The sequence below is a fragment of the Hungatella sp. L36 genome (assembly GCF_014288035.1).
Map to the genome: position 1 here is coordinate 173,014 of NZ_JACOPC010000006.1, position 165,334 is coordinate 338,347.

The 165,334-nt window shown below is 48.5% G+C and carries 147 protein-coding genes, 2 other RNA genes, 2 riboswitches and 1 other annotated feature (1 of these 152 cut by a window edge); of the genes, 16 read left to right on the forward strand and 133 right to left on the reverse strand.

Annotation, left to right across the window (positions count from 1 at the left end; genetic code table 11):
* The 4 genes from H8S80_RS16405 to H8S80_RS16420 form a co-directional block, all read right to left on the reverse strand.
* A protein-coding gene (locus H8S80_RS16405; protein ID WP_117632600.1) for an IMP cyclohydrolase crosses the window boundary here: on the reverse strand, positions 1-246 show its 5' end (the start). The gene continues 495 nt to the left of window position 1, outside the view; only the first 246 of its 741 coding nucleotides appear in the window; the start codon lies at positions 244-246; its stop codon lies beyond the left edge, outside the window.
* A gap of 83 nt (positions 247-329) precedes the next feature.
* Positions 330-412: riboswitch (ZMP/ZTP riboswitch) on the reverse strand.
* Positions 413-467: 55 nt separating this feature from the next.
* Positions 468-1,829 carry an ABC transporter permease gene (locus tag H8S80_RS16410; protein WP_002603869.1) on the reverse strand — a complete coding sequence of 454 codons (1,362 nt, stop codon included), beginning with the start codon at positions 1,827-1,829 and terminating at the stop codon, positions 468-470.
* Positions 1,819-3,648 (reverse strand): COG1361 S-layer family protein, encoded by a 1,830-nt coding sequence (locus H8S80_RS16415; RefSeq protein WP_002603868.1) that lies wholly within the window; start codon positions 3,646-3,648, stop codon positions 1,819-1,821. The genes H8S80_RS16410 and H8S80_RS16415 overlap by 11 nt, the downstream gene beginning before the upstream one ends.
* A complete protein-coding gene (locus tag H8S80_RS16420; protein ID WP_051079361.1) occupies positions 3,632-4,354 on the reverse strand; it encodes an ABC transporter ATP-binding protein in 723 nt (240 codons plus the stop codon). The genes H8S80_RS16415 and H8S80_RS16420 overlap by 17 nt, the downstream gene beginning before the upstream one ends.
* A gap of 303 nt (positions 4,355-4,657) precedes the next feature.
* Between H8S80_RS16420 and pyrB the strand changes: the two genes are divergently transcribed.
* Together pyrB and H8S80_RS16430 are read left to right on the forward strand one after the other, a co-directional pair.
* The gene (pyrB, locus tag H8S80_RS16425; protein ID WP_002603866.1) at positions 4,658-5,581 is read left to right on the forward strand and encodes an aspartate carbamoyltransferase; all 924 of its coding nucleotides are present in this window, start codon (positions 4,658-4,660) and stop codon (positions 5,579-5,581) included.
* On the forward strand, positions 5,575-6,000 hold the full coding sequence (locus H8S80_RS16430; protein WP_025529257.1) for an aspartate carbamoyltransferase regulatory subunit: 426 nt from the start codon (positions 5,575-5,577) through the stop codon (positions 5,998-6,000). Before pyrB ends, H8S80_RS16430 begins: the two co-directional genes overlap by 7 nt.
* 77 nt (positions 6,001-6,077) lie before the next feature.
* On the opposite strand, the gene H8S80_RS16435 is transcribed toward H8S80_RS16430, so the two are convergent.
* The 11 genes from H8S80_RS16435 to H8S80_RS16485 all read right to left on the reverse strand — a co-directional run bounded on the left by H8S80_RS16435 (position 6,078) and on the right by H8S80_RS16485 (position 16,884).
* Positions 6,078-6,470, reverse strand: a complete 393-nt coding sequence (locus tag H8S80_RS16435) for a DUF3021 family protein (RefSeq protein WP_117632599.1) — start codon at positions 6,468-6,470, stop codon at positions 6,078-6,080.
* A gap of 1 nt (position 6,471) precedes the next feature.
* Positions 6,472-6,921, reverse strand: coding sequence for a LytTR family DNA-binding domain-containing protein (locus H8S80_RS16440; protein WP_002603863.1), 450 nt, complete (start codon positions 6,919-6,921; stop codon positions 6,472-6,474).
* Positions 6,922-7,072: 151 nt separating this feature from the next.
* Positions 7,073-8,128, reverse strand: a complete 1,056-nt coding sequence (locus tag H8S80_RS16445) for a lysylphosphatidylglycerol synthase transmembrane domain-containing protein (RefSeq protein ID WP_002603862.1) — start codon at positions 8,126-8,128, stop codon at positions 7,073-7,075.
* A 132-nt stretch (positions 8,129-8,260) separates the two neighbouring features.
* Positions 8,261-8,610, reverse strand: an RNA gene (rnpB, locus tag H8S80_RS16450) — RNase P RNA component class A.
* A gap of 49 nt (positions 8,611-8,659) precedes the next feature.
* Complete coding sequence (locus H8S80_RS16455) at positions 8,660-9,583, reverse strand: AEC family transporter (RefSeq protein ID WP_117632597.1); 924 nt, start codon at positions 9,581-9,583, stop codon at positions 8,660-8,662.
* Between the two features lie 51 nt (positions 9,584-9,634).
* Positions 9,635-11,296, reverse strand: coding sequence for a nucleoside kinase (locus H8S80_RS16460; protein ID WP_117632596.1), 1,662 nt, complete (start codon positions 11,294-11,296; stop codon positions 9,635-9,637).
* Between the two features lie 22 nt (positions 11,297-11,318).
* A complete protein-coding gene (locus tag H8S80_RS16465) occupies positions 11,319-12,128 on the reverse strand; it encodes a Nif3-like dinuclear metal center hexameric protein (protein WP_117632595.1) in 810 nt (269 codons plus the stop codon).
* Positions 12,097-12,813: a tRNA (adenine(22)-N(1))-methyltransferase gene (locus H8S80_RS16470; RefSeq protein ID WP_117632594.1), complete on the reverse strand. Its 717-nt coding sequence runs from the start codon at positions 12,811-12,813 to the stop codon at positions 12,097-12,099. The genes H8S80_RS16465 and H8S80_RS16470 overlap by 32 nt, the downstream gene beginning before the upstream one ends.
* Before the next feature lie 16 nt (positions 12,814-12,829).
* Complete coding sequence (gene rpoD / locus H8S80_RS16475) at positions 12,830-14,038, reverse strand: RNA polymerase sigma factor RpoD (RefSeq protein ID WP_002603857.1); 1,209 nt, start codon at positions 14,036-14,038, stop codon at positions 12,830-12,832.
* Between the two features lie 39 nt (positions 14,039-14,077).
* A complete protein-coding gene (gene dnaG, locus H8S80_RS16480; protein WP_002603856.1) occupies positions 14,078-15,841 on the reverse strand; it encodes a DNA primase in 1,764 nt (587 codons plus the stop codon).
* A gap of 32 nt (positions 15,842-15,873) precedes the next feature.
* Positions 15,874-16,884, reverse strand: a complete 1,011-nt coding sequence (locus H8S80_RS16485; protein ID WP_002603855.1) for a deoxyguanosinetriphosphate triphosphohydrolase — start codon at positions 16,882-16,884, stop codon at positions 15,874-15,876.
* A gap of 570 nt (positions 16,885-17,454) precedes the next feature.
* On the opposite strand from H8S80_RS16485, the gene H8S80_RS16490 reads away from it, so the two are divergent.
* Positions 17,455-17,979, forward strand: a complete 525-nt coding sequence (locus H8S80_RS16490; RefSeq protein ID WP_117632593.1) for a type III toxin-antitoxin system ToxN/AbiQ family toxin — start codon at positions 17,455-17,457, stop codon at positions 17,977-17,979.
* Between the two features lie 76 nt (positions 17,980-18,055).
* On the opposite strand, the gene lpdA is transcribed toward H8S80_RS16490, so the two are convergent.
* The 6 genes from lpdA to gcvT are packed head-to-tail and all read right to left on the reverse strand — an operon-like array spanning position 18,056 to position 24,792.
* Complete coding sequence (lpdA, locus tag H8S80_RS16495; RefSeq protein ID WP_002603853.1) at positions 18,056-19,432, reverse strand: dihydrolipoyl dehydrogenase; 1,377 nt, start codon at positions 19,430-19,432, stop codon at positions 18,056-18,058.
* 48 nt (positions 19,433-19,480) lie between these two features.
* Positions 19,481-20,476: a lipoate--protein ligase gene (gene lplA / locus H8S80_RS16500; protein WP_002603852.1), complete on the reverse strand. Its 996-nt coding sequence runs from the start codon at positions 20,474-20,476 to the stop codon at positions 19,481-19,483.
* Positions 20,473-21,927 (reverse strand): aminomethyl-transferring glycine dehydrogenase subunit GcvPB, encoded by a 1,455-nt coding sequence (gene gcvPB / locus H8S80_RS16505; RefSeq protein ID WP_117632592.1) that lies wholly within the window; start codon positions 21,925-21,927, stop codon positions 20,473-20,475. The genes lplA and gcvPB overlap by 4 nt, the downstream gene beginning before the upstream one ends.
* Entirely contained in the window at positions 21,924-23,243 is a 1,320-nt protein-coding gene (gcvPA, locus tag H8S80_RS16510) for an aminomethyl-transferring glycine dehydrogenase subunit GcvPA (RefSeq protein WP_117632591.1), read from the reverse strand. Before gcvPA ends, gcvPB begins: the two co-directional genes overlap by 4 nt.
* Before the next feature lie 43 nt (positions 23,244-23,286).
* Positions 23,287-23,661, reverse strand: coding sequence for a glycine cleavage system protein GcvH (gene gcvH / locus H8S80_RS16515; RefSeq protein ID WP_002603849.1), 375 nt, complete (start codon positions 23,659-23,661; stop codon positions 23,287-23,289).
* 42 nt (positions 23,662-23,703) lie between these two features.
* Positions 23,704-24,792: a glycine cleavage system aminomethyltransferase GcvT gene (gene gcvT, locus H8S80_RS16520; RefSeq protein ID WP_002603848.1), complete on the reverse strand. Its 1,089-nt coding sequence runs from the start codon at positions 24,790-24,792 to the stop codon at positions 23,704-23,706.
* 218 nt (positions 24,793-25,010) lie between these two features.
* Positions 25,011-25,092, reverse strand: a riboswitch (glycine riboswitch).
* Between the two features lie 201 nt (positions 25,093-25,293).
* Between gcvT and H8S80_RS16525 the strand changes: the two genes are divergently transcribed.
* Genes H8S80_RS16525 through H8S80_RS16545 form a run of 5 tightly spaced genes read left to right on the forward strand, consistent with a single transcriptional unit; the run spans position 25,294 to position 31,110 of the window.
* Complete coding sequence (locus H8S80_RS16525) at positions 25,294-26,154, forward strand: STM4015 family protein (protein WP_117632590.1); 861 nt, start codon at positions 25,294-25,296, stop codon at positions 26,152-26,154.
* An 8-nt stretch (positions 26,155-26,162) separates the two neighbouring features.
* Positions 26,163-27,209 (forward strand): STM4014 family protein, encoded by a 1,047-nt coding sequence (locus H8S80_RS16530; RefSeq protein ID WP_320965783.1) that lies wholly within the window; start codon positions 26,163-26,165, stop codon positions 27,207-27,209.
* Positions 27,206-28,165 carry an STM4013/SEN3800 family hydrolase gene (locus tag H8S80_RS16535; protein WP_117632588.1) on the forward strand — a complete coding sequence of 320 codons (960 nt, stop codon included), beginning with the start codon at positions 27,206-27,208 and terminating at the stop codon, positions 28,163-28,165. The genes H8S80_RS16530 and H8S80_RS16535 overlap by 4 nt, the downstream gene beginning before the upstream one ends.
* Before the next feature lie 19 nt (positions 28,166-28,184).
* Positions 28,185-29,534, forward strand: a complete 1,350-nt coding sequence (locus tag H8S80_RS16540; RefSeq protein WP_117632587.1) for an STM4012 family radical SAM protein — start codon at positions 28,185-28,187, stop codon at positions 29,532-29,534.
* Entirely contained in the window at positions 29,488-31,110 is a 1,623-nt protein-coding gene (locus H8S80_RS16545; RefSeq protein ID WP_117632586.1) for an STM4011 family radical SAM protein, read from the forward strand. Before H8S80_RS16540 ends, H8S80_RS16545 begins: the two co-directional genes overlap by 47 nt.
* On the opposite strand, the gene H8S80_RS16550 is transcribed toward H8S80_RS16545, so the two are convergent.
* The 5 genes from H8S80_RS16550 to H8S80_RS16570 all read right to left on the reverse strand — a co-directional run bounded on the left by H8S80_RS16550 (position 31,055) and on the right by H8S80_RS16570 (position 37,931).
* Positions 31,055-32,758, reverse strand: a complete 1,704-nt coding sequence (locus H8S80_RS16550; RefSeq protein WP_117632585.1) for a S8 family peptidase — start codon at positions 32,756-32,758, stop codon at positions 31,055-31,057. The genes H8S80_RS16545 and H8S80_RS16550 overlap by 56 nt on opposite strands.
* A 70-nt stretch (positions 32,759-32,828) precedes the next feature.
* Positions 32,829-34,217 carry a sulfatase family protein gene (locus H8S80_RS16555; protein WP_181987987.1) on the reverse strand — a complete coding sequence of 463 codons (1,389 nt, stop codon included), beginning with the start codon at positions 34,215-34,217 and terminating at the stop codon, positions 32,829-32,831.
* 62 nt (positions 34,218-34,279) lie between these two features.
* Entirely contained in the window at positions 34,280-35,923 is a 1,644-nt protein-coding gene (locus H8S80_RS16560; protein ID WP_117632583.1) for an extracellular solute-binding protein, read from the reverse strand.
* Between the two features lie 93 nt (positions 35,924-36,016).
* A complete protein-coding gene (locus H8S80_RS16565; protein ID WP_117632582.1) occupies positions 36,017-36,925 on the reverse strand; it encodes a carbohydrate ABC transporter permease in 909 nt (302 codons plus the stop codon).
* 13 nt (positions 36,926-36,938) lie between these two features.
* Complete coding sequence (locus H8S80_RS16570; RefSeq protein ID WP_117632581.1) at positions 36,939-37,931, reverse strand: ABC transporter permease; 993 nt, start codon at positions 37,929-37,931, stop codon at positions 36,939-36,941.
* A 238-nt stretch (positions 37,932-38,169) separates the two neighbouring features.
* Here H8S80_RS16570 and H8S80_RS16575 point away from each other — a divergent pair, with 238 nt between their 5' ends.
* A complete protein-coding gene (locus H8S80_RS16575; protein ID WP_117632580.1) occupies positions 38,170-40,323 on the forward strand; it encodes a helix-turn-helix domain-containing protein in 2,154 nt (717 codons plus the stop codon).
* Positions 40,324-40,426: 103 nt separating this feature from the next.
* On the opposite strand, the gene H8S80_RS16580 is transcribed toward H8S80_RS16575, so the two are convergent.
* From H8S80_RS16580 to H8S80_RS16605, 6 genes are all read right to left on the reverse strand, one after another.
* Entirely contained in the window at positions 40,427-42,706 is a 2,280-nt protein-coding gene (locus tag H8S80_RS16580; protein ID WP_117632579.1) for a SpoIID/LytB domain-containing protein, read from the reverse strand.
* A gap of 9 nt (positions 42,707-42,715) precedes the next feature.
* Positions 42,716-43,948, reverse strand: a complete 1,233-nt coding sequence (locus H8S80_RS16585; protein WP_002603835.1) for an AI-2E family transporter — start codon at positions 43,946-43,948, stop codon at positions 42,716-42,718.
* Between the two features lie 100 nt (positions 43,949-44,048).
* Positions 44,049-44,229: non-coding RNA, 6S RNA (gene ssrS, locus H8S80_RS16590), on the reverse strand.
* Positions 44,230-44,369: 140 nt separating this feature from the next.
* The gene (locus tag H8S80_RS16595) at positions 44,370-44,636 is read right to left on the reverse strand and encodes an HPr family phosphocarrier protein (RefSeq protein WP_002603834.1); all 267 of its coding nucleotides are present in this window, start codon (positions 44,634-44,636) and stop codon (positions 44,370-44,372) included.
* 35 nt (positions 44,637-44,671) lie between these two features.
* Entirely contained in the window at positions 44,672-45,472 is an 801-nt protein-coding gene (locus H8S80_RS16600; RefSeq protein ID WP_002603833.1) for a GNAT family N-acetyltransferase, read from the reverse strand.
* An 84-nt stretch (positions 45,473-45,556) separates the two neighbouring features.
* On the reverse strand, positions 45,557-46,201 hold the full coding sequence (locus H8S80_RS16605) for an HAD family hydrolase (RefSeq protein ID WP_002603832.1): 645 nt from the start codon (positions 46,199-46,201) through the stop codon (positions 45,557-45,559).
* A 208-nt stretch (positions 46,202-46,409) separates the two neighbouring features.
* Here H8S80_RS16605 and H8S80_RS16610 point away from each other — a divergent pair, with 208 nt between their 5' ends.
* Positions 46,410-47,384, forward strand: a complete 975-nt coding sequence (locus H8S80_RS16610; protein WP_117632578.1) for a pectinesterase family protein — start codon at positions 46,410-46,412, stop codon at positions 47,382-47,384.
* Between the two features lie 36 nt (positions 47,385-47,420).
* On the opposite strand, the gene H8S80_RS16615 is transcribed toward H8S80_RS16610, so the two are convergent.
* The 12 genes from H8S80_RS16615 to leuC all read right to left on the reverse strand — a co-directional run bounded on the left by H8S80_RS16615 (position 47,421) and on the right by leuC (position 60,470).
* Entirely contained in the window at positions 47,421-48,881 is a 1,461-nt protein-coding gene (locus H8S80_RS16615; protein ID WP_117632577.1) for a sulfatase family protein, read from the reverse strand.
* Positions 48,878-50,680 carry a sensor histidine kinase gene (locus tag H8S80_RS16620; RefSeq protein WP_117632576.1) on the reverse strand — a complete coding sequence of 601 codons (1,803 nt, stop codon included), beginning with the start codon at positions 50,678-50,680 and terminating at the stop codon, positions 48,878-48,880. Before H8S80_RS16620 ends, H8S80_RS16615 begins: the two co-directional genes overlap by 4 nt.
* Complete coding sequence (locus H8S80_RS16625; protein WP_117632575.1) at positions 50,661-52,211, reverse strand: response regulator transcription factor; 1,551 nt, start codon at positions 52,209-52,211, stop codon at positions 50,661-50,663. Before H8S80_RS16625 ends, H8S80_RS16620 begins: the two co-directional genes overlap by 20 nt.
* 81 nt (positions 52,212-52,292) lie before the next feature.
* Positions 52,293-53,651: an ABC transporter substrate-binding protein gene (locus tag H8S80_RS16630; RefSeq protein ID WP_117632574.1), complete on the reverse strand. Its 1,359-nt coding sequence runs from the start codon at positions 53,649-53,651 to the stop codon at positions 52,293-52,295.
* Positions 53,652-53,708: 57 nt separating this feature from the next.
* Positions 53,709-54,545, reverse strand: a complete 837-nt coding sequence (locus tag H8S80_RS16635) for a carbohydrate ABC transporter permease (RefSeq protein ID WP_117632573.1) — start codon at positions 54,543-54,545, stop codon at positions 53,709-53,711.
* The gene (locus H8S80_RS16640) at positions 54,545-55,417 is read right to left on the reverse strand and encodes a carbohydrate ABC transporter permease (RefSeq protein ID WP_002603825.1); all 873 of its coding nucleotides are present in this window, start codon (positions 55,415-55,417) and stop codon (positions 54,545-54,547) included. The genes H8S80_RS16635 and H8S80_RS16640 overlap by 1 nt, the downstream gene beginning before the upstream one ends.
* 332 nt (positions 55,418-55,749) lie before the next feature.
* Positions 55,750-56,214, reverse strand: a complete 465-nt coding sequence (locus H8S80_RS16645; RefSeq protein WP_117632571.1) for a NanQ anomerase/TabA/YiaL family protein — start codon at positions 56,212-56,214, stop codon at positions 55,750-55,752.
* A 106-nt stretch (positions 56,215-56,320) separates the two neighbouring features.
* Positions 56,321-57,196, reverse strand: a complete 876-nt coding sequence (locus tag H8S80_RS16650; RefSeq protein WP_025531537.1) for a cell wall hydrolase — start codon at positions 57,194-57,196, stop codon at positions 56,321-56,323.
* 305 nt (positions 57,197-57,501) lie between these two features.
* Positions 57,502-57,975, reverse strand: coding sequence for a Cys-tRNA(Pro) deacylase (ybaK, locus tag H8S80_RS16655; RefSeq protein WP_025531538.1), 474 nt, complete (start codon positions 57,973-57,975; stop codon positions 57,502-57,504).
* Positions 57,929-58,471 (reverse strand): GNAT family N-acetyltransferase, encoded by a 543-nt coding sequence (locus tag H8S80_RS16660; RefSeq protein ID WP_117632570.1) that lies wholly within the window; start codon positions 58,469-58,471, stop codon positions 57,929-57,931. The genes ybaK and H8S80_RS16660 overlap by 47 nt, the downstream gene beginning before the upstream one ends.
* Positions 58,472-58,698: 227 nt before the next feature.
* Positions 58,699-59,184, reverse strand: a complete 486-nt coding sequence (gene leuD, locus H8S80_RS16665) for a 3-isopropylmalate dehydratase small subunit (protein ID WP_002603820.1) — start codon at positions 59,182-59,184, stop codon at positions 58,699-58,701.
* Positions 59,185-59,204: 20 nt separating this feature from the next.
* Entirely contained in the window at positions 59,205-60,470 is a 1,266-nt protein-coding gene (gene leuC / locus H8S80_RS16670; RefSeq protein WP_055652938.1) for a 3-isopropylmalate dehydratase large subunit, read from the reverse strand.
* Between the two features lie 435 nt (positions 60,471-60,905).
* Here leuC and H8S80_RS16675 point away from each other — a divergent pair, with 435 nt between their 5' ends.
* Positions 60,906-61,802, forward strand: a complete 897-nt coding sequence (locus H8S80_RS16675) for a LysR family transcriptional regulator (RefSeq protein WP_002603818.1) — start codon at positions 60,906-60,908, stop codon at positions 61,800-61,802.
* Positions 61,803-61,961: 159 nt separating this feature from the next.
* Here the strand turns inward: H8S80_RS16675 and H8S80_RS16680 are convergent, their stop codons facing one another.
* A complete protein-coding gene (locus H8S80_RS16680; RefSeq protein WP_117632635.1) occupies positions 61,962-62,282 on the reverse strand; it encodes a winged helix-turn-helix transcriptional regulator in 321 nt (106 codons plus the stop codon).
* Positions 62,283-62,454: 172 nt separating this feature from the next.
* Between H8S80_RS16680 and H8S80_RS16685 the strand changes: the two genes are divergently transcribed.
* Positions 62,455-63,084, forward strand: coding sequence for an NAD(P)-dependent oxidoreductase (locus H8S80_RS16685; protein ID WP_117632634.1), 630 nt, complete (start codon positions 62,455-62,457; stop codon positions 63,082-63,084).
* Positions 63,085-63,120: 36 nt separating this feature from the next.
* Here H8S80_RS16685 and H8S80_RS16690 read toward each other — a convergent pair whose 3' ends face one another.
* The 29 genes from H8S80_RS16690 to H8S80_RS16830 all read right to left on the reverse strand — a co-directional run bounded on the left by H8S80_RS16690 (position 63,121) and on the right by H8S80_RS16830 (position 98,990).
* Positions 63,121-63,693, reverse strand: coding sequence for a GNAT family N-acetyltransferase (locus H8S80_RS16690; RefSeq protein ID WP_117632569.1), 573 nt, complete (start codon positions 63,691-63,693; stop codon positions 63,121-63,123).
* A 212-nt stretch (positions 63,694-63,905) separates the two neighbouring features.
* Positions 63,906-64,916 (reverse strand): ketol-acid reductoisomerase, encoded by a 1,011-nt coding sequence (ilvC, locus tag H8S80_RS16695; protein WP_002603815.1) that lies wholly within the window; start codon positions 64,914-64,916, stop codon positions 63,906-63,908.
* A gap of 106 nt (positions 64,917-65,022) precedes the next feature.
* Positions 65,023-65,523, reverse strand: coding sequence for an acetolactate synthase small subunit (ilvN, locus tag H8S80_RS16700; protein WP_002603814.1), 501 nt, complete (start codon positions 65,521-65,523; stop codon positions 65,023-65,025).
* Positions 65,524-65,742: 219 nt separating this feature from the next.
* Entirely contained in the window at positions 65,743-66,396 is a 654-nt protein-coding gene (gene deoC, locus H8S80_RS16705) for a deoxyribose-phosphate aldolase (protein WP_117632568.1), read from the reverse strand.
* Between the two features lie 20 nt (positions 66,397-66,416).
* Positions 66,417-67,739, reverse strand: coding sequence for a pyrimidine-nucleoside phosphorylase (locus H8S80_RS16710; protein ID WP_117632567.1), 1,323 nt, complete (start codon positions 67,737-67,739; stop codon positions 66,417-66,419).
* Positions 67,736-68,176 carry a cytidine deaminase gene (locus H8S80_RS16715; protein WP_002603811.1) on the reverse strand — a complete coding sequence of 147 codons (441 nt, stop codon included), beginning with the start codon at positions 68,174-68,176 and terminating at the stop codon, positions 67,736-67,738. Before H8S80_RS16715 ends, H8S80_RS16710 begins: the two co-directional genes overlap by 4 nt.
* Positions 68,177-68,178: 2 nt before the next feature.
* Complete coding sequence (locus H8S80_RS16720) at positions 68,179-69,672, reverse strand: sulfatase-like hydrolase/transferase (RefSeq protein ID WP_029466402.1); 1,494 nt, start codon at positions 69,670-69,672, stop codon at positions 68,179-68,181.
* A gap of 131 nt (positions 69,673-69,803) precedes the next feature.
* Positions 69,804-70,742 (reverse strand): ABC transporter permease, encoded by a 939-nt coding sequence (locus H8S80_RS16725; RefSeq protein ID WP_002603809.1) that lies wholly within the window; start codon positions 70,740-70,742, stop codon positions 69,804-69,806.
* Between the two features lies 1 nt (position 70,743).
* Positions 70,744-71,817 (reverse strand): ABC transporter permease, encoded by a 1,074-nt coding sequence (locus tag H8S80_RS16730; RefSeq protein WP_243007935.1) that lies wholly within the window; start codon positions 71,815-71,817, stop codon positions 70,744-70,746.
* Positions 71,801-73,348, reverse strand: coding sequence for an ABC transporter ATP-binding protein (locus tag H8S80_RS16735; protein ID WP_002603807.1), 1,548 nt, complete (start codon positions 73,346-73,348; stop codon positions 71,801-71,803). The genes H8S80_RS16730 and H8S80_RS16735 overlap by 17 nt, the downstream gene beginning before the upstream one ends.
* Positions 73,349-73,384: 36 nt before the next feature.
* Positions 73,385-74,506 carry a BMP family lipoprotein gene (locus H8S80_RS16740; protein ID WP_117632566.1) on the reverse strand — a complete coding sequence of 374 codons (1,122 nt, stop codon included), beginning with the start codon at positions 74,504-74,506 and terminating at the stop codon, positions 73,385-73,387.
* Between the two features lie 42 nt (positions 74,507-74,548).
* A complete protein-coding gene (locus tag H8S80_RS16745; protein WP_025531879.1) occupies positions 74,549-75,286 on the reverse strand; it encodes a Crp/Fnr family transcriptional regulator in 738 nt (245 codons plus the stop codon).
* A 324-nt stretch (positions 75,287-75,610) separates the two neighbouring features.
* Positions 75,611-76,441, reverse strand: coding sequence for a YjjW family glycine radical enzyme activase (locus H8S80_RS16750; RefSeq protein WP_117632564.1), 831 nt, complete (start codon positions 76,439-76,441; stop codon positions 75,611-75,613).
* Entirely contained in the window at positions 76,438-77,940 is a 1,503-nt protein-coding gene (locus H8S80_RS16755; RefSeq protein WP_002603803.1) for a YjjI family glycine radical enzyme, read from the reverse strand. The genes H8S80_RS16750 and H8S80_RS16755 overlap by 4 nt, the downstream gene beginning before the upstream one ends.
* A gap of 186 nt (positions 77,941-78,126) precedes the next feature.
* A complete protein-coding gene (locus H8S80_RS16760; protein ID WP_117632563.1) occupies positions 78,127-78,816 on the reverse strand; it encodes a YczE/YyaS/YitT family protein in 690 nt (229 codons plus the stop codon).
* A gap of 219 nt (positions 78,817-79,035) precedes the next feature.
* Complete coding sequence (locus H8S80_RS16765; protein WP_117632562.1) at positions 79,036-80,238, reverse strand: acyl-CoA reductase; 1,203 nt, start codon at positions 80,236-80,238, stop codon at positions 79,036-79,038.
* On the reverse strand, positions 80,225-81,358 hold the full coding sequence (locus H8S80_RS16770; RefSeq protein ID WP_117632561.1) for a LuxE/PaaK family acyltransferase: 1,134 nt from the start codon (positions 81,356-81,358) through the stop codon (positions 80,225-80,227). The genes H8S80_RS16765 and H8S80_RS16770 overlap by 14 nt, the downstream gene beginning before the upstream one ends.
* An 18-nt stretch (positions 81,359-81,376) precedes the next feature.
* Positions 81,377-83,173, reverse strand: a complete 1,797-nt coding sequence (locus tag H8S80_RS16775) for a diguanylate cyclase domain-containing protein (protein WP_117632560.1) — start codon at positions 83,171-83,173, stop codon at positions 81,377-81,379.
* 22 nt (positions 83,174-83,195) lie between these two features.
* Complete coding sequence (locus H8S80_RS16780) at positions 83,196-83,816, reverse strand: metallophosphoesterase family protein (protein ID WP_002603798.1); 621 nt, start codon at positions 83,814-83,816, stop codon at positions 83,196-83,198.
* A 4-nt stretch (positions 83,817-83,820) separates the two neighbouring features.
* Positions 83,821-85,776 (reverse strand): BMP family ABC transporter substrate-binding protein, encoded by a 1,956-nt coding sequence (locus H8S80_RS16785; protein WP_002603797.1) that lies wholly within the window; start codon positions 85,774-85,776, stop codon positions 83,821-83,823.
* 200 nt (positions 85,777-85,976) lie between these two features.
* Positions 85,977-86,441 carry an SsrA-binding protein SmpB gene (smpB, locus tag H8S80_RS16790; RefSeq protein ID WP_002603796.1) on the reverse strand — a complete coding sequence of 155 codons (465 nt, stop codon included), beginning with the start codon at positions 86,439-86,441 and terminating at the stop codon, positions 85,977-85,979.
* 15 nt (positions 86,442-86,456) lie between these two features.
* On the reverse strand, positions 86,457-88,598 hold the full coding sequence (gene rnr, locus H8S80_RS16795) for a ribonuclease R (protein ID WP_320959372.1): 2,142 nt from the start codon (positions 88,596-88,598) through the stop codon (positions 86,457-86,459).
* Between the two features lie 176 nt (positions 88,599-88,774).
* Entirely contained in the window at positions 88,775-89,008 is a 234-nt protein-coding gene (secG, locus tag H8S80_RS16800; RefSeq protein WP_002603794.1) for a preprotein translocase subunit SecG, read from the reverse strand.
* Positions 89,009-89,088: 80 nt separating this feature from the next.
* Complete coding sequence (locus H8S80_RS16805; RefSeq protein ID WP_117632559.1) at positions 89,089-90,327, reverse strand: phosphopyruvate hydratase family protein; 1,239 nt, start codon at positions 90,325-90,327, stop codon at positions 89,089-89,091.
* 92 nt (positions 90,328-90,419) lie between these two features.
* On the reverse strand, positions 90,420-92,840 hold the full coding sequence (gene pheT, locus H8S80_RS16810; protein WP_002603792.1) for a phenylalanine--tRNA ligase subunit beta: 2,421 nt from the start codon (positions 92,838-92,840) through the stop codon (positions 90,420-90,422).
* A 19-nt stretch (positions 92,841-92,859) separates the two neighbouring features.
* On the reverse strand, positions 92,860-93,879 hold the full coding sequence (gene pheS, locus H8S80_RS16815; protein WP_002603791.1) for a phenylalanine--tRNA ligase subunit alpha: 1,020 nt from the start codon (positions 93,877-93,879) through the stop codon (positions 92,860-92,862).
* A 547-nt stretch (positions 93,880-94,426) separates the two neighbouring features.
* Positions 94,427-94,665, reverse strand: a binding site (T-box leader).
* A gap of 94 nt (positions 94,666-94,759) precedes the next feature.
* Positions 94,760-95,482 carry a subtilase-type protease inhibitor gene (locus H8S80_RS16820; RefSeq protein WP_025531706.1) on the reverse strand — a complete coding sequence of 241 codons (723 nt, stop codon included), beginning with the start codon at positions 95,480-95,482 and terminating at the stop codon, positions 94,760-94,762.
* A 30-nt stretch (positions 95,483-95,512) separates the two neighbouring features.
* A complete protein-coding gene (locus H8S80_RS16825) occupies positions 95,513-97,258 on the reverse strand; it encodes an ABC transporter ATP-binding protein (protein WP_002603789.1) in 1,746 nt (581 codons plus the stop codon).
* Between the two features lies 1 nt (position 97,259).
* On the reverse strand, positions 97,260-98,990 hold the full coding sequence (locus tag H8S80_RS16830) for an ABC transporter ATP-binding protein (protein WP_117632558.1): 1,731 nt from the start codon (positions 98,988-98,990) through the stop codon (positions 97,260-97,262).
* 116 nt (positions 98,991-99,106) lie between these two features.
* Here H8S80_RS16830 and H8S80_RS16835 point away from each other — a divergent pair, with 116 nt between their 5' ends.
* Positions 99,107-100,033, forward strand: a complete 927-nt coding sequence (locus H8S80_RS16835) for a LysR family transcriptional regulator (protein WP_117502606.1) — start codon at positions 99,107-99,109, stop codon at positions 100,031-100,033.
* Here the strand turns inward: H8S80_RS16835 and H8S80_RS16840 are convergent.
* Positions 99,984-101,243 (reverse strand): MFS transporter, encoded by a 1,260-nt coding sequence (locus tag H8S80_RS16840; protein WP_029467678.1) that lies wholly within the window; start codon positions 101,241-101,243, stop codon positions 99,984-99,986. The two genes, H8S80_RS16835 and H8S80_RS16840, sit on opposite strands and share 50 nt — an antisense overlap.
* A gap of 28 nt (positions 101,244-101,271) precedes the next feature.
* On the reverse strand, positions 101,272-102,171 hold the full coding sequence (locus tag H8S80_RS16845; protein ID WP_117632557.1) for an SPL family radical SAM protein: 900 nt from the start codon (positions 102,169-102,171) through the stop codon (positions 101,272-101,274).
* A 238-nt stretch (positions 102,172-102,409) separates the two neighbouring features.
* Here H8S80_RS16845 and H8S80_RS16850 point away from each other — a divergent pair, with 238 nt between their 5' ends.
* Positions 102,410-103,243 carry a YihY/virulence factor BrkB family protein gene (locus tag H8S80_RS16850; RefSeq protein ID WP_002603784.1) on the forward strand — a complete coding sequence of 278 codons (834 nt, stop codon included), beginning with the start codon at positions 102,410-102,412 and terminating at the stop codon, positions 103,241-103,243.
* 345 nt (positions 103,244-103,588) lie between these two features.
* On the opposite strand, the gene H8S80_RS16855 is transcribed toward H8S80_RS16850, so the two are convergent.
* The 30 genes from H8S80_RS16855 to ruvA form a co-directional block, all read right to left on the reverse strand.
* On the reverse strand, positions 103,589-103,795 hold the full coding sequence (locus tag H8S80_RS16855) for a helix-turn-helix transcriptional regulator (protein ID WP_055652964.1): 207 nt from the start codon (positions 103,793-103,795) through the stop codon (positions 103,589-103,591).
* A gap of 2 nt (positions 103,796-103,797) precedes the next feature.
* Positions 103,798-104,238, reverse strand: coding sequence for a DUF3796 domain-containing protein (locus H8S80_RS16860; protein ID WP_117632556.1), 441 nt, complete (start codon positions 104,236-104,238; stop codon positions 103,798-103,800).
* Positions 104,239-104,509: 271 nt separating this feature from the next.
* A complete protein-coding gene (locus H8S80_RS16865; RefSeq protein ID WP_207662643.1) occupies positions 104,510-105,748 on the reverse strand; it encodes a CapA family protein in 1,239 nt (412 codons plus the stop codon).
* Positions 105,749-107,173: an oligosaccharide flippase family protein gene (locus H8S80_RS16870; protein ID WP_181987986.1), complete on the reverse strand. Its 1,425-nt coding sequence runs from the start codon at positions 107,171-107,173 to the stop codon at positions 105,749-105,751. It abuts the gene before it with no gap.
* Positions 107,174-107,208: 35 nt separating this feature from the next.
* Positions 107,209-108,471 (reverse strand): O-antigen ligase family protein, encoded by a 1,263-nt coding sequence (locus H8S80_RS16875; protein WP_117632554.1) that lies wholly within the window; start codon positions 108,469-108,471, stop codon positions 107,209-107,211.
* A gap of 36 nt (positions 108,472-108,507) precedes the next feature.
* Positions 108,508-109,659 carry a sugar-transfer associated ATP-grasp domain-containing protein gene (locus tag H8S80_RS16880; RefSeq protein WP_118033191.1) on the reverse strand — a complete coding sequence of 384 codons (1,152 nt, stop codon included), beginning with the start codon at positions 109,657-109,659 and terminating at the stop codon, positions 108,508-108,510.
* A 54-nt stretch (positions 109,660-109,713) separates the two neighbouring features.
* A complete protein-coding gene (locus H8S80_RS16885; RefSeq protein WP_207662642.1) occupies positions 109,714-110,271 on the reverse strand; it encodes an acyltransferase in 558 nt (185 codons plus the stop codon).
* 17 nt (positions 110,272-110,288) lie between these two features.
* Positions 110,289-111,371, reverse strand: a complete 1,083-nt coding sequence (locus H8S80_RS16890) for an NAD/NADP-dependent octopine/nopaline dehydrogenase family protein (RefSeq protein WP_117632552.1) — start codon at positions 111,369-111,371, stop codon at positions 110,289-110,291.
* Positions 111,372-111,456: 85 nt separating this feature from the next.
* A complete protein-coding gene (locus H8S80_RS16895) occupies positions 111,457-112,548 on the reverse strand; it encodes a sugar-transfer associated ATP-grasp domain-containing protein (protein ID WP_117632551.1) in 1,092 nt (363 codons plus the stop codon).
* 73 nt (positions 112,549-112,621) lie between these two features.
* Complete coding sequence (locus tag H8S80_RS16900) at positions 112,622-113,605, reverse strand: ATP-grasp domain-containing protein (protein WP_117632550.1); 984 nt, start codon at positions 113,603-113,605, stop codon at positions 112,622-112,624.
* Between the two features lie 10 nt (positions 113,606-113,615).
* Positions 113,616-114,545, reverse strand: a complete 930-nt coding sequence (locus H8S80_RS16905; protein WP_117632549.1) for a 1-aminocyclopropane-1-carboxylate deaminase/D-cysteine desulfhydrase — start codon at positions 114,543-114,545, stop codon at positions 113,616-113,618.
* A complete protein-coding gene (locus H8S80_RS16910) occupies positions 114,545-115,087 on the reverse strand; it encodes a GNAT family N-acetyltransferase (protein WP_117632548.1) in 543 nt (180 codons plus the stop codon). Before H8S80_RS16910 ends, H8S80_RS16905 begins: the two co-directional genes overlap by 1 nt.
* Before the next feature lie 45 nt (positions 115,088-115,132).
* Positions 115,133-115,777 (reverse strand): PIG-L deacetylase family protein, encoded by a 645-nt coding sequence (locus H8S80_RS16915; protein ID WP_117632547.1) that lies wholly within the window; start codon positions 115,775-115,777, stop codon positions 115,133-115,135.
* 61 nt (positions 115,778-115,838) lie between these two features.
* Entirely contained in the window at positions 115,839-116,489 is a 651-nt protein-coding gene (locus tag H8S80_RS16920; RefSeq protein ID WP_117632546.1) for a sugar transferase, read from the reverse strand.
* Positions 116,490-116,494: 5 nt separating this feature from the next.
* Positions 116,495-117,382, reverse strand: coding sequence for a UDP-3-O-(3-hydroxymyristoyl)glucosamine N-acyltransferase (locus tag H8S80_RS16925; protein WP_117632545.1), 888 nt, complete (start codon positions 117,380-117,382; stop codon positions 116,495-116,497).
* A gap of 7 nt (positions 117,383-117,389) precedes the next feature.
* Positions 117,390-118,646, reverse strand: a complete 1,257-nt coding sequence (locus H8S80_RS16930; protein ID WP_117632544.1) for an acetyl-CoA acetyltransferase — start codon at positions 118,644-118,646, stop codon at positions 117,390-117,392.
* A 38-nt stretch (positions 118,647-118,684) separates the two neighbouring features.
* Positions 118,685-120,031, reverse strand: a complete 1,347-nt coding sequence (locus H8S80_RS34025) for a 3-hydroxyacyl-CoA dehydrogenase family protein (RefSeq protein ID WP_117632543.1) — start codon at positions 120,029-120,031, stop codon at positions 118,685-118,687.
* 35 nt (positions 120,032-120,066) lie between these two features.
* Entirely contained in the window at positions 120,067-121,314 is a 1,248-nt protein-coding gene (locus tag H8S80_RS16940) for a DegT/DnrJ/EryC1/StrS family aminotransferase (protein WP_117632542.1), read from the reverse strand.
* Between the two features lie 51 nt (positions 121,315-121,365).
* On the reverse strand, positions 121,366-123,531 hold the full coding sequence (locus tag H8S80_RS16945) for a polysaccharide biosynthesis protein (protein ID WP_347979765.1): 2,166 nt from the start codon (positions 123,529-123,531) through the stop codon (positions 121,366-121,368).
* Between the two features lie 182 nt (positions 123,532-123,713).
* On the reverse strand, positions 123,714-124,058 hold the full coding sequence (locus H8S80_RS16950; RefSeq protein WP_117620537.1) for a helix-turn-helix domain-containing protein: 345 nt from the start codon (positions 124,056-124,058) through the stop codon (positions 123,714-123,716).
* 238 nt (positions 124,059-124,296) lie between these two features.
* The gene (locus tag H8S80_RS16955; protein ID WP_117632540.1) at positions 124,297-125,139 is read right to left on the reverse strand and encodes a tyrosine-type recombinase/integrase; all 843 of its coding nucleotides are present in this window, start codon (positions 125,137-125,139) and stop codon (positions 124,297-124,299) included.
* Positions 125,140-125,370: 231 nt separating this feature from the next.
* Positions 125,371-126,300: a cysteine synthase A gene (cysK, locus tag H8S80_RS16960; RefSeq protein ID WP_117632539.1), complete on the reverse strand. Its 930-nt coding sequence runs from the start codon at positions 126,298-126,300 to the stop codon at positions 125,371-125,373.
* Between the two features lie 109 nt (positions 126,301-126,409).
* Complete coding sequence (locus tag H8S80_RS16965; protein WP_117632538.1) at positions 126,410-127,903, reverse strand: carboxypeptidase M32; 1,494 nt, start codon at positions 127,901-127,903, stop codon at positions 126,410-126,412.
* Between the two features lie 288 nt (positions 127,904-128,191).
* On the reverse strand, positions 128,192-128,644 hold the full coding sequence (locus H8S80_RS16970; RefSeq protein ID WP_002603763.1) for an NUDIX hydrolase: 453 nt from the start codon (positions 128,642-128,644) through the stop codon (positions 128,192-128,194).
* Between the two features lie 440 nt (positions 128,645-129,084).
* Positions 129,085-130,512 carry a peptidoglycan D,D-transpeptidase FtsI family protein gene (locus H8S80_RS16975; RefSeq protein WP_117632536.1) on the reverse strand — a complete coding sequence of 476 codons (1,428 nt, stop codon included), beginning with the start codon at positions 130,510-130,512 and terminating at the stop codon, positions 129,085-129,087.
* On the reverse strand, positions 130,499-131,827 hold the full coding sequence (locus H8S80_RS16980) for an FtsW/RodA/SpoVE family cell cycle protein (RefSeq protein ID WP_117632535.1): 1,329 nt from the start codon (positions 131,825-131,827) through the stop codon (positions 130,499-130,501). The genes H8S80_RS16975 and H8S80_RS16980 overlap by 14 nt, the downstream gene beginning before the upstream one ends.
* A 6-nt stretch (positions 131,828-131,833) precedes the next feature.
* Positions 131,834-134,095, reverse strand: coding sequence for a U32 family peptidase (locus tag H8S80_RS16985; RefSeq protein WP_117632534.1), 2,262 nt, complete (start codon positions 134,093-134,095; stop codon positions 131,834-131,836).
* A 70-nt stretch (positions 134,096-134,165) separates the two neighbouring features.
* A complete protein-coding gene (locus H8S80_RS16990) occupies positions 134,166-134,606 on the reverse strand; it encodes a cell division protein ZapA (RefSeq protein ID WP_002603759.1) in 441 nt (146 codons plus the stop codon).
* Positions 134,607-134,722: 116 nt separating this feature from the next.
* Complete coding sequence (gene ruvB, locus H8S80_RS16995; RefSeq protein WP_002603758.1) at positions 134,723-135,718, reverse strand: Holliday junction branch migration DNA helicase RuvB; 996 nt, start codon at positions 135,716-135,718, stop codon at positions 134,723-134,725.
* Between the two features lie 21 nt (positions 135,719-135,739).
* The gene (gene ruvA, locus H8S80_RS17000) at positions 135,740-136,348 is read right to left on the reverse strand and encodes a Holliday junction branch migration protein RuvA (RefSeq protein ID WP_002603757.1); all 609 of its coding nucleotides are present in this window, start codon (positions 136,346-136,348) and stop codon (positions 135,740-135,742) included.
* 240 nt (positions 136,349-136,588) lie between these two features.
* Here ruvA and H8S80_RS17005 point away from each other — a divergent pair, with 240 nt between their 5' ends.
* Positions 136,589-137,686, forward strand: a complete 1,098-nt coding sequence (locus H8S80_RS17005; RefSeq protein ID WP_117632533.1) for a ribonuclease H-like domain-containing protein — start codon at positions 136,589-136,591, stop codon at positions 137,684-137,686.
* A 34-nt stretch (positions 137,687-137,720) separates the two neighbouring features.
* On the opposite strand, the gene H8S80_RS17010 is transcribed toward H8S80_RS17005, so the two are convergent.
* Positions 137,721-138,530, reverse strand: coding sequence for a helix-turn-helix transcriptional regulator (locus H8S80_RS17010; RefSeq protein WP_038258010.1), 810 nt, complete (start codon positions 138,528-138,530; stop codon positions 137,721-137,723).
* Between the two features lie 13 nt (positions 138,531-138,543).
* Positions 138,544-139,089, reverse strand: coding sequence for a DUF5662 family protein (locus H8S80_RS17015; RefSeq protein ID WP_002603754.1), 546 nt, complete (start codon positions 139,087-139,089; stop codon positions 138,544-138,546).
* 236 nt (positions 139,090-139,325) lie between these two features.
* Between H8S80_RS17015 and H8S80_RS17020 the strand changes: the two genes are divergently transcribed.
* The gene (locus tag H8S80_RS17020; RefSeq protein ID WP_002603753.1) at positions 139,326-139,523 is read left to right on the forward strand and encodes a cold shock domain-containing protein; all 198 of its coding nucleotides are present in this window, start codon (positions 139,326-139,328) and stop codon (positions 139,521-139,523) included.
* Positions 139,524-139,701: 178 nt separating this feature from the next.
* Here the strand turns inward: H8S80_RS17020 and hslO are convergent, their stop codons facing one another.
* The 25 genes from hslO to H8S80_RS17145 form a co-directional block, all read right to left on the reverse strand.
* A complete protein-coding gene (hslO, locus tag H8S80_RS17025; RefSeq protein WP_117632532.1) occupies positions 139,702-140,583 on the reverse strand; it encodes an Hsp33 family molecular chaperone HslO in 882 nt (293 codons plus the stop codon).
* Positions 140,580-141,347: a class I SAM-dependent DNA methyltransferase gene (locus H8S80_RS17030; protein WP_117632531.1), complete on the reverse strand. Its 768-nt coding sequence runs from the start codon at positions 141,345-141,347 to the stop codon at positions 140,580-140,582. The genes hslO and H8S80_RS17030 overlap by 4 nt, the downstream gene beginning before the upstream one ends.
* A gap of 65 nt (positions 141,348-141,412) precedes the next feature.
* Positions 141,413-141,922, reverse strand: coding sequence for an SEC-C metal-binding domain-containing protein (locus tag H8S80_RS17035; RefSeq protein WP_002603750.1), 510 nt, complete (start codon positions 141,920-141,922; stop codon positions 141,413-141,415).
* 298 nt (positions 141,923-142,220) lie between these two features.
* Complete coding sequence (rpmA, locus tag H8S80_RS17040) at positions 142,221-142,511, reverse strand: 50S ribosomal protein L27 (protein WP_002603749.1); 291 nt, start codon at positions 142,509-142,511, stop codon at positions 142,221-142,223.
* Positions 142,512-142,527: 16 nt separating this feature from the next.
* Positions 142,528-142,836, reverse strand: coding sequence for a 50S ribosomal protein L21 (rplU, locus tag H8S80_RS17045; RefSeq protein ID WP_002603748.1), 309 nt, complete (start codon positions 142,834-142,836; stop codon positions 142,528-142,530).
* A gap of 125 nt (positions 142,837-142,961) precedes the next feature.
* Positions 142,962-143,624 carry a VanZ family protein gene (locus H8S80_RS17050; protein WP_117632530.1) on the reverse strand — a complete coding sequence of 221 codons (663 nt, stop codon included), beginning with the start codon at positions 143,622-143,624 and terminating at the stop codon, positions 142,962-142,964.
* A 102-nt stretch (positions 143,625-143,726) separates the two neighbouring features.
* Positions 143,727-144,551 (reverse strand): hypothetical protein, encoded by an 825-nt coding sequence (locus tag H8S80_RS17055; protein WP_147338560.1) that lies wholly within the window; start codon positions 144,549-144,551, stop codon positions 143,727-143,729.
* 164 nt (positions 144,552-144,715) lie between these two features.
* Positions 144,716-146,053, reverse strand: coding sequence for a Gfo/Idh/MocA family oxidoreductase (locus H8S80_RS17060; RefSeq protein ID WP_117632528.1), 1,338 nt, complete (start codon positions 146,051-146,053; stop codon positions 144,716-144,718).
* A gap of 36 nt (positions 146,054-146,089) precedes the next feature.
* Positions 146,090-147,163, reverse strand: coding sequence for a pyridoxal-phosphate-dependent aminotransferase family protein (locus H8S80_RS17065; protein ID WP_117632527.1), 1,074 nt, complete (start codon positions 147,161-147,163; stop codon positions 146,090-146,092).
* A gap of 18 nt (positions 147,164-147,181) precedes the next feature.
* Positions 147,182-147,673 carry a Coenzyme F420 hydrogenase/dehydrogenase, beta subunit C-terminal domain gene (locus tag H8S80_RS17070; protein ID WP_117632526.1) on the reverse strand — a complete coding sequence of 164 codons (492 nt, stop codon included), beginning with the start codon at positions 147,671-147,673 and terminating at the stop codon, positions 147,182-147,184.
* A complete protein-coding gene (locus H8S80_RS17075; protein ID WP_117632525.1) occupies positions 147,660-148,472 on the reverse strand; it encodes a 4Fe-4S dicluster domain-containing protein in 813 nt (270 codons plus the stop codon). Before H8S80_RS17075 ends, H8S80_RS17070 begins: the two co-directional genes overlap by 14 nt.
* The gene (locus H8S80_RS17080; RefSeq protein ID WP_181987985.1) at positions 148,465-149,595 is read right to left on the reverse strand and encodes a polysaccharide pyruvyl transferase family protein; all 1,131 of its coding nucleotides are present in this window, start codon (positions 149,593-149,595) and stop codon (positions 148,465-148,467) included. The genes H8S80_RS17075 and H8S80_RS17080 overlap by 8 nt, the downstream gene beginning before the upstream one ends.
* A gap of 29 nt (positions 149,596-149,624) precedes the next feature.
* Positions 149,625-150,434 carry a LicD family protein gene (locus tag H8S80_RS17085; RefSeq protein ID WP_117632523.1) on the reverse strand — a complete coding sequence of 270 codons (810 nt, stop codon included), beginning with the start codon at positions 150,432-150,434 and terminating at the stop codon, positions 149,625-149,627.
* Between the two features lie 40 nt (positions 150,435-150,474).
* Positions 150,475-151,770 (reverse strand): flippase, encoded by a 1,296-nt coding sequence (locus tag H8S80_RS17090; RefSeq protein WP_187049061.1) that lies wholly within the window; start codon positions 151,768-151,770, stop codon positions 150,475-150,477.
* Between the two features lie 6 nt (positions 151,771-151,776).
* Positions 151,777-152,769, reverse strand: a complete 993-nt coding sequence (locus H8S80_RS17095; RefSeq protein WP_117632521.1) for a glycosyltransferase family 2 protein — start codon at positions 152,767-152,769, stop codon at positions 151,777-151,779.
* Positions 152,770-152,811: 42 nt separating this feature from the next.
* A complete protein-coding gene (locus H8S80_RS17100; protein WP_117632520.1) occupies positions 152,812-153,915 on the reverse strand; it encodes an EpsG family protein in 1,104 nt (367 codons plus the stop codon).
* A gap of 23 nt (positions 153,916-153,938) precedes the next feature.
* Positions 153,939-155,669, reverse strand: a complete 1,731-nt coding sequence (locus H8S80_RS17105) for a glycosyltransferase (RefSeq protein ID WP_147338559.1) — start codon at positions 155,667-155,669, stop codon at positions 153,939-153,941.
* Between the two features lie 8 nt (positions 155,670-155,677).
* On the reverse strand, positions 155,678-156,550 hold the full coding sequence (locus H8S80_RS17110; RefSeq protein WP_117632518.1) for a sugar nucleotide-binding protein: 873 nt from the start codon (positions 156,548-156,550) through the stop codon (positions 155,678-155,680).
* Positions 156,547-157,179, reverse strand: a complete 633-nt coding sequence (locus H8S80_RS17115; protein ID WP_117632517.1) for a sugar transferase — start codon at positions 157,177-157,179, stop codon at positions 156,547-156,549. The genes H8S80_RS17110 and H8S80_RS17115 overlap by 4 nt, the downstream gene beginning before the upstream one ends.
* Positions 157,180-157,251: 72 nt before the next feature.
* Positions 157,252-159,147 (reverse strand): polysaccharide biosynthesis protein, encoded by a 1,896-nt coding sequence (locus H8S80_RS17120; RefSeq protein WP_412304038.1) that lies wholly within the window; start codon positions 159,145-159,147, stop codon positions 157,252-157,254.
* Between the two features lie 228 nt (positions 159,148-159,375).
* Positions 159,376-159,720, reverse strand: a complete 345-nt coding sequence (locus H8S80_RS17125; protein ID WP_117632516.1) for a helix-turn-helix domain-containing protein — start codon at positions 159,718-159,720, stop codon at positions 159,376-159,378.
* 277 nt (positions 159,721-159,997) lie between these two features.
* The gene (locus H8S80_RS17130) at positions 159,998-160,840 is read right to left on the reverse strand and encodes a tyrosine-type recombinase/integrase (protein WP_117632515.1); all 843 of its coding nucleotides are present in this window, start codon (positions 160,838-160,840) and stop codon (positions 159,998-160,000) included.
* 312 nt (positions 160,841-161,152) lie between these two features.
* Complete coding sequence (locus H8S80_RS17135) at positions 161,153-162,892, reverse strand: sensor domain-containing diguanylate cyclase (RefSeq protein WP_117632514.1); 1,740 nt, start codon at positions 162,890-162,892, stop codon at positions 161,153-161,155.
* Positions 162,893-163,103: 211 nt separating this feature from the next.
* Positions 163,104-163,598: a hypothetical protein gene (locus tag H8S80_RS17140; protein WP_117632513.1), complete on the reverse strand. Its 495-nt coding sequence runs from the start codon at positions 163,596-163,598 to the stop codon at positions 163,104-163,106.
* A 63-nt stretch (positions 163,599-163,661) separates the two neighbouring features.
* Positions 163,662-165,044, reverse strand: coding sequence for an MATE family efflux transporter (locus tag H8S80_RS17145; RefSeq protein ID WP_002603744.1), 1,383 nt, complete (start codon positions 165,042-165,044; stop codon positions 163,662-163,664).
* Between the last annotated feature and the right edge of the window lie 290 nt (positions 165,045-165,334).

Consider the following 165,334-nt stretch of genomic DNA (forward strand, 5'->3'; position numbering starts at 1 on the left):
GTTCCCAAGAACACGGACAGGTGCGTAGATGATCAGGCTGGGATCGGTAAGCTTCGCCGGATCGAATGCCTGGGTACGGATTCCCTCCCCGTCCTCCACGAATACACGGTTGCGGCTGTTCTCGCTTCTTCCCATAATAAAGTAAGCGGCCACCGCCTTTGTTCCATCCGGTGTCCTTCCGATGATAATCCCTCTTCCCGGATAGGAATTGCCTCTCAAATCGTCCTTCAGTGAAATCATGTTCATCTTCTTTCCTCCTAAATAGTGGTATCGTCCGAAATCATAGGACAAACTTTCCTAAGTAATAAAAAACCGCCTGGATACCCCAAAAGCGGTGCCCAGGCGGTCGGCTTCTTATCGAACGTGCTCCCCGTGGTATCTCTCCACTTATCCGCCAGTCGCACGTCACTCTGTCACATATCATATAATATTCCGGTCTGAAATGCAAGTATTTTTTCCCGTACTTCCTACTCGTTCCGGATTGCCGCAAGCGGGCTTAGCTTCATGGCTCTCAGCGAAGGGAAGAAGCCTGCCGCCATACCGACGAATATGGCAAATCCCACTGCCGATACCGAAAGCCACGGTGGAATTCTCGATAAATCTCCTTCTATGCCCACCAGAAACTGGCCGGATAAAAACTTATTGGCAATAAAGGAGATTCCATAGCTTAAGACAATTCCGATCACACCTCCCATGAAACCGATAAAACCGGATTCCAGCAGGAACATGTTCCTGATATTGCCCATGTCGCATCCGAGGACCTTGATAATACCGATCTCCTTCGTACGCTCATAGATCGACATCATCATGGTATTGGCAATGCCGATGGCCGCTACGAACAGGGACACGGCGCCGATGCCGCCCAGCACGGCCTGCACCATGTTGGACTGCTTCTGGGACTGTTCCAGCCAGTCCATGTTGCTGTTGGCCTGGAATCCCATGTCGTTGATGATCTTCTGCACCTCGGTGACGTTCTTCATATCATCCACTTCCACCACCGCCTGCTCGTAGACGAAGTAATTAAAGGGCTTCCCCTTCTTATTCGTCGGCTGGTTTGGAATCGGTTTCTTCTTAAATACCTGCTTTAGCTGGGATTTCAGCATGTCGATGTCCACATACACACTGTAGCTGTAGTTGTTCCAGTCCTCCAGTCCGCCTTCCACCAGGCCCGAGGTCGGCAGCAAATACTTCTTGGGAGCCTTGACCGGAGTTCCTCCCTCCGTCGTGCTTCCGTTCTGGCTCTGATAATAGGCATCCGTATCGAAAATCACGAAAATCGGCTTATTCATGAAGTCGATATCCGGGACGTCGTCTCCGCTCATGCCGTACCGGTTGCTCCTGGACTTCGGATTATAAAACTGTCTGGGCACCATGTTGCCGACCACCATCTGAAGTTCATTGCCGCTGGTATCCGGCACAGTCCCCTCCTTTAAGGGGATCTTTTCCATATATTCCTTTGTCACACCGGTAAGGTTGACATTCGCCTGGTAGACGCCCTGACGCATGATAACATACGTCGACAGGATCGGCGAGACTGTAGTCACGTGGTCCAGCCTTCGAAACTGGTCCATGACCTCATCCGTCATATACTTCGGATCCTTTCCGTCATCGGAACCTCCCCACATGGCGTCAGAATAGATGGATATCTCCGTCAGGCTGCCGTAGGAGGCAATCTGCTCCATGGTGAGTTCATTTAAACCGATACCCAAAGAGACCATGACCACGATGGAGGCTGTACCGATTACAACCCCCAGAACGGTCAGGAATGTCCTGAGCTTTCTCCGTCTTAAATTGTTCACACTCATGGAAAGCAAATCACTAAATCTCATCGTCTATTTCCTCTTCCTCTGCTGCCTTCTTCTTTTTCCGTCTCTTAACAAGGATAATGCCTGCCGCGGTGCCGGCCACAAGCACTACGATTACCGCTGGAATTATGAACTTCTGGTATTTCTTAATGCCCGTCGGTTCCGCATCCGCCGGAAACGTGCCCATGTCATCCGTCATATCGAAGTCCTGATCCACAGCCTCAGTTACCATGAGCGTCATCTCTTTTTCGATCGGATCGCTGACTACTCCGTTCTCATCCTCGTAGGTGATCATAATCTTGATCTTGCCGTCATCCGCAGTGGGGGCGATGCCGGACAGCATGGCATCCACGCTGCCGGAGTCTCCCGGCTTGATATTGCCCACATAGGCGTCTGTCTTCTGGACGGAATCGCCTAAGAAGGTGACCATCACGTTATAGAGAAGGACTTTGCCTGTGTTGTTGATCTGGAACATGACATTGGATTCCGCTCCGACAGAGATGGAGTCCGGCATGATATCGATGGTGCCGGTGTTAAGCCGTGCCATCTGCTTCACCGGAATGTCCACCGTTACTTTCTCCTCGGCGTTCTTGAATTCCGGGCTGTCGTATTTCTCATTGATCGTAATGGCGTAGGTTCTCTGATCCACCCAGGCCCCCGCCTTCATGCGGATCTTAAGCTCTGTGCTCTGTCCTGCCGCCAGGGAATTCACCACGATGGAGGAGGAGCCGGAGTCTGTGGTAAATACCGCACTGTCCGTCACCTTCTCGGATTCCAGGGTAAATAAGATGTTGCTGGCAGCCACGTTCTCGGATGCGTTCTTCATGCGGAGAATCAGGTCGAAATCATCGCCTGCGTAAACCACCTCCGGAATCGTCTGGAATCCGTCAACGATCAGTCTGGCCTTCGTTCTGTCGTTGGCGTTAAACTCTCCCGTCTCCTCTTCCTTGTCCTTGTTCTGAACGTGTACGTAGAAGATGGATTCCGCTTTCTGAATATCGCCCTCGGTGCTGTCTCTGTATTCGATCGTAAAGGTGATCGGATAGTATCCGGTGTACGACTCCTTGCGGATAGCCATACTGTAGGATACCTCCTGGCTCTCACCGCCGCCGACACGGTCAAAATGTCTCACGTAGTTTCCGTCATTGATGTTAAAGGGGAATTTTGTGCTGTCTTCGCTTAATCCCATGCGAACATTGACATCAAATGCCGTAATATTCGATGCGTTGCGTAAGTTTACGGTAAAATTCATCACATCCGGATACTGGCCGGATGGGGTGGACTGGTTTTCCCCCAGCTCAAAACGGATCGATCCGTCGTCGTCTCCCGATTCCGTGGTCCCGCTGGACTTTGTGATCCAGACGTTGATGTGGTCGGTCGTAGCGTCGCTGCCGTTGGCCTTGACGATGATCGGTACGGAATAGTAGCCCTCGGCAATATCTCTTCTGACCCTGGCAGATAAAGAAACGGTTCTGGTAGCGCCTGCCTTTACAGAGCCAATCACCTTGGCATCAAAGATGCTGGAGGTAATCTCAAACGGGAACACGGAACCATTATACTTAGTGTCCTCATCCGGATCTTCCGCCGCGTCGTATTCGCTGTCCACTGCGCTGTCGTCAAACCGCACGGACACTCCCTGTAAATCCTCGCTTCCCTTGCTGTTGTCAAATATCATGCTGATGGTCATATTCTGACCGGTCTTTCCGGTCGGAGTCTTCTTGACATCGAGATACTTATTCTTCTGTATCCCGTACTGCGCCCCCATCGACTGAAGCGGCACAGCCCCCAGCACTACCAGTACGGCAAGCAGACCCGCCAGTACCCTATTACCTCTCTTCTTCATTCTCTGTATCCTCCTCGGTATCATCATGGTGTTGTTCTTCGATCTTGAAGATCTTGCCGTCTACAATATGTAACTGCCGGTCGGCAAAGCCGGCAATATAATTATCATGGGTTACCATGACAAGCGTCTGATTCTGCTCCCGCACAATCTTTCTCATCAGCCCCAGAATCTCCTTCGTCGTCTTCGAATCCAGATTACCGGTAGGCTCATCCGCGAATATGATCTGCGGGTCCACGGCCAGGGCCCTGGCGATTCCCACACGCTGCTGCTGTCCGCCGGACATCTCGTTGGCCATGTGCTTCATCTGCTTCTCCAGGCCGACCAGCTTAATATACTTCACTGCCTTCTCGTTCCGCTTCTTCCTCGGGACTCCCCGGAAAGAGAGCGGCAGAGCCACATTCTCCACGGCGTTCATCGTCTGAAGCAGATTATAGGACTGAAAGATGAAGCCCACATGCTTCCGCCGGAAGGCGACCAGCTGGTTCTCCGTCAGCTTCTCAATATGCTTCCCGGCAATGAGAATCTCCCCCTTCGAGGGCTTCTCCAATCCGGCCATCATGTTCAGAAGAGTGGACTTTCCGGAACCGGAGGGACCGACAATCGCACAAAATTCTCCTTTATATATCGTAAAGTCGACCCCTCCCAAGGCATAGACCTTGGTGTCGCCGACTTTATATACTTTGTAGAGATTTTTTACCTGAATCATAGGTATCTTCTTACTCTTCTCTTCCCTGTTTTCTTCCGCCAAAGCAGATACCTCCTCGCTATGAGCACTTAGCGCCCTTCTTTTCTCATACTGCCATTATACAACAGGTTTTCCATCCGGTCTTCCTTAATTTTCTTAAAGTTCCTTAAATATTCCTTACAGGCACTTTTTTTACAAAAAACTATGGAAATATTTTATAAGATACTATATAATGGGTAAAGAATTCAGCAGCACTGCTGCCCTGTCATTTTGATTCCCATTCAAAATGCGGATTGTATAAGACATTGGATAAAGGAGATTCTTATGAGACATTTATTAAACCCATTAGACTTTAGTGTGGAAGAAACCGGTCAGCTGCTCGATCTGGCAGACAACATTGAACATCACCTTTCGGAATATTCCCACGTATGTGATGGTAAAAAATTAGCGACATTATTTTATGAGCCAAGTACAAGAACTCGTTTGAGTTTTGAAGCAGCCATGTTAAATTTAGGTGGCAGCGTACTCGGCTTTTCTTCTGCCGATTCCAGCTCGGCAGCAAAAGGCGAGAGCGTGGCTGATACGATCCGCGTCATCTCCTGCTACGCCGATATCTGCGCCATGAGACATCCGAAGGAGGGCGCTCCGTTAGTTGCCGCCACCCATTCCGGAATTCCGGTCATCAACGCCGGTGACGGCGGCCATCAGCACCCGACCCAGACACTCACGGACTTGCTGTCAATCCGTTCCTTAAAGGGCCGTCTTCATGACCTGACCATCGGCCTCTGCGGCGATTTAAAGTTCGGCCGCACCGTTCACTCCCTGATCAACGCCCTGGTTCGCTATGAGAACATCAAGTTCGTCCTTATTTCCCCGCCGGAGCTGCGTGTACCGGAATACATCAGGGAAGACGTTTTAAAAGCGAACAACATCGAATTTGTGGAAATGGACAGCTTAGACGAGGCCATGCCTTCTCTCGACATTCTCTATATGACCCGCGTACAGAAGGAACGCTTCTTCAACGAGGAAGATTACATTCGTTTGAAAGACTGCTACATTCTCGATAAGAACAAGATGAAGCTTGCCAAGGAAGACATGTACGTTCTTCACCCGCTTCCCAGGGTCAACGAAATCTCCGTAGAAGTAGACAACGACCCGAGAGCCGCCTACTTTAAACAGGCCCAGTACGGCGTATACGTGCGCATGGCCCTTATTATGACATTACTGGAGGTAGAAAAACCATGTTAAATATCAGCGGATTAAACGAAGGCATCGTATTAGACCATATTCAGGCCGGCAAGAGCCTGGACATCTACTATAACCTGGGACTGGACAAGTTAGACTGCCAGGTAGCGATTATCAAGAACGCAAGAAGCAACAAGATGGGACGCAAGGACATCATTAAGATCGAGGGCGGTCTGGACCACATCGATCTCGACATTCTCGGCTACATCGATCACAACATCACCGTCAACATTATCCGCGGCAATCAGATTGCGGAAAAGAGGACCTTGAAGCTTCCGAAAAAGATCACCAATGTGATCCACTGCAGGAACCCGCGCTGCATCACCTCCATCGAGCAGGAGCTGCCGCATATCTTCTATCTTGCGGATTCGGAGACCGAGACCTACCGCTGCATGTACTGCGAGGAAAAGTACTCCAAATAAAATAAAATAAAAAGAATCATGACAGGGGAACTGGCACTGTCATGATTCTTTTTTACTTTCTGAAAACCTGTTATTTCTTATCTGCTCAGCTTTTTATTCAGTTCCTTCGTTTCGGCCAGCCGCACCATGAATGTCCCTACATAGATAATCACATAAATGACAAGGAATGCGGGCAGCATCACTCTGGCGCTGGAAATCCAGCTGACGGAATAGTTGAGAAACGTTCCAACCGTTACAGCCAGGGTAAAGCAGAGGCAGAAATGGATTATGGTGCGGATCAGCAGATTGCCAAAATCCATGCACATAATCTGCGAAATTACCGTAAACAGCGCGGACGCCGCCAGCCATGCGAGAATCTGCTTAAGCGTTCCATCCATGCCGCCCATAACTGCCAGGGACACCGTACACACAACGGCCCCGATTCCAATTCCTGTAAACAGATACGTTAAAAATCCTTCCAATCGTTTCATATTATCTTCCTTCCATAATATATTTTCTAAAATCCTTCATGTAGTTTCTGGAAATGAGCAGCTTTGTCTTTCCATCTTTCAAAAATGCGGTGTAATTCCCGCTGAACTCCACCTCCACAAAAGCGACCATAGCTGCGTTGATCACGGTACTTTTGCTGATCTGAATAAATCCCCTGTGGCGAAGCTGCCGGGCCAGCTCATAGAGCCTTCCTTTTGCCTCATAGACTCCGGATTCCAGATATGCACTGACTTTTCCGCCTTCCGTGAGAAAATAACTGATCTCCTCCGGCCTGAAAAAGTATTCCTTCTCTTCTGCATACAGCGGTATCTGGGAAATACCTCCCGCGCCGCCTAAAAGCTCCAGCAGCTGCCTGACTTCCTCGCTTCCGCTTCGTCCGCGTATGATGACCTCCGGCTCTTCCATGTCTCCCGGTTCGATGATAATTTTCATATTCTTCCTCCCTTCTGATGTCATTGTATACCACCCCTTCGGATTTGTCTCACCAAACGCGGTAAGTGGTATTTTTTCGTCTGTAAGATGCGTTTTTCTATTACACAAAAAAATGCAGCTGGCCGGAGCCTGTCCCAGCCAACTGTATGGATTATGTATTTTCTTTTGTGTATCCCGCCTTCCAGAACTGAAGGATCAGGGTCGCCGCGCCGCTGACGGCCAGAAAGCCGTAAAAACTGATTCCCCTGCTCAGCATCATCATGGGAAATACATTGCCTGCCGCCACCATGCCGCTGTATAAAAGCATGAAGCTGCCCTCCGATGCGCCGACTGATCCCGGCAGCGGAACCGCGGTTACCGCCAGGCTTAGAATTGCCTGGACCGCCAGAAACTCAAACGGCCCCACATCTCCGATCCCAAGAGCCAGACAGGCAAAATACGGGATCATAAACAGCGCCGTCAGCCTCAGCGCCGTCAAAATTACCACTTTCACGAAGACCAGCGGATACTTGCGAAAGCATTCGCCGCCCCTGCTGTACTCGTCAATCAGGTGCTCCGCCTTCCGCTCCATCTTCTTTCTGTCCTTAATGATTCTCAATTTCACCGCAATCGTAATGCCAATCATTGCAATGCGCTCCACCAGCGCCCTCTTTAGAATCACCAGCAGGATGCCAAGGGAACAGATACCGTTCACTGCGATGCCGAATAGGAGCAGCCACTTGATCAGACGGCTCTGGCTCTGCACATACGGATACTTCACGATTACCATGACCACGCCGTACACCAGAACCATCAGCTGGTATACCGCGGCCAGCGTAAGGAGGGAAAAGGAACTCTGGGCAAAGCCAAAGCCGTCCCGCGTCATATAGTAAAGCTGCATGGGCTGTCCCCCGGTTGCAGACGGGGTGATCGCGCTGAAATAAAAATCAGCGAACGAATACCCGGCCGACCGAAGAAACGGAACCTTCGTCTGAAACGCCCCCATCAGGGTCCTGATGCTTTCCGCCTCACAGATCAGATAGACGGCCATACAGGCCACGCCAAGCCCCACAAATCTCCAGTCTGCCCTGGAAAAAACTTCGTACAGCGCCTCCGGCGAGTGGTCCTTGAACAGAATGTGAAACGTCATCCAGGACAGCACCGCCAAAACCGCCAGACAGATCAGCATCTGCCTCTTATGCATTCTCTTTTGTTTCAATATTGTCACAACCTTCCAGGATTTACTGAATGCTATTATAAACCTTAAATATTAAAATCCTGTGAAATAAAAAAGCCTTCTGCCGCATGGACCTGCAAAAACGGAATGCAGGCCCGCATGGCAGAGGGCTTTTTCATTCATATTTTGAGTAAGACGATAAGCCGGGTTATGTCGTTGAATGGCCATCTATCTAGGCCTGCCGTCGCCGGCAGGCTCAAGCAACCTACCCGAAAGCAGGCGGGCCGCCTTATGCTCTCTGTTCGGTCTTGCTTCGAATGGGGTTTACATGGACCCCTCCTGTTACCAGGAGAGCGGTGGTCTCTTACACCACCTTTCCACCCTTACACCGGCATGCCGGTGCGGTATATTTCTGTTGCACTTTCCCTGGAGTCGCCTCCGCCAGACGTTATCTGGCATCCTGCCCTGTGAAGCCCGGACTTTCCTCATCTGCAGCCTTTCGGCATTACAGCTGCGGCCATTTGTCTTACTCAAAACGTTGTTAGTTTACCATAGATTTTGGATTTTGTAAAGACCAGTTCTCTATATCCTTATCAAACCGCACAAAAGCATCATAACCGGAATCGTCACGATGGAGCTTGCCGTGGCCAAACCGAATATCTCAGAGGCGTAACCGGAATTCCGGTGGAATTTCAGGGCGAAAAGTGTACCGGTGGTGGCAGTTGGACAGGATGTGGCCAGAACAACTACCGTCGTGACCATATCGTCGAGCCGGAAAGCCTTCAGCACCAGAAGGACCGCGACCGGTATGACGAGCAGACGGATCGCACAGACGTAATAGATCTGCACCTTCATGAGCAGGGCGCGGATATCGCTTCCTGCGATGGAGACACCAGCTACCAGCATGGCCAACGGCGTATTCATATCGGCAATCGCTGTAAGCGGCTCCAGAATAACCGCGGGAAACCGGATGCGCGCAAGGTAACAGAACAGCCCCACCACCACTGCCACGATGCAGGGCGATCGAAGGGCCGTCAAAAATGATTTAAAATCCTGTTTCCCGGTCATCAGGATGACTCCGTGGGTCCATACCAGAACGTTGAACACCGTTATGTAGGCGGTCACATAGAAAACGCCGTCGGCTCCGAAAAGTGCGCTCACCAATGGAATCCCCATAAAACCGCAGTTGGAGTAGATCGAGGATATCCGTTCGACCTCCCAGTCCGTTCTTCCCTTTTTCACCAGAAAGGACGTGATCGTGATGGCCACTGCGTGGCTGACCGCCGCCATAAAGAACGCGGTCAGCAGCCCGTTTAGCTTCTCCGGATCGAAGGCCTGCTGATAGGATGTAAAAATAAGCAGCGGCGACACCAATAGAAGGAGAATATCCGATAGCTTCTCATTGGTGTGTCCGCTTATCAGACCAATCCGGTAACAAATCATCCCAATAAGTGCCATGACAAACATGACGCTTATCTTTTCCGCAGTAATAACAGCCAGTTCCACGTTTACTTCCTCACTTTACAATCCATTTTCTTTTGTATTCGGGGGCTGCTGTCATACACGGAAGCAGCTTCCTCCGATAAATTCCCGTATAATCGAGTTATTGGGAATAGTCTCGCTGTTTACGCCCAGGAAGTAATCCAGGAACTTAAGCAGACGTTTGGCTTCCATATACTCTTCCGAATCCCTGGGGATTCCAAACAGAAGCGGTTCTGCATACTGCTTTAAAACCGCCAGCTCATATACCGTGGCGGAGTTAAACATCATGTCGGCGGACTCCTGGAACGGGAAGATATACTGCTCTTCCCCATGTCTCACCGTCGGCCACATACGGATCGTATCCTGAGCAGATGCGCCTCTCGTCCTGGCATCCCGGACCATACGCCGCAGCAGGCGGCAGTCCGTGGTGGGAATCCGGTTATGCTCGTCAACGTTGAGCTGCGTCAGCGCACTGACGTAAATGCGGAATTTGCTTTCCGCCGGAAGGGAATAGGACAGCCGGTCATTTAAGCAGTGGATTCCCTCGATTACCAGGATGTCGTCTCTGCCCAGCTTTAACATGTCTCCGTGGTATTCCCGCATCCCTGTCTTGAAATTATAGCGCGGCATCTCGACAGTATCTCCGGCCAGAAGGGCCATCATATCCTTATTAAACTGTTCTACATCGAGGCACTCCAGCACCTCATAGTTATAGCTTCCATCCGGATTCTTAGGACTGTCTGCCCGGTTGACAAAGTAATCATCCACGCCGATCGGATGGGGGATCATCCCCTGTGCCTTCAGCTGGATGGACAGCCGGTGGGAAAAGGAGGTCTTTCCGGAAGATGACGGGCCTGCGATCATGACGAACTTTTTATCCCGTTCATACGTGACCTTCTCCGCGATCTCCGCAATCTTCTTTTCCTGGAGAGCCTCCTGAATCAGGATCAGCCGGCTTATGTCTCCCTTCGCGATTACCTCGTTCAGTTCCCCGACATGGGAGACGTTCAGGCGCTCGCCCCATTTCACACTTTCCTTTAACACCTGGAAAAGCTTCTGTTTCTTCTCCGCCTCAAACGTGGGAACCTCCTTGGGATTCTCCTTCTGAGGGAGCATCAGCATAAAGCCATCGTCATATAAAACCAGATCAAAATACTTGATATAGCCGGTATTCTGTACCATATAGCCGTAGTAGTAATCTTCGAAACCGCCGATGCTGTAGATGTTGACGCGGGAGACGCGGCGGTAGCGGAACAGCCGTTCCTTATCATACATACGGTGTCTGTGAAACAGTTCAATCGCATCGTCTGTATTCTCGCTCCGCTTCATGATGGGAATCTTCTCTTCCACGTACTCATGCATCCGGGCCTTCACGCGGTCAATCAGCTCTTCTGTCAGCGTAAAACTTCCATGCGGTTCCATATAGTAGCCTTTTCCGAGGGAAAAATCCACTGTGACCTTCTCGATCTTCTCCGCTCCCACCACGTCGTAAAATGCTTTCAGCAACAGGAATGTAGCGCTTCTGTGGTACGTCTGGATTCCCGGCTGGTCCCTTCCTGTGAAAAATTCCAGCCTGCAGTCAAACTTTACCTTTTTATGAAGCTCCCGAAGCTTACCGTTAATCCGCACAAGCAGAATGTCGTCCTCGTACTGCGGCTGATATTCCTCCGCAATCTCCAAGTACGTCGTCCCGTTCGGATATTCTTTTGTTACATCACCGATTGTTACTAATGCCATCTGATACCTCCTTGCTGCAGTATTAGAGCACGGCTGCAGGAAATGCCGCCGCTGTTTTGTGGATCTCAAGGCTGTCTCCATACTCCCTTTCCAGGTAATCCGCCATAAATCCGATAAACAGATGCTCCAGTCCATAGTGTCCGGCATCCAGAATTGCCAGATGATTGGCCGCCGCATCGATGCCTTCATGATGCCCGATATCGCCTGTGATCAGGACTTCGGCGCCGGCCTTTTCCGCGTAGGCAATGGAGCTCTTTCCGGAGCCGGGAGCAATCGCCACACGCGTTACCGTCTCCTTCACCGCGTGTTCCCCGTAAACGGTAATAAACGGCAGACCGAACCGCTCCTTGACGAACAGGGCCAGTTCCTTTAATGTCATCGCATAAGGAAGCGCTCCCACCTTGCCGATACCATATGGAACAGGCTTTCCGTCGATCTCCATGGTGCCCATCACCTCCAGAACGTCCGGTTCCATAAGACCCAGCCGTTGGGCGGCAATATCCGCCATACAGCCGGGAGCCGCGTCGAAATTGGTGTGCATGGCGTAATAATTCACATTGTACTGGATTAAACTCATCACCCTGAGGGCAATGAAATCATCATCACTGACCTTTTTTAGCGGTTTAAAAATAAGCGGGTGGTGTGTGAGCAGAAGATCGGCCCGCATTCGAATGGCTTCCTCCACCACCTCATCTGTGGCATCCAGTGCGATTAAGATTCTGTGAATCTCCTGCTCCTTCCATCCGACGAGCAGGCCCACATTATCCCAATCACAGGCGCAGCCAGACGGCGCCAGTGTCTCAAGCTTCTGTATCAGTTCCAAGCATTTCATCTTGTGCCTCCTTGTTCCAGGCCAGCATGGCTTCCATCTCCCCGCGGCGCTTGAAGGCCGCCGGCGTGTCGCTGTCCTTCAGTGTATCCAGAATCTGTTCCAGCTGTTCCTGTTCCTTCTTAAGAAATTCTGCAAGAACGGGACTCTTCTGCCGGATCAGCCGTCCTCCGTACAGGTAATGCGGCTCGGAGGTATAATCCCAGGAAATACCGTCCCGTGTCACCCCCATCACCGTATAGTATTTTCCATCTTCCTTCATCATAGTCTCCCGAACAATGGAAAATGACTCTTTTTCCAGGAAACGGCGCACTTTATCGAGTTCCGACTGCGGGGAAAGGACCCAGTATCCGATGGTCTCCCACAGATCCCGCCCTTCTTCCAGAATATGTATGATCAGTTCCCCGCCCATACCCGCAATCACGACGCAGTCCGCTTCCCCTGTTTCAAGCCCAGCCAGGCCGTCGCTTAAGCGCACATCGATTCGGCTTCCGAGTCCAGCCTCCTCCACGTGGGCTCTGGCGCGTTCCAGCGGGCCTTTTCTCACATCCATGGCTACCGCGTGCTCCGCCTGACCTTCCCTGACTAAGTAAATGGGAACGTAACCGTGGTCCGTCCCTATATCAGCAATGTTGCTTCCTTTGGGAACAAAGGAAGCAACTGTTTCTAACCGTTTTGATAATTTCATATATACAGCTCCAATATCAGTCGTCTAAATAATCTTTCAGCTTTTTGCTCCGGCTTGGGTGGCGGAGCTTCCGCAGGGCCTTGGCCTCGATCTGACGGATTCGCTCTCTCGTCACATTGAACTCCCTGCCCACCTCTTCCAGCGTCCTCGGTCTTCCGTCGTCGAGGCCGAACCGCAGGCGAAGCACCTTCTGCTCCCTCTCTGTCAGGGTGTCAAGGACCTCCATAAGCTGCTCGTGAAGCATGGTAAAGGTAGCCGCGTCCGCCGGAACCGCCACCTGATCGTCCTGAATAAAGTCACCCAAATGGCTGTCTTCCTCTTCACCGATCGGCGTCTCTAAGGATACTGGCTCCTGGGATACCTTCATGATCTCCCGCACCCGTTCCACCGGCATGTCCACTTTCAAAGCAACCTCTTCCGGCGACGGTTCCCTGCCCAGCTCCTGCAAAAGCTGCCTTGAAACCCGCACGAGACGGTTAATGGTTTCCACCATATGAACGGGAATCCGGATGGTACGGGCCTGGTCTGCAATCGCACGCGTGATCGCCTGACGAATCCACCAGGTCGCATAAGTACTGAATTTATAGCCCTTCCTGTAATCGAACTTTTCCACCGCCTTGATGAGCCCTAAATTCCCCTCCTGAATCAGATCAAGGAACTGCATGCCGCGTCCCACATACCGTTTGGCAATGCTGACGACCAGCCTTAAGTTGGCTTCCGTCAGCTTCTCCTTGGCCAGTTCATCTCCAAGTTCAATCTTCTTGGCCAGTTCAATCTCATCATCACTGGATAAAAGCGGAACCTTGCCGATCTCCTTTAAATACATGCGGACAGGGTCCTCAACGCTGACGCCCTCCGGAACAGAGAGATCGATGTGCTCCATATCGATTTCTTCCTCTTCCTCCAGTTCTTCCTCGATAAACAAATCGGGATCCAGCTCCAGGTCCTCGTCTTCATTGATCTGAAGAACGTCCACTTTATTCGTTTCCAGGAAATCATAGATCTGGTCCAGCCGGTCTGCATCCAGCGTAGTGCCAGTAAAGAAGTCGAGCACTTCCTGATTTTCCAGAACATTCTTTTTCTTTTTCGCCAGCAGAAGCAGCTGATTTAACTTTTCCTCAAATGCAGCCAGTTCTTCTGCGGCCCTCAGTTCTGCCTCCCTGGCCTCGTCCACCTTCTTTGATGATGACAGCTTCTCTGCCGTTCTCTTAACATTCTCGCCCATGTTCTTCCATCCTTCCACAGCTTGCCTATAGTGTTCACCCTAATCCAGTGAAATATGCAGATCTTTCAGCGCCGCCTGCTCCTTTATGATTCTCTGCAGCTCCTCGATCCCCGCTGCGTTGCGGCTGGCATAATCGAGGCTGTTCTTTTTCACCTTCATGATCGTTTCTGAAAATGCCTTCTTCTGTTCTTCATTATCCAGGGATTCTTTCAGGCTCGCATTAAAAAGTCCCGCAACCACCCGGTACTGTTCTTCATCGTTAATAAAATGATTCAGGATTTCTGCCGGATTCAAATTCCCGGCGGCGTGTCCGTCAAATACCATCTTGGCTACCTGATGGTACAGATCTTCAATAAAATCATCGGGAGTGATGATTCCCTCTATCTTGTCAAACAGGAACGGATTCTCGATCAGCCATGTGAGGAGAAGCCTCTGGGACTGATTTCTTCCGTCTTCCCTGTCCTTTTTCTTCTTTCCTGCAGTATTCTCTTCTTCCTCCCGCGGAGCCACCGGACCCAGTCTCGCTCCCATGCGGTTTACCAGACGTTTTAAATCTTCGTAATTGATGAAAAATTCCCGGGACACGGCCTCTAAATAGTTCTCCCGCTCCAGGGCCTCCGGAAACTCACAGAGCTTCTTCGCCACCTGGTTATAGAACTCGGTCTTCTGTTCGGGGTCATCCATCTCGTAGTTTCTCTTTAAAACGTCGATTTCAAATAAAAAGCTGTTTCTCGCCTGCTCGATCCGTTCACGGAACGCTTCGGCCCCCATGTTCTTGATGAACTCGTCGGGGTCTTTATGCGGCTGCATGTTCAGCACCCGGATGGACATGCCCACGTCGCGCAGAATCGGAATCGCCCTCAGGGCCGCCTTCGTTCCCGCTCCGTCGCTGTCGTACGTTAAAACCACCTTATCCGTATAGCGTTTTAACAGCGCCGCATGCTGCGTCGTAAAGGCCGTTCCCAGCGACGCCACCGCATTGGTGAAGCCGGCCTGGTGCATGGCGATGACATCCATATAGCCTTCGCAGATTAATATGTATTTTTCCCTGGAAAGTCTTGCATAGTTGAGGCCGTAGAGATTCCGGCTCTTATCGAACAGCTTCGTCTCCGGAGAGTTTAAGTATTTCGGTTCCCCTGCGCCCATCACACGGCCGCCGAAACCGATGACACGGTTGTTCACATCCATGATGGGGAACATAACACGGTTCCAGAACTTGTCATGGGCTCCGCGCTCCTCGATGGTGACCAGACCTGTCTCCTTTAAAATCTTGTCGTCGTATCCCTTTGCCCTTAAATACCGGTACAGATCGTCACTGGTCTTATTGGCAAAGCCGAGTCCGAAGTGGCGTATGGTATCGTCGGCCAGCTGCCTGTCCCTCAAATACCGGTAACCCACCTCGCCCTGCGGATTCGTGAGCTGAAAATAGTAATAATTTGCCGCCATGCGGTTAATCTCCAGCAGGGCCGTCCGCAGATCCGCGGCCTCTTTTGCTTCCTTGCTGTACTCCTGCTTCGGGAGCGCCACGCCGGCCCTGTCGGCCAGCATCTGAAGCGCTTCCATAAAGGAATAATTCTCATATTCCATCACAAACGTAATCACATTGCCTCCGGCGCCGCAGCCAAAACAGTAATACATCTGTTTGGAGGGCGACACGGAAAAGGAAGGTGATTTCTCATTGTGAAACGGGCAGAGTCCAAAGTAGTTGCTCCCCTTCTTCTGCAGCTTCACGTAACCTGAAATCACATCCACGATATCGTTTTTCATTCTGACTTCTTCTACTACTTCTTCCGGATATCGCATGATATTTCACACCTCCCTGATTCCCTTAACTGTCAGATATCCTTCCAGGCCTTTGGGACGAACAGCTCCTCGAACTTGTCGATGGCGTAGCTGTCGCTCATCCCCGCTATGTAATCGCATACCACGCGTTCACGGTTTTCGTGGCGTACATCCATCAGATAGTGGTATTCCGCCGGGAGCTTATCCGTATGCTCCATATAATAGTTAAACAGCATCACAATGAGATGCTGCGCCTTTCCTTCCTCCGCCTTGGGTACGTCGCTCCGGTATACGTTCTCAAACATCCAGGTGCGAAGCCCCTGCATGGCTTCCTCCATGTGGGGGGACATGATAATCTCCGGCTTCTCATAGCTGTTTCGGATAATATCATGGATCAGGTTATTCAGACGTTCCCGCACGCTGTGCCCGAGAACCTCCGTATAGCACTCCGGCAGATCTTCCTCCACAAACATCCTGGCACGGATCGCATCATCGATATCGTGATTGATGTAGGCGATCTTATCGGAAAGCCGTACAATCTTTCCTTCCAGCGTCGATGGGCTTCCGCTCGTTCTGTGGTTTAAGATGCCGTCGCGCACTTCCCAGGTTAGATTAAGGCCTCTTCCATTCTTTTCCAGGACCTCCACAACCCGAACGCTCTGCCGGTAGTGGGCAAATCCTTCCGAACAGATCTTGTTCAGGACCGCTTCCCCTGAATGGCCGAAGGGCGTATGCCCGAGATCGTGCCCCAGCGCGATGGCCTCCGTCAGATCCTCGTTCATGCGCAGCGCCCTGGCAATGGTCCTTGCAATCTGAGATACTTCCAGGGTATGGGTAAGGCGCGTCCGGTAGTGGTCGCCTTCCGGCGCCAGAAATACCTGTGTCTTATGCTTCAGCCTGCGAAATGTCTTACAGTGGATAATCCGGTCCCGGTCACGCTGATAGACGGGCCGTATATCACACGGTTCTTCCTCCCTTTCCCTTCCTCTCGAATTCCTGCTGAGTGAGGCGTAAGGGCTTAAAGCTTCTGCTTCCCAGGATTCCGTGGATTCCCTGATATTCATGTGTCACATCCTTCCTGTTTTTTACTTGTTTTTGTCGATTCCGCCTTCCATCTGCAAAGAGGAAAGGGGTTACATTTGTTCTTCTAAATAAATACCCAAAGTTATGTTACATTATATCATATTTTCAGTAACTTTAATACCCTCTATTTAAAGTTCTTCACTTCACAAAGACATCTGAGCAGCAGCTCCCCGTTCGAGCGGCTTCTGTTTCCCGTTCTGTTCCTATGGTAAACGGATACTGCTCTGTTCCGATACAGGAATCAGGCCGCATATAAACGCAGTAGCCAAAAACTGCAATAAAGCATATAATATTATATAAAAAACACAATTTTAAAGTTTATTTTTCTAATGTTTCGCTTGTATTTTGCAGGGAATTATTATATAATATTTACATAGAATATTTATTGTATTCTATAAAGCAGTTGGTTACGAAGCCTGCCAAAATCGTATTAATAGTGGTTACAGAGCCTGCCAAACACTGTATTAATAGCGGTTACGAAGCCTATCAAAATCGTATTAAAAAGAGCCGGTACTTGATACCGGTTCTTTTTTAATTGGAGAACACAAAAGATGAAATGGATCAATGTAAATGAATCGTATTTAGACTATTTAAGAAATAGTGAAAGCAGAATTCCCAGAACGGATTATGGTGATGACAGATATAAACCATTTTTTTGCATATTGTTTGAAAAGAACAATTTGTATTATATCACACAAATATCACATGCCCAGTCAAGACATAAAAATATGAAACAACAAAAAGATTTTTATAAAATTTATGATCCTGCAATTTCAAACAGATTGATCGCAGTCATCAATTTAAATTATATGTTTCCTATTCCAAAGTCCGAATTTTCCTTATTTGAAAAAAGAAAAATAGATACATACAGGACTTTTCAATCAGAAGAAGAAAAAAGTAAATATATAGATTTATTAGACAGAGAATTACATGTAATAAATTCTTTAGACTTATCTTCAAAGGCTCAGTATATCTATAATCTAAAATATAAATATCCTGATGCTCCTTTGTCCAGAAGATGTTTAAATTTTAAAGAACTGGAGAACTCAGCCCAAAAATACATATCAGAAAAGTAATATGAATCTTAAAATCCCCACAGTTTCACCATAAACTGTGGGGATTGTGTAATGATAACTCTGCCTGTACTTCATATTACATCAATATTGATTCTGCAGCCTCTCCGATCCCTTCACAGAAGGTTGGATGGGGCATGATGACGGCCGCCAGATCTTCGGCCGTCAAGCGCTTTGAAATGGCCAGTTCCAGTTCGCCGATCATATCGGTTGCCCTGGCGCACATCAGCTGGGCGCCCAGGATACGGCCGGTCTCCTTTTCGGAAACTATTTTTAAGAAGCCACGGTCCTGCATGGACAGGACAGACTTTCCATTTACGGACATGATGTATTTTCCTGTGGCGGTATCGATGCCGGCGGCCTTTGCCTCGTCGGCGGTGAGGCCTGCGCAGGCGATCTCCGGATCGGTGTATACGCAGGATGGAATGACGGTCATATCCTTTCCCTTCAGCTCCGGGAACATGGCGGAAGCTGCCTGACAGCCCTCTGCCGCAGCCACGTGGGCAAGACAGACGCCTCCGATGAGGTCTCCAATGGCGTAAATGCCGGGTACCGAGGTTTCATAGCGCTCGTTTACCAGGACTCGGCCCCGCTCCATTTCGATGCGCTCCTGCATGTCTTCCGAGAACAGACCGCGGCTTAAGGGACGGCGGCCGACGGCTGACAGAATCAGCGCGGCCGGGGCTTCACAGTTTTTTTCTTTTTCCGTATAGCGGCAGAGATACGTTCCGTCTCCCATCTTTTCGACGGAGGAAACCGTAGCTCCGGTATGAATATCTACGCCGCGTTTTTTCATAATCATCTTTAAATTCTGGGAAATCTCCTTGTCCATGCCGGGCAGGATCTTATCCATGGCTTCCAGTACCGTGACCTGACATCCCAGGTCGTTATAGACAGTAGCAAACTCCATTCCGATGACTCCGCCGCCAATGATCACGAGACGGTCCGGAACACACTCCTCCTCCAGCATCTGGGTGCTGTTTTTCACGCCCGGTAAGTCCATGCCCGGAATGGGAAGGGATGAAGGCTCGGAGCCTGCTGCCAGCAGAATATAATCTGCGGTTACTTCTTCCTCACCCGGCATCACTTTCACTAAATGTTCTCCGCACACTACGCCGGTACCCCGGTATAGATCGACCTTTGCGGCGGCCAGCTGCTTCTCGATGCCGGCGCGCAATTCTTCCACCACGGCGTCTTTGCGTTTCTTCAGTTCCTCCATGGATACCCGCAGGCCTTCCGTATGGAGGCCGGCGGCCTCTGTCTTCTTCACCTCCCGGTAAAGGCCGGTGGTGTGGAGATACGTTTTCGTAGGAATGCATCCGCAGTTTAAACAGGTGCCTCCCACATGGGACCGTTCGATCACGGCCGTTCTTTTTCCCGCCTTCGACGCGTAAAGGGCCGTCATATAGCCGCCCGGCCCCGCGCCGATTACGACGAGATCATAATGTTTTTCCATCCAATCCTCCTGTTCTCTCAGGCGCGTCTGCGAATCGACGGCACAGCACTACATCATATCGCAGACCAAATCCTGTAAATCCTGCCGCATCGCCTCCTGAACCGGAGTGCCGCAGGACAGGGCTGCAAAACGGTCTGCCGCTGCCTTTCTGTTCCAGATCATGCCGGTCAGAATGTCTTCCACGGCTTTGATAAAGTCCGTATCCAGGGCGTCGGACCAGATCTTTCCTTCCTGGACACGCCCCTCTTCCACATGGACCAGCACCTGGGCCTCCCCCCAGGTAAAACGGGCGGCGGCTTCATCGCTGAACGGGATCTTCCTGCCGTATTTCCACTCCCAGGAGGCAAACCTCTCCGTCCGCGCTCTTACCTCGTCTTCGCAAAGCCGTTCCGGAGGAAATGGGCCTGCGGGAAGGCCGTAGACCTCGCCGAAGCTTTCCTCCAGGCTGTCTCTCATGCGTCTAACCGTCAGATCCGGTACGAATTCGATTAAATTGGCCACACGGCTTTTGACGGAATCCACGCTTTTGGATCTCAGTTTTTCCCTGGAAACGTTTAGATAGCGGGCCATTTCTTCTTTGTCCACGGAGAGCAGAATGGTCCCGTGATGATAGCAGAAGTCCCCGGTCTCGTAGTACGCGTTGCCGGAAAACTTGCGGCCATCCACTGTGATATCATTGCGGCCGGTCCGTTCTGCGTTTACACCCAGCTTTTTGACCGCCCTTAGGATAACCTCCGTCTGTTTTGTGACATCGTAGTTATCTTTTCTTGTGATGAAGGTAAAATTTAAATTGCCCAGGTCGTGGAACACGGCGCCGCCTCCCGACAGCCGTCTCACCAGATGACCTCCGGCGGCCTCCAGTTCCTCTCTGCGGCACTCCTTCCATGCGTTCTGATTCCTGCCTATGACCACGGTTTTCTCATTCTGCCACAGGTAGAGAATGCATTCCTCTTCTTCCACATGGTAAAGCAAATACTCCTCCATGCCGAAATTGGGATAGGGGTATGACCCCGGCCCCAGGGCCAGGGTCAGTCGGCGGATCACGCCTCTTCCCCCTCTGCGCTTTCCTCCCCGAATGCGTAATGCAGCTTCGGATTCCGGGCCGCATTTACTTCATCCAGGCGCTTCACCATGGTGATGTGGGGGGAGCTCCGGATATATTCGGGATCACGCTTCGCCGTCTCATAGATCTCGTGGAACACGGCGATCAGTTCATCTAAGTTCTCCTTTGATTCCGTCTCCGTCGGCTCCACCATCAGGGCCTCGTGGACAATCAGCGGGAAGTACATGGTCGGCGGATGGATTCCATGATCTAAAAGGGCCTTGGCGATATCCATGGCCGTCACGTCCATCTCTTCCTTTTCCTGCTCCAGACTCATGACGAACTCATGCATGCACGTCTGTTTAAACGGCATATGGTAATAGTCTGACAGCTTTACCCTGACGTAATTGGCATTTAACACCGCGTTTTTACAGGCGTCGGCAATGCCGTCGGGGCCCAGCGTCAGCACGTAAGAGAGCGCCTTCACCACCACCAGGAAGTTTCCGTAGAATTCTTTAACCATGCCGATGGATTTTTCATAGGGCTCCATGCGAAGCACGCCGTCCCGTTCCACCACCTTCTGTCCCGGCAGGAACGGTTCCAGGAAACGCTTGCAGCCCACCGGACCGCTTCCGGGTCCGCCGCCGCCGTGAGGCGTGGAAAAGGTCTTGTGCAGATTCAAATGAACCACGTCGAAGCCCATGTCTCCCGGCCGTGTGATTCCCATAACCGCATTTAAGTTCGCTCCGTCGTAATAGCAGAGGCCGCCTGCATCGTGGACGATCTTTGTGATCTCCAGGATGTTGGGATCAAAGAGTCCCACTGTATTGGGATTCGTCAGCATGAGACCTGCCGTGTCTTCTCCGACAGCCTCCCGAAGCTTCTCTAAATCCACAAGTCCGTCGGCTGTGGATGGAATATTGATTACCTTGTAGCCGGCCATGGTTGCACTGGCCGGATTCGTCCCATGGGCGGAATCCGGAACAATGATCTTCGTCCGTTTCTCATCCCCGCGGCTCTCGTGCCAGGCACGAATCAGCAGAAGTCCCGTGAATTCGCCGTGGGCGCCGGCCGCCGGCTGGAACGTCATGCTGTCCATTCCTGTTATCTCACAGAATATTTCCTCCGAAGTCTTCAGGACCTCTAAGGCGCCCTGAACGGTGGATTCCGGCTGCAGCGGATGAATTCCTGTAAATCCGGGGAGTCCGGCGATCTCATCATTGATCTTTGGATTGTATTTCATGGTGCAGGAACCCAGGGGATAACAGCCGTCGTTGACACCGTGGGTCGCTTTGGCCAGCTCCGTATAATGGCGGCTTATGTCATTTTCAGATACCTCGGGAAGGCGCAGCGGAAGCGCTCTCGTGCACTCCGGCATCACGTAAGGCACGTCGGATGGCGGCAGAATCTGGCAGTGACGCCCGTTTACACTTCGTTCAAATATCAGTTTCATGCGCAGCACACCTCCTTTACGAGATCGGCCAGACGGTCCATCTCCTCCTTCGTATTCATCTCCGTGGTACACCAGAGCATGCGTCCGCCTGGCAGAGGCAGACCGCCTAAGTAACCTTCTTCCTCCAGCTTGGCGGACAGCCGCGCTGTATCTGCCGGGCAGTCTGTCACGAACTCGTGGAAAAATGGCTTGTCATAGACCGGACTTAAACCGGCTGCTCTTAGCTTTTCTCTCAAATAATGGGCTTTCGAGGTGCACTGGAGCGCCGCCTCCCGAAGTCCCTCCGGCCCCATGGCCGATAAATAGACCGAGGCCGTCAGCGCGCAGAGCGCCTGGTTGGAACAGATGTTGCTGCTGGCTTTTTCCCGGCGGATGTGCTGTTCTCTCGCCTGAAGCGTCAGGACAAAGCCCCTCTTTCCGTCGGAATCAACCGTTTCCCCCACGATACGTCCGGGCAGCTTCCTCATCATATCCCGCGTGGTCGCCATAAATCCCAGGTAAGGACCGCCAAATGCCATCGGAAGCCCCAGCGGCTGTCCCTCTCCCACCGCGATATCGGCACCGCATTCGGCCGGAGTCTGTAAAACCGCCATGGAGATGGGATTACAGCCGGCGATCAGCTTGGCTCCGGCTTCGTGAACCAGTTCCGCCATGGCCGTAACATCCTCCAGAATCCCGTAGTAATTGGGCTGCTGTACATAGAAACAGGCCGTCGTCCCATCAAGCATCTCCTTAAGCGCCTCTAAATCGACGCTTCCGTCCTTTGAAGGAACCAGTTCCACGTGGGCGCCTCTGCCGTGGCAGTACGTCTCCATCGCCGCCAGCACATCCGGGTTAGCCGTGTCCGCCGCCAGGACTCTGACTCTCTTCCGTTCCCGGCACATGAATACGCTCTCCGCGGCGGCTGAAGCCCCATCGTAGACCGACGCGTTGGCCGCGTCCATGCCGGTCAGTTCACAGATCATGGTCTGGTACTCGAAGATAGCCTGTAAATTTCCCTGGCTGATCTCCGCCTGATACGGCGTATAGGCGGTAACAAACTCCTCTTTGGAGACCACCTCCTTAACTATGGCCGGTATGTAGTGGCGGTACGCCCCCGCTCCGCGGAACACATGGTCAAACACGCGGTTTTTTCCCGCCAAAGACTCCATCTGCCTGCGCAGCTCAAGCTCTGATTTGCCCTCCGGGATGGAGAGCCGCCCCTTTAACTTCACTGAATCCGGCACACAGCCGAACAGATCATCGTAATCTTTATAACCGATTTCATCGAGCATCGCCTTCTGCTGATGATCGGTACTGGATAAGTAAGACCCCATTTGCATTCTCCTTTTTGCCCTATTACAGCTGCATCTAACGTTCTTATTCTTTGACGAACTCCTCGTATTCCCCCGCGCTCATCAGCTCTTCCTGATCCCCAATATCGGATACACGGATCATCCAGGCCCCGTACGGATCGGAATTGATGCTTTCCGGACTGTCCAGCAAGTCTTCGTTGATTTCCGCAACCACGCCGGTGATCGGGGAATAGACATCGGAAACTGCCTTTACGGACTCCACATCGCCGAACGCCTCGCCTGCCGTCACCTCATCCTCCGGCTCCGGAAGATTAACGAATACGAGATCTCCCATCTGATCCTGCGCATAGTCTGTCATACCGATTCTGGCTGAACCGTCCTCTAAAAATTCGACCCATTCGTGAGATTTTGCATACTTTAAATTTTCTGGATATGTCATTGTTTTTTCCTCCATATTATAATTTATATTTTCGTGGAATATCTATTTCGTTCTTTTGTAGAAAGGAAGCGGAACTACCTCTGCTTCAATCCGGCGTCCTCTTACGTCCGCCTCTGCCTTCGTACCGGGCACAGCATACTCTTTCTTTACCAAAGCCATGGCAACCGGGCATTTTAAGTAAGGAACGTGGGTTCCTGATGTGGTGATGCCGATCTCTTCCCCATTCGCATAGACGGTCTCATGTTCCCGGATAATGCCCCGGCCGGTCACCTTTAAGCCGACTCTCACCCGTGTAGGTTCTCCCTTTGCCTCGATGGCCGCTTTTCCGATAAAGTCTTCCTTCTTCATCTTCACCGCAAAGGAGAGTCCCGTCTCCAGCGGAGTGATGGTGTCATCCATCTCGTGGCCGTATAAAGGCATGGCCGCTTCCAGTCTCAGCGTGTCTCTGGCTCCCAGTCCGCAGGGAATCAGACCTTCCTCTTTTCCCGCCTCCATCAGTGCCTCAAAAAGCTCCGGCGCCTTCCCGGCATCCATGTAGAGCTCGTATCCGTCTTCCCCGGTATAGCCGGTCTTCGATACGATGCAGCGGATTCCCGCCACCGGACGGTCTGCAAGGCAGGTGTAATATTTTACCGGCAGGTTCTCTTTGTCTGTCAGTTTTAGCAGAATCTCTTCCGCCTTCGGCCCCTGAAGCGCCAGCTGGCCGACTCCCGCCGATATATCCTTCAGTTCGGCGCCGGGAAGCTTATGGGCCATCATCCATGCGAAGTCCTTGTCTTTGTTGGATGCGTTCACCACGATAAAATAGTGATTGTCTCTGATCTTGTAAACGATCAGGTCATCCACCACGCCGCCCTCCTCATTGCACATGGGGCTGTATCTGGCCTGGCCGTCCACCATGCTGGTAAAATCATTGGTCAGCAGATGGTTTAAATTGTCGAGCGCCGCTTCGCCCTCACACAGGATCTCCCCCATATGGGACACGTCAAACAGGCCGCAGGCCGTCCTCACCGCCATGTGCTCCGCGATCACTCCGGTCCCGTACTGCACCGGCAGAAGAAATCCGGCAAACGGCACCATCTTTCCCCCGTACTTTACATGAGTATCATATAAAGTTGTCTTACATTCCATGTTTCCCTACCTCCAATCAAGATCGTTAAATTTTGGACATAAAAAAGACATACAACAAGAAATAAGAATTGTCATATGCCCCGTCTTCGTACCTGAAAGATTACCTTCAGCCGTCGCCGTTCCTTTTCTGATCCAGTCCACGGCTGCTGTGTCCGGTCTGAGGAACATACGGCTGGAAAGCTGCCTCGTCGGTGGTGTCCATCACCTTTCCAGAGTTTCGTCCAAATCCGGTCCTTTTGCCTGAGAGTTTTTCTCACCTTCGGCTCCGCCAGTAAAGGCGGTCTCTCCCGAACTCTTCATCCGAATATTCAATTTACGAGTAAAGTATAACATGTATGGCAGGGAGCCGCAAGCGATTTTTGTGCATATTTTACGATTTCTTCTTTCTCTGTCTTCGTTTTGCTATGGCTGCCGAAAATATGATTTTGGACGATTCCGGGGATGACTTCTCTCACCGGTTATGCTAAAATAAAGCCATGAAACGAAAGGGGACATCTGCAAATGAACAAAAGCAAAATCTTCAGCTACGAATACGATGAATATGAAGACGGGACAAAGGGAGCCCACACTCTGATTGATGATCTTTTTGCCGACCCTGATTTTTCCGGACTGACAGAGCTTTCCATAGGAAACTGGGGCGATTGCTGGGAGGAAAGCTGCCAGCCAATCATCGACGGAATTATTTCACACGCGAAAGAATTTTCCCATATCCGCAGCCTCTTTATCGGAGACATGGATTTCGAGGAGTGCGAGGTATCCTGGATCATTCAGGGCAACTATGGCGGCTTATGGGCGGCGCTTCCGGAGCTGACGGAGCTGACCATCAAGGGAAGCACCGATCTGGAGCTGGGCGCTGTCTCTCATGAGAAACTGGAATCGCTCACCATCATCTGCGGCGGACTTCCGAATTCTGTCATCGAGTCCGTGAAAAATGCGCGGCTGCCCGGCTTAAAAAAGCTGATTCTCTACATAGGAAGCGATAGTTACGGCTTTGAGGGCGACTGTGAGACCATCCGTTCTCTGCTTGACACCATGGATTTTCCGAAACTGGAGTATTTAGGGATTGTCGACAGTGAGATGCAGGATGAGATGACGGAAACCGTACTGGGGTGCCGCTATATGGACCAGATCCACACACTGGACTTGTCCTGCGGGACTCTGTCTGACAAGGGAGGCGCCCTTCTTCTTGAAGCGCTGCCCGCGCATCCCAATATCCAGAAGCTGGATGCCCACTACCACTACTTAAGCACCGGGATGATGCAGCGTCTGGCCGCGCTTCCGATCGAGACGGAGCTGTCCGAACAGAACAAACCGGATAACTACCGCGGCGAGGTCTGGATGAACGCCATGCTGACAGAATGAGAACCGCGGTGCTGCTGGGAAACCGGGACACGAAGCGAACCATCTACTTTGAAAAGGCGGCCCGCCAAAACGGACTGCCCTTTCTGTTTCTGGAGTGGGAAGATTGGAAGCGCTGCGGTTTTCCCGCTGACAGCCAACTGTTTGTAAAGATCGATCCCCCGGTCTGGACCGATGGCCATCTCTCCGGCCTCAATGATCTGGTCGGCTCCTACCGCAGTGATTTGAAGGCATTGGAAAAGGAGGTGTCAGTCTCCCAATTCCTAAATCCGCCTCGTGCGGTCATGGAGCTGCTCGACAAGACCGGATGCAAGCAGGTATTAAAGGAGGCCGGTCTTCCCGTTACCCAAAGCCTGGGAGAAGGCATCGGGGACAGCGAAACGCTTCTCTCCCGCATGAAGGACATGCGGATATTTTCGGTCTTTATCAAACCGGTATCCGGATCCGGCGCGGCCGGGGTCACGGCATTTCGCTTCCAGCCAAAGACTGGACGCATGGCCGCCTACTCCTGCGCCGCACCCGATCAGGCAGCATTAAAGCCGGAGCGTTCCTCTTCTTTCCGACCGCCGCTTATCAATACGAAGAGACTTCACACCATCACGGAGCCTGCAGAAATCCTGGATTTTTTAGACAGTCTGCTCTCCCTCGGATGTATTGTGGAACGGTGGTACCCGAAGGCGGACTTTCAGGGATTTTCCTACGACTTGAGGGCGGTCTGCCAGGATGGAGCCCTCGATTTTCTGCTGGCACGGCTGTCGAAAGGGCCTGTCACCAATCTCCATTTAAACAATCACCCGCTGGAGGCCTCCCGTCTGGCGCTGCCGGAAGACGTCACTTCGACCATACAAGAGCTCTGCCGGAGGGCCTGCGGCTGTTACCCCGGCCTTCGCAGCGCCGGGATCGATATTCTCCTGGAAAAAGGCAGCTTAAAGCCACGGATCATCGAGATGAACGGACAGGGCGACCTGCTTTACCAGGATATTTATGATAAGAATGAAATTTACAGCCACCAGGTCAGGATGATGAAGGCATGGCTGGAGCAGGGAGGTACTTTATGAGCGATGATGCCATACATGATGATTCATTGAATGATAATTCGATGAATGATGATTTGATAAATGATAATTTGATGCACGAAAATGTGACGTGCCAAGAAGCACTGCGCGAGGTCCCGGCCGGCTTATTTGGCCGGACGCTGAACGCCATGCAGCCGGATATCGATATGAATAAAATCGCAGGCAGCCATGACATCCTTTTTATCTGCCTCGACACCCTGCGCTACGATGTGGCCGCGGAGGAGGAAGCAAAAGGTACGACGCCGGTACTGAACCGGTATGGCCCCTGGGAGAAGTGCCAGGCTCCCGGCAATTTCACCTATCCCTCCCACCACGCCATGTTCGCCGGATTTCTGCCCTGCCCTTATGATGCCAAAAGCATCGCGGACCGGCAGCCTCTCTTCTTCCCGGTAAACGCGGGTATGGGAAAGAGAGCGCCCGCCGGCGCCTTTGGATTTTCCGGGGCGACCATCATGGAAGGGCTGGAGAAGGCCGGCTACGACACCTGGTGCGTGGGCGGCGTGGCATTTTTTGACAAGCGCTCCGACCTGGGCCGAGTATTTCCCGGATATTTCCGCCGCAGCTACTGGAATCCCTCCTTTGCCTGTCCCGTCAAGGACAGCACCGGCAATCAGGTGGATTTTCTCTTAAAGAAGATCGAAAAAGCAGACAGGGACATTCCGGTTTTTCTCTACTTAAACATCGACGCTATCCATTACCCCAATTACTTTTATCTGGATGGCGCCGTTCATGACAGCCTTGAGAGCCATGGCGCAGCTCTGCGTTATGTGGATGGCCAGCTGGGCCGGCTGTTTGAACGCTGGAAGGCGGTGCGGGGCAGCACCTTTGTAATCTGCTGTTCCGATCATGGAACGTGTTACGGGGAAGACGGCTGCCAGTTTCACGGCATCAATCACCCGGCCGTAACCACGGTTCCCTATAAGCATTTTACCCTTTAAGGTCAGGAGTTCGACACCCATGAATATGAAACGATATACGCAGTATATGTACAGCTATCCCCATAAGACGGCCTACGGTCCCCTGGAAGGAGTTACTCTGAATCAGTATCTTCCTGATCTGGCTGGTCCCGGGCATGATCTCTACCTCCATCTCCCCTTCTGCGAGACGAAATGCGGTTACTGCAACTTATTCTCCGTCACGGGGCTGGGGGAGACGGCCATAGACCGGTATTTAGACACCGTGGAACGGCAGCTTCGCCAGTATGAGCCGCTTTTTGCCTCTGCAAACTCCCTTTTTACCGGCCTTACGATCGGAGGCGGAACCCCGTTGCTGCTGACGGAAGCGCAGCTGGAACGGTGCTTTGCCATGATACGGCGTTATACACGGCTTACCCGGGACGCGGAAATCATCATCGAGACCGCGCCGAATCAGACGGCGAAGCCAAAGCTTGCTCTGCTGAAGGACGCCGGTGTCACGAGAGTCAGCATGGGTATTCAAAGCTTTTTCGATGAGGAGCTGAAGGTCCTTAAGAGGAGCCACCGGGCAGAGAAGGCCAGAGAATCGCTGAATCTTTTGATGAACAGCGGTTTTTCCAGGGTCAATGCGGACTTCATCTACGGCGTGCCGGGACAGAGCGTCTCCTCCTTCCTCTCCTCGGTAAAAGAAGCGGTATCCTTCGGCCCTGACGAGCTGTTTCTCTATCCTCTGTACGTAAAACACGGCGCGGCGCTGGAACAGGAATTAAACTGCGGCCTCGTTCTGGATGAGGACCTGGCCTTCCGCCAGTATGAAGCGGCTGCGGAATGGCTTGCCTCGCACGGTTACCGTCAGGATTCCATGCGCCGGTTCGTCAGGCCGGAATCGCCCGGGGGCAGCAGGGAATTTTCAGACTGCGGCTTTGGGAGCACGCTGTCACTGGGATGCGGCGGCAGAAGCTATCTGGGAAACCTCCATTCCTGTACTCCCTATGCCGTCACAAGAGAAAGCTGCTTAGAGCAGCTGGTCCAATACGAAGAGACCACGGATTTCTGCGCAGTCACCCACGGGATTCTGCTGTCGGAAGAGGAACAGAAACGAAGATTTGTCATACGCCATCTGCTCATTCTTCCCGGGCTTCCTCTCACGGCTTACCGGGAAGCGTTTCATGGTGACGCAGCCGCTGATTTTCCAATTCTTCATGAGTGGACGGAGCAGGGCTTTCTTGAGGAGCAGGGGGACTGTCTTGCACTGACGGAAAAAGGGATGGGGCTGTCCGATTATCTAGGCCCCATGCTCATTTCAAAGGAAGTCCAGGATAAAATGAATCAATGGGAGGCTCATCATGGCACGAAACATGATCCAATACAGAGGGAGTTTAAAGAGCTGTAATTACGGCTGTTCCTACTGCCCCTTCGCCAAACGGCCCTCTTCTCCGTCTGAGCTTTTAAAGGACAGGGAAGACTGGATGCGGTTTGTCGGACATCTGGAAACGCAGGGGGAACCGTATGGAGCCGTCATGGTGGTTCCTTACGGGGAGGCGCTGATCCACGATTACTACTGGGAGGGGCTTGCCCGGCTGAGCCGCATGGGGACAATGGATGCCGTTGGTGCGCAGACCAACGTAAGCTTTGATATCGATCGCCAGCTTACCATCTTCAAGGAAAACGGCGGCAGGAAAGAAAAACTCCGCGTCTGGGCCACCTTTCATCCGGAGATGACGACCGTGCCCCTCTTTGCAGAGCAGTGCAGAAAACTGCTGTCTGCCGGAATCCGCGTCTGTGCGGGGGCAGTTGGCGTGCCGGAGAACCTGGAAACACTTCGGCGCTTAAAGGAGGCACTTCCCGGCGGATGCTGCCTCTGGATCAACCGCATGGATGGGCTGAACCGCCGCTACACAGAGGAAGAACAGCAGGCATTTCTCAGGATCGATCCCTGGTTTTACCGCGAACTGCACGTAAAAAAGGCGATGCCGGAGCAATGTCCGGGACGCCTTTTTGTAGAGTCTGACGGCAGAATGAGGCGCTGTACCATCTCCGCTCCCCCGGAAGGAAACTGGTATGATACGGGAGGGACAGAGACACTTCCATGCAGGAAAAAGGCATGTACCTGCTACCTGGCCTATGGCGGCCGGATGGACTGTGAGGAGCGGACCGCATTCGGGCGCTGGCCTCTTTTTCGCATCCCCTGGAGTCCCAGGGCAGTGTTTCTCGATCTGGACGGAACGCTTATTCCTAAAAACGGCCGGGCGGAGGACCGCCTCCTTCCCCAGCCGGGGATCAGTGGGGAATGGATGGACTTTTTCAAACGCGAGTCCCGGACCAGGTCCTTATTTCTGGCCACCTCCCTGCCCTGGAAAGAGGCGGCCGCCAAATGCAGGAGCATACTCCCCTATATATCAGGAGGTGTCTTTGCAGGAGGCGCGCATGTGGTCTTTCGGCCAGGAAATGATCAGGCAGGGAAAGATCGTACAGCGAAAGACCACTCAGGGGACGACCGGCATGAGATCTTCCACACCTTCGACGCCCCCTGGCTCCCTCAGTTCTCGGCGCTTCAGTCCGACTCCCGCTACCGCTTTCGCCTCCGCCTCTTTGAACACGAAGGCCGTCCTTATAAGCTTACACTCACGAGACCGCAGAAACGCGGCTGGAGGCAGGAAGAGGTGAAGGCGGTCACCGGACTTCTGGCGCCCGGCGCGTTCCGCTGTTTCACGGAGTGCGGCAATCTTCAGATCGTTTCCCGGGAGGCCGACAAAGGGAGCGGGGTCCGCGAACTGTGTGCGTTTCTGGGAATCGATCCCCGTGAGACGGCGGCTGTCGGCGATTCCGAGGAAGACATTGCCATGTTTCGTACCTGCGGTTATGGAATTGCTGTAAAAGGAGGTTCCCTGAAGGCTGCCGCAGAGGCCGATTTTATAACGGAATGCTCTCCGACAGACATAAGGTTCCATACCCCAGCTCCGCATTAGGCCACTGCGAATATCCGGGCAGATGCCTGGCTCCCCGCCTTAAATAGGCTTTTATTTTCTCGCCGTACAGGAAAGGGTCCCTCCCGTCCACGATCCCCCACTGCATCAGAAGCGCCGCGCTTCCCGTGACAAACGGCGTGGCAAAGGAGGTTCCCGTCACGGACTCGTAGCCGCCCCCGGACCTGGACGTGATGATTCCGACTCCCGGAGCCGCCAGATCGGGCTTCACCTGATTGGTCTTTCGCGTAAAACCGCGGCCGGAAAAATCGGCAAAGGACTGATAAGCGTCGTCATAGGCGCCTACGGATATGACCCCTGCCGCCGTGGATGGGATGGTCAGCGTCGTCTCCGGTGTAGGCCTTAAGAAACGGGTTGAACGGCTCAGCACGCTGGCAGAGGGCAGCCAGAAATCGAAGTTTCCCTCCACGATCTCCAGCGGCGTCAGACGGATTCTCCAGAGCCCCTCTTCCACATAATTTGCTTTGGGAATGAAGTCCAGATAAATCTCCTGCGCCACACTGTAGGGTCCCGGCTTACCATAGTAAAGCAGGATCGTCAGGTTTTCAAAGGAAATGGTCTGCGGCCCCAGACGGCTGCTGATCGGACCGATGGTCTCGCCGGACGGCGTAATCAGACTGATATCAAAGATATCCGTATAGGACTTCCACAGCTGGATGCTGAAGCTGGTCTGATACGACCCGATCGTCAGCTCCACCTCCTGCGGCTGGTTCATCACCAGCTGGCCGGCGCTGTGCCCGTCTCCCACCCCCTCATTACCGGTTCCCACCACGAAGACCGCTTTTCCGTAATTCGAAATATCATTCAGAAACGTTTCCAGGAGACTCGTTCCATCATGGGAACCGTACGTGTTGCCGAAGCTTAAATTGACCGCCACCGGCTGTCTCCGGCGCACGGCTTCTCTCACCACAAAGTTGACCGCCCGCATCAGTTCCGTCGTCCGCGGGAAGCTGTCGCTTCTCGGCACACCCAGCTTTACCACCAGGAGATCACTCTCATACGCGATTCCCCGGTACTGGCCGTTATTCTCTCTTCCGTTGCCCGCTGCAATTGCCGCTACTGCGGTTCCGTGGCCGCTCGTATCCACAGAGGGCACGATCGCCCTTGCCCCCGCCCGGCTCCCTGCGGCCAGCGCCTCGTTGATCTCCTCTTCTGTAAACACCCGGTCCAGCGTCTGATCCCAGAGCATGACGATGCGGGTGTCCCCGTTCTCCTTTCGGAAATCATCGTGGTAATAATCGATTCCCGAATCGATGACCGCCACCAGGACCCCTCTGCCGGACAGGTCCGACTCCCCCCGCTGCACCAGATTAATACAGGAGGCTGCCTTCGCCTGGTTAATGGCAAAGTACAGCCTCTTCGGTTTTTCTATGAAATCGATCTGCGGCAGACTGCTGACATAGTCGATCTCCGGCTCCGGCACCGTTAAAATGGCGTACTCGTTGATCATCTCATCCACAATGATCCCGTGTTCTGTCAACTCAGCCAGGCTCCCGGAATACCTGACGATCAGTTCCCATGTATTCAGCTCGGAGTTATACCCCACATTCAGGGACTCCGATTTTTCCCGTTCCTCTGTCGTGGCACTGAGAGAGAGGTTTAAGAGGTTTTCCAGCTTCTGATTCTGCATATGCTTCTCTGCGTTATTCTTTTACTCTATCATACGCATCATGGCACGGGTGTATTCGGATTCTTTCCTGTCACTGGCTTGCGGCCGTCTCATGGAGCCGGCTGCCCCATAATGGGATCTCCTCCAAAAACGGATCCCCGATTTCTTCCAGCTTCTCTTTTAACAGTCCGAGATAATATTGAACCATTTCCTCATTTTCCCCCGCCGCATTATGAAGCTCATAGGGGTCTTCCAGCCGGTCATACAGGTAGTATGCCGTTGTATTTTGGGCCGCTGACAGCATGAAGGTATAGCGCCGGCCGCGGAGACCTCTTCCGAAGCCATTGCTCTCCGGGTCAGATACCACATAGAGAGAGTACTCCGGCGAGTTGGAATAGTCTTCCGTCTCCATGTCACGGGTAAAGTCATAGCCGCTGCAGCCCTGGGGGATGCGGTCCTTAAGACCCGCCATGGACAGCAGCGTGGGGAGTATGTCGATGGTAGACAGCTGGGCGTCACTGTCGTGGTGGGAGAATCTGGCGGGCCAGCGTACCAGAAACGGCACGCCCACTGCCTCTTCATACCAGATGTTCTTGTGCATGAGCCCCTGGCTTCCCATCATTTCCCCGTGATCCGATGTGAAGACGACAATCGTGTTGTCCTCGATTCCCTTCTCCCTGAGAGCAGCCATCAGCTTACCGAAATTCTCATCGATTCCCGTGATGGAGGCAAAGTAATTCTTCACGTGCCTGACGGCTTCCGGAATCATCTTCACATTGGGGCGGACCAGCAGGTCTCCGGCCTCTTTGCCCTCGTAATCGTTCAAATACTCCTGCGGGAACATGTCAAAGTCCGTGTGGGGCGGATTAAAGGACATAAACAGCGCAAATGGCTTATCCTGGTTTTTAATATAATCGATCGCCACCTTTGTTTCGTGCGCCACGGACCATTCCCTTACATCAATCCGCTCGTCGATTTTCGCATCGTTTTTCCAGTAGTGGGGCTTCATGTGCCAGTCATAGCAGCCGTAGGAGTACCAGAAATCAAATCCATGGCGCCCCTTTCCCGGCGGTGTGTAGGCATCCCAGATCAATCCATTTCCGCGGAAGCCCTCTGTATAAGGATTCTGTTCGGGCTTCGGGGCATCCAGATGCCATTTTCCGATATAACCCATCTCATATCCGCCCGCTGCCAGAAGATCCGACAGGCATACCTGATCATCGTGAAGATAGCAGCCTTCCGCCGCACTTTGGGAGGTGCAGTTGGTAAAGATGTGGTTTTCGTGCGGGTACATACCCGTAAACAGGATTCCCCTGTAAGGGCTGCAGACCGGATAAGTGCTGACGGCTTCTTTAAATACCACCGCTTCACCGGCAAACCGGTCCAGATTCGGCGTGACCACCGGGTCCTCCTTCATATAGCCGATAGCCTGACGCCGGAACTGGTCACAAAATATGTATAATATGTTTGGCTTCTCCATTTTGTTTCTGTCTCCTTCCATGCCGTCCCCTGATCGGAGAGATCGGACCTGCTGCCGCGGGATCAATTGGCGTTTGTATTGTCATACGTCTGCTGCTGCAGTTCCAGATACCGCGCTGTATTCAGCTTCTCCAGCTTGGCTAAGTGTTCCTTCCAGCCGGCGTCGTCAATACCGGACAATACGGCCTGTGCGGTAAAATTCTTGATGTAATTATCGATATCCACCCTGAGATTTTCCTTTTCCTCCACGACCGCCGTTTTCTCAAATACCGGCAATATATAGTCTTTCGGGAAATACGGTTCTAAAAGGTTGATGCAGTCTTTGCGTTCCTCTGCTTGGGGATCATCCTTCTGAACGAATTTATCCCAATCGTCTTTTGTTAAAAAAATGGGGGCGTGAGGGCCTGTGGACATGGTATAACGGTACTCTCCTTTGGTCTGGCCTTCCGGATAATTATTGACATTCCACCATTCCCCTGTCTCGTCATCCATTTCCCAGAGTACGCCGCGGTCACCGTTAAACCACTGCATTTTCGTCGTAAAGGACGTGTTACAGTAATCAAACCAGCGTACCAGTGCTTCCGGGTTCTTACACGCCTTCGTAATGACGAAGCCGTTGTGCCATCCGGCAAACTTGTCTTTTATGCCATCCCATAATGGTTCACCGGAGTCAGATTTTAATGGTGCAAGAGGAATGTACTGGCTGTCATTCTCCTGCCCTACAACGTAATAGGGAAGGTACTCTAAAAAGGAACCGACCACCATCTGCTGGCCTTTGGAATAATACTGCTGCTGGGTCTGGCTGAAGCCTTCCACGTCGAGAAGCCCTTCGGAAGCCAGCTTATGGTAGTACTTTAATGCGTCATAATACTGGGGCTTCGCCGCAGACAGCTCCACCTTGCCGTCTTCGATCATGATGTGGTCGGTGTCATCCTTGATGCCGAAGGCGCCCATCATCATTTTAAACTGGGAGGCGTAATACTGCTGGCAGAAGGAGAATGGGATTTCATCATTTGCTCCATTGCCGTTAGGGTCCTGCTCTTTAAACGCCTTCAGGGCGGCGTAGTACTCATCCACCGTGGCGGGGACCGGAAGTCCAAGGTTATCCAGCCACTGCTTGTTGATGAAGAGAACGCCGCTGGTGGAGTCATTTCTCGAAGTTTGGGAATTTGTCATAAAGGAATAAATCTTTCCGTCATCCTGCTTCAGCATGGTTTTCAGATCGGGATACTTGTTGTACGTCTCTGCCACATGGGGAGCGTACTTATCGATATAATCTCCTACCGGTACAAGCTGGGGCAGATTTTTTACGATGGAGGAGTCTGTGATTCCCGTAGCAATGGCGTCCGGAAGCTCGCCGGAGGCAAACATGACGTTGATCTTCTCCTGCCATCCGGTGGAAGGGATCTCCATCCACTTGATCTTGATATTGGTATCCTTTTCAGCCTGGATCACACAGGGCTTATCCTCGTAGGTCCCCTTGGCCAGGGGATGACCGATGACAGCGATGGTAAAGGTCTCCTGCTCCTTTACAATGGGGAGTCCTTCCGTGTAGAGATTTCCCTCCATCTTTCTGCCGTCGGAATCCACTGCCTCCTGGGCGGCTTTCGTCTCCGTCGTTTTGCTTCCCCCGCCGCAGCCGGTGAGCAGCATGGAACCCGCCAGCGTCAGAGTCAGCGCTCTTGTAAATACGTTTCCTTTTTTCATACGATTTCTCCTCTCATTTTATGTTTATGGCCAGGCCGGACCTGCCGGAAGCAGGCGGCCGGGTAATGCGCGTTTTAAGTTCTGCGGACCGGATCAGCCTTTGACCGCTCCAATCATGACGCCCTTGACAAAATATTTCTGAATAAAAGGATAGATAAACAGCACAGGAACCGCCGCTACCACGATGACGCCATACTTTACCACCTCCACCAGGGTATTCATCTCCGCAATCGTTTCCGCATCCACACCGCCGCCTGACGCCGCCTGCTGCTGCATCACCTGGAAGGAGAGCAGAATCTCGCGCAGAACGAGCTGCAGCGGAAACTTATTCCGGTCATTTAAGTAAATCATGGCATTGAAAAACGAGTTCCAGTACGATATGGCACAGTACAGCGTGATCACCGCGATGATCGGCTTTGAGATGGGAACCACGATGGAGACAAAGAATCTCTGGTTGGTGCAGCCATCCACAAAGGCGGCTTCCTGCAGCTCTTTGGGAATGCTGGAGGTGAAGAAGGACCTGGCAATGATAATATTATAAACGGATATACTTCCCAGCAGCACGATGATTCCCCTCGTATTAATCAGGTGAAGCTGCTTTACCACCAAATACAGCGGAATCAGGCCGCCGGAAAAATACATGGTAAACACGAACAGTCCCATCAGCAGATTGCGCCCCGGCAGGTCCGTTCTGGAAAATGCATAGCCGGCCATAATGGTACAGCATACCCCCAGAAATGTCCCTGCCACCGTATAGAATATGGTGTTGGCATAGCCGCTCCAAAGCTTGGTATTCTCCAGGATGTTCTGATAGCCGATGAGGGAAAAGCCCTCCGGATACAGGAGTATCTTTCCGGAGTTGACTGCCGTAGGACTGGACATAGATGCCACCAGCACGAAGTAAAGCGGATAGGCTACGACAACGATAATCAGTAATATCAGGATCAGGGTGACGCCGTTGAATATCCGGTCCCCCAGGCCTTCCTTGATGTGTGTGTTCATAAATACTCCTCCCCTACCACAGACTGGTCCCCGACAGCTTTCTAGCGCCCCGGTTTACGACCAGCAGAATGGCAAAATTAATGATATTGTTGAAAAGACCGATGGCGGTGGAATAGCTGTACTCGGCATTTACGAGGCCGACCTTATAGGTGTAAGTTGAGATGACCTCTGCGATGCCTATATTCAGATCGTTCTGCATCAGAAGCACCTTTTCGAATCCCACATTCATGATCTGTCCCATATTCAGTATTAAAAGAATCGTAATCGTAGGCATGATGGACGGAAGGTCGATATACCGCATGCGCTGCAGCTTGGACGCGCCGTCTATGATGGCCGCCTCATGCAGCTCCGGGCTGACTCCCGCCAGAGCGGCGATATAGATGATGGAGGCCCAGCCGGTGCCCTGCCATACGCCGGACCACACGTATACGTGGCGGAACCATCCTTCCTCCCCCATAAAGAATACGGACTTTCCTCCGAATGCCTGGATAATCGTATTGATAAATCCCGATCTCGGAGAGAGAAAGATGGAGAGCATACCGACCAGCACCACCGTGGATATGAAATGAGGGGCGTAGGTAACGGTCTGTGTGAACTTCTTCAGACGGGCGTTCTTTGTATAATTGATCATAAAAGCCAGGATAATCGGCAGAGGAAAGGAGGCGATCAGCGCATACAGGCTGAGCGACACCGTATTGCCCAACAGCTTCCAGAACATAATGGATTCGAAAAATTTCTTAAAATGTTTGAATCCCACCCATGGACTCTTCATCATTCCCGCGTATGGCAGAAAATCCTTAAATGCGATCTGGACTCCATACATGGGCCAATAGGAAAAAATCAGGATGTAGAGAAAGGATGGCAGGATGAACAGATACAGGAAGTAATTCCGTTTCATCAGCATCCAGGTCCGCTTTCTCCCGGCCCTTCTTTCGGCCGCACGCTGAGACGGTGTTTGCAGGGATGCGGCTGCCTTTTTTTGACTTTCTTTAAGCAACTTAGTCAATTTTTTCGTTCCCCCTTTTGTTTTTTAGTACATTTATTACAACATTTTTCGAAAATGATGTAAATAAACAGTATTTTTACTATAAACATTTTTTGAAAAAAGCGGTTTTTCCTTGATTCTTTTATGAGAGTATGATACTTTTGTTAAGGTTCCGAAAGCGGTGCCCGGCAGGGAGAAATCCGGGATCGATTGCCAGTATTTGAAGTGATCTTCAATAATTGAGAAGGATGGGATTCTATTGAACCAGAATATTGCAAAAGAATATTTGAAACATCTCTGTACTTATTTTTTTATCATCTTCATACCGGTTATCGCCGTAACGGTCTGCTGTCAGCGTTACTTCCTGAACCTGTATCAGACGGAAACTATCCGCCAGGAGGGGAATTCCCTGAGCAAATCCCAGATTTACTTTGACGGAAAGATCGATCTGATCCATAAGATCGCTACCAATCTCACCATGAACCAGTATTTTTCTGACGGGTATATTTCCGCGCACGCAAGCTCCTTCTATAACATCTATTCCGAATTAAACGGCGCACGCTCCCTGGATTCCGCGCTGCTGGACATCTACTACTATAACGGGAAAGTGACGCCGGATACGCTCTACTCCTGCAAGGGAACGTACAATATCTCCGGCTACGCAGGAATCAACCCGATTTTTTCAGAGGGCTTTTCCAGCTTCCTGGACAGGATGGAGGCCTTCTACGGCCCTTCTTTCCTCCCCGCAGACCAGGCCCTCCTGACCTCCGGCCAGCCGGCCGTGGAATACGTGATCCCCGTGAAGAATCAGGCGGCCTTTTTTATCTTCCGCATCGACAGGGGATTTTTTGACGAGTCCTTACAGGATGTTTCTTCGGGGAGCTATGACGCCTATACGCTGATCGACTGGAACCATACCAGGCTGTATTCCAATATGCCTCCGGAGCTCACCGTCGATACGGAAGCCTTTTCGGAGTCGGAGTCCCCCCGTCTGGAGACGGTGCACAGCGGAAACCTTTTTATAAGCCGCCTGACCTCTTCTGACACGGACTTAACTTATATGAGCGTGATCGACGAGAAGCTGCTGCTTCAAAAGGCCAACTCCCTGTCAGGCCAGTTTATCGTCCTGGACGCGCTGATTCTGCTGCTTGGATTTACGGTTACCTTCTTCCTGACCCATCAGTATTACAAGCCGATCCGGCGGCTTCTCGCCTCTCTGGAGCGGTTCGGATTAAACACGCCGGGGGAGATGCACTCCCTGGACCGGGTAGCCATGGGGATGGATATTCTGGATACGCACAACCGGCAGCTGGACTGCGAGAAATGCCTGCTGAAGCTGCTGAGCGGCAGCTATAAGAGCATTGAAGATTTTAACGGGAATTCTCCCTATATGGTTGATACGGCACACGACCGCTTTCTGGTTATTGCCCTGCGCTGGCGGGAGACAGAAGAATCAGAGGAATGGGACCGCCGGATTCTGGAGAAGTACCGGGAGATTGGGGGGAGTGACATAGAACTGCTGGCGCTGGAACAGGAATGGGAGGATATGTATATTCTGATAGCCTTTTTCTCCGAATCCGCAGAGGACGTCCTCCGGGAAAAGCTGACTGGCTTTAAGGATCATCTGTTAGCTGAGCTTTCTGTGCCCTTTAAGCTGTGTGTAAGCACGCGCTGTGATTCTCTCGGGGATTTTCCGGCTGCACTTACAGAGTGCTGGGAGCTCATACGTCAGGACCCGGACTGTGAGGGAGAATGTTTAAGCTTCTTTGACTGCCTTTTGCCGATGGGGACGGAGGAGGAATGGCGTTATCCGGAAAAGGAACTGTCCGGCCTCTATGACGCGTTAGCCGCCCAGGATGGCGAAAAGCTGCAGTCATGCGTCCAGGAGCTGATGAAGTATATCGACCGGCTGGATGACCGCCATCTGCTGTTTCCGCCTCTGACCTATACCATCTCCCACGCCTTTCAAAAGGCGGCGGGAACGTATAATATCGTCTCCCTGAAGGCGCCGAACTCCAAGGCCGGACTGATCGAGTTTATGCTGACGCTGACCGGGGAGATTACAGGGCTGATTCAGCTTCGGGAACTGGGAGATACCTCCCGGTCCATTCAGGCCGTCATCGAATACATACAGCAGCACTATCAGGAATACGACTTAACCGTGTCCTCGGTAGCCGACCGCTTTCATTTGTCGGTCTCTAATCTGAGCCATCAGTTCAAGACAGCTACCGGCGTCAAGCTGTCTGTTTATATCGATTCCCTTCGGATTGAACGGGCGAAACACTTACTGACCACCACCACCATGACGATCGGGGAGATATCCGCTTCCATTGGATATACGTCGCCGTCCAGCTTTATCCGGCGTTTTAAGCAGCTTACGGCTGTGACGCCGAAGGAGTATCGGATGAGATGAACCCGCGCCCCACACAAAAAGGCTGCCTTTGCCTGATTCACGGCAAAGAACAGCCTCTTTCTTTTTTCTGTATATTTTATTCTGCTGGCATAACCGGAGCCTGTCACCCCGCCGTCTCCTTCTCGGCCTCCCGGACCTCCACTCCATTATAGAAGAACCGGAGGATTTCCTCATAGGTTTTGCCTTCCGCCGCCATGGCCTGCGCTCCGTTCTGGCTCATGCCGACTCCGTGGCCGTATCCGCCTCCATAGATATGGAAGGTGGTGATATTATTATCATCCACGCCCTCGTTCTCGATGGCAATATAGGCGCTGGGCAGGGACTCGATATCCTTCATGACGTTTCCGTCATTCTTCGTAATCTTCATGTAGGGATTGCCAAGCTTTGCTCTCACCTGGCCTTCCCCGTTGATGGTCATGATTCCATCGGAGCCTTCCACACGTACTTTTTTCACGATGCCGCCCACACCGCGCTCGGTGACGGAGATATTCAATATGGTTCCCACCGCGGTAATCTCCTCCTCCAGCTGCCGGTTCGTGACCGTAGTCTCCCAGCGGTACATCGGGAAGGAGGAATCATAGGATGGGTACTCCTTATCCTTGATAAATGCCTCAAATGCCGCGTTGGTGGACAGATTTAAGACGCTGCGGTCTGTCTCCAGGAGGCAGCCGTCCAGATACGGATATTTGGCCGGATCACTTCCCCAGATGCTGCCGTCTGTCGTATGGCCGCAGGAGGTGGAGAAATAAAATGCCTCAATGGGCGCATCCTGATAGAACAGAAGCTTTCCATACGTCTCACGAACCGCCTGCTCCGTCTTATCCGATGTCTTTAGGTTGTTATACACCTGAAATCTGGTGCTGTCGTCCACATGGGCGCCGTACTGGCTGTAGGTGTTGCTCTGAATCTGGCGGTAGGCGTACGTTCTCGCACAGACCGCCTGGGCCTTTAACGCCTCCATCTCGTAGCTGTCAGGCATCTCACTGGGCACTACCCTGGTCAGATACTCTTCCAGATACAGTTCATTAATCAGAGTAATCCCCTCTGTCTCTTTCCGTATTTCGATACTTCCGCTGTACGTCGGCGTGCCGAGGGACCGGCGGATCGAATTGACAGAGATGGTATCGCCGGCATCCACGGGGGTGACGACAATTCGACCGTCCTTCAGCCGCTCATCCGACGGATCGATAATCACTTCGGCCTTCGCCGGGATCTGCACGCTCTCCTCTCCGTAGGCAATGTTCAATCCGCTCTCCGCCGATAAGGTGACCGACGGATGGAAGACAGACTGAAAATTCGTATTCATAATCATGACCCGGATCGTCTTCGCATCGAATTCCCGCATGGTCAAAGCCGCGCAAAGCTTTCCATGGGCCACGACAAATTCCTGAATGTCGTAGCCGACCAGGATATCCGAGATGGACTGCTCCTCAAACTGGCCATACAGCTTATACACCTTGAAATCCTTATCCAGCTTGATCTTACCGTAGCCTTCGATCTCGATGGAATCGTCCTTTACCGCCAGGACCTTTCCGGTAATTCTCTTTTTCTTCAAAGTCACCTTCTGAAGCTTGCCGTTCTTCAAAGACAGGTCCGCCAGATTATCGGCAAACTCCTCCGGCTGCCCCAGAGAGGCTTCCATGGGGAACGTTCTCTCGATTGTGCCCAGATGTACGGAAAAGGTCTCCCCCTCGCCGCGTGTCAGCCAGACATTCTTATAGGTGACGGAATCACTCACCGTTTCCCTGACCGCGATCATCTCACCGTCTTTTACCAGGACCTTCAGTTCCCAGTCTATGTAGCTGTCGAGGCTGATTCCTTCAAAGCGGAATTTGCCCTCGCTCGTATAAGCGGTCCACGCCGGGGCGCTCCTGATGTTCATCGGAGTACCGTAGAGGAGAACGTCTATTTCCTTTACTCTGCCTTCCTGATCCAGTTCCTTCCGAAGGCTGTCGTAAATAAACCACCAGTTGTCCGATGGAAACGTTTTGCCCTGTTTTTTCTTTCCCACGTGAGCAGCCTCTCCCTGTCCCGGGACCAGTGCCTCCGCCAGTTCCTCCGCCTCCCGGTACGTTAAATATCCCTGTACGTATTCCGGGTCCGAAGGGGTCGTGTCCGGAGATAAGTATCCGTTCACGTAGAGATAATTCAAATACTTCGCATACCAGTTATTCCTGTCCTTCTCCGAAAAATAGTTCTGGCCCTGCTCCTTCAGCAGCTGTTCACAGCTTTCGGCATCCGTCAAAAGAAGGGCGGCTGACTTATAGGCCGCCGCTCTCGATATCCCACCCGGCTTCGTCTCACTGACCAGGATGATGATAATTAAAATGAGAACCAGAAGAGGAATTCCGGCTGCAAATGCGATAAATTTCCTTTTATTCATGCGCTCCTCTTATCTCATATAAGTTTTCTTCTCTTCGTCGATGTGCTTTAAATCCTTGTAGTCGTTTGTATTAAGGGAAAGTTCTTTTTTCCTGAGTGCCCGGTTCACCAGTCCGGATAACATGCTGTAGCCCACCGCAAAGGTCGGTACTGCGATGATCATGCCTACAAACCCGAACAGGCCGCCGAACAGCAGGATGGAAAACAGCACCCAGAAGCTCGGAAGTCCCGTAGACTGTCCTAAAATCTTCGGGCCTAAGATATTGCCGTCAAACTGCTGAAGCAGTACGATAAAAATCAGGAAGTACAGACACTTCATCGGGCTGACCAGGAGAATTAAGAAGGCACTTGGGACGGCTCCGATAAACGGGCCGAAAAACGGGATCACATTGGTCACACCCACGATCACGCTGACAAGCAGAACGTACGGCATCTTCATCCAGTTTAAGCATACGAAACAGATGATACCGATAATCAGGGAATCCAACAGCTTGCCCGTGATAAATCCGCCGAACACCCGGTGGACAAAACGGAGCTCTTCGATAAACTGATTCGCCATCCGCAGAGGCAGCACGCTGTAGATGATCTTCTTTCCCTGTGCGGAAAGAGTCTCTTTGATGTTTAATAAGTACACCATAACGATGACGCCGATCAGGATGTTCTTAAGCGCCAGCACAACGCTCAAAAGGCCGCTGGACAGGCCGCTTATCACCGTCGACACGTTCGGTACCAGGGAGGTGGTCAGCCAGGTTTCCAGTTGATTGGTCACCTCGTCGTACATCGGGATTACCTTTTGTTCCAGGGACGGATTATCCTCCAGAAGCTTCTGAAGCCAGAGCGCCAGGTTGTTGATGTTCTCCCCCAGTCCCTCCTGCAGCGTCATAATGCTCGTGTAGATCTGCGGAATCACCATCCAGAACAGTCCCGCAACAATCACAAAAAGGACGATCAGGCTCACAGCCGTCGCTCCGGCCTTCGATAACCCCCTGACTGTCTTTTCCTTTTTTACGCCCTTCGCAATCCATCCTTCAAGAAGGCTTCTCGTCCTGTTGTAAATCGGGAGAAGCAGATATGCCAGGACAGCTCCATAGATCACCGGCATCAATATGCCGATAAATGCCCTCACCCCAGCCTTCATCACCTGAAATCTCGTAAGAAAAAAAGCAAACGCGATACTCAGCGCGATCACCGCCAGCGCGGTCACTCCCCAGCATATATAATTCCTGAATTTCGTTTCCTTCATATTATTCTCCTGTATTTTAAGATACGGGCTTTGCCCTATGTATACATTATCATACTTTTGTAAAAAGTTAAAGCAGCGATTTCTCGCTGCTTTTTTCTTTTGTAACCCCAAAATGCCGGTTCTTACTGTTTGACGCCTAGCCTTGCTAGGTGGGCGACCTCACTTAAGCTTCTGCCTTCCACTCAATATAGGAGGCCTGACATCCGCTTAAAAATATTGGAATCCCGAATGTCAAAATGTAGGTTCAAAGTAGGTAAGAGTGTCGAACATTCCAGGAATTACAATTCATCTTATTTTTATAGCATTAGTATACACCACTTTACTCAATTTTTCAAGTTCCTTTTCCTGTCAGTTTTAATTATGAAGACGACGCGCCCGGCGGACATGCTCTCAGCCCTGTCCTGCGGCGGCTGTTCGTTCCTCAGGCGCTTAAATGGTGCGCCCTGTCCAGCAGGCTGCCATGCTCAATATAAGGGTCCAGACGCTCCAGCAGACGTTCGCAGCATTCCTCGTGAATCACCAGCTCCACCGCCTGGGCCGCCTTTACGGACAGCACCGACAGCAGCGATTTCGCATCCACCACCGTGCTCCCGCAGACCAGTTCCATCTTATGACGGCTGCTGCCGGTTATTTTTACAAATTCCAGGATCGAATCAATTCCCCAGAATCCGACTTTTACTCTTTTCATCGTTGGTATTCCTCCAAATACTGTACTGGTGCCAGCTACGCCATTAAAAGGCCGCTCTCCATATCGTAGAGCTGATAAACTTTGTATTCCCTGTCAAATATATATCCCAGCTTCTCCGCCAGCCCGACTGACTGTAAGCTGATCGCATCCCAGCTCGGATAGATCCCCTGCTCCAGACACGTGAGGATGAACCGGGCGCTGCACGCCAGGGCCAGCCCCTTCCGCTGGTATTCCTTCCGGGTCTCAACCTGTATCTCAAACATTCCCTGACTGATTCCATAGGCGGAACAGCCGGAAACGATCTTTCTGCCATCCATGGCCACAAAGCCGAGGCCATTCTGTTCAAATTCCTCCGGAGTTTCGAAATTGGAGCAGAAATCACGGCTCCATTCCTCCTTAAGCGCCGTCTGGTACAGTCTCTTATCGATTTTCTTTAATCGAATTCCTGCGGGCAGGTTCCCGCAGTAAGACTCCAGTGCCTCCTCCGAAAAATGGTTCCTGTCCCTTCTCATGGAATACCGGGATAAAACCCTGTATTCTCCCAGGAAGGATTCCTCCAGCCATTCGGCCCATCTCTCATCGGATGGGGTGATGTAATCCTGGCCGCATTCTCTGTAAAGCTGTGCTTTCAGCTCCATGGCCTGTTCACCCTTTGGGCATATGCCAAACAGGTATGCGAAATCACCCAGATGTATCAGGCAGTACGATGGATTCGTCAGCTCCGGCACCCATACACGGCCCATGTATCCCCGAACCGCTCCATGCACCAGAACGTGATCCGCCTGTCCGCAAAGCGGTCTGATTATCTGTCTCTTTTCTTTTCCCAGTTCAATCATAATGCGTCTCCTCCTTAAGGCGTTCCTCTTCGCCGTCAGCCAAAACTATTCCTTAAGCGCCATAATACTGTGTATCATATCACACTATAAGAGATTCTGCAAATCAAAAACTGTCTCCGCCAGAAAATCTGCCTGCGCGCCGGTCAGCTCCTCCCGGTCTCCATAACCGTAGAGAACGCCCACGCTGTCGACTCCGACCTCCCTGGCTCCTAAGATATCGTGTTTCCTGTCACCGATCATGATCACTTTTTCCAGATCGGTAATCCCGTTTTCCGCGAGGACGTACCGGATGACATCCGCTTTCTTCACTCTGGTCTCTCCTAAATCGGCGCCGCCCATAAAGGTGAAATACGAATCCAGTCCGAAATGCTCCATGATCTTTCTGACAAAGACCTCAGGCTTCGAGGAAGCCACAAAAAGCTTTTTCCCGGAGGACGTAAGGGCCTTCAGCATCTCCTCGATCCCCTCGTAGACCTCATTTTCAAAGATTCCCCGGTCGGAAAAATACTCCCGGTAGACACCGATCGCGTTCACCGCATCCTCCTCGCTGAATCCGTAGTATTCGATGAAACTGTCCTTCAGCGGCGGTCCGATAAAGCAGCAGAGCGTATCTAAGTCCTCCACCTCGATGTTATAAGCCTTCAGGGCGTGGCGCACGGATTTGGTGATGCCTTCTTTTGGATCGGTCAGCGTTCCGTCCAGATCAAATAACAGATATTCCTTCTCCATTCTCTCCTCCATGGATAAGAATGCAACGGAGACGGAAGGCAAGCTCCCGTCCCCATATGCATTTTTGAATTAATTCCATTCACAGTTTAAGGTATTATCTCACTTTGTGAATTAGAAGTCAATCATTTCTATTGCAAATTTGTCGTAAAATGGATATATTTAGTACGAATCGCAAAAATATCTACTCCATTTGGAAAGAAGGAATTCTATGATAGAGATCGATCAAAACGGGAAAAAAGATTTTTCATCCATACAGGAAGCGCTGGACTGCCTTGCAAAAACTCCGGATTCCGGAAAAGGAGAAACGCTGTTCCTGCACAGCGGAATCTACCGGGAACAGATTACCGTGCGCATACCGCATCTGACCTTCCTCGGGGAAGAGGACGGCTCCACCGTAATCACCGGCTGCCTCTCTGCCCGCATGGAAGCACCGGAGGGCGGGCCGCTCCGAACGTTCCGCACCTTTACATGCTTCATCGACACCCACGACTTCACCGCACGCAGCATCACCTTTGAAAACAGCGCCGGGAAAGGGACCGAGGCCGGACAGGCCCTGGCCCTCTATGCGGATGGGGACCGCCTCTTCTTCGACTCCTGCCGTTTCCTGGGAAACCAGGATACTCTCTTTACCGCGCCTCTCCCGCCGAGGGAAATTGAGCCGGGAGGATTTACCGGGCCGAAGCAGAATGCCCCCCGCATCAGCGGAAGGCATTATTACCGGAACTGCTACATCGAGGGCGATATCGACTTCATCTTCGGCGGAGCGGCCGCCTATTTTGAAGGCTGTACCCTGTTTTCCAAGTGTACGGACAGCCCGGTAAACAGCTACGTCACCGCGGCCTCCACGCCTGAGGGCCAGGAATTCGGCTATGTTATGAAGGACTGCCGTTTCGAGAGCTGCTGTCCCCCGCACAGCGCCTTCCTGGGGCGGCCCTGGCGTGAATACGCCCAAACGGTTCTCCTGAACTGCTACATGGATTCCCATATCTGCGAAGAGGGATGGGATGACTGGAACAAACCGGAGGCCAGAGAGCACGCGTTTTATGCGGAGTATGAGAGCTTTGGACCGGGCGCCGCCATGGACCGCCGCCCGGAATGGGTCCGCCGCCTGACGAAAGAAGAGGCCGGACGCTTTACAAAGGCCACCGTTCTCTCAGGAAATGACGGCTGGGCTCCGGAATAGGGGCACGCGGAAAGCTTCACCGCTTATCTTCACCGCTTATATGACGGGAGCGCCGATATTCCAGACGGTCTTCCCGCCCTCGCCGAGGTCGATCATCCGGTCCAGAAGCCGCTTCATCAGTTCGTATTTCCGCTCCTGAAGCAGTGGATCATCCCATAAATTATACTTCTCCTCCGGATCGTTCTGGAGATCGTAGAACTCGCCGTAGCTCCTGTTCTGGTAGTAGATCAGTTTATAATGTTCATCCCGTATGGCCCGGATGTCTCTCGCTTCCATGTAGACGTCCGGCCATATTTCTTTGGCGCCGTCCTCGTAAAACTGTGTAAGACTCCGGCCCATCATGGTATCCGGGACAGCGATTCCCGCCGCCGTGAGGCATGTGGCCGCGATTTCGACCGAGCTGATGAAGCTGTCCTCTCTGCGGCCTTTAAAGCCGGAAAACGGAGGCTTTAACAGAAACGGAATCCTCATCAGGGCCTCCGAGCAGTACTGGGCCTTGGTGGCCACACCGAAATCTCCCATAAAGTCCCCGTGGTCCGAGGTAAACAGGATGAGGGTATTATCGTAAAGCCCCTTCTTTTTAAGGAACTCAATCACCTGGCCGATTTTCCGGTCAATCAGAGTCATATTGGCATAGTAGGCCTTCTTCATCAGCCGGATCTCATCCGGGGTGAGCCCATCCGGCGACGTGTGATTCTTTAAATCGAGACTGCCGAATTTCTTAGCGATGTCGAGATAATGGGGCGGCTTATGGAACAGATCGGAAAGCTCCGTTCCTGGCAAATCCAGCTCCATTTCCCCGTAGGCCTCTTCATCCGGAAGCCCAATCCCGTCAAAGGGCATGTGCGGCCCCGGAAATGAAAGGGTCAGGAACCAGGGCCTGTCATCGGGACAGCTCTCCTCCAGCCACTCCCTTCCCCGGTCGCCGATGTAGGCGTCCACGTGGTACTTTTCTTCCCCTGTAAATTCATAGATCCCCTTGTTGTTTATCTCCCTGAAAAGCTGGGATCCCCTGGTGAAACCGCTGTCGGCCAGAAACTCCACATAGCTGGAGACGCGGTCGGAGACCGTCTTGTTGGCCGGAAGGCCGAATTCGCCGTCGGCCAGCTCCTTCGTGATTATCTCCGGAGGAAAATGTTCATCCACAATGTCCTCATAGTCGTATCCCCGCTCAATTTCAGAGCGCCAGAAATGCTGTTTTCCGATGACAGCCGTATAGTAGCCCCCCTCCTGTAAATACTTCATAAATGTGGTCTCCTTTTTGGGAAGGCTGCTGACAAATCCCGGTACGCCGCACTGGGAGGGATAGCGCCCGGTAAAGATGGCTGCCCTCGCCGGAATGCACGACGGGTTTGTGGTATAGGCGCGGGAAAAGCACACGGCTTCTTCCGCCATCCGGTCAAGGGCCGGTGTATGTACCTGGCGGTTCACCCATCCGGCTGCGTCGTAACGCTGCTCATCTGTCATCAGAAATAATAGATTGGGTCTCTCTTTCAAATCGGTTCCTCCTTTATCATCTCCGGGGCCGGAATCTCGTCTGACGGATAGGACAGTGTCACCACGGTTCCCTTTCCCGGAAAGCTGTCAATCACAATGCCATACGCATCTCCATAATAAAGCCTGATTCTGTCGTGGATATTCTTCAGTCCCACATTGCCCCTGCCGGACTCCTCTTCCACCCGTTCTCTCCGCTCCAGGCGGCCGCGGATCTCCGCCAGCCGCTCCGGCTGTATGCCGCCGCCATTGTCCTCCACCGTAACCGTCATGATTCCGTCCTCTTTTTTTACCGTAACCGCGATCCGGCCGCCAGCGCGGCCTCTGCCCAGCCCGTGGGAGATGGAGTTCTCCACAAGCGGCTGCAGGCAGACCTTAACGATGGGCTCTGCAAGCAGCTCCTCCGGAACCCTGGCGGCGAACGCAATCCGCCCGCCGAATCTGGCATTGACGATCGTCATGTAGCTGGAAAGGTTCTCCAGCTCTTCCCTGATGGTGACGAGGACACCGTCCGTATGGGTCGCGTAGCGGAACAGCTTCGATAAGGCCATGATCATCTCCGATACCTGCAAGGCCCCGTAAAGCTCCGCCATGCTCTTGATCATATCCAGGGTGTTGTAGAGGAAATGAGGGTTGATCTGAGCCTGCAGCGCCTTGATGGCCGCCTCCTTTTCCTTCAGTTCCACGGAATACACCCGGTTGACGAGGCGGTCAATCTCCTCTGCCATGCCGTTAAACGCGTCACAGAGGTCTCCCACCTCATCCCTGGTCTCGACGTGCACGCGGACCGTGTAATCGCCCTCCTTCACCCGGACCAGATTCTTATGGAGCCTGGTCACCGGGCGGACGATGGTCTCCGAGAAAAGGAATGAGGCCGCCAGTATGATGAGCACGGTTATGAAGATCACGGTTCCTGTCATGGTGCTCAGCGCACGGATATTGCTCTCCACGCCCTTCATGTCATCGAAAAATGTGACTCTGATTCCCAGATTTTCGATGCGGTAGTCCCACGAGATGCTCTCCGCCCGCCTCCTCTCCTTCGGCGGCGCCGAGTAGGAGACTGCGGCGGCCCGCAGACGGTTCACCGCTTCCGGCCCGCCGCTCATCGTGTCATAGAGCAGCAGCTGTCCGTCGTCCATGGCGATCTCCGTGTTCAGCACCGTACGCAAATCCTGGAGAAGCAGATCGAACTGGTCCCGGTCAAAGACGATAAAAAGCCAGCCCAGGGTGCCGTTTTTCAAGTCTAAATCATCGATCTGGCGCAGATAGACGTATTTATCCGTGTAACTGTCATTCAGCTCCTCGATTCGCATGAGCCTCTGGTTTTTAAACCGTTTTCCCACCTCCTCCGGCGGTACTGAAAAAAGGATGGTGTCCGCGTAGCCTAAGGAATTCATCACATCCATGGCCGTTCCATCCTGTTTTAAAAATGTAACCTGATCCACGTACGCCATTACCTTGAACAGATCGAGATTCACCCGCACCTTTTTCTCCAGCGCCATGCGGGCGCTGTAGCTGCTCAGCGAATCGGAGGCCCCGCGTATCATGGCCTGGGTATCGCTGTCAAAAAAGAGATTGGAGATGTATTCGATTTTAGTCAAATAGTCCTCCAGCAAAACTGCCGTGTTCCGTTCCGTCAGCTGGTTCTGGGTGAAGGCATCGCTCCTCAGCTTCTCGGAATAGGCGGAGTTAATATAGCAGTAGACAATACAAAGAGGAATGAGGGAGACTGTCAGAAAGCTCAGAAATATTTTTCTGTTCAGACGGCTCTCCAGCCACGTCTTAATGCGCACTCTCTTCACGTTTTTCCTCCTCCCGCCTCATCCTCTCCCTGTATTCCGACGGTTTCTCCCCCGTCATGGAGGCAAACACCCGGCTGAAATACTTTGCTTCCTTGAATCCCACCCGAAGGCTGACGGCGCTGACGGAAAGGCCCGTGTGGCTTAAAAGCTCCTTTGCCTGTCCGATCCGCACCTCCGTCAGATAATCGATGAAATTAACACCCGTCTCATCCTTGAATTTCTTGCTGAAATAGCTGGGATTGATTCCGTATTCGTCCGCCACCCAGGCGAGGCTGATATCAGTGCTGTAATGCTCCCTGATCTCACGCTGGATCCGTTTGACAATTGCCGCCACATCCATGCAGTCCTCTTCCTTTAGACAGGAGGCGGCCTTTACAATATACTCTTCAAACCGGTGGCAGATGGACCGGATGCTGTAGTAATTCCGGATCCGGACAGAGAAATCGTATCCCTCCTCGATCAGTTCCAGATATTCCGTCCGGCTCTGTTCCTTATACCTGTCATTTAACAGCTTGATCACCTCTCCCGACAGAACAAAGTAGAAATTTAAACAGCTGGTTAAGTCGTACCCCTTCTGGATAAAGAGCCCGCAGGCCTGTCTCGTACACTCCCTGATCCGCTCCATGTTGCCGGCCTTTAACACAGCCAGAAAATCCGCGTGAAGATCGGATTCCGACACTGGAAAGGACTCCGTCTTCCCTTCCCTCCCCAGCCGCAGAATGATGGCTTCCCTCGCCTCCGCAAATGCCTCGCCAATCTCCTCCAGCGCCTCATGCGCCTCGCTCAGCCCATACTCATAGCTGTGAAGCAGACTCACAAGCACGCTCTCATCCAGCCGGAAGCCCGCAGGATTCACAATGCCTGTGATCAGGACGCCCCAGGTAAAGCGGTCCAGCGGGCAGAGGTAGATGTCCTTACCGGCAGCGGCCTCCTCCAGACGTCCGCGCATCTCCTCCCTCGTCAGAGCGGATTTTTCCAGACGGCGCATCTGAAACAGTGCCAGTTCAAAGAAGCCGCTCTGCCCCTGTCCGGACACCAGGAGGCTGCGAAGCTGCCGCTTCGTCTCGTCGCCGGGACTTCGCAGGTACTCCGTCAGGATGTTTTCCACCCCCGCCGTAAAACCGTCCCGGGTCTGTTCCTTTCTCTCCTGCTCCTTTTCCAGCGCCGCGACAGCCTTCTCCACGGCTTCGTAGACCGCCGACCGCTCCAGCGGCTTTAATAAATAGGCCATAACCTCCAGCTCAATGGCGCGCCTCGCATAGTCAAATTCGTCGTAACCGGATATGACGATGGTCTTCGGAAGCCTTTCCCCCGCTTCCTCCAGGCGTTTTAGCACATCGAGGCCATCGATCAGCGGCATATTGATATCCGTAATCAATATGTCGGGTCTGGTGTCCAGCAGCGCTTTCAACGTCTCTTCCCCGTTATCACTGATTCCCGTCACCGTCACCTCAAAGGGGCTCTCCTTTAAGACCTGGCTCAGCCACCGGCCCACCCAGAACTCATCATCCGCAATCAGTATCCGATACATGTCCCCGTCCCCCTCTCTTGTGCCATTCTAACATAGATAAAAGGCAGCCGCAAGACTCAGTCCTGCGGCTGCCAGCCTGCATTATTTCAGCTTCAGATTATTCTCCACCTGTGCGTTTAAGTCCTTGACCGCATTGTCCACGGAATCACCGCCCGCCACATTGGCCGTAAAGGTACGGGCGTCCGCCCACGGGCTGACCACCGCGATGTCAAAGGCGGAATCCACCCACGGAACCATGCGGGCCGCGCTCAGACGCTCCGCCGCTGGCTCCACCACATCGTTGTCCGTGCTGGCTCCATCCGTGCGCGGATTGAAGCTGTTCTGGCTTGCCACGTAGGCGTTCATGCTGTCCAGTCCGGTGAAGAATTCCACGAATTTCCGGGCTGCGTCCTTCTTCTCAGAAGAGCTGTTGATGCAGACGCGGACACCGGCATTGATCAGAATCAGGGAATCGTCATCCTCGACCGGAATACCGCCCAGAGTATAGTTCATATTCGGAGCCGCGCTCTCAAGTCCTGCCACGAACCAGCTTCCGCCAGGCATAAAGCCGGCCTCTCCCTTTGCGAATTCTGCAATATCGTCCTGGCCCGCCGCATAGACGAGGGCCTTGCTTCCGTCCAGATAACCTTTGGAGATCAGGTCTTCCACCAGTGCAAATCCCGGCTGCATCACATCACCGAATTTCAGCTCGCCGCTGTTCATTCTGGCGATCTGGTCCATCTTATCGGATGCCTGATAGACCGGGTCCATGCTCTTCGCCAGGGAGAGAATGGCAACGCCCGTACCATCCTTGGCTCCGGCCACGACCGGTGTCTTCCCGGCTTTCTTCAGGATCTCACAATCCTCCAGAAACTCTTTGTAGTTTGCCGGCGCGTGGTCGATGCCCGCTTCCTTCAGCACATCCAGGTTAGAAAACATACCGAATACGGCCACTTCCATGCCGAGACCCGGAATGCTGTCATTGATGGTCAGCAAATCCTTTACGAGGCCGCTGTACTTCTCCACCACAGGCATATCGGACAGATCCTCGGTATAGCCCGCTTCCTGAAGCTGCGGCAGGTAATTGGGGTTGGCAAAGAACACGTCGTCCCCCTGCCCGGAAGCCAGTCTTGCGGTGAGTACATCCTGATAACCGCCCGCGTTGCTGATTCCCTCGTACACCACCTTGATATCCGGATTCTCCTTGTTGAACTGTTCGATCAGTTCCGGAATCGCGCCTTCCTCCGCTCCGGTCTTAAATCCGAACACCTTAAGCTCCACCTGTTCTCCCGTGCTCTCCGCTTCCGCCTTTGTTTCCTCCGCTGCGGCGGTCTCTTCCTTCTTCGCCTCGCTGGTCTGTGCTGCCGTCGTCTCCGGCGCCGCCTTCTGTCCGCATCCGGCCAGAGATCCCATTACCATGGCTGCCGCCATGAACCATGCTGCTGTTCTTCTTTTTCTCATGTTTCTTCCTCCTGTTATTCCTTTATTATGATTTTGTTACTATTGCATTTAACTGATTCACCCCTTCACAGACCCGTTTAACATGCCGGAAATGATCTGCTTCTGCAGTATGAAATAGACGATCATCAGCGGCAGGATCACCAGGGTTGTCGCCGCAAACAGAATATTCCACTGGATGGACAAGTCACCCTTAAAGAAAAATACCGTGAGAGGCAGTGTCCTGGAATTCTGACCCTGCAGAAGAAGCAGGGGATACATAAAGTTGTTCCAGACCCTTAAGGCAATCACGATCAAAAGCGTTACCATGGGCGGCTTAAGCAGCGGATACACGATTCTGATAAAGGTCGTAAAGGGGCTGGCTCCGTCAATATAGGCCGCCTCCTCCAGGGTGACGGGTACGGTATTCACAAAGCCGGAAAAAAAGAACACGCCGTATGCCGCGTTGGCTCCGATAAACGCCAGGATCAATCCGAACAGCGTATTGGCTACGTGAAGCTTCTGCATCCATAAGACGAGAGGCACCATGGCCACCTGCTGCGGCAGCGCCAGACCGATGAGAAACAGCGCGTTCAGTACGAGAAAGAGCTTCTTTCCTCTTCTCGCCCGCATGATGGCATACGCCCCGCAGGCCCCAAAGAACGTGGTGATCAAAGAGCTGAATACCGTCAATACGGAAGAGTTAAGCAGCGCCCTCCAGTATTTCATTCCCTTCGCCGCCGTTATATAGTTTTCAAAGGCGAAGCTGGTCTTCAGGCTTAAGGGCTCGCCAGCCAGCAGCGCCTCATCCTTCAGGGACACGAGAACCATCATGATCACCGGGTAAAACATCAGCACGCAGGCGGCGATCATCAGCAGTTCGAACAGAAAAAGCAATGGTTTCTTTCTGGTTTTCATCAGTAAATCGCCTCCTCTCGTTTTTTCAGAACTCCGATTAAAACCTGCCCGAACAGGACTATCACGATGGTTAAAAGTACGGTCTGAGCCGATGCGTAGCCGTGCAGGCCGCGGTTCATATTGGCGACCACGTACGTTCCCACCGTCTCCGTGGAGTTCAGCGGTCCGCCGCCTGTCATGGCGTAGACAATGTCAAATACCTTTAGGGACTGGGTAAACGCAAGCGTCACATTGATGGTGGTGGCCGGAGCCAGCATCGGCAGGATAATGCTCTTGAATTTCTGCCACGGCCCCGCTCCGTCGATGGCCGCCGCTTCCAGAATGTCCGTCGATATACTCTGTAAGTTGGACATGTAAATGGTGGAAGAATATCCGATCCACATCCACACATGAGCGATCACCACACAGGACAGCGCTGTCTTTCTGTTTCCCAGCCAGGTGATGTCGGTTCCCAGCAGGTGGTTCAGCATACCGTCCGGCATATAGATAAACTGCCAGATAAATGCCACCACCACGGGGGAGAGCATACACGGTGCAAAAAGCAGCATCCGCAGGAAGTTTCTGGACTTGATTTTCGTGTTCAGCGCCATTGCGAACACGATTGCGAACAGATTCTGTAATACTGTCGCTCCCAGTGCGAACAGAAAGGTGTTGACCATGGCCTTCTTAAACACCTTGTCATGAAACGCCACATCGTAATTGTTAAATCCCACCCACTTGAATTTCAGGCTGATTCCATTAAAATTCGTCAGGCTGAAAAACATGCTGGATACCACAGGAATAACAAAAAACAGGATATAGACAGCCAGAATCGGCGCAAGGAGCAATAGGTAAAAGTAAAAGTTACTGTACGTCAGCCGTTTCTTTTTCATGGTTCCACCCCTTCATATTTTCCACATTTTTCCTCTGCTTCATTTCTTTGTAATTTCATTATAGTTGGAAAATGGCCGGGGAAAAACTCCACATTTTTTTGATTCAGGGGGAATTTTTCGCTGGAACGGTTACGGAAACAAAAAAACTCCCTTCACACAACGAGTCCGGCAAGCCGGACTCGTGCGCCGGAGCGCGGTTGCTTCAGCAGCCAAATTTCCTTAGCGCGGAGTGCGCCTCCCCCGGAGGGTTTTGGTTTCATAGGACGAACTTCCCTATGAAACCAAAAAAAGAGCGCTCCCGCGAAAGGAACGCTCCGTTATGAGATATCTCATTAATTTTCCTTAATTTTCACAATTACCTTCTTAATCGGGGCCGGCTCGCCGTCTGCTGCTTTCGGCTTATGGCCATCCCACGGATTAAAGATCATATATTCACCTGCTCCGACAACTACCTTTAATCCAGGATTTGCGTTGTCATATAAAACACAGTCTTTTTCTTCGTTATACGGTACTGTCACATTCAGTGCGTCCACCGGTGCATAGGTCATGGTCTCAGTGCCCGTGATCATGTACTGGATGTCCGTGTAATCATGGTGTGATTCGTACTTCGCCTCTTCCCACGGAATCGTGGTGTATTCGGTTACATTGGCATAAACGTTCCTGCCGTCAATTTCGTATTTCCCCGGTGCCAGGTTCTCTAAATCGGTATTCTGAAGGAAATCAACCGCCTTATCGTATCTGCCTTCAATTCCAAGCCCTCTGTAAAAATCAAGATTCTTTGCTGAGTCAAAAATCATAGTCCTGTTCTCCTTTATGTATAAAATCTCTTAGTTTCCGGCAGAGTTTCTTCCCGCTGCCGTCTAGCTATAGTATACACCTAAAGCAGAATATTCTACAATGTTTTTATTTAAAAAACTCATGATTTTGATGGCGGAACAGATACGTTAAATGGGAATCAAACCAGCTCACAGCTCTGCTTCTGGAACCTCTCCGGTTCATGAAGTATAACGCCCCGTCGGAATAGTCCTCCCCTTCCAGCGCCCGGTTCACGCATTCCTTCGTCTCCTCTGTCACCTTCACGGAATTGATGGAACCGTCTGATACCGGCGAAAACTGAGAAGGCTCATAGACAACGCTTCTTACCGAATCCGGGAACTCCTGGCTCTTCACGCGGTTCAGCACCACATTGGCCACGAGAATCTTTCCCTTCTCGTCACAGACTCCGGCTTCCGCCTGAACGATCCGCAGCAGAACCTGATAATCGTCGTCTGAGACCGCCTTCCGGCTTGCAGCTTTCTTCTCTTCTTCCCTGCGTCTTTCTTCTTCCAAAGCTTTCTGGCGGGCATTTTCTTCTGCCTCCAGCGCCTTTATTTTAGCATCCATGACAATCTGTTCATTGATACGTTCGAGCTCTTCTTTCGATTCCTGTTGGATCTCCTGTTTCTGCTGTACTTCTTTTTCCAATAGATTACCGGCTAACAGTTGTCCCTGCTTCTTTATTTCGGTAAGTTGGACTTGTACTTTTGCTTCCGTAACAGGTTCCTCTTCTTCTGCATCTTCCTCTTCTGCCGCCGTCTCCTGCCCCGGAGTTTCCGCAAACGCCGTCAGGGCGTTCTTTCCTCCGCTGCCGAAACCGGTCGAGGTAAATGCCACAACGGTGATCACCGCAGCGCCTGCCATAAAGACAGCCGACGATCGATACATCCTTTTTGTGGCCTTCACCGCCAGTCCCCGAAAGAACTGACAGATATGCTGAAGAATTGAGCGCAATGTCAGCATACATACTCCTCTTTCTTTTCTCTCATACATCTAAGCCGCAGACTTTTGCAGCCGTTTCCGGGTGACGAGCGTATTATAGAGGAGTCTTGTCAACAAAGTCAATACTTATTTAACATCTTTGTGATATTTTCCTTGACCATTTTCTGGTCTTTTTATATTTTTTGTATATATATTACATTTATCAGCTTGTTTCAAGCTATGTTTTTATCTATATTTATTATTCATTCTTTACAAATCTGTTACATTTCTGTTACTTATTTAAAGTTGCAAATTTTGTGTTTTTTTGCGTTTCTATTTTATGTAAACTATTCAAACGTCAGGGAAGCAAATTTTCCCCGGATGAAGGTCACCAGGGTTTGTGGGGAAATCAGGATCTGCTGGCCTCTTAATCCGGCGCTTATGGCGATCTCATCATACAAAACAGCACTTTCTTCGACAAAAGTGGGGAATTGCTTCTTCATCCCGATGGGAGAGCATCCCCCTCTGATGTATCCCGTAACGGCCAGAAGGTCCTTCATGTGGATCATTTCCACCTTCTTATCGCCTGCCGCCCTGGCCGTCTTCTTTAAATCCAGCTCCGCATCCACAGGGATGCAGCAGACCAGATAGCCCATCTTCTCCCCTTTCAGCACCAGCGTCTTAAACACACTTCCGTGATCCACTCCCATCATGTCCGCGGCGTGGCTTCCCGATAAGTCATCCTCATCCACCTCGTACTCTTTTGTTCTGTATTCAATTTTTGCCTTGTCCAGCATACGCATGGCGTTCGTCTTCACCATCTGATTCACTCCTTTCTGAATTTCCGGCATGTCCGGAAAGCTTCTTCAGCTGATCGCCGGCGATACGGTAAACCGTCCAGTCGTCCATGGGAACGGCTCCCATGGCCCGGTAGAAATCAATGCTCGGTTTATTCCAGTCGAGGCACCACCACTCCAGGCGTCCGCAGCCCCGCTCCACAGCGATTTCTGCCAGGCGCTTCAAAAACGCGGTTCCGCAGCCCTTTCCCCGGTATTCCGGTCTGACGTAAAGGTCCTCCAGGTAAATTCCGGCTCTGCCCAGAAATGTGGAAAAGTTATGGAAAAACAGGGCAAATCCCACCGGTTCTCCACCCTCCCTCCCAATCAGCACCTCAGCCTTTTTCTTTTCAAAAATCCATTCCCGCAGCAGCTCCTCTGTCGCCTCCACCTCGGAAAGCATTCCCTCATAATCGGCAAGTTCCTTTATAAATCGCAGGATCAGCCCTGTGTCTTCCTCCGCGGCAAATTGAATTGTCATACGGCATGTCCTCCCTTTCGACAGTTTCTGATGTGTTTCTTCTATATAATATAGCACTGCCTGCGCGCCGTGTATAGGAAAAATTATTTCAGCCCGCTTTGTGATGAGCAGCGCGCTCCGCAGGTTCTGCCTGCAGGCAGCAAATCATGAAAGAGAAGCCCGGATATGCCAGAATGCTGTCTCTGGTATATCCGGGCTCCTCCGGCTTCCGTTTTCGGGACGGTACCCTACTTCTGATTTATATATGGAATCAATCCCCCTGCAGAAATAATCTTCTGCATAAACGGCGGGAATGCCTGGCCCTCATAGGACTGTCCCGTCGTCTTATTCGTAATGATGCCGCTGTCAAAATCGACTTCCACCTCGTCACCCGCAGTGATGGCCTTAGCAGCCTCCGGGCATTCGATGATCGGCAGGCCGATGTTGATAGCGTTGCGGTAAAAAATTCTTGCAAAAGTCTCCGCTATGACACAGCTGACCCCCGCGCACTTGATTACGAGCGGCGCATGCTCTCTGGAGGAGCCGCAGCCAAAATTCTTATTCGCTACGATAATATCGCCTTTTTTTACATTTTTCACAAAATCGCTGTCGATATCTTCCATACAGTGTTTGGCAAGCTCATATCCATCTGTAATATTTAAATATCTGGCCGGAATGATGACATCCGTGTCCACATTGTCCCCATATTTAAAAACGGAACCTGTCGCTTTCATTAATCTGTCCTCCTTTTTCCTTATAAGCCGAGTTCTTCCGGCGCTGAAATCTTTCCAGTGATGGCGCTGGCCGCCGCGATCGCCGGGCTTGCCAGATACACTTCAGAATCCACATGGCCCATACGGCCTACAAAGTTCCTGTTCGTTGTGGAGATACAGCGTTCTCCTGCTGCCAGAATTCCCATGTAACCACCCAGACACGGTCCGCAGGTCGGTGTGCTCACGATCGCTCCCGCCTCGATAAAGATCTCCAGAAGTCCCTCTCTCATGGCCTGCAGGTAGATCTCCTGTGTTGCAGGAATTACGATACAGCGGACATTTTTCGCCACTTTTCTGCCCTTCATCACCTTTGCAGCGATTCTCATATCGTCGATTCGCCCATTGGTACAGGAACCGATCACCGACTGATCCACCGTGATATCACCGAAGGAACCGATGGTCTTTGTATTCTCCGGAAGGTGCGGGAACGCCACTGTCGGTTTCAGTTCCGATAAATCGATGGTGTAGACCTCGTCATACTCTGCATCGGGATCGGCCTCATACACGGTGAACTCCCGTTTGGAGTGCTCCTTCATGTACTGAACCGCCAGGTCGTCCACAGGGAAAATCCCGTTCTTTCCGCCCGCCTCGATGGCCATGTTACAGATGGTAAAGCGGTCATCCATGGTTAAGTTCTTAATTCCCTCGCCGGTGAATTCCATGGATTTATAGAGAGCGCCATCCACGCCGATCATGCCGATAATATGTAAAATGACGTCTTTTCCGCTGACCCAGCCGCCAGGTTTGCCAACCAGCTCGAATTTCAGCGCGGACGGTACCTTAAACCATGCTTTTCCCGTCACCATACCGGCCGCCATATCCGTACTTCCCACACCGGTGGAAAATGCACCGAGAGCGCCGTATGTACACGTATGTGAGTCGGCGCCGATCACTGCATCACCAGCTACCACAAGTCCTTTTTCCGGGAGCAGCGCGTGCTCGATTCCCATCTGTCCCACGTCAAAGTAATTGCTGATCTCATGTCTGCATGCGAAGTCACGGCAGCACTTGCAGTTTTCTGCTGATTTAATATCCTTGTTCGGGATAAAATGGTCCATAACCAGAGCGATCTTATCCTTGTCGAAAACTGTCTCTGTGTCGAATTTTTTCATCTCGTTGATAGCCACCGGAGAGGTGATATCATTCCCCAATACGAGATCCAAATCCGCCTCAATCAACTGTCCGGCCTTCACGTCCGAAAGCCCCGCATGAGCCGCTAAAATTTTCTGGGTCATTGTCATTCCCATAATCTATATCCTCCTTCAAACCCTGTTCTCATTTTCTGCTTTACATTCTAACATACTTATTGATATAATAGAAATACATAATATGAATACTTAATATAATAGTCAGTTATACCATTCCGGCTGGCTCTCTGCCCTGTGCGGCGCGCTCTGGTCCGTCCCCGTCCAGCCGGTCTGCCCGACCGTTCCTGTGACTTTGCAGGGTATTAGCGGTTCTTAACGCGCAGAATTTTTCGTTCAGGGGAAATGCCCACCTGTCTGAGCGCAGCGAGTTTGGGCATTTTCTCTGGTTTTTAGAAAAATCCTGCACGTTTAGAACCGCTTATACCCGAAACCGGAACTGGAACGGTCGGGCAGACCGGCTGGACGGGGACGGACCAGAGCGCGCCGCACAGGGCAGAGAGCCAACCGGAACGGATACCAGGAAAAGAGGCATATATGGAACAAAACCTTTCGCAATATAAGATTTTCTACGAAGTGGCAAAGGCCGGAAACATCTCCAAGGCCGCCAAGGAGCTTTACATCAGTCAGCCCGCCATCAGTAAATCTATCAGCAAGCTGGAGGACAGTTTAGGTGTCTCCCTCTTCACCCGGAATTCCAGAGGCGTTCAGCTGACCAGCGAGGGTGAACTGCTCTTTCACCATACGGAATCCGCCTTCGAGGCACTGAGCCGCGGGGAAAATGAGCTGAAGCGGATCAAGGACTTTAATATCGGCCATCTGCGCATCGGAGTGAGCAACACACTCTGTAAATATATCCTGCTCCCTTACTTAAAGGGCTTCATCGAAAAGTATCCGCATGTGAAGATCACCATCGAGAGCCAGTCCACCACCCACACCATCGCCATGCTGGAACAGCAGCACATCGATCTGGGGCTTATCGCCGAACCGTCCAGCAGGAAACCGCTGATCTTTGTCCCGGTGATGAACATTCAGGATATCTTCGTATCCACAAAGCCGTATCTGGACAACTTATACCTGCGGGAAGGCCGAAATACAGATATCTTCCAGACCGGCAACATCCTGCTTCTGGACCGGAACAACATGACAAGAAAATACATCGACGAGTACTTAAGCGAGCATCAGATCGTCCCCGGCCAGGTGCTGGAGGTAAACACCATGGATATTCTGATCGAGTTCGCCAAGATTGGCCTCGGAATCGGCTGTGTGATCCGGGAGTTCGTTCAGGAAGAGCTGGACAAAAAGACACTGGTCACGATTCCCATGAAATGGCCGATCAAAAAGCGTACCATCGGCTTCGCCTATAATCCAGGGGGGACTTCCAGAGCGTTAGAGGATTTCTTATCCTTCTGTGACAGTTTTCCGATCTCGTAACCGGATATCGCGAAAACTGGATATTGCGAAAATTGGATATTGCGATACCGGCATAATTCGGACCGCATGGAGACAGCAGTTATCTGTTGTCCCAGGCGGTCCCTTCTTATTTCTCTATTTCTCTTTTTCTCTATTTTCTCTTTTTTCACATTTTTATACTCAGTTCAGCTTTCTCTTATACTCCATCCCCCAATCAACCATCGCATCCAGAATGGGCTTTAAACTGCAGCCTGTATCTGTAAGTGTATACTCCACTCTGGGAGGCACCTCCGCGTAGACCTTTCTGTTCACCAGTCCATCCGCCTCCATCTCCCGCAGATTGGAGGTCAGCACCTTCTGGGAAATAGAACCGATGGATTTCTTCAGTTCCCCAAAACGCTTCGTACCGTCTAACAAATCCCGGATAATCAGCACTTTCCATCTGTCGCTGATCAGCATCAGCGTCGTCTCAACCGGACATGCCGGCAATATCTTTTCCATTGCTTCCTCCATTTCCTGTTTTGTCTGGTTTCTCATTCATAGTTTCTTTTAGGTACCTATAGCACAAAAAAGTGCTTACTTTACATTTTTGCTGTACAGCCCTATTATAATTCTATAAACACCAAAAAACAAGTCCAATTACATTTTAAGGAGGATCTTATCAATGAAATCTATGAAAATGGCGGTAGTATGTGCAAACGGAAAAGCAGGAAGGCTGATTGTTGAAAAAGCGGTGGAACGCGGGATCGAGGTCACCGCAGTTGTCCGAGGGGAAAACAGAAGCTCGGCCCAAAACGTTATCAAGAAGGACTTATTCTCCCTGGTTCCGGAAGATCTGGCGGGCTTCGATGCGGTTATTGACGCCTTCGGCGCATGGACTCCGGAAACACTGCCGCAGCACAGCTCGTCCTTAAAGCATCTATGTGATCTTTTGAGCGGTACCGGGACCCGCCTGCTGGTCGTCGGCGGAGCCGGCAGCCTCTACGTCAACCCCGATCATACGGCGCAAGTCATGGATGGACCCGACTTTCCCGAGGCCTTCGTACCTCTGGCAGGCAGCATGGGGCAGGCCCTCGATGAACTCCGGAAACGCAAGGATGTCAGATGGACCTATTTGAGTCCTGCCTGTGACTTCCGCGCGGACGGCGGGGAGACTGGAAAATATCTGTTTGGCGGGGAAGAACTTTTCCTGAATGCGAAGGGAGAAAGCGTGATCAGCTACGCGGACTATGCTTCCGCCATGATCGAAGAGGCCATAAACGGAAGCCATATCAGAGAACGGATCTCTGTGATAGAAGCATAGCCCGGCCCCATTCCCTCTTACCGTCTGCGGTTCGCTCTATTTCTCTGCCTGCTTTCCGCCGAAATAGTCTTCGGCCAGAATCCCGTATTCAGAGAAATCACAGATTCCCTGGTTATTGATATCCGCCTGCCTCATAGTCCCTTCATACTTCATTCCGCACTTTTTCATCACGCGGCCCGAATTGGGATTATGAGGATCGTGGCGGGACTCTACCCGGTTCATTCCGGCTTCCTCGAAGAAAAATCGGATCAGGGCGGCCAGCGCCTCCGATGTGATCCCCTGCTGCCACCATTTTTTCCCGATGCAGTAGCCGATGTGCACCATTGCGATCTCATCTCTGCCATGGACTGCGCCGATGCTTCCGACCGGCTCACCGATGTCCCTGGGCACAATCGCCCACTGGTAAACTGCGTTGTCATCATATTGGGACACCCAGCTTTCCAGCACCATTCTTGAAACCTCCACCGATGTGTGAGCCGGCCATGTCAGATACTTCGTTACCTCCGGGTCATTGGCCCAGTTGCGGAACATTGCATCCGCGTCATCCATTGTAAACCGTCTTAATATCAGCCTCTCTGTCTCTACTCTCTTCGTTCCCAAATGTTTCATCACACAGCCTCCTTAGATATACTTACGATTCGCCATACAAGAGAGTCCGGCGAGCCGGACTCTCGCGCCGGAGCGCGGTCGCTTCAGCGGCCATATTTCTTTAGCGCGGAGTGCGCATCCCCCGGAGGGTTTTTATTTCATAGGACGAACTTTCCTGTGAAATAAAAAAAGGCGGGAGATGGCAGTTACCTTCCATCTCCCGCGTATTCTAATTAGTTATCGATCAGCTTGCCGCCGTCATTCCAGCTGTAAAGCTTTCTCAGTTCAGCACCAACCTTCTCAGCCGGATGCTCCGCTTCTTTTCTTCTCATCGCGTTGAAGTGAGAACAGCCCACCTGGTTCTCAAGCAGCCAGTCCTTAGCAAAGGAACCATCCTGGATATCTGTCAGGATCTGCTTCATCGCCTTCTTAGTCTCGTCTGTTACGATCTTCGGTCCGGTGATGTAATCGCCGTACTCAGCCGTATTGGAGATGGAATATCTCATTCCAGCGAATCCGCTCTCAAAGATTAAGTCTACGATCAGCTTCATCTCATGGATACACTCGAAATAAGCGTTCTCAGGCGCATATCCAGCCTCTACCAGAGTCTCGAAGCCAGCCTTCATCAGTGCGCATACACCGCCGCATAATACAGCCTGCTCGCCGAAAAGATCTGTCTCTGTCTCTACCTTAAAGGTTGTCTCTAAAACGCCTGCTCTTGCTCCGCCTAATGCCAGCGCGTAAGCCAGTGCCATATCTTTTGCCTTGCCTGTATAATCCTGATGAACCGCTACGAGACACGGTGTTCCTCTGCCAACCACATACTCATTTCTTACGGTGTGGCCAGGTGCCTTCGGAGCGATCATGGTAACATCTACATTCTTCGGAGGTACGATCTGTCCGAAATGGATCGCGAAGCCGTGTGCAAACATCAGCATGTTGCCCTCTTCCAGATTCGGTTCTACAGATTCCTTGTACATGGCTGCCTGCTTCTCATCATTGATTAAGATCATGATGATATCGGCTTTCTTTGCTGCCTCTGCTGCTGTATAAACGGTTAAGCCCTGTGCCTCTGCCTTTGCCCATGACTTGCTGCCCTCATAAAGTCCTACAATTACGTCACAGCCGGATTCCTTTAAATTCAATGCGTGTGCATGTCCCTGGCTGCCGTATCCGATGACTGCAATGGTCTTTCCCTCTAATAAGGATAAGTTACAGTCTTCCTGATAATAAATCTTTGCCATCTTTTTATTTCCTCCTCATATATGTATTCATATTATTATTGTTAAAGGAACTATGCCGACGACTCTCTGTCCGCCTTTGGCAATACCTCTAGCTAACTTCATAAAACTATGGTAAGTAACGGACGTCATCAGACCCTCTTGAGAGTCCCGTAAGACCGGTTCTCGCCAGCTCCAGTATCTCATAGTCTTCCAACAGATTGATGAGCGCGTCCAGCTTTGACTGGTCGCCCGTCAGCATAACTGTCAGAGAATCTTTGCCGACATCGACGATGGTGGCACGGAAAATATCCGCGATAGCGCTGACCGCCTGCCTTTCACTGGCATTGGCCCGGACCTTGACTAAGATCAGCTCCCTGTATACGGAATGACCCGGCTTCAATTCCTTAATGTCGCGCACATCCTCCAGCTTGCGAAGCTGTTTCTCGATCTGGTCCAAAATTTCCTGGTCTCCAATGGAAACCACTGTCATTCTGGAATATCTCTCATCCGCGGTGACACCCACGGTAAGACTTTCAATGTTGTAGCCACGGCGGCTGAACAGCCCTGCCACACGGCTCAAAACACCGGAAGTATTGTCAACCAGCAACGATAATACGATTCTTTCCATTCATATCCCCGCCTTTTTGTATAGTAATTTTAATGATAACAACCTTGCTTCTATTTGTCAACTACATAAAAGTAATGTGTATTATAAATTCAGGTTATACTTCCGTTTTATGACTGAGGGAATATGGTGAGCCGCAGAAAAGTCCGGCCCCTCGTTCGCGCCAAATGCAGGCGCGTTCGCCAGGTCCGGACTATCTTGCAGGAACCATTGATCCACTTTTTACTTCTGAAGCTCTGCCACCTGCTTTACCACACTGCTGGCGCCTACGCGGCTGCAGCCCGCTTCCACATAATTCTTTAAGTCTTCCAGCGTTCTGACGCCGCCGGCGGCCTTGATTTTAACATTCTCCCCGATATTTGCCTTAAACAGCCCGATATCGGAGAGCAGGGCGCCTGCGGTTCCGAATCCGGTGGAGGTTTTGATAAAATCCGCCCCCGCATTGGTCACCGCGCGGCACATGGCAGTCTTTTCTTCCTCCGTGAGATAACACGTCTCGATGATAACCTTTAAAATACGGTCGCCTGTGGCCTCCTTCAAGGCTCTGATCTCGTCCTCAACCTTCTGATACTCTCCGTTCTTCACATCGGTCAAATTGATCACCATATCGATCTCATCCGCACCGTCCGCCAGAGCCTCTCTCACTTCACAGACCTTGGCTGCTGTCACGCTGTATCCCAGCGGGAAGCCGACAACCGTACAAATCGTCAGGTCCGGATACGTCTCACGGATTCTCTTAATATAGCAGGGCGGCACACAGACGGATGCCGTCTGGTATTCGGCCGCCTCGTCACACAGTCTGCATATCTCCTCCCATGAAGCACAGGCCTTTAACAGGGTATGGTCCACGCAATGAAGCATCTCAGCATATGTCATAGTTATTCTATCCTCTCTCTCTAATATCGTTCCACGCCGTCTTTTGTGATTCTCGCATAGATCAGTTTTTCCGCTTCCGGCTGCTCTTTTCCGATCACGACCGCCTCTTTTAACAAGCTGATGGCTCCCGATAAGAGGCTTACCGCCGAGGTATACAGCGTGGCGATCGTCTGTCCGTTTTCCACACGGTCACCGATCTTCGCATTCAGAATAATGCCTGCACCGTAATCGATGGAGTCTTCCTTCTTTCTTCTGCCGGCCCCCAGCTCCACGGCCGCCATCCCGATCTTCTCCGTATCCATGGCGGTAATATAGCCGCTTTTTTCTGCTTTCAGTTCATATTCCACCGGCGAGACAGTAAATTTCTCAGGCTTTCTCACATAGGAAGCGTCTCCGCCCTGAGCCTCCACCATCTGACAGAATTTCTCGAATGCCTTTCCGGACTTAATCGCCTCTTTCGCCATGGCGGTGCACGCTTCCATGGTTCCCATCTCGGCCAGATACAGCATGTTGGACGACAGGGCGAGACAGATCTGCGTGAAGTCCTCAGGGCCATGGCCCTTCAGTGTGGCAACCGCCTCCATGACCTCCAGGGCATTTCCGATATTTCTGCCCAGAGGACGGTCCATATCGGTGACCAGGGCGACGACTTCCCGTCCCACGTTCGTGCCGATATCCACCATCTCCCTGGCCAGCGCGATGGAATCGTCCAGCGTCTTCATAAATGCGCCGCTTCCCGTCTTCACATCCAGAAGAATGCGGTCGGAACCGGAGGCGATCTTCTTGGACATGATGCTGGCCGCGATCAGGGAAATATTATCCACCGTGGCAGTTACGTCCCGGAGCGCATACAGCTTCTTATCCGCCGGCGCCAGGTTCCCCGTCTGCCCGGCCACGGCGATACCGATCTCTTTCACCATATCGAAGAATTTCGACTGGTCCAGAGACGTTGAGAGGCCCGGTATGGCCTCTAGCTTATCCAGAGTACCGCCCGTGTGTCCCAGTCCTCTGCCGGAAAGCTTCGCCACAGGAACGCCGCAGGCAGCAGCCACAGGCCCGATCACCATGGTGGTCTTGTCTCCCACGCCGCCGGTGGAGTGTTTATCCACCTTGATTCCGGGAATGGGCGACAGATCGATCTCATCGCCGGATGCCGCCATACAGCCCGTCAAAAAAGCGGTCTCATGCTCGTTCATCCCCTGAAAATAGATGGCCATCAGCAGGGCGGACGCCTGGTAATCCGGTATCTCTCCCTTTGTATACCCATTTACGAAGTACCCGATCTCCTCGTCGGTCAGGACTCCTCCATCCCGTTTCTTCATAATAACATCATACATTCTCATGATTCTTCGCTCCCTTCCGCCATACAGTGTCTCCGGAACGCCCGGGGGAGAAGCTCCCTTAACGTACACTCCTCCCAATGGGTGCGGTCTGCCGCAACGATAATCCGGAACGAATCCAGATCGCAGAACTGCGCCATTACCTGGCGGCAGATTCCGCATGGATAGCAGAGGCTTTCCACGTCCCTGTCACTGGGACCGCCCACTATGGCGATCGCCTTAAAATTTCGTTCTCCCTCGCTGACCGCTTTGAAAAATGCGGTGCGCTCCGCACAGTTGCTGGCCGTCAGACCGCTGCACTCGATATTGCAGCCTCGGTAGACCGCTCCCTCTGCCGTCATAAGCGCCGCTCCCACGGCAAATCCGGAAAAGGGGGAGAAGGACTGTTTTCTGGCCTCCGCCGCCTCTTCTATCAGCATCTGCGTGATTTTTTCATCCATTTCTACAGTACCTCCACCGGATCATCGGTCCGTTTCTGCCATACGCGGAGCCTGTTTTCCAAATCGGCCCTCACATCGGCAAAGGCCGGATCTTCATACAGATTATGTAACTCGAACGGGTCTGTCCTCAGATTGTAGAGTTCCGCAATGCTTTCCTTATTGGCGATGAGCTTGTAATCGCCGTGAACCAGCATTCTGCTGTTGATATCTTCTCCGTACCCGTGGCCAAAGGTCTCTGCCATCAGGTCGTCATCCCACTGGTCCGTCTTTCCGGTAAGCAGAGGCAGAAGGCTTCTGCCGTGGACTTTATTCTTTGTAAAGGCGGTTCCTGCCGCATCGAGAATTGTAACCGGATAATCGACGGTGCTGATCAGTTCATCCCGAACCTGGCCTGCCGGAATCACGCCGTCCCATTTGACCGCACAGGGGATTCTCATGACTTCCTCGGACATATAGGAGCCCTTGTCAAAGTGGCCGCCCTGGCTGGCCAGCGCATCGCCGTGATCCGTTGTCCAGATAATCATCGTATTCTTATCCAGGCCCAGCTCCTTTAACTTGTCGACGATCATTCCGCCTGCCGCATCCAGCATGGTGATGTGTGCAAACGCATGTCGGATAATCTCCGTCCATTCATCCCAGTTTACGGCGCTTGGAATGATTAACTGGTCATCTTTTCCGAATGGTGAACTTCTCTCCCGGTAATATGCGCCCGGTTTTCCCTGAAGGCGGTTCCGGTAGCTGCCGTACTCAGGCAGAACGAAGTCTTCCTTCGGATACAGATCGAGGAATTCCTGCGTCGGGAAATGAGGCTGGTGAGGTCCCCAGAAATCCACTCGTAAGGAAAATGGCTGGTCACTCTCCGACTTTGCCAGCTTTTCCAGCTGCTCGCAGGCCAGCGTGGCCAGGAAGAAGGACTCATGGGTTTCCTTTGGAGTGAGTGTGCTTCCCACTGCGTGCTCGCCGCACCAGTTGGCCTTGCACTGGTAATCCACATCATCTGCGCATTCCGCCCAGTCGCCGCGGCTGCTGATCTCAGGAATGTCGAAGTAACGGTCGATGTGATGGAGCGCCTGCGGTAAGTTGTACCGCTTTAAATATTCCTTATACTCCGGCTGAATATAAGGGTTGCTGTAATCGGTTCTGGAGAATCCGCTGCAGTGATGTTCATTCGCCGCGCCCGGACCAGCATGCCATTTGCCGAAATAGTAATTGTCGTATCCCGCTTCCGCCAGCGTATCGAGATAAACCTCGTGATCGTATGGCGGGTCCGTATAGTTGTGATACTGCTTGTGGGTATGGGCAAACAGGCCGGTCAGCATGGTACGCCTCGTCGGGCCGCACAGCGGTGTCGCACAGTAGGAATGAGTGAAACAGGCGCCCTCGGCAGCCAGCTTCATGAAGTTCGGACGCATCGGTACCGGACCGTTTTCCCATTCCCAATGGTAATATGCCTGATGGTCATTCTGTATAAATATGATATTGGGTTTTTGTGACATTTTAACATATTCTCCTTGTCTTTTTGATAACTTTTCTTGAAATTGGGTTAAAAAAATACGCGGTCAGCGTTTGTCTGATGACCGCGCCGTATTCGGCAGCCCGCGCTTTGTGACCGCGGGCTGCCAGGCAGCTACCGCTGCTGGACGAACTTGGTGTATGGCTTGCCGCTGGCGGCGATTCCCACCGCGCTGCTGTTCTTCTTTAAGCTGACGGCAAGAACCAAAAGGCTGGCCAGATACGGAATCATCTGGATAAACTCACTGGGCACCGGATTTCCCGGGATTGTCTGCACGTAGAGCTGTATCGCGCTGAACAGTCCGAAGAACATGGACGAGGCAAAGGCCCCGATCGGCGACCAGCGTCCCATGGTAACGGCTCCCAGAGCCAGATAACCACGGCCTGCCACCATTCCCTCCTGGAATAAGTTCATCTGTCCGAGTGAGAGAAACGCGCCTCCCAGCCCGCCCAGCACACCGGACAGGATCACGGAGAAATACCGGATCTTGTGAACGGATAAGCCGGCCGTCTCGGCTGCCTTCGGGTTCTCACCCACGGTGATGATCCGAAGTCCGAGGGGGGTGTATTTAAACATACAGTGAATCAGAATCAGCGCCAGAAACGCGATATACACGAAGGGGGACAAATCGGATAAAAATCCTCCCACCACCGGAATCGACGAAAGAATCGGCGTATGCTCCAGGCTCGGAACCTGCGGAGAGCTGCCCTGCTGCCCAAAGACCGCCTTCAGTCCCACACCGGAAAATCCGGTTGCAAGGAGCACCAGCGCCATGGAACTGACTGACTGGTTGCCGCCCCAGGTAATGGAGATCACCGAGTGTATCGCCGAGATTAAAACACCGACCAGTATGGCCGTCAGCACGCCAATCCACGGGTTCCCTGTGAGATAGCTTCCCAGCACCGCACCGAAGGCGCTTGCCAGCATGATTCCTTCCAGACCGATATTGACAACACCGGAGCGTTCTGAGGTGAGCCCGCCCAGGGCGGTAAGCGCGATTGGAGTTCCCATTCGCAATGTGGAAGCCAGCATAAAAATCAAGAAATTCAGCATATTATTTTCCTCCCCGCCCCTTCTTTATGTAATAACGGATCACATTTTCCGCACACAGGAATACGATTACGAGTCCCTGGATGATATCCACCATGTTTTTGGAGACACCTACGCTGGACTGCATCATCAGAGATCCGCTGCGCATGCTTCCCATTAAAAGCGCCGTGAGAATGATCGCAAACGGATTGTTGCGCGCCATTAAGGCAACCGGGATTCCGCTGAAGCCGTAGTTTGCAGAGAAACCGTTGATGACCTTTCCCATGGTTCCTGTTACTTCAATTCCTCCGGCAAGACCGGCTAACGCGCCGCTCATCAGCAGTGCGAAGAACATGTTGCGCTCCACGTTGATGCCGTTGGTGAGGGATGCATTTTTGTTTAATCCCACCGCACACATCTCATATCCCAATGAGGTACGGTTTAAAAGGAAGTAGACGACCACGGCCGCTGTCAGGGCGATCACAATGCCCAGATTCAGCACGTAGGGCGACGGCAGCAGCTTCGGAAGCATGGCCGTGGCCTGAATCGGTCTCGTGGCCGACGCAGCGCCCTCCGCCTTAAACGGCCCCAGGATTAAGTACTGCACCAGATACTGGCCTACATAGTTGAACATAATGGTACTGATTACGACGTTGACATTGGCCTTCTGCTTTAGGAGGGCCGGGAAAAACGCCCAGACCATGCCGGCCAGCATGGATACGATCAGAACGAAGGGAATATTTAAGATCCCCGGCATCGGAAACAGGGTTCCCGCAATGCCCGCCGCAATCGCTCCCACGAGAAGCTGTCCCTCGGCGCCGATGTTGAATACCGTACATTTATAGGCCAGAGCCACTGCAAGTCCCGTGAGCAGAAGCGGAACCGATTTTGTCAGAGACTGGGTAAATGCCATCGGTGTGCCGAAGGCGCCCTGAATCAGCGCTTTATACGCCTCGATCGGATTGTTGCCGAACAGCCAGATGATAATTCCGCCTGTTATAATTGCCAGAACCAGCGCAATTAAGGAGATCAGAAAATTAAGGCCTACCTCCCGAAACTTTGCCGGCATCTGTTTTCCTGTTTTAACCTGCTGTCCCAACTTCTGTACCTCCTTTTCCTTTTACGGATCCGAGCATCATCATTCCCAGTTCCTGACGCGTCACGCTCTGTGCGTCCACAACGTCGATGATCTCCCCCTTGAAGATAACCGCAATCCTGTCGCTGACCGAAAGAATCTCGTCCAGCTCCAGGGAGAAAAGAAGCACGCCTTTTCCCTTATCCCGCTGCTCCAGCAGTGTTTTCTGAACGAATTCCATGGCACCCACGTCCAGGCCGCGGGTGGGCTGGACCGCAATCAGCACATCCGGATCCCTGGAGGCCTCCCTTGCAATGATGATCTTCTGCTGGTTGCCTCCGGACAGCGTACCGGCGTTTACATCGACGCTGGCGCAGCGGATATCGAACTGCTCCTTCATTTCCTCCGCCGTGTCGTGGATCTTCTTAAAATTCAGCCAGATTCCATTTTTCGCAAACGTTTCATGGTACTGCAGGCCCAGAATCAGATTGTTGGCAATGCTGTATTCCAGAACCAGACCGTCCCTGTGCCTATCCTCCGGGATCAGCCCCAGTCCGTGGTCCTTTCTGTCGCGGATTTTGTCCTTTGTGATATCTTTCCCATTCATCACGACGCTGCCGCTGTCGGGCATCAGCTTTCCGCATATGACATTTACCAGTTCCTCCTGGCCGTTGCCATCCACGCCTGCAATCCCGAGAACCTCGCCCTTTCTCAGCTCCAGATTGATTGATTTCAGTTTCTTAATTGTTTTGTCGACCGTATAGCTGACATCCCTTACCTCCAGGATATTTTCCGCCTTCTCAAACTGGCGGCGGCTGCGCCTTCCAAGGTTTACATCACGGCCCACCATCATTCTGGTCAGCTCGGCCGAATCAGTCTCCTTCTTTTCCACGGTTCCCACGACTTTTCCCAGCCGGATCACGGTGATCCGGTCGGATATCTTCATCACCTCCGCCAGCTTATGGCTGATGAAGATTATGGTCTTTCCTTTTTCCTTCAGCTTCAGCAGGATGTCGCAGAATTCATCGATCTCCTGCGGTGTGAGCACCGCCGTCGGCTCATCGAAAATGAGGATTTCCGCTTCCCGGTAGAGCACCTTTAAAATCTCCACACGCTGCTGTTCCGTAACGGATAAATCCGCCACCTTCTTGTTGGGATCGATCTTCAGTCCGTACTGTTCTGACAGCGCGCCAATCGTCTCCCCGGCCTTCTTCCGGTCCACCTTTAAGGCCGTGCCGATCTCCTGTCCGACGATGATATTCTCCGTCACCGTCAGTTTTGGGATCAGCATGAAATGCTGATGAACCATTCCGATCTTATGTCTGATGGAATCCTTGGAATTGCTGAATTTAACCGGTTCCCCACGGATCAGCAGTTCCCCCTCATCGGGCTGGTACAGCCCGTATAGGATGTTCATCAGCGTAGATTTTCCCGCTCCGTTTTCTCCGGCGAGCGTATGGATCTCTCCCTCTTCAAAGCTGATCGATATATGATCATTGGCAACGATTCCCGGGAACCGTTTCGTAATCCCCTTCAGTTCAATGATGCTCCCCACTTCAGGCACCTCCGTTCTCTGATTTTCGATACGCGGCTATTTCGCATACTGGTAAGTAAAACTGTTAAACTCTTCTTCGTTGGAAGGAACCTTGATTTCTCCGGACTCTACCTTTGCAGTCAGATCGTCGATGGCACTTTTTACATCATCGGGGATCAGCTTTAACAGCTCTTCATTGTTAGTAAATAACAGCTTTACGCCGCCCTCCTTCAGGCCCAGGGACATCGGTACGCTCGTATCGAAGACGCCTGTCTCCTGGTATTCCTTCAGAATGGATAAAATAGCCTGGTCTGCCGGTTTTACTACGGAAGCGAGAATCTTATCCGGCATCTTGTCAAACTGTCCGTTGGCTGCGCCTAAACAGTACGTTCCTTCACCTGCATCCTTGGCCGCATTGAAGACTCCCAGGTTGCATGCGCCGGAATACGTTCCGATGATATCCGCACCCTTGTTGTACATGATCTTCGCAACCTCGCTGCCCTGTCCCACATCGGTGTAGCTGTTGGTAAATGCGGACTGAACCTCGCATTCCGGATTCACGGCCTTGACGCCTGCGGTAAATCCGAACTGATAGCGGTACTGCAGTGTCTCACCAACGGCCATAACGGCGCCGACGTTGTTGGTCTTCGTCATCAGTCCTGAGAGCGCGCCGCCTAAGAATGCGGCTTCATTTTCACGGTAAGCAACCGACATGATGTTTCCGCCGCCGTCAATGGCTTCGGCCAGATACAGGAACTTTACCTCCGGGTTCTCAGCCGCCACTTCCAGCATTCCATCCTTATATTCGGAAGACGGTACCATGATGAAGTTGGCGCCCTGGCTGATCAGTGTGCGCAGGCTGTTTGCAGAGTCGGATATCTCCGGAACCTCCAGCGGAATTCCCTTCACGCCCAGCTCCTTCTCGGCCAGTTCCATTCCGGCGAGTACGTCATCGTTGTAGCTCTGTGTTCCAAACGCGCTGGCAATCATTCCGACCACCAGATCTGATTTCTTATCCTGTGCGCCGTCCTCGGAGGCCGCTTCCGCTTTTCCGCTTGTTTCCGTCTTTTCTGCTGCCGCAGTTCCGCCTGTCGGCTGGCCGCTCTGACATCCGGTCAGAAGTGACAGTCCCATGCCTGCCGCCAGTAATGTTGAAACGATCCTTTTGTAATGTCTCATAATCTTTTCTCCTTCTCCTCTTATATAAATTATAAATGTTAATTACATTTTTCCCAATTTTACAAGTCTGCGCTTCATCTCTTCCATCTGCGCTTCATTCACTATCAGAACGCCGCCCTTCTGTACCGATAAAAGTCCCTCGTCTTTCAAGCTGTTGATCGAACGGTACAGCGTTCTCACGCTTACGCTGAGATCCGCGGCAATCACTCCGTGGCGCTCCCTGATTATGAGCTGCCTGTCCTTTCGGCTGGTCTCGCCTTCATTCCATTTGCTTTCAATGTATGCCATTAAATTGTTGGAGGCTTTTAAAAATACCATTCGGTCCATCCTCGTATGGTTTCTCTCCACCACTTTGGCGAGATCCCGAATGACCACCAGGGCCGCCTCTCCGTCCTCCCGGATTTCCTTTAAAAAGTAGTTGCAGTCAATGTAAAGGAGCAGACAGTTTTTTGCAGCAATGATCTGGGAATAGTACTCCTTATCGTTTGATACCAGCTGCGTGATCCCAATAAAAAACGGAGCGTTGACCGCCGCGAGCATATTGGTGTTTCCGTCTGTGGAAACGCGGGTGAAATGGGCCCCTCCCTTTACAACCATAATAATTGACTGAAGCTTATCCGTCGGCCGGACAATATCCTCTCCCTTCTTCACCGTCCGCATCGTGATACATGGATTTAAAAACCGGTCCAGTTCATGGGTTTTCACTGCCTGGTCCTGATTTTCTACGTATGCAACTCGAAAAAGCTCTCTCAGCTGACCAGATGTTTTTTCTGTCTTCATTTTCTGGCTTCCTTTCTGTACCTTTTTGGTCTGCATCATTATATCACAACGAACTGCTTATTTTTTCTTGCTTTCTGTAGCTTTATCATACACGCCAGTCAATTTTACTGCTATGACACATGTCACACCTAAGCTATTTTTATATTTTGTATCTTTTTCGTCCTTATTTTTGTGCATTTTGTATATGCTAAATGCTATATTTTTTATATGAGGTAAAATCTGGAAAATAGAAATTATCAGGTTTGCATAAAGTATATAAAAAAATGGGACTTTTCCACGCATAAACTGCAAGGAAAAGTCCCATTTTTTCTGTATCTCCATGAATCATGTAAGCACAACATTCCGATATCCCATCTCGCCGGCCCATGCCGCCAGCTCCTGCATCACCCTGTCGTCAGGCTCCGATGCGCCGCTCAGCCTGCCTCTGACGCCGAAGGGCCGGAACCGGATCAGCTTGACTCTTGCCGTGACCGGGCTTCCCATGAGACCGGCGATCCCTCTCAGCACTTCCTCGTAATCGCTTTCCCCGGAAAGACAGACGATGCGGATCTCCTCCAGTTTATTTTTCCTCCAGAGAAGCTCCAGGTTTTTTTTTACAACGGCATTGTCTGCACCCGTCAGCCTCCGGTAAACCTCTGGATCCCAGCTCTTCACGTCCAGCATCACGCCGTCGCTAAGCTCCAGCAGTTCCGGATAGAGGGAGAAATCCACCATCCCGTTGCTGTCGATGAGACAGGACAAACCGGCTTCTTTGCAGAGGCCAAACAGCTCCTTTAAAAATTCCGGATAGAGGCAGCATTCTCCGCCGGATACCGTAATGCCGCGGATAAACGGCAGATTTCCGGATACCTCCTCAAAGACCTCCTCTGCGCTCATCTCCCGGATCTTCGGAGAGGCGTAATTCGGGCAGACGGCTATGCACCGGTCGCAGGAAACACATTTTTTTTCATCCCATGACACCGTTTTGCCATTCAGGGCCAGTGCTCCCGCCGGACATCCGTCCACACAGATACCGCATCCTGTGCATAACTTCTGCGTTTCCGGGTTATGACAGTACGCACAGGAAATGTTGCAGCCCTGAAGAAACACGGCGGTCCGGTTACCCGGGCCGTCTACCACACTGACCGGGATGATCTTATTGACCGGGGCTTTCACGCCATACGCTCCTTTCGCATCTCCAGGTGATTGGTGTCGTAATTCTTACTGCCAAGCACGGTGGTGTTCTGAAGAACGACGTCGTGGTTCCTGTATTTTTCCATCTCGCTGCGCTTCACAAGGAAGCCGGTGATCCGGACCAAATCGCTGTCGGACGCATAGAAGCTCATGTATTTGACGCCCAGCTGGAAGGACCCCTTCACAATGTCCACCAGAGCTCCCGGATTCTTCCTGGCCGTGACGGCAAAGGGGAAGATATCTCCCACTCCCGTCGGGAAGTATTCGTGGAATCTGGCGCTGTGGCGCAGGTGATCCAGCAGGTTCTCCGGCTCATCTCCCACAGGAATGCGCACGCCGGAGGTGATTCCCTTGTCGCTGTCTAAGCCGACCTGGGCGTGAAGAAGGAAATGGCCCTGGCCAATCTCCGAATAAACAGCCGGGAAATCCGCCGCGAACTTCCGAATGATCTCCATGATCTGCAGTCCCAGTTCATCTGCTTTTTCACTGTGTCCGTACCGCTCTCCCGTGTCGGCCATCAGAGCGTTGACACATTCCGCCAGTCCGGTCACGCCGAACATGCCCACGAATTTTTCCCGTTCAATCAGCCCTTCCCGCACCAGGAACGACGACTCGAAAAAGCCGGAGCGCTCCACGAGGAACTTCACCCGCTCATTCATATAGTTTCCCACCGCCTCCAGGCAGTCTGGAAGCAACTCCTGTAAGAACTGGTCGACGGACTCCGCGCTCTTGACCAGCTCGGTCAGTGTAATCCTAGACAGCGTGTAGGCGCCGCCGCCCACCGGAAGAATGTTATAGCAGCTGGAAATCCCGTACTCACAGGGGTAGGTGCTGCGGTTGTCTGCATCGTTGCAGATCGCCGGATTGGCGCAGGTAAGGGAGGTGGCGACGGCCAGCTCCGCATACTCATCCGGGGTGACCTCCGGATCGTACTTTAAGGTCAGGTTCGGAACGGTATTCTGAAGATCCTTTTCCAGCTCCAGAATTATCCGCCCCGCCCTGGTCGGTCTCGATCCCAGATTGGCATGACAGAAGCTGTCTGTAATCGTCCTGTCCAGAAAGATCAGAAACAGCCTTAATTTTTCCTTCACCACATCGTCCGCCATCCCCTCGATAAACGGCTCGATCATAGTGTCCAGTTCTCCCAGATATACGGGAAATCCCGTGATGGAGGGCACATGGTGATAGAGGATCTGAAGTCCCGTGAGAAGCTCGTCAAACGTCTTCGGAGGCTCTACCCGCAGGAATTCGCTCCCCTGTTTCACAAATTTCTTATAGTCCGGCATGATATACCTTGGGCGGTAGGGCGCATGTCCCTCAAACAAATCATTCAGCGCGCCTGTCTCAAAATACTGCCTGGTCTTCGGCGGAATGTCCAGTACGGAAAGGCTGTCTTCCGCTTCCTTCGCCAGTGAAAATACCTTCTGCTCATACGTTAATTCTTTGGATGTGAGCACATCCAGTACCCGGTTCTGTTCCATATGATCCTGTCCTTTCTTAAAGCTTCCGATTGTTTTCAAACGTTCCATTGATTCTATAGGATCATTATACCATTGCCAAATCGGCGGTAATATGACAGGTGTCACATTATAACGGGGAATCGCCGAAAAATGAAAAACGGCCCTCCGCTCCCGCAATGGGATACGAAGGACCGTTTCAGCCCGTCTCTATTTTTCCGGCACCAGGAGAATCTCCTCTTCCTCGCGCACAAAAAGCGCTCTGTGATTCCTGTCAAATTCCGTGATATGGCGGATAAAGAATTTGGAAATGCCGCCTACCAGGAAGGCCGCGGCCACTGTACCTTCTCTGATCCCTTCCACATGTCCCAGACACAGAACGGAAAGGAGAACGGCCGTAAGGACAAGGCTCATATCAAAGCATGTCTTTACAATGCCAAAATCCCAGTTTTTCCTGCGTGATATCGCGCGGACGAGGCCTTCTCCCGGAAGAATCAGCACATCGGGCACCACCTCCAGCGCTACCCCCAGTCCCAGGGCCGCACATCCGGCGAGAAGCAGAAGGACCTTCTGTACATAGAACACCGGAGTCCAGAATGACAGCACCCACATCCATCCGTCAATACAGGCGGAAAAGATCAGCGTAGCCGGAAGCTGCAGCAGCTGTATCTTTTTAAAGCTGCGCCCCAGTACGAGGCACTCGAAAAGAAACAGGGTACTGTTTACTGCCAGTACGAAGACTCCCAGGCTGTAAGGAAAGATAAACGTCAGGACATAGGACGGACTCGTAATCGGAGACGTCCCAAGCTCCGCCTTTGTGATCATGCTGATTCCTAAAGCGGCCACAATCATTCCATACAAAAACATCCGGTACTTTTTCATTATCACGTGATGATCCATGCGCGCATCTCTCCTAAAAATTATTTTTGTCTTCTAATTTTTTTTGTTATTTTATCATAACACGAAAAAATGCACACTTCAATGGACATTGTAGCTTAACATAGGACTGAAAAATCATCACATTGCACAAAAATATTTTAGATTACCTAAAAATATTTTAGATTCAGGCCACAAGGCTTTCCTTCTGCGTTTTGCCTCAAACGTCCCGCTCCGGCAGATTCACAGTGAAACGTCTGTCTCGATAATCCGGGAATACCGGATCAGCGGATACTCGCCGTCGTGGCTTCCGAACTGCTCTCCCGCCTCCTTATCCCGTCCCGTCAGAATCCGGTTTACCCCTGCTCCTGCCAGCATCCGGACCAGCTCCGTTTCCTCTTCCTCCAGGCAGACCAGCCTCGCGGTCTGAAGCCGCCCCCGATCCTTTCTCAGGGTCTTTACGAGTTTCTCCCTGTTCATCGGCTTCACCCAGCAGCTGCCGTACATCAGCGACAGCTGAAGCCCCGGCTCCTCCGACAGGGTGACGCTGACGCCGCGTCCCCGGAAGATGCGTTCCCCCGTCATGGCGGACTCCAGTTCCTTCTGGTAGATCCGGATGGTGCTGCAGCCCCGGAATCCCACTTCCTTATTCCCATACTCCTCATAAGAATGTTCCAGCAGCCTTAGGAAACGGCGGCTGAAATCCACGGCCTCCCGCCCCTCTGCCTCCACATAGATTCCCTGGCAGGAGCTGCACAGCAGCTGGCTGGTCCGTACCATGTGATCCGCGATGGCCTGCAACGTTTCCCCGTTGCTGCGGCCCGCTTCGGTGACATAGGCAAAACTGATCCGGTGTCCCCACTCGATCAGCTTCGTCCCCGCGGGAGCCAGGCTCCGGATTCCCCGGATGGCCTCGTCGCCGCCCCACGTGCACACGCCGTCGGAGAGCCTTAAGAGCTTTAAGAGCCTCTCCCGATCCCCGGAGGGAATCCGAAAGGTATAGATATAGTCCGCCAGCACGGGCTCGATACGGATCAGCTCCTGAAGCAGGAACACCGAAAGCCCGTCGTCTTCGGAAGAGAGCTTCAGGAGATTGATGTTGCCGGCCAGAAGGCCCTCCAGCACGCTGTAGGCTCCGATTCCGGTCATATTGCCGGCGGTCACGTGCATGAGGACGCCCAGAGGCATGAGAAAACGGTTCTGAAGGCCCAAAAGCTCTGTCTTCACCCTTCTCTCCAGCGTATCCTCCCGCAGGAAAAAAGCCGCCTGACAGATTCTCTCTCTCGTCAGAAGCTTCTCCAGCCCGCGCGCCCGGATCTCGCCGTCATACGCGCCTCCGGTCAAGAGTCCGGCTAACCGGCCGCAGGCTCTCATTACCACGGTTCTGGATAGAGGGGGCTTCTCCAGTGCGGCCGCTGTCTTTTTTTCCAGATCAATGGAATGCACTCCGTCCCACCTCCTTTAACAGTTCTCCCGCACCGGCCGCGCAGGTCCGGATATCGGGGACACCGGTCCTGCCGATGATCTCCAGGTACGGCGCCTCCATTCCGCAGCCGCATTCACATCCGCGGTGCAGGACGCCCAGATCATCGGTCAGTATGCTCACCAGAGGGATACTTTCAGCCAGCGGACTGATTAGATTAACCAGTCCCGCCTTTCCATAGCCGACTGGTTCCAGCGTATCCACATCCCGGATTACGACGCGGCTCGTGGCGGGAACATGGAAATGGTGGTTCGGACAGTCACAGTATACGCCCGGATGCTCCACCGCTCCGAAAAACTCCCGGAAATGACTTTCCGGCACACCGAGATGCCTCTCACACAGCCGGTATAGTTCCGCCTTGTCCACCGTCTCTTTGTAAAACTGCTTCCAGCCGCCGCCGACCATAATCATGGAATGCCTGGGCAGGCGGAGAAAGATTTCTCTTCGCTCCATCTCCTTTAACAGGAAATAGAGGTATGCCGGAAAGCCGATAATCCTCACCGGAGCCCTTCCTCCGCTATAACGCCGGAGGGCTGCCATCAGCCCCTTAAAATCGGGCCGGTATCCGTTCTTTCCCTTTCGCAGCGCATACCGCCGGCTGAGCGCCGGGGCAAACATCGTGCTGAGCCGCTGGGTCTTGCTGATCGCCGTCTGATTGTCCTTTCCGGGCGGAAACCCCAGAATTACATAACGGGCAGGACGCATGGAAAACAGCCCGTGGCGGGCGATGACCCGGCATGCGGCGATTCCACCGAAGAAAAGGCTCTTTTTGTCAAATCCGATATGGCTCTTCACTCCCTTTGTCCCCGAGGAGGTGGCCTTTACCACCATAGCGGATTCCGGCATGGAATGCAGATCGTGGTACTTAAAAAACAGGGTCGGAATGCACGGCACCTCCCCCGCATCCGTCACCCGTTTTCCATCCTCCCGAGAGAATCCCCGTCTCTCCAGAATCCGCCTGTAATCTTCGCACTTTAAGAGATGGCAGTCCACATTCCTGTGGACTGCCTCCATAAAAGCTCTGTTATTCTGTTTATGATCATAGATATCCCTGCAAAAACACAGCTTAAATCTGTAATCCATCCTTTTACTCCCGTCGTTCTATTCGGTCCACTCCGGGAACCACTGGCCTTCATTCGATATGAATCCCGCAAATACCCTGGGCTCTCCCGCGGAATTCTGAGCCACATGACCGCGGCAGTGAAGCTTGATCCACTGGCCCTTCCGGTTTCTCGCCCTGTATTCGACCTCATGGCTCACGGTCCGCCCGTCGCTGATCGCCTGGTTCGATTCCCAGAACCGCTCCCAGTCGGCCGGATGGATGATGGAGCGCCAGATATCGGCTGCATTCTGAATCACCTCACCCGGAAATGCGAACTCTTCCACCAGCTTCCTGCTGTACCGGAAGGTATTGGTCGCCATGTCGCACACGTAGAGATAGTTGTCCGTACTCTCCACCAGCGCGTCATAGAGGTACTGCTGGTCGTAGTCAAACGCCTCCGGCTTTAAAAGCCGCCACTGGGCCTCCGCTGCCGCCAGCACCGACTCCTTCCCCTGCTGCATGTGATACTGGCGCTTCTGCTCGTACATGCGCTCGTCCACTTCCCGCAGAATATCCGTCACACTCATGGTGTGCTCCGGCCTCAGCTCCAGAATTCCCGTACAGAAGCTCAGTTCATAAGGAATCCGGTCCTGTCTGCGGACAGCCAGCAGCCTCTCTTCCACCAGTTTGATCAATGCAGCGGATTCCTGCTCCGTCTTCCCTGCAAACGTTACGAGAAATTCATCTCCGCTTAAGCGGCATGCGAAGTCCTCCCCGGTCAGAACGCCCTTCACCGAGTTGGCAATGACCCGCAGAAGATTGTCCCCCTCCCGGTGTCCGAACGTATCATTGACCTTCTTCAGGGAATTGACGTCATACATACAGACCGTCAGAATCGTCTCCTGATGTCTCGCCGCATCCAGCATCTCTGCCAGCCGGTTCTTCCCGCCTCTCCGGTTGAGAAGGCCGGTCAGATCATCCGTGCTGGCCTCCTTCGACAGCTTTTTGGAAGCCGTGATATCCAGAGAATGCTGAAAATGAACGGTGGAGCCGTCTGTCCATTTCATCAGGCTGTCGTAGTTATCGTAGTAGCGGCCCGTCAGAGTGTTAAACTCCTCCCACCGCCGGTAAACGCCTTCCTCCCCGGACTCCGTCAGCCTCTGTACCGGACAGCCGGGGCATCTTCCCCTGCTTCCCTTCTGAAGAATCTGCCAGCATACCTTGCCCACCGGATTCTCCAGGCCAAACGCTTCCTGCATCGTTTTGTTCATGAACAGAATCCGGTCCGTATGGATATCGGTCACATACAGATTCGCCTGCATGCGGCCCATCATGGTATTGTATACCCAGTTCTGCAGCATATAGTCTTCATACAGGTTCTTATTGGCAAATGTCACCGCGATAATGGACAGCAAAAACCGGAGTATGGGCAGCTCCCGGTCCGTCCAGTCGCCCTCCCCGGATTTTTTTCCAAATACCGCAAATCCCACAAACCGTATATTATTGCAGATTGGCAGAATCGTCAGATAACCTCCCGGCACCGTAAAAGGTGTAAGCGCCTTTAAAAAGGCATCCAGCTCCTCACCGGAAAGCTTCTCCCGCGTATTCCAGCTTTCCACCAGCCGCGGAAGCCACTGTCTCATGACCGCCTCCGCACCGGTGTCACCGCTTTTTCCGCTTCTCCAGGAGCCAACTTCCTTATAACGCATCTGATTGTCCAGGCGGACTAAGAGTACCGAATCGGCATGCATCAGATGATTGATATAGTCGGCCAGATTCTCCGCAGTTTCCTGCACAGAATTCGCATCCATCAACAGCGTCTGAACAGAAAGTTCAGGCCGGTAAAAAACCTCCATGGGATATCCCCCCTTTCCGGAATTATTGTGCCGCTTGTTCTCCGTTTTCCGGATAATCAAAGATATAATATTCGTATGCGTTGACTACTCTGGTTTTCCCGTATGTATCCTCGCGTTTGAATCCTCCGCCGTAGTTGGCGTGGACATGGCCGTGGATAAAATACTTCGGCATATACTTGTCCATCAGATTCTTAAAGCATTCAAACCCCTGGTGGGGCAGATCCTGCATATCGTTAATCTGATATGCAGGCGCGTGAGACACCAGAATGTCAAACCCTTTGTTCTTCTTTAACTTCCACCAGAGCTTTTTGATTCTCCGCTCCATCCTTCTTTCCGTATACTGGTTGTCGGCTCCCGGAATATACTCCATGGAACCTCCCAGGCCCAGAATCCGCACGCCGCGGAACACGAAGATGTCATCCTCGATGCAGACACAGCCTTCCGGCGGCCGCTCCTCGTAATGCCCGTCGTGATTGCCTTTCACATACAGAAGCGGCGCATGGGAGAAGGTGGCAAAAAAAGTCAGATAGGAGGCCTTCAAATCCCCACATGATATAATTAAGTCCACCCCTTTGATCTTCTCGGGTGAGAAGTACTCGTAAAGGGATTTTGACTCCTCATCAGCCAGTACCAGAATCTTCAAACTATTATTCCTCCATCACCGCATTGTCGTATATCGTCAGTCCCTGCAGCCTTACCAGAGACTGTGCTTCCTCTGTGAGCTCATCGAACTCAGGAAGCTTACCCACCACGTTTTCAGCCAGCCAGTTCATCGTGATGATCTCTTCGGGAGAGAGCCTCTGCTCCTCCTCGCACTGAACCGTTCCATCCTGGGAATAGATCGTTCCCACAAACGGCTGGAAGCTTCCGCTCCGGATCGAGTTCTTCAGGAACGTGATCAGCCGGTTGGTGCCGTGCGGCAGATTCTGAGAGCAGATGACGTCGATGACATCGGCGGACATTCCCCACCAGTAGTTGATGGCCTGCTTTCCCTTCATCTCCTTTACATCGGAGCCGCCGCGGCAGGTGGTATTTACGATTTTCTCGTAGAATTTGCCCCAGTGCCAGATCGGCGTCGCCAGATTCCGGAATTCTCCGTCCGCTTCTTTTTTATATAAACCGTATTCTCTCGATGCGGTCTTTGGCGTAATCATGTCTTCCCCGGAGATGAACGTGATTCCTTCCTTCTCCAGTTCCTCGCGGGCATTCCTGTCTTTTACCCTCGCCCACTCCAGATGAACCTTGACATAGGGATTAATCATACGCGCACCGAGTGCAAAGGCGTTGATATTGGCGATCGTTCCGTAGATCGGATAGTCCGCGATATACCCCAGCTTATCGCACTGCGCCATGGAAGCGGCCAGCGCGCCCATTAGGAATTTCGACTCGTACATTCTGGCATAGTAGGTGCAGACAGAGGAGTACGACATGTTGACGGAGCAGTTGAAAATCTTTACCTCCGGGTGCTCGATAGCCGCCTTGACACTTAAACCGATCATCTGGGAGGCCGTCGTAAAGATCATGTTGCATCTGGCCGCGATCGCCAGATCGATGGCATTGGCAATCTCCGCATCCGTATCGGCCTCGAAGAATGCGACCGTCTTTAACCGCCCCTCAAAGGCCTGTTCCAGGTACATACGCCCCAGCTCATGGCCATAGGTCCAGCTGGAGGTCTCCGCGGTCTTCGCGTGAATAAATGCGATCTTCAGCATCTCCGGCTCAATGTTCTGGGATGGGCGGAGCCAGTTGATGATCTTCAACGGGCTGTTATCCGGCTCTTCCACCTCCTCCGGCTGCTCTACCAGGGCGATCTTGCTGCCTCTGGAGGTCAGGAGAAGTTCATCCTTAATCTTCGTCAAATCTTTTGTGATCTCGCCCTCTGTCTTCAGCTTCACCACATCGTAGCCGAACAGCTCGACATAGACAAGGAAGGCGTCGGAACACGTCATCTCATAGGAATTCCCACCAAACGCGCGGAACGCCTTGGAAAACTGGTCGTAGGCGGATTTAAAGTAGATCCTGTCGTCCTCGCTCCACACCTCTTCCGGGGCCTTTCCCATGGCCTTTAACAGGCGGTCGTAGCTGCCCTCCTGGCTGAACCAGACATCACAGTTAAAGGAGACCTGGTAAAACTCCAGGAATTCATAATAGAGGCGGTTGTCGAGGTCATCCGTTCTCTTGGGGATCAGGCGCGTCACCGAAGCCGTAATGCTGAACGCGCCCACATATTTGAGCACGCTGACACGCTTGTTGCCCTCCTGTACATAGTACTGGTTCATGAACTCATACGCAACGATGGGGTCATGAATCCCTTCTTCTATCTGATGGTCGTATAAATACGCCCATTTTGCTCCAAACTCCGATTTTTCTGCCAGCAGAGGCATAAAATTATTGGCAAAGGCACTGGTTCTGCCTTTTGTTTTCGTTCCCACGATCTTATCAAGCGGGACGTCCATGAGTCCCAGATTCACTTCTGAAATGATATCTGTGTAGGAAAGTATGTCATCCAGCACCGGAAGATAAGGATACTCTCCCTTTGCCACGGAAACCTGATACTGTTTTCTTCCTTTTTTCAAAGCACCTGAATAGTCATAAAGCGCCATAACCGATTCTCCTCTCAGTTTTCCTCTTATTGTATGTTCGTCTTTTACAGTATACCACAAACAATAAATTCATGAAAGACCTCATTCCGTGTTTGGGCATGCATTCGCATCTGTTTCGCAAAGACAAAAGACGCAGTCCGCGCCCCCAAAGGCCACGGTTTTCTCCCGTGGGCTCTTCAGGACGCAGACTGCGTCTCATATTATAGGTTTCTTATCTTGAAATCACGTTCCAGTTCCCGTTTCTGATCCTTTTTCGCGATATCATCCCTCTTGTCGTAGAGCTTCTTACCGCGGGCCAGGCCGATCTCCAGCTTCACCAGGCTGCCCTTAAAGTAAACCTGAAGGGGCACGATGGTATAGCCCTTGATCGCGATCTTGGAATCCAGCTTGCTGATCTCCGCCCGGTGCATCAGCAGCTTCCTCGGTCTTAAGGGATCTTTATTGAAGATATTACCCTTTTCATATGGATTGATGTTCATGCCGTATACCCATACTTCCCCCTTGTCGATTCTCACAAAGGCTTCCTTGATGCTGCATTTGCCCATCCGGATGGACTTCACTTCCGTGCCGGCCAGCTCGATGCCGGTCTCGTATTTCTCATCGATAAAATAATCATGGTATGCCTTTTTGTTGTTGGCAACCAGCTTGAAACTCTCTTTCCCCATCCTCTTATCCTCCTGTTATTCCTCCGCAGAAGTGCTCGCGGGAATAAAGTCGATCGTCCTGGCCAGCTTATCCGTTCCCGTGACCATGACGCGGATCGGCTGACCGAGTTTATATACCTTCCTCGTCATATCGCCGATCAATTCTAAATGCTCTTCATCAAAATGGTAATAGTCGTCCTTTAACTCGCCTACCCGGATCAGGCCTTCCACCGTGTTGGGAAGCTCCACGTAGAGTCCCCAGTTTGTGACTCCCGATATGACGCCGTCGAATACCTCGCCGATATGGCCCGCCATATACTCGCACTTCTTCATCTTCACGGTCTCGCGCTCCGCCTCATCCGCCCGCCGCTCCATGGCGGAGGTCTGGACCGATACGCCGGTCAGAAGCTTATCGTAGTGGGCCGTTCTCTTCTCATTCAGCCCGCCTCGCAGGTTCTCCTTGATAATCCGGTGAATCTGTAAATCCGGGTACCGCCGGATGGGTGAGGTAAAGTGGGTATAATACTTGGCGGCCAGGCCGAAATGACCCGTATTCACCACCGTATACTTGGCCTGCTTCATGGAACGCAGCGCCAGACGGCTGATCAGCGCCTCCTCCGGTGTATCCTCCGCCTTCACCAGAAGCTTCTGGACCTCTTTCGGATAGACCTCTCCGTTATGGAACCGGATGGAGTAGCCGAAGTTATTGATAAAGGTGGCCAGACTCTTCATCTTCTCCGGGTCGGGATTATCATGGGTCCGGTACAGGAACGGGAGCTCCTGCCAGAAATAGTCCTCCGCCACAGTCTCATTAGCGATGAGCATGAAATCCTCGATAATCTTCGTCGCCGCGTTCCGCTCATACGGCTTGATCTCCAGCGGTTTTCCGTTTTTGTCCAGAATCACCTTGGTCTCCGGGAAGTCGAAGTCGATCGATCCCCTCGTCTTCCGCTTCTCCCTCAGGATATCGGCCAGCTCCTTCATAAGGAGGAACATGGGGACAAACTCCTCGTATTCCTTCATCATCGCCTCATCACGGTCTGTCACGACCGCGTTTACCGCCGTGTAGGTCATACGCCTGTCCACGTTGATGAGCGTCTCTGCGATCCGGTGCCCGGTCACATTGCCCGCTTCGTCGATCTCCATGATACAGCTGAGCGCCAGGCGGTCCTCCCCCTGATTTAAGGAGCAGATTCCGTTGGACAGCTTATGGGGAAGCATGGGAATCACCCGGTCCACCAGATAAACGCTGGTTCCCCTCTTAAGCGCCTCCTCATCCAACGGGCTGTTCTCCGTCACATAGTGGCTGACATCCGCAATGTGGACGCCCAATGTATACACACCGTTCTCCTTCGATACGGAAATCGCATCATCCAGGTCCTTCGCATCCTCGCCGTCGATGGTGATGGTCTGCAGGCTGCGCAGGTCCAGTCTGCCTTCCCGCTCGCGATCCGTGACCTCGTCGGAGACCATTTCCACCTGATCCATGACCTCGTCAGGGAATTCCTCCGGAAGACCATACGCCTTCACGATGGATATGATATCCGTTCCCGGATCGTTTACATGGCCTAAAATCTCCGTGATCATGCCTTCCGGCTTCTTCTGGCTTCCGCCGAAGTCCGTAAGCACGGCTACCACCTTGTGACCGGTCACGGCCCCCATATCCTTTCCCTGAGGAATGAATATGTCCTTACCAATCTTCTGGTTGTCCGGAATGACAAATCCAAAGTTCTTATTTTTCTGGTAATATCCGATCACGGTCCGGTTCGCGTGCTCCAGAACGCGCAGGACACGTCCTTCGGCCCGTCTTGAGCCCTCACCCTCTGTCTCGATGGTAATCTGCACGGTATCGCCGTTCATGGCGTCAGCCGTCTTATCCTCGGGTATAAAGACGTCCTGCTCCCGTCCTTCCACGGTCACAAAGCCAAAGCCCCTCGGATGGCCGCTGAACGTACCGGTTATGGAGCCGATATCCGGCTTGCCGTACTTTCCTTTTTTGGAAATGCCGATCTTTCCCTCAGACAGCAGTGCATCCAGCACTTCCTTCAGCTCTTCTCTCTGCCCCTTCGGCACATCGAGAAGAATCGCCATCTCCTTCAGCTTCATCGGAACGTAGGCCGGTTCTTCCACCAGCTGTAATATCATGTTCTTTCTCTGTGTCAGTTGTTCCTCTGTCATAATTTCCTCGTTTTCTGTTTTACGCTGCGGTTCCCTCTGCTTTTATCATTATGCCCGGAAGGAACGTAAATAGTCCGGCCGCCGGACTCCCGCGCCGGAAGGCACTTGCTTCACCGGATGAATTTTCCTGTGAAACAAAAACACCCTTGCCGCCTAACCACAAGAGTGTTTAATCTTTACAGTATATTCAGATTCAATACTAACGCGAGAACGAAAAACAGAATCGCTCCGTATCTTGTAAATTTCTCCAGTTTACCTTCCATGGAACGGCCTTTGTTTCTTCCCCAGTAAGTATCCGCCATACCGCCGATGGAACCCAAGCCCTGTGTCTTTCCTTCCTGCAGCAAAATAATTGCAGATAATGCTATACATATGATAACAAATATGATTGATAAAATCGTTCTGATCATGTCCCTTTTCCACCTCCTATAGTCAAACATGGTAATCATATCATATTTTTTCCATAAATACAACTGCATTTTTTGTATTTTTATATTCTTACTTTCATCCACTCTTCGATTCTCAGAAGCTCGTTGTATTTCGATGTCCGCTCCGACCGGCACGGCGCGCCCGCCCTGATCCAGTCTGCGTTTACAGCCGCGGCAAAGTCGGCAGCGTACGGATCCTCCGTCTCACCGTATCCCTGGGACACGGCTAATTTCAGCCCGTTTCTTTTGGCCAGATCCGCCATCTCCATGGCCGCCGTCACGCTCTTCGCTCCGCACATGGAAATGCCTGCTGCGTTTTCCTCCACGCCGTCCCAGTCTGCAAGGCAGGCCCAGTCTCTTTCCCCCGGCTTTAAGCAGCCCGGTTCCCGGTTTTTGTGCTGCCCGATAAATACAGCCCGGTTTCCCAGCATCTTGGTCAGCATGCCCCAGCCGTCCGCATCCGCTTCCGCCAGCCCGTCGAACACGGCGCAGACCGGATATCCGTCCAGCAGACGAATATAGAAACCGATCATATCATTTCTGTCCCGCTCGACCGGTACGCCTGTCATCCGGCTTTCCCCTTTAAACTGATAGAACCCGGTACCTTCATCGAAAAGTGATCCCGCGCCTGCGCCGATGGCCAGACACATATCTTTCCCCGGCTCATAGCCGCACAGCATCATGGCCTCCAAGATAAATTCCAGCGCCTCCTCCGAATTTCTCAAATCCGGTACAAAGCCGCCGTCGTCTCCCACCCCGGTCTGATATCCCGAGATGGTGAGAAGCCGTTTTAATGCCTGGTATACCTCCATGCATTTTTCGGCGCCTTCGCCAAAGGAGGCGGCGCCCACAGGGACTACCATATAGGATTCCAGATCGAGTGAGTTGTTCCTTCCGTATCTCCCGCCGCTGATCATCGTCATCATGGGGACCGGGAGGCGTCCAGGCGCCGTTCCGCCCAGATACCGGTAAAGAGGCATTCCCAGGCCGGCCGCCGCTGCCCTGGAAACCGCCATGGATACCGCAGTTAAGAAACCGCCGCATTTCCTGATTCCGCAGGAAGAAGCGCCCTCCTCCAGCAGCTTGTCAATGCCTCTCTGGTCTGACGCGTCCTCAAACAGTACGCATTCCGACAGTACCTCCATGACCCGGTCCGTGTCTTCGCTGTCCTCGCAGAGCGCTACCATGGCGCGGCCCCGGGCGCCGTTTTCCAGCTCCACTTCCGCCTCCACGGCCGGCAATCCCTCTGAATCCAGCATTCTGCGCCCGGTCACCTCTATAATTTCAAGTCCTTCCGCCATAACGTATTCCTCCTTACAAAACAATCCATTTTCTGTAAGGATGAACACAACTCCGGCACTTTATACCCGTTGATGCAAGAATATACGATCGTTTATGCTCTCAGTTCAATTCCAAGCGCCTGCAGACCATTTAATATTTTATTCATGACCGCGCCGACTTCCTTGTCCTCCAGCGTGTGATCCTTCGCACGGAAGGTGATGGAGTAGGCCACAGACTTAAAGCCTGCGAGGATCTGAGCGCCCTCGTAGATATCGAACAGCTGGTAGCTCTCGAGAAGCTTTCCGCCGCGCTGCTCAATCACGTCTTCGATCTGACCCACCAGCACATCCTTCGGCACCACCATGCTGATATCTCTGGATACAGCCGGATACTTCGCGATGCCTGTATACTTGCGGTCGAATGTGGTGAACGGAATCATAGACGGCATATCGATCACAGCCACATACGTTCTCTCACCGATTTTATAGTTATCCGCCACATCCGGATGAATCTCGCCTAAGTAGCCGACCGTAACTCCGTCGTAGACGATATCGGCCTGTCTGCCCGGATGAAGGAAGCTCTTTTTGTCCTCCGGAGAATAGTGCGGTTTCTTGTGCATACCGGCTTTGTCGAAGAATTCCTCAACCACGCCCTTCATGTCATAGAAATCACCGTCGCCGTACATTCCGAGTGTAAACTGCATCCGCTCGTCAGGCAGTTCTGTCAGCGGAAGAGACTTCGGAAGATAGATATTTGCCAGTTCGTATAAACGGACATTTTTATTTCTGCGGTTGTAGTTTGTTGATAAGGAGTTTAACATACCGTGCAGCGGAGAGGTTCTCATGATGCTGAAATCCTCGCCCAACGGATTTAAGATTCCCACCGTCTTACGAAGCGGGCTGTCCTCCGGAAGCTTCAGTCTGTCAAAAACCTTCGGGCTCTCGAAGGAATACGTCATGCCCTGGGAGAATCCGCAGAACTCCGCAACCTCTCTGGCTACCTCTTCCACACGCAGCTTATACGATAATTTTCCGGTCGTGGCCTCTCCTGACGGAAGCGTTACCGGGATCTTGTCATAGCCGTAATATCTGGCCACTTCTTCTGCCATGTCGGCCATGCAGTTTAAATCCTGACGGAAGGTTGGAACGATAATCTCACGCCTATCGGCGTCATATCCCAGATCCAGCTTCTTAAAGTAGCCCAGCATGGTTTCTTCGGAGACCTCCGTTCCCAGAAGCCGGTTCATCTTCTCCGGCTCAAATGGAATTCTCTTTTCCGTTTTCTTTTCCGGATAGATGTCGATCATGCCGCCGACGACCTCACCGGCGCCCAGCTCCTCAATCAGCTGGCATGCGCGGTTTACCGCGTCCTCGGCGTTGTTGGGATCAAGACCCTTTTCGTATTTTCCGGAAGCGTCGGTACGGAGTCCGACCTTCTTTGCGGAGAGACGGATGTTGGTTCCGTCGAAGCATGCGGATTCAAATACCATGGTCTTCACATCATCGGTGATCTTGGAGTTTTCACCGCCCATGATGCCTGCGATGCCGACTTCCTTTTCCCCGTCGTTGATCATCAGAATCGTGCTGTCCAGCTTTCTCTCCTGACCGTCCAGGGTCTGGAATACGTCGCCGTCCTTTGCACATTTGACAATAATCTCATGGCCTGCCAGCAGGTCATAATCGAATGCGTGCATGGGCTGGCCGTATTCTTCCATTACGTAGTTGGTGATATCCACGATATTGTTGATCGGGCGGATTCCACAGGCGGCCAGACGTCTCTGCATCCAGGACGGTGACGGGGCGAGCCTGATATTTTTCACCATTCTCGCACAGTAACGCGGGCAGAGATGGCTGTCTTCCACGGATACTTTTAAATAGCTGTTGATGTCCTCGCCGTTTCCGGTAGCCGTAACGACCGGAGGATGGAATGGCTTGTCAAAGGTAGCAGCAGCCTCTCTGGCAATGCCGATTACGCTGTAGCAGTCCACACGGTTGGAGGTAATTTCATACTCGAATACGCTGTCACGCAGGCCCAGCACCTCGATTGCATCTGCGCCTTCCTCTGCGTCTGCAGGAAGGATATAGATGCCGCTCTCCGGGGCATCCGGATACATTTCTTTAGAGGAACCCAGTTCCTCGATGGAGCAGAGCATGCCGTTTGATTCAATGCCGCGAAGCTTGCCCTTTTTAATCGCCACGCCGTTCTCCGGAAGAGGGCCGCCGTCATGGCCTCCCGCTACCTTTCCGCCGTCCAAAACCACAGGAACCTTATCGCCTTCCTTAACATTTGGTGCGCCGGTCACGATCTGAATGGTCTCCGCGCCGATATTCACCTGGCAGATGATCAGTTTGTCCGCATCCGGATGGCGTTCGATCCGGTCAATCCTGCCGACTACGATCTTCTCCAGGTTTTTGTCGAGGCGTTCGAAGCCTTCTACTTTCGTTCCGCTTAATGTCATCGCATCTGTATATTCCTGGTCGCTGACATCTAAGTCCGGAACATATGCTTTAATCCATGATAATGGTGTATTCATCTTTTTTCCCTTCCTTTCCCTAGAACTGTCTTAAGAACCGAATGTCATTTTCATATAACAGTCTCATATCATCGATCTCGTACTTCAAAAGTGCGATACGCTCAAGGCCGACACCGAAGGCGAAGCCGGAATACTCGTCCGGGTCAATGCCGCTCATGCGGAGAACGTTGGGATGCACCATGCCGCATCCTAAGATCTCGATCCAGCCGGAGCCCTTACAGAACCGACAGCCGCTGCCGCCGCATTTAAAGCAGGTTACATCCACCTCGGCGCTGGGCTCTGTGAATGGGAAATGATGGGGACGGAACTTTACTTTTGTCTCCGGTCCGAACAGTTCCTTTGCAAAATCTGCCAGCGTTCCCTTTAAATCGGCAAACGTGATGTTCTTGTCGATCACCAGGCCTTCAATCTGATGGAAGGATGGGGAATGGGTCGCATCCACCTCATCGGAACGGAATACGCGTCCCGGGGCGATCATACGGATCGGCAGTTTGCCCTGCTCCATGGTGCGGACCTGTACCGGAGATGTCTGGCTTCTCAAAACGATGGATTCGTTAATATAGAAGGTATCCTGCTCGTCTCTGGCCGGATGGTTCTTCGGAATGTTCAGTTTTTCGAAATTATATAAATCATACTCCACTTCCGGGCCTTCCACCACTTCATAGCCCATGCCGACGAAGATGCGCTCCACTTCTTCCAGCGCGATGGTGTTCGGATGGCTGTGGCCTACATTGTTTCTCTTTGCAGGAAGGGTCACGTCGATGGTCTCTCTTCTTATCTGCTCTTCTCTTGCCTTCTTTGCCAGAGACGCCTTGGCCTCCTCCAGCCTGTTTTCGATGATGGAGCGGGCGTCGTTGACCATCTGGCCTACCTTCGGTCTCTCCTCCGGCGGAACGTCCTTCATGCTCTTCAGCACGCTGGTCAGTTCGCCCTTTTTCCCTAAATAAGCGACCCTGATCTCATTCAGCTTTTCCAGCGCGTCCGACGCTTCGATCTGCTTCAATGCATCTTCCTTGATTTTTTCTAATTGGTCTTTCATCATGCTCTCCTTCTTTTATCATTTTTCTTATACATAGAGTTCGTTAAGCCGGACTCTCGCGCCGGAACGCGGTCGCTTCAGCGGCCATACTTCCTCAGCGCGGAGTGTGCCTCCTGCCCGGAGGGCTTTTTTGTAATAGGAACACCTTCCTATGAATAAAGAGTCCGGCTCGCCGGACTCTCGCGCCGGAGCGCGGTTGCTTTAGCGGCCATACTTCCTCAGCGCGGAGTGTGCCTCCTGCCCGGAGGGCTTTTTTGTAATAGGAACACCTTCCTATGAATAAAGAGTCCGGCTCGCCGGACTCTCGCGCCGGAGCGCGGTTGCTTTAGCGGCCATACTTCCTCAGCGCGGAGTGTGCCTCCTGCCCGGAGGGCTTTTTTGTAATAGGAACACCTTCCTATGAATAAAGAGTCCGGCTCGCCGGACTCTCGCGCCGGAGCGCGGTTGCTTCAGCAACCATACTTCCTCAGCGCGGAGGGCGCCTCCTGCCCGGAGGGCTTTTTTGTAATAGGAACACCTTCCTATTACAAAAAAAGCTCCGCCCCTGGTTAGGGACGAAGCTGAAGTTCGCGGTACCACCCTGATTCCCGCACAGAACGCGCAGGCACTCGGCATACGTAACGTGTATGAACGTCATGACCTACCCGCCGTCTTCATAGGACGGTTTCTGCCATGCTGCTTCAGTGGGAAATTCAAACGCTTATCTGAACTTAAGGGGGCTTACAGCCGGTGACTCCCTCTCTCTGAAAGAAAATAAGGTTCTACTGACACCTTCATTGCATTTATCTGATAAAACTGAATTCATTTTATCCATTGTAGCAGGAAATGTCAAGTGGTTTGCGGATTTTTCGCCTGAATTTTATTCCATACACTGCTCCTTCTATTGAATCAAACACTGATTCTCATCAAATCCATCCGCATACATACTGTCCTTATAAATCTCATCCAGCGTATCAAAGCGGAAGGTTCCCGCCTTCACCTTATAGAACTTCTTCTCCTCCGGAATATAGAACATTCCGCTCTTATCCACGTTTATGGCCGCAATCTGTTCTGTATCCGTCGAAAAATATATCTGGTACGTGGTTGCCTCGTCCAGCTGTCCGTTCGGGACCTCCTCTAAGGAGAAGCCTGTAAATAAGTCGGCCACCGCTTTAATCCTGTCTTTTTCCTCGCTGAAGAACGAATAACACACAGAGCCATAGTATATGGAAACCGCTTCCGACTTCTCCGTATCGATCGGTATGCCGGAAAGCACCTCTCCGTCTGCCGGCACCGCACCTGTAATGGGCTGTGCCTGCCCGGCCCCGCTGCCCGCGGCAGCTGTATCCCCGGAGTTCCCCTTATCCGCCGTGTCGATCTTTTGAAATCCCGCGGCACCGCCCGACGCTTCTGCCGTATCCGTTCCCGCACCGTTCTTTCCTGCATGATCCGCCTCTGACGCAGCAGCCTCTGTTCCACCGACGGCGCTGTCAGCAGCCGTCTCTGATCCGCCGCCGACGCTGCTCACATCCGGTGCTTTCGCTGAAGCACCGCAGGCGGTCACCGTAAGCGCGGCCGCCATGAAAAGTCCGATAAAAGCGGCGTAATGTCCTGTTTTTCTCATTTGTCTCATCACCTGTCCTGTTATATCCGGTCATACAGCGAACTGGCTGTTGTACAGTTCCGCATAGAAACCGTTCTTCTCAAGCAGGCTCTCATGAGTCCCCTGCTCGATAATATGGCCGTCCCGCATGACCAGAATCATGTCTGCTTCCCGTATGGTGGAGAGACGGTGGGCCACGATAAAGCTGGTCCTGCCTTCCATCATCTTGGAAAACGCCTTCTGAATCCGTATCTCAGTTCTCGTATCAATGGAAGACGTGGCCTCGTCAAGAATCAGCATGGGCGGCAGACACAGCATCACGCGCGCAATGCACAGGAGCTGCTTCTGTCCCTGGGACAAATTGCTTCCGTCCTCAGAGATAACCGTGTCGTACCCATCCTTCATTCGTTTGATAAAGCTGTGGGCATGAGCCTCCTTCGCCGCTTTGACCACTTCCTCGTCGGTCGCTTCCGGCCTTCCATATGCGATATTATCACGAATCGTGCCGGATTTCAACCATGTTTCCTGGAGGACCATGCCGTAACTCGTTCTTAAGCTTTTTCTCGTAATCTCCCGCACATCGGTTCCATCCACTTGAATCGAACCGGAATCTACATCGTAGAAACGCATGAGCAGGTTGATGACCGTACTCTTTCCGCATCCGGTCGGCCCCACGATGGCGACACGCTGCCCCGGTTTTACTTCCAGATTCATATTCTCGATCAGCGGTATTTCGGGATCATAAGAGAAATTCACTTCGCTCAGAGACACTTCCCCCTTTACCTCCGTCAGGACGGCTGCATCCGGCGCATCCGGAATCTGTGGTTCCTCATCGATCAGTTCAAAGACGCGGGCCGCCGAGGCCAATGCGTTCTGAAGCTCCGTCACCACGCCGGAAATCTCATTAAACGGCTTCGTATACTGGTTTGCATAGCTTAAAAAGCTGGAGAGCTGCCCCACCGACAAATAGCCGGAAATAGCCGCAAACGCCCCTGCAATTCCCACGCTGGCGTACACCAGGCTGTTGACGAACCGGGTAGCCGGATTGGTAATGGAAGAAAAAAATGTAGCCTTAAGTCCCCACACCCGCAGGCGCTCGTTGATTTCCTCGAACTGGGACTGAGCCTCCGACTCATAGCCAAATGCTAAAACCACCTTCTGGCTGCCAAGCATTTCTTCCACAAGGGAGGTGAGTTCGCCCCTCGTCTGCGATTGTTTCCGGAACATGGTGTAAGTCCGCTTTGCAATAAAGCTTGCCACAAACAGAGAGACCGGGGTAACCAAAATCACGACAACCGCTATGGCCGGATTAATTGTAAACATGAAAATGAGGGTTCCTAAAATCGTAAGGATACCCGTAAACAGCTGCGTAAATCCCATCAAAAGTCCATCGGAAAACTGGTCGATATCGGCAATCAGGCGGCTGATGATATCGCCGTGGGAATGGGAATCGATGTATTTGAGCGGCAGGCTTTCCACCTTTGCAAACGCCCGGACCCGGATATCCTTCACCACACGGTACGTAATGATATTGTTGATATGGCTCATAAGCCACTGTGACACCGCGGTAATCAGGATAATGACGCCAATTTTCATGAGAATTCCGCCCATAACGGCAAAATCCACACTTCCCGGTGCAAGAATGCAGTCAATGGCTTTACCGGTCAAAATCGGCACATAGAGAGTCAGGACCACCGTGATCAATGCACAGGCCAGCGAAGCCAGGACGCCCCATTTATACCGGCCGATGCTGGAGAGAATCCGCCGTATGGTCGTTTTATGCTTTTTCATATTCATCCTACCGCACCTCCTCCTTCGAAAGCTGGGACAGACAGATTTCCCGGTAAATCTCACAGTTTTCAAACAGCTCCTTATGGGTTCCGCACCCCACCATAGCGCCGTCATCCAGGACGACAATCTGATCCGCGTTCCGGATCGTGGTTGCTCGCTGGGATACGATGAAGACAGTCATATCCTGCGTCCTCTCTTTAATGGCCTTCCGAAGCCTGGCATCTGTGGCAAAATCCAGGGCAGACGCACTGTCATCCATGATCAGGATCTCCGGTTTTCTGACCAGAGCCCTGGCAATCGTGAGACGTTGTCTCTGCCCGCCGGACAGATTCTTGCCGCCGGCCTGGATATAGAGCTCCAGTCCCTCGTCCTTTTCTTCCACGAATTCAAGGGCCTGAGCCGTCTTAAGCGCTTCATAGATCTCGTCGTCTGTGGCGTTTTTCTTTCCCCACTGCATGTTCTCCCGCAGTGTCCCGTGGAATAACACCGCCTTCTGCGGAACGACTCCCGTCTTGCCGCGCAGCTGATCCAGCGGATACTCCCTGACATCGTGGCCGTCCACCGATACCCCGCCCTCCGTCGCATCATAGAAACGGGGAATCAGATTGACAAGCGTCGATTTACCCGATCCTGTACCGCCGATGATCCCCACGGTCTGCCCTCTCGTCACGGAAAATGAGATGTTGCTTAAGGCCGGTTCCCTCGCTCCGTCATAGGTAAATGTCATATCTTTAAATTCTACCGCCGGAGCGCCCTCGCCGGCTTCCAGACACGTATGGTTCTTCTCTCTAATCCCCGGCTTCTGCTCGAACACGGCGCTGATCCGGTTCGCGCAGGCCAGCGCTTTGGAAATGGTGATAATGAGATTGGCCAGCTTCACCAGCTCCACCAGAATCTGAGACATGTAGTTCACCAGAGCCACCACCTCGCCCTGAGTGATAATCCCGCGGTTCACTTCCTTCGCTCCGGTCTGTATCAGCACAATAATGCCCAGGTTGATAATCACATAGGTAAGAGGATTTAAAAGGGAGGAAATCTTCCCGACAAACACCTGGATTTTCACCAGCTTACCGTTTTCCTCATCAAACCGGCGGCCTTCATCCTCCTGTCGGTTAAAGGCCCGGATCACGCGGACGCCGCTTAGATTTTCCCTGGCGGTCAGGAGCACGCGGTCCAGCTGCCGCTGTACCTTTTTATAGAGAGGCATGCTGATTAACATGATGCCAAATACAACCACGGACAGCACCGGTATGACAACGACAAAAATCAGAGCCGCCTTCACATCGATGGTAAAGGCCATGGCCATGGCCCCGAACACGATGAAAGGAGACCTCAAAAAGAGGCGTAAAAATAAATTAACCCCTGACTGTACCTGGTTTGCGTCACTCGTCATACGGGTGATTAACGTGGCTGTCCCCGCCTTATCCAGCTCCGCATAGGAGAGGCTGCCGATGTGGGAGAACAGGTCATTTCGCAGCGCCGTACCGAATCCCGCGGCCGCCTTTGCCGCAAAATACTGGGCCGTGATGGAACAGACCAGCCCCACAACTCCAAGAAGCACCAGAATTCCGCCCATTTTTAAGATATAGGGGAGGTCCTGTGTCTTAATTCCGACATCGATTACTTTCGCCATCACGAGAGGCACCATCAGCTCAAAACTGGCCTCCAGAAGCTTAAATAGCGGCCCTAAGAAGCTTTCCAGCCGGTATTCCTTTAAGTATTTCAGGAGTTTTTTCATTTATCCTTCCTCCGGATTCATATGTTTTTAGAATAATTCATTGTAATATTATAGCATTCTGGTATAATATTACAAGTATCTATTGCAGAAAAATAATTATTAAAGAGGTGTATTCCATGGGACAGATGAATTCAAGGCAGCTCTATTATTTTACAGTGATTGCGGAAACGGGCAGTTTTACGGCGGCAGCAAAAAAGCTGGGGCTGTCTCAGCCGCCGCTCAGCAAGCAGATCATGATGCTGGAGGAGGACTTAGGCGTCCGTCTTCTGACCCGCGGGGCAAGGAAGGCCGAGCTTACCGAGGCCGGTTCCTATCTCTATTCCCGGGCTAAGGATATTCTGTCCATGATGGATACGGCCGCTGATGAGCTCCAGAATTTCCCCTCCTCATCGAAGGGAATCTTAAAGCTGGGAACGATCTCCTCCTCCGGCAGCTTTCTGGCGGACAGCATCCTGCCGGGCTTCTGCCGGCTTCATCCCAATGTTCGTTTTGAAATCTCCGAGGGGAACACTTACGAGCTTCTGGAAAAGCTGAAAAACGGCATCATCGAATGCGCTGTGGTTCGAACACCGTTTAATACCGACGGTTTTCACTGTGTCTTCGGATCAGAAGAACCGCTTACGGCAGTCGGAGTTTCCTCCTGGTTTGACGCGATCCCAGGCGGCACAATCCGTCTTACAGACCTGGCCGGAAAGCCTCTCATCTATTATCGGCGCTTTGACGCTATCATATCCATGGCGTTCCAGAATATCGGCGCAGCGCCTAATATCTTCTGCCGCAATGACGACGCCAGGACGTGTCTCCAATGGGCTGGCGCCGGCTTAGGCGTAGCCCTGGTGCCGGAATCCATCAGCAGCATGAGGCCGGCCGAAGGCCTGACAGTCCGGATTATCGATTCTCCGGAAACCGTCACCCGCATGACCGCCATATACAAAAAAAATGGCTATGTTTCAAACATAGCCAAAGAATTTGTAACTTATTTTGAAACACACTCTAATTCTCATTCAGCTTCACAGCCTTCCCAAACACAAAGAATCCGATGAGAAACATCACGGCCAGAATCGCAACACCGCCGTTGCTCTTTCCCGTAATCTGAGCGAATAATCCCATCAGAGCCGTTCCCATGAAAGAAGCGCCCTTTCCGCAGATATCAAAAATACCGAAAAATTCTCCCGATTTCTCAGGCGGAATGATTCTGGCAAAATACGACCGTGACAGCGCCTGGATCGCCCCTTGGAACATGCCGACGCAAACAGCCAGCACCCAGAACTCATACTGCTTATCCAGCTGAATCGCATAAAGCGCAATACAAAGGTATGCAAGAATACACAGGCGGATGAGTTTTTCCGTCCTGTACTTCTTCGCCGCTTTGCCGAACAACAGCGCAAATGGGAACGCTACGATCTGAGTTAAAAGAAGCGCCAGCAAAAGTCCCTGGGAATTGAGCCCCAAAGAGCTTCCATAAGCCGTAGCCATCTCGATAATGGTATAGACCCCGTCAATATAGAAGAAGTATGCAATCATGAAAACAAAGATCTTTTTATGATTCTTCAAATCAAGAAGCGTATGCCCCAGGCGGCGCAGGCTCTCCTTCACCACTCCGCGTCCCGACTCCGCGTTGCCCGTATAGTGAACCTGTTTGTAGTGGCGGAGCAGGGGCACCGTCACCAGGAACCACCACAGGGCGTTGATGATGAGCGCAATCACCATGGCAGTCACCATAGTGATGCCAATCTTTTCATAGAACAGAACAAACACAAGGCTGAACACAAACGGAACACAGCTTCCGATATACCCCCATGCAAACCCATGAGAGGACACCGCGTCCAGACGTTCCGGCGTCGTGATATCCGGAAGCATGGAATCGTAGAACACCAGACTCGCAGAGTAGCCCACCTTTGCAATCACAAATACCACCAAAAATACAATCCAGGATTTTGGTATGGCAAGTGCGGCACATCCCAGAACGCCCACCATCATACAGATCATAAATATCGGTTTCTTATACCCCTTCGTATCGGCTATGGCGCCGCAGACCGGTCCGATAAAGGCCACCAGCAGCGTAGCAATCGAGGCTGCATATCCCCAATAGGCCAGATAATCCACCTCGGAGACGCCCTCCAGTCCCGCCAGATAATTAAAGTAAATGGGCAAAATCGTCGTTGCAAGCAGCACGAATGCGGAATTTCCTACATCGTACAGAATCCAGTCTATCTCCATTTTTGTAAGCTTTTCTTTTTTCTCCTGTCCCATGTAAGGTTTCCTCTCACTTTCTCTGTTTTCACTGCAGAAAATCAAACAGACTCATCTGGCTGTTTTCGTAATTCTTCTTATACCCGTGAATAATGTCCTTCATGCGGTACAGAATCCCGTATTTCTCACACTCTGCCGCGAATATGGCCCAGAGCCGCCTTGCCGCCGGACTCCGGCATTCGTAGCGTTCTCCGTACCGTTTTCTGTATTCCGCTGCCAGATCCCGCTCCGGAAACAGCTGCCCCAGCTTATCATAGTACCACTCCCTCTGATTATCACGGAGCGTCACACCAAAAGCCGCATAAATAAAAGAAGCTCCCGCCTCATGGGCCTTTCTCACGACAGCCGTAATATTTTCCGGACTGTCTTCCAGAAATGGAAGGACCGGCATCAGCAGAATACCGGTAAACAGCCCTCTGGAGCTTAAGTAATCGATCAGTTCAAACCGCTCGGTCGAGGACGGCACGCCGGGTTCGATCTTCCCCGCCAGCTCATCATCCGCAGTCGTCACCGTCACTTTTAAGATTACAGGCGAATGTTCTTTTATGCTCTCCAAAATATCCGCATCCCTTTTTAAAAGAGTGCTTTTCGTGGCAATCCCTGCTCCGAAGCCGAAGGCGTCCACCAGCTCCAGCGCATGTCTGGTCAGCTCCAGCTCCTTTTCAAATGGATTATAGGGATCACTCATGGCTCCGGTGCCTACCACTCCGGTTTTCACCTTCCGCCGCAGATCATCCCGGACAATCCGAAGGGCGTCTTCCTTGGCCCGCACCGTGTCAAACCGTTCGATCCGATAGCAGGAAGACCGGCTGTCGCAGTAGATACAGCCATGGCAGCAGCCTTTATAAATATTCATATTATAATCGATGCCGAACCATTCGGAGCTCTTCGTCTTCGTCACGATGGTTTTCGCCGGTATATATTCCATACGCGCTCCCTTTCTGATTGATTCCATTAGTACCATTCTATCAAATGCAGTACGGTAGGGCAACTTATTTTCGAAAGAATTACTTTGTTTTTCAAAATAATTTTTCTGTTACGAAAAATTATAACCGTGAACTGCAACAACCATGAACCATAACTATTTGAAATTCCGGTGTCTTGCTTGATATTTTTTTGCGGTCATGGTAATATTTTAGTTATATCATTAACAAAAAGGGGATATCATGATTGGATTAATACTGCGAGGCAAACAGATCTACGACAAATTCAGCAAGGATGAAATGACTGTTTACGCGGCTCAGGCGTCTTTTTTTACCATCATCGCGGCATTTCCGTTCATCATGCTGCTGATGGCTATGATCCAGTTGATACCAACGATAACAAAGTCCAACCTGCTGCAGGTAATTACAAGTCTGGTACCGGCCAACCTAAAGAGCCTGGTCTTCGGCGTCGTCGAAAATATCTATACCAACTCTCCCGCTACCGTTTTATCCGTAACGGCAATCGCCGCCATCTGGTCGGCCTCCCGCGGCATGCTGAGCATCGAGCGCGGACTGAACCGGGTATTCGGGAAACAGAAGAAGCGAAATTACGTGGTGACGAGGATGATCTGCGCCGGTTATACCATCATATTCATGCTGATCTGCATTCTGACGCTGGTTTTGCTGGTTCTCGGAAGTTCGATTCAGGGATTCGTCGAACACCATTTTCCGGTCGTTGCAGAGATCACCCACTACGTCATCAGCTTTCGGACCGTGCTCCTGCTGATCCTGACGATCTGCTTCACTTTCCTCTATACGTATGTGCCGGAAAAGAAGCAGCATTTTAAAAAGCAGCTGCCCGGCGCTATTTTCTCCACACTGGGATGGATCGCATTTTCATTTGCATTTTCCATTTATTTTAACAATTTCAGCAATTTCTCTGTTATGTACGGGAGCCTTACGGCTATTGTGTTGCTGATGCTGTGGCTGTATGTGTGTATCTGTATACTGTTTCTTGGAGCGGAAATTAATTATTTTTATTCCGGGGACTGGAAGGAGCAGAAAAAGGCGGGATAACGGTCATGCCAGGTGGCCTGCAAGAGATCGGGGCGCGAAGTGTTTCAGGATTATGGAATTAATGACTTGAGAAATTGAAGATGAGGGATTGAAGCACCATTTTCCCAGATCAAGGATGGTGGAAATTCTTCCCTTTACATGTGGGCAGGCTGATGTACAGCCTGCTCTTCTTATGACTTTAGCCGGTTGAACGCTTAATGCGCAAAATCATGAACACCCGTTTGACAGGTGTTCATGATTTTACTGTTTGGCAGTAACTGTGACGCATTTTTGTTATAGTGTAACAATCTTGATAATCCACAAGGAATCTTCTGCCATACCATCACAGTTCTACTGTATATATGGCTATTTTTCCTCAAAAATAAACAAAACCTCGATTGGTGTTTCCACCTCTCTCGAAATATCGATCGCCAGCTTCAGCGATGGATTGTATCTGCCCGCTTCCAGGCGCATGATAGTTTCCCGTCTTACACCGACTTTTTCAGCCAGTTGTTCCTGGGTCATCTCCTTCATTTGTCTGTACTTCTTAAGGTTGCACGTAAATTCCCCCATGGCTACTCTCCATTTTCAAAACGGTACAGCAGGTATTGTTGAAGAAACAGCGATAAGCCAAATGCAAAACCGATAACAGCAATTAAAAGTTTTAGCATCACATAGGGATTATTGATCCGAAATGCCGACATAGAAAGAAGCGCCACAGCGATAATCAGAGTAAGGGCCACTTTGTTCGCTATGGCACTGGCTCTGTTCTCATTGGCTAAATAACGCTCATCAATCATCGTACCGGACATCTTCCCCTCATAGTAAAAACCGAAAAATCCAAAAAAGCAGAAAAATATCAGCGGAAACGGCACAGGCAAAATACCGTCTTCACGAAAAAGCTGGGGCAGAAAACCCAGAAATCCCGACAACCCCAAAAAACCTAACAGCCCCATCTTCGGACTGATTTTTCTGGTAAATGTGGGTTTTTGACCTGCGGAGTATTTATTATTCATGACAGCCTCCTTATGGTGATATATTTATCTCTTTATAGGATAAATATATCACTTTTTAGTTTTAATTGTCAATACTCCTGCTTTCAAATTCTATTTATTTTTATATTTTAAAAGAATTAAAGAGTACAGCCTGGACTTTTCCAACTCCTAACATCTAACAACTGCATATTCGCAGAACCTTGATAAATAGAAACTTCATCTCTTTTTTCCGTCACATATAACTTTCCTCTAACTTTAATCCTAATTCTTCTTTAATATTAGTATGCTTTTGTCAGCTATTTTCACAATTTAGTTCATATTCATTTTGAATCTTAATCTTTGACAAGTTTTTTCCAGTCACTCTATTATATATCTTTGTAATATCATCATTCAACTTTAATATTTCATGGTCAGATAGCTCATTTACAAGCTTATCAACAGGATACACAATACACATATGAGAATCGTCTTCTACAATCTTTAAAATCGAAAATGTTACTTTATGGTAACGTCTACTAGCCTCATCAATATATACATTAAGAATTAAAGAATATTCTGGTAACGGCTCGTGAACAATATAATCCGCACTAATAGACAGATTAAATCCCCCCAATGAATATGCAACGACAGCTGAATCAATATTATATGCTTTTTGAATCACATGTGGATGGTTACCAACAATAATATCAACGCCCTTTTTTACAAAAAAATCTACTATAAACTTAGAATACTCTCCAGGTTCTTCATTAAACTGCCCCCCGATATGAAGGCATGCGACAACAACATCTGAATGGCTTTTTGCCTTTATAATGTCCTTTTCTATCTGATCCAGATATCGATTAGCTGTATCTTGATCTTGAATTTTATCTGTATATGGTTTGAAATAGGATATGCCAAGACGCAATTTCGTTCTGTTAATCAATCTGCTAATTTTTCTTCTTTGCGAAGCCTTTAAATATCTTGCTACTTTTTTACATATTTTTTTACTATCTTTGGCTGCATCTTTTTGCTCTCTAAGTAGCCCTACATAATAATCTGTATCTTGATTCAATATCACACCCGTGTTCGATTCGTTTGTGCCATATGTATAGGAAAGAATTGCAATTTTGATATCATTAATCAAAACAATCTTACAAGCATCACGACTCTTTTGATCAGTATATGTCCCTGTATGTTCGACTGAATTTGAGTCCAATACTCTAATTGTTCTTTTTAACCCTTCTATCCCTTGATCCAGACAATGATTATTTGCCGTGGTAACAAAATCTATACCTGATGATTTCATGTCTTTTACAAACTGATCAGGGCAGTTATATAATAAATATTCATTTTTGTAATCATTGCTACTACCAGCACAAACATTTTCAAAATTTGCAATCACATAGTCTGAGCTTCGAAAGATACTCTTTACTTCAGAAAACACTGGCGAAAAATCATATGCATCACTCTTGTTCTTTGACGCATTTAGCAATGGGCGATCACAAGTAACATCACCTAAAAAAGAAAGTTTGATACAATTCTCACTATTCACTTATGAGTCCCCCTTTTTACTTGATATAAAATTATGAATCAATTTTCGGTATCTAAATATGACAAACAGCATAATAGCAATATATAAGACAATTACACTATACCGAACAATACTAGCTTGGTACAGCACTAATGCGAGTGGTATGCTTGCTAAAGAAAGCCCTAAACCTCCAAATATTACTTTTCTATTAAAAATATGCCTATATCCTAACCGACTTATCACGATATAATGAAGCAAAAACAACACTGCATAACCAGCAAGCGTCGTATACCCTGCAGCACAATACCCCCATATAGGAATAAAGATAAAATTTAAAATAATATTAAGTACCGCTGCAATAGTTGTTCCAATTGCAACCATTCGCATCTTTTTTTCATAAAATTCCACCTGCACATACATTGTATATGCAAATTGAAATACACAGCCAATTATTAATGGTGGCAATACTGAAACTCCTTCTATATACCTTTTACCGCCTAAAGTCAACACGACTTCTGGTGCCAACAATATAATCCCTAAAATAAGGGCCAGGAATACGCCAAAATATATTGTTGAAACTTTAGCAATACTTTTTTGTTCATTCCCCTTCATTGAGTCCAAAAACCATGGAGCCCAAGCCTTATTCATAGAATCAATTAAAATAGCCACAATACTTGCAACTATGTGAGCAATACTATACAGAGCTGTATATTCTGCTCCCAGTAATTTCGTAATCATAATTCTATCAGACGACCCCAGAAGCGTCATCGACAAAAGGTGCGGAACTAAAGGTAAGCTAAGTAAAAGTCCATATTTATAATACTCGAAGCATATTTTTTTCCCTTTACGGGCAATTAGAACATATAACACCGCCCCAATAAAAACATACGGTATATATTGCCCATATACCCTGGCATCTAATTTATTGTGAAGAGTAAGTACTAAAATAACAGACAACGCACTGGAGGCTATAATACCAATCCCTGTAATTATAGAAAATGCTTTATACTTATAATGGGCTCTTTCATTTGTGATAAAAACATAATATCCTTGTACAAACAAAATGTATATAAAAATGATATAAAAATATTTTTCTTCTATACCCATTAAATTAGAAATGGAAGTTCTAAATATCATAAAGACTATAAACATACCAACAGTAATAATAGACTCTAGCGTCAGCATGGAAAATGCATAGCGATTCAAATCATCTTCGTAATCTAATTTAGCTCTTATAATAGATGTGTATAGATCACAAGATGCTAAGATTAATAGTATAGTGATCCAACTAGAAATATTGTTGAATTCTCCATACTCTGCTTTAGTAAGAATACGTGCAAAAATAGGTGTCGTAATAAATGCAACTGCACGAAATGCAAAATTGCTTATTGTATACCACAAACCAGATTTTAGCACTATTTTAGGTGATACCTTATCTTTGCCCATAAACACACCTTCTTGCATCATTTTAATAAATATTTTTATGACATCCTAGTTGATTTACCTTTAAGTTTTCTTTCCTTAGTATAACTGGCAAATATTCCAAGCATTGCCCAAAACGACGGGACAAACCAATAAGACATTGAAAAGAAAAGCTGACAACTGACTGAAAAAAATATAATAAATAATAATTTCCATTCTCTATCTTTATTAACGACCATAATCTTATACGAAAAAAATAGAATAAGAACTATAACGATTGCCGCAATAATAAGTCCAAAATTTGATGCCAACTCCAAAAAGATGTTATGGCAGTAACCAGCGTTATGGTACTGAACAATAACTGGCCTATCTCCAAACAATCCTGCTCCGAAGAATTTGTGTTCTTTAATAATCCCCCATGCCGCATCGTAGATCAGATCTCTTCCAGTTCCATCTGTTATTGTTCCAGCGGCCAATTTAGTTAGTGTTCTTGATGAGATTCCCATTTTACTTCCAAAAGACGCTATTGACAATATGATATTATCGAACCCAACAAACACAACGGTAATCATCCCCATAACCACTATAGAAAGATATTTTACTAAATTAAGTGTTGTTGTGTAACAATACATAATTAATGCTATGAACATCAATATAACAACAATTGCCCCCCTACTACCAGCCATAAGCATGGCAAGTAGTAAAATTGCTGCTGGTATATAATAGATTTTTTTCTTTTCTTTTATAGCCCAAGTAATAAATATTACTATCGGAAATGTAACACTATAACCATATGACAAATTATATGTATATTTAGAAATCTCACCAATCGAGTTATAATCAAGCCAATAACCAACTCTTAAAAAATCAATAAATTCGTAGATATAAAATATAAACTCTATCCAAGCAACGTATTTTAAACCTTTCCAAATACTTTGAGAAGATCTCATACACCGAATCATTAAAAAAGCATAAATCGCTCTATCTGGCCGTAGAACCCTCGTTGTAAAACCATATACTGGACGTGTAAGATAAAACCTGTAATCAGGATGTAACATGTATGTAAATGCAAACAAAACTAGTATTATAATAAAAAAGCAGACGCAGTCATAAAGTTTTCTCGATCTTTTCAATAATGACAAAATGAGGAAAGAATAAATAACTAAATTTATAAAAACAATTCCAAGGCCGCCAAAGCCAATATGCCCAAAAATTTTTATAGAAAACGCTCTGAAAAAATCAACGCTGAAATATATTACAAAAGCTATCATTGCCAGACTATCGGCATTAAGTCTAATTATCCACTTGCCTTTCTCCTGCATCTATACTATCCTCACAATACATTATTCCACTAAAATTCATGATTTAATTAAAATTTCTATTTCGTTTCTTATTCCTCTTTGCCATGTCCCTTGAGGCCCTATCAATTCTGTTAAAGAGTTTCCTTCAATTAATACCCAGCCATAATCGGTATATGCCAGATCCCAACCAATTAAACGAACTTTAGGTATTTGTTTTGACATTTCTCTACACATTTTAAGCATTTCATTCCAATCGGGAATCTGAAATCCTTGGAATACGATACCTGAATCAGGATGTTGGAGATACCTATGACCATACTCATCTACACCAAGGGTCTCTAACTTGCCTGAATCACAATTTATTCCAACCAAGATTCCTCCTGAGGCACCATTATCTATAAACGAACCTTTTCGTCCTACCTTCAAAAAACAATAGGGAATTTTTATTTTACCATTTATATTTAGAGTAATGCATCTAATTGTGTTTACACTCGAAGAATTGAAAGCGCCTATCCTCGTATTTTGACTAACGATTTCCTCCAATATAGTTTTTCCTTCAGCCAAAAAATTGTCGAATAAAGAACGAGTTGTTTTTTTCAACTCTTCAATATCAATCATTTCAACACTACGACCACATGATTCCTTCACATTCTTTTTGACAAATCTATGATGCCTATTACAAAACTCATCAAAAATGCTATAATCATTTACACTGCATATTGAAATTGCCTCTCTACGATAGTAATTTTTAAATTTTTCATAGGTTTTCATTTTATCAGAAAAAATCATCATAGCGTCAACATCATTAAGTTTAAGTCCTAAACAAACGCTCTCTCTATCTGATATAAATTCTCTTCTCTCTTTTTGTGTCTTATCTACAAATCCATAACATAAATACTCGTTAACTGAATATCCGTATGCAATATAGCAATAAATAATATCTAATTTTAACTTTTCTTTATCAATCGAATTTTCATTTATTATCTCTGATTGAATAAATGCCTTATTGATCTCTTTATATAAAGCTTTCTTTAAAATCGGAAAGTTGTTTAAGTGTTCTGCAATTTTCGTTTCGATCTGCTCAGGATGTTTTTCTAATTGTCCAACAGTTTTAGCTGAAAGCATATTTCTCAAAGCATATCTTTTTCCTTTAACCTTTCTTATTTTTTTTATAAAATACATTGATTTTATATTATCGACAACCTGCATTTAATTTTCACCTCTAATCCTAAAACAACTTTTTAGTTAAAAATATGTGTGTTTTTATACTTTGTGAATTTTATCGAATTTTTCCCACATTTCATTTTCACATTCTATTGAGATCTCCTGTCTCATATTATCTGCCGCATTTATCACAGTAAACTGTTTTCGCTTTGAGACAAATTCTTCGAATGAACCAATTACTCTTGCCGGTACACCACCCACTACAGAATTAGGAGGTACATCTTTATTAACCAATGCACCAGCTGCAATAATGACATTGTCACCCACTTTAACATCATACAATATTTTTGCACCTGATCCGATAAATACATTATTTCCAATATCAATACATCCGATCTTCTCTATATATTTAGTTTTATCGTTAAGTCCGTTGAGCATATAGTGAGTAACATCATGGGTAATTAGCTCCACTCCAGAGGCCATCCATACATTATTTCCAATACTGATCAGCTTGGAGTATAATGGAATTTTTCGTGTTGTAATCATAACCCTTACACCTATAGAATGAAAAATTCCTTTTTTCCTCATATATGCAGCTCTCTTCATGGAAGATTTAATAAAATAGAGCTTTAATGTCATTAAATAACGATTGGTCATTTATGCTATCTCCATTCTTATTTCTCACAGTCCTTCAGAATTTTATCTATATTATCCAGTCCAAGCCCCTCCGGTGTCCTTCCTTCTGCGCGAAGATCCCGTCCCAATGCCGCACCTGCAATTTCAATTAATCCGCTGACAATCGGAGTGGACACACCAAGAGACTTTCCTAGCGCTTCCAGCATAACAAGTCCCTGAGGAACATCTTCTGAGATATAGCGGGAATCCACTTTTGTTGGTCCTTTTGCACGGGTATCCATCTCCGCATAATTTAGGAAAACCTCTTTTGCATCTATACTATCATCCAGTGAATTCCGATATTTACATGCTTCCACATAACTTATTCTGGAAAATCCAAGTTTTTCAAGAACATTCATCTTTTCTGCATCAAGCGCTTCAAGAATCTTCCAGGTAGAAGGGTTATCTCTTGTATAAGCCTCATGATACATACAGAAATCACCATGGGATTTTTCAATTCGAGGAATACTCATAACCGAACCGACCGTATGCACGACAAGATTAGGATTATGGAGAGCAGCTTCCACAACAGAATCTAAATATACAAATCGTTCTCCTAATTGATCCAGTTTCTTAATTGCTTCTTCTCTTCTTGCCACCGGATAAATTCCAATAGGATTCCTTACATTACGGAATCCAACACGGAAGTATCCCGGCTCCATTATTCTACCATCAATAAAAGAACTCTCAGCCTCGGCAATGATGAGATTTTTATCAGCACAATGCTTAAGGACGTAAGCAGTTGATAAATACCCTGGATTGATCAGGAGAATCTGATCATCATGCAGATACGGAGCAATCCGCTCAATCAACTGTTCGTGGAAATTTGTCTGGATATAGATAATAATAATTTCCGCGCCTTCAATGTCTGACACATTTCTGCTTACTTTATGTATATTTGCTGACTTAATATCTCCAAATTCATTCAGCGTCATTTTCCCTTCATTCTTCTGCAGAAATTCAAAATTATCATCATGCATAGCATGAGATGTTTTGATTAGTATTACCTCATGCCCTTTTAGAGTCAGGTCTGCCGCAACCGCACACCCTGCATTTCCTGCTCCCAACATAGCAATCTTCATATTATTTCCTCCTCATTCTGATTTAAGTTATATGTGATAAGCCTCTGGCATTATCTATGAATTAAAAAATCACCACAGCCAAAGATTAATTCTGTGCGTTTGAGAGAGATCTCGTAATAAAAAACTCTTCTAATACTTTTTCAGTTAAATCTCCAAAAGTCGGCCCGCAACTTATCTGGTTGGATCCCGGGCAAACATTAAATTCAATAAAAACCGGATCGCCCTCCAAATCAACGGAAAAATCCCATCCGATCAGTTTAAAATGAGCCAGTTTTTTATGAGATTGCATAATTGTTTCAATCACTTTATCAAAATACGGAATTCTAACATCCTTAAATTTTATTCCGGTACTATTTTCTTCTACCCACTCCGCCTTACGATTAACCGCCTTGTCATTCAGTTGACCATCCATTTTAACAGGACAGGCAAAACCACCTGCACCTACATTATCGACCTTTGCATTTGTTGCACCAATCCGAAGAATACTGGACAAGAAATGTACTTCACCTTCAAAAAAGAAAGATACGACCCGAATTGTATTTAAAGAGGAAGGATTCAGCCTGGAAAGTACGGGGTGTTGCTTTACAGAGGCTTGCATAATAAAGTTTGCCTCCATATCCTTAAAAGCCTTTTCTATATCTCTCTCAGTAACTTTATCCGGAGCAAAAAACTCGATGAGTCGTCCCTCGCCACTATCTATGGAAGGCTTGATCAAGAACTCTTCTTTATAATCAAGACACAAGTCAACGGCCTGCTTAACAGTGATCAAATTCATCTCCGCATCATAAAACACCCCTGCTATATTTTTACAGATCGTCTGTGGCCGTTTAATGTCGGCAAACCATATATCGTGATAACACTTGTCTTCTCCAAACCGTCTGAACTGTGAGTTGCTAAAATAAGGGATCATATCACCATAATACAGATCATCTGGTATGTATCTTGGATCAATTTCCTGTTCACGATCACAAAAAATCTGATACCAGTATTTGGCAGGCTTGTAACCATATTTTTTCCAATAAGGGATAATAACTTCCTCATATGCCTTATCGCAATTAAATCCACCATCCATCCTTTTGAGACGAATTTTTGCATTTTTCTGATATTTTCGTTTCCGAAAAACAGACTCCACTTTAAGATTCAGGTTGTCCCACTTTTTTCTAAATCCACTTCTCATGATTTTGATCACTCCATGTTATTAAGATTCCATTATCTGTATACAGGTCATCTAAAAAAAGCTTCAATAATTTTTAATCCAACTTTTTAATAGATACCTCGTTATATTTCATCATATATATTCCTTCCTCATAGATTCCTATATTCTTCTGATTTTCCCTGCCATACAGATTTTCCAGAATCATTCTCATATGATTACAGCCACATTCATAAGCATGAGGATAGCCGCCGCCAAATCGTGGATTAACTTCCGAGATATAATACTCTCCGCCGATATCAAATATATCAATATCAATCTCTCCCCTATAACCGATCTCTGCAACAAACTTGCGAATCAGTCCAAACAACTTCTCATCCTTAAAGGATACTGACTTATCCGTCTCACCAGCTCTCATAACAATTTTTTTCTTTGTAAAAATTGATACAATGTCACCGCTGATCATATCAATATAGACATCTGCTCCTATTTCCTGTCCACTAAGATACTCCTGTATCATCAGATTGTCTGAATGGTTAAAAAGCAAGTCAATCGTGTCTCTGTCCCTTACTTTACTGATAGCAATTGAGGCACTGCCTTTAATCGGCTTAACAAACACAGGGTAGGTTATTGATCCAGATTCTATATCTTTATAAAAAGTCTCTTTATCTGTGTAACTTCTCGCCGATTTATATCCATGCGATACCAGCCATTTATGCATCTGTATCTTATCAAGACTCATCTCGCAGAGTTCGTAACCGGAACCAACCACAGTCACTCCAAGGGCCGCAAATTCATCGTTATGTTCTGCCAAAAGGGACAACTCCGGATCAATCAGACTAAGTACTGCCGTTATTTTTTCTTTTCGGCAGATATCAAAGATCACTTCAATATATCCTCGTTCTGTCATCTTTGGAACCAGATAGAATTTATCTGCTTCATATATCGCAGGCGCAAGATTGCTCATATCCGTGGCAATCACATGGCCGATTCGTTCTCCATTTTCTATTGTTAGTGTATTTTTAAAATACTCGACCACTTTGTTCCGGGTTCCTACACTAAGAATCAAAATATTTATCATCTGCTTGTCCTCACTTTAAAAACCTCAACTCATCAAAGAACAGCGGCACACCGCCAGTATGAATAAAAAGAATATTCGCATTATAAATGCCATGTTCTTTGATATATTTCTTCATTCCTGCATAGGCCTTTCCAGTATACGTAGCATCCATCGGAATACCATTATGAATCAACATCTCTCTTATCGTCTGCCGTATCTCTTCATTACTCTGTCCATACCCAGGACCTATATAACTGTCATCAACTATCACGCAGGCTTCTATGCATTCTTTACTTATCACCATTTCTTTCTCGGTAAGATATTCTTGGATACTGTCAAGCACTACCTGCCTTCCCCCGGGATTCGCCCTGGCAATACTGATTCCTACGATTTTTCTGGGATCCTTATAAATCAACTGCCCACACACAAGTCCCGCCTGTGTAGTTCCTGTTCCTGTAGCAAAAAAAACATAATCAAAATGCATCTTCTGTTCTGCTTCATACTCCCGAATCTCTTTATAACAGTCCACGTATGCTTGTGTTCCTAAATTTCCATGGCCGCCTCCAGCTATGAAATAGGGGGCTCTTCCGTTTTCTTTCAATTCTCTCAGTTTATTTTCAATCGTATCATGAACTTCTCCTACGGGAACTATTGTAATTTTTGCTCCAAACACTCTCATCATTTGACTGTTAAAGGTCGGTGCCGATGACTCCTGAGGACTTATAATAAAGCATTCCATTCCCCGCATAATCGCCATGTTGGAGATAATACGGCAATGGTTCGAACTGCTGCTTCCATATGTAACTACGCAATCATAATTCCCCGCATCTATTTCCCTGAAAAAGTTAAATGCCTTACGTGCCTTATTGCCGCCAAAAGATAACGGAATTAAATCATCTCGCTTTATATAGGTTTTATTGCCGCTAACGCTGCCCAGATACTGAATAATTGTGTTACCCATTAATCTTCCTCCCAGCAAACCTCTCCGGGAATCACAAGGTCTCTTCTTGACATTCCAAGTACATATCTGTCAACAAAAATATCTCCTTTTCGGATCGACTGCCGCAGGTAGCCTTCTACATGAAAGCCACGTTTCAAATCAAGTCCCAATGAGGGGTTTCCCACTTCAATAAACGCATATAACCGATTAAGTTTCAGCGTTTCAAAGCAATAAAGTGCCATCAGCGTTCCTGCTTTTGTAGCAATGCCCTTCCGCTTATAGGATGTATTACCTACAACCATATAATCTTCTGCCTTTGAATTTTTATAGTCAATGTTTAGCAACCCGGTCAGACCTACAGGCTCTCCACAATATTCTATTACTGCATCAAAACGGTCAGTCCTGTCTTTATTTTTTTCAAACCACGCAACCGTCTTGTCATATTCAAGCGGAAGATCATAATGCAGGAATTCATTATTTGCAGAATTATTGATATACTCCATTTTCAGAGGAATATCTTCAAAAGTAAATTTTCTAATTCTGACGTCTTCATATTGGTACATAATTTTCCTCACAATCTTTTTCTCTTTCAGACTGACAACACCAGGTTAACGAACAATCCGTCTGACCAGCATAAAGCTCTCAGCATAGGGAACACCTACTGTCGCTCCTCTAAACTGTGCCAAAGCACTGATTGCTTCTTTAGATCTCGGGTGTGGGTATTCTATTAATTGACTCTCATAACAGCTCATTGCACCAAGCTTATCCTCTATTGTGTCTGTAATATCCACCCACATATTGGGATTAAAACAGCGTCCTTCTATGGGAATATTCCATCCTGTTTCAGACAATGTTTCATACATATAAATCTCCCGGATAGAATAATCTCCGATGGGCCTTAATACGACCATTGCACTTTCTGTTACTTCCCGGTGATCTATGTGCATGTCTCCAATAAATGGCAGAAACGCGATATCTGGCTGAGTCAGTTTTACTACCTCCAGCAGCGCTGCATTCAAATTACTTTGTTCCATTGATTTCAGTTTTCCTACTGAAAGATTAAGGAAAAAAGATTGTTTTACACCGAGAAGGCGATGTGCTCTTTTCGCCTCTTCCTGCAATAACGCGAAGTGAATACCACTGGTGACTTCACACACATACACGTCGTGCCCTTCTTTGATTAACTTTTTAATCGTCCCGCCAACCCCCAGGATCTCATCATCATTATGGGGTGCTAATACTAATACATTCATAACAAATCACCTGTTTCTGTCTATTTCCATTCTTTGACTTCAGTTATTTACCAAATGTCATTTACTCATTCAGGTTTGTACCATTAAACGGTTTTCGTGTTGCTTCAATACGATACTTGCTTGGATGAACTGCCTCTCTTGCAACTGCAAAAAGCATTGCTACATCTAATAGAAAACTCACGTTTTCAACATAAAATATGTCATTTTCGAATTGCTCGTTCCATGTCCAAGTTTTTCCTGGTCTTAACCTCACACAGGCAAAGCCAGGCCGAACTTCATGTCTCATCATATGGCGAGAGCTATATAACGGAAGATACTCTACCCGAAGTGGCCTTGGACCAATAATTGACATCTTGCCCGTAAAAATACATATCAATTCCGGCAATTCATCAATGGAATATTTTCTTATGAATTTTCCAAATTTAGTCAATCTCTCATTTCCCGGCAGTAATTCACCGTTTGCAGCGGTTTCATTTGTCATGGATCTAAATTTATATATATTAAATACCTTACCGTGCAAGCCTGGCCTTTTTTGTGCAAAAACAATTGGTCTACCATGAATAATAAGTTCGAGAATCGCAACAACCAGGAATACCGGACTTAAAATTATAATAGCGAGACCGCTAAGCACCAGATCTAAAAGACGTTTTATTATCAGCGAATAAATTGTTTTTTTTACTTCCGGCAGTGATTGGTTACCCTTATTCGTCATGTCCGTCACCTCGCTGGATTCCCTTTAACAACCGTATAGTTATCTACATTTTTCACAACGACTGATCCCATTCCAATCCTCGCGCCATCTCCAATATGTCTCCCGTCACGGATTGTTGAATTTCCAGAGATGAATACACGATTTCCTGTGGAGGAGCTTCCAAACATTATAGTTTCGCCTACTATAAAGGTATCTTTTCCAATCTGGACATTATGAGATATAAATACACTATTATCTATCTTTGCTCCGCTCTTAATAACTGTATTATCAATAGCACCGCGTGCTATCACCGTAAGCGCTCCGATCTGCACATTATCCTCTATAACAATTCCACCGAATTGCGGCATAGTAAGTGCTTTTTCATTCTCGTCCCTATCAGTGGATAATCCATCTGCACCTATAACTGAATTCTCCCTGATTACCACATTATTTCCAATATGTACTTCACCCACCAGCCTTACGCCACTTCCAATATAACAATTATCACCGATTTCAACTTCTCTGCCGATATACGAACCGGGAAGGATTCGGCAATTTCTGCCAATAACTGCATTCTTTGCAATAAATGCCCCATTTACAGTATCAATCTCATCCATTTCAGGAAAATAAGTGATCTTATTATTACGATAAAATCTACAATATTCTTTATGAGGATTATCACATAAGAATATTGCATGACGGTCACATATTGCATTGGACACTTCAATGTTCCGAGGCCAAAAGACAAGACAATTTCTGCAATTTAAAAGTACTTTAGAATATTTCATAAAGCCTTCTGTCACGAACATGACAGCATTATCCTTTGGATTATTTAAAGATGCCGGTCTATATATAATAAAGTCCTTATCCTTCACATACGTATCCGCATGTACTTCAAAATATCTCTTTTCCATTGCATTTTTACCTTCCTACGACAAACACATAGTTTGTCGTAGCAGTTCCTCCAATATTCAGCATCATAGCATTGCTCGGTACTTTATCCCCTCTAATTACCTGATATCCTCCGGCATTTCCGCTAATTTGTTTATAAAGGTCTAAAAACATTCGACAGCCGCTTCCGCCAACAGGATGACCACACCCGATCAGCCCACCACTGGGATTAATAGGCTTCGCACCATCAAATGCAATCATTCCATTTTCAACAGCTTCATACTCATATCCAGGCTCTGTAATACCAAAGGCTGAGATCGCTGCATACTCAGACGATGTGAAACAATCATGGGTCTCAAACACATCAATGTTTTCCACACCCATACCACTTCTCCTATATGCGTCCAGAACCGCCTGTCGTGTCCACGGAAGAATATATCTGCTTTCCGGCTGTTCATGGATTTTTTTCTCAAACAGCATGGGGGCCGTCCTATGCCCATACCCTTTTACATACGGAACATTGTCTAATCCCATCTCTTTGATCATCCGCTCGCTTGCCAACACAACTACCGCTGCACCGTCTGTTACCTGTGAACAATCCGATATGGCCAGCCTTCCACCAATAGAAGAATTTGTTTCTGTCCCTCTGCAGCTAGCCTGATCGTAGTTCATGAACCAGTTCCTGGTCTGTGCCAATGGATTCCTCTTGGCATTTCCATAATTAATCTCTGACACCCTAGCCAGTGCATCAAGATATCGCTTTTCATTCAGTCCATACTTAATGATTGTTTCGTCTGCCAGTTTTCCAAACAGCTTAGGAAACGGAAACGACACATCTTTGCCCTCTTTCTCATAGTAAGCAGCTCTTCCCAAGATATCTCCGCAGACTTTAGAATCGACTGTCTTCATCAATTCCCATCCCACAATGATTGCCAAATCATATTCATCAGCCTTTATTTTAGTAATAGCTGCATCCAATGCCACAGAACTTGAGGCACATGCTGCTTCATATCTTGCAGAGGGCACACCATATAGCGCTGGGGATACCTCTGTAAGCAGCGCTCCTAAATGTCCCTGACTGATATAATCTTCTGCAATAAAATTCCCTACGAAACAGGCAACCCGATTATCTTTATTCAATTCTTCAATATCGGAAAAACAGACTCCCACCTGATCGAGTGCATCTGTCATAACTTCTTTTAAGAGAGCAATAACATTCTTCCCCTCTTTTGTCCAATTTCTTTCAAAATCGGTTTGGGCACCGCCTAATACGTATACTTTACTCATATCTTTCACTCCGCACCTTATTTTTCTGATACACTGAATCATCGTTTAGCCAGAACAAATTTTCTATAATCATAACGGGACCGTTCTGCCCCAGCCAGCAATTGCTGTTTTTTTATCTTATCAACAATCTTCGGTTCCAAACGCTCCTCACAAAGTTTCTCAATATCAGTAATGGTGCTGATTGCCTCCACCAGCGCCAGGGGGGGACACCAATGGAATCCTGCTGCCATAACATCATCCGCTGCAACCATATCACAGCCGATTTCCTTTGCCGCACTCAAACTGTACACAATATACTTTAATAAGAACTCACAGCATAGTCTCGCTTCTGCAGACTGATTCTCTACCAACGCCCGAAATGCTGATGCATAATTTCCTACTTGTAAAAACAAAAGCATCTCTTCTACAAATGGGAACGTGTATTTCATCTGATCCCGATAATATCCATGCGCAATATCATAAACTTGATGACTTTTCAGTCCGCTGTCGTGAATTACGGTTTTGTATAAACCGGCGCCTGCTTTTCTACCAGTTTTACCATCATTTATCAATTTCTGGAGAAATGCGGGAAGAATAAAGGTCTCATGAGCATAGTCATCAGTATTATCATAGAGGTTCTTAACAATTGCTCTATGGACATCCAAACCTACAAAATTAGCAGTTACAAGTGGTGGCATGGAGCGCCCGGTAAACGGTCCAAGAATAGCATCGATATAATCAATCCCACCATTGTACCTGTACTTTTCCGCCATCAGCAGTGCTTCATTAATAAACTGGAATCCAATTCTATTTCCAAGAAACGCAGGTGAATCTGCAGTCTCCACCACAGTTCTATGAAGTATTTGATCTGCGTAGATTTTCATCCGTTCAAAAAATGATGTATTTTCTTCTGTATATTTTGTTGGGACCATCTCACAAAGCGTCATTTGATAAGGTGGATTAAAAAAATGCATCCCCATAAACTGATGCCGGTATTTTTTTGGATACAGTTCTGCCAATTTTGTAATAGAAAGACCTGATGTACCAGAGCAAAATACTTTATCATGGGCATTGCTTCCTGCCGCGTTTACAATACGCGTATGGATATCTTCTTTCACGCTCCAGTCCTCTGTACAAGCTTCAAAGATGAGATCTGAATCTCTGATACAATCTTCCAAATTTTCATAATCTATTGGGATCATTTTCTCCCTGACACTTTCAGCACGGACAGACAGATAAGCCTTATCCTTCGCCGCTATAGACTTCTCCATACTCCTGCTTACCAGATATACTTTAGCATTTCCAAACGAAGCAAAAATTGCAGCAATATTTCTCCCCATAGCGCCGTTAGCCCCCAGGACTGTCACCGTATTTATTTTAATAGTTTCCGCTTTTTCAGTTCTCAAAATAGGCCTCCTATATGTTAAATTTCTAAATAATTCTACTCAAAGCAAGCCCGAATCACCTCGATGATTCTATTCTGCTGCTCCACAGTCATTTTATTATCTGAAGGCAGACATAATCCTCTGTTAAAGATGTCCATACCAATATCCAGACAGCCGCCTTCAATATAAGCATTTGTCCTCGCCCTGCCGTTACCATCTTTTACAATAAACGGATTGTTCATATAGATCGGCTGCGCGTGCATTGGCTTCCAAATCGGCCTTCCTTCTGCATTAATGCTGCTAATCGCCTCCAAAATCTCCGTTGGACAGCTTTTTCCATGCTCCGGTATATACAAGGCTTCACGTTCTCCCAATACCTGTCTGCACATTGCTTCTCTATTTATAGTAAGGGCTGATAACCAAAAATTGGGCATACTGTTCTTTGAATCATAAGGATTCATCATAATAGGCAAATCTTTCAGTCCTTCTTTATATCTTTCATAAATTGCTCTTTTCTGGGCAATATGTTCTTCCAGATACGGGAACTGTCCTCGAATTACACCGGCAATTACATTACTCATACGATAATTGTAACCAATCTCCTCATGCTGGTACCATGACGCCGCTTCCCGGCTCTGTGTAGACCATTTCTTTACCTTCTCTGCATCTTCATGACTGTTCGTTACCAGCATCCCGCCGGCCGAACCTGTGATTATCTTATTGCCATTTGCTGACAGACAGCCGACCATGCCAAAGGAACCAGTCTGGCGCCCGTTATATGTAGCACCAAGAGATTCTGCTGCATCTTCGATTATCACGGCTCCATGTTTATTGCAAATAGACTTAATCTCATTAATCTTACCTGGAGTGCCGTAAAGATGAGCAGTCATAACTACTTTTACATCCGGATAAATCGAAAATGCCTTTTCCAGAGCGACCGGATCCATATTCCAGGTATCATACTCCGTATCTATAAACACTGGAACTCCGCCCTCATATGCAATCGGATTGCAGGTCGCACTAAAAGTCATGTCACTGCAAAAAACCTTTTGGCCTGGGCATATACCCGCTAACTTTACCGCCATATGAAGTGCAGCTGTACCCGCCGATAAACCAACGCAGTATTTGACTCCGACTTTTTCAGCCGTTATTCTTTCTACCTCATCAATATTAGCGCCAACGGTAGACATCCAATTTGTTTCATAAGCCTCTTTTATGTAATCAAAGCATTCCTGATGCATTGTCGGGGTGGACAGACACAGGTGCTTCTTAAACGGTTTAAAATTATTCACATGATTAAACATATCCTGTTGCTCCTCTTCCAGTCGTTTCTTTCTCTTACACTCTCCAAAGCCTTATTTTCTGCCCCCTGTTATACTCGTAACCGCCGCTTCCACCATCGCACTTCCACCCTGACTCTTTCTCACAACCTCATTCCCCGTAGGCTTATCCCCCACCGGCCGAAATGTCGTAACAATTTCCTCAACCATCTCGATAATGCGATTACTGTTCTCATAACTCGCCTTGGCTAATTGCTCCAACTGTGTCAAGAACACCCCTTTATCAAATGGAATCGGTTTCCCAATATGAATCAGCTCATTGTCCGTTTTAAGCATTCCTTCTTCAGCCATCAGTTTCTCTTCAAACAACTTTTCACCAGGTCTTAAGCCTGTATATGCCATATGGATATCAACTTCGGGTTCATACCCGGATAATTTAATCAGGTTTCGAGCCAGCGTATCAATTTTAACCGGATCCCCCATATCCAGGACGAATATCTCTCCGCCCTTTGCGTATGTTCCTGCCTGCATCACAAGGCTTACCGCCTCAGGTATTGTCATAAAATACCGAACAATATCCGGATGCGTAACAGTAACCGGTCCGCCTGCTTCAATCTGCTTCTTAAACAGCGGAATAACCGACCCATTACTTCCAAGCACATTGCCAAATCGTACTGCTACAAATTGTGTTTGCGCTCCCTTTCCCTTTGGAAGCTGCAGGTTCTCTTTGCTTTCAACATAATCAGGTACCACACCAATTTTATTTATATCCTTATTGCTTCCACTGCCAGCACTATCCAGACTGTCTCCTTCCCCCAGACCATCAACCCCCATATGATCCACCGGATCAGGCACAACCTGCCCATCTATTGTTTTATTGACATGCGCATGCAAAAACGGCAGCAGCTCCATCTTACCTTCTTTGCTGATCGCATCCATGCTCTGAATCACCATCTCACAGAGTCGCTTGCTCGCCCCCATAATACTGGTCGGATTGACAGCCTTATCCGTACTGATCAGCACAAACCGCTGTGTGCCATGTTTTAACGCAGCATAAGCTGTCTTATAGGTTCCTACAACATTATTCTTTATTGCCTCATTTGGACTGGTTTCCATCAACGGAACGTGCTTATGCGCGGCCGCATGGTATACGATATCCGGTTTATACATCTCAAATACCATGTTGATTCTTCTGCTGTCCCGCACCGAACCGATCAGAACAACCAGGTTCAGCTTTTCCTTATATTTTCTTTTCAGTTCCTGTTCAATGTCATAGGCATTATTTTCATAAACATCAAAGATAATCAGCTGTTTCGGCTCATGCCCGGCGATCTGACGGCATAGTTCACTACCAATGGAACCGCCTCCGCCTGTGACAAGTATGGTCTTTCCTTTGATATACTGGAATATTTCTTCCATATTTACCTTGATCGGATCTCTTCCAAGTAAATCCTCTACTGCCACTGCCTTCATCCTACTCAGCGATACCTCGCCATTGGCCAGCTGGTATATTCCCGGCAGGCTCTTCAGCTCGCAATGGGTCTCTTTACAGATATTTAAAATATCCCTCTTATCCTTTGGAGATGCGGTTGGAATCGCTAATAAAATCTGGTCGATCTTATATTTTTCGACCGATTCCATAATCGAATCGCGCCCGCCAACGATCGGCACGCCTTCCATAAACCGATCCCATTTATTAGGATTATCATCAATTACACAGCATGGCTTTGCCATAACTTCCGTTGAACTTTTCAGTTCCTTCAATATCACCTGTCCAGCGGCACCAGCACCGATCACCATTACATTATGGACAGCGCTCACATTCCGTTCTCTTCGCGTCCTTTCCAACGTAATATAGCGATAAGCGAATCGTATTGCAGTTACCAATGCAAGCTGCATGGCTGCACCAATCACATAATAAGAAATCGGCATACGCTTAATGAGCAACGTGATGCATACAATATGAAATACTGTAGTAATCACACTCGATGCAAATATTCGATTTAATTCACTAAAGCTGGCAAATCTCCATAGGCTTTTATACAGATGCAGCGCATAAAATACAACCAACACAAACACCGTATAGAACGGTGCAAATCTCAAGTATGAATTAAGGTATGTCTGTGGGATATTCGAAAAACGCAAATCAAACCGCAGCCACAAACCAAAAAAGTAAGAAAAATTCACTGCGATTATGTCATATATGATGAGATAGAAAGCGACTACTTTCCAATGTTCGATATGTCTTTTTTTTGAGGTATTATCATTTGCATGGTTTAACGCTTTGTCATTATTCTTTCGTTCATTTGTATTAACTTTCACTGTACTTCATACTCCATTCTCCCCTAACCCCGAAAAACTTCGAGGTTATCTGTTCATTGCATCTATCGGGTTGTATATAATCGGGATTACTTTTATCCGTATCACTTTGGAACAGATTCCAAATAAACCTTCAACAGATTCACCGCCCCCTCGCGAATGCGTCCATTGCAGTGGGACAATCTATTTACAATCTGCTTCTGTTCATCCAGCCGGTCGCCGCTGTCATCAGGCGAGGCGCCGTAGATCAGATAATCCAGTGACAATCCCATCTCCTCAGAAAGAAGAATTAATGTCTCAACAGACATGCCGCATCGGCCATTCTCAATATCACGGTAATACCGGCCATTCTTCCCGATTCTTCTTCCCATTTCCTCCCCGGTCAGTCCCATTTCGCGTCGACGGCAGCCCAGACGCTTGCCTACTTCCTGCCTGTTATAGGTAACCATTTCATCCCGCCTTTCGCCCAAACAACATAATAAATATTATGTTGTATATAGGACGATAAGTCGCCTGCCGCTAACATTCGGATAACGGTGTTTTAAAAATTCATTCACATATTTTAGGGAATTTTGGATTTTAAGAGTTGTAAAAAGTCGAAATGCGTGCTAGTATAATATGGAGTTTCGGTTTAAAACAGATCTAATAGTTATACTTACAACATAATATTTATTATGTTGTATCCCCTCAAACCACCAGCCGCAGCCGTTCCAGCTGCCTCCGGTGTTCCTCTCCAGTGGAAATCATATAGATTCTTGTTGTATTGATACTGCTGTGCCCCAACACATCTGCGAGCTTCGCAATATCCTTATCAATTTCGTAAAAGCTTCTGGCAAACAGGTGACGGAGATTATGCGGAAATATTTTATCGGCCAGAACCCCGGCTTCTTTCGCCAGACCTTTCATTTTGCGCCAGATATTGCTTCTGTCCATGGTATTGCCGGCCTTCGTGATAAACACCTTCCCTTTTTCGATTCCATTTTTCTGAATGTAAAGAAGCAGTTTTTTTCTCAGATTTCCCGGTATCATGATCCTTCTGTTTTTCCCTTTACAGCACACCTCTGCGTATCCCAGCCTGACAGCCTTTACCGTCACGAAACTCAGCTCGCTCACTCGAATTCCCGTACAGCAGATCGTCTGCAGGATCATCTCCAGCCTGATATTGCCGGTCCTTCTCGCTGCTTTTACCAGGCGGACATACTCCTGTCTCGTCAGTTCTTTTTCCTCCAGGCAAAAGGCCTGCTGCTGTATTTTTAACTGCTTAACGAGAAATTCCGGATGATCCAGCCAGCGAAAGAAACTGTTTAAGGACGCAAGCATAGTGTTCACACTTCTTGCGCTGTATTTTTTTTGCAGGGACTCCTTGTAGCTGATGATCCGTTCTTTTGTCACCGGATTTTTCCCTATATAGCTTAAAAAGCATCCGATGTCATGAATATACTTTTTAATCGTTATTTTACTTTTCTCTTCCATAATTAAATATTTTTTAAATTCTTCAACTTCTGTTCTTTTAATCTTAAGTCCATTCATTCCTTCTACCTCTTTCCCCATTCGTATTGTTGCATACTCATACATTTCCCTTTGCCGCAATTAAGTTTAGCACACCCCCATAGCTTCATGCATAAAAATGCCCCATCAGCCGTATAGGAACAAGCCGATGAGGTATCGTAAAACCATCTATACCACAAAAAAAGCACCTTAATGATACGAAAAAACCGCAGGAACCAATCACATTCCTGCGGCGAACTTTTTCTATATACATCAGGAGAACAACGGCGTAGAGAAATACCGGTCTCCCGTATCGGGAAGCAGAACAACGATTCTCTTCCCTTCATTTTCCGGTCTTCTGGCCAGTTCCTTTGCAGCCCATACCGCTGCCGAGGATGAAATACCAACCAGAATTCCTTCATTCTGAGCGATCTCACGACCGGTCACATAGGCATCTTCGTCCTTCACACAAATGATCTCATCATAAATATCCTGGTTCAGGATCGTTGGAATAAATCCGGCGCCAATGCCCTGAAGTCCGTGAGGACCAGGATTTCCGCCGGAAAGAATGGGAGATCCCTCCGGTTCTACCGCTACGATTTTCACGTCAGGCTTCTGGCTCTTTAAATATTCGCCGGTTCCGGTAATCGTTCCGCCGGTTCCGACTCCTGCTACGAAAATATCCACAGTGCCATCGGTATCCCTCCAGATCTCAGGACCGGTCGTCTCCTTATGAGCCTTCACGTTCGCCGGATTATCAAACTGCCCCATGATAACGGATCCGGGGATCTCGTCTCTCAGCTCTTCTGCCTTCGCGATCGCTCCCTTCATCCCCTTCTTGCCATCGGTCAGTACAATCTCCGCACCGTAGGCCTTCAGTAAATTCCGGCGCTCCACGCTCATGGTTTCCGGCATGGTGAGAACTGCACGGTAGCCCTTCATCGCCGCGATGCTGGCAATGCCAATGCCGGTATTACCGGAAGTCGGTTCGATAATGGTTGCGCCCGGTTTCAAGGTTCCCGCCGCTTCCGCGTCAAGAATCATGAACAGCGCAGCACGGTCCTTCACACTGCCTGCCGGATTTAAATACTCCAGCTTTGCGATGACGGACGCCTTCAGCTGATGCTTCTTCTCATAATTAGTCAGCTCCACCAGCGGGGTGCTGCCAATCAGTTCCATTGCACTCTTTCTGATCTTTTCCATAATCATCCTCTTTTCCAATTCATAGTGTTCTTATATGAATTCTTTTTACTGATTTTAGTCTTGTTACTGCCATTTGTCAACTGTTTTTTTGTGATTATGGAAAATATTTCTATAAATCGTATAAGCGGCTGTATTTTTCCTTCAGATACTGAATGTAATACTTCGGATTGAAATCTTCTCCTGTCGTATCCTTCAGAATTTCTCTGCTGGTCTTCAGCTTGCCGAAACGATGGACGTTTTCCCGTAAATATTCACGGATTACTCCGATCTCCCCTCTCTCCAGAAGGCCCTCGAAATCCATCTCTTTCTTCATATGGTAATACAGCTGTGCCCCAAACGCACTGCCCAGCGCATAGGATGGGAAGTAGCCAAAGGAGCCCTGAGACCAGTGAATATCCTGCAGTACGCCTTCGGAGGCATTTTCAGGACGGATTCCTAAGTATTCCTCGTATTTGTCCGCCCAGATCTCCGGAAGCTTCTTTAAATCCAGGTCTTCCTCGATGATCATCTTCTCGATCTCATATCGGATCAGAACGTGAAGGCTGTATGTCAGCTCATCCGCCTCCGTACGAATCAGGCCCGGTTCTGCCTTATTGATGGCTTCCACAAACTGTTCCCTGCTGACTCCCTTTAACTGCTCCGGGAAAATGGACTGGAGCTTCTCATAAAGCGGTACCCAGAAGGCGGCGTTGCGGCCGATAATATTTTCGAAGAATCTGGACTGGGATTCATGCATTCCCATGGAAGCGCCCTGGCCCACCAGTGTCTGTGTCAGATCGTCGCCGATACCGAGTTCATAGATTCCGTGGCCCGCCTCGTGGATCACGGAGAACAGGGAGCTGTCCACATGGTTGCTGTAATGGGTCGTAATTCTTACGTCATGATTGTGCAAATTCGTCGTAAATGGATGGGCACTGACTGCCAGCACGCCCTTATTAAAATCAAAGCCCACGTACTCTGCCAGAAATTCCGCCAGCTCTCTCTGCTTCTCTTCCGGATAATCTCCTGTCAAGAAGGCGTTTTCAATCTTCTTTCCACGCTCCTTGATCTCACGGATCAGGGGAACGATGGCCTCTTTCAGCTCATCAAAGAACTGATCCAGCAATTCCATGTTAAAGTCCTTCTCATAGAGATCCAGCATGGAATCGTAGAGTTTTACGCCATCCTTTGCGCGGTAGGAGGCAAATTTCTTCTGGTAGTCCACTACCTTTTTCAGAGTGGGAACAAATTTGTCGAAATCATTCTCCTTCTTCGCCTTAGACCACACTCTCGTAGCCTCCGATACCAGCTGTGCGTTATCGCGGTACTCCTCCGCCGGGATGCAGACAAGCTGTTCTCTCGTCTCCTTCGCCTCTTTCACAATGGCTTTCTCCACATCTGTGAGGCCCTCTTCCTTCTCACACGCTTCGATGGCTTCCTTCATCTCGTCGCCTGCCACCATGTTGTAATACTCTTCAGATAAAGCTCCGATCACTCTGGCCGTATGGGCTCCGGCTTCCTCGGGTGCCAGCGTCTCATTATCCCACTCAAACAAAATCAGAGCGGTCTGTAACGCCATTGTCTTTTCCAGTACTTTTTCCAGTCTTTCATATGCTTTGCTCATGATGCCTTATCTCCTTGCTTCTTTATTCATATTCTGTCAAACATGTATTCAGTATACCTCTTCTGCCATATCCTGTAAAGTATGGAAATCCGGCCCACGAGGTATGCTGCAAACGGTAAGAGACAGTCTTACCAAACAGTATATACGAAAACTCAGAAATTACTACTATCCATCTGCCGATGTCTCCGCCAGCATACGCTAAAAAACGAAAAATGCAGGAAACCGGTATCTCCGGCATTCCTGCATCCATTTTTTCGTGTGATCCGTGTATATCCACGATTCCATGCATCAAAAATACTTCTTATTCCCCCATAAGTTGCTCTTTTTTAAATCCAGATATTCATTATAGGCTTTTTCCAAAATCTGTTTCTCGTTGGAAAATTTCAGTAAATGATACGCTTCGTGGAACTTATAATACCCGGAATCGATAAAATACTCTTCCCGTTGTGGTTTGCTGTAATAGCTGTCCGCCATCATCAGATACCAGTGAACATCCTTCTCCACCATATCCTGCGGCGTGTTAAAGGAGTACTGGCTCTTTCCGATATACTTAATAATCGACGCACTGACTCCCGTCTCTTCCTTCACTTCACGAAGGGCCGTCTCCTTATATTCTTCTCCCGCTTCTACAGTTCCTTTTGGCAAAACCCAACCTTCATATTTGTTCTTATAATTCTTATATAAAACCAGAATTTTACCTCGAAAAATAACCACACCGCCACAGCTCGTTGCCTCTATCATTGCAATTCCTCCAGACTGAAACCTTGCATCCCTGTCCGGGATTCCGGTTTTGGTGTGTCTCACAGACTGGGTATAGTATACCTCTTTTTAAACTTATATGCAAGAGTGTTCTTGTCATGTTCCATTTCACAATCCGTCTGGAGTTTTCGGTGCCCGGCCTCTGCTTCCCGGTCTGCCCCGGCTGGCTCCTGCGACCTTTCCAGTTCCGGTTTCGGGCATAAGCACTTCTAAACGTGCGGAATTTTTCTAAAAGCCAGGAGAAATGCCCAAACTCGCTGCGCTCAGACAGGTGGGCATTTCCCCTGAACGAAAAATCCCGCGCGTTAAGAATTGCTAATCCCCTGCAAAGTCACTGGAAAGGTCGCAGGAGCCAGCCGGGGCAGACCGGGAAGCAGAGACCGGGTACCGAAAACTCCAGACGGATCGTGAAACGGAACTTATCATCTCGAAAAGTAGGTATCAAACAGCGATCTGGCTATTGGAGCGGCCGTTTTTCCCCCGGAACCGCCTTCCTCCACGATCACGCTTACCACCAGCTTCGGATGCTCCGCCGGGGCAAATCCGATAAACCATGCGTGAGTCTCCTTGTCCTTGTCAAATTCCGCCGATCCCGTCTTACCCGCCACTGTATAGGCATCCGTACGCACCGCGGAACCGGTTCCTTCCGTTACAACGGCCCGCATAAGCTCTGTTAAGCTGGCCGACTCCTCCGCGGTCATCAGATTGCCGTATGACTGGGGCATAAATTTTTTAATAACATCACCTCCCACATTTTCCACGTGGTCGATGAGGTACGGCTTCATCAGAGTGCCGCCGTTTGCGATGGCTGCCGCGATCATGCCGCCATGTATGGGTGTCATCTGGGTCTGCCCCTGTCCGATGGAGGTCTGAAGTATCTGCCACGTATCGCCGTCCGGCGTCAGCGTATAGGCGCTCTGACTGTATGGAATGGCGATGGGAAGAGGCGTATCGAACAGAAGCTGATCCGCCGTGGTCTTAAGCCTTCCTAAATCCAGCGTCAAGGCGAGATTCGCAAAAGCGCCGTTGCAGGAATTTGCAAAAGCCCGGACAAAGTCCTGACTGCCGTGCGCCGTCTCATGGTAACATTTTATCGTGTAATCCTCATAGTGAAAAAAACCGCTGCAGTCGAACCGATAATCCCTGAAATTCTCCGGATTCTCCCTTATATACTCCAATGCCGTCACGATCTTGAACGTCGAGCCCGGCGGATAGAGCCCCTGAGCGGCGCGGTTTAACAGCTGTCCCTCGCTGTTGTCGCCTGCCACAAGAGCGTCCCAGTCCGCAGCCAGCGTATTGGGATTGTAGTCCGGTTTTGAGACCATGGCGAGTATTTTCCCGGTGTCCGGTTCCATAGCGACCACCGCACCCTTCCGGCTGCCCAGAGCGTCATACGCCGCCTTCTGGAGGTCTACGTCGAGAGTCGTGATCACATTGTCCCCGAGATTTTTAACGGACGACAGCTCATTGATTACCTGCTCGGCCAGATTCACGTGGCTGGTCAGCAGATAAAAGTTACCCAGTGCCTCCAGGCCGGTCTTTCCCTTGGTAGAATACCCAACCACATGGGAGAACATGGCATCATAGGGATAATACCTCGTTTCACCGCCGTTCTCGTCCACATTTGTTTGAGCCAGAACTCTTCCGTCACTGCTTAAGATTTCTCCCCTTACCACCCGGTCCGAAAAGCTGTCGAGCCGGGCGTTGTAGGAATTGTTGATCACATTTTCACTTTTTATCTGAAGAAAAAAGGCAAAATACAGGACCAGTCCTGCGAAAAGAGCCGCCACCGCATAGGTAATCATCAGAATATGGCGGTTTGCCTTGGGATTCGGGTCAGCCTTTTTCATATTGTTTTTCTTCCTCTTCATTCTGTTTTAAAATATACAGCCCCTGCATGACTCCGAACAGAATAAACGTGCTGAACACAGAGCTTCCGCCGTAACTCATCAGGGGAAGGGTCACTCCGGTAGAGGGAATGAACTTCGTCACGCCTCCCACGGTTAAAAATACCTGGACGATATAGACCGTTCCCAGGCCAAAGGCAATCAGTTTGTAAAACACCGCTTTCATGCGGCTGGCAATCATCATAAACTGCAGAAAGCATCCGAAGCAGATGAACAGAACGCACAGGGCAAAGATTCCTCCCAGTTCCTCCGAAACGGCGGAAAATACAAAGTCCTTTTCCACCACCGGTATCTTCCCTGGCATTCCCTGGCAGAGTCCCATGCCGAACCACCCGCCCGTACCGATGGCGAAAAGGGACTGGGTAATCTGGTATCCCTTATTTTCAATATCCGACCATGGATTTCTCCAGGCAAGCACCCTCGCCCTGACATGATCGAAGAGCTGATAGGCCAGCACCGAAGCCGCGGCCCCCGCACCTGCTCCGCCCAGAAGATACACCCATTTCCCCGTAGCCACAAACAGCATCAGCACGTAGGTTACGAAGAAAATCAATGCGCTTCCCAAATCCTTGGAAGCCACCAGAATCAGTACATGAAGGGCGGCCACCAGCGTAGTCATGCACACCGTCTTAAACTTCGTGGAACGGTAAAACATGGTCGCCACGAAAAAGACGAAGCTGATTTTTACGAATTCAGATGGCTGGAAGGTAAAGCCTCCGATTCCAATGGAAAGCTGAGCTCCATAGCTGCTAATCCCGGTAATCAGCACGACGCCGAGCAGGAGCAGTCCCAGGATCCCATAGACCCACGGAATCTTCGACAGCTGCCACACCCGGTCCATAATAAACGGTATAATCCAGGTAATAACCGCGGCCGCCAGCACGATCACGAATTGTTTCAGCGCCCGGTCAAAGGACAGCCGCGTCAGAATGATAAAGCCCACGCTGAGCAGCATACACATGTTGTTGACCAGAAGCCGCGAAACATTGTGGTAGAACAGGCGGTAAACGTAAATGTAGCACAGAAAAAATACCACCTGCGCCACATAAAACGCGAGGATGCGCTCATCTTCCGTTTTTAGCCACAGAATCCCGTATGCCAGAAAATGAATCAGAAACATGCACCGGTTCTGACGTCCGCATATCTTCTTTTGTTTTCCTTCGTCCCGGAAAGAAAAATACCGGAAATTCAACCAGGTATACACCGCAATCAGCAGTATCATCAAATACCTGGAAACATCGACAATCAGATTCACCATAGGCTCCTACTCCACACCGCGTTTAAAATGTCCTCTTGTAAAGTCTCCAAAGGGCTGTTCCACCCGTTTTCCCGACAGCAGGCTGTCTGTAAAGCACCGGATCACCGCCGCCGTCTCCTGCGGTGTCTCAACGGTAAACTGAAGTCTTACCGCCGCCGGAGCCAGTGCCCTGATCTGTTTCTCCATTCCCAGGAGGGATACCGGCGCCGCATTATAGATCGTGTTATAGCAGAACGCACAGTGATTCTTCACAGGAAATTCCTTGGCCATACGGTCTTTCAGCATAAGAAGCCCCGGCTTTTTATCACACTTCTCCGTTCCCTGGTGAATGCACTGCGCCGTCACCATCATGGGCAGACGGCCATATGCAATCAACTCGCCAGGTTTGGAGAGCCGGGAAAGCTCTCTCTCGTTTAATTCTACCGGCCAGGTCAGCTCTGCGGCACCCATCTTCATAAGAAAGGATTCCGCTCTGTCGTTCATTCCATACATCCCATAGTCGAAAACCCAGGGGATTTCCGGGCCATGTTCCTTCAAATATCCGATCTCCTCCATGGAACGGATCAGCACTCCGTCAAATCCGGCTTCGCAAAAAGCCTTCTGACTGCGTTCGAAATACCGTTCCGCCTCGGTCCGGAAGATATGGGGCATCGTCAGCATACACTCTTTTCCCGCGTCGTGACAGGCCGAGACCGTCGTTTTCCAAAGCTCCGGCCCGAACTCAGCCGCGTCCACATAGACTCGCTTCACATGAGGATTATCAAGAACTGCACTGAGACAGTCCGGGCGCTCGAGGGAAACGAAAATACGCGCCAAACCGTTTTCTCTGCGGTTGGCAGTCTCCACCGTACCGCGATTCTTTTCGTCCGCCGTTTCCACCGTCTGCGGCACTGTTTCCACCGACTGCGGTACTGTTTCCACCATCTGCGGCACTGTTTCCACCGCTTGCGGCGCCTCGCGGCGGTACTGCTTAAGCACTGCGTCTTCCAGTGCTTCCAGCCCTCTTCTTCGCAGATCATTCAAAGACTGCACCGGAAGAAAGACTTCTCCGGCAAGCTCTACGGTAAGCGTTTCAAAATAGAATGGAGTATTCCCGGTCTTTTCCAGCTGCTTTCTGATTCTGGCCTCGTCCATGGGTTGTTTTAACGCCTCCAGAACGGGATCACCTGACACGGACACGCGGCAGTCTCCGCAGGAAAGCTCCAGCAATGCGGGCTTTCCCGTCTCCAGAACAACTGTTCCCCGGATCGGCTCCTGCTGCTGCTTTTCCACAAAATTCTTATCCAGATAATCGAACAGCTCCTGGTTGCCTTCGCGGAAGGATGGTTTTTCCTTCCATACCACCATATCTTTTCCATTATGGCGGCGGTAGTATCCGTCCGTCTGGCCCCCGCGGTCAAACAGCTCCAGAAGGCGCTTTCTGTCCTTTTCATCCACCCGGTAACCGGCCCGTCCCCGTTCCAGATAAAGGTCCGTGTAGCGCCGGTAGATTTCCACCACTCCGGCCGTATAGCGCGGACTCTTCATCCGGCCTTCAATCTTCATGGAATAGATTCCCGCTTCTATCATATCGGGAATGAGATCCAGGGTGCATAAATCCTTTAAACTCAGCACATACCGGCTGTCCTTCCCATTCAGAGTCTTCCCGTCCCGTTTCACGTCGTAAGGCAGGCGGCAGGTCTGGGCGCACCTTCCCCGGTTGCCGCTTCGTCCGCCGATCAGGCTGCTGAACAGACACTGCCCCGAATAGCAGTAGCAAAGCGCTCCGTGGACAAAGCTTTCGATCTCCACGTCCACTTCCCGGTGAATTCCCGCGATCTCCTCCAGAGACAATTCCCTGGCAGTCACCACACGCTCCGCGCCCAGTTCCTTCAGGATGCGTGCTCCATACACTCCAGTTATGGTCATCTGCGTGCTGGCGTGAACCGGCAGATCCGGGAATCGCTCTCGGATCAGCGCAAACGCCCCCATATCCTGAACGATAACCGCATCGACTCCCCGCATATAATAAGGCTCCAGAAACGCATATAAATCTGCCAGCTCCGTTTCCTTCATGAGCGTGTTCACGGTCATGTACAGTCTGCATCCATGGAGATGGGCATAATCAATCGCCTCTAAAAGACGGTCTTCTTCCGGATTATCCGCGTAAGCGCGGGCTCCAAACCTGCTGCCGCCGATATAGACCGCGTCTGCCCCTGCCGCCACTGCTGCCTTCATACTTTCCAATGACCCCGCCGGAGCGAGAATCTCTACTCTTTTCTGTTTCACGTAAGCCTCCCTGCTAAACTTTTTCTAATAATAAGGGGATGTCTCCCTGCTCATGAGACATCCCCCGATTTTATTCCTTATTCTCACTGCCTGTCCGGACTGTGCCGCCGGTCTGACCTGCGTTCTTCTTACTCTCCGAAGCATTCCCGGCAGATGCCGCCTGTCTGGAAGTTCTGCCCGCTGCCAGCTCCTTATTCGCAGCCTCCAGCTTCATCTGGGTCGTCACCAGCTCATGCTTCAGGCTGTAGACTTCCTTTTCCATCTCATGCTTAAGCCGCTCCAGCTGCGCGATCTGCTCTCTCGCCTTGAAGTAATCGTCCGCCATATTCAGTTCTACCATGGCGGTCTGGTACTCTGCACTCTGCTTCGTAAAACCTTCCTGCCTCTTAAGCGTTGTGATCATCTCATTAATATAGCTGGCCACACGCTGCATGTAGCCCTCATCCTCGGTGCCTCCCAGAGTATATATTCTTCCATCTATTAAAACCTCGGTATAGTGCTTGGTATCCATGTCATGCTCTCCTGTTATCTTTTGCTGTATCGCTTTCTTATCATAATATACCATATTTTACACGGATGTCAAAGTGTTTTCCTGCACTGAGTTTTTACATTTCTTCCTGTTCGCAGCTATTCCAGAGCAAGTCCCAGATGGTGATACGCCCGTTCCGTCGCCACACGGCCGCGGGGCGTTCGGTTGATAAACCCGTTCATCAGCAGATAGGGCTCGTACACGTCCTCCAAAGTCCCTGCATCCTCGCCGAGAGAAGCCGCCAGCGTCTCAAGCCCCACAGGCCCTCCTGAAAATTTCTCTATCATTGTGATTAAGATGGCTCTGTCATTGTTATCCAGTCCAAACTTATCCACATCCAGAATATCCAGTGCGAAATCTGCCACCTCTTTCGTGATCACGCCGTTGTACTTCACCTGGGCAAAATCACGAACCCGCTTTAACAGACGGTTCGCCAACCGCGGCGTACCTCTGGAGCGCTTGGCGATCTCCGCGGCGCCTTCCGGCTCAATCTCCACCTCTAATACCTTAGCCGAGTGGCAGACGATAATCTCCAGCTCCTCCGGCGTATAAAATTCCATCTTCTGTACCACGCCGAACCTGTCCCGCAGCGGGGCCGTCAAGAGTCCCGCCCTGGTGGTTGCACCGACCAGAGTAAACCTGGGTAAATCCAGGCGGATCGAACGCGCGGCGGAATCCTTGCCCAGCATGATGTCGATTGCGTAATCCTCCATGGCCGGATACAGGACTTCCTCCACCTGACGGTTAAGCCGGTGAATCTCATCCACAAACAGGACATCGCCTTCCTGGAGGTTATTCAATATGGCCGCCATCTCCCCCGGCTTCTCAATCGCGGGGCCGCTGGTCACTTTCATGTTCACGCCCATCTCATTGGCAATGATCCCGGATAAGGTTGTCTTCCCCAGTCCCGGCGGTCCGTAAAACAGCACATGGTCAAGGGATTCTCCCCTGGCCTTCGCCGCGTCGATATACACCTTTAAGTTGGCCTTCAGCTTCTCCTGGCCAATATAATCGTTCAGACTCTGCGGACGGAGGTTGGGCTCGATCCGCTTATCTTCTTCCGTAACTTCTGTCGTTATGATTCTTCGTTCCATCTTCTCATCTACCTGCTGTTTTTATAGGAATGCCAGATGCTTCAGCGACGCCTTCAGGACATCCTCGGAGGTCATGTCCTCAGTCACTTCCACCTTGCCTACCGCGCGGTTCGCCTCGGTCTGGGAATATCCCAGCGCAACCAGCGCTTCGATCGCCTCTTTGGCCACACCTCCGGCTGATATCTCGGGACCTTCCGCTGCCGCAAACTGTGCAGGCAGAACATCCGCCATATCAATCTTGTCCTTCAAATCCAGAATCACCCGCTGGGCCGTCTTCACTCCGATCCCCGGCGCCCTGGAAATTGCCTTCGCGTCGCCGGAAATAATAGCGACCCTCAAATCATCAGGCGTCATGGCCGACAGAACGCCCAGCGCCCCCTTCGGTCCAATCCCGCTGACGCTGATCAGCTGCTTAAACATCCGTAAGTCCTGCCGGTTTAAGAAACCATAAAGGCACATCCCGTCTTCCCTCACCTGAAAATATGTATACAAAATCGTCTCCATACCAATACCCGGCAAGCGGTCCAGTACGGATAACGGTACATGGATTTCCAGACCGATGTATCCCGCTTCAATGATCACGGTGTCTTCAAAGATATCGACCAGAGGTCCCTTTACATAAGAAATCACGCGCTCAGTCTCCTTTTTTTCTTCTCTGCTTTGCCTTTTATCATATCATACCGTGTATTCATATGCAAGCAGTTAATCGAACAAATATTCTGTTTTCCCGCCCGGCGGTTACCGTCCACAGCCTGGAAGAAATCCATTTTTCCGGAAAATCCACACTTAAAAAGACCGGTTTAAGTCTTTCCTGAATTTTTTCTTTATGATATAATGGCTTTATAAAAACGGATTTCAGGAGACATCACGATGATTACCATACACGAAACACCGCTTTTCCCTGAGACATACCCTTTGGACCGTCTCGGGAAGCGGGAAGACCTTTTATTTTTTGATATAGAAACGACCGGATTTTCCGGAGAATATTCCAACCTGTATTTAGTCGGATGCGTCTATTACGAGGGCGGCCGGTGGAACCTGGTTCAGTGGTTTGCCGACACCGTGTCTGCCGAGAAAGAGGTGCTTGTCACCTTCTTTGAATTTCTGAGACGTTTCCCTATCGTCGTGCATTTTAACGGGGACGGCTTCGATATTCCTTATCTTTTAAAGCGCTGCCGCGCCTACGACCTGCCTTACGATTTTTCCGGAGTGACGAGTCTGGATATCTATAAAAAAATCCGCCCTTACCGGAACCTGCTTGGCCTGGAGAGCATGAAACAGAAAGCCATCGAACAGTTTCTCGGCGTCGGGCGGGAAGATATCTACTCCGGCGGCCAGCTGATTGAAGTATATAAGGATTATTTATTTTCGCACGAGCAGGTGCTTTTGGACATGCTTCTCTTACATAATGCCGACGATCTCCGGGGGATGCCTGGTATCCTGCCGATACTCAATTATCCGGACTATCTGGAACACGGCTTCACACTGGAAGGTCAGGAGCTTCTGACACGGAACGATCTCTTTGGCCGGGAATATCACGCCCTCAAACTGGTTTACCAAAGCGACTATACCGTGCCGGTTCCATTTTCCCGTTCCTCCTCCGTGGCCGATCTCGAAGCGAAGGGCGGGCAGCTCACCGCCACTGTCGATCTGTATGAAGGGGAGCTTAAGTATTTTTATCCTGATTACAAAAATTACTACTACCTGATCTATGAGGACCGGGCGATCCATAAGAGCGTCGCCGAATACGTGGACAGGGAAGCCCGCATCAAGGCAACGGCAAAGACCTGTTATACGCGCCGGGCCGGCTGTTATCTGCCCCAGTTTGCTCCCATCTTTGATCCGGTTCTTCAAAAGGAGTATAAGGACCGGATCACATACTTTCCATATGATGACAGGCAGTTTGCAGAACAGGAACGAAACGGCGGTTACGTCCGCCATTTGCTGGATTACCTGTGCAGTAAATAGAGGAGAGGCAGGAAGCAGACGAGAGGGCGTTCGCTCAAACGCCCCCCTGCATCTTTCTGAATGCACGCGGAGATACGCCTTTCGCCTTTCTGAACGCGTCTCCAAAATAGTTTCCGTCTCCAAATCCGCACCGGTCTGCAATCTCTGTGACAGAGCAGCCGGAATTGAGAAGAAGTCTCGACGCCTCCCGGATTCTGATATTGGTCAGATATTCTTTATACCCAAAACCTGTGACCGCCTTAAACTTCCGGGAGAAATAGGCGGGACTCATGTGGCTTAATTCCGCCACCTCCTCCAGGGTAATGGGATTCTGATAATGGTCGTAGATATATTTGGCAGCTTCCTCGATGGTCTCTTCTCCCAGCTCCAGCCGGCCATGATCCGTCTCCGCCTCCTGACAGCGGGACAGTGACACCAGAAGTTCGTAAAAACACCCTCTTTTCATAAGCGGTGAAAATCCATCCTGTCCTGTCTCCTCGTATTCGATCCGGCTGATCAGCTCTTCCACCCTGCTCCGGTTTCCGTTTGGAACGGTAACCTTCGAGTTACGGAAAATATATTCCACATTCTCTTCCCCGCACAGTTCCTTCATACTGTCGAGATATTCCCCGTCAAAGCTGATGGTAACCCTTTCATTAACCGGACTCGAATGGTATGTGGTCCGGTGTATCTCCCCCGGCTTTAAGAAGATAATATCCCCCGGCTCAACGTAATACAGCGTATGGTTGATAAAGATCTTGCAGTGTCCCGAATAGAGATAATAAAATTCGTAATGCGTATGCCAGTGGCTTTCCGCCATGTGAAACTCGTAAGACCGCTTTGTGCGGCTGATGTTGCATTTCATAGCTTTCCCCCAATCAATAATCACCATTTTTCAGCAGGGCCTTCATATAGGCGAAGGTCCGCTCTTCTCCATGTTCCTTCAGCATCAGAAGGAGCTCTTCCAGCAGCTTAGCCGTCTCCGGCGCTATAACCATATACTTCTTCGCATGGCTGTAGTACTCCCAGGGGGATGCATCCGTGTAATCCTTCCCCTTATATGTTTTGGAAGCCGCGATCCGGTCCATCATCATCTCGATGACGTACTTAAGCGGCATCTTATGGCCGGCCAGTCCCTTCGACATATCCGTCGTAAAGTCAATCCAGTATTCGTAATGATGTTTATTCCTCCCCTTGTGGTGAAGCCACGCCTTCGAAAAGCCCTTCTCCTCCCTTTCTGCAGCGTTGGGACTCCTCGTCCCCTGATAATAAATCACCCCTGGAATAAACTCTTCCGGACCGTATTTCGACAGATCATGAAGGAGTCCCTGTTTATAAAGCCCAACCCGGAAACAATTCTTCATGACTCTGAATTTATGCACCGTTATCGTATGAAAATGTCCCCAAAGATTATGTAACGTCATGGCCGCCTCCATCTGTTCTTAAAAGCGCAGAATACGCTTCAAATCGTTCCCATTTTACCACACTTTTCCCACTCAGTGCCACTATAATTTCTTTCTTCTTTTATTTTTTAGATTTCTTATTTTTTTAAGCTGAAAATGTTTGACACCTTTCCCAAACTATGCTATTCTTAGGGAAGTTGCAGAGATGCTGCAGCTCAATATACTATAATTTTTTTATTCATTTTGGAGGTATCACAATGAAAGGTACAGTTAAGTGGTTTAACAACCAAAAAGGTTACGGATTTATTTCCGACGAGCAGGGTAACGACGTATTCGTACACTACTCAGGTCTGAACATGGATGGCTTTAAGTCTTTAGACGAAGGCGCCAGCGTAGAATTCGACGTAGTCGATGGTGCTAAGGGACCTCAGGCAGTAAACGTTACCAAATTTTAATCATTGACTTAACGATGTACCTTTTTCAAGATGTGACCGCCACTGCGAATTTTTAATGCGTGGATTGAAGCAAACAACATAAAGGAAGAAGTACGATTGTTTTACATGATTACAGACAGAGCCACCCGAGTTCGGATGGCTCTTTTTGATTGCATAGAGAAGATCGCTCTATGAACCCCTATCTCACCGCGCGGTCGCGGATATCCGTCAGTTCTTCCACAGAGAAATTGTAATGCCTGCTGCAGAAATGGCAGTTCACCTCGATGCTCTCGCCCTCATCAATCATTTCATTTAATTCTTTCTTTCCAATGCTGATTAATGCTTTCTCCACACGTTCCTTCGTACAGTTGCAGGTAAATTCCGCCGGCACCTTATCCATGATTTCAAGGCCGAACTCCCCTAATATATGATCCAGAATCATCTCCGGGGTATTTCCCTCATCCAGCAACGAAGTAATGGAGGTGATCTCGCCCAGCTTCTTTTCCAGCTTATCGATCATCTCGTCCGACGCGCCCGGCAGAAGCTGAATAATAAAGCCTCCCGCCTGTCTCACCGTATTGTCCTTATTCATCAGGACTCCCAGTGCAACAGAGGATGGAGTCTGCTCCGACGTAGCATAGTAATAGGTTAAATCTTCCGCAATCTCTCCGCCGACCAGAATTGTCTGACCTACGTACGGTTCCTTTAAGCCGATATCCTTAATCACGCTTAAAACGCCCTCTCCCACGGCTCCGCCCACATCCAGCTTGCCTTTCTCATTGGGCGGCAGCATGACTCCCGGATTAAAGGCATAGCCTTTTACGTTGCCCTTAGAGTCCGCGGTCACGGTCAGGCCTTCGATCGGGCCGCTCCCCTGTACCTTAAGGGTCAGTAAATCGTCATCGCCCTTCATCATAACACCCATCATGGCTCCCGCCGTTAAAAGGCGTCCTAAGGCCGCTGTGGCCACAGGGCTCGTATTATGGGCATGCCTTGCATGTTCCACCAGTTCTCTTGTTGTAGCCGCAAATGCGCGGACCTGATGGTCTCCGGCTGTGGCTCGTACAATATAATCCGTCATCGTTCTTCCTCTTTCTTTCCGCGTTCCCTGGCAACGACGTAGATACGCTCACTGTCCTCCCTTATGGGATTCTCCGTAAATGCGTCATAAGCCGCCACAAAGTCCATTCCCGCCTCTTTAAGTGCCATTATCACCGTGTCCAGAGAATAGGCTTTCTGATAGTGAGTTTCCACATACTTCCGGTAGAGATCATCCTCCATCCGGATAAACAGGGCTAAATCGTATTCATTAACCATGGTGTCCTGATCGTAATAATTCTCCCAGATGAAGCTGCTCTCCTCCCGGTCTTCCGCAATGGTAGATTCCCCAAGCACATTTTCATACTTATAGATTGTGTTTAAATCAAAAATAAAAATACCTTCCGGGTCCAGGTAATTGTTAACAAGAGAAAATACCTCCACCAGATCATCGTATTCCAGGATATAGTTCATGCAATCGCAGATGCTGACCACGGCTGCCACCGTGCCGTACAGCTCGAAATCCCGCATATCCTGAAGCAGATATAGAATATCACGCCCGGAGGCGGCGCGCTTGTCCATGGCAATCTGAAGCATGTCCTCGGAATTGTCGACGCCGATCATGTCGTAGCCTTTCTCAGACAGAAGCTCCGTCACACTTCCCGTTCCGCATCCCAGATCCAGGACCAGGCCGTCTTCTACGCCGTATTTCTTTAAAAGTCCGGTTAGATACCGGCACCATTCTCCATATGGAATATTGTCCATAAAGGTATCGTACACCTCTGCAAATCCGGTATAGGCCTCCATCTGCATCTCCTCCTCTTAACAATCAAATACCCCGCACATAACATGCAGGGTATCAGTTTGCGTTACTATGCGTTCTTTCCGCAGCACTTCTTATACTTCTTGCCGCTTCCGCACGGACATGGATCATTTCTTCCGATCTTCGGTCCCTTTACAATGGTTCCGGAAGCTTTCTGCTTCTTGTACAGCTCTTTCTTCTTCTCTTCCGGAAGAAGCTGCTCCCACTGAGGAAGACCGTAAAGCCATTCCGCTTTCGCCTCTACCATGTTGTAATATAACTTTTCCGGATCGATCTCGATCTTTACAACAGTATCCTCGTCCATGGTGTCGATCGGGTTCTCATATCCCTTTAAGCTCTCATTGATACCATCTAAAAATCCTGTCATGGTCTGAACATCGGTACCGTACTTTTCAGCCAGTTCCTTCACAGTTCCTTCCACTACAGTCTCCGGCGCGGAGAGGATCTGCTCATAGATGCCTTTCTCCACTACGAAGTAATTAGACCATAACTCTTCCCTTGCTTTATCATCCAGCCCATCGCCATACGCCAGGGTTCTCCAATTTTCTAAAATAGTCATCGCTCAACCATCCTTTTATCTCTTATTTCTGTAATACTCCATGAATCAGTATATAACAACTTTGACAAATTTGCAAAACGTTTTTTGATTATTTGGACACGGAATCAAAAAAAAGTGCAGAAAGCTGCATAAACTCGAGGTTTTTCAGCCTTCCACACTAAAAAGGGGAGGATAAGTATTTCTTTTTTCTTTTGTTGATAGTATTATAATTCCCATTCTGGATTTTTTTATACAGGGAGATACCAACTTTTTTTTTAAATGAAAGAATCCCCATGCCAGGCACAGGGATTTTACTTTATTATTCGCTGATTGTTCTTGGATAAACAGAAACCTGCTTTTTGTCTCTGCCTTTTCTTTCAAATCTGACAACGCCATCCACGGTTGCGAACAGTGTATCATCTCCACCACGGCCTACGTTGATGCCTGGATGAATATGTGTACCACGCTGTCTGTAAAGAATGTTGCCGGCTAAAACGAACTGGCCGTCCGCTCTCTTGGCGCCTAATCTCTTGGACTCGGAGTCTCTGCCGTTCTTTGTAGATCCAACACCTTTTTTATGTGCAAAAAATTGAAGATTCATATTTAACATTTGTCAGTCCCCCTTATTAAGCGTTGATCTTATCGATCTTGATCTGTGTATAAGCCTGTCTGTGACCATTCTTCTTATGATAGCCGGATTTTCTCTTATACTTGTAAACGATGACCTTCTTTGCTTTGCCTTCCTTTACAACCGTACCCGTTACAGTAGCTCCTGCTACGGTAGGGCATCCAACTGCCAGTTCTCCGTTGTTCACAACCAGAATCTGATCAAATGTTACTGTTTCTCCTGCTTCGACACCAAGCTTTTCAACCTTGATTGTGTCACCTTCTGATACTTTGTACTGCTTGCCACCTGTTGCGATAATTGCGTACATATGGCACCTCCTGTTTTCTTTACTCGCCAATTTCGGTGGTCCGGGAAGCCGGACGCTTAGGACCTCGTTGAGCGGCACATACTTAGTTAGGATAGCATTATTTAATGGGAATGTCAAGGAAATCTTCATAGCGGCGGATTTAACCATAACAATACTCCAAAAAGAAATACTGTTCCAAAAACTACAAAAGCACAGCCACACTTACAGAAAAATTTTATGACTTTACTGTATGCCGACTGCAGTTTTAATTCAGGAACCATCAGCCGGTACAAACTGTATCCAAAGAGTGTGCCCCAGGTATTGTTAAAAATATCATCCAGTTCACATAAGCCCAATTTATAAAAGTACTGAGTCGTTTCAATCGCAGCCGACGCAAGGAACCCCACAAAAACAGTAACCAGACATGAGCGAAAGACGTTTCCATTCATCGGGAGAAAGAATCCGAGCGGAATAAAAAGTGCAATATTTCCAAGGATATAGAACCAGTGAATTCCTGAGCGGTACTCCCATGCACGTCTTATAGTCCAGAATAAATCCAGATTAATCTTAGATTCTGCAGTCTCCTTTCTGGCCAGCAGTGTAGCGGAAAGTATTGTAAAGATCCAGAAAAAAAGCAGTTCCCGTTTTAAAACCAACGCTGATTTTTTCATATCCCAAACGATTGCTGTCAAAAGTACTGTTACAGCCATCACAAGTATCAACAGCGCCACAATACGCTTTGCTCCCGGGAACGTATAGGGATTCCAAATGCTATTCCATGAAATAAGGTCTGTGATACTATTATACATAACTGTGCTGTCTCCTCACCTTGTAAATGAACCTGATCAATTAACGTTTCAATCTAATTTCTTTCTATAGACCCGCTTCTATTTTTTCCATTATATACGTCATTATACTGTCCATGCCCCCAAAAACAATCTGATGAATATAGGATAGAGATAGCTTGCACCAAATGTTCCAAGTCTCTTTGGGCCGGATATCTTTCCTTCCTTTTCCATAAGTTCCAGTGCTTTATGAAAAGCAATCAGTACTGTAGCCCTTGTAATGGACTTTTCCTTACGGCTGATGAACATCTCTCCACCATTCGATCCGTCTCTGCGTCGGTTAACAGTATAAGAGTATTTAAATCCTTTACTCGTATAAAATGGATATCCGGCAAATACAGCAACCGCCTCCCAGAGCAGATCATCCATATCCGCCGCTCTGGCAAGAATGGCCTTCTGCAGACTTTCGCACGCAAGCTTTCGTTCGCGATACAGCCGGATGCGATCAGCAGCCACGGATACCTCTTCTAATTTATATACAGATTTACTGTATGGAAGATACCCGTTTACAGAAGCACGGCTTAAACCGGTAAGTTCCATGACTTCAGCCACACTCTTCCCCTGTTCATAGAGGTCGTTTACCTTTCGGCTTATCGATGTACTGTACAACTCTATGTGATAATGGTATCCGGCCGTAATCAGAAGTTTTCTTACCTTCAGCGGTGTTATGTTGAATTCTTCCGCTATTATCTTTAATTTGCTGCCTTTCTGCCTGGCATTGTCTACGCCAGGCATAGGAATCATATTCTCGCTTACTGTATTCTCATACGCCTCGGCTATTACATCCATAAATTCCTGCATAACTAAATCTGCGTCAAAATATGGTTTCTTTTTCGGACGCCCTGATTTCAGTAATTGTCCTGGTTTATCCGCCACTGTCTGCCTGTTCATTCCTGCATCTGATAAATCTTCTAGCATACTTTTCACCGTCTGATTGATAGTAATCACTTGCTGATTATTCGTCTGTTATAATATAATAACTCTTAATCACGTTGAATACAACTGAATATTAATCTGCCGTTTACAAAGAATCTCGTTTCTCTGAAAACACAGAATCATATGTAAACGATATCCACATTGTTTTCAAATGCCTCTATTATACCTGCAATATTTGATGATACCTCTTTATTAATATATGACATATTCTTGTTTGATTGAATAGCCTTAACAAATGCAACTATTTCATATCGTATTCCTTCTCCATCCAGCTGATAAAAGAACCTTTTGTTATCGGCTGGATTTTCATAGCGTAATTCAAAATAATCCGTCTTCCACCAGGGAGCCGGAATATATGCATACCCCTCCGTTCCTGAAATCACCAAATCACCTTCCGATTTTATTCCCTTTCCAACTTTTATTGACGCAACTGCATTATGATAGACAAAATTTATTTTTGTAAACGCATCAAATTTACTATTCTTATCAATCATGTGTGTTACGATTTCCCTCGATTTATAATCAATACCCAGCAACTGAAAAACAGGAAGCATGGCTGTTGGTCCCCAGGCACAGATGCTGTTCCAGGTAATTGACATTTCATCTTTATTAAATACATCAATATCTTTCAGACTTGTACAAGTTGCATCTACTGAAATAATTCGCCCGATTTTTCCACTTTTGATCTGTAGTAACAGCCTTGAATAAGCGGTTGAATAAGCAGTTTTAATTCCCTCAAACAAAACACATTGGTTCTTCTCTGCTAATTGGAATAATTCCAGACATTGCTGTTTTGAAAGTGCAATTGGCGACTCACATATCACATGTTTTCCAAACTCTAAAGCTTTCTTTATTTGTTCATAGTGCTTTGTTGGATGAGAAACCAGGTATACTGCATCGGTAAGATCCAGCAGCCTTTCATAAGATTCTGTAGTGTATATCTCTTTTTCAAATTCCATTGCTTCCAGCCTCATACTGCATATGCCTATGACTTTTACACCATTCACATATTGGCATTCCTTTGCAACTTTACCAAGAACAGTAGATTCTCCAACCAGTCCAATACGTAACTCTCTTTTCTCAGATCGCAGTTTTGAGCTGGATACCCCTTGAGTTCTATCGATATATATAACCTCACAATACTCCTTTAAATAGTCAAAATACCCAACCCAATCAGAGCCGACTGTAAAAATATCAATATCGTATCTCTTAATATCATCAATCTTCTGACCTTCATATTCTTCAATTACTATCTCATCCGCTATCCCTGTCGCACGAACAGCCTCTACTCTCTCCATCAGCGATCGCTGGACATTGATTTTTCCTCTCACTTTGTCAAAATCATCAGCGGTTACACCAACTATTAAATAATCTCCTAATGCCTTTGCTCTTTCCAGCAGGCGAATATGTCCGTAATGAAGCAAATCAAAGGTCCCATATGTAATTACTTTTATCATTTGGTTTCGGCTGCCTTTCAAAAATTATACCCGAACTCAGATAATTCCACGCCTTTTCAGATCTTCAAATGCCTTAATCAGTATTGTATTATCCGAAATGGTTAGTGCTCCAATATGGCCTACTCTGAAAACTTTATCAGCCAGTTCTCCGCCATTCGGACAAACCCAGATATCATACTCATCTTTAAGGATTCGGAAAATATCGTGAGCTGATGCCGTTGTCGGATGGATAGGAGTCACTGCATTTGACATTGACTCAGACATAATCTCAAACGGCAGACCCTGAATCCTTGCTCTAAAATCATCTGCTAAAGCAGCAGCTTTTGCTATTTCTGCTTCCACACCTCCCTTTGCATCAATTTCCCTTAACCGAGCATTCATCTGCATCAAAATACCAACTGCCGGTGTGAACGGAGTCTGCCCTCTTTCACCATCTTCAAGGGCATTCTTTAAGTTAAGATACATACACTTTACGCTTCCCTTTTTCACTCTGTTAACCGCATCAGGCGATAGTACCATGACAGAAATACCAGGAGGACATGCAAGCGCCTTCTGTGATCCTGTCAGCATAATATCGATTCCAGCCGTTTTGACATTAATATCATCCGCAAGAAAAGAGCTGATAGCATCAACAATCAAAAAAAGACTATTTGCTTCACAAAACGCATGGATCAGGCCAAGGTTATAATGAACTCCCGTAGACGTCTCATGGATATTTACCAAAAAGCCTGTATAACCTTTTCCATTAAATACTTCGAGTTGTTCAGATGTGATATCTTTACCAATGTCCACCCTGATCTCCGTAAAAGGTATATCATGGATTTCACATAATTCCACAAAACGCTGTCCAAAAGTACCACCATTTACTACTAAAACCTTATCTTCAGTGGTAAACGAATTCATTATGGCAGCTTCCATAGACGCAGTACCAGAACCAGTAATAAAAACCACTTTATAATTTTCTTCTGCTTTTGTAAATCTTTTTATCAGAGCCTCATTTTCAAATATAATCTTTGAAAACTCAGGTGTTCTAAAGTAAGGAACCTGCTGTGCCCCAATCTCTCGTACTTTATCACTGGACATTACCGGTCCAACTGTAAAATTAAGCATTTTGATGCCCCCAATCTATCACTTCCGATTTTTCCTTAACTTTTGTTTTAAATTCCACAAAGCTACCTTCTGCCTGTTGCCCCATACATATTTCTGCCAAAGCAGTTTGATGCCGGGAGATTTTGCCCATTTCTTATTTATGGAATCATAATCCATTTTACCAGTAAGATCTGTCATGAATGCAGCTCTATCCGGATTATAGGAAATTGGTTTTAGCAACGGGCTTTGATATTTTAATGCTGTGATAAAATCAAGTTCATGGCCATACATTTGGGACGCTGCTTTCCTTACGGTTTGCTTTCCCTTTTCCGTACTGCAAACGACAAGGGAAGCACCACCATTTTTTCCATATAACTCAGGACAATACAAGTGAACACCCCAAAGGTCACCAAGGGTAATATCTGCTACTCTTTCGGTGTTTGCAAACGGGCACTTATAGCAGCTGGGCCTGCTCATTAAATGATTAAGCCAAATCGACCAGAAGGGATTAAACCATCTATCTGTCTTCATTTCTACCCCCCCCCCGAATTTTTGTAAGCATTACCTGGAAATCCCATTTAGCTTTATACCGGGATCTTCTATGTTCCGTTTTCCCTTCGCCAACAAGTCGGGTTTCCATGACCTCAAAGTCCCATTTTTTACTGTCTTTGTATCGATAATCAAGATATTCAATAGGCGCTCCATACTTTTTTTTGCACCATTCATTATATTTTCGGACGTACCACGGACTCGGAACTCCTTCACATACTACTTCAATAGTCAACAGATTCTGCTGATCTGTATCTTCCAGAAAAGCTTTCAATCCTGCGATATGACAAGGCGTTCCCGAAAATAATACCTTTTTTCCTTCTTTGAGAAAGGTCTTCGCATCTGCATATGCAGTTCCTATGCGGCTCTGTGAATATTTGCTTTTTCTGAAAATATCGAGATATTTTTTATCTGTAATATAGGTATGATAAACCTCCACTCCATCAGCCGCCGCACCAAAAATTACGTAATTCTGATCGCACCACGCTTCCACGACTGCAGAAAATGCACCTCCGGATGTACTCTTATCCCGAACAACTTCATCTTTCAAATAACCGCCAAATACATATTTATCCTTTTCGAATCGAGCTGGCATATTTTCTTTAGGGCATACCTTATTGCACCGTCCACATCGAATACACTTTTCCAATTCGATAACAGGGTATCTGAATCCTTCTTCATCTTCCTGCATAAAAATTGCCAATTGGGAACAGGCTTGAATACAGGCTTCACACCCAAAGCATTCAGATTTTATTTTTGTGTGAAGAAATCCATCACTCATTAATCTCCAATGCCTCCTTAATATATTCCAGAGAATCACTTCTCTTTGCCTTAAGAATCTCCTCGACTTTATTAAAATCAATGGCAGCTTCGCTTGTTTCAAAGCCTGTAATCATTTTGCATCTTTTCAGATCAAGCAATTCAAGCAATTCATCAATCTTAGTATCTGCCTGTTCACGAGAGAATACCTTAAACGGCGTATGCATCTGAATTGCAAAAATCGCTCCATGAAACGAGTTTGTAATTACACATTCCGCATATTTTACCAACGAAAGGAACTCTTCCACACCAGCATCATATTTCATAATATGCCGTTCAGCATTTGTCGCTCGAAGACTGATTTCAACTACTGTGCATGATAAACATTCTGCAATCCTATCCGCATATTCTTCCATTTCCTTGTTATACCGGCGTACATACAAAAGAATATATGGTTCATCAATCATACGTTTTTCAGTTATCTTCTCATAATCCTCACCTTTTAGCAAAAGCGTGGGATCCAATACCCTCTGAACGGGAACTCGTTCTATGTCCACAGATTCTTTTATAAAATCTAAATTTACGCTTTCTCTTACAGAGATAGCTCTGAAATTCTGCATTCTATTCCTTAATGTCTCAAGCTCTTCGTGATAAAATACAACATCACCAAAGCTTGCTGCATAAGAAACTGTTCTTGCTTTTTTCATAACCGGATAATTGCCAAAATAACCATCATCAAAGCCTTTAAACTCTCTGATGCACCATATTGTATCACTTCCGCAAACGTAGCCATATAAGCCTTCCAGGCCTAATGAGTCATTAAAATTTTCAGAAGTATATTTCTGCGAAGAGAGCTTATAATACTTTCTGTAAAATTGCTTAAACTTGTCATTATTCATACGAATCGCAGGCATAGAAAGTTCAATCATTCTTTTGGACTCTTCGTCGGCATCCCAAAGATTCTTAATTGGGTTTAAAATATCTTTATCTTTAAGAACATCAGGACAATAGTCAAGAACAATTGACTCAACTTGTCCAGGTGCTATGCCATTCATAACCTCCTGCAGCGCGTAAGTATGTAATGCAGAACCATAATTTGTAAAGTTACAATAAAGATTGTAGCTAATATGTGCATATTTTTTCATCAGCAATCCTCTCTGTCTACCGTTCATCATCACTCTTCACAAAATAACAGCACTTCTGGATTGTGCGAGCAAATCTGTTTTTCTTTTGGCGGAAGCTTCATATAATCACCGTACAGAACTTCCAACATTTTCTTATAAGATAAAACTATCATGAAGTCATAGTTTTCGAATTTTATGCTTGTATAAATATCAAAGAGATCTTCCGGATAATACCTTCTGATATTTTCTGGTGCAGAAAAGCTTACAACGTGGTAATTATCTTTACAGGTTTTGTATTTTGTTACTGTACGGTCACAAAATTGTTTTATTTTATCCTTAATAGACTTAGGGAGAGCTAACATCAGTCTGGACACGTATTCTAAGACTTTTCCATTACCTATCAATGGATAATTTCGTGTGTAAACCAATCGAATTGCTGCAACAAAGGATATATATAATTCAATGGATTTCTTTTTAGGAACTTTATCAAATGGAAAGATATCAACCCATATCCCATGGTGACCTTTCTGTTTTACTTCTTTCTTACCAGCAAGAACCGTGTTATCTTTTCTGATTTTTGAATGGTTAAGGGAAGTATACGAATTATCATCCGTTCCCTGCAGGTAAAACCCCTGCACACCTTTTTCTCGCCATAATTTTATAAACCTCTCATATTCTGTTCTTTCCATTCCTATGTCAATATCATCATCCCACGGAATGAATCCACCGTGTCTTACTGCACCCAGCGCAGTGCCTGCAGTCAATGTATATTTTATTTCGTTTTCCCGGCAAAAATCATCAATGGTTTTTAGAATATCAATCTCTGTTAGTTGTAATCTTCTTAATGTCTTTGAATCCATCTTTCAATACCTTTCACAGTAATAGAATATGATGCTGCAATTATCTTTTTCGTAACTTCTGTGCTATTACCACCAGTGCCTTGGGATTGATTCCCCTGTATAGCAATCTGTTATTAGGTCGTACAGCGGATATCAATTCTCCAACAACGATATTTGTAAAAATTTGTGTTATCAGCGACGCAAGCGCAGCCCCCATAATACCCATTCTCGGAATCATCCAATAATTGAGAATAACATTTGCAAATGCACCTAAAAAATTTATTTTCCATAAAAAAGATTGTTTTCCCTCTGAAAGAATCCAAATATCCCGAATAGTACCTATATATGAGAATGTAGTAAACCATACAATTACTCGCAGAACATTTGAAGAAGTATTATACTCAGAGCCATACATTACACCAATAATTACACTTGAAAATGCTGTTATGACTAGACATTGTAATAAAGAAAAATAGAATATTATTGTATATAAATATGATATATTATTCTTAAACTGCGTCTCATTTTCTTGTTTACTCTTGAAAATTACCGGTCGCATGGAATCTATTATTGCCACGAATACAAAACTTGTCATACTCGCACACGTCGCGGCCGCTGAATAATACCCTACCGAAGCATTATCCATCATCATCTTAATCATCACTTTATCTGTCTGTGAAAAAATGGTAACCATTAATCCAGACAATATGTAATATTTGCTTTTATTAAGCATCCTATGAGCTGCATTAAGAGAGAATCGAAATTGCAAATTAGTTTTCTTTTTGAAAATAGAAATCAACATTCCTGCTAATATCATATACTCCAATGAATGAGAAACTGAAAACCAATATATATTTGCCTTTCTCATTAACAAGCAAATTTGGAATACTGTAATACTCCCATAAGAAATCAGCATTGAGCTTGCTGTGTATTTTGACAATAATTTTGCCTGAAACCAATACTGAACCATTTCAACAGCTTGAAATAATAATAATAAGCTATACAGGAAACATACAATATGGGTCTCAGTTTCTCCTGCATTTGTCACCATTGAAAACGTAACTACTCCAATAATACACAGCAGTGCCGATAATGTATTCAGTACAATTGAAGTGCCTAAGATTTCTCCCTGGTGGTCCGCATCATTTATTAGTTCATGCACTAAAATTGCGTCCAATCCAAGTTTCATTACAGGGGTCATAAATGTTACCAAACTTGCCGCATAATTGATTAGTCCATAATTTGATGCACCTAAATACCTTGCTGTAAGAATTGTAACTAATAATGTAAGAACAGCTTTTACTAATTTGTATCCAATAATCCATGAAGCATTGTCTATAATTTTTTTCTTATCCATCAACTATTATTTCCTTTTTGAATATAAATATATTAAAAAAATCCATTTATACTTCAAAGCTGTTTGAGCCAGGATTACCTTCCACCCCTTATTAAAATCAGACTTTTTTATACATAGGTTATAGAATTCGTCATTCAAGTAAAGTAAAATTTCTTTTTTTATAGTTAAGTAGTTTTCTTGTCTGTAAAACTGGGATACACATACATTAAATAGTCTATGCGTTGTGTTTCGATAAATTTGTTTCTGTATATCCCCATAGGTTGTATCCATTGTATTTTGAAAATGGGTTGCAATTATCTTAGGCACACCCCAATCAAACGGTTTACGATTTTTTGTCAAAGATGTTGGATTAAATCTGTAAAAATATCCACACTCTGCTGATATATACAGACTGTCAGCATGAAACACACAAGGTTTTACGCAAGCTGCATCTTCTCCGATTTTAATCTTGCGCGGAACAAGAGTCTGGAATCGAAGATATAATTCTTTTTTAAATGCTTTTGCCCACAGATTAGCCGGAAAACCTGTCCCTGATTTATCTTCGATCAGGTTTAATAAAAACAGGTTTTGAATCTTTTCTTTTGTATAATAACCAACGTCAGCATCAAACCGCTTATATTCCCTACTATCACCGTTTGTCCAAACAGCCCCTGAACACAATATGTCCGGAGAAAACCTCTCTGCTATTTTCGCAAAACTTAAAAGATAGTCTTTTGCAACCCAATCATCACCATCAACACAAACAATGTAACTCCCCTTAGCTGTACGAGCCCCTTCAATTCTTGCGCTTACTAATCCACCATTTTCTTTGTGAATTACCTTTACTCTTTTATCCTGGTTTGCATATACGTCGCAAATATGAGCACTTAAATCTGTCGATCCATCATCTACTACTATTATTTCAATATCATGATATTCTTGCTCTATCAGACTGTTTAAGCAGTCTTCAATATACTTTTCCAGATTGTAAACCGGTACAACAACACTAAATAATGGCATAGAAAAGACTCCTCTTAATCTCAATTTGCACCGTACAATCCCCTATCGATACAGCTGGTACGGAATAATATCTGATTGCCTCAATATCACATATGACAAAATAAAGAGGCTAACCGCGTAAGCACAAATCAACACTTTTACTACAAGTCGACTGTCTTTTTTAAAGAAAAATGGTAACTGGGCCATCAGAATTATGCTTGGCATATTATAATAATAAATTGAAATTCGTTTGACATATGTGGAAAAATATCCGGAGAACTCAAAGCAAACCCCAATCATCATTAAGATAAACAATAATTGGTTTTTGGGATTTATTGAAATAAATCTTTGCCTAAACATAAGCAAAAAAAGCAATACCATAAATTTCAAAATAAAAGAATAGTTATTACCGCTGCGAACCACATCAGACGCATACATTGCATATCTTGAAAAAATACCTGCCCCGCCAAGCATACCTAGTATATTTTGAATATTGGCAGTTAACATCCCCGCAAGAATAATAGCTGCAATCATTTTCCATGAAGTTTTTCCTTCACTATTTTTCTTATTATAAAGAAAATAGATCGGCAGTGAAATAATTGCAGTTACATGAAACGCCATTGCAATTGCAATAGTGATAACGTATTTTAACAACTGTTTACTGTATACATAGCGCAGGGCATATGCTGTTATGGCAACAGCGGCAGTCTGCTTCATAATATTTAATCCATCAGAAAAAATACTGGTTAAAAATAGAAATGAGCACAAATACAATGAAAGATTAAAATAATTATCTTCCATAAACTTAAAAGCCATATAAGAGATAACGAAAGCGTATAAACCAAAGAACACTTTCTGTCCGCCAAACAGTAAGGCTATCTTTGAAAAAAGAAACGTTCCAAGATTATAAATGCTGATGCCATTTGTTAATATCCCAGATAAATTTTGTCTGGAGTACTCTTCGTATATGTAGCAATAATTTATATAATCAGTGCCAACTTCAAATCTTACTGCAGCAAAAACAGCCAAACAGGTCGCTGCAACAAATACTGCAATATTACCCTTATTTCTGTTTACAGTAAGCCTTTTAGATGAACAAAGCGTTATAAAACCTGATATCAGCAGATAAACCAATAAATATAATGCAACACTCGCAACAACTCCCATCCAGCTCACCTCTTCTCCAGGTTTTAATTAACCAGCTCATCATATATTCTTTTCATATGAACCGTTACATTTTCCAGTCCAAATACTCTGATTTTATCCTGATTATATTTTCTCAATTCATTTTTTCTGCAATGACTGTATTTTAGAATCTCAGTTATCGATTTCTTAAGGTCATCAGAGCTTTTAGGGTTAAATAAAAGCCCGCCATTTTTGTCTATTAAATCTGAATTCCCCCTAATATTGCTCACAATGCACGGCAAACCGCATGCCATTGCTTCCATAAGTGAAACGGACAATCCTTCTCTGAATGAAGGAAATACAAACAGATCAGCAGTTCTGTACCACTGCCTGACATTACTGCAAAAACCGAGCAGATGAACTCTATCATTAACCTGGAGATCTTTGGCCAGATTTACCAGAGATTGTTCTAAATAACCTTTTCCGGCTATAGCATAATGCAAGTTATTTAAAGCTGAAGTGTCAGCCATCATTTTAATAACAACTTCATGGTTCTTATTTTTATTTAGTTCTCCTACCGAGAGTAACAAGATTGCTTCATTACCTGTTCCTATACTTGCACGGAGTTCAAACCTTGATACTAATTTTTCAAGTTCCTCGTACCCCTTACCTGAAATTTCAGAGTGCTGTTTTCTGCTGCCTTTCATTACCTCTGACAAATCAGATTTCCCGATAACAGAAGCATTTATCGCCCCCATATCTGCAAGATTTCTTAGCTTTATCTTACTCAATGCTTTTTCGATATCATCTATGCTGTTTGGATCAAACAGATATCCACCTTTTTCACCTTCAATTAATTCTGTATTGCATCCAATATTGCTGCATAAAACTGGTTTACCACATGCCATCGCTTCCATTAATGCCAGCGGCAGTCCCTCCTGTAAGGATGGAAACGCAAATATATCCGCGCTTTTACATAACTCCGAAATATCTGTTCTGAATCCGAGTAACTTCACTCTATCTTCTACTTTTAGTTCTTTTATTATTTGCTGATAATAGTCAAACAGATCTCCTTTGCCGGCAATTGTAAGAAATACATCTTCAAAGTCAGCAACAGCTCTAATCAGTGTTTCATGATTCTTTCTTGGTATTAATTCACCAACTGAAAGAACCCATATTTTTTTGTCAGGAATTCTCAGTTCAGCCCTCTTATTATTTGTTTCAGTACCTGCCTCAAATTTTTTCAGATCAATGCCGATCCCAGGAACGTACTCTATTTTTTTTGCTTTCATTTTTTTCTTAGCAAGTTCGTAATCTTCCTTATTAATACAAATCAACACATCAGTAAAATATGAACAAAGCTTTTCTACCGGGTAATATAGCAGCCAGTTTTTTATTGGGGCTCCTTTATAAAAATGAAATCCATGCGCAGTATATACAAGCTTTGTCTTTGTAATTTTTCCTGCTATTCTTCCTATAACTCCTCCAATAGGGGAATGGCAGTGTATAAATATATAGTGTTTATCTTTGAGTAATCTCTTAACCTGCTTAAACGCTTTCACATTTCTTCTGATGTTCGTAATATTTCTGGCAAAATCAATCTGATACCAATTAACATGAAGATCATTCAATGTCCCCAGCAGCATCTTAATCTTTTCATCCGTACACGAACTGCCTTCTATAAAATTACAAGCCACATCAACCTGATATCCCATTTCCTGAAGCAGCTTAATATTAGGAATATTGAATTGATCAATCATAGAGGCCACAGAAGCCAACACTAATACTCTCTTCATATCCAACCTTATCTTTCTGTCAAAATAACAGACTTTTCAAGTGAATTGATTCTATAGTCTTCTTTATACTCACTCATCTGCATATCGTAAGCAGAATCTCCAAACGCCTTCGTTGCAAGTACACCAATCCTTCCTGGAATTTTCATCATCAATTTTATTCCCCATCCAAAGCCTGATACCATGATTATCTTATGCTGCCTGACCGCTGCAATCATTCTTACCATATCACTGGTAACGGTATACTCTCTATTCTGAGGAAAGAATACCCCAGACTCTTCGTTATCAACCATCAGCCTGATAAACTCACACAGATTATCAATATGCAGCATAGAACGCTTATTCTTCACCACAGGGAATACGGGCAATCTAGCTGCTAATTTTGCCAGCTCCGGATAATTTCCCCTGCTGTTTTTTCCGTATATCATTGGCGCTCTGAGGACCACTACTTTAAATTCAGTTGTTTCTAATTTTCTGACCTTTTGATCAGCCTGCCACTTAGAATCTCCATAGCAATTCAATGGTATCGGTATATCTTCTTTTGTAATAATTTTCTCTTTACATCCTGAATATATAATCATGGAAGACATTAAGATAAACTGTCCTGCGCCCTCTTTTTTCGCCTTTTGAGCCACCTCTATGGCAAGGTCTGTATTAACCCTATAGTAAAGCTGTTTCCGCTCTTCAGAGATATTATCTACGTCAGCATGGGCGATTCCCGCCACATGAATAATAACATCATACTGGCCAAAATCTTTCTCTCTCCATGAACCATCTATCATATCAATAGTATCAACAGAGTATGCCGTTGGAGACTTACTTAACCAATTATCTATATTGACACCTATATAGCTATTTGCCCCGGTTATCAGAACCCTCTTCATATTTTTGTTTCTTCCTTCTTGTTCATTTCTCCAGTGCCGCCCTCAACTATGCCATCGCTTCTAAGAACGCAGACTATCGTCCCAATCAAACACCTTACATCAAACAACAGGCTCATCTTCTTAACATACTCTCCATCCAGTTTCGCTTTCACATTAATTTCAAGTTCATCTCTGCCATTAATCTGTGCCCAGCCAGTAAGCCCAGGTGTAACGGCATTGGCACCGTATTTTGCTCTTTCCGTATAAAGATCGTCCTGATTCCAAAGAGCCGGACGAGGCCCTATGAATGACATCTGCCCCAACCAGATATTAAAAATTTGAGGGAGTTCATCCAGGGATGTCTTTCTTAAGAAACCACCAACTCTGGTAATATACTGCTCTGGATTTTCAAGCATATGTGTTGGAACATCATGAGGTGTTGACATTTTCATAGAGCGATATTTGAATATCTGGAAAAACTGCTTTTCACTACTTTTATCCCTTCCAATTCTTTTCTGTCGGAAGAAAATCGGTCCTGGATTGTCTGCCTTGATGGCTGCTGCAAGAATAATCCACACCGGTATCAGTACAATAATTCCTAAAGTTGATAAAAAGATGTCTATTAACCGCTTATAATAAGCTTTATACATACCTTATACTTCTCCCTCTGCTCAGGTAGTTATCTGCGATGCGACTTGAAAGAACCAGGCTTTGTAACCGACTTAATAAAAATCTCCACCATCACAAAATGCCGCCGCTTCCCTCTCCCCCTGAGTTTTATACGTATACTCCGGCACCACGGCCTTCACTGCCTCATGGATATCACGTTCCAGCTTTGCCTCCTCCCCCAGTTCTCTCACCTTCTTAAGAATCACAAGCGGGTCCATCGGATCCGGATGGCCAATAAATATTCTGTCATTAGCGGTCTTCGTCTTGCCTTCCTCATTCAGCAGTAATTCTTCAAACAGCTTCTCCCCCGGCCGCAGTCCAATAAACTTAATCTCTATTTCTTCATACGGCACATAGCCGGACAGACGGATCAGATTCTCGGCAAGATCCAGAATCTTGACCGGAGCCCCCATATCGAGAATAAAGATTTCCCCGCCTTTTGCATAAGCACCAGCCTGAAGCACCAGGCTCACCGCTTCCGGGATCGTCATAAAATACCGGATGATATCCGGATGTGTAACTTCTACTGGTCCACCGGCTTCGATCTGCTTCTTAAAAAGTGGTATGACGCTTCCATTGCTCCCCAGCACATTTCCGAATCGGACCGCTGCAAATTCCGTTGAAGACAATTCATTAAATGACTGGATAATCATTTCGCAAATTCGTTTTGACGCCCCCATAATATTGGTAGGACGAACAGCCTTATCCGTTGAAATCAAGATGAATTTCTTTACTCCGTATCGGCAGGCCGCTTCTGCTGTTTTATACGTTCCCATCACGTTGTTCTTAATTGCTTCATTCGGACTGTCTTCCATCAATGGCACATGCTTATGTGCAGCGGCGTGATAAATAATGTCCGGACGGTGCTCTGCAATTACGCTGTTAATCCGCGCAGTATTTCGGACAGAGCCGATTAAAACCACCAGATCCAGCTCAGGGTGCGTTTTCTTAAGCTCCTGTTGAATGTCATAGGCATTATTCTCGTAAACATCAAAGATAATCAGCTGCCTGGGGGAATATCCGGCTATCTGACGGCATAGTTCGCTTCCGATCGAACCGCCTCCGCCGGTTACCATCACCACCTTGTCCTTCACATAGGCCATTACATTGTTTAACAAAAGTTCAACCGGCTCTCTTCCCAATAAATCTTCTATATTGACTCTGCGAAGATTGGAAATACTGACGTCTCCGTTGATCAGCTGATACACACCCGGGAGAATTCTCAGCTCACAGCCCGTTTTCTTACATATATCCAGGATATCTCTTATTTTCTGCCGTTCTACCGCTGGCATTGCAATGATAATCTCATCAATGTCATACTTTTTAACACTCTCTTCTATCAAATCACGGCCTCCGATAATCCGGACTCCATTGATCATTTTTCCCTTTTTAGCAGTGTCGTCATCAATCATACACTCTACGGTCTTATGTAAATGGCTGCTGTTTTTAAATTCCCGCAGCAGCATGACTCCCGCATCACCAGCCCCCACGATCATAACCCTGCCGCCCGGTTTTCGATGGCTGGCCTCCAAATGAATGCGAACAATGCGCAATATACGATAGGAGTACCGCGAAACCGCTACCAGAGACGTCATGATCACAAAACTCATTGGATAATAGCTCCGCGGCATTGGAAGGTTCATAATATGCATTCCGAGGATCTGCAGTATCATAGATAAGAATCCGGCACAGATGATATTGATCAGTTCTCTGACACTGGCAAATCGCCACAGACTGGCATAAAGCTGAAATATCACGAAGCACAGTAGAGTTATGGCCGTATGAATCAGCCAGTAATCATAGGCACGTTCCAGATATATCCGGTTTATTCTGCCAAAGGACATGTCAAACCGAATCCACAGCGCCAGAAAAGAGCTAAAGTTAATGATTACAATATCCAGTAAAAAGAGCAGCAGAATCACTGCCTTTGGTGCTTTTTGATCCCATATATTTTTCACTTCATATGCCTCCCAGATTTATCACTCAAACACCCGTCTTTCTATTTTTAATTACATCTCTTTACCTCCAGACCGTTTTTCCTCCAGACCACTTCTGTGCAATCGTTTTTGGCCATGCTTCGCCAACTCACAGTTTTGTCAAACATCAATGCTGTAAGCAAACCGGCCACATGGATTTCATATTCCCGAGTACCAAATATTTTTTTCTGTTATGCTCAATTACTCCGACACAGACTCTAAATAAACCTTCAGCAAATTCACAGCCCCCTCCCGCACACGCCCATCGCAATGGGATAGCAGATTGATAATTTGCTTCTGTTCCTCCAATCTTCCGTTTCTGCCGTCAGGAGAGATACCATAAATCAGATAGTCCAGTGATAATCCCATCTCTGTCGCCAAAAGAATCAGCATTTCAACCGACATCCCACATCTTCCATTCTCGATATCGCGGTAATATCTCCCATTCTTTCCGATTCTTTTTCCTATCTCTTCTCCTGTCAGACCCATTTCACGCCGACGGCTGCACAGACGCCTTCCTACTTCCTCTCTGTCATAGGTCACCATATTATTCCACCTTTCGTATTTTCCAAACCTACAACATAATAAACATTATGTTGTAGGATAACTTCACAGAGTCGTTTTTCTGCTGCCTTTTTCTGTACGAATAGCGGTACAAAGAGCATTTGTTTTACAAAACTTATGAATTTTAGCGGGTTTTGATGGATTTTGTTACATTTAGAGTTGAAATTAAATGAAATGCGTGCTAGTATAATATGGAATTTACGTTTAAAGCATATGTATAAACTACGTTTACAACATAATGTTTATTATGTTGTATATATCAAACCACCAATCTCAGTAAATCCAGCTGCTTCCGGTGCTCCTTCCCAGTAGAAATCATATAAATTCTCGTTGTGCTGATATTGCTGTGCCCCATTACATCTGCCAGCTTTACAATATCTTTTTCGATCTCGTAAAAACATCTGGCAAACAGATGGCGAAGATTGTGCGGAAATATTTTATCGGCAAGGACTCCGGCGATTTGAGCCAGATTCTTCATTTCACGCCATACATTACTTCTGTCTACGGCCTTACCGGCTCTCGTAATAAATACTTCCCCATTTTCAATTCCCTGTTTCTGAATATACAAAAGCAGTTTCTTCCTCATTTCTCCCGGTATCATGATCCTGCGGTTCTTTCCTTTGCAGCAAACTTCTGCGAATCCCTGCTTCACCGCTTTGACCGATACAAAACTGAGCTCGCTGATCCGGATTCCGGTACAGCATATTGTCTGCAGAATCATTTCCAGCCGGACATTCCCGCTTTCTCTAGCTGCTTTTACCAGACGGATATACTCCTGTCTTGTCAGTTCCATTTCCTCCGGGCAGAACGCCTCCTGCTGTATTTTAAGCTGCTTTACACGAAACTCTGGGTGGTCCATCCAGCGAAAAAAGCTGTTTAAGGATGCAATCATCGTATTAATGCTTCTCGCTCTGTAATTTTTCTGTAAGTACTCCTTGTAGCCGATTATCTGCTCTTTTGTCACCGGCGCCTCTTTCAGATAATCCAAAAACTTATTGATATCATGAATATATTTGTCTATCGTCGCCCTGCTCTTTTCCTCCAGAATCAAATACTGCTTAAATGATTCCACTGCCTGTTTTCCGATTCTTTGCTCACTCATTTCAATTGCTCCCTTCCTTTTGCTTTTACCATTTTTACCCGGCGCCCCCCAGCTTCGCATACGGTAATCAACCACTCTGCTGCCGGCAAAAAAAGCTCCTTTTCGATAAGAATTGTATTATTTTAATTCTTACCAAAAAGGAGCTGATTACTACTCTCAAAATAAATTTATTTCATAGCTTTATTATTTGCGTTTTCTATTTCTATAACTGCAGTTAATTTATACCCAAAAGTCCCCATGCCAAAAGTTCACATGGGGGCTTGATCTCATTTTTATCTACTTATATCTTACTATCTATCTTTATATCTATCTTTACCTCTTCTCACCAGTGCCGGGGAAGTCCGAATCTTTTTCTCCGCAATCCATCTTTTCCTTCTCTGCCTCCCCTTCATACACCCTGAAATCACACCGCCCCGCCCTTTTCACCTCATACAACGCGATATCCGCGTTGCGGTACAGCTCTTTGAAGTTTTCTCCGTCCCTCGGATAAAAGACGACGCCCAGACTGCAGGAGACTTCTCCTTTTTCCGGGTACTTCCGCTTAAGCAGGTCACAAAGCTGAGCGATTCTGGGAATCACATCCTGCTCGCAGGTGATATCATTTAAGAAGACCATGAATTCATCTCCGCCGATCCGGCCGCAGATGTCATTTTTTCTGAGGAAATGTTTCAGTATTCCGGCGGTCTCCTTGATGACCTGATCGCCGAACTGATGTCCGTAGCTGTCGTTCTGTACTTTAAACTGATCGATGTCCAGCATAATCAGTGCGTGACGTGCCGCTGGGCCGCTCTCCTCCAGAGCCTCTGTCACCCTGGTCATAAAGGTGTCGCGGTTTAAGACTCCTGTCATTCCATCGTGTTCCACCCGGCGCTGCAGCCTGAGCGTTTCCGTTTTCTCCTCGTCGATATCCAGCGTCATCATAAAAAGCCGGACGTCGTTATTATATGGGTCAGCAATCAGCTGGACGGTTGCACGGACCCAGTAAAGGCTTCCGTCGTCCCTTTTTCTCAAGTAATCCATGTTACCGGAGGACTGCCCGTTATAATAGCGCAGCAGCAGTTTATCTCTGTTAAAGAAATTATAGAATCTTGCCCGGTCTCCTTCATATACGAACCGCTCTGCGATATAACGCACCGTATCTGTGTATTTTTCAAATGGCCTGAGATAATCAGGGGGATCGTCCCCTGCCTCCACGGCATCTTTTGTCAGATTATACTCATAATAGCCGATGGTCTTGCCTTCCTGCGCCTTAAAATGCTGGCTCCATTTCTGATAAGTCAGCTCTTTCTCCCGCTGCTCCGTAATGTTCTCACTGGAAATAATGGCGCGGCGGGGTCTCCCCTCGCTGTCGTAAATCATCGCAAATTTCGCGGAATACCAGCCGGTGGTGCCATCTTGTTTCCTCTTTTTGACGACTGTCTGTCCCTTCGGCTTTCCCTGTATGATGGATTCGTAAAAATCAATATATTCCTGTCTGCTCTCCTCGTCGATGGTCCCCGACTCCACAATGCTGTACGGTGCGTTGTCTGCAACAACAGGTAAACCGAATTCTTCCGCGGTTGCCTCCGGCTGAAAAAGCCGTCTGTTCTCCACATCGAAAATATACATGTATTTATCCGTGAGTGCAAAGGCAGTTTTGCTCTCCTCCATGCTCATGCGGATCTCTTCTTCCATCCGTTTCCGGTCGGCAATATCCATCAGGGAACAGAGTACGCTCCCGGGTATATTCGGGTCGTAGGTGCACTGGACCAGCAGCCACAAAATTTTTCCCGTACTATGTACTCCCCGGTATTCCATCTGAAATTTTGTCTTGCCGCGCACGACCTGATCCAAAAGGTTTTTATGGATCATCTGAAAATCCGCTTCCGGCAGAATAAATCTGGCATTTGTAAACCCCTTTTCCTCTGCATCCTGCGAAGTATAGCCATAGATATCATAGTAAAACTGGTTCGCATACAAAATTGTCAGATCATCATCCAGTGCCACCTGGCAAATACCACATGGTACCAGGTCCAGTATGTTCTTGTAGTGCTCCAATATCGATCCTTCCATATGTCTGCCGCCTTTCCCGTCCGATGTCCGCATCTTGTTTCATTATATCCTCTCGAAGGATAACTGTACAGCCGGATTTCCATAAAAAATGCGGAAGCCCTGTAAACCTTACGTTTTCTGGCTTCCGCACTAAAAAGGGGAGGATAAGTATTCACTCATCTTTGGTATACTCCTATTTTAAACCAAAGAGAGATTTTTATACACTTCCCAATTAAATTATTTCTGTTTTTATTTTTTCGTACCGTTTTTTATCAGTGTCTTTTAAATTTTTTAAAAGGCCCTCCAGATAGATGCGGTCGAGGTTTAGCTTCGCCTTCCATTTCTGACCGTCGGGCTCCAGTGCCTTTTTCTCCAGCGCTTCCATCTCTTCCTGACACTTCCGGATCCGGGCTTCCAGGCCCGATACACTCGGCCCCTTCATAATAACCGGAAGATCCAGCGTTCTTGTCAAAAATTCCTGCATGGCCGTTTCCGCCGTCTCATCAGCCCTGAAAATCCGCAGGAAAAGCTCCCGGCACCCGCGGTAAAAATCTTCCTGTTCCGACTCTTCGTCTCCGCCGCCGTTTACCAGAAATCCGTGGTCGGAGGGGATCAGGCACACAGCCCCTTCCCGGACAGTCTCCAGCGAATAGGCAGTCTCCTCAATCCCATGTTTTTCCATGATCTCGCGGACAAGATCGGATAAATACCATCTTAATTCATCCATATCGCTCCACCTCAAACTCAACCGTTATTTCACGTATTATTCCCGATTCTTATAATCCCACTATTACTCCAGTCCCTTATTCTTCCATTTACCAATCCGGTAGAATACCACGGTCAATACCGCACCCAGTACCCAGGAAATCAGAAGGGATACCCAGATACACTCATATCTGCCGCCCGGAAGCTCCGGAGTCTTCGTAAAGTGAGCGATGCCGTATGCCAGCGGAACACGGATAAATACCGTCGTTACGATGGAAATCCACATGGGGGTCATGGTATCACCGGCGCCTCTCATGACACCGGAGAGACTCTGTGTCACCGCCATGGCGATATAGCCGACCGCAAGGATCTTCATCATATTGGCGCTCAGCGTCACCAGCTCGGAGGTATTGGTGAAGATACCCATCAGATATTTTCCGAAAATCAGAATCAGGCCCGTGATCGCCGCTGACGTTCCCGCCGCGATGATGGTTCCCTGTTTTGCTCCTTTATGTACCCGGTCGAACTCTCTCGCACCTACATTCTGGCCGGAATATGTAGTCATCGCCGTACCAAAGGAGAAGTTCGGCATCATGGCGAATCCATCCACACGCATGATGATAACGTTAGCCGCAATCACCATCTCGCCGAAGCTGTTGGTCAGCGACTGAACCACGACCATAGCCATGGAGAAGATGGCCTGGGTGATACCGGACGGAAGCCCCAGACGCAGGATCGTCATGATATTTTCCATATCCGGCTTTAAATATTTAAATTTCAGATCAAAGACATCCGTCATCCGTTTCAGCTTGAAGAAACAGAGGACCGCGGATACCATCTGTGCAATAACCGTGGCCAGAGCCACCCCCGCCACGCCCATCTGCAGGCCCGCCACAAACCAGAGATCTAGGACAATATTGATGACCGTCGCTACCAGCAGGTATACCAGGGCCGACAGCGAATCTCCCAGCCCTCTTAAAATACCGCAGAACATGTTGTAATATGCCACGCCCATGATGCCTACAATCAGAATCAGCAGATAAGAGGTGCACCAGTCAATAATGCTGGCCGGCGTGTTCAGCATCTTTAAAAGCGGCCGGATCGTCACCGAACCGAGGACCATAATGATCAGCGAGGACACCGCGGTAAGAGTGATCGTGCTCCCGATGGTCTTCGATAAGCTTTCTCTGTCCTTTGCTCCAAAAAACTGGGACACCATGATGCTGGTTCCCATCGATATACCAATAAAAAGTACCAGCAGCAGATTTAAAATCGGGCTGGCACTTCCAACCGCCGCAAGGGCGTTATCTCCTACATACTTTCCGACTACGATACTGTCTACCGTGTTATAAAGCTGCTGTGCGATATTGCCGATCAACATGGGAATCGTAAAGATAACGATCTGCTTCCATGGTTTCCCCACCGTCATATCTGTCTGTGCAAATAAAGCTTTTAACTTTCCACCCATACGTTCTTCCAACTTCCTTCTCTTTCGAAATAAACGCCTGATCTCAAGACTCTGTTTTCAGGCGAATATATCTATTATATCGAATATCAAAGGAAACTACAAGCTTTTTTCCGTATGTCCCAAATAATATCGTAACAGTTCAGCCTTCGCTTCCAGCTGCTGCTGCCCGGCCCGGCGCTTTCGTTTCCTGGACCTTTCCTGTGACTTTGCAGGGCATTAGCAGTTCTTAATGCGCAGAATTTTTCGTTCAGGGGAAATCCCCACCTGTCTGAGCGCAGCGAGTTTGGGGA

Bases quoted from the DNA above. Each gene is read 5' to 3' on its own strand.
- H8S80_RS16870 (WP_181987986.1), bottom strand. From the start codon at position 107,173: ATGGGCAAAGATAAGGTATCACCTAAAATAGTGCTAAAATCTGGTTTG.
- H8S80_RS17050 (WP_117632530.1), bottom strand. From the start codon at position 143,624: ATGTATAATAGTATCACAGACCTTATTTCATGGAATAGCATTTGGAAT.
- rplU (WP_002603748.1), bottom strand. From the start codon at position 142,836: ATGTACGCAATTATCGCAACAGGTGGCAAGCAGTACAAAGTATCAGAA.
- H8S80_RS16850 (WP_002603784.1), top strand. From the start codon at position 102,410: ATGATTGGATTAATACTGCGAGGCAAACAGATCTACGACAAATTCAGC.
- rpmA (WP_002603749.1), bottom strand. From the start codon at position 142,511: ATGTTAAATATGAATCTTCAATTTTTTGCACATAAAAAAGGTGTTGGA.
- H8S80_RS16875 (WP_117632554.1), bottom strand. From the start codon at position 108,471: ATGCAGGAGAAAGGCAAGTGGATAATTAGACTTAATGCCGATAGTCTG.
- H8S80_RS16630 (WP_117632574.1), bottom strand. From the start codon at position 53,651: ATGAGAAAAAGAAGAACAGCAGCATGGTTCATGGCGGCAGCCATGGTA.
- H8S80_RS16715 (WP_002603811.1), bottom strand. From the start codon at position 68,176: ATGGATGAAAAAATCACGCAGATGCTGATAGAAGAGGCGGCGGAGGCC.
- H8S80_RS17015 (WP_002603754.1), bottom strand. From the start codon at position 139,089: ATGACGTTACATAATCTTTGGGGACATTTTCATACGATAACGGTGCAT.
- dnaG (WP_002603856.1), bottom strand. From the start codon at position 15,841: ATGCGATATCCGGAAGAAGTAGTAGAAGAAGTCAGAATGAAAAACGAT.
- H8S80_RS16805 (WP_117632559.1), bottom strand. From the start codon at position 90,327: ATGGCGGAAGGACTTGAAATTATAGAGGTGACCGGGCGCAGAATGCTG.
- H8S80_RS17090 (WP_187049061.1), bottom strand. From the start codon at position 151,770: ATGGATAAGAAAAAAATTATAGACAATGCTTCATGGATTATTGGATAC.
- H8S80_RS16690 (WP_117632569.1), bottom strand. From the start codon at position 63,693: ATGAAACATTTGGGAACGAAGAGAGTAGAGACAGAGAGGCTGATATTA.
- H8S80_RS16430 (WP_025529257.1), top strand. From the start codon at position 5,575: ATGTTAAATATCAGCGGATTAAACGAAGGCATCGTATTAGACCATATT.
- H8S80_RS16755 (WP_002603803.1), bottom strand. From the start codon at position 77,940: ATGGAACAGAACCGGGTACTGGATGTGCTCACATCCAAAGAATTAACG.
- rpoD (WP_002603857.1), bottom strand. From the start codon at position 14,038: ATGGGCGAGAATGTTAAGAGAACGGCAGAGAAGCTGTCATCATCAAAG.
- H8S80_RS17080 (WP_181987985.1), bottom strand. From the start codon at position 149,595: ATGAAAAAATATGCACATATTAGCTACAATCTTTATTGTAACTTTACA.
- H8S80_RS16415 (WP_002603868.1), bottom strand. From the start codon at position 3,648: ATGAAGAAGAGAGGTAATAGGGTACTGGCGGGTCTGCTTGCCGTACTG.
- H8S80_RS16980 (WP_117632535.1), bottom strand. From the start codon at position 131,827: ATGGTGAATCTGATTGTCGATGTTTCCAGGTATTTGATGATACTGCTG.
- H8S80_RS17085 (WP_117632523.1), bottom strand. From the start codon at position 150,434: ATGGATTCAAAGACATTAAGAAGATTACAACTAACAGAGATTGATATT.
- H8S80_RS16470 (WP_117632594.1), bottom strand. From the start codon at position 12,813: ATGAAATTATCAAAACGGTTAGAAACAGTTGCTTCCTTTGTTCCCAAA.
- H8S80_RS16880 (WP_118033191.1), bottom strand. From the start codon at position 109,659: ATGCAGGTTGTCGATAATATAAAATCAATGTATTTTATAAAAAAAATA.
- H8S80_RS16955 (WP_117632540.1), bottom strand. From the start codon at position 125,139: ATGAATGGACTTAAGATTAAAAGAACAGAAGTTGAAGAATTTAAAAAA.
- H8S80_RS16840 (WP_029467678.1), bottom strand. From the start codon at position 101,243: ATGGGACAGGAGAAAAAAGAAAAGCTTACAAAAATGGAGATAGACTGG.
- H8S80_RS16605 (WP_002603832.1), bottom strand. From the start codon at position 46,201: ATGGAGAAGGAATATCTGTTATTTGATCTGGACGGAACGCTGACCGAT.
- H8S80_RS16920 (WP_117632546.1), bottom strand. From the start codon at position 116,489: ATGACGAATAAGGGTAACCAATCACTGCCGGAAGTAAAAAAAACAATT.
- H8S80_RS16550 (WP_117632585.1), bottom strand. From the start codon at position 32,758: ATGCAGAATCAGAAGCTGGAAAACCTCTTAAACCTCTCTCTCAGTGCC.
- H8S80_RS16710 (WP_117632567.1), bottom strand. From the start codon at position 67,739: ATGAGAATGTATGATGTTATTATGAAGAAACGGGATGGAGGAGTCCTG.
- ruvB (WP_002603758.1), bottom strand. From the start codon at position 135,718: ATGGAACGAAGAATCATAACGACAGAAGTTACGGAAGAAGATAAGCGG.
- H8S80_RS17030 (WP_117632531.1), bottom strand. From the start codon at position 141,347: ATGGAGGCCTATACCGGATTTGCAGAGGTGTACGATACCTTTATGGAC.
- H8S80_RS16640 (WP_002603825.1), bottom strand. From the start codon at position 55,417: ATGAAAAAGAAACGGCTGACGTACAGTAACTTTTACTTTTACCTATTG.
- H8S80_RS16435 (WP_117632599.1), bottom strand. From the start codon at position 6,470: ATGAAACGATTGGAAGGATTTTTAACGTATCTGTTTACAGGAATTGGA.
- H8S80_RS16580 (WP_117632579.1), bottom strand. From the start codon at position 42,706: ATGAATAAAAGGAAATTTATCGCATTTGCAGCCGGAATTCCTCTTCTG.
- H8S80_RS16890 (WP_117632552.1), bottom strand. From the start codon at position 111,371: ATGAAGATTGCTATGTTGGGAGCAGGAAATGCAGGGTGTGCGGTTGCG.
- H8S80_RS16775 (WP_117632560.1), bottom strand. From the start codon at position 83,173: ATGGAGGTTTTTTACCGGCCTGAACTTTCTGTTCAGACGCTGTTGATG.
- H8S80_RS16785 (WP_002603797.1), bottom strand. From the start codon at position 85,776: ATGGCGCTTTATGACTATTCAGGTGCTTTGAAAAAAGGAAGAAAACAG.
- H8S80_RS17055 (WP_147338560.1), bottom strand. From the start codon at position 144,551: ATGAACAGGCAGACAGTGGCGGATAAACCAGGACAATTACTGAAATCA.
- H8S80_RS16835 (WP_117502606.1), top strand. From the start codon at position 99,107: ATGGGACAGATGAATTCAAGGCAGCTCTATTATTTTACAGTGATTGCG.
- H8S80_RS16650 (WP_025531537.1), bottom strand. From the start codon at position 57,196: ATGCTGACATTGCGCTCAATTCTTCAGCATATCTGTCAGTTCTTTCGG.
- smpB (WP_002603796.1), bottom strand. From the start codon at position 86,441: ATGGGGAAAGAGAGTTTCAAGCTGGTTGCCAACAACAAAAAGGCATAC.
- H8S80_RS16545 (WP_117632586.1), top strand. From the start codon at position 29,488: ATGGCACGAAACATGATCCAATACAGAGGGAGTTTAAAGAGCTGTAAT.
- H8S80_RS16685 (WP_117632634.1), top strand. From the start codon at position 62,455: ATGAAAATGGCGGTAGTATGTGCAAACGGAAAAGCAGGAAGGCTGATT.
- H8S80_RS17020 (WP_002603753.1), top strand. From the start codon at position 139,326: ATGAAAGGTACAGTTAAGTGGTTTAACAACCAAAAAGGTTACGGATTT.
- H8S80_RS17145 (WP_002603744.1), bottom strand. From the start codon at position 165,044: ATGGGTGGAAAGTTAAAAGCTTTATTTGCACAGACAGATATGACGGTG.
- H8S80_RS17110 (WP_117632518.1), bottom strand. From the start codon at position 156,550: ATGAAGAGGGTTCTGATAACCGGGGCAAATAGCTATATAGGTGTCAAT.
- H8S80_RS16860 (WP_117632556.1), bottom strand. From the start codon at position 104,238: ATGAATAATAAATACTCCGCAGGTCAAAAACCCACATTTACCAGAAAA.
- H8S80_RS16465 (WP_117632595.1), bottom strand. From the start codon at position 12,128: ATGAAATGCTTGGAACTGATACAGAAGCTTGAGACACTGGCGCCGTCT.
- leuC (WP_055652938.1), bottom strand. From the start codon at position 60,470: ATGGGAATGACAATGACCCAGAAAATTTTAGCGGCTCATGCGGGGCTT.
- H8S80_RS16565 (WP_117632582.1), bottom strand. From the start codon at position 36,925: ATGAACACACACATCAAGGAAGGCCTGGGGGACCGGATATTCAACGGC.
- H8S80_RS16970 (WP_002603763.1), bottom strand. From the start codon at position 128,644: ATGATAGAGGCAACGAGCTGTGGCGGTGTGGTTATTTTTCGAGGTAAA.
- H8S80_RS16855 (WP_055652964.1), bottom strand. From the start codon at position 103,795: ATGGGGGAATTTACGTGCAACCTTAAGAAGTACAGACAAATGAAGGAG.
- H8S80_RS16820 (WP_025531706.1), bottom strand. From the start codon at position 95,482: ATGAGAAAAACAGGACATTACGCCGCTTTTATCGGACTTTTCATGGCG.
- H8S80_RS16595 (WP_002603834.1), bottom strand. From the start codon at position 44,636: ATGAAAAGAGTAAAAGTCGGATTCTGGGGAATTGATTCGATCCTGGAA.
- H8S80_RS16825 (WP_002603789.1), bottom strand. From the start codon at position 97,258: ATGAATATGAAAAAGCATAAAACGACCATACGGCGGATTCTCTCCAGC.
- gcvPA (WP_117632591.1), bottom strand. From the start codon at position 23,243: ATGGGGTCTTACTTATCCAGTACCGATCATCAGCAGAAGGCGATGCTC.
- H8S80_RS16645 (WP_117632571.1), bottom strand. From the start codon at position 56,214: ATGATTTTTGACTCAGCAAAGAATCTTGATTTTTACAGAGGGCTTGGA.
- H8S80_RS17105 (WP_147338559.1), bottom strand. From the start codon at position 155,669: ATGAAGAGAGTATTAGTGTTGGCTTCTGTGGCCTCTATGATTGATCAA.
- H8S80_RS16915 (WP_117632547.1), bottom strand. From the start codon at position 115,777: ATGAATGTATTAGTATTAGCACCCCATAATGATGATGAGATCCTGGGG.
- pheS (WP_002603791.1), bottom strand. From the start codon at position 93,879: ATGAAAGACCAATTAGAAAAAATCAAGGAAGATGCATTGAAGCAGATC.
- H8S80_RS17075 (WP_117632525.1), bottom strand. From the start codon at position 148,472: ATGAGTGATGGATTTCTTCACACAAAAATAAAATCTGAATGCTTTGGG.
- H8S80_RS16600 (WP_002603833.1), bottom strand. From the start codon at position 45,472: ATGATTGAACTGGGAAAAGAAAAGAGACAGATAATCAGACCGCTTTGC.
- H8S80_RS17005 (WP_117632533.1), top strand. From the start codon at position 136,589: ATGATTACCATACACGAAACACCGCTTTTCCCTGAGACATACCCTTTG.
- H8S80_RS16680 (WP_117632635.1), bottom strand. From the start codon at position 62,282: ATGGAAAAGATATTGCCGGCATGTCCGGTTGAGACGACGCTGATGCTG.
- H8S80_RS16760 (WP_117632563.1), bottom strand. From the start codon at position 78,816: ATGGATCATCACGTGATAATGAAAAAGTACCGGATGTTTTTGTATGGA.
- H8S80_RS16540 (WP_117632587.1), top strand. From the start codon at position 28,185: ATGAATATGAAACGATATACGCAGTATATGTACAGCTATCCCCATAAG.
- H8S80_RS16675 (WP_002603818.1), top strand. From the start codon at position 60,906: ATGGAACAAAACCTTTCGCAATATAAGATTTTCTACGAAGTGGCAAAG.
- rnr (WP_320959372.1), bottom strand. From the start codon at position 88,598: ATGACAGAGGAACAACTGACACAGAGAAAGAACATGATATTACAGCTG.
- H8S80_RS16460 (WP_117632596.1), bottom strand. From the start codon at position 11,296: ATGGCATTAGTAACAATCGGTGATGTAACAAAAGAATATCCGAACGGG.
- H8S80_RS17115 (WP_117632517.1), bottom strand. From the start codon at position 157,179: ATGTATAAAGCTTATTATAAGCGGTTAATAGACATCTTTTTATCAACT.
- H8S80_RS16725 (WP_002603809.1), bottom strand. From the start codon at position 70,742: ATGCTGAATTTCTTGATTTTTATGCTGGCTTCCACATTGCGAATGGGA.
- leuD (WP_002603820.1), bottom strand. From the start codon at position 59,184: ATGAAAGCGACAGGTTCCGTTTTTAAATATGGGGACAATGTGGACACG.
- lpdA (WP_002603853.1), bottom strand. From the start codon at position 19,432: ATGGAAAAACATTATGATCTCGTCGTAATCGGCGCGGGGCCGGGCGGC.
- hslO (WP_117632532.1), bottom strand. From the start codon at position 140,583: ATGACGGATTATATTGTACGAGCCACAGCCGGAGACCATCAGGTCCGC.
- H8S80_RS16490 (WP_117632593.1), top strand. From the start codon at position 17,455: ATGAAATGGATCAATGTAAATGAATCGTATTTAGACTATTTAAGAAAT.
- ilvC (WP_002603815.1), bottom strand. From the start codon at position 64,916: ATGGCAAAGATTTATTATCAGGAAGACTGTAACTTATCCTTATTAGAG.
- H8S80_RS16885 (WP_207662642.1), bottom strand. From the start codon at position 110,271: ATGACCAATCGTTATTTAATGACATTAAAGCTCTATTTTATTAAATCT.
- H8S80_RS16625 (WP_117632575.1), bottom strand. From the start codon at position 52,211: ATGTATCGGATACTGATTGCGGATGATGAGTTCTGGGTGGGCCGGTGG.
- H8S80_RS16660 (WP_117632570.1), bottom strand. From the start codon at position 58,471: ATGACAATTCAATTTGCCGCGGAGGAAGACACAGGGCTGATCCTGCGA.
- H8S80_RS16895 (WP_117632551.1), bottom strand. From the start codon at position 112,548: ATGAGAAGTGGATTTAGAAAAAAGTGGGACAACCTGAATCTTAAAGTG.
- cysK (WP_117632539.1), bottom strand. From the start codon at position 126,300: ATGGAAAAGATCAGAAAGAGTGCAATGGAACTGATTGGCAGCACCCCG.
- H8S80_RS17035 (WP_002603750.1), bottom strand. From the start codon at position 141,922: ATGACTATTTTAGAAAATTGGAGAACCCTGGCGTATGGCGATGGGCTG.
- H8S80_RS16975 (WP_117632536.1), bottom strand. From the start codon at position 130,512: ATGAAAAAGGCTGACCCGAATCCCAAGGCAAACCGCCATATTCTGATG.
- H8S80_RS16910 (WP_117632548.1), bottom strand. From the start codon at position 115,087: ATGTACCAATATGAAGACGTCAGAATTAGAAAATTTACTTTTGAAGAT.
- H8S80_RS16940 (WP_117632542.1), bottom strand. From the start codon at position 121,314: ATGTTTAATCATGTGAATAATTTTAAACCGTTTAAGAAGCACCTGTGT.
- H8S80_RS16635 (WP_117632573.1), bottom strand. From the start codon at position 54,545: ATGAAAACCAGAAAGAAACCATTGCTTTTTCTGTTCGAACTGCTGATG.
- H8S80_RS16440 (WP_002603863.1), bottom strand. From the start codon at position 6,921: ATGAAAATTATCATCGAACCGGGAGACATGGAAGAGCCGGAGGTCATC.
- H8S80_RS17065 (WP_117632527.1), bottom strand. From the start codon at position 147,163: ATGCTTAATTTTACAGTTGGACCGGTAATGTCCAGTGATAAAGTACGA.
- H8S80_RS16905 (WP_117632549.1), bottom strand. From the start codon at position 114,545: ATGGGTAACACAATTATTCAGTATCTGGGCAGCGTTAGCGGCAATAAA.
- H8S80_RS16535 (WP_117632588.1), top strand. From the start codon at position 27,206: ATGAGCGATGATGCCATACATGATGATTCATTGAATGATAATTCGATG.
- pheT (WP_002603792.1), bottom strand. From the start codon at position 92,840: ATGAATACACCATTATCATGGATTAAAGCATATGTTCCGGACTTAGAT.
- H8S80_RS16525 (WP_117632590.1), top strand. From the start codon at position 25,294: ATGAACAAAAGCAAAATCTTCAGCTACGAATACGATGAATATGAAGAC.
- H8S80_RS16965 (WP_117632538.1), bottom strand. From the start codon at position 127,903: ATGAGCAAAGCATATGAAAGACTGGAAAAAGTACTGGAAAAGACAATG.
- ybaK (WP_025531538.1), bottom strand. From the start codon at position 57,975: ATGGTGAAGACGAACGCCATGCGTATGCTGGACAAGGCAAAAATTGAA.
- H8S80_RS16410 (WP_002603869.1), bottom strand. From the start codon at position 1,829: ATGAGATTTAGTGATTTGCTTTCCATGAGTGTGAACAATTTAAGACGG.
- secG (WP_002603794.1), bottom strand. From the start codon at position 89,008: ATGATCAGAACGATTTTATCAATCATATTTGTTATCATATGTATAGCA.
- gcvPB (WP_117632592.1), bottom strand. From the start codon at position 21,927: ATGAAACTGATATTTGAACGAAGTGTAAACGGGCGTCACTGCCAGATT.
- pyrB (WP_002603866.1), top strand. From the start codon at position 4,658: ATGAGACATTTATTAAACCCATTAGACTTTAGTGTGGAAGAAACCGGT.
- H8S80_RS17095 (WP_117632521.1), bottom strand. From the start codon at position 152,769: ATGCCATTATTTAGTGTTGTTGTACCGGTTTACAATCTGGAAAAGTAT.
- H8S80_RS16925 (WP_117632545.1), bottom strand. From the start codon at position 117,382: ATGGAAAAGAGATATTTTGAAGTACATGCGGATACGTATGTGAAGGAT.
- H8S80_RS16745 (WP_025531879.1), bottom strand. From the start codon at position 75,286: ATGAAGACAGAAAAAACATCTGGTCAGCTGAGAGAGCTTTTTCGAGTT.
- H8S80_RS16555 (WP_181987987.1), bottom strand. From the start codon at position 34,217: ATGGAGAAGCCAAACATATTATACATATTTTGTGACCAGTTCCGGCGT.
- ilvN (WP_002603814.1), bottom strand. From the start codon at position 65,523: ATGGAAAGAATCGTATTATCGTTGCTGGTTGACAATACTTCCGGTGTT.
- H8S80_RS16560 (WP_117632583.1), bottom strand. From the start codon at position 35,923: ATGAAAAAAGGAAACGTATTTACAAGAGCGCTGACTCTGACGCTGGCG.
- H8S80_RS17130 (WP_117632515.1), bottom strand. From the start codon at position 160,840: ATGAGTGAGCAAAGAATCGGAAAACAGGCAGTGGAATCATTTAAGCAG.
- H8S80_RS16610 (WP_117632578.1), top strand. From the start codon at position 46,410: ATGATAGAGATCGATCAAAACGGGAAAAAAGATTTTTCATCCATACAG.
- H8S80_RS16720 (WP_029466402.1), bottom strand. From the start codon at position 69,672: ATGTCACAAAAACCCAATATCATATTTATACAGAATGACCATCAGGCA.
- H8S80_RS17070 (WP_117632526.1), bottom strand. From the start codon at position 147,673: ATGAAGACAGATAGATGGTTTAATCCCTTCTGGTCGATTTGGCTTAAT.
- H8S80_RS16930 (WP_117632544.1), bottom strand. From the start codon at position 118,646: ATGAGTAAAGTATACGTATTAGGCGGTGCCCAAACCGATTTTGAAAGA.
- H8S80_RS16740 (WP_117632566.1), bottom strand. From the start codon at position 74,506: ATGAGACATTACAAAAGGATCGTTTCAACATTACTGGCGGCAGGCATG.
- H8S80_RS17140 (WP_117632513.1), bottom strand. From the start codon at position 163,598: ATGGATGAATTAAGATGGTATTTATCCGATCTTGTCCGCGAGATCATG.
- H8S80_RS17135 (WP_117632514.1), bottom strand. From the start codon at position 162,892: ATGGAAGGATCGATATTGGAGCACTACAAGAACATACTGGACCTGGTA.
- H8S80_RS16845 (WP_117632557.1), bottom strand. From the start codon at position 102,171: ATGGAATATATACCGGCGAAAACCATCGTGACGAAGACGAAGAGCTCC.
- H8S80_RS17060 (WP_117632528.1), bottom strand. From the start codon at position 146,053: ATGATAAAAGTAATTACATATGGGACCTTTGATTTGCTTCATTACGGA.
- deoC (WP_117632568.1), bottom strand. From the start codon at position 66,396: ATGACATATGCTGAGATGCTTCATTGCGTGGACCATACCCTGTTAAAG.
- H8S80_RS17125 (WP_117632516.1), bottom strand. From the start codon at position 159,720: ATGGTGACCTATGACAGAGAGGAAGTAGGAAGGCGTCTGTGCAGCCGT.
- H8S80_RS16770 (WP_117632561.1), bottom strand. From the start codon at position 81,358: ATGGATTACAGATTTAAGCTGTGTTTTTGCAGGGATATCTATGATCAT.
- H8S80_RS16420 (WP_051079361.1), bottom strand. From the start codon at position 4,354: ATGATTCAGGTAAAAAATCTCTACAAAGTATATAAAGTCGGCGACACC.
- H8S80_RS17010 (WP_038258010.1), bottom strand. From the start codon at position 138,530: ATGAAATGCAACATCAGCCGCACAAAGCGGTCTTACGAGTTTCACATG.
- H8S80_RS16830 (WP_117632558.1), bottom strand. From the start codon at position 98,990: ATGAAAAAACTCCTGAAATACTTAAAGGAATACCGGCTGGAAAGCTTC.
- H8S80_RS16585 (WP_002603835.1), bottom strand. From the start codon at position 43,948: ATGAAGGAAACGAAATTCAGGAATTATATATGCTGGGGAGTGACCGCG.
- gcvH (WP_002603849.1), bottom strand. From the start codon at position 23,661: ATGACATATCCAGAAAATTTAAAGTATGCAAAATCTCACGAATGGGTC.
- H8S80_RS16990 (WP_002603759.1), bottom strand. From the start codon at position 134,606: ATGGATACCAAGCACTATACCGAGGTTTTAATAGATGGAAGAATATAT.
- H8S80_RS16485 (WP_002603855.1), bottom strand. From the start codon at position 16,884: ATGAATATCAGGGAATCCACGGAATCCTGGGAAGCAGAAGCTTTAAGC.
- H8S80_RS17100 (WP_117632520.1), bottom strand. From the start codon at position 153,915: ATGGGAGTTGTTGCGAGTGTTGCATTATATTTATTGGTTTATCTGCTG.
- H8S80_RS16950 (WP_117620537.1), bottom strand. From the start codon at position 124,058: ATGGTTACCTATAACAGGCAGGAAGTAGGCAAGCGTCTGGGCTGCCGT.
- gcvT (WP_002603848.1), bottom strand. From the start codon at position 24,792: ATGGAATGTAAGACAACTTTATATGATACTCATGTAAAGTACGGGGGA.
- H8S80_RS16900 (WP_117632550.1), bottom strand. From the start codon at position 113,605: ATGATAAATATTTTGATTCTTAGTGTAGGAACCCGGAACAAAGTGGTC.